Source organism: Vibrio aerogenes (genome assembly GCF_024346755.1).
Classification (GTDB): domain Bacteria; phylum Pseudomonadota; class Gammaproteobacteria; order Enterobacterales; family Vibrionaceae; genus Vibrio; species Vibrio aerogenes.
Map to the genome: position 1 here is coordinate 230,687 of NZ_AP024861.1, position 230,686 is coordinate 461,372.

The 230,686-nt window shown below is 45.1% G+C and carries 218 protein-coding genes, 1 tRNA gene and 4 pseudogenes (2 of these 223 cut by a window edge); 135 read left to right on the plus strand and 88 right to left on the minus strand.

Translation table 11 applies throughout. The features are described 5' to 3' along the window. The 5 genes from recG to gmk all read right to left on the minus strand — a co-directional run. Positions 1–1,729 carry the 5' portion of an ATP-dependent DNA helicase RecG gene (recG, locus tag OCV29_RS01045; RefSeq protein WP_073603720.1) on the minus strand. Its footprint begins 350 nt before the window's first position, so 1,729 of the gene's 2,079 nt are visible here — the first part of the coding sequence; its start codon is at positions 1,727–1,729; its stop codon lies beyond the left edge, outside the window. Positions 1,730–1,833: 104 nt separating this feature from the next. Beyond that, positions 1,834–2,520, minus strand: a complete 687-nt coding sequence (gene trmH / locus OCV29_RS01050) for a tRNA (guanosine(18)-2'-O)-methyltransferase TrmH (RefSeq protein WP_073603721.1) — start codon at positions 2,518–2,520, stop codon at positions 1,834–1,836. An 83-nt stretch (positions 2,521–2,603) separates the two neighbouring features. Beyond that, complete coding sequence (spoT, locus tag OCV29_RS01055; RefSeq protein WP_073603722.1) at positions 2,604–4,715, minus strand: bifunctional GTP diphosphokinase/guanosine-3',5'-bis pyrophosphate 3'-pyrophosphohydrolase; 2,112 nt, start codon at positions 4,713–4,715, stop codon at positions 2,604–2,606. Positions 4,716–4,763: 48 nt separating this feature from the next. Continuing rightward, positions 4,764–5,036 (minus strand): DNA-directed RNA polymerase subunit omega, encoded by a 273-nt coding sequence (rpoZ, locus tag OCV29_RS01060; protein ID WP_073603723.1) that lies wholly within the window; start codon positions 5,034–5,036, stop codon positions 4,764–4,766. A 104-nt stretch (positions 5,037–5,140) separates the two neighbouring features. Continuing rightward, a complete protein-coding gene (gene gmk / locus OCV29_RS01065) occupies positions 5,141–5,764 on the minus strand; it encodes a guanylate kinase (protein WP_073603724.1) in 624 nt (207 codons plus the stop codon). Between the two features lie 424 nt (positions 5,765–6,188). Between gmk and OCV29_RS01070 the strand changes: the two genes are divergently transcribed. Both OCV29_RS01070 and OCV29_RS01075 read left to right on the plus strand, forming a co-directional pair. Beyond that, positions 6,189–7,460: a dicarboxylate/amino acid:cation symporter gene (locus OCV29_RS01070; protein WP_073603725.1), complete on the plus strand. Its 1,272-nt coding sequence runs from the start codon at positions 6,189–6,191 to the stop codon at positions 7,458–7,460. A 278-nt stretch (positions 7,461–7,738) separates the two neighbouring features. Further along, positions 7,739–8,410, plus strand: a complete 672-nt coding sequence (locus OCV29_RS01075; RefSeq protein WP_073603726.1) for a 7-cyano-7-deazaguanine/7-aminomethyl-7-deazaguanine transporter — start codon at positions 7,739–7,741, stop codon at positions 8,408–8,410. A gap of 51 nt (positions 8,411–8,461) precedes the next feature. Here OCV29_RS01075 and OCV29_RS01080 read toward each other — a convergent pair whose 3' ends face one another. The 7 genes and pseudogenes from OCV29_RS01080 to OCV29_RS01110 all read right to left on the minus strand — a co-directional run bounded on the left by OCV29_RS01080 (position 8,462) and on the right by OCV29_RS01110 (position 17,108). Further along, positions 8,462–10,165 (minus strand): sodium:solute symporter family protein, encoded by a 1,704-nt coding sequence (locus OCV29_RS01080; protein WP_073603727.1) that lies wholly within the window; start codon positions 10,163–10,165, stop codon positions 8,462–8,464. An 11-nt stretch (positions 10,166–10,176) separates the two neighbouring features. Further along, a complete protein-coding gene (locus tag OCV29_RS01085; RefSeq protein ID WP_073603728.1) occupies positions 10,177–10,443 on the minus strand; it encodes a DUF4212 domain-containing protein in 267 nt (88 codons plus the stop codon). A 357-nt stretch (positions 10,444–10,800) separates the two neighbouring features. Next, positions 10,801–11,226 (minus strand): annotated as a pseudogene (locus OCV29_RS01090) (response regulator transcription factor); the annotation flags it as partial. A gap of 39 nt (positions 11,227–11,265) precedes the next feature. Beyond that, a protein-coding gene (locus OCV29_RS01095) for an IS3 family transposase (protein ID WP_370737238.1) occupies positions 11,266–12,821 on the minus strand; the annotation gives its coding sequence in 2 pieces (ribosomal slippage) (positions 11,266–12,368 and positions 12,368–12,821; 1,557 coding nt in all). A 53-nt stretch (positions 12,822–12,874) separates the two neighbouring features. After that, positions 12,875–13,096 (minus strand): annotated as a pseudogene (locus OCV29_RS01100) (response regulator); the annotation flags it as partial. 150 nt (positions 13,097–13,246) lie between these two features. Next, positions 13,247–15,010 (minus strand): protein-disulfide reductase DsbD, encoded by a 1,764-nt coding sequence (locus OCV29_RS01105; RefSeq protein WP_139281577.1) that lies wholly within the window; start codon positions 15,008–15,010, stop codon positions 13,247–13,249. Between the two features lie 211 nt (positions 15,011–15,221). Further along, on the minus strand, positions 15,222–17,108 hold the full coding sequence (locus OCV29_RS01110; protein WP_073603731.1) for a sensor domain-containing diguanylate cyclase: 1,887 nt from the start codon (positions 17,106–17,108) through the stop codon (positions 15,222–15,224). 207 nt (positions 17,109–17,315) lie between these two features. On the opposite strand from OCV29_RS01110, the gene OCV29_RS01115 reads away from it, so the two are divergent. After that, on the plus strand, positions 17,316–17,795 hold the full coding sequence (locus OCV29_RS01115; RefSeq protein WP_073603732.1) for an FxsA family protein: 480 nt from the start codon (positions 17,316–17,318) through the stop codon (positions 17,793–17,795). An 8-nt stretch (positions 17,796–17,803) separates the two neighbouring features. Here the strand turns inward: OCV29_RS01115 and OCV29_RS01120 are convergent, their stop codons facing one another. The 3 genes from OCV29_RS01120 to OCV29_RS01130 all read right to left on the minus strand — a co-directional run bounded on the left by OCV29_RS01120 (position 17,804) and on the right by OCV29_RS01130 (position 20,628). Further along, positions 17,804–18,280, minus strand: a complete 477-nt coding sequence (locus tag OCV29_RS01120; protein ID WP_073603733.1) for a tRNA (cytidine(34)-2'-O)-methyltransferase — start codon at positions 18,278–18,280, stop codon at positions 17,804–17,806. A gap of 168 nt (positions 18,281–18,448) precedes the next feature. Beyond that, a complete protein-coding gene (cpxA, locus tag OCV29_RS01125; protein ID WP_073603734.1) occupies positions 18,449–19,936 on the minus strand; it encodes an envelope stress sensor histidine kinase CpxA in 1,488 nt (495 codons plus the stop codon). Then, positions 19,936–20,628, minus strand: a complete 693-nt coding sequence (locus tag OCV29_RS01130; protein WP_073603735.1) for a response regulator — start codon at positions 20,626–20,628, stop codon at positions 19,936–19,938. The genes cpxA and OCV29_RS01130 overlap by 1 nt, the downstream gene beginning before the upstream one ends. 233 nt (positions 20,629–20,861) lie before the next feature. Between OCV29_RS01130 and OCV29_RS01135 the strand changes: the two genes are divergently transcribed. The 4 genes from OCV29_RS01135 (at position 20,862) to pfkA (ending at position 25,384) form a co-directional block, all read left to right on the plus strand. After that, positions 20,862–21,443 carry a Spy/CpxP family protein refolding chaperone gene (locus OCV29_RS01135; protein ID WP_073603736.1) on the plus strand — a complete coding sequence of 194 codons (582 nt, stop codon included), beginning with the start codon at positions 20,862–20,864 and terminating at the stop codon, positions 21,441–21,443. A gap of 137 nt (positions 21,444–21,580) precedes the next feature. Then, entirely contained in the window at positions 21,581–22,906 is a 1,326-nt protein-coding gene (locus tag OCV29_RS01140; RefSeq protein ID WP_261887323.1) for an IS4 family transposase, read from the plus strand. A gap of 178 nt (positions 22,907–23,084) precedes the next feature. Next, on the plus strand, positions 23,085–23,993 hold the full coding sequence (gene fieF / locus OCV29_RS01145; RefSeq protein ID WP_073601880.1) for a CDF family cation-efflux transporter FieF: 909 nt from the start codon (positions 23,085–23,087) through the stop codon (positions 23,991–23,993). A 428-nt stretch (positions 23,994–24,421) separates the two neighbouring features. Continuing rightward, positions 24,422–25,384 (plus strand): 6-phosphofructokinase, encoded by a 963-nt coding sequence (gene pfkA, locus OCV29_RS01150; RefSeq protein ID WP_073601879.1) that lies wholly within the window; start codon positions 24,422–24,424, stop codon positions 25,382–25,384. 84 nt (positions 25,385–25,468) lie between these two features. Here pfkA and glpX read toward each other — a convergent pair whose 3' ends face one another. Further along, positions 25,469–26,476: a class II fructose-bisphosphatase gene (gene glpX, locus OCV29_RS01155; RefSeq protein WP_073601878.1), complete on the minus strand. Its 1,008-nt coding sequence runs from the start codon at positions 26,474–26,476 to the stop codon at positions 25,469–25,471. 292 nt (positions 26,477–26,768) lie between these two features. On the opposite strand from glpX, the gene zapB reads away from it, so the two are divergent. After that, positions 26,769–27,011: a cell division protein ZapB gene (gene zapB / locus OCV29_RS01160; RefSeq protein WP_073601877.1), complete on the plus strand. Its 243-nt coding sequence runs from the start codon at positions 26,769–26,771 to the stop codon at positions 27,009–27,011. Positions 27,012–27,096: 85 nt separating this feature from the next. On the opposite strand, the gene metF is transcribed toward zapB, so the two are convergent. The 3 genes from metF to OCV29_RS01175 all read right to left on the minus strand — a co-directional run bounded on the left by metF (position 27,097) and on the right by OCV29_RS01175 (position 31,845). After that, complete coding sequence (gene metF / locus OCV29_RS01165; protein ID WP_073601876.1) at positions 27,097–27,996, minus strand: methylenetetrahydrofolate reductase; 900 nt, start codon at positions 27,994–27,996, stop codon at positions 27,097–27,099. Between the two features lie 274 nt (positions 27,997–28,270). Continuing rightward, the gene (locus OCV29_RS01170; protein ID WP_073601875.1) at positions 28,271–30,679 is read right to left on the minus strand and encodes a bifunctional aspartate kinase/homoserine dehydrogenase II; all 2,409 of its coding nucleotides are present in this window, start codon (positions 30,677–30,679) and stop codon (positions 28,271–28,273) included. Next, positions 30,679–31,845, minus strand: a complete 1,167-nt coding sequence (locus OCV29_RS01175) for an O-succinylhomoserine (thiol)-lyase (RefSeq protein WP_073601874.1) — start codon at positions 31,843–31,845, stop codon at positions 30,679–30,681. The genes OCV29_RS01170 and OCV29_RS01175 overlap by 1 nt, the downstream gene beginning before the upstream one ends. A 276-nt stretch (positions 31,846–32,121) precedes the next feature. On the opposite strand from OCV29_RS01175, the gene metJ reads away from it, so the two are divergent. The 9 genes from metJ to OCV29_RS01220 all read left to right on the plus strand — a co-directional run bounded on the left by metJ (position 32,122) and on the right by OCV29_RS01220 (position 41,605). Then, positions 32,122–32,448, plus strand: a complete 327-nt coding sequence (metJ, locus tag OCV29_RS01180; protein ID WP_073601873.1) for a met regulon transcriptional regulator MetJ — start codon at positions 32,122–32,124, stop codon at positions 32,446–32,448. A 448-nt stretch (positions 32,449–32,896) separates the two neighbouring features. After that, entirely contained in the window at positions 32,897–35,209 is a 2,313-nt protein-coding gene (locus OCV29_RS01185) for a type VI secretion system Vgr family protein (protein ID WP_073601872.1), read from the plus strand. Then, on the plus strand, positions 35,206–36,018 hold the full coding sequence (locus OCV29_RS01190; RefSeq protein ID WP_073601871.1) for a DUF4123 domain-containing protein: 813 nt from the start codon (positions 35,206–35,208) through the stop codon (positions 36,016–36,018). Before OCV29_RS01185 ends, OCV29_RS01190 begins: the two co-directional genes overlap by 4 nt. After that, on the plus strand, positions 36,015–37,871 hold the full coding sequence (locus OCV29_RS01195; protein ID WP_261887349.1) for a DUF2235 domain-containing protein: 1,857 nt from the start codon (positions 36,015–36,017) through the stop codon (positions 37,869–37,871). Before OCV29_RS01190 ends, OCV29_RS01195 begins: the two co-directional genes overlap by 4 nt. Next, complete coding sequence (locus tag OCV29_RS01200) at positions 37,828–38,337, plus strand: hypothetical protein (protein WP_261887350.1); 510 nt, start codon at positions 37,828–37,830, stop codon at positions 38,335–38,337. Before OCV29_RS01195 ends, OCV29_RS01200 begins: the two co-directional genes overlap by 44 nt. Beyond that, positions 38,327–39,130 carry a DUF2931 family protein gene (locus tag OCV29_RS01205; protein WP_073601869.1) on the plus strand — a complete coding sequence of 268 codons (804 nt, stop codon included), beginning with the start codon at positions 38,327–38,329 and terminating at the stop codon, positions 39,128–39,130. The genes OCV29_RS01200 and OCV29_RS01205 overlap by 11 nt, the downstream gene beginning before the upstream one ends. 2 nt (positions 39,131–39,132) lie before the next feature. Beyond that, positions 39,133–39,963 (plus strand): DUF2931 family protein, encoded by an 831-nt coding sequence (locus OCV29_RS01210; protein WP_084193145.1) that lies wholly within the window; start codon positions 39,133–39,135, stop codon positions 39,961–39,963. 2 nt (positions 39,964–39,965) lie between these two features. Then, positions 39,966–40,772, plus strand: a complete 807-nt coding sequence (locus OCV29_RS01215; protein WP_073601868.1) for a DUF2931 family protein — start codon at positions 39,966–39,968, stop codon at positions 40,770–40,772. A 176-nt stretch (positions 40,773–40,948) separates the two neighbouring features. Beyond that, complete coding sequence (locus OCV29_RS01220; protein WP_084193143.1) at positions 40,949–41,605, plus strand: DUF2931 family protein; 657 nt, start codon at positions 40,949–40,951, stop codon at positions 41,603–41,605. 77 nt (positions 41,606–41,682) lie between these two features. Here OCV29_RS01220 and OCV29_RS23620 read toward each other — a convergent pair whose 3' ends face one another. The 4 genes and pseudogenes from OCV29_RS23620 to OCV29_RS01230 form a co-directional block, all read right to left on the minus strand. Then, positions 41,683–42,003, minus strand: a complete 321-nt coding sequence (locus OCV29_RS23620; RefSeq protein WP_139281473.1) for a formylglycine-generating enzyme family protein — start codon at positions 42,001–42,003, stop codon at positions 41,683–41,685. Continuing rightward, positions 41,940–42,140 (minus strand): annotated as a pseudogene (locus OCV29_RS23625) (hypothetical protein); the annotation flags it as partial. The gene OCV29_RS23620 and the pseudogene OCV29_RS23625, both read right to left, overlap by 64 nt. 2 nt (positions 42,141–42,142) lie before the next feature. After that, the gene (locus OCV29_RS01225) at positions 42,143–42,724 is read right to left on the minus strand and encodes a formylglycine-generating enzyme family protein (RefSeq protein ID WP_139281470.1); all 582 of its coding nucleotides are present in this window, start codon (positions 42,722–42,724) and stop codon (positions 42,143–42,145) included. 195 nt (positions 42,725–42,919) lie between these two features. Then, positions 42,920–43,105, minus strand: coding sequence for a SymE family type I addiction module toxin (locus OCV29_RS01230; RefSeq protein ID WP_073601867.1), 186 nt, complete (start codon positions 43,103–43,105; stop codon positions 42,920–42,922). Positions 43,106–43,598: 493 nt separating this feature from the next. Between OCV29_RS01230 and OCV29_RS01235 the strand changes: the two genes are divergently transcribed. Then, positions 43,599–44,942 carry a S1 family peptidase gene (locus tag OCV29_RS01235; protein ID WP_084193141.1) on the plus strand — a complete coding sequence of 448 codons (1,344 nt, stop codon included), beginning with the start codon at positions 43,599–43,601 and terminating at the stop codon, positions 44,940–44,942. A 226-nt stretch (positions 44,943–45,168) separates the two neighbouring features. Beyond that, entirely contained in the window at positions 45,169–46,527 is a 1,359-nt protein-coding gene (locus OCV29_RS01240; protein WP_073601865.1) for a S1 family peptidase, read from the plus strand. A gap of 247 nt (positions 46,528–46,774) precedes the next feature. On the opposite strand, the gene OCV29_RS01245 is transcribed toward OCV29_RS01240, so the two are convergent. Further along, on the minus strand, positions 46,775–48,742 hold the full coding sequence (locus OCV29_RS01245) for a glycoside hydrolase family 3 protein (RefSeq protein WP_073601864.1): 1,968 nt from the start codon (positions 48,740–48,742) through the stop codon (positions 46,775–46,777). 111 nt (positions 48,743–48,853) lie between these two features. Then, entirely contained in the window at positions 48,854–49,213 is a 360-nt protein-coding gene (locus tag OCV29_RS01250; RefSeq protein ID WP_073601863.1) for a hypothetical protein, read from the minus strand. Here OCV29_RS01250 and OCV29_RS01255 point away from each other — a divergent pair. Continuing rightward, the gene (locus OCV29_RS01255) at positions 49,212–49,856 is read left to right on the plus strand and encodes a glutathione S-transferase (RefSeq protein WP_073601862.1); all 645 of its coding nucleotides are present in this window, start codon (positions 49,212–49,214) and stop codon (positions 49,854–49,856) included. The two genes, OCV29_RS01250 and OCV29_RS01255, sit on opposite strands and share 2 nt — an antisense overlap. Before the next feature lie 86 nt (positions 49,857–49,942). Here the strand turns inward: OCV29_RS01255 and OCV29_RS01260 are convergent, their stop codons facing one another. Both OCV29_RS01260 and rpmE read right to left on the minus strand, forming a co-directional pair. Beyond that, a complete protein-coding gene (locus OCV29_RS01260; RefSeq protein WP_073601861.1) occupies positions 49,943–51,220 on the minus strand; it encodes a malic enzyme-like NAD(P)-binding protein in 1,278 nt (425 codons plus the stop codon). Positions 51,221–51,516: 296 nt separating this feature from the next. After that, entirely contained in the window at positions 51,517–51,735 is a 219-nt protein-coding gene (rpmE, locus tag OCV29_RS01265) for a 50S ribosomal protein L31 (RefSeq protein ID WP_073601860.1), read from the minus strand. Positions 51,736–52,067: 332 nt separating this feature from the next. Here rpmE and priA point away from each other — a divergent pair, with 332 nt between their 5' ends. From priA to rraA, 7 genes are all read left to right on the plus strand, one after another. Then, complete coding sequence (gene priA, locus OCV29_RS01270; protein ID WP_073601859.1) at positions 52,068–54,269, plus strand: primosomal protein N'; 2,202 nt, start codon at positions 52,068–52,070, stop codon at positions 54,267–54,269. 405 nt (positions 54,270–54,674) lie between these two features. Continuing rightward, on the plus strand, positions 54,675–55,682 hold the full coding sequence (cytR, locus tag OCV29_RS01275; protein ID WP_073601858.1) for a DNA-binding transcriptional regulator CytR: 1,008 nt from the start codon (positions 54,675–54,677) through the stop codon (positions 55,680–55,682). Between the two features lie 105 nt (positions 55,683–55,787). Beyond that, positions 55,788–56,366 carry an SPOR domain-containing protein gene (locus OCV29_RS01280; RefSeq protein ID WP_073601857.1) on the plus strand — a complete coding sequence of 193 codons (579 nt, stop codon included), beginning with the start codon at positions 55,788–55,790 and terminating at the stop codon, positions 56,364–56,366. 112 nt (positions 56,367–56,478) lie between these two features. Then, positions 56,479–57,012 (plus strand): ATP-dependent protease subunit HslV, encoded by a 534-nt coding sequence (gene hslV, locus OCV29_RS01285; RefSeq protein ID WP_073601856.1) that lies wholly within the window; start codon positions 56,479–56,481, stop codon positions 57,010–57,012. Between the two features lie 44 nt (positions 57,013–57,056). Next, entirely contained in the window at positions 57,057–58,388 is a 1,332-nt protein-coding gene (gene hslU / locus OCV29_RS01290; protein WP_073601855.1) for an HslU--HslV peptidase ATPase subunit, read from the plus strand. A gap of 125 nt (positions 58,389–58,513) precedes the next feature. Then, positions 58,514–59,431: a 1,4-dihydroxy-2-naphthoate polyprenyltransferase gene (locus OCV29_RS01295; RefSeq protein ID WP_073601884.1), complete on the plus strand. Its 918-nt coding sequence runs from the start codon at positions 58,514–58,516 to the stop codon at positions 59,429–59,431. Positions 59,432–59,507: 76 nt separating this feature from the next. After that, positions 59,508–60,038, plus strand: a complete 531-nt coding sequence (gene rraA, locus OCV29_RS01300) for a ribonuclease E activity regulator RraA (RefSeq protein WP_073601854.1) — start codon at positions 59,508–59,510, stop codon at positions 60,036–60,038. Positions 60,039–60,072: 34 nt separating this feature from the next. On the opposite strand, the gene OCV29_RS01305 is transcribed toward rraA, so the two are convergent. The 4 genes from OCV29_RS01305 to OCV29_RS01320 all read right to left on the minus strand — a co-directional run bounded on the left by OCV29_RS01305 (position 60,073) and on the right by OCV29_RS01320 (position 63,663). Continuing rightward, positions 60,073–61,434 carry an MATE family efflux transporter gene (locus OCV29_RS01305; RefSeq protein WP_073601853.1) on the minus strand — a complete coding sequence of 454 codons (1,362 nt, stop codon included), beginning with the start codon at positions 61,432–61,434 and terminating at the stop codon, positions 60,073–60,075. A gap of 166 nt (positions 61,435–61,600) precedes the next feature. Beyond that, on the minus strand, positions 61,601–62,371 hold the full coding sequence (gene tpiA, locus OCV29_RS01310) for a triose-phosphate isomerase (RefSeq protein WP_073601852.1): 771 nt from the start codon (positions 62,369–62,371) through the stop codon (positions 61,601–61,603). A gap of 215 nt (positions 62,372–62,586) precedes the next feature. Next, the gene (locus tag OCV29_RS01315; protein WP_073601851.1) at positions 62,587–62,922 is read right to left on the minus strand and encodes a DUF3135 domain-containing protein; all 336 of its coding nucleotides are present in this window, start codon (positions 62,920–62,922) and stop codon (positions 62,587–62,589) included. 123 nt (positions 62,923–63,045) lie between these two features. Continuing rightward, the gene (locus OCV29_RS01320; protein WP_073601850.1) at positions 63,046–63,663 is read right to left on the minus strand and encodes a helix-turn-helix transcriptional regulator; all 618 of its coding nucleotides are present in this window, start codon (positions 63,661–63,663) and stop codon (positions 63,046–63,048) included. 288 nt (positions 63,664–63,951) lie between these two features. Between OCV29_RS01320 and OCV29_RS01325 the strand changes: the two genes are divergently transcribed. The 3 genes from OCV29_RS01325 to OCV29_RS01335 all read left to right on the plus strand — a co-directional run bounded on the left by OCV29_RS01325 (position 63,952) and on the right by OCV29_RS01335 (position 67,519). Next, entirely contained in the window at positions 63,952–64,242 is a 291-nt protein-coding gene (locus OCV29_RS01325) for a co-chaperone GroES (RefSeq protein ID WP_073601849.1), read from the plus strand. Between the two features lie 78 nt (positions 64,243–64,320). Next, positions 64,321–65,958: a chaperonin GroEL gene (gene groL, locus OCV29_RS01330; protein WP_073601848.1), complete on the plus strand. Its 1,638-nt coding sequence runs from the start codon at positions 64,321–64,323 to the stop codon at positions 65,956–65,958. A gap of 97 nt (positions 65,959–66,055) precedes the next feature. Next, complete coding sequence (locus tag OCV29_RS01335; protein WP_073601847.1) at positions 66,056–67,519, plus strand: ATP-binding cassette domain-containing protein; 1,464 nt, start codon at positions 66,056–66,058, stop codon at positions 67,517–67,519. A 9-nt stretch (positions 67,520–67,528) separates the two neighbouring features. Here OCV29_RS01335 and epmB read toward each other — a convergent pair whose 3' ends face one another. Then, positions 67,529–68,551, minus strand: coding sequence for an EF-P beta-lysylation protein EpmB (gene epmB, locus OCV29_RS01340; protein WP_073601846.1), 1,023 nt, complete (start codon positions 68,549–68,551; stop codon positions 67,529–67,531). 34 nt (positions 68,552–68,585) lie between these two features. Between epmB and efp the strand changes: the two genes are divergently transcribed. Both efp and OCV29_RS01350 read left to right on the plus strand, forming a co-directional pair. Next, a complete protein-coding gene (efp, locus tag OCV29_RS01345) occupies positions 68,586–69,152 on the plus strand; it encodes an elongation factor P (protein ID WP_073601845.1) in 567 nt (188 codons plus the stop codon). Positions 69,153–69,396: 244 nt separating this feature from the next. Then, positions 69,397–70,821, plus strand: coding sequence for an SPFH domain-containing protein (locus tag OCV29_RS01350; RefSeq protein ID WP_073601843.1), 1,425 nt, complete (start codon positions 69,397–69,399; stop codon positions 70,819–70,821). A gap of 106 nt (positions 70,822–70,927) precedes the next feature. Here the strand turns inward: OCV29_RS01350 and frdD are convergent, their stop codons facing one another. Genes frdD through frdA form a run of 4 tightly spaced genes read right to left on the minus strand, consistent with a single transcriptional unit; the run spans position 70,928 to position 74,235 of the window. Then, a complete protein-coding gene (frdD, locus tag OCV29_RS01355) occupies positions 70,928–71,290 on the minus strand; it encodes a fumarate reductase subunit FrdD (protein WP_073601842.1) in 363 nt (120 codons plus the stop codon). Positions 71,291–71,300: 10 nt separating this feature from the next. Continuing rightward, positions 71,301–71,684 carry a fumarate reductase subunit FrdC gene (gene frdC / locus OCV29_RS01360; RefSeq protein WP_073601841.1) on the minus strand — a complete coding sequence of 128 codons (384 nt, stop codon included), beginning with the start codon at positions 71,682–71,684 and terminating at the stop codon, positions 71,301–71,303. Then, on the minus strand, positions 71,681–72,427 hold the full coding sequence (locus OCV29_RS01365) for a succinate dehydrogenase/fumarate reductase iron-sulfur subunit (RefSeq protein WP_073601883.1): 747 nt from the start codon (positions 72,425–72,427) through the stop codon (positions 71,681–71,683). Before OCV29_RS01365 ends, frdC begins: the two co-directional genes overlap by 4 nt. After that, a complete protein-coding gene (gene frdA / locus OCV29_RS01370; protein ID WP_073601840.1) occupies positions 72,427–74,235 on the minus strand; it encodes a fumarate reductase (quinol) flavoprotein subunit in 1,809 nt (602 codons plus the stop codon). Before frdA ends, OCV29_RS01365 begins: the two co-directional genes overlap by 1 nt. Positions 74,236–74,550: 315 nt before the next feature. On the opposite strand from frdA, the gene epmA reads away from it, so the two are divergent. The 5 genes from epmA to cysE all read left to right on the plus strand — a co-directional run bounded on the left by epmA (position 74,551) and on the right by cysE (position 78,873). Beyond that, complete coding sequence (gene epmA / locus OCV29_RS01375; RefSeq protein WP_073601882.1) at positions 74,551–75,525, plus strand: elongation factor P--(R)-beta-lysine ligase; 975 nt, start codon at positions 74,551–74,553, stop codon at positions 75,523–75,525. Positions 75,526–75,657: 132 nt separating this feature from the next. After that, entirely contained in the window at positions 75,658–76,092 is a 435-nt protein-coding gene (locus OCV29_RS01380) for a rhodanese-like domain-containing protein (RefSeq protein WP_073601839.1), read from the plus strand. Between the two features lie 162 nt (positions 76,093–76,254). After that, positions 76,255–76,737 carry a protein-export chaperone SecB gene (gene secB, locus OCV29_RS01385; RefSeq protein ID WP_073601838.1) on the plus strand — a complete coding sequence of 161 codons (483 nt, stop codon included), beginning with the start codon at positions 76,255–76,257 and terminating at the stop codon, positions 76,735–76,737. A 232-nt stretch (positions 76,738–76,969) separates the two neighbouring features. Next, entirely contained in the window at positions 76,970–77,998 is a 1,029-nt protein-coding gene (gpsA, locus tag OCV29_RS01390) for an NAD(P)H-dependent glycerol-3-phosphate dehydrogenase (RefSeq protein ID WP_261887351.1), read from the plus strand. Between the two features lie 41 nt (positions 77,999–78,039). Further along, on the plus strand, positions 78,040–78,873 hold the full coding sequence (gene cysE / locus OCV29_RS01395) for a serine O-acetyltransferase (RefSeq protein WP_073601837.1): 834 nt from the start codon (positions 78,040–78,042) through the stop codon (positions 78,871–78,873). A 119-nt stretch (positions 78,874–78,992) separates the two neighbouring features. Here cysE and OCV29_RS01400 read toward each other — a convergent pair whose 3' ends face one another. The 3 genes from OCV29_RS01400 to argE all read right to left on the minus strand — a co-directional run bounded on the left by OCV29_RS01400 (position 78,993) and on the right by argE (position 83,894). Beyond that, positions 78,993–79,532, minus strand: coding sequence for a PadR family transcriptional regulator (locus OCV29_RS01400; RefSeq protein ID WP_073601836.1), 540 nt, complete (start codon positions 79,530–79,532; stop codon positions 78,993–78,995). Between the two features lie 366 nt (positions 79,533–79,898). Next, positions 79,899–82,544, minus strand: a complete 2,646-nt coding sequence (ppc, locus tag OCV29_RS01405) for a phosphoenolpyruvate carboxylase (RefSeq protein ID WP_073601835.1) — start codon at positions 82,542–82,544, stop codon at positions 79,899–79,901. Between the two features lie 213 nt (positions 82,545–82,757). Beyond that, the gene (argE, locus tag OCV29_RS01410; RefSeq protein WP_073601834.1) at positions 82,758–83,894 is read right to left on the minus strand and encodes an acetylornithine deacetylase; all 1,137 of its coding nucleotides are present in this window, start codon (positions 83,892–83,894) and stop codon (positions 82,758–82,760) included. Between the two features lie 155 nt (positions 83,895–84,049). Between argE and argC the strand changes: the two genes are divergently transcribed. The 4 genes from argC to argH all read left to right on the plus strand — a co-directional run bounded on the left by argC (position 84,050) and on the right by argH (position 89,127). After that, the gene (gene argC / locus OCV29_RS01415; RefSeq protein WP_073601833.1) at positions 84,050–85,054 is read left to right on the plus strand and encodes an N-acetyl-gamma-glutamyl-phosphate reductase; all 1,005 of its coding nucleotides are present in this window, start codon (positions 84,050–84,052) and stop codon (positions 85,052–85,054) included. A gap of 11 nt (positions 85,055–85,065) precedes the next feature. Further along, on the plus strand, positions 85,066–85,857 hold the full coding sequence (gene argB, locus OCV29_RS01420; protein ID WP_073601832.1) for an acetylglutamate kinase: 792 nt from the start codon (positions 85,066–85,068) through the stop codon (positions 85,855–85,857). A 75-nt stretch (positions 85,858–85,932) separates the two neighbouring features. Continuing rightward, positions 85,933–87,150 carry an argininosuccinate synthase gene (locus OCV29_RS01425; protein WP_073601831.1) on the plus strand — a complete coding sequence of 406 codons (1,218 nt, stop codon included), beginning with the start codon at positions 85,933–85,935 and terminating at the stop codon, positions 87,148–87,150. 102 nt (positions 87,151–87,252) lie between these two features. After that, complete coding sequence (argH, locus tag OCV29_RS01430) at positions 87,253–89,127, plus strand: argininosuccinate lyase (RefSeq protein WP_073601830.1); 1,875 nt, start codon at positions 87,253–87,255, stop codon at positions 89,125–89,127. Positions 89,128–89,296: 169 nt separating this feature from the next. On the opposite strand, the gene OCV29_RS01435 is transcribed toward argH, so the two are convergent. Together OCV29_RS01435 and OCV29_RS01440 are read right to left on the minus strand one after the other, a co-directional pair. Next, positions 89,297–89,560: a DUF3624 domain-containing protein gene (locus tag OCV29_RS01435; RefSeq protein WP_073601829.1), complete on the minus strand. Its 264-nt coding sequence runs from the start codon at positions 89,558–89,560 to the stop codon at positions 89,297–89,299. Between the two features lie 225 nt (positions 89,561–89,785). Next, on the minus strand, positions 89,786–90,514 hold the full coding sequence (locus OCV29_RS01440; RefSeq protein WP_073601828.1) for a glutathione peroxidase: 729 nt from the start codon (positions 90,512–90,514) through the stop codon (positions 89,786–89,788). Between the two features lie 152 nt (positions 90,515–90,666). Between OCV29_RS01440 and oxyR the strand changes: the two genes are divergently transcribed. Then, positions 90,667–91,572 (plus strand): DNA-binding transcriptional regulator OxyR, encoded by a 906-nt coding sequence (gene oxyR, locus OCV29_RS01445; protein ID WP_073601827.1) that lies wholly within the window; start codon positions 90,667–90,669, stop codon positions 91,570–91,572. Positions 91,573–91,709: 137 nt separating this feature from the next. Here the strand turns inward: oxyR and OCV29_RS01450 are convergent, their stop codons facing one another. Further along, positions 91,710–94,196 carry a penicillin-binding protein 1A gene (locus OCV29_RS01450; protein WP_073601826.1) on the minus strand — a complete coding sequence of 829 codons (2,487 nt, stop codon included), beginning with the start codon at positions 94,194–94,196 and terminating at the stop codon, positions 91,710–91,712. 131 nt (positions 94,197–94,327) lie between these two features. Between OCV29_RS01450 and pilM the strand changes: the two genes are divergently transcribed. The 16 genes and pseudogenes from pilM (at position 94,328) to OCV29_RS01530 (ending at position 112,404) form a co-directional block, all read left to right on the plus strand. Beyond that, entirely contained in the window at positions 94,328–95,236 is a 909-nt protein-coding gene (gene pilM, locus OCV29_RS01455; protein WP_073601825.1) for a pilus assembly protein PilM, read from the plus strand. Then, on the plus strand, positions 95,220–95,789 hold the full coding sequence (locus tag OCV29_RS01460; RefSeq protein ID WP_073601824.1) for a PilN domain-containing protein: 570 nt from the start codon (positions 95,220–95,222) through the stop codon (positions 95,787–95,789). Before pilM ends, OCV29_RS01460 begins: the two co-directional genes overlap by 17 nt. 5 nt (positions 95,790–95,794) lie before the next feature. Continuing rightward, positions 95,795–96,376: a type 4a pilus biogenesis protein PilO gene (pilO, locus tag OCV29_RS01465; RefSeq protein WP_073601823.1), complete on the plus strand. Its 582-nt coding sequence runs from the start codon at positions 95,795–95,797 to the stop codon at positions 96,374–96,376. Between the two features lie 133 nt (positions 96,377–96,509). Next, positions 96,510–97,493: pseudogene (pilQ, locus tag OCV29_RS01470) on the plus strand (type IV pilus secretin PilQ); the annotation flags it as partial. A gap of 186 nt (positions 97,494–97,679) precedes the next feature. Beyond that, positions 97,680–98,198 carry a shikimate kinase AroK gene (gene aroK, locus OCV29_RS01475; RefSeq protein WP_073601821.1) on the plus strand — a complete coding sequence of 173 codons (519 nt, stop codon included), beginning with the start codon at positions 97,680–97,682 and terminating at the stop codon, positions 98,196–98,198. A gap of 27 nt (positions 98,199–98,225) precedes the next feature. Then, positions 98,226–99,314 (plus strand): 3-dehydroquinate synthase, encoded by a 1,089-nt coding sequence (gene aroB, locus OCV29_RS01480; protein WP_073601820.1) that lies wholly within the window; start codon positions 98,226–98,228, stop codon positions 99,312–99,314. A 28-nt stretch (positions 99,315–99,342) separates the two neighbouring features. Next, positions 99,343–101,031, plus strand: coding sequence for an AAA family ATPase (locus OCV29_RS01485; RefSeq protein ID WP_073601819.1), 1,689 nt, complete (start codon positions 99,343–99,345; stop codon positions 101,029–101,031). Between the two features lie 68 nt (positions 101,032–101,099). Next, positions 101,100–101,927 (plus strand): Dam family site-specific DNA-(adenine-N6)-methyltransferase, encoded by an 828-nt coding sequence (locus OCV29_RS01490; RefSeq protein WP_073601818.1) that lies wholly within the window; start codon positions 101,100–101,102, stop codon positions 101,925–101,927. A 130-nt stretch (positions 101,928–102,057) separates the two neighbouring features. After that, entirely contained in the window at positions 102,058–102,732 is a 675-nt protein-coding gene (gene rpe, locus OCV29_RS01495) for a ribulose-phosphate 3-epimerase (RefSeq protein ID WP_073601817.1), read from the plus strand. Between the two features lie 95 nt (positions 102,733–102,827). Further along, positions 102,828–103,514, plus strand: a complete 687-nt coding sequence (locus OCV29_RS01500) for a phosphoglycolate phosphatase (protein ID WP_139281469.1) — start codon at positions 102,828–102,830, stop codon at positions 103,512–103,514. A gap of 147 nt (positions 103,515–103,661) precedes the next feature. Continuing rightward, a complete protein-coding gene (gene trpS, locus OCV29_RS01505; protein ID WP_073601815.1) occupies positions 103,662–104,678 on the plus strand; it encodes a tryptophan--tRNA ligase in 1,017 nt (338 codons plus the stop codon). Between the two features lie 774 nt (positions 104,679–105,452). Further along, positions 105,453–108,032, plus strand: coding sequence for an ExeM/NucH family extracellular endonuclease (locus OCV29_RS01510; RefSeq protein ID WP_073601813.1), 2,580 nt, complete (start codon positions 105,453–105,455; stop codon positions 108,030–108,032). Positions 108,033–108,215: 183 nt separating this feature from the next. After that, a complete protein-coding gene (locus tag OCV29_RS01515; RefSeq protein ID WP_073601812.1) occupies positions 108,216–108,794 on the plus strand; it encodes an aminodeoxychorismate/anthranilate synthase component II in 579 nt (192 codons plus the stop codon). Between the two features lie 277 nt (positions 108,795–109,071). Then, positions 109,072–110,292: an aspartate aminotransferase family protein gene (locus tag OCV29_RS01520; protein ID WP_073601811.1), complete on the plus strand. Its 1,221-nt coding sequence runs from the start codon at positions 109,072–109,074 to the stop codon at positions 110,290–110,292. Between the two features lie 228 nt (positions 110,293–110,520). Then, positions 110,521–111,543 (plus strand): arginine N-succinyltransferase, encoded by a 1,023-nt coding sequence (astA, locus tag OCV29_RS01525; RefSeq protein ID WP_073601810.1) that lies wholly within the window; start codon positions 110,521–110,523, stop codon positions 111,541–111,543. Between the two features lie 69 nt (positions 111,544–111,612). Then, on the plus strand, positions 111,613–112,404 hold the full coding sequence (locus OCV29_RS01530; RefSeq protein WP_073601809.1) for a DUF1338 domain-containing protein: 792 nt from the start codon (positions 111,613–111,615) through the stop codon (positions 112,402–112,404). 119 nt (positions 112,405–112,523) lie between these two features. On the opposite strand, the gene crp is transcribed toward OCV29_RS01530, so the two are convergent. From crp to OCV29_RS01560, 6 genes are all read right to left on the minus strand, one after another. Then, positions 112,524–113,156 (minus strand): cAMP-activated global transcriptional regulator CRP, encoded by a 633-nt coding sequence (gene crp, locus OCV29_RS01535; RefSeq protein ID WP_038179153.1) that lies wholly within the window; start codon positions 113,154–113,156, stop codon positions 112,524–112,526. Positions 113,157–113,411: 255 nt separating this feature from the next. After that, a complete protein-coding gene (locus OCV29_RS01540; protein ID WP_073601808.1) occupies positions 113,412–114,281 on the minus strand; it encodes a phosphoribulokinase in 870 nt (289 codons plus the stop codon). 77 nt (positions 114,282–114,358) lie between these two features. Then, positions 114,359–114,571 carry a YheU family protein gene (locus OCV29_RS01545; RefSeq protein WP_073601807.1) on the minus strand — a complete coding sequence of 71 codons (213 nt, stop codon included), beginning with the start codon at positions 114,569–114,571 and terminating at the stop codon, positions 114,359–114,361. 29 nt (positions 114,572–114,600) lie between these two features. Beyond that, positions 114,601–115,578, minus strand: a complete 978-nt coding sequence (locus OCV29_RS01550) for a hydrolase (RefSeq protein ID WP_073601806.1) — start codon at positions 115,576–115,578, stop codon at positions 114,601–114,603. Between the two features lie 71 nt (positions 115,579–115,649). Beyond that, the gene (locus tag OCV29_RS01555; protein WP_073601805.1) at positions 115,650–116,135 is read right to left on the minus strand and encodes a TIGR02444 family protein; all 486 of its coding nucleotides are present in this window, start codon (positions 116,133–116,135) and stop codon (positions 115,650–115,652) included. Beyond that, positions 116,132–118,045 (minus strand): ABC transporter ATP-binding protein, encoded by a 1,914-nt coding sequence (locus tag OCV29_RS01560; protein ID WP_073601804.1) that lies wholly within the window; start codon positions 118,043–118,045, stop codon positions 116,132–116,134. Before OCV29_RS01560 ends, OCV29_RS01555 begins: the two co-directional genes overlap by 4 nt. 193 nt (positions 118,046–118,238) lie before the next feature. Here OCV29_RS01560 and kefG point away from each other — a divergent pair, with 193 nt between their 5' ends. The 36 genes from kefG to rplQ all read left to right on the plus strand — a co-directional run bounded on the left by kefG (position 118,239) and on the right by rplQ (position 141,383). Then, entirely contained in the window at positions 118,239–118,808 is a 570-nt protein-coding gene (kefG, locus tag OCV29_RS01565) for a glutathione-regulated potassium-efflux system ancillary protein KefG (RefSeq protein WP_073601803.1), read from the plus strand. Then, positions 118,808–120,616, plus strand: coding sequence for a glutathione-regulated potassium-efflux system protein KefB (kefB, locus tag OCV29_RS01570; protein ID WP_261887352.1), 1,809 nt, complete (start codon positions 118,808–118,810; stop codon positions 120,614–120,616). The genes kefG and kefB overlap by 1 nt, the downstream gene beginning before the upstream one ends. Positions 120,617–120,619: 3 nt before the next feature. Continuing rightward, positions 120,620–120,820 carry a YheV family putative zinc ribbon protein gene (locus OCV29_RS01575; protein WP_073602993.1) on the plus strand — a complete coding sequence of 67 codons (201 nt, stop codon included), beginning with the start codon at positions 120,620–120,622 and terminating at the stop codon, positions 120,818–120,820. 85 nt (positions 120,821–120,905) lie between these two features. Continuing rightward, entirely contained in the window at positions 120,906–121,466 is a 561-nt protein-coding gene (gene slyD / locus OCV29_RS01580) for a peptidylprolyl isomerase (RefSeq protein ID WP_073602992.1), read from the plus strand. Between the two features lie 401 nt (positions 121,467–121,867). After that, positions 121,868–123,166, plus strand: coding sequence for an adenylosuccinate synthase (locus OCV29_RS01585; RefSeq protein WP_073602991.1), 1,299 nt, complete (start codon positions 121,868–121,870; stop codon positions 123,164–123,166). Between the two features lie 215 nt (positions 123,167–123,381). Next, complete coding sequence (motX, locus tag OCV29_RS01590) at positions 123,382–124,017, plus strand: flagellar protein MotX (RefSeq protein ID WP_073602990.1); 636 nt, start codon at positions 123,382–123,384, stop codon at positions 124,015–124,017. Positions 124,018–124,256: 239 nt separating this feature from the next. Next, the gene (rnr, locus tag OCV29_RS01595; RefSeq protein ID WP_073602989.1) at positions 124,257–126,680 is read left to right on the plus strand and encodes a ribonuclease R; all 2,424 of its coding nucleotides are present in this window, start codon (positions 124,257–124,259) and stop codon (positions 126,678–126,680) included. Between the two features lie 14 nt (positions 126,681–126,694). Beyond that, positions 126,695–127,432 carry a 23S rRNA (guanosine(2251)-2'-O)-methyltransferase RlmB gene (gene rlmB, locus OCV29_RS01600; RefSeq protein WP_073602988.1) on the plus strand — a complete coding sequence of 246 codons (738 nt, stop codon included), beginning with the start codon at positions 126,695–126,697 and terminating at the stop codon, positions 127,430–127,432. A gap of 308 nt (positions 127,433–127,740) precedes the next feature. After that, entirely contained in the window at positions 127,741–128,052 is a 312-nt protein-coding gene (gene rpsJ / locus OCV29_RS01605) for a 30S ribosomal protein S10 (RefSeq protein WP_001181007.1), read from the plus strand. A gap of 14 nt (positions 128,053–128,066) precedes the next feature. Further along, a complete protein-coding gene (gene rplC, locus OCV29_RS01610; RefSeq protein ID WP_073602987.1) occupies positions 128,067–128,696 on the plus strand; it encodes a 50S ribosomal protein L3 in 630 nt (209 codons plus the stop codon). A 16-nt stretch (positions 128,697–128,712) separates the two neighbouring features. Then, positions 128,713–129,315 (plus strand): 50S ribosomal protein L4, encoded by a 603-nt coding sequence (rplD, locus tag OCV29_RS01615; RefSeq protein ID WP_073579719.1) that lies wholly within the window; start codon positions 128,713–128,715, stop codon positions 129,313–129,315. Then, the gene (gene rplW / locus OCV29_RS01620) at positions 129,312–129,614 is read left to right on the plus strand and encodes a 50S ribosomal protein L23 (RefSeq protein WP_073579720.1); all 303 of its coding nucleotides are present in this window, start codon (positions 129,312–129,314) and stop codon (positions 129,612–129,614) included. The genes rplD and rplW overlap by 4 nt, the downstream gene beginning before the upstream one ends. A gap of 15 nt (positions 129,615–129,629) precedes the next feature. Further along, positions 129,630–130,454: a 50S ribosomal protein L2 gene (gene rplB / locus OCV29_RS01625; RefSeq protein ID WP_073602986.1), complete on the plus strand. Its 825-nt coding sequence runs from the start codon at positions 129,630–129,632 to the stop codon at positions 130,452–130,454. Positions 130,455–130,474: 20 nt separating this feature from the next. Then, positions 130,475–130,753 carry a 30S ribosomal protein S19 gene (gene rpsS, locus OCV29_RS01630; protein ID WP_073579722.1) on the plus strand — a complete coding sequence of 93 codons (279 nt, stop codon included), beginning with the start codon at positions 130,475–130,477 and terminating at the stop codon, positions 130,751–130,753. 10 nt (positions 130,754–130,763) lie between these two features. Continuing rightward, on the plus strand, positions 130,764–131,096 hold the full coding sequence (gene rplV / locus OCV29_RS01635; protein WP_073579723.1) for a 50S ribosomal protein L22: 333 nt from the start codon (positions 130,764–130,766) through the stop codon (positions 131,094–131,096). Positions 131,097–131,115: 19 nt separating this feature from the next. Next, positions 131,116–131,820 (plus strand): 30S ribosomal protein S3, encoded by a 705-nt coding sequence (rpsC, locus tag OCV29_RS01640; protein ID WP_073602985.1) that lies wholly within the window; start codon positions 131,116–131,118, stop codon positions 131,818–131,820. Between the two features lie 11 nt (positions 131,821–131,831). After that, positions 131,832–132,242 (plus strand): 50S ribosomal protein L16, encoded by a 411-nt coding sequence (rplP, locus tag OCV29_RS01645; RefSeq protein ID WP_073602984.1) that lies wholly within the window; start codon positions 131,832–131,834, stop codon positions 132,240–132,242. Then, positions 132,242–132,433 (plus strand): 50S ribosomal protein L29, encoded by a 192-nt coding sequence (gene rpmC / locus OCV29_RS01650; RefSeq protein WP_073602983.1) that lies wholly within the window; start codon positions 132,242–132,244, stop codon positions 132,431–132,433. The genes rplP and rpmC overlap by 1 nt, the downstream gene beginning before the upstream one ends. Then, complete coding sequence (rpsQ, locus tag OCV29_RS01655) at positions 132,433–132,687, plus strand: 30S ribosomal protein S17 (protein WP_073602982.1); 255 nt, start codon at positions 132,433–132,435, stop codon at positions 132,685–132,687. Before rpmC ends, rpsQ begins: the two co-directional genes overlap by 1 nt. Before the next feature lie 156 nt (positions 132,688–132,843). Further along, entirely contained in the window at positions 132,844–133,215 is a 372-nt protein-coding gene (gene rplN, locus OCV29_RS01660; RefSeq protein ID WP_073602981.1) for a 50S ribosomal protein L14, read from the plus strand. 11 nt (positions 133,216–133,226) lie between these two features. Then, a complete protein-coding gene (rplX, locus tag OCV29_RS01665) occupies positions 133,227–133,544 on the plus strand; it encodes a 50S ribosomal protein L24 (protein WP_073579729.1) in 318 nt (105 codons plus the stop codon). Between the two features lie 26 nt (positions 133,545–133,570). Next, a complete protein-coding gene (gene rplE / locus OCV29_RS01670; protein ID WP_073602980.1) occupies positions 133,571–134,110 on the plus strand; it encodes a 50S ribosomal protein L5 in 540 nt (179 codons plus the stop codon). Positions 134,111–134,127: 17 nt separating this feature from the next. Beyond that, positions 134,128–134,433, plus strand: a complete 306-nt coding sequence (rpsN, locus tag OCV29_RS01675; protein WP_073579731.1) for a 30S ribosomal protein S14 — start codon at positions 134,128–134,130, stop codon at positions 134,431–134,433. 29 nt (positions 134,434–134,462) lie between these two features. Next, positions 134,463–134,855: a 30S ribosomal protein S8 gene (rpsH, locus tag OCV29_RS01680; RefSeq protein WP_073602979.1), complete on the plus strand. Its 393-nt coding sequence runs from the start codon at positions 134,463–134,465 to the stop codon at positions 134,853–134,855. 16 nt (positions 134,856–134,871) lie between these two features. Beyond that, positions 134,872–135,405 carry a 50S ribosomal protein L6 gene (gene rplF / locus OCV29_RS01685; protein WP_073602978.1) on the plus strand — a complete coding sequence of 178 codons (534 nt, stop codon included), beginning with the start codon at positions 134,872–134,874 and terminating at the stop codon, positions 135,403–135,405. Between the two features lie 9 nt (positions 135,406–135,414). Beyond that, a complete protein-coding gene (gene rplR / locus OCV29_RS01690) occupies positions 135,415–135,768 on the plus strand; it encodes a 50S ribosomal protein L18 (RefSeq protein ID WP_073602977.1) in 354 nt (117 codons plus the stop codon). A gap of 14 nt (positions 135,769–135,782) precedes the next feature. Then, positions 135,783–136,283 carry a 30S ribosomal protein S5 gene (gene rpsE, locus OCV29_RS01695; RefSeq protein WP_073579735.1) on the plus strand — a complete coding sequence of 167 codons (501 nt, stop codon included), beginning with the start codon at positions 135,783–135,785 and terminating at the stop codon, positions 136,281–136,283. 7 nt (positions 136,284–136,290) lie between these two features. Continuing rightward, positions 136,291–136,467, plus strand: a complete 177-nt coding sequence (rpmD, locus tag OCV29_RS01700; protein WP_073602976.1) for a 50S ribosomal protein L30 — start codon at positions 136,291–136,293, stop codon at positions 136,465–136,467. A 5-nt stretch (positions 136,468–136,472) separates the two neighbouring features. Beyond that, the gene (gene rplO / locus OCV29_RS01705) at positions 136,473–136,907 is read left to right on the plus strand and encodes a 50S ribosomal protein L15 (protein WP_073602975.1); all 435 of its coding nucleotides are present in this window, start codon (positions 136,473–136,475) and stop codon (positions 136,905–136,907) included. Positions 136,908–136,925: 18 nt separating this feature from the next. Further along, a complete protein-coding gene (secY, locus tag OCV29_RS01710; RefSeq protein WP_073602974.1) occupies positions 136,926–138,260 on the plus strand; it encodes a preprotein translocase subunit SecY in 1,335 nt (444 codons plus the stop codon). 27 nt (positions 138,261–138,287) lie between these two features. Then, a complete protein-coding gene (rpmJ, locus tag OCV29_RS01715) occupies positions 138,288–138,401 on the plus strand; it encodes a 50S ribosomal protein L36 (RefSeq protein WP_039969906.1) in 114 nt (37 codons plus the stop codon). 148 nt (positions 138,402–138,549) lie between these two features. Further along, positions 138,550–138,906 carry a 30S ribosomal protein S13 gene (rpsM, locus tag OCV29_RS01720; protein WP_073602973.1) on the plus strand — a complete coding sequence of 119 codons (357 nt, stop codon included), beginning with the start codon at positions 138,550–138,552 and terminating at the stop codon, positions 138,904–138,906. 19 nt (positions 138,907–138,925) lie between these two features. After that, positions 138,926–139,315 (plus strand): 30S ribosomal protein S11, encoded by a 390-nt coding sequence (gene rpsK, locus OCV29_RS01725; protein ID WP_001118870.1) that lies wholly within the window; start codon positions 138,926–138,928, stop codon positions 139,313–139,315. Positions 139,316–139,347: 32 nt separating this feature from the next. After that, positions 139,348–139,968 carry a 30S ribosomal protein S4 gene (gene rpsD, locus OCV29_RS01730; protein WP_073602972.1) on the plus strand — a complete coding sequence of 207 codons (621 nt, stop codon included), beginning with the start codon at positions 139,348–139,350 and terminating at the stop codon, positions 139,966–139,968. A gap of 24 nt (positions 139,969–139,992) precedes the next feature. Then, on the plus strand, positions 139,993–140,985 hold the full coding sequence (locus OCV29_RS01735) for a DNA-directed RNA polymerase subunit alpha (protein WP_073602971.1): 993 nt from the start codon (positions 139,993–139,995) through the stop codon (positions 140,983–140,985). 26 nt (positions 140,986–141,011) lie between these two features. Then, positions 141,012–141,383: a 50S ribosomal protein L17 gene (rplQ, locus tag OCV29_RS01740; protein WP_073602970.1), complete on the plus strand. Its 372-nt coding sequence runs from the start codon at positions 141,012–141,014 to the stop codon at positions 141,381–141,383. 221 nt (positions 141,384–141,604) lie between these two features. Here the strand turns inward: rplQ and OCV29_RS01745 are convergent, their stop codons facing one another. Continuing rightward, a complete protein-coding gene (locus tag OCV29_RS01745) occupies positions 141,605–142,225 on the minus strand; it encodes an FKBP-type peptidyl-prolyl cis-trans isomerase (protein WP_073602969.1) in 621 nt (206 codons plus the stop codon). 323 nt (positions 142,226–142,548) lie between these two features. Between OCV29_RS01745 and OCV29_RS01750 the strand changes: the two genes are divergently transcribed. Continuing rightward, on the plus strand, positions 142,549–143,139 hold the full coding sequence (locus tag OCV29_RS01750) for a LysM-like peptidoglycan-binding domain-containing protein (RefSeq protein WP_261887353.1): 591 nt from the start codon (positions 142,549–142,551) through the stop codon (positions 143,137–143,139). Between the two features lie 54 nt (positions 143,140–143,193). Here the strand turns inward: OCV29_RS01750 and OCV29_RS01755 are convergent, their stop codons facing one another. Then, positions 143,194–145,146: a bifunctional 2',3'-cyclic-nucleotide 2'-phosphodiesterase/3'-nucleotidase gene (locus tag OCV29_RS01755; protein WP_370737177.1), complete on the minus strand. Its 1,953-nt coding sequence runs from the start codon at positions 145,144–145,146 to the stop codon at positions 143,194–143,196. A 234-nt stretch (positions 145,147–145,380) separates the two neighbouring features. Here OCV29_RS01755 and cobA point away from each other — a divergent pair, with 234 nt between their 5' ends. The 5 genes from cobA to cysC all read left to right on the plus strand — a co-directional run bounded on the left by cobA (position 145,381) and on the right by cysC (position 151,122). Next, on the plus strand, positions 145,381–146,271 hold the full coding sequence (gene cobA / locus OCV29_RS01760) for a uroporphyrinogen-III C-methyltransferase (protein WP_073602966.1): 891 nt from the start codon (positions 145,381–145,383) through the stop codon (positions 146,269–146,271). Between the two features lie 54 nt (positions 146,272–146,325). Next, on the plus strand, positions 146,326–147,234 hold the full coding sequence (gene cysD, locus OCV29_RS01765) for a sulfate adenylyltransferase subunit CysD (protein WP_073602965.1): 909 nt from the start codon (positions 146,326–146,328) through the stop codon (positions 147,232–147,234). A gap of 18 nt (positions 147,235–147,252) precedes the next feature. Next, on the plus strand, positions 147,253–148,680 hold the full coding sequence (gene cysN / locus OCV29_RS01770) for a sulfate adenylyltransferase subunit CysN (protein ID WP_073602964.1): 1,428 nt from the start codon (positions 147,253–147,255) through the stop codon (positions 148,678–148,680). A 78-nt stretch (positions 148,681–148,758) separates the two neighbouring features. Beyond that, the gene (locus OCV29_RS01775; protein WP_073602963.1) at positions 148,759–150,483 is read left to right on the plus strand and encodes an SLC13 family permease; all 1,725 of its coding nucleotides are present in this window, start codon (positions 148,759–148,761) and stop codon (positions 150,481–150,483) included. 18 nt (positions 150,484–150,501) lie between these two features. Further along, a complete protein-coding gene (gene cysC, locus OCV29_RS01780) occupies positions 150,502–151,122 on the plus strand; it encodes an adenylyl-sulfate kinase (protein WP_073602962.1) in 621 nt (206 codons plus the stop codon). A 19-nt stretch (positions 151,123–151,141) separates the two neighbouring features. On the opposite strand, the gene OCV29_RS01785 is transcribed toward cysC, so the two are convergent. The 7 genes from OCV29_RS01785 to msrA all read right to left on the minus strand — a co-directional run bounded on the left by OCV29_RS01785 (position 151,142) and on the right by msrA (position 156,628). Further along, positions 151,142–152,044 carry a TIGR03899 family protein gene (locus OCV29_RS01785; RefSeq protein ID WP_073602998.1) on the minus strand — a complete coding sequence of 301 codons (903 nt, stop codon included), beginning with the start codon at positions 152,042–152,044 and terminating at the stop codon, positions 151,142–151,144. 275 nt (positions 152,045–152,319) lie between these two features. Next, the gene (locus tag OCV29_RS01790; protein ID WP_073602961.1) at positions 152,320–152,820 is read right to left on the minus strand and encodes a DUF3299 domain-containing protein; all 501 of its coding nucleotides are present in this window, start codon (positions 152,818–152,820) and stop codon (positions 152,320–152,322) included. 9 nt (positions 152,821–152,829) lie between these two features. After that, entirely contained in the window at positions 152,830–154,089 is a 1,260-nt protein-coding gene (locus OCV29_RS01795; RefSeq protein WP_073602960.1) for an ABC transporter permease, read from the minus strand. After that, on the minus strand, positions 154,086–154,808 hold the full coding sequence (locus OCV29_RS01800) for an ABC transporter ATP-binding protein (RefSeq protein WP_073602959.1): 723 nt from the start codon (positions 154,806–154,808) through the stop codon (positions 154,086–154,088). The genes OCV29_RS01795 and OCV29_RS01800 overlap by 4 nt, the downstream gene beginning before the upstream one ends. Before the next feature lie 63 nt (positions 154,809–154,871). Further along, positions 154,872–155,588: a zinc uptake protein ZrgA gene (zrgA, locus tag OCV29_RS01805; RefSeq protein ID WP_261887354.1), complete on the minus strand. Its 717-nt coding sequence runs from the start codon at positions 155,586–155,588 to the stop codon at positions 154,872–154,874. A gap of 25 nt (positions 155,589–155,613) precedes the next feature. Then, positions 155,614–155,934 carry a DUF2607 family protein gene (locus tag OCV29_RS23630; protein WP_073602957.1) on the minus strand — a complete coding sequence of 107 codons (321 nt, stop codon included), beginning with the start codon at positions 155,932–155,934 and terminating at the stop codon, positions 155,614–155,616. Positions 155,935–155,995: 61 nt separating this feature from the next. Then, the gene (gene msrA, locus OCV29_RS01810) at positions 155,996–156,628 is read right to left on the minus strand and encodes a peptide-methionine (S)-S-oxide reductase MsrA (protein WP_073602956.1); all 633 of its coding nucleotides are present in this window, start codon (positions 156,626–156,628) and stop codon (positions 155,996–155,998) included. A 229-nt stretch (positions 156,629–156,857) separates the two neighbouring features. Between msrA and tamA the strand changes: the two genes are divergently transcribed. The 6 genes from tamA (at position 156,858) to OCV29_RS01840 (ending at position 166,195) form a co-directional block, all read left to right on the plus strand. After that, positions 156,858–158,564 (plus strand): autotransporter assembly complex protein TamA, encoded by a 1,707-nt coding sequence (gene tamA, locus OCV29_RS01815; RefSeq protein WP_084193262.1) that lies wholly within the window; start codon positions 156,858–156,860, stop codon positions 158,562–158,564. Next, positions 158,561–162,322 (plus strand): autotransporter assembly complex protein TamB, encoded by a 3,762-nt coding sequence (gene tamB / locus OCV29_RS01820; RefSeq protein WP_073602955.1) that lies wholly within the window; start codon positions 158,561–158,563, stop codon positions 162,320–162,322. Before tamA ends, tamB begins: the two co-directional genes overlap by 4 nt. 85 nt (positions 162,323–162,407) lie before the next feature. Then, complete coding sequence (locus OCV29_RS01825; RefSeq protein ID WP_073602954.1) at positions 162,408–162,752, plus strand: gamma-glutamylcyclotransferase family protein; 345 nt, start codon at positions 162,408–162,410, stop codon at positions 162,750–162,752. 568 nt (positions 162,753–163,320) lie between these two features. Beyond that, a complete protein-coding gene (locus OCV29_RS01830; protein ID WP_073602953.1) occupies positions 163,321–164,505 on the plus strand; it encodes a carbohydrate porin in 1,185 nt (394 codons plus the stop codon). Between the two features lie 432 nt (positions 164,506–164,937). Next, on the plus strand, positions 164,938–165,648 hold the full coding sequence (locus OCV29_RS01835) for a methyl-accepting chemotaxis protein (protein WP_139281534.1): 711 nt from the start codon (positions 164,938–164,940) through the stop codon (positions 165,646–165,648). 160 nt (positions 165,649–165,808) lie between these two features. Further along, positions 165,809–166,195 carry a DUF2799 domain-containing protein gene (locus OCV29_RS01840; RefSeq protein ID WP_073602950.1) on the plus strand — a complete coding sequence of 129 codons (387 nt, stop codon included), beginning with the start codon at positions 165,809–165,811 and terminating at the stop codon, positions 166,193–166,195. A 98-nt stretch (positions 166,196–166,293) separates the two neighbouring features. Here the strand turns inward: OCV29_RS01840 and ppa are convergent, their stop codons facing one another. Together ppa and fbp are read right to left on the minus strand one after the other, a co-directional pair. Beyond that, complete coding sequence (ppa, locus tag OCV29_RS01845; RefSeq protein WP_073602949.1) at positions 166,294–166,821, minus strand: inorganic diphosphatase; 528 nt, start codon at positions 166,819–166,821, stop codon at positions 166,294–166,296. 201 nt (positions 166,822–167,022) lie between these two features. After that, on the minus strand, positions 167,023–168,033 hold the full coding sequence (gene fbp, locus OCV29_RS01850) for a class 1 fructose-bisphosphatase (RefSeq protein ID WP_073602948.1): 1,011 nt from the start codon (positions 168,031–168,033) through the stop codon (positions 167,023–167,025). 357 nt (positions 168,034–168,390) lie between these two features. On the opposite strand from fbp, the gene mpl reads away from it, so the two are divergent. The 5 genes from mpl to thiQ all read left to right on the plus strand — a co-directional run bounded on the left by mpl (position 168,391) and on the right by thiQ (position 173,956). Next, positions 168,391–169,755, plus strand: a complete 1,365-nt coding sequence (gene mpl / locus OCV29_RS01855) for a UDP-N-acetylmuramate:L-alanyl-gamma-D-glutamyl-meso-diaminopimelate ligase (RefSeq protein ID WP_073602947.1) — start codon at positions 168,391–168,393, stop codon at positions 169,753–169,755. Then, positions 169,748–170,383, plus strand: a complete 636-nt coding sequence (locus OCV29_RS01860; protein WP_073602996.1) for a flavin prenyltransferase UbiX — start codon at positions 169,748–169,750, stop codon at positions 170,381–170,383. Before mpl ends, OCV29_RS01860 begins: the two co-directional genes overlap by 8 nt. Positions 170,384–170,653: 270 nt before the next feature. Continuing rightward, positions 170,654–171,664: a thiamine ABC transporter substrate binding subunit gene (gene thiB / locus OCV29_RS01865; RefSeq protein WP_370737173.1), complete on the plus strand. Its 1,011-nt coding sequence runs from the start codon at positions 170,654–170,656 to the stop codon at positions 171,662–171,664. Then, positions 171,664–173,268, plus strand: coding sequence for a thiamine/thiamine pyrophosphate ABC transporter permease (thiP, locus tag OCV29_RS01870; RefSeq protein WP_073602946.1), 1,605 nt, complete (start codon positions 171,664–171,666; stop codon positions 173,266–173,268). The genes thiB and thiP overlap by 1 nt, the downstream gene beginning before the upstream one ends. Further along, positions 173,255–173,956 carry a thiamine ABC transporter ATP-binding protein gene (gene thiQ, locus OCV29_RS01875; protein WP_073602945.1) on the plus strand — a complete coding sequence of 234 codons (702 nt, stop codon included), beginning with the start codon at positions 173,255–173,257 and terminating at the stop codon, positions 173,954–173,956. The genes thiP and thiQ overlap by 14 nt, the downstream gene beginning before the upstream one ends. Before the next feature lie 126 nt (positions 173,957–174,082). Here the strand turns inward: thiQ and yjgA are convergent, their stop codons facing one another. After that, positions 174,083–174,610 carry a ribosome biogenesis factor YjgA gene (yjgA, locus tag OCV29_RS01880; protein WP_073602944.1) on the minus strand — a complete coding sequence of 176 codons (528 nt, stop codon included), beginning with the start codon at positions 174,608–174,610 and terminating at the stop codon, positions 174,083–174,085. Positions 174,611–174,719: 109 nt separating this feature from the next. Between yjgA and pmbA the strand changes: the two genes are divergently transcribed. Then, entirely contained in the window at positions 174,720–176,066 is a 1,347-nt protein-coding gene (pmbA, locus tag OCV29_RS01885) for a metalloprotease PmbA (protein WP_073602943.1), read from the plus strand. 249 nt (positions 176,067–176,315) lie between these two features. Here pmbA and mgtE read toward each other — a convergent pair whose 3' ends face one another. From mgtE to OCV29_RS01945, 12 genes are all read right to left on the minus strand, one after another. Further along, entirely contained in the window at positions 176,316–177,674 is a 1,359-nt protein-coding gene (gene mgtE / locus OCV29_RS01890) for a magnesium transporter (RefSeq protein ID WP_073602942.1), read from the minus strand. Positions 177,675–177,897: 223 nt separating this feature from the next. Further along, the gene (locus OCV29_RS01895) at positions 177,898–178,176 is read right to left on the minus strand and encodes an HPr family phosphocarrier protein (RefSeq protein ID WP_073602941.1); all 279 of its coding nucleotides are present in this window, start codon (positions 178,174–178,176) and stop codon (positions 177,898–177,900) included. A 4-nt stretch (positions 178,177–178,180) separates the two neighbouring features. Further along, entirely contained in the window at positions 178,181–179,047 is an 867-nt protein-coding gene (gene rapZ, locus OCV29_RS01900; RefSeq protein WP_073602940.1) for an RNase adapter RapZ, read from the minus strand. Positions 179,048–179,066: 19 nt separating this feature from the next. Continuing rightward, complete coding sequence (gene ptsN / locus OCV29_RS01905; RefSeq protein WP_073602939.1) at positions 179,067–179,519, minus strand: PTS IIA-like nitrogen regulatory protein PtsN; 453 nt, start codon at positions 179,517–179,519, stop codon at positions 179,067–179,069. 2 nt (positions 179,520–179,521) lie between these two features. Next, complete coding sequence (hpf, locus tag OCV29_RS01910) at positions 179,522–179,809, minus strand: ribosome hibernation promoting factor (protein WP_073602938.1); 288 nt, start codon at positions 179,807–179,809, stop codon at positions 179,522–179,524. Positions 179,810–179,838: 29 nt separating this feature from the next. Continuing rightward, positions 179,839–181,320, minus strand: a complete 1,482-nt coding sequence (locus OCV29_RS01915; RefSeq protein ID WP_073602937.1) for an RNA polymerase factor sigma-54 — start codon at positions 181,318–181,320, stop codon at positions 179,839–179,841. 57 nt (positions 181,321–181,377) lie between these two features. Further along, on the minus strand, positions 181,378–182,103 hold the full coding sequence (gene lptB / locus OCV29_RS01920; protein ID WP_073602936.1) for an LPS export ABC transporter ATP-binding protein: 726 nt from the start codon (positions 182,101–182,103) through the stop codon (positions 181,378–181,380). A 6-nt stretch (positions 182,104–182,109) separates the two neighbouring features. Next, on the minus strand, positions 182,110–182,598 hold the full coding sequence (gene lptA / locus OCV29_RS01925) for a lipopolysaccharide transport periplasmic protein LptA (protein ID WP_073602935.1): 489 nt from the start codon (positions 182,596–182,598) through the stop codon (positions 182,110–182,112). Continuing rightward, positions 182,579–183,142: an LPS export ABC transporter periplasmic protein LptC gene (gene lptC, locus OCV29_RS01930; protein WP_073602934.1), complete on the minus strand. Its 564-nt coding sequence runs from the start codon at positions 183,140–183,142 to the stop codon at positions 182,579–182,581. The genes lptA and lptC overlap by 20 nt, the downstream gene beginning before the upstream one ends. Then, positions 183,139–183,687 carry a 3-deoxy-manno-octulosonate-8-phosphatase KdsC gene (gene kdsC, locus OCV29_RS01935; RefSeq protein WP_370737175.1) on the minus strand — a complete coding sequence of 183 codons (549 nt, stop codon included), beginning with the start codon at positions 183,685–183,687 and terminating at the stop codon, positions 183,139–183,141. Before kdsC ends, lptC begins: the two co-directional genes overlap by 4 nt. An 8-nt stretch (positions 183,688–183,695) precedes the next feature. Further along, positions 183,696–184,670, minus strand: coding sequence for a KpsF/GutQ family sugar-phosphate isomerase (locus OCV29_RS01940; protein ID WP_073602932.1), 975 nt, complete (start codon positions 184,668–184,670; stop codon positions 183,696–183,698). A gap of 35 nt (positions 184,671–184,705) precedes the next feature. Beyond that, positions 184,706–185,671: a calcium/sodium antiporter gene (locus OCV29_RS01945; protein WP_073602931.1), complete on the minus strand. Its 966-nt coding sequence runs from the start codon at positions 185,669–185,671 to the stop codon at positions 184,706–184,708. A gap of 345 nt (positions 185,672–186,016) precedes the next feature. Here OCV29_RS01945 and mlaF point away from each other — a divergent pair, with 345 nt between their 5' ends. From mlaF to OCV29_RS01985, 8 genes are all read left to right on the plus strand, one after another. Next, a complete protein-coding gene (gene mlaF / locus OCV29_RS01950) occupies positions 186,017–186,820 on the plus strand; it encodes a phospholipid ABC transporter ATP-binding protein MlaF (RefSeq protein WP_073602930.1) in 804 nt (267 codons plus the stop codon). Further along, positions 186,810–187,601 carry a lipid asymmetry maintenance ABC transporter permease subunit MlaE gene (mlaE, locus tag OCV29_RS01955; protein WP_073602929.1) on the plus strand — a complete coding sequence of 264 codons (792 nt, stop codon included), beginning with the start codon at positions 186,810–186,812 and terminating at the stop codon, positions 187,599–187,601. The genes mlaF and mlaE overlap by 11 nt, the downstream gene beginning before the upstream one ends. A 2-nt stretch (positions 187,602–187,603) precedes the next feature. Beyond that, a complete protein-coding gene (gene mlaD / locus OCV29_RS01960; RefSeq protein ID WP_073602928.1) occupies positions 187,604–188,116 on the plus strand; it encodes an outer membrane lipid asymmetry maintenance protein MlaD in 513 nt (170 codons plus the stop codon). Positions 188,117–188,121: 5 nt separating this feature from the next. Next, positions 188,122–188,766, plus strand: coding sequence for an ABC transporter substrate-binding protein (locus OCV29_RS01965; protein ID WP_073602927.1), 645 nt, complete (start codon positions 188,122–188,124; stop codon positions 188,764–188,766). Then, complete coding sequence (locus OCV29_RS01970) at positions 188,766–189,074, plus strand: STAS domain-containing protein (RefSeq protein WP_073602994.1); 309 nt, start codon at positions 188,766–188,768, stop codon at positions 189,072–189,074. The genes OCV29_RS01965 and OCV29_RS01970 overlap by 1 nt, the downstream gene beginning before the upstream one ends. Positions 189,075–189,087: 13 nt before the next feature. Continuing rightward, positions 189,088–189,342, plus strand: coding sequence for a BolA family iron metabolism protein IbaG (gene ibaG / locus OCV29_RS01975; protein WP_073602926.1), 255 nt, complete (start codon positions 189,088–189,090; stop codon positions 189,340–189,342). Between the two features lie 14 nt (positions 189,343–189,356). Next, positions 189,357–190,616 (plus strand): UDP-N-acetylglucosamine 1-carboxyvinyltransferase, encoded by a 1,260-nt coding sequence (gene murA / locus OCV29_RS01980; protein WP_073602925.1) that lies wholly within the window; start codon positions 189,357–189,359, stop codon positions 190,614–190,616. A 115-nt stretch (positions 190,617–190,731) separates the two neighbouring features. Then, positions 190,732–191,484, plus strand: a complete 753-nt coding sequence (locus OCV29_RS01985; protein ID WP_073602924.1) for a 1-acylglycerol-3-phosphate O-acyltransferase — start codon at positions 190,732–190,734, stop codon at positions 191,482–191,484. A gap of 84 nt (positions 191,485–191,568) precedes the next feature. Here OCV29_RS01985 and OCV29_RS01990 read toward each other — a convergent pair whose 3' ends face one another. The 5 genes from OCV29_RS01990 to OCV29_RS02010 all read right to left on the minus strand — a co-directional run bounded on the left by OCV29_RS01990 (position 191,569) and on the right by OCV29_RS02010 (position 196,554). Next, on the minus strand, positions 191,569–191,958 hold the full coding sequence (locus OCV29_RS01990) for a RidA family protein (RefSeq protein WP_073602923.1): 390 nt from the start codon (positions 191,956–191,958) through the stop codon (positions 191,569–191,571). A gap of 241 nt (positions 191,959–192,199) precedes the next feature. Next, a complete protein-coding gene (gene pyrI / locus OCV29_RS01995) occupies positions 192,200–192,664 on the minus strand; it encodes an aspartate carbamoyltransferase regulatory subunit (RefSeq protein ID WP_073602922.1) in 465 nt (154 codons plus the stop codon). A gap of 16 nt (positions 192,665–192,680) precedes the next feature. Then, positions 192,681–193,610, minus strand: a complete 930-nt coding sequence (gene pyrB / locus OCV29_RS02000) for an aspartate carbamoyltransferase (protein WP_073602921.1) — start codon at positions 193,608–193,610, stop codon at positions 192,681–192,683. Between the two features lie 444 nt (positions 193,611–194,054). Continuing rightward, entirely contained in the window at positions 194,055–195,059 is a 1,005-nt protein-coding gene (locus OCV29_RS02005; protein WP_073602920.1) for an ornithine carbamoyltransferase, read from the minus strand. Positions 195,060–195,177: 118 nt separating this feature from the next. After that, positions 195,178–196,554, minus strand: a complete 1,377-nt coding sequence (locus OCV29_RS02010; protein ID WP_073602919.1) for a PhoH family protein — start codon at positions 196,552–196,554, stop codon at positions 195,178–195,180. A 496-nt stretch (positions 196,555–197,050) separates the two neighbouring features. Between OCV29_RS02010 and rapA the strand changes: the two genes are divergently transcribed. Continuing rightward, positions 197,051–199,942 (plus strand): RNA polymerase-associated protein RapA, encoded by a 2,892-nt coding sequence (gene rapA, locus OCV29_RS02015; RefSeq protein ID WP_073602918.1) that lies wholly within the window; start codon positions 197,051–197,053, stop codon positions 199,940–199,942. 78 nt (positions 199,943–200,020) lie between these two features. Here rapA and OCV29_RS02020 read toward each other — a convergent pair whose 3' ends face one another. Both OCV29_RS02020 and OCV29_RS02025 read right to left on the minus strand, forming a co-directional pair. Then, a complete protein-coding gene (locus OCV29_RS02020; protein WP_073602917.1) occupies positions 200,021–201,412 on the minus strand; it encodes an NAD-dependent succinate-semialdehyde dehydrogenase in 1,392 nt (463 codons plus the stop codon). A 407-nt stretch (positions 201,413–201,819) separates the two neighbouring features. Then, a complete protein-coding gene (locus tag OCV29_RS02025) occupies positions 201,820–203,100 on the minus strand; it encodes an NRAMP family divalent metal transporter (RefSeq protein ID WP_073602916.1) in 1,281 nt (426 codons plus the stop codon). 402 nt (positions 203,101–203,502) lie between these two features. Here OCV29_RS02025 and OCV29_RS02030 point away from each other — a divergent pair, with 402 nt between their 5' ends. Both OCV29_RS02030 and OCV29_RS02035 read left to right on the plus strand, forming a co-directional pair. Further along, on the plus strand, positions 203,503–204,240 hold the full coding sequence (locus OCV29_RS02030; RefSeq protein ID WP_073602915.1) for a pseudouridine synthase: 738 nt from the start codon (positions 203,503–203,505) through the stop codon (positions 204,238–204,240). Between the two features lie 68 nt (positions 204,241–204,308). Then, entirely contained in the window at positions 204,309–205,271 is a 963-nt protein-coding gene (locus tag OCV29_RS02035) for a D-2-hydroxyacid dehydrogenase (protein ID WP_073602914.1), read from the plus strand. An 89-nt stretch (positions 205,272–205,360) separates the two neighbouring features. On the opposite strand, the gene OCV29_RS02040 is transcribed toward OCV29_RS02035, so the two are convergent. The 3 genes from OCV29_RS02040 to pepA all read right to left on the minus strand — a co-directional run bounded on the left by OCV29_RS02040 (position 205,361) and on the right by pepA (position 210,332). Continuing rightward, on the minus strand, positions 205,361–208,222 hold the full coding sequence (locus OCV29_RS02040) for a valine--tRNA ligase (RefSeq protein ID WP_073602913.1): 2,862 nt from the start codon (positions 208,220–208,222) through the stop codon (positions 205,361–205,363). Positions 208,223–208,313: 91 nt separating this feature from the next. Then, positions 208,314–208,766, minus strand: coding sequence for a DNA polymerase III subunit chi (locus tag OCV29_RS02045; protein WP_073602912.1), 453 nt, complete (start codon positions 208,764–208,766; stop codon positions 208,314–208,316). Between the two features lie 57 nt (positions 208,767–208,823). After that, on the minus strand, positions 208,824–210,332 hold the full coding sequence (gene pepA / locus OCV29_RS02050) for a leucyl aminopeptidase (RefSeq protein ID WP_261887355.1): 1,509 nt from the start codon (positions 210,330–210,332) through the stop codon (positions 208,824–208,826). A 206-nt stretch (positions 210,333–210,538) separates the two neighbouring features. On the opposite strand from pepA, the gene lptF reads away from it, so the two are divergent. After that, entirely contained in the window at positions 210,539–211,639 is a 1,101-nt protein-coding gene (gene lptF, locus OCV29_RS02055) for an LPS export ABC transporter permease LptF (protein WP_073601959.1), read from the plus strand. A 3-nt stretch (positions 211,640–211,642) separates the two neighbouring features. Then, positions 211,643–212,713, plus strand: a complete 1,071-nt coding sequence (gene lptG, locus OCV29_RS02060; RefSeq protein WP_073601958.1) for an LPS export ABC transporter permease LptG — start codon at positions 211,643–211,645, stop codon at positions 212,711–212,713. Positions 212,714–212,757: 44 nt separating this feature from the next. On the opposite strand, the gene OCV29_RS02065 is transcribed toward lptG, so the two are convergent. Continuing rightward, positions 212,758–213,228: an RDD family protein gene (locus OCV29_RS02065; RefSeq protein WP_073601957.1), complete on the minus strand. Its 471-nt coding sequence runs from the start codon at positions 213,226–213,228 to the stop codon at positions 212,758–212,760. Positions 213,229–213,422: 194 nt separating this feature from the next. Between OCV29_RS02065 and OCV29_RS02070 the strand changes: the two genes are divergently transcribed. Further along, positions 213,423–213,507: transfer RNA gene (locus OCV29_RS02070), tRNA-Leu, on the plus strand. A gap of 290 nt (positions 213,508–213,797) precedes the next feature. Further along, positions 213,798–214,439 (plus strand): DsbA family protein, encoded by a 642-nt coding sequence (locus OCV29_RS02075; protein ID WP_073601956.1) that lies wholly within the window; start codon positions 213,798–213,800, stop codon positions 214,437–214,439. Positions 214,440–214,555: 116 nt separating this feature from the next. Here OCV29_RS02075 and leuD read toward each other — a convergent pair whose 3' ends face one another. The 4 genes from leuD to leuA form a co-directional block, all read right to left on the minus strand. Next, entirely contained in the window at positions 214,556–215,158 is a 603-nt protein-coding gene (leuD, locus tag OCV29_RS02080) for a 3-isopropylmalate dehydratase small subunit (RefSeq protein ID WP_073601955.1), read from the minus strand. A 15-nt stretch (positions 215,159–215,173) separates the two neighbouring features. Further along, positions 215,174–216,580, minus strand: coding sequence for a 3-isopropylmalate dehydratase large subunit (gene leuC / locus OCV29_RS02085; protein WP_073601954.1), 1,407 nt, complete (start codon positions 216,578–216,580; stop codon positions 215,174–215,176). A 17-nt stretch (positions 216,581–216,597) separates the two neighbouring features. Further along, the gene (leuB, locus tag OCV29_RS02090) at positions 216,598–217,689 is read right to left on the minus strand and encodes a 3-isopropylmalate dehydrogenase (protein ID WP_073601953.1); all 1,092 of its coding nucleotides are present in this window, start codon (positions 217,687–217,689) and stop codon (positions 216,598–216,600) included. 89 nt (positions 217,690–217,778) lie between these two features. Then, positions 217,779–219,326, minus strand: a complete 1,548-nt coding sequence (leuA, locus tag OCV29_RS02095; RefSeq protein ID WP_073601952.1) for a 2-isopropylmalate synthase — start codon at positions 219,324–219,326, stop codon at positions 217,779–217,781. 449 nt (positions 219,327–219,775) lie between these two features. Here leuA and OCV29_RS02100 point away from each other — a divergent pair, with 449 nt between their 5' ends. The 6 genes from OCV29_RS02100 to ilvN all read left to right on the plus strand — a co-directional run bounded on the left by OCV29_RS02100 (position 219,776) and on the right by ilvN (position 226,208). Further along, positions 219,776–220,435 carry a TetR/AcrR family transcriptional regulator gene (locus OCV29_RS02100; protein ID WP_073601951.1) on the plus strand — a complete coding sequence of 220 codons (660 nt, stop codon included), beginning with the start codon at positions 219,776–219,778 and terminating at the stop codon, positions 220,433–220,435. A gap of 191 nt (positions 220,436–220,626) precedes the next feature. After that, positions 220,627–221,160: a phosphatase PAP2 family protein gene (locus OCV29_RS02105; RefSeq protein ID WP_073601950.1), complete on the plus strand. Its 534-nt coding sequence runs from the start codon at positions 220,627–220,629 to the stop codon at positions 221,158–221,160. After that, positions 221,157–222,221, plus strand: a complete 1,065-nt coding sequence (locus OCV29_RS02110) for an MJ1255/VC2487 family glycosyltransferase (protein WP_073601949.1) — start codon at positions 221,157–221,159, stop codon at positions 222,219–222,221. The genes OCV29_RS02105 and OCV29_RS02110 overlap by 4 nt, the downstream gene beginning before the upstream one ends. Positions 222,222–222,595: 374 nt before the next feature. After that, the gene (leuO, locus tag OCV29_RS02115) at positions 222,596–223,555 is read left to right on the plus strand and encodes a transcriptional regulator LeuO (protein WP_073601948.1); all 960 of its coding nucleotides are present in this window, start codon (positions 222,596–222,598) and stop codon (positions 223,553–223,555) included. 435 nt (positions 223,556–223,990) lie between these two features. Continuing rightward, on the plus strand, positions 223,991–225,712 hold the full coding sequence (locus OCV29_RS02120; protein ID WP_073601947.1) for an acetolactate synthase 3 large subunit: 1,722 nt from the start codon (positions 223,991–223,993) through the stop codon (positions 225,710–225,712). A 1-nt stretch (position 225,713) separates the two neighbouring features. Continuing rightward, the gene (gene ilvN / locus OCV29_RS02125; RefSeq protein ID WP_073601946.1) at positions 225,714–226,208 is read left to right on the plus strand and encodes an acetolactate synthase small subunit; all 495 of its coding nucleotides are present in this window, start codon (positions 225,714–225,716) and stop codon (positions 226,206–226,208) included. A 75-nt stretch (positions 226,209–226,283) separates the two neighbouring features. Here ilvN and OCV29_RS02130 read toward each other — a convergent pair whose 3' ends face one another. Further along, entirely contained in the window at positions 226,284–227,729 is a 1,446-nt protein-coding gene (locus OCV29_RS02130; RefSeq protein ID WP_073601962.1) for a YfcC family protein, read from the minus strand. A 1,044-nt stretch (positions 227,730–228,773) separates the two neighbouring features. Between OCV29_RS02130 and arcA the strand changes: the two genes are divergently transcribed. After that, entirely contained in the window at positions 228,774–229,994 is a 1,221-nt protein-coding gene (arcA, locus tag OCV29_RS02135) for an arginine deiminase (protein ID WP_073601945.1), read from the plus strand. 121 nt (positions 229,995–230,115) lie between these two features. After that, on the plus strand, positions 230,116–230,686 hold the 5' portion of the coding sequence (gene arcC, locus OCV29_RS02140; protein WP_073601944.1) for a carbamate kinase. Its footprint extends 341 nt past the window's final position; the window shows 571 of its 912 coding nt (coding positions 1–571); it begins with the start codon at positions 230,116–230,118; its stop codon lies beyond the right edge, outside the window.

Sequence of the window (230,686 nt, forward strand, 5' to 3'; positions counted from 1 at the left end):
GCTGTGCAAGTCCGAGTCGTTCCGGGTTCTCAATAATCATCAGACTTGCGTTTGGTACATCAACTCCGACTTCGATGACAGTTGTCGCAACCAGCAGATGGAGCTCGCCGGATTTGAAATTTTGCATCACAGACTGTTTTTCTGCGGCCTTCATGCGCCCGTGAACCAGCCCGATGTTTAAATCAGGTAGCTGATGTTTCAATGTCTGTGTCAGTTCTTCTGCAGCCTGTGCTTCCAGAACTTCAGACTCATCGATCAAAGTACAAACCCAATAAGCCTGTTTTCCTTCTGACAAACACGCATGACGAATACGTTCAATAATATCATTCCGTTTTGTTTCCGGGATAGCAACGGTCTGCACCGGAGTTCGTCCCGGTGGGAGTTCATCAATGACAGACGTTTCCAAATCTGCGTAAGCTGTCATCGCCAGTGTACGTGGAATCGGTGTGGCCGTCATAATCAACTGGTGAGGATAGCACCCATTTTTGCCGCCTTTTTCCCGGAGTTCCAGCCGTTGATGCACCCCAAAACGGTGTTGTTCGTCAATGATAATTAATGCAAGGTGATGAAAACTGACCTGTTCCTGAAATAAAGCGTGCGTCCCAACAATCATACTGACGTCACCTTGAGCGATTTCAGCTATGGCCTGTTCTTTTGCTTTGCCTTTCTGTTTACCAGCCAACCAGCCAACCTTGATACCCAGCGGGGAAAACCAGGTTTTAAAGTTGATTGCATGTTGTTCGGCAAGTAATTCGGTTGGCGCCATTAACGCGACCTGATAGCCATGGCTGATCGCTCTGAGTGCCGCCATTGCAGCAACTAATGTTTTGCCTGAGCCTACATCTCCCTGAACCAGACGCATCATCGGATGTGACTGTGCCAGATCAGATTCTATTTCCCTGACGACTCTGTCCTGAGCATGGGTCGGACTGAAAGGGAGCTGGTCGAGCAGTTGTTGTTTAAAGGGTTCGGAATGAGTTAACGGCAGTGCCTGTTCTTGCTGTCCCTGATGACGGATTGCCAGCATCGACAGATTCTGTGCCAGCAGTTCTTCCATGATTAACCGTAACTGGGCGGGATGATGTCCTTTTTCAAAGCGTTCCGTATCAATGTCGGCAGAAGGGCGGTGAATGATATGTAAAGCCTGAGTCATGGTGATCTGATGATCATACAAACCTTCCGGCAATAGTTCCTGTACCGCAGACTTATCGAGCAGCTCTAATGCCTGATCGGTCAGCTGGCGCAGGGTTAACTGTCTGAGACCTTCGGTGGCCGGATAAACCGGAGTCAGATTGGCTTCTTCTTTGACGGGGACGTCTGGCTGGTAAAACTTGTATTCCGGGTGAATTATTTCAAGTCCGGACATGCCTCTTTTTATCTCGCCGTAAACATGAATATATTTGCCTTCGGTGAAACTGTTCTTCATGGCTGCATTGAAATTGAAGAAGCGTAATGACAACGTGCCATGACCATCGCTCATCTTTACGGTCAGCATTTTTTTTCTGCCAAATGATGCATTGACCGCCATCACCTGTCCCTGTGTCGCACACCATAATCCGGCATGCAGTTGATTCACAGGATAGATGCGGGTTCTGTCTTCATAACGGGACGGCAGGTGAAACAAAAGATCCTGAACCGTGTTCAATCCGATTCTGCTAAGTTTCTCAGCAATTTTTATCCCAACACCTGAGAGTGAAGTTAAAGGAATTGCGTTGAGCAGTTGTGACATAAACGAACAGGCTCACTTGAATGGGTGAATTAACTCTGGTTATTCAACCATTGAACTGTTTTTTTGTACAGTTTTTTTGGGAACTGTGAATGAGCTGACATCACTTATGCGTATTGCATCTCACGCCACCATGCTTCGTCAGCTACGATTTGTCCTTTTTCATCCAGTTCCGGATAAGGTAGTTTTTTCTTTTTTGCGACTTTTGCTAAAACCGGATGACCCCGCTCAAACAATATGCGTTGGACAACTTCATTGGGTAAGTTGCTTTCATCCCGGTCATACATACCAGACATTTGACGTTGACGCTGTGCTTCATAGAGGATCAAAGCACTGGCGACAGACACGTTTAATGACTGAACCATGCCAACCATTGGAATGATGATGTCCTGATCTGCAACAGTCAGCGCCTGTTGAGATATACCTTCCTTTTCACTGCCCAAAATGACAGCGGTTGGCCGGGTATAATCAATGTCTCTGAAATCAACAGCGTGCTCAGACAGATTCGTGACCAGAATCTGCATTTTCTGTTCTCTGAAAACAGAAACCGCATCATTCAGCGAGCCATGTGTATCGACTTCAACCCAGTTTCTTGCGCCTGCGGAAGTATGGCCCAGTGTCCGCATTTGTGCATTAGGCCAGACGGCATGAATCTTATGCAGGCCAGTGGCGTCAGCAGTACGGATAATGGCAGACACATTATTGGGTTTGTGGACTTCTTCAAGACATAACGTGAGGTCGGTTTGTCGTGCTTTCAGCACTTCAAGGATGCGTTGATAACGTTCTGGGTTCATATATTTTTGAATAATCAATGTAGAAGCTTTGATTCAGGACAGAAACGTCAAATAAGACGCTCTGCCTGAAATTGATAAACAGCTCAGCTCTTTTTCCTCTGAACTCTTAATGCATGAGGCATCACGCGGATCTTTTTCATGATACCTGCAAGGTGAATCCGATCTTTCGTGGTTAGCAATACTTTGATTGTATACAGACGACCGTCCCTTTCTTCAGTTGCTATGCCATGAATATTTGAACCGGTATGAGAAATCACGTTGGTGAGTTCCGCCAAAGCACCCTGATGATTGAGCATGTCTATCTTCAGTTCAGTAATGAACTCCTGATCGTAATCTTTTGACCACTCAACCGCCATATATTTATCGGGTTCTTTCTGATAACCACGGACATTGGCACAGGTTTCTCTGTGGATGACCAGACCTCGTCCCGGTGATATATGGGCGATAATATGATCGTCCGGAATGGGATGACAACAATTGGCAAAGTTGAGCAGAATGCCTTCAGCACCGCGAATTGGTAGCGAGCGTTTGCGGTTTTCTTCATTGATCGTCAGCTCTTCCGTGTTACCCAGCAATTTACGTGCAATCACGATGCTCATCAGTTCACCCAAACCAATGGCAGCCAACATATCATCAAGCTGTGACATTTTCAGTTCAATGAGTACAGTCTGAATGTTATCTTCACTGATATCGCCAATCGACTGCTCGCCCAGAGCGTGGTTCAGAAGTCGTCGGCCAAGACTGACCGATTCTTCGCGACGCATGGTTTTCAGAACCTGACGGATTTTAGTTCTGGCGCGGGAAGTTACGACATAGTTAAGCCATGCTGCGTTAGGCCGGGCACCCGGTGCGCTGATAATTTCTATCGTTTGCCCGTTTTTCAGTGCTTTGCTCAGAGGATAAGGATTGCGATCAACCCGTGAACCGACGCAGGTATTACCGACGTCCGTATGAACGGCATAGGCGAAGTCAACGGCAGTTGCGCCAACCGGCAACTCAACGATACGCCCTTTGGGGGTGAAAACATAAATTTCATCAGGGAACAGATCTGATTTGACGTTTTCAATGAATTCAAACGAGTTCCCCGCACTTTGCTGAAGTTCCAGCAAACTCTGCATCCAGCGTTGGGCTTTGATTTGGGCTGTCGTGCCGGTTCTTTCGCCGTTCGCTTTATATGACCAGTGAGCCGCAACCCCTTTGTCGGCCATTTGGTCCATGTCTTCGGTCCGGATCTGAACTTCTACAGGAACACCATGCGGACCGACCATCGAAGTGTGCAATGACTGATAGCCGTTCGCTTTTGGGACCGCAATATAGTCTTTCATCCGGCCGGGTTTGGGCTTGTAGAGGCTATGGACCTGACCAAGCACGCGATAACAGGTATCTGGTGTGTCAACAATAATGCGGAATGCATAGATATCCATAATCGTATGAAAACGCTGTTCCTTCGTCTTCATTTTGTTATAGATAGAGTAGAGATTTTTTTCCCGGCCAAGCACTCTGGACTGAAGGCCAACTTCCTGTAAACGGCCCTCGATTTCACTGTGAATGCGCTGAATCATTTCCTTCCGGTTTCCGCGGGCTGCTTTGACAACATTTCTTAAAACGCGGTAACGGTTGGGATAAAGTGCTTCAAACCCCAGCTCTTCGAGTTCAACTTTGATGTTGTGGATACCCAGCCGGTGAGCGAGTGGCGCATATATCTCAAGTGTTTCCCGTGCAATTCGCCGTTTTTTATCCGGGCGCAATGCGCCGAGAGTCCGCATGTTATGTGTTCTGTCAGATAACTTAATCAGAATCACACGAATGTCCTGAACCATTGCCAGAACCATTTTGCGGAAGTTTTCGGCCTGCGCTTCTTTTCTGTCCCTGAACTTTAGCTTATCCAGTTTCGAGACGCCGTCTACCAGTTCGGCAACCGCTGTACCAAATTTAGTTTCAAGCTCTTCTTTTGCGACTTCAGTATCTTCGATGACATCGTGAAGCAAAGCGGCCTGAAGCGTTTCCAGATCCAAACGCATCTCAGCCAGGATCCGGGCAACTGCGACCGGGTGGATAATGTAAGGTTCACCACTTGAGCGGGTTTGCCCCTCATGTGCATCTCTTGCTACAACATAAGCATGTCGCAGAGCCTCAATCTGAGGCTCTGTCAGGTACTCTTGTGCAACGTCCTTGAGGCTATCAAACAGATACAAATTAATCGACCCGCCTATTGTAAATACTGAACGTGTCTGCTGAACAGATTAACGGTTGTGAGCAATACTGCTTACCGCTGCAAGTTCAGCAGCTTCCTGTTCCTGTTGCTCCTGACGCTCACGTGCATCAAGAACTTCTTTCGTAATTAAACCTTCTTCGATTTCACGAAGTGCAATGACGGTTGTTTTGTCATTCTCTTCCGGTACCAATGGATCTTTACCGCCCGCTTGCATTTGACGGGCGCGGCGAGCCGCAATAAGAACCAGGTCGAAACGGTTGCCAACTTTTTCAACTGCATCTTGAACAGTTACGCGTGCCATGAGTACTCCAAATCGTTAGTTAATCAACTGTAAATGACGGGAAATTATACAACTTAATACCTGATGATACTAGCTGTAAACCCTATAGATAATTGTATCGGCTGCTATTCCGATAATAATTCAGTCAGCATGTTGCTATATTTAGCAGCTTGCTTGTCTTGCTTCAATCTTTCCGCACGAAGAATGGCTTTAAAATCCATCAGGGCAACATCAAAATCATCATTCACAATCAGGTAATCATATTCGTTATAATGTGATGTTTCAGATTTTGCTTTACTCATTCTGCCAGCAATCACGGCATCGCTGTCCTGACCTCTGGCATTGAGTCGTCGTTCCAGTTCGGCGGCGGATGGCGGTAAAATAAAGATGCTTTTTGCATCCGGCATTTGTTGACGAATCTGACGCGCGCCCTGCCAGTCTATATCAAGAAAAATATCGATACCTTTATTCAGATTCTCTTCTATCCAGACCCGCGAAGTGCCATAGTAATTGCCAAATACTTCTGCGTGTTCGAGAAATTCATTCTTTTCAATCAGTGCTTCGAAGTGAGTTTTGGGCACGAAATGGTAATGAATACCGTCCTGTTCACCCGGACGTGGATCTCTGGTTGTATGTGAGACGGAAACCTTCATTGCATAAGTCGGATTTCTTTCCAGTAATGCATTGATTAAACTGGATTTTCCAGCACCGCTGGGCGCTGAAACAATATAAAGCGTGCCTCTGCTCATAACTTTGTTTCACTTTTGTTGTCAAAAAGCTGTCTGATTTTTATAAGATAGCACTGATATTCCATTCCTTATGACATGTCCGGAATTTCAGTCTGAAAAATGGAGGCGAAGATTATCATGAATCAGCGCCTTTCCTCAAGAGAATCACAACCGGAAGTGTCTCCTGTCAGGTGTTCTGTCTTTGTTACCAGATAAATAAAGAATATTGATGTGAAAATGGTCAATAATGTCGCTTTTTATCATGGTTTGACGCTATTTATTGTGATAATGTCGCGCGCTGTTTGTATGGCCGCTTCAGCCAGTATTTGCGTATTTCCGGACAGAAATGTCGCTGATTAGATATCCTCAAATGAATTCAGGGTGCTGAGTTTATTTGGAGATATTAATAATCGATGTCGTCTGTATAACAAAAATGAGGAACATCATGAAAAAAATGAAGCTGACCACGAAAATATTCGTAGGTCTTGCCGCGGGAATTCTGGTTGGTCTGTTACTTCAGGATTCTCCTGCAATTGCAAACACATACATCAAACCTGTCGGAACACTTTTTATCAACCTGATTAAAATGTTAATTGTCCCGTTGGTTTTCTCGTCATTAATTGTTGGTGCTGCCAGTATTGGTGATATCAAAACACTGGGCCGGATTGGTGGTAAAACTTTAAGTTATTATCTGCTAACCACGGCCTTTGCGGTGACAATTGGTCTGGTTTTATCCATGTTACTGACTCCCGGAGCGGGCTTGAGTATGCCGGTCACAGAGACTGCGATGCAAGCGAAGTCAGTCAGCCTGGCCGATACGTTCCTTAATATTATCCCGAAAAATCCGTTGAAAGGGTTAGTCGAAGGAAACATGCTGCAAATTATTGCTTTTGCATTGTTCCTCGGGATGGGAGCGACATCGTTACCGGCTGCTCAGGCAAAACCTTTTATCAGCTTCTTTGAGAGCCTGGCTGAGATCATGTACAAAATTACCGGTTTTGTGATGTCATTAGCACCTTATGGTGTTTTTGGTCTGATTGTACCGGTTGTTGCATCAAACGGAACTGCGGTTCTGTTACCTTTGATTAAGGTGATTGGTGCTGTTTATGTGGGTTGCCTGCTGCAAATGGTTTTTGTTTATGCAGTCACGGTGAATGGCTTATCCCGTGTTTCATTGTCTGAATTCTTAAAAGGTATTCTGCCTGCCGCAGCAACTGCATTCAGTACTTCGAGCAGCTCCGGTACATTGCCGGTCAGTATTAAGACCATTAAAGAGAATTTTGGTGTTTCAGACCGGATTGCAAGTTTTGTTTTACCGCTGGGCGCTACGATTAATATGGGTGGAACCTCTCTTTATCAGGGCGTGTGTGCCATCTTTATCGCACAGGTTTATGGTATCGACCTGAGTTTTGCGCAGATGGGAACAATCGTGTTGACGGCAACATTAGGTGCAATTGGTACCGCTGGTGTTCCCGGAGGCGGCCTGATTATGTTGTCAATTGTATTAAGTTCTGTGGGTCTGCCTTTAGACGGTTTGACACTGATTGCCGGGATTGACCGGATTCTGGATATGGCCCGAACTTCCATCAATGTGATTGGCGATTTGGCTGCCGCGATTGTTGTGGGTTCGTCCGAAAAAGAAATTGGTGTTGTTGAAACCGCACAGGCTTCAATAGCTGATGATGAACAGGAAGTCTCTCCGGAAAGTATGTCCTGATCATTCATCCGTCTCCTGTTTCCCCGTACTGACTTATCCGGGGAAACAGGCTTTGAGCCGTTTACTGCTTTGCCTTATATAAAGCACGAACAAATTGCGGAAAATGTACACGCCCTGGCTGCACAGAGAAAGGTTTGCACTCCTGATGCTTTAATGTACAATGCGCCTCCCGAATCCGGAGCCTGTCGTTCCGGGTATTCAAAATGCGTGAATGGTGAAGCATGATGCTTCATTGATTTGGGTTCCCTCACCCCAAAACAAACGAAAAAGGTGTGTTAATGAGTTGTTTTACCCCTGTACAACAGCGCAAGGCGCTGGTTTATCTTGTTTTGTTTCACTTACTTGTCATTGCTTCAAGTAATTATCTGGTTCAGTTGCCATTTACCTTTCTGGGACTTCATACAACCTGGGGGGCCTTTACGTTTCCGTTTATCTTTCTGGCAACCGATCTAACGGTCAGAATTTTTGGTGCGCCGATGGCCAGAAAAATTATCTTTCTGGTGATGATCCCGGCTTTAGCCCTGTCGTATTTATTGTCTGTTATGTTCTTTGAAGGCAATTTTCAGGGGGCGTCAGCACTACAAAATATGAACTGGTTTGTTGCCCGGATTGCCATTGCCAGCTTCATGGCTTATTTGTTCGGACAGATTATGGATGTGCATGTCTTTAATCGCTTGCGGCAGATGAAGCAGTGGTGGATTGCGCCCACATGTTCAACATTGTTTGGTAATGCCCTGGACACGATAGCGTTCTTCGGTATTGCATTCTGGCGCAGCCCTGATCCGTTTATGGCACAGCACTGGCAGGAAATTGCATTGGTTGATTATGGTGTGAAGCTGTTCATCAGTCTTGGCTTGTTTGTGCCGATGTATGGCGTGTTACTGAACTGGCTGGTAAGAAAAATGACTCAGGTTAATCCGGATTTTCGTGTCACCGGGGTGACATCCTGATGATCTGAAAACAAGAAGGCCCGGTTATTTCTGCCGGGCCTTTGATTGTTGTTAGTGTTCGTGGGCAGCTCCGGCTCCTTTGGGATAACGAATCGACTCCACCATTTCCTGGACATCATCCGGTACTTCAGCCGTAAATTTGTTGACGACAATTGCGACAACAAAGTTCAGGCACATTCCCAGTGTACCAATGCCTTCAGGACTGATACCAAACCACCAGTTTTCAGCACTATTGGCACCCGGATTAATAAATTTAAAATAAATAATATAAGCAGCGGTAAACAGAATCCCCGCCATCATGCCGGCAATAGCGCCTTCTTTGTTCATCTTCTTATAAAAAATTCCCATAATGATAGCAGGAAAGAAAGAAGATGCAGCCAGTCCGAAAGCGAACGCGACGACCTGAGCAACAAAGCCGGGTGGGTTAATTCCTAAGTAACCGGCACCGATGACGGCCAGTGCCGCGCCGACCCGGGCGGCGAGCAGCTCTTGTTTATCTGTCATATCGGGTTTAAAGCCTTTTTTGAGCAGATCATGGGAAATTGAGGTTGATATCACCAGCAGTAATCCGGCAGCCGTTGAAAGTGCAGCAGCCAGACCACCCGCCGCCAGAAGCGCAACCACCCAGTTTGGTAATTGAGCCAGCTCTGGCGAAGCAAGTACGATGATATCGCGGTTAATTTTCATTTCATTCCGCTCATCACCGGCGTAAAACATTTTACCGTCACCATTTTTGTCGTCCCAGGCCACCAGCCCGGTACTTTCCCAGTTTTTATACCAGCCAGGGGCTTCTTCAGCCTGTACGCCCTGCATGTCTGGTCCGTTAATGGTTTCAATCATATTGACTCTGGCAAAGGCTGCGACCGCAGGTGCCGTCGTATAGAGCAGTGCGATAAAGACCAGTGCCCAGCCAGCGGATATGCGTGCATCAGAGACTTTAGGAACAGTGAAAAAGCGAATAATAACGTGGGGTAAACCTGCTGTTCCGACCATCAATGCCGCACAAATGAAAAAGACATCGACCATACTTTTTGAGCCGTCTGTGTATGCGGTAAATCCCAGCTCCTGAGTTAAACCGTCCAGCCGGTCAAGTAAGTAAGTCTCTGAGCCTGACATGGTGGAGCCAAAGCCTATCTGAGGAAAGACTGAGCCGGTCATCATGAGTGATGTGAAAATTGCGGGGACCATAAACGCGAAAATCAGCACACAATATTGTGCGACCTGAGTATACGTTATACCTTTCATTCCGCCCATCACGGCATAGAAGAACACAATCGCCATGCCAATGATGATGCCCAGATTAATATCGACTTCAAGGAAACGGGCAAAGACCACACCGACTCCGCGCATCTGCCCGGCCACATAAGTAAATGAGACAAAAATTGCACAGAACACGGCAACCATTCTGGCGGTTTTTGAATAATAACGATCCCCGATAAAATCAGGCACGGTAAATTTACCGAATTTACGCAGATAAGGGGCCAGACAAAGTGCGAGCAAGACGTATCCGCCCGTCCATCCCATCAGATAAACACCACCGTCATAACCGATAAAAGAAATAATGCCTGCCATGGAAATAAATGATGCTGCCGACATCCAGTCAGCAGCGGTTGCCATCCCGTTTGCTACCGGATGTACGCCACCGCCGGCGACATAAAACTCACTGGTCGATGCTGCCCGGGCCCAGACTGCAATCGCGATATACAAAGAGAATGTCAGTCCGACAAGAATAAATGTCCAGGTTTGAATATCCATATTGTCACTCCTTACTCTTCTTGAACGTTATATTTTTTATCCAGAGCATTCATTCGCCACACATAAATAAAAATCAGAGCAACGAATGTGTAGATGGATCCCTGTTGAGAAAACCAGAACCCAAGCTTGAATCCCCCTATCCGGATTGCATTCAGAGGTTCAACAAATAAAACGCCGGCACCATAGGACACTAAAAACCAGACAGAGAGCAGTACTCCCATTAAGAACAGGTTCTCTTTCCAGTAAGCCTGCGCATGTTCGGATGATTCAAATGACATGACACTCTCCTCTTGTTGTTAAAATAATGTTTCATTTTTAATCTAGCAGGGAGAAAGGAACAAATCTGTTCAACTTTGGTATTGTGGTTATTTTGTTGTTTTTTATATAGATTGTGTCTTTTTGTGATCTTGGTTGTTATGTAAAATATTTGTTAACTCTAGGCGGTGTTAGCCAAAAGTCTGATACGTTCTGTCTATGGGTCTGTTGATCTTTTGAGTACGAATTTTGTTCAATCTAAAACTATTTATATAAATTGGAGAGAGGTTTTATGAATTGGAGCGAAGGTTTTATCAGATGGGAAGAAAAGCGCAAATGCCAGCATATGGACTGGCTCATACGCTGACAGGATGGGGGGATTACTCGTTTAATTCACTCAGAAGAATTACGGCCTGAGTCCGGTTTTTGACCTCCAGTTTGCGGAAAATGGCGGTCATATGTGCTTTAATCGTCGCTTCGGACACATTAAGTTCATAAGCAATTTGTTTATTCAGCAAACCGTCAGACAGCATGGATAAGACCTTATATTGCTGTGGTGTGAGTGTCGCTACTTTTTCGGCCAGGCTATCTGCTTGTGCTGTATTCAGTTTAATATTTTCGGGGAAATAAGGTTCACCTCTGAGTACCTGATGAAGTGCTGCAACCAGCTCCCGCATATCGCTTGATTTCGGTATAAAGCCAAATCCGCCATGTTTTTTTACCTGTGAGACCACGGAGGCTTCCTCACTGGCAGAGATCACAACAACAGGCAGATCCGGATAGTTTGACTTGAGCTGGATCAAACCCGGTGTTTTTCAAGATAGTTGTCATCATCTGCTTAATATTTAAGCTGCTTTTTCTTCGTCAATTTCTGGTGTTTTGTCCGGGTTTAATTCAACCTTACCAACTGGCTCACAGTTCCTGATATTTCCTGACCAGCGCGCTGGATTCGCCTCTCGGTGTAACATCAAGACCTGTTTGCGGTTTTCTAAAATCTGTTTGTCTTTTCCATGATGACGCTCATCTGGCGTCACGTAATTGAGCGCACTGTGTTTGTGCTCCGTGTTATACCACTGAACGAATCGCTCTACCCATTCTCTGGCATCGTTCAGACTTCTAAATCCATTTGATGGCCATTGCGGGATATATTTCAACGTCCGGAACAGCGATTCCACATAAGGGTTATCATTACTCACCCGCGGACGGCTGTAAGAAGAGAGCACGCCAAGCTCTTCCATTTTTGCTTTCAGTGTCAGGGACTTCATCGGGCTGCCGTTATCTGAGTGCAGGACCAACGCCTGTTGAAAACATTTTTCCCGGAACACTGTCCGTTGCAATAATTCTGACGCCAACTCACCACATTCGGTTTCATGCACCTCATAACCCACGATTTTCCGGCTGTAAATATCTTCAATCAGATACAGGTAGTAAAACTGACCACGTACCGTTGAAGGCAGATAGGTGATATCCCAGGTGTGGACCTGATTTGGCTGTGTCGCAGTATAACTCGTTGGTTTTACAACTTTTTGTCGGCTCTTCTGGCGACCTCTCCCGGTCAGCTGTCCTGCTGCTTTTAAGACCCGGTAAAAACTCGATTCACTGGCAATATATTCTCCTTTATCCAACAAGGCCGGAACAATCTGCGCGGGCGGCAGACTGGCATATTCTGCAGTATTACAGATGTCGATAATCGCCCTTCGTTCCTGCTCTGAAAGCTTGTTGACCGGCGCCGGTCTCAATGCCTGTGGTCTTTGATCGGCCTGAACCTTTCCACCCTGATACCAGCGGCGGTAAGTCCGTAAATCAATCTGCGCTTCATCACAGGCTCTGATTAACCGGCAACCACTCTGGCAGGCTTCATGGATCAGTGCTATGAGACTTTTCCTGTCTTCGGTTGAGGTCAGTCGTCCCCGGGATCTTCCCCGTAAAAGGCTCTGAGCTTTTTTCTCAGCACCAGTAAAGCTGCAGTTTCAGCGAGTGCTTTTTCTTTATGTCGCAGCTCTTTTTTCAGGGCTTTGATTTCCTGTTTATCGGCCTTTGCCTGTTTTTTCGCTTCCGCTTCCCTTTCTTTAGCCGACATAAAGCCCTGCATACATTCACTGCGCCACTGATGAACCTGCTCAGGGTACAGGCCTTTTTCACGGCAGTACTGACTGAGCTCTGCTTCAGTCATAGAAAGGGTGTCGGCAACAACGGCCAGTTTGGTTTGTGCGGACCATTGTGAAGATGAAGTATGACTGTCTGGCAAAACGACTCCTGATTCTCTGAATGCTTTTCGCCAATTGTACAGGGTTGCTTCACAAATCCCTTCTTCTTTTGCCAGTTGAGCGACAGAAAGTGAATGTGGGGGTAACATTTTTTTCAGGATCGCTTCTTTTCTTTCTGGTGAATAGCGGGTCATCATTCCTCTTTAACCTCCCCTATGACTGGTTAATTTTTAACAGTGGCAACTATTCTGACAGAGGGGGAACCTGACATCCCGTTTGCACCAGGCATTTTCAGGTCCAGCAGCACCAGATCGGTGTCTTCCTCCCGTGAAAGAATGGAAAACAATGTATCTAAAGAATCCGCCTCCAGCAGGTTGGCACCACTGACGGCAAGATGAACAGCCTGAAAAAGCGCGTTTCTGAAAAGTGGATGATCATCAGCGATGATAATAGTGTAGGTAGAGTCCATTGGTATTTATACTTTTTATATTGAGCCTGATTAAATTATTGTTCTAATAGTTTTTTGGAACAATATAACAGGATTAAATTTACAGACTCAGTGTTAAATATGTGAGGTTGGTCAGTCGGGCAGAATGACAATCCTGCCCGTTGATTCTCATTAATTGATGGCAAGATTATTCTGTCTGATATTTTTCTGAAAATCTTCAGCGGACAGAAATCCGGAGATTTTAGCGGCAGAAACTTCTTTACCCTCTGCATCCCAAAACAGGATAGTGGGTAAGCCAAGGATATGAAATGAGCGCAGTATTTCCTGGTCGGCTTTGCTGTTATTGGTCACGTCTGCCTGAACCAGTTTGAAGTGAGCGAGTTGTTGCCTGACAGAAGCATCACTGAATGTATATTTCTCGAACTCTTTACAGGCGACACACCAGTCTGCATACAGGTCAAACATCACGGGTTGCCCTGCTGATTTAGCCTGCGCTAATTGCTGCTTCAGTGCCTCCAGACTACTGACCCGGACAAACCGGAGTTCATGTGCCTGTTGCTGTGTTTGATGGTCGAGCAGGTAAGAGCTCACCGGTAGTGCTGACAGGCAGAGACCCACAATGGAAAACAGGGTGATCATCCCCTTACGCAATGGGGTTGATGATAACATCCTGCCGGTCAGGAACAGCCAGATTGAGAAGCAAATCCCCAGCGTGGTCCATAAACCGGCAGACCAGGCTTCTGGCAAAATTCTTTCCAAAAGGAAAATAGGAGCCGCAAGCAGGATAAAACCAAATAAGGTTTTGACTTTTTCCATCCATGGTCCGGATCTGGGTAAGAACTGATGACCAAATACAGCGATCAGAATTAACGGAATCCCCATTCCCAGACCTAAAGCATATAGGGCGATACCGCCGATGAATAAATCCCCTGTCTGGGCAACATACAATAAGGCGCCTGAAAGCGGTGCGGTTGTACAGGGAGAGCAGACAAGGCCTGATATCGCTCCCATCAGGAAGACACCAAACATCTGACCCTGCGTCTGTTTATCACTCAGCTGGTTCAGATAAGTTTGCAACCTGCCTGGCATTTGCAGGGTATAGACGCCGAACATTGATAATGAAAGTACAACAAACAGAATGCTGAATCCGATTAAAACTACCGGACTTTGCAATAATGCCTGAAATTTGAGGCCAGCGGACGCAACAACCAGACCAAGCGCTGTATAAGTGAGAGCCATTCCCTGAACATAAATCAATCCCAGTTTAAAAGCCTGATTGCGGGTGACGTCCTTACGGCCCAGAACAATGCTGGTAATAATCGGGTACATCGGGAAAACACAAGGTGTGAACGCCAGACCAACACCCAGCAGTAAGAACAAAGGAATACTCCAGAGATTATCACTCAGCTTATCTGCCAGACGGCCCTGTTCCGATTTCGGGTTTTGAATCGGTTGTGATGATGGCGGTGTTTGTTGGTTTGAGACAGGAATCAGGGTCGGATCGATGGTCACAACCCGTGTTTCCGGTGGATAGCAGAACCCTTTTTTCGCACATCCCTGATACCCGACTGTAATTTGGGCATTTTTCGTTGCATCAGTGAGGGTCAGTGTAACAAAGACAGGTTCGGTATAAACCTGAACCTGACCAAAAAATTCGTCTTTGTGAGGGATGCCTTCCGGAATATCCCGGGATTTAATTTTTATATGATCCGCTGTGAACGACATCCGGCTCTGATACAGGTAGTAGCCTGGCTGAACCTGCCAGTCTATCAGTAGCTGATTACCTTCCTGATAAGCGTGAAAAGGAAATGCTTCATCTGCAGTCACAAACCGGGTTGCTTCCGGTGTCAGTATCGGTGAGCTGTTATTTTCAAACAGTTGTGCCTGAGATACTGTTGCAAGCAGAGAGATAAACAAAAAAACGATTAAACGCATATATCTGACTGACATTGTTATGGATTAGGTCTCATAAGACAAAAATCATGCTAAATAATTCACTCAAAATCATGTTGTTATGGCATATATCAGCAAAATAGTGAGGCACAGCACAAGAATCACTTTCTGTGTACATTATATACCCAATTGCTCTCAGGATTCATGCTTATCGCTCGCACTTCGCGAGCGCATCAACGCGTTTTTTTCTGTATCATGTCACCGACTGAATGGGGGGAACAACCGAAAGTGGCTGTATCCCATGAATTGAAATGCAGTTTTTACCTTTACGTTTAGACAGATAAAGTGCCTGATCAGCATGGCTGAAACATGCCTGAGGATCGTCTGTTATTTCAGCAACGCCGATACTGACAGTGAGCTGATGAGGATGAGCGCGATAATGTTCGATCGCTTCACACAGCCTTTGCATCAGTTGGCGGGTTCCTTCTGGTCTCGCGTTTTGAACAATCACCGCAAATTCATCACCGCCAATCCGGGCGATAAAATCAGTCTCTCTGAGCTTCTCTTTCAGTTGATTGGCCAGCCAGTGGATAATTTGATCACCGGTTGCATGTCCATAAGTGTCATTGATATTTTTGAAATCATCAATATCGATGATCGCCAGACAACAGGGGTATTGTGCTTCATACTGCTTTTTCAACCGGGAATAATGCAAGAGTGTTTTATGAAATTTCGCCTTATTCCATAACATTGTGGCTGGATCTCTTTCATTTTTTTCTCTTAATTGACGGATCGTTTCATACTGTTCGGAAATATCACTCAGGGAATAAACAAAATATTGATTTTTTTTCATAGCACGCACCTCAACTTTGCAGGTTCTCGGCTTTTCCCTGCGGCCTAACTGAAGCTCTCCGTGCCACTCACCGGATTCATGAAGTTGCTTTAAAGCGTCTCTGTACTGGATCCCGGATGGATGCAGCGATAGGATAGGCTTTCCCTTAATTTCTGAAATTTCTTTATCAGCCAGCTCACAAAAACGCACGTTTGCATGAATGATCTGATGACGATCATCTGTCAGAGCGACGGCTGCACTGTTATCGATAACAATCTGATTGAACGTATGTTCGAGCCGCTTCTGTGAGTAAGTTTCCCAGAACAAAGACAGGATGGCGGCAATTAACCCCAGAATCAGCTCAAGTGTGATGGTGTTTGACTGAACCTCTTTTCCTCTCTGCGAGAGCATTTGCTGAATCTGCTGATGCGACATCATCACCATCAATATCAGGCTGGAAGAGGAGTTCAGAATTCCGGACTGAAAGTTCCGGAAAGAATAAAGTCCCTCTGATGAATGATAGTCTCCATCCTTTGAGGTGAGCTGATGAACCGCTTTCCACAGCTCCGGTGCATCAATGGCCAGACTAGAAGGCCTGTGTGCTGCTTTACCGGGAAATGAATTTCCGGGATGGCTATTGATAATATAGTCCCCGTTGGTATTGATCAGACTCACATTGTAACCCTGTTCATTGGCCGTGATTTCCTCAATAATATCGAGTAGATTCAGGCAGGCAATAAAATAACCATGGCGTTGTGCTTGTCCCTCCACCGGAAAAATCATCCGGATGACCGGCTGATTCGTTTCTGGTTCGGTTTTTATACCAAAATAGCCTTGCTCTCCCTCACTCAGCTGGCGGGCATAGCGAAAATAGTTTTTGTCTGACTGATTTCTGAGTCGTTCATCCGGCACGATATGTGGTTGTGAATAATTTGGTGGACTATCAACCCGGATAATTTCTTGCCCCTGAGTATCAATATATCGCAGCTGGTAAATGAACTTATTATTAATTAATGTCACTAACCACTCATTCTGGATATATTTCTTGAGCTTGGGTTGTTCAGATACGGCAAAGTCTCCCAGCAGAGGGGAGTGGCTGAGTTGATAAAAAATCTGCTGCAAATTTTGATGTAAACTCAAAGTGCCAGATTCAATATAATTCAGGAACTGATGATTTTGCTCTTTTAGCTGTGTCAGCAGAAAACGTTGCGATTCATGAGTAAAGTGAAAATAATAACCCAGAGATATAATTGAAAGACCCAGCCAGAGCATGATCATTTTTTGAATTGTTCTTATTATCCGTTTCATTATGCGACCAAATGATTAGCTAAACATTTAAAACTTAGCTCAACGGTCAGATTTCCGCCAACATATTATAAAGCTATTTATTATCGGGGATCTCAGGGGCTGTAAAGCGGCAGATAAATTCAGGCAGACATTTGTCTTAATGTATAGAAAGCATCGGTTTTATGTGTGAATTACGCTAAAATGAGAGAATTAACAGCAGGAGGTCTTGTGTTTCCGATTATCTTAGGTTTATTTATTGCGGTGCCGGTGATTGAAATTGGTCTGTTCATTCAGGTGGGTGGCTTTATCGGGTTATGGCCGACGATTGGTTTGGTTCTGATTACTGCGTTTGTTGGCGCATCGCTGGTTCGTAGTCAGGGAATACAGACATTAATGACAGTTCAGCAGCGAATTCAGGCAGGGGAGTTACCGGCTCAACAGATCCTTGAAGGTGTGTTGCTTGCTGTTGCCGGTGTACTGTTACTGACCCCGGGGTTTATGACCGATATGATGGGGATGACGGTCTTGTTACCGGGGCCAAGAGCCCGCCTGGCCCGCTATTTAATGGGAAAGGTTGTGGTTCAGGGGCAGTTTAATGCCGGATTCGGTCAGAATACCTATCATCATGATCACCCAGGTGATTCATCAGAAGGTCAGACCTACGAAGGTGAATATGAACACAAAGATGATCATGACCGTCTGAAATAAAAGCCCGTTTAAATCGCGCCTTTGAAGCCGAGTTGCCGCCATGTTTCAAAGGCAATAATCGCGACAGCATTCGATAGATTCAGACTTCTTGAATCTGGCATCATCGGAATACGAATGCGTTGAGAATCCGGCAGGCTGGCGATAATGTCAGCCGGTAATCCACGGGTTTCCGGGCCAAACAGTAACACATCACCGGCCTGATAACTCGCATCAACATGATGTCCGGTTGTTTTCGTTGTACATGCAAACAACCGGTAATGGGCTCTTTCTTTTTTCAGATAACCGATAAATGCGTCGTAATTGGCATGACGAATCACATTTGCCAAATCATGGTAGTCCAGCCCGGCCCGACGAACTTTCTTCTCTTCCAGATCAAATCCCAATGGTTCAATTAAGTGAAGGGTGGCACCACAATTGGCACATAAACGAATAATATTTCCGGTATTCGGGGCGATTTCAGGTTCGTATAAAGCAATTTCAAACATGGAAGGAACTTCATCAGCGTATTGGTATCAGGGAAGGGCAGTATATACCTATCCCCGGGCAACCTGAAGAGACCGATGACACGATGAATCATGAAAATGTGGTTATGCGGTTTTTGAACCGGCTGCCAGCCTTATTTTATCAGGCTGGCATACTCAGTCTGATGCCGGTTATGTTGTCTGATTTGGCGCAGACAGTGGCAGTTCAATGGTGACCATTAAACCGCCCATATTGCTCCGGCTCGCGCGGATAGATCCGCTATGCTGACGGATAGCATTTTCAGTGATAGCAAGTCCCAGCCCGGCACCGCCGCTGTGACGATCGCGGGCTTCAGATACCCGGTAGAAAGGACGGAAAATATCATTTAATTCTTTTTCCGGGACACCATCTCCATTATCTTCGACGACGATGGTTAACTGATTGGCAGATTCGGTAAATGTCACCCGAATTTGATCCTTTCCGTAACAAATTGCATTACGGGTGATGTTTTCCAGTGCACTCATCAGTAATTTCGGATTACCTGAAATAACCCGCTGGGGAATTGGGGTGTAGGTCAGTGTTTTTGAGAGTTGTTCGGCTTCAAAAATAGCGTCATCCAGTAACGTTTCCCACAAACTGGACAAGGGCTGAACTTCCCGCTCCATATGACTGTTCACCTGCATGCGGGATAACTCGAGCAGTTCCGCGATCATCTGCTCCAGTCGCTGCGCTTCTGTATCAATCCTCTCGAGTTCGGTGCTGACACCCTGCTTTCTGATTGCCAGTCCATTTGCCATGCGTAACCGGGTTAATGGTGAACGCAGTTCATGAGAGATATCTGATAGCAGACGCTGCTGGCCGGAAATCATCCCGTTGACGGCTTCCACCATCCGGTTAAAGCTTTGACCGGCCTGCTGAAATTCTGATGTGCCTTGTTCAAGCGATGGATCGCTGCGGAACTCTCCACGGGCAACCCGTTGTGCGGCCTGAGCCAAACGTTGAGCAGGCTGACTGAGCGCCCAGGAAAGCCATAATAATAATGGGGTACTGATTAACATGACCATCAGCAAAAAAGAAAGCGGGCTGTCCAGCAAGCGGAAGATGAGCGGTGGAGAATGGTCACCTGCCAGACCGACATAAAGGAATAGTTTTCTCTGTGCCAGTTCTATCGGTAAAGGGCCGGTAATCACATAACGGCCATACATACGCTGCTTGGGCTTATCGTTTGAATCTATACTGGTAATAAAGTTTTTCAGCGCCTTCACCCGAAATCCCGGAAAAGGAGGCGGCGGTGGTGGTGGTGCTTGCTGTTGAGAACCGGCCTGAACCGGGCGGGGTCTGACCGCCGGTGGTCTGTTTTCTGGTGTTCTTTTGACATATGACAACAGGTTGCCGTCTGAATCGGTCAGAAAAAATCGCATACGGACATGACCCCCCGGATCTTCAACCGGTCTGGATAATCGTTTGAGAATCCGTGACAGGTTTGTCTCTCCGGCATACTCAAGTTCGATAGAGTCTTTGATGTCCATCAGGTGACGGTATTCACCTTTTGATAAATCTTTTGTTTTTCTCGGATCCAGTGTTGGCAGTGACAGCACAACCAGTAACACCAGAAAAATACTTAACCAGAAGATGGTAAAAATGCGTCCGTAAAGACTGTTTAACTCAGGAAACCGCATTAATCCTCCGCAATCATTAAATATCCGCGTCCCCGCAGCGTTTTGATTCTTGGTTTTCCATCGGGCCGCTCAGGGAGTTTCTTTCTGAGATTAGAAACATGCATATCAATCGCGCGATCAAATGCTGCCAAACGCTTTCCAAGGACGTCCATACTCAGCGTTTCCTTGGTCAGTGTTTCGCCCGGATGCTGTACAAAATGGCTGAGTAAAGCAAACTCAGTTGTTGTCAGATCGAGTAACTCACTTTTGCAGTAGGCTTCCTGTTTACCCGGATACAAACGTAAATCCTGATACTCAACGCTATCGCTGGGTTTCTGGGAAGTGGTGTGTTGTGTGCGCCGAAGTATTGCACGGATTCTGGCCAGTAATTCCCGATCGCTGAATGGCTTGGGTAAGTAATCATCGGCACCCAGTTCAAGGCCAATGACCCGATCGATCTCTTCCCCTTTTGCGGTCAGCATCAAAACAGGAGTCTGGCGGGTTTCCCGCATCTTTTTCAGTGTTTCCGTACCATTCATCTTAGGCATCATGACATCCAGCAACACTAAATCGACCTTATCCAGGTTATCAAGTGCCTGAAGCCCGGCTTCACCATCATTGGCTTCTGAAACGGTAAAACCTTCATAACTGAGCACTTCTCTCAACAATGAAGTGAGTTCGGTATCGTCATCAATTATCAGAATGTGGGACATCGCGTTTCTCCGCTTTGATTTATTCAACCTGAGGTATAGATCTTAGCCATCGGCACTCAAATCTGAACCTTGAGGTAAGCTGCGTCTATTTTACCCTTAAATGATCATGAGATTGATGTTTCAGTGCGCTCTTTACAATCTTTTACTGACTCTATACGTCACTTGACCTGGCAGTCGTTAAGCTTACCCCATGTCCTGTGAAAAAGCTTCAAATTACCGGGGAGGAGCAGTATATGAAAGGCATGAAAAAAGTGATTTTAGCAGCAATTCTGGTACCGTTAACTTTGGGAAGTGTCAGTGCCCTTGCTGCGGGTGGTCAGGGTAAAAATGACGCAATGCGTATGGACGGTCCTGAATTATGCGGTGCCGGCAATCCACGGGCAATGATGCGTGTGCTGGATCTGACATCAGAACAGGTTGATAAAATCCAGGCGATTCGCAAAAAAGAACGCCAGCAAATGCGTCAAGAGCGGGCATCTCAGCGGGATAAGATGCGTCAGTTCCGTGATGAAATGCGTAAAATTGAACTGGCGAAAAACTTTGATGAAAAAGCAGCCAGAAAACTGGCTAAAGACATGACAGATGCGCAAGCGGAAAGACGTCTTCAGGGCCGGATAGACAGACAAATCAAACAGATGCGGATTCATCATGACATCATGCGTGTACTGACTCCGGCACAGCAGAAAAAATGGGAAGTCATGATTGAGCTCCAGCCTTTCGATCAATGTAAACCTTCCCGTCCGGGCGGAAAAGGGTTTGGTCATGGCCGTTTTAACAATGAAGACGGTAATGAGGGACGTGGTCCCCGCTGGTAACCCATAATTTTTCTCATTTGATGTTTTCAGGCGGCATATCATGCTAATGCCGATCACTTTAGACTTTAATCGTCGATCAGTTGAATGATCCTGACAGTATGTAAAAATCCGGTAGACACTGTTTACCGGATTCTTTTATGCACGTTTCTCAAGCGCTCGACATCATCAATCACTGGAAACCCAACCAAGTAGAAACTCTGGCTGACTTACTGCCAACAGAACTCATTGAAGAGGCTTACCAACTCACCGATACAGTTACCCTCAGAAAACGAAAACTCACTCTGGAGTCAATGGCATGGCTGCTCGTTGGGATGGCAATATATAATGATAAGTCGATGGCTGACATCGTCAATATGCTCGACATTGTTGATCGAACCGGTAAACCCTTTGTTGCCCCCAGTGCATTAACGAGGAGAAGAAAAGATCTTGGAGAATCTGCCGCCAAAGCTCTGTTTGAATGTACTCAAAAACACTGGACTGACTGCGCTAACTTTCCTGACTGGAATGGTCTGACCCTTTTAGGGGTGGACGGTGTAATATGGCGAACGGAGGATTCTGAAGAAAACGCTCAGGCTTTTGCCAAGCCGACTTACCGGGATGGACAGGAAATGCAATATCCTCAGGTTCGCATGGTCTGTCAGATGGAGCTCAGCAGTCATCTGATTACAGGGAGTGCCTTCGACTCTTATGCTGTCAATGAAATGAAGCTGGCTGAGCAGTTAATCGAAAGCACACCGGACAACAGCTTAACGCTCTTCGATAAAGGCTTTCACTCTCTTGGTCTGTTACATCAATGGAATGCCACAGGAACAAACAGGCACTGGCTTATCCCTTTAAAAAAAGGGCTTAAGTATCAAGTTGCTCAGTCTTTAGGCCGACACGATAAACTGGTTAAACTGAAAAGTAACCCAAAATCCCGTAAGCTCTGGCCTGAGCTTGCACATGAGGTCACCGTCCGTTTAATCACGAGAGTAAAAGACGGTAAGCAATATGATGTCTTAACCTCCATGACGGATCCAATGTTATACCCAAAATCAGATATTGTTGGTCTGTATGAATACCGATGGGAAATAGAGCTTGGCTACCGGGAGCAAAAGCAATATATGCTGGGTAACAGACTCACGCTTCGCAGTCGGTTGCCCGAACTCGTTAGGCAAGAGCTATGGGGTATTCTGCTGACTTACAATCTCGTGAGATACCAAATGGTGCAAATGTGCATGAATCTGAAAGGAGACTACTTACCTTATCAGTTGAGCTTCAACGGCGCTTTAGCCCATATAATGCGCTTATTAGTTGGGCTCCCTTATTCATCTCCAGGCGCTATCCCGGGGCAGTTGAAAAACTTCTACTCAATATGTGAAAGCTTAATCCTGGAGCCCCGAAGACAGAGATCCTTCCCCAGAGTTGTTAAGCCCAAGCCATGTAAATATCCCAGAAAAAGCAGGGCCGCTCACGTTAAGTGAACGGCATTAGCATATCATGCTGCCTTTTTTTATTTTGAATTTGTAAAAGTGAGGTATCCGTTCCTCAATGTAGATCATTGAGTGTATTGGAACGATGGCATATGTTGCCGGGCGCTGCATTTTGAGGCCAATTGGGTATATAGTATTTATCAGTATTTTGTGTCACTGATTAAAAATTATGAATAAAGAATATGTACGTCTGGTGAGTTTGGCTGCCTGGGCTGCAACCTGTGTTGCTGTTGTCTTACTTGTGATGAAAGTCGTTGCCTGGTGGCTGACAGGGTCCGTCAGTTTACTGGCTTCATTAATTGATTCTTTGCTTGATATAGCGGCTTCTGTCGTGAACCTGATCGTTGTTCGCTATGCGTTGCAGCCCGCTGACCGCGAGCATACTTTCGGTCATGGAAAAGCTGAATCACTGGCTGCGCTCGCTCAGGCGATGTTTGTCTCAGGTTCTGCCTGTTTTCTTATCCTGAATGGCGTTGATCGCTTTTTCAGGCCGCATGAACTCCAGTCGCCTGAATTTGGTATTTACGTGAGTGTGATTGCAATGGTGATTACATTCGCGCTGGTTGTATTTCAAAAATACGTAGTGCGTAAAACCGGCAGTCAGGCGATTGCTGCAGACTCACTTCATTACCAGTCGGACTTATGGATGAATGCGGTGATCATTCTGGCGTTAGGACTGAGCTGGCTGGGATTTGGTCAGGCAGATGCCATTTTCGCGATAGGTATCGGGGTCTTCATCCTGTTTAGTGCATTTAAAATTGTGTATGGCGCGATACAAACATTGCTGGACCGAAAATTACCCGATGAAGAAATTGCTCAGATCAGGCAAATAAGTCTGTCTGTTGAAGGGGTGTTAGGGCTGCATGGTGTCAGAACCCGGATGTCTGGTCCGGTCCGGTTTATCCAGCTTCATCTGGAACTGGATGATCATATACCTTTGATTGATGCCCATGGCATTTCTGATGAAGTGGAAGCGCTGCTGGTGAAACATTTTCCGGGAGCTGACGTGCTTGTCCATCACGATCCATACTCGGTTGTCCTCGGTGCTGAGGAAGAACAGAAACTGAACGATTGGTAGGTCATTGCTCTTACTGGTGTGTCGGAACTTCAGGTTAATTCGCATCGAAAAACAGTTTTTTATAATCGCTAAATATGTTGTACGCCGTTGACGCTGAAAGCCGGAGAATTCATGTATTCTCCGGCTTTTCCCCGCTTTTATACCTTCACATCCCTGTCAGAAGCCTGAAATAATTTCCGTTTATCCTGATATGAATCAACAAAGTGCTTTTGTAAAGTTGCAATACTTCGCACAATTAAGACTTAATCTTCGATGCAAAAAAAGAGTAGAATAGCAGACCCGGTACACCTTAAGGTGCAGTTTTAGTGCCGGGTATAGACTAAGCTGAAAGTGAGTCATATAAATCTGAAGATACTTCCTGTCTGCCGGGGAAACCACGCAGGCAGAGACATAATTTATAGCAATAATTTAAGATTCAGAGGGTAAACATGATTAAGAAAATCGGGATACTGACCAGCGGTGGTGATGCACCGGGAATGAATGCAGCAATCCGGGGTGTTGTTCGTACAGCTTTAGGGGCTGATCTGGAAGTTTATGGTATTTATGACGGTTATCTGGGGCTCTATGAAGACCGTATCGTCAAACTGGAGCGTTCCAGTGTTTCTGATGTGATTAACCGTGGGGGAACATTCCTTGGTTCAGCACGTTTTCCTGAGTTTAAAGAAGTTGAAGTCCGCGAAAAAGCGATTGAAAACCTGAAAAAGCATGGTATCGAAGCTTTGGTTGTGATTGGTGGTGACGGCTCTTACATGGGCGCGAAAAAACTGACTGAGATGGGCTACCCCTGTATCGGTCTGCCGGGCACCATTGATAATGATATTGCCGGAACGGATTATACCATCGGGTATCTGACTGCTCTGAACACTGTCATCGATGCGATTGATCGCCTGCGTGATACTTCTTCTTCTCACCAGCGTATTTCTATTGTTGAAATCATGGGTCGCCATTGTGGTGATTTAACATTGATGTCTGCAATTGCAGGTGGCTGCGAGTATATCATTACACCAGAAACCGGCCTGAATATGGATGAGCTGATTACGAATCTTCAGGATGGTATCTCGAAAGGTAAAAAGCATGCGATTATTGCCCTGACGGAGCTCATGATGGATGCCAATGAACTGGCGAACAAAATTGAATCGGCGACCGGACGGGAAACCAGAGCGACGGTACTGGGCCACATCCAGCGTGGCGGACGCCCGACTGCATTTGATCGTGTGCTCGCTTCCCGGATGGGGAACTATGCAGTTCAGTTATTGCTTGAAGGGCATGGCGGCCGCTGTGTGGGTATTCAGAAAGAAGAACTGATCCACCATGATATCATCGACGCGATTGAAAATATGAAACGCCCGGTTCGTCATGATCTGTATAAAGTCGCTCAGGAATTGTTCTGATCGTACTTTTTTCTGTCTTGTCCTGAGCATGATATGAAACGAAAAAAGACCGCCATCGCGGTCTTTTTTATGAGGTCTGAATAATCAGATAATCACGCTTCTTTCTTCCGGATCTTTCCGGTCAAGGTAATGGATTGACTTGATTCGGCGAATCGTCCGGCAGCGCCCGCGAATCAGCAGGGTTTCGGTTGTTGCGATATTGCCCTGACGGGTCACACCATCCAGCAAATCACCTTTAGTGATACCGGTTGCTGAGAAGATCACATTATCACTTTTGACCATGTCTTCCATTTTCAGCACAACATTTGGTGTTACACCCATTTCTTTGCAACGGTTCAGCTCCTGCCCGCCAATGATCCGGTTTTCGTCTGACTCACCTTTTACATCATGACGCACCAGAAGACGACCATGCATATCTCCATCGAGCGCACGGATGACCGCCGCGGAAACAATGCCTTCCGGTGCACCGCCAATACAGTACATGACATCGACTTCGCTGTCCGGCATACAGGTCAGGATTGAAGCTGCAACATCACCATCCGGCACTGCATACACCCGGACTCCCATTTCCTGCATAGTTTTGATCACCGCATCATGGCGGGGTTTCGCCAGCGTGATAACCACCAGCTCTTCCAAAGATTTCCCCAATGCTTTTGCCACATTTTTCAGATTCTCTTCCAGAGGCAGATGCAGATCAATGCAGCCTTTTGCGCCAGGGCCGACCACCAGCTTTTCCATGTACATGTCCGGTGCTTTCAGAAAGCTGCCTTTTTCAGCTGCGGCCAAAACAGATAATGCATTGGACTGGCCCATCGCCGTCATCCGGGTCCCTTCAATCGGATCGACTGCAATATCGACTTCATCGCCACCAGCGCCGACTTTTTCCCCGATGAACAGCATCGGAGCCTCATCGATTTCACCTTCACCGATAACGATTTCACCGGTAATTTCAGTTTTGTTCAAAAGGCTGCGCATGACTTCAACTGCTGCACCGTCCGCTGCATTTTTATCACCGCGCCCGAGCCATTTATAACCGGCCAGCGCCGCACCTTCCGTGACCCGGGAAAATGCCATTGCTAAATCGCGTTTCATGAGAACTCCATAAGTTACGTACACCAAGGGTCTACAGACTCCAAATATGATGCGGATTCTATCACATCCGGTAAAAAATCACGGCAGTTTCTTCAGCGCAAACCGCCGTCAGATGTGGGATAAAACGCTGACAGACTTTCATGTCCGGGTAAAAAAGTTAGTTTATTGTCAAATCACGTCTCTTTTTTAAGCGAACAGTATAAATATTTCATGATAAGGCGTGTGTATGGTACAAGGGCTGAGTAGAATAGAGCAGTTTTTAAGTATCGGACCACATAGGATATTACTGGATATGTCTTTTGAAGTATTAGAGAAGTTAGAAGCGAAAGTTCAGGCGGCTGTAGACACCATTACTTTGCTTCAGATGGAAATAGAAGAACTGAAAGAAGAGAAGCAAAAGCTGACAGAAGAAGCCAACGGGCTGAAAGCTGAAAAAGAGCAGCTGGTGCAGCGGGTGGAAGATGTTCAGAAAGAGCAAACCGTGTGGCAGGAACGCATCCGGGGTTTGCTTGGAAAAATGGAAGATGTCGAGTAACGTTTTCAGTCTCTCATCCGGTCAGATCGTTGATGCCGGCATGACGCCGGCATTTATTTTTGGCAGGTTAGGAAGAGGGTTAGGTTCAGGCGGTTTGCTGAACCGGTCTTACTCCCAGTGTATGACACAGTGCGTAAGTCATTTCAGCCCGGTTCAGGGTATAGAAATGGAAATCTTTCACGCCTTCGCGGCTTAAGACCCGAATCATATCAATTGCCTGACTGGCACCGACCAGTTGTCTGGTGGTTGGATCGTCGTCAAGCCCTTCAAACTGTTTTGCCATCCATCCCGGTACTTTGACATGGTTCATTGCAGCAAAGCGTGAAGCCTGTTTGAAATTACTGACCGGCAGAATACCCGGAACAATTTCCACATCGATCCCTGTTGCTGCACAACGATCCCTGAACCGCAGATAGCATTCGATATCAAAGAAAAACTGCGTAATTGCACGGTTGGCTCCCGCTTCAATTTTACGTTTCAGGTTGAGTAAGTCGGCCTGCGCGCTTTTTGCTTCGGGATGAACTTCCGGAAAAGCAGCCACTGAAATATCAAAGTCATGACGTTCTTTCAGGAGTGTGACCAAGTCTGCTGCATACATCTCCGGTTTGCCACCACCCGGTGGAATATCGCCACGCAAAGCAACAATATTATGAATGCCATTCTCCCAGTAATCATCTGCGATGTGGCAGAGTTCTTCCCGGCTGGCATCAATACAGGTTAAATGTGGTGCTGCAACCAAACCTGTCTGACTTTTGATTTCTTTAATAATGGAATGCGTCCGGTCCCGCTCTCCGGAATTTGCCCCGTAGGTGACAGAAACAAATTTTGGCTGTAAATCTTTCAGCCGGTGAACCGAATTCCACAGCGTTTCTTCCATTTTAGGTGTGCTGGGCGGAAAAAATTCAAAAGAGACATTGATGTCATCCGACAGCTCTGCAATGTTCTGGTTGAGCGCATCAATGTGGCCTGCATGTGTATATCCCATCTTCCTCTCCCCTTGATGATGGACTGTACGCCGTCTATTTGCGTTTAGACGTCTATATGTCCAAATATTCTCTTTTAATACACTTCATGTCAACGCGCTAAACTTGAATTTTATTCATGTTGATTGTGAGTGTTTTTCAACCAGAGAAAAGATCGCATCAGATGACTGGTAAATTATAGCCTGTCTGCCATGAAGCGCAGAATTGTCAGAGAAAAGGAGGAAAAAGCCGGCGCTGCATAGGCAGCCCCGGCAGGAAGGGAAATGTTCAAATTTATTAAAGCAGGCCGGAAAGCCGGTTGATATCGGACTGAATCGCACCGGCAGTGACTTCCCGCCCGGCCCCCGGACCACGAATCACCAACGGGTTGTCTTTATACCATTTGCTCTCTATCGCAAAAATATTGTCACAAGGCAGCAGGTTCGCCAGTGGATGCTCCTGCGGCAATGCTTCAATGCCGACAGTTGCCTTACCGGTTTTCTCCAGCCGGGCGACATAGCGCAGTACCTTGTCTTCTTTACGGGCCTTCGCAAGGCGCTGAGACAGCTGTTCATCGAGCAGCGTGCCTTTATCAAGAAAATCATCCAGAGAGAGTTCAGCCAGCTCGTCCGGCACCAGAGATTCAACCACGACCTGATCCGGCTCAATCTCAAGTCCGGATTCTCTGGCCAGAATCACCAGTTTTCTCATCACATCGGAGCCATCGAGATCATGACGCGGGTCCGGCTCAGTTAAGCCTTGCTGCCATGCCTGATCAATCAGCTCGTTGAAAGGAATCATGCCGTCGTACTGCTGGAACAGCCAGGATAAAGTGCCGGAGAAAATACCCGAGAGTGCGGTAATCTCATCACCACTTTCCCGCAAATCCCTGACGGTATGGTTAATCGGCAAGCCGGCACCAACCGTTGCGTTGTAGAACCAGTGACGACCGATTTTTGAGAAAGCATCCTTGATCTGGTAGTAATACTCACTGCTGGCTGCTCCGGCGACTTTATTCACCGAAATCAAATGCATGCCCAAACCGGCGATATCGAGGTACTGTTCTGCCATTTTCTTGCTGGCGGTGACATCCAGTACAATCACTTCATCATAATTTTTGAGTTGTCCCAGCGCCGGCAGCCACTCATCCGCTTCATAGGGTTTAGCCTGCTCACTGAAGCGGGCTTCTGCCTGAAGCGGATCAATGCCGTCTTCGTCCAGCCAGTATTCCTGACTGGAAATGATGGCGACCAGTTCAAAATTCATTTCCCGGCGCTTTTCCAGAACTTCCTTCTGCTCTGCAAACAATTTCAGCCAGCTTGCACCGATGTTTCCTTTGCCGCAGAGTGCAAGCGCCACGCGTTTATGGGCCTGAAACAGTTGGGAATGGAGTATTGTCAGCAGAGGCTGAAGTGGTGTTTTACGTAAAATTGCCACCAGACTGAGCTCAGATTCAGGTGAATCAATAAATTCCAGTGAAGATTGTTTGAGTCGCTGATAAAACCCGAAACAGTGGTTGGCGTTTTTGGTAATTCCGGCTCCCACGGCGGCGATCATGGCATATCCGCCTTTGATATAAAACTCAGCATCCGCAATGTTTTCCTGAAGGATGCGCATGACCTCGCTGGTCATTTCAGCGGTATAAGCCAGACGTATCCGGCTGTGGTCTTCCTGCCGTTCCACTGCCAGCGGGGCCAGTTGCTCCCGCTTCAGCAGCTCTGTGACCTGAGCTTGCTGGCGGTTGAAATCGTGCCCCTGGGTAAAATGCACTTCCAGCAGCAACACATCATCCAGCGAAGTAATGATCTTTGCGCCGCGTCCTGAAGCCAGAATCCGTTCAATATGTGTTGAGCCTGACTCGGGTTGATAGCTGCAACGTAAGTGAAGGTCAATGGAACTTTGGGCGACAGGCTGTAATGTCCGGCTGTGAAGCACAGGTGCCGCAAGACGGGCCAGCTCACTGGCTTCATCCAAACGAAGTAAAGGCAGCAAACAGGCATCTTCAACCACTCGGGGATCTGCACTGTAGACACCAGCCACATCACTCCAGATGGTCACCCGTTCAACCTCGGCCAGTGCGCCGATAATTGTGGCTGAATAATCCGAACCATTCCGCCCCAGGAGTACCGTTTTACCTGCATCGTTCTGTGCGATAAACCCGGTGAAAATAATCCGCTGGTGGGCATTCTGAACCAATATTTCCTGAAGTAACGGATAAGACTTCGCCCGGTCGACTTCAGGTTGTGCTCCGCTCTGAGCCCGCAAAAAGGTGCGCGCATCCTGTGCAATAGCAACCATGCCGTGTTGATTTAACAGGGCTGCCATGATTCGGGATGACCATGATTCTCCGTGGGCCAGAATAGCGTTACGCTGATAGTCATCCAGCGGGGCGGTCAGAGAGTCAAGATAACTGATTTCATCACTTAACTGTGCCGCCAGTGCCTGTGCCACTTCGCCATCAAGCAAATCATTGATCAAATGAAGCTGAAACTGGCGAATATCGTTAAGAATCGCATGCGCGTCATGGGGGGATGAAAGTGAGTCCGCAAAAGCAATCAGATGATTGGTTGTTTTTCCTGCGGCGGATACAACAATCAAATCATGAGGCTCTGAATACTCTTTGAGAATCGTTGCAACACGACGATAACACTCCGGATTGGCAAGACTGCTGCCACCAAACTTGTGGAGCTGACGTGATGTAACCATTAATTTTCCTCCTGCGCGTAAGTAAATGCCTGATCAAGATCGGCAATCAGATCGCCGGCATCTTCAAGGCCAACTGATAAACGCAACAATTGCTGTGAAATGCCTGCGTTCTTCAGGGCTTCATCATCCATGGCCCGGTGAGTCATCGACGCCGGATGACAAATCAGACTTTCAACGCCACCCAATGATTCTGCCAGTGAAAACAATTGCAGTTGGCTGACGAATTTCTTTAACTGGTCGTAACTGCCAGCAAACTCGAAGCTTAGCATTGAACCGAAGCCTTTTTGTTGCTTTTTCGCAATTTCGTGTCCGGGATGCGTCGGTAACCCCGGATGATACACTGTTCCGGCCAGTTTGTGCGACAGAAGATAATCGAGAATTTTCTGAGAATTTTCTTCATGGCTGCGCATCCGCGCACCCAGCGTCCGGATGCCCCGCAGCGTCATATAGCTATCGAATGGCGTGCCGGATGCGCCGATACAATTCGCCCACCAGCCCAGAGTTTCACCATCTTCTGCTGTTTTACTGATAATGACGCCACCCAGTACATCGGAATGACCGTTAATATATTTGGTGGTTGAGTGAATGACGAAATCTGCACCAAGAGAAATGGGCTGCTGATAAACAGGAGACAAGAACGTATTATCCACCGCAACTTTGGCACCGGTTGCGTGAGCCTGCTGGCAAATCTTCTCGATATCGACCACTCTGACCAGCGGGTTTGACGGCGTTTCCAGCAGAATCAGTTTCGGTTTAAGTGCCATGGCTTCCCGGACGGCCGCATCATCACAAAAGTCGACAAACTTCACCTTAAAATCACCTTTCAGTGCCCGGTTATGGAACAAACGATATGTGCCGCCATAACAGTCGTTCGGTGCCAGTAACAACTCGCCGGGATTCAGGAAAGCGGACACCCATAAATTCAGCGCAGCCGTGCCGCAGTTGGTAATCACAGCGGCCTGACCACCTTCCAGTTCATAAAGTGCTTTTTCCAGTAATCCACGGTTCGGATTGCCCGACCGGGTGTAATCATATTCAGGCACTTCACCAAAGGCCGGAAAGCCATAATTGGTGGAAAGGTAAATGGGCGGAACAACCGCATGATATTGCGTGTCGGACTCAATGCCGGTCCGGACGGCGATGGTAGCAGGTTTGCGAGAGGTCATAACGGATTCCTTCCTGTCAATGAAAGCAGCTTTTTAAGGCATCTTAGTGTTTTTTGAGAAGTCTGCCTACTTTACTGTGATGATGTGAAGACGTCAATACATCCAGATGGCTATATGTCTTTGCTTGTAGCGGTAAATAAAGCTAGAATGTCGGACAATCATCGTCCCTGATGTGACCAGGGATAATTGCGAGTGAATTGACACGATACCTGAAACTAACTGGCATCATTGCCGCCTGCTGACAAGGTATCCGGACGATATAAATGAGGATGAGTGATGGCAGACTGGAATGGTGAATATATCAGTCCTTATGCGGAACACGGGAAAAAAAGCGAACAGGTGAAGAAGATCACGGTGTCGATTCCACTGAAAGTTCTGAAAGTACTGACAGATGAGCGAACCCGCCGTCAGATTAATAACCTGCGCCATGCAACCAACAGTGAACTTCTGTGTGAAGCATTTCTGCATGCATACACCGGGCAACCACTGCCAACGGATGAAGATTTAAGAAAAGATCGTCCTGACGATATTCCCGCGGAAGCAAAAGCAATCATGACTGAGATGGGCATTGAGTTTGAAGCCTATGATGAAGAAGAGATCTGACTCATCTGACCGCGTATTTGATCTCCCCATTGATGAAAACACCCGAACCTGTGATTCGGGTGTTTTTGTTTGTGATGATTGACTGGACGTCTGGTTGACTGGACGTCTGTCCCGATAAAAGCGTGCCTCACCGAACAATAAATAACCAATCTGATTGACCGCAATTGAGATAAGAGAAAAATAGCTGAAATAAATGGAATAAATATCACTTTTTTGTTGTTCCGTTAGCCGCTTTTTTCTCAATGCCCGTGTGCGAACAAATATGAAACAGTATCATAGCGCTTGGTGATCATACCCAAGCGATCTGACCTTTGTATTCCGGTGTGAATCCGCAGATCTTTTGGGTATAACAATTCTGCCTGAGCAACCTGCATGACGCCGTTTCAGAACACTCGGGTAAAGGGTTTTCAACTGAATAACAAGAATCTGAAGAAATAAGGTAATTATTATGTCTGGGTTAGGTTTTCGTCTTACCATCGACGGGGTGGAAGACGACACGCTGGTTGTGCGTGATTTTCAGGGCTGCGATGCCATCTCCGCCGGGACGGACGGGCTGGGCAGCCCGGTTTACGGCTATCGTTATCAGATTAATTTTGCCAGTCGCAGCGCGGGGCTGACGGCAGAGCAAATCGTCGATCATACTGCCCTGCTGGAAGTGATCCGTGACGGCTTTGTGCTCCAGCGGGTGCACGGGATTGTCCGCAACTTCAGCCGTGGCGACACCGGCCATCATCACTCTTTTTATACTTTAACGCTGGTGCCGTCGCTGGAGCGCCTGGCACTGCGCCGCAACAGCCGCAGTTTTCAGGATTTAACCGTGCCGGAAATCCTCTCCATCCTGATGAAAGAGATGGAAATCAACGACTATATCGACGGCATTAAACGCACCTGTGCCAAGCGGGAATTCTGCGTGCAGTACCGCGAAACCGATCTGGAATTCTTCCACCGGCTGGCCGCAGAAGAAGGGATCATGTATGCCTTTATTCACCAGAAAGACAAACATATTCTGCTGCTGACTGATGATCCGGAAGGTTTCCCGACCCGTGATGAGCCGGTGCTGTACAACAACCTGTCCGGTGGCGTGAGCGACTTACCTTATATTTCTTCGCTGTCTGAGCATTATCAGTCGCAGTCGAATAAAATTCAGATGCAGGATTACAGCTTCAAAAAGCCCGGCTACAGCTTTCAGCAGAGCGCAGAAGCGGTGAATATCAACCAGCTGGAAACCTACGAATACTTCGACCATCCCGGCCGGTTTAAAGACGATGGCAACGGCAAAGCCTTTACCCAAATCCGCCTTGATGCCCTGCGCCGGGAATATCACACCGCGACCGGTAAAAGTGACCAGCCACGCCTTCAGGCCGGGCTGCATTTTTATGTCGGCGACCACTTTGACCCGGCAATGAACCGCGACTGGATTGTGGTGGCGTCCAGCCATCAGGGCAGTCAGCCACAGGCACTGGAAGAAGGCAGCAGCGCCGGTGCAACCACCTATTCGAACCAGTTTAAACTCATCCCCGGTGATAAAGTCTGGCGCGCGATGCCGGAGCCTGCCCCGCAGGTGGACGGCCCGTGTATTGCCACCGTGGTCGGCCCGGACGGCGAAGAGATTTACTGTGATGAATTTGGCCGGGTGAAGCTGCATTTTCCGTGGGACAGATACAGCAACACCGACGATCAAAGCTCGTGCTGGATCCGTGTCTCGCAAGGCTGGGCGGGGCCGCAATACGGCACCGTGATGATCCCGCGGGTGGGCCATGAAGTGGTGGTGTCTTTTCTCAACGGCGACCCGGATCAGCCGATCGTGACGGGCAGAACCTATCATGCCAGTAACAAAGCGCCGTATGCGTTGCCGGATAACAAGACCAAAACCGTGCTGCGCACCGAAACCCATCAGGGCGAAGGTTACAACGAGCTGAGTTTTGAAGATCAGTCCGGCAGCGAGCAGATCTTTATCCACGGGCAGAAAGATGCCGATCTCATTACTGAGAATGATGAGATTCATCATGTGAAACACGACCGGCACCTGACGATTGAAAACAACCGCTGGACGCACATTAAAAAAGACAGTCATCTGACGGTGGAAGAAGAAACCCGGGAGAAAATCACCGGTAATCAGAGTCTGGTGATTGATGGCGAAATGCATATCAAGGCCGGAAAAGTGTGGGTGAATGAAACCGGCACAGAAGTGCACATCAAAGCCGGTGAAACCGTGGTGCTGGAAGCCGGAAATGAGCTGACCCTGAAAGCCGGTGGCAGCTTTGTGAAAGTCGATCCGGGCGGTGTGTCGCTCAAAGGCGCGAAAGTCGGCCTGAACTCCGGCGGCAGCGCTGGCAGTGGCAGCGGTTATGCCGGAGAAGAGGCCGAGCTGCCTAATGAGCTTGAATACATCAAAGGCCCGAAAAGCGCCAAAGGTGGCGGCGGTGGCGGTACCGACCCAAGTGGCTCCGGCGGCGGCAGTGCCGGAACCGGAGCAATTGAACAGACCAACGGCGGCGGAGGCGGCGGCGCTGGAGGAGGTGGCGGCGGTGGTTCGTCATCCGGTGGCGGCGCGTCTGGTGGGTCTGCTGCGGGTGGATCGTCTTCTTCTGCTTCTGCGGGTGGCAGTGCGGCCTCAGCTGTTGCGGCAGCAGCAGGTGCGGCGGCTTCCACGGTGGCTGAAAATGTGCCGAAAATCACCAAACAGGCCCTCAAACATGCGGAAGAAAAACATGCGGCAGCAGTCAAACCCTGCCCTTACGCCAACGGAGGTGATGCATGAGTCAACCCATTCACCTCTGGCTGGCCGAACCCGCTTCATCCCGCTACTGGCTCACAGGGTATCTGCCATTTGAGCAGGCACAGCAACATGCTGCAACCCATGAAACACTTCAGGCGGCACTGGCTGATACCGGCGTTTTATTCTCCGGTCCGGCCTTTGCACAGGTGATGGCGATGTCGCCCCGGCTGGTCCGGGCTGAGACCGCCTGCCAGCTTCCGGCTGAGATCCTCAGTCAGGGCATTGGCCTTGAAAGTCAGGCGGACTATGCCGGTATGCTGGCACATCTGCGCAGCCTGCTGATGGCTGCCATGGATGGTGAGGAAGTGCTGTTTCGGTTTTATGACCCGCAGGTGCTCTTGCCGATGCTGGCAACCATGGCACAGGATGAAGTGGACTTACTGCTGGGCAATTTGTCTTGCTTGTGCGGCATCGCAGACAAGGCACCAATCCGTTATCACCGCAGCGAACAGGCTGCTTTTACCCCGCAATCCGCCACCTGGTGGAAAATTCAGCCTCATCATTTAAAACCGGTGTACAAAACCGATGTGCACGCCCGTTCACTGGAGCGTTACTGGTGGGAGAAAATCCCCGCCACCATGAATCAGCCCGATGACCCGTATGCCCTGATCCTGAGTGCGCTGGAACAGGCGCAACAGCTGAATTACAGCGATACACAAGCGGAACTGCTGGCATTAAGCACGCTGGCACAGGAAACCGACACCCCGGCAGAGCAACTGGCCGATGTGTTTTATTTCACCGCGGATGAACGCAATACCCTGTACAGAATCAATAAGGAGAATCAGGCATGAGTGCAACCGGCGCAGGCAGTCACTGCACGACGTGTGAAAAATACGACCACTGGATTGAGCTGGTAGTGGTGGATGAGCACAACCAGAGCTTTGACACAGTCAAAGGCACGCTGACCGATGGCAGCGGCAAAAAACACGATATCGAAATCAGCGATCAGCCACTGTTGGTGGAAGGGTTAGCACCGGGGCGGGTGACACTCAGCTTGCAGAAAAAACCATGGCTGAAACAGGCGCAGGCACGCACCCCCAATCAGGCAGACGATGACCCGGTGCAGCAGTGGCTGGATGATAACCCGACCGGTCATGAGGCAAGCGAACGTCAGCTGCAGAATGCTACCATGGGTGATTTGATCTCCAAAGGGAAAACCCAGAACACCCTGCCGGAGCGTCACCGGGCAGGTCAGGCAGGCACACTCAAACTAGCCACGGATAACAGCTATGTGATGAAAATACAGGGCGCGAATTACATCACCCTGCGGCTGGGCATGTTTTTTGATGGTACGGCGAATAATACCTATAGTGCGGACTGGGGAAAGCAGCAGCTTGAGAAATACTATAAAAACTGGAAAGCTTTTGATAGTCAGACCCGTGATGAGATATCGAAAAAAATACATATACCAGCCAAACTGTTACCGGCAAGCGAACTGACAGATATTTGTTTTCAGTTACCTAAATCAATGATTAAAGCCGATTGTGGCAGTGCCTGTAATGAGCGAACCAATGTTCAGAAATTGTTTGATTTGTATCAAAATGACTATGTTCAAAAGACTCAGGTGGTCAACTATCCACTTTATATTACCGGGATTGGGACCGGTAATGAAACCGCGATTGCCCCGGCAGATGAATCAGAAAAAGTTGGGATGGGGTTGGGAAAAGGAAAGTATGGGGTGGATGCCAAAGCGTTACACGGTATCGATAACATTGCTAAAATGCTTAAGCAAATTTATGAGGCAGCAGAAGAAAAGCTGTCAGATGGAGAATACGTTGACGGTTTTCACAGGATTGAAATCGATGCCTTTGGCTTCAGCCGTGGTGCAGCTGCGGCCCGTAGCTTTATTAACTATGTGCTGGATGGCAAGTTTGGTGAATTTTCGGTGCGGTTACGGCGGGCTTTAAAAAGAGATAAAATTTATCTGTGTTCAGCATTTGATGTGGCCGACAATCAATATTGTCAGGTGATGTTTGCCGGACTGTTTGATACGGTTGCAGCAACCGGATTACCCCATAACAATAAAAATCTGCCCGGCCGCTTGTGGCTGGACCCTAAGCGGGTACAGAAAGTCGTACATTTAACCGCAAATCCCACCACTGAATACCGCTATAACTTTTGCCTGAATCAGGTAAACCCTGCCGGGCATTTTGAGGAGCATGTTTTACCGGGTGCGCATTCAGATTTAGGCGGCGGCTATTTTGCGACGGCCAGCTTTGAACAAAATGATCCGATATATGAAAATCAGTTAGTTGCGGAGTTTTCGGATATAACGGAATATGGTGTGCGCCAGAAGCTGAAAGAAATGCAACAGACTAAAGAAACGATGGGCTGGCCAAAATCTGGTTTTGAACAAGTCATCAGTTATGACGGTTCAAGTAGTTATTTGTTTGGACATTATATCGGCAGACTCTATTGCCGCCGTGTCGTAGTTGACAATATTTCGCCGGATGACTATTTGCTGCCAGTATATGAAAATCAATTGGTTGCAGAGCTTTCGGATATAACGGAATATGGTGTGCGCCAGAAGCTGGAAGAAAAACAACGGGCTGAAGAAGCGCTGGGCTGGCCAAGATCCGGCTTTAAACAGGTCACCAGCTATGAGGATTCAAACAGCATTTTTGGGGGGGCATCATATCGGTAAACTTTATTGCCGCCGAGTGGTGAATGGCTATCTTTCGCGGGTCTACCTGCGTTTGATGTATGGGCTGGCAGAATATCATGGCGTGCCGGTTAAAGATGTTGATGAAATCAAGTGGGATGCCCCTCTATACAGAATTCCAATGGAATATTCCTCTCTGGAAAACCCTGCAATTGCCCCTTTGCCTTTAGGGACAATGGGAGAGCAAGTGTTAGCTGTAGCCCGTGAAGGGAAAGTATTAGCAGCACTGAAAAGTCACCAGACACTCAACCATCTGATGGCATTAAATTTGATTCATCATTCCTCTGCGGTTGGGATAGCCAATAAACCAAATTTTGATAAAACCCGGAATCAGTATTACAGAGTTGTATATCCGTGTGCTAAAGAAATTAACCTGAAGATTGAGACAGATAAACTGTACCGGGAACACCCAGAGCTAGCAGGAAAAGAATATTATCATGGTCCTTAAAATCCCTTTCAAACTGAAAATTGGCATCTTACTGGCGATAGTTATTTCGGCCAGCGTTGGTGGTTATGTGGTATATCACGATACTGCTTATGCACCAAAGCTGGCTGAAGGAGCTGGACCTTGGAATCTCTATATCAGCATGCCCTCATTATATCCGGTTTTGGTGACCCGGGCATACGGTGTAAGTGAAGCAGGAGACTGGACATCACCAACCATTGGTGGAAGCCAATCGTTCAGTCTCTCCAGCCTGAAACATGTTCGGAAAAATTTCCCAGAATATGATGGTTATGGATTACCTATTAGCCGCACAGTCAATACAACGCTGACCCAAATGTCGGGTAAGCAAAGTATTCCAGACAGTATCTATTTGTACTGGGTATCACTGGCTAATCAGCGATTTTTTGTCACCCAATTTAATATTACGCCGGAAATTGTGGCAAAAATGCAACAGGTCCATCGCTGGGGTGAACGAGATTGTTCACTGAATCATTTCGTATTTGGTTTATTACCGAATGGCCGTGCGAAAGTCTGGCTGACCGGATGCAGGGTGCCTGAATATATCGGAGAAATACCACCGCAAATGGAGGCAAGAGCTGATAGCAGTGGTTTTGGTAAAGCACACTATAAGAAACTTTATTTTCAGGATATTCAGGAGCGGGCTGAAGCTTTGGGGGTTAATTTGTTCCCGGTACCGTGGGAAAAGCTGGAGCGGATCTACACCTATCAAAAAGATGGTAAAGGGGCTTTGCGTAAAGCGAGAAAGCTGAAACAGCAGCAACAGGCAGGTAAGTAAGGTTGTCGAGTGAAACCAAGATTCTGATTCATATGGAATTTAAGGTGCCGTTAAAACTGAAAATTATAGTTTTACTGATTGTTGTAATCAGTGTTGGTGGATACTCCCTATATCACTATAGTCACAGTGCACCTAAGTTAGCTAAAGGTTCTGCTCCCTGGAATATTTACATCAGCATGCCTTCGTTATACCCGGTTTACATCACCCAAGCATATGGTATCAGTGAAGTGGAAGATTGGACGTCTCCTATGATGGGGGGCAAACAGTTTATGCGGCGTTCCGGGTTGAAGTATGTTCGGGAACATTTCCCCAAATATGATGGATATGGATTACCAATAAGCGGCTCAGTTAACTCCGTACTGACCCAAGTGGCAGGTAAAAAGAGTATCCCGGACAGTATTTATCTGTATTGGGTATCACTGGCGAACTTAAGGTTCTTTGTTACCCGGTTTGATATTACGCCGGAGATTGTGAAAAAAATGCAACAAATCCGCCGCTGGGGAAACAGAGAACGGCATTGTTCGTTGAATCAATTTGTGTTCGGTTTATTACCCAATGGGCAAGCGAAAGTTTGGCTGACGGGATGCAGGATACCTGAATATATCGGAGAAGTAGCCCCTCTAATGGAAAAAGACCGGGATACCAATGGTTATAATAAAGAAGATTATCATGATTCAGCCATGATAAAAGATATTAAAGCGAGAGCTGAAGCTTTGGGGGTTAACTTATTCCCAGTACCGTGGGACAGGCTTGAGCGGGTATATACTTACGACAAAGATGGTGAATATGCTTTGCGTAAGGCAAGAAAGCTGAAACGGCAAGCCGGGAAGTAAGGATGGTCCTTAAAATTCCTCTTAAACTGAAAATTGTCATTGTACTGATCATTCTGGCCGGTGTGAGTGGGGTTATGATCTCTCACAATCACGCCAGCGCCCCTAAACTGGCTAAAGGGGCCAGCCCTTGGAAGATTTTTATTAGTATGCCTTCATTATATCCGGTCTCAGTCACTCAGGCGTATGGTGTTAGTGAGGTGGAAGACTGGACATCGCCAACCATTGGGGGGGGGCAGTTTATGCGTCTGTCCAGTCTTGAAAACTTAAGGGAGAATTTTCCGGAATATGATGGGTACGGATTACCTTTCAGCCCTTTTGTCAATCCTACTTTGACTCAGGCGTCGGGTAAGAAAAGTATCCCGGATAGTATTTATCTGTATTGGGTGTCACTGGCGAATCAGCGCTTTTTTGTTACCCGGTTTGATATCACGCCGGAAGTCGTGGCAAAAATGCAACAAATTCGTCGTTGGGGAGAAACCAAACAGAGCTGTTCATTACATCATTTTGTGTTCGGTTTATTACCCAATGGGCAGGCGAAAGTCTGGCTGACGGGATGCCGGGTGCCTGAGTACATCGGAGAAGTAGCCCCTCTGATGGAAGCAAAGGCAGACAGCAACGGTTTTGATAAAGCGTATTATCAGAAAATGTACTACACCCAAGATATCAAGGAGCGAGCTAAGGAGCTGGGAGTCGATTTATTTCCGGTACCGTGGGAAAAGCTGGAGCGGATCTATTTTTATCAAAAAGATGGAAAGGGAGCTTTGCGTAAAGCGAGAAAGCTGAAACAGCAGCAACAGGCAGGTAAGTAAGGTTGTCGAGTGAAACCAAGCTTCTGATTCATATGGAATTTAAGGTGCCGTTAAAACTGAAAATTATAGTTTTACTGATTGTTGTAATCAGTGTTGGTGGATACTCCCTATATCACTATAGTCACAGTGCGCCTAAGTTGGCTAAAGGAGCAGTTCCCTAGGATATTTATATCAGTATGTCCTCATTATATCCGGTCTCTGTCACTCAGGCGTATGGTATTAGTGAGGTGGAAGACTGGACATCGCCAACCATTGGCGGGAGCCAGTCTTTGAGTCGATCAAGTCTAAAGCATGTTCGGGAGCATTTCCCAAAATATGATGGATATGGTTTACCCATTAGTGGTTCTGTTAATACCATGCTGACCCAAGTGGCGAGGAAAAAAAGTATCCCGGATAGTATTTATCTGTATTGGGTGTCGCTGGCGAATCAACGCTTTTTTGTTACCCGGTTTGATATTACGCCGGAAATCGTGGCAAAAATGCAACAACTTCGTCACTGGGGAAATAGAGAGCTGCATTGTTCGTTGAATCAATTTGTGTTCGGTTTATTACCCAATGGGCAAGCGAAAGTCTGGTTGACGGGATGTCGGGTACCTGAATATATCGGAGAAGTAGCCCCTCTGATGGAAGGAAAAACCGACAGCAATGGATTTGATAAAGCATATTATCAGAGAAAGTATTATACCCAAGAAATCAAGGACCGCGCGAAGGCTCTGGGTGTGGATTTGTTCCCGGTACCGTGGGACAGGCTTGAGCGGGTATATACTTACGACAAAGATGGTGAATATGCTTTACGTAAGGCAAGAAAGCTGAAACAGCAAGCCGGGAAGTAAGGATGGCCCTTAAAATCCCCCTTAAACTGAAAATTGTCATACGACTTGATACCAGCCGTATTGTTTATATAGCATTACTACTGTAATTGTTGAGTGCTTTGCTGCAGGCTACATCGGATACCATAATAGTGGTATCCGTCTAATTGTGGGACCGAATGCCCACGATCAATTGTTTTATCATCACCTCTATAGACTTTTTCTTTTCCCGATTCAGGGCCTTTGGGGTTTAGTTCAGGAGATTTGCTGTAATAATCAGATGAATACCAATCATTAACCCATTCTTTAACGTTGTTTGATAAATCAAAAATGCCAAGAGGGTTAGCGGGCCATTGTCCTATGTCATTGATGCCGGTGGAGTGATTCCATTCATCCGGTTTGAAATCTCTGTAATGGTTGATTTTTTCATCATAGAAAAATCCATCTTGATATTGTAGGTACCCATTGTCAGTAGCGTAATAGAGATTTTTACTATGCTACGGGAAGCATATTCCCATTGTGCTTCGGTTGGTAAATCAAATGGTAAGTTAGATATTGTATTTAACCACGTACAATAATTTTTTGCTTGGGGCCACCATTAACTTTTGTCGGTTTCTGCTGTGCCCTTTTATAGAACTTTTGATAGTATGTATCCGTGTGCTTTAACGGTTTCCCATCAACTTTCCACTGAACAAAATATTGATCGAACGGTTGTCCTAATGTTTGAAGATATGTATCAAAATTTGCCATTGAAGTTTCATACTTCGATAAAGAATAACTATCCAGTGTGACTTTATGGAGATGGTCGGCACCTGTTTTTTTGCTTGTCAATGAACTAAGGCATTTAGCCTCCGGCGTCCAGTCCATTCGCTTTACATCTTTTGGGTTACAGGGCGCGTGAAAGTCCCCCATCATGAAGCTGCCACCTTTGATAAACACCATATTCTCAATCGCCCTCACTGCTACATCAAGGATTTGTTGTTGCAGCTGATGGTCAAGTTTTGGGTGCTGGGTTTGAATATTTTTAATGATGGTGTCGATTTGCTGCTGAGAGACACTCTCGCTGCTGGCGGAGAGATCGGAACTTGAGTTGCAGGCTGCGAGCAGTGGTAGCAAACAGAGGGAAAGCCAACGGAGTTTCATGGAGCATCATCCTGATTATTTTGGTGTTTCTGATGGGCTCAATTGTAATGAAATCAGTGGCTTAAATGTAGTCCGGGGGTAAAAAATCAGTATTTGCAGTGATTGGTGTGATTTTGGTTCAGGATGTGGATGCGACCATCTTTTAGATAAGTGAAAATGATCAGAGATAATCATTCTCTGATCCGCTCTTAGATTTTAATCTTTATCTGTAGCCTCAATTAACATCCGTCGTTCACTTACCGTCACTCGTAGCGTCTGTTTCACTTCAAAACCGAACTGCTTCATCCAGCCGCCGGTCACCTGAATCATCGGAATGGCATCCTCATTGTCTGTACCATCATGGGATTGAACCCGGCCAGTGTGTTCATGTAGGTGATACATATTTAGGAATAGTTATTTATCCTCTTTTATTTTTATATGAACTAAATTCAGTAAAAATAATTATTATTTTCAAGCGTAGAAAATAAAATCAATGACTTATTATATAGTTTGATTTTTAATGAGATATTTGAACCAGAGAATAATTATTACTCACAGCCGTGAAGTTATATAAAGTTTGAATTAAAATATAGCGCAAATATTTTTAATATATAACCAGTTGATATTAAATCAAAAAAACTAATCGCGAACCCGTGTGTATAAAACTGATTTCATTTAAGGGGTATTTCATCAGATGATTTTTGTAACGTATAATAATACGTTATTTAAATTAACAATATTATCATTGTGCTTGATATTTATACATTGTGAATGTATCTTGTCCCGGCTTTTTTGGTGTTTAATATATTTATCACTTAATGTCAGTAAAAATAGCTGGCAAAGAAAACGATAAACTATTTAATTAACAATGATTTTTGGTATTGGATTTTAGGTAATGAATAAAAATGTAATGGCTTTGTTCGCTGGTTTGGCTTTACCGGCAGGTATGGTGTTGTCTGGATATGCAAACGCGACGTCTAGTGCGAAGATTATCAATGGTGTCGAGGCTGATAAAGATAGCTGGCCTTATATGACAGCTTTAATTGATAAAAGTAAATTGAATGCTTTTCAAGGGCAGTTTTGTGGTGGGACGTTTCTTGGTGGCCGTTATATTTTAACTGCCTCGCATTGTGTTTCGGACATCGTGAAGTCGAATACGATTAATGTGTATGCTTCTGTCGGGGTCCATGATCTGAATAATGTGGATACAGAAGGGCAAAAAGCCGAGATTCAAAATATCTACATGCATGAGGACTACTATGCCAGCTCTATCGAAATTCACAACGATATTGCAATTATTGAGCTGGCAGAAGAAATCACTGCAAGTCATGTTGAATTATCCGATGACACACTGACAAACTCATTGATCACAGGAAATACTTTGACTGCGGCAGGATGGGGACAACAATCTGCAACGGAGAATCTGTTCTCTTCAAAACTGTATCAGGTTGATATTCCTTATACTGATCGCAGTACTTGTCAGAATGTCGGCGGTGTCTATGCAACTGTCGGTGATGATGCGATTTGTGCCGGTTATGCTGAGGGTGGGAAAGATGTTTGTCATGGCGATAGCGGCGGCCCCTTATTTTATAATGACAATGGTACTTTCAAACAGGTTGGTATTGTGAGTTGGGGCACGACATGCGCGGATGAAAATGCTTATTCCGTTTACTCTGATGTAGCTTACTTCAGTGACTGGATTGCTGCGAAAACAAGTGGTGTCAGTTACAAGCAACGGATCAATTCAGATGCAACGACACAAAATGTTCAGATTGCTCTTCCGGTGACAAATTATGGAACAGAAGCTTTTGATGTGAAGAGCGTGTTTGCTATACCGGCTGTGTCTATTGTAAGCCACACTTGTAATGATACGCTGGGCGAAGGAGAAAGCTGCCAGGTTACCATTAATGTGGACAGAAAAGCTGCTGGTTTCCTGACTTCAGAGACGGATACTGAGATTCCTGTAAGTTTGAGGACAAACCATACATTGGCATCTGAATTAAAGATGACATTGCACTTCAATAATGCATATGTAGCGGATGTATCTTCTTCAGATGATACAACGAGTTCAGATGATTCAGCATCCTCTGATGATTCAACATCGGCTTCTGGTTCTGCACAATCTTCCGGCTCAACAGCCACATCAGGAAGCTCTTCATCCGGTGGTTCAGGTGGAGCATCATTCGGTTTAGTTTTTTTAGCGATGCTAGGCTGTTTTTTCAGACGACGCTACCTATAATCTTTTGTTGATTAAGTAAAAACGTAGTCTGAACTCATTTGTTCACATTAAGCCATGTGCTATTCAGCAGATGGCTTTTTTATTGTATTGTCAATTAAAATTGATCTGGTCATCGTCGGGAATTAAATTAATCTCATATACTTTTTATTAATAAAGGCTTATAAAGAATTAAGCAGGTTGATACTTTTTTAATTCGTGTTTTGTTTAAGCAGTGGAAGTTTGTGATATGAAAAAAAACAGAGTAACACTTTGGGTTGGTTTGGCTTTGCCCGTTGGTTTGGCTTTATCAGGATATGTTGGGGCATCATCGGAGAATACGGCCCGCATTATCAATGGGACGCAGTCCGCTGAAGGGGACTGGCCATTTATGACCGCCATGGTTTATAAAAACTCAGACGTTTATAACGGTCAGTTTTGTGGTGCTACTTTCCTTGGTGGCCGGTATGTATTAACGGCTTCTCACTGTGTTGCTGACCTGGTGACATCCAACACCTATCAGGCCGATGCGATTATCGGGATTTATGATTTAAGTAATGACGATGAAGGGCAGCGGGTTGAGATTCAGAATATCTACATGCATGAAGACTACAAATCGTCACCACCGCAAAATGATGTTGCGATTCTTGAGCTGACTCAGGAAGTAACTGAAACCAATGTAGAACTGACAACATCAACGCTAACGGATTCTCTCTCTGCCGGAGACTCGTTGACTGTGATGGGGTGGGGGAATCAGTCGACGACATCGGGTGTTTTTCCTCACCAGTTATATCAGGTCGATGTGCCTTATGTTGATCGCAGTACCTGTCAGAACCTGGGTGGCAAATATAGCTATGTTGGAGATGATGCAATTTGTGCTGGTCTGGAAGAAGGTGGTAAAGATTCATGTCAGGGCGATAGTGGTGGTCCGATTGTGTATAACGATAACGGCACTTATAAACAGGTTGGTATCGTGAGTTGGGGGATTGGTTGCGCACAGCCAAATGCTTATGGCGTTTATACCAATATTGCCTATTTTTCTGACTGGATTGCAGCGAAAACCAGTGGTGTGAGTTACCGGCAGCGGATTAATTCCTCATCTACGGAACAAAATGTCCAGATTGATATCCCATTGGCGAACTACGGCTCTGAAATTTTTGATGTGACTAATTTTGAATTACCAACAGGCGTGACGATTGCGAATAATAGTTGTTCTTCTGCTTTGAATCAGGGAGAGAGCTGTACAGTTACAGTCAATATCGACAGAAAAACCGCTGGTTTCACCACAACACAGACTGGTACATCATTGACGCTGAATATTTTAACAGATCAGTCGAAAGCTTCTGAACTTCAAATTGAAGCTTTCTTTAGCAGTGGTTATACAGAAGATGCTTCATCGTCTGATGATTCGGGCTCATCGGATGATTCCGGTTCATCTGACAGTTCTGATTCATCTGATAGCTCATCAACCTCAACAAGCACTTCGGGCAGCAGCTCTTCCGGTTCGGGTGGTGCATCATTGGGTTTGATGATGATGGCGATGTTTGGGCTGATGTTCAGACGCAGACAAACAAAACAGGATGACAGCAAAGCCGCCAGATGGTTGTAATACTATTCTAAGTCATTTTCTGATCTGGATATATCTGGTTCCGCAAACCGCTCAAGCCATCCATGGGCGCTTTAACAAGGGCATCCATGCCCTTGTATGTTTGCTCCACCAGACACATCCAGATGATCAGTTTATTTCCAGATTGGTATAACCTGTTCACCGAAAAAGAAGTTTATTGACTGAAAGAAGCCACCCGCAACAGGTGGCTTCTTTGTCAATCAGAATATATCCTGTGATGAGGATGAGCTTACCGCTGACCACATCCGGTTGGTTGTGAATCCTGAGATAAGGGGCCAACGGTTTGATCATCGCTGGTATTCAGGCCGTAGCCATAAGGAAACAGAGGATGGTTGTGATCGCCCCGGTTACTGATCTGACACTCATTCTCCGGCCAGCTATATGATAATTTGCCGGTGAAGTCGAAATCACCAAACAGAACATCAGCAATCCCATTGCCTTCAGTGCCTGGTAACCATGCGGCAACAAATGCATCTGATTTGTTGATTTCAGGGTTCATCCATAGTGGACGTCCGCCAACGTAAACAGTGACAACGGGTACATCCGGTGCATTCTGTTTGAGCGTAGCCAGAAGCGCTGCATCCTGCGGATAGTGTTTTGAGAAAGATAGTGTATCATCCGGTTTAATATCGCCCTGGCCTTCTGCATAAGGGGTTTCACCGATGACTGCAATAATCACATCATATGCGTCACTGGCTTTTGCGCCATCTTCGCTGAATGTGATCTGTCCCCGGTCACTGACCGCATCTTTTAACCCCTTCAGAATTGATGTCGCATACGGAAAGTCAGCATTTGTATTGCCGGTTCCCTGCCAGGTGATTGACCAGCCACCAGTTTGGTTGCTGATATTATCTGCCGTTTTACCCGTGACCAAAATATTTGCAGATTTATCGATTGGCAGAACATGGTGATTATTTTTCAGAAGTACCAGAGATTTCCGGACCGCTTCTCTGGCCAGATCCCGTAGTGATTGATTCTGAAGTTTTGCCGTTTTACCTGCTCCCAAACGTTTTGATGGCATCGGTTTATCAAACAAACCTGCGCGCATTTTTACCCGCAGAATACGCTTCACAGCATCATCAATCCGGCTCATCGGAATCGTCCCATCCTGCACATCTTTGATGGTGTTGGCGATGAAATCCGGCCATTTTTTCTCCGCAATCATCACCATATCAATACCGGCATTGATGGCTTGCGGGCAGTGGAAGTTCGTACATCCGGGAATCTGGCCAATGGCATTCCAGTCTGAAACGACAAAGCCATCAAAATTCATTTGCTCTTTCAGTATTTGAGTCAGTAAGTACTCATTTCCATGCATTTTGTCACCTTTCCAGCTGCTGTAGGATGCCATCACGGTTTGTGCACCAGCCTGAAGCGCTGAGTAGTAACCTTGTGCATGGATATTGATAAGATCGTGCTCGCTGCTCAGGTTATTTCCCTGATCGGTGCCCTGATAGGTGCCGCCATCACCGAGATAATGTTTCGCGGTTGCTATGACATGGTTTTGATCAAAATTCCCCTGAATACCGCGGACCATGGCATCACCATAACGGAAGACAATCTCCGGATCTTCTGAGTAACCTTCGTAAGTTCTTCCCCAGCGATCATCCCGGACGACAGCCAGTGTCGGCGCAAATGTCCAGTCTAATCCTGTGGTTGTGACCTGTGATGCAGTTGCACGGCCAATGCGTTCCATCATGGCCGGATCGTGTGCAGCGCCTAAACCGATATTATGCGGAAAAAGGACCGAACCTTTGACATTTCCATAGCCATGCACAGCATCGGTCCCCCAAATGACCGGAATGGCTGCATGACCGTCAGATGTATCCATAGAGGCTTGCCAGTAACTGTCTGCCAGTGTGAGCCACTCATTCACGGTTGCATTTTTGTTATTGTCTGGCCAGTCGTTCCCGCCATTCAGTACTGAGCCGATATGATATTGAATGATATCTTCCGGCGTGGTGTTCATGATGGTTGGTTGTGTCATCTGGCCGATTTTTTCTTCCAGAGACATGGTTTTCAGAATTTTTTCAATCGCCTGCTCAATTTCGGATGTTTTTTTGATGCCGTTTTTGAGCGCAGGCCATTCTGTGTGATTTGTTCTGAAATCGGTATTTTTATCCGGGTAGTTTGCGACAGCACAGCCTGTGGTGAGCAAAAAAGCGCTCGAAATGGCTAAGAATTTATGAATTGACATTGTTTGTACCTGTACGTTGTTATGTTTTTATTTTGTTATACCGGAATGGCGAAGAGGCTCGTATCCACTCAACAGACATCTCATTCAACAGACATCTTCAGATTTGGCATCTCACGATTGATCATGAGTCAAACCTGTGTCTGGCTGGCGGATATTTCCGGCTGAATTCTGGCTATCTGTAGCTGTTGCCATTCCGGTTATCCGGTGATGGATAAAACGCGTGTTGTTCTGCGAGATTGCATCGTGTTCACTTCGGGGCAAATCCCTGATGGATTGAACAACACGCGAGGCCATGATTAAAAAGCAAAAACTGGTGCGCATCCAGTGGATTGCTATAATATGTGAAATCAGTCCCATATATTTTTGAGATGAGCTTTCAGAGAGATATGGAAGATCTTTTTCGTTGAGAAGCCTTATCAGACACTGTAAGGTGATTGAATTATCAGCCTGAAACAGAAGGAAAAATTTCATGATTCAAGTTCACCATCTGGAAAAATCACGTTCAAACCGGATTGTTTGGCTGCTGGAGGAATTAGGGGCAGAGTATCAGGTTGTAACCTATCACCGCGACCCGAAATCATATGGCGCACCGGCTGAATTAAAAAAAGTCTACCCTCTTGGGGTCTCTCCGGTCATTACAGATGGGGAAGTGACGGTTGCTGAATCAGGCGCGATTATTGAGTATTTGCTGGATCATTATGATCCGGAACAACGATACAGGCCGGCGGCTGGTCAGTCATTACTTGATTACCGGTACTGGATGCATTTTGCTGAAGGTTCATTGATGCCCTTTTTGGTGATGCAGCTGATATTAAGCAAGTCAAAGAAACGTGTACCATTTTTCATCCGGCCAGTGATTGGTAAATTTGTCGATGCTTTATATGAGAAAGTTGTGTTGCCGCGTTTAACGCCACAACTTCAGCTCATTGATGATTTTCTTGCTGTGAATCATTGGTTTGCGGGGGAGCATCTCAGCGGGGCTGATTTTCAAATGTTTCTTTCTTTGCAACTGGCAGCAATGCAGGCTGATATTTCTTCATACACTCATATTCAGCGTTATATGCAGGAAGTCAAAGGATTACAAAGTTATCAACGCGCTGAAAAACAGTTTTGATGCAGTATGCTTTACTGACAAAAACCGGATGAATGACTCATCCGGTTTTATCTGTTGTGTTTGATCGTGCCTGAGCGCTGCCTGCTCTAGTCGTTCATATAATTTTCAGGCATCTCAATCCGGGCAACACCAGAGTCAACGGCTGCCTGAGCGACGGCTTTCGCAACTCGTGGCAGCAAACGCGGATCCATTGGTTTCGGAATGATGTATTCCGGGCCAAAAGCAAGATTGTCTGCACCGGCTGCTTTCAGAACTTCTGCAGGAACAGGCTCTTTTGCCAGCTGGCGAATTGCTTCAATGGCTGCAATTTTCATTTCATCGTTGATTTCACTGGCGCGGACATCCAGAGCACCCCGGAAAATAAACGGGAAACACAGGACATTATTGACCTGGTTTGGATAGTCAGATCGTCCGGTTCCCATGATCAGATCTTGACGAACCTGATGGGCAGTTTCTGGTTTGATTTCCGGGTCCGGGTTTGAACAGGCAAAAACAACGGGTTTATCAGCCATCAGCTTCAAAGTTTCTGCCGGAAGCAGATTCGGACCAGAGACCCCCAGGAACAGATCGGCACCGGCAATCACATCTTCGAGTGTTCTTTTATCTGTGTTGCTGGCGAAGCGCTGTTTATATTCATTCAGGTCATCACGACGGGTGTGAATCACGCCTTTGCGGTCAAGCATGTAGATTTTTTCACGCATGGCACCGCACTTAATTAGCAGTTCCATACAGGCAACCGCCGCTGCTCCGGCACCAAGACAGACGATGGTACATTCCTTCAGATCTTTACCCTGAAGTTCAATGGCATTCAGCATTCCCGCTGCAGTAACGATTGCTGTGCCGTGTTGATCATCATGGAAAACCGGGATATCACATTTTTCAATCAGACGTTTTTCTATCTCAAAGCAGTCAGGGGCTTTGATATCTTCAAGATTAATTCCGCCAAATGTGTCAGCAATATTTGCGACAGTGTCTACAAACTCATCAATTGTCCGGTGTTTCACTTCAATATCAATCGAATCAAGGCCGGCAAAACGTTTAAACAGTAAGGCCTTCCCTTCCATGACAGGTTTTGATGCCATTGGTCCTAAATTGCCTAAGCCTAAAATCGCTGTCCCGTTTGAAATAACAGCAACGGTGTTTCCTTTCGCTGTATATTTGTAAATGTTGTCCACGTTTTGGGCGATTTCACGAACAGGTTCCGCAACACCCGGGCTATATGCCAGTGCCAGATCTTCGGCTGAATCTGCCGGTTTGGTCAGGGCGATTTCAATTTTACCGGCTGTTGGGGTTGCGTGGTATGCCAGCGCTTTCTGGCGAAGAATTTCTTCCGGAGTTAAATTTTGACTGTTGTCTTCAGACATAAGTGTTGAGTCTCATTGTTATTTTATACCGATTCTGCTCACCGGATAGTGAGCATGTTCATCCGACATCTGTTGATATGATTCAGAAATACATCAGCAGAATATCTGCTTGTATGAACAGAGCTGTTAGTTTAATCGATGTCTGAGAAAGTGAATAGGGCTGTGATACTTTCGTAAGTAAATTTTGTTGCAATTATGAGCGGTTTTGACAGGTTGGCAGAGCATAGTGAGGAGAAAGATCCGAAAAAGAAAGGGACGCAGAAGCGTCCCTCAGAAATTCAGCTGTAATCAACCGATTACTTCTTGCTTGACAAGCTGCCGAAACGCTTGTTGAAGCGATCTACACGGCCGCCTGTATCAACGATACGCTGTTTACCAGTGTAGAATGGGTGACATTTGTCACATACGTCAAGGTGAAGTGATTCTTTGCTCATTGATGATTTAAAAACGAATGAGTTGCCGCAAGAGCAAGTTGCATTCACTTCTTTATATTCTGGGTGGATACCAGTTTTCATGGGAGAACCTCAATATCAGGCCGTGTCGCTATCCGGTGCTTTGCCGGACACCACACGTATAGTTAGTAACATCATTATCAGGCCGGTGAAACCAACCCGATCTCTAAGGCGCGATATATTAAAGAATACTGCTGTCAGGATCAATCACTTTTGCTGTTATTTTCACCATGATTTTTACATTAAAAATATTTGTTCCTTACAATTCTGGCGTATGACCGACTTTGGGAGTGATACAGACGGGTTCTTGGTTTCTTCCTGTGTCGCAGAGTCGTATTTCCCGGACGGTTCGATTAGACTGTTGCCATGAATTAAGTTCACCTGACTTTTGTTGTATGCATCCATCTATTGCCCGTGTCGCACTACCGGTGCCTCTCGATAAGTATTTCGATTATCTGATTCCTGAAGGATGCTTTCCTGTGATTGGTGGCAGAGTTTCGGTGCCTTTTGGACGCCAGACGCTGATTGGTATTGTGGTTGAACTGGTCAATACATCAGAGATGGCGCTGACAAAACTAAAACCCGTCAACCATGTTCTGGATGATGATCCGGTCTGGCCGTTTCAGCTTTATCAACTGTTGAAATGGTGCAGTCAGTATTATCAGTACCCTTTAGGAGATACATTATCGAATGCATTGCCAGCTGCCTTGAGAAAAGGAAAAGCGGCCGAATTTCCGGTGTTGCAGGAATGGTCGGTGACGGATGCCGGGCGTGAGCAGTTAATGTTGGGTCTCGGCAGAGCTGTAAGGCAGGCTAAGGCGTTGAACTTTTTAGCTGTCAGGCCCGCTTGCAGTGAGACATTACTGGCCGAAGATATCAGTAAACAGGTACTGCGGGATTTACAGAAAAAAGGTTGGGTGACCGTTTGTGAGAAACAAAGCCGCCAGATGCCATGGCCTGATCATCTGGAAAATGAAAGTGAAAAACCAAGATTAAATGAGGAGCAGGCGGTTGCTGTTGCGACGGTGAACAGTGATCAGGGTTTCCATTGTTATTTACTCGAAGGGGTTACCGGTTCAGGCAAAACCGAAGTTTATCTGAATATGATTGCCCCGGTCCTTGCCCGGAAAAAGCAGGCATTAGTGCTGGTGCCTGAAATCGGTTTGACTTCTCAGACCATTGAGCGCTTTCGCTCCCGTTTTCTGGTGCCTGTGGTTGTGATGCACTCGGGGCTGAATGATACCGAGCGGTTGCAGGCGTGGCTAGCTGCAAGGGATGGCCATGCTGGTGTGATGATTGGAACACGTTCCGCTTTATTTACGCCGTTTCATGATCTTGGAATCATTATTGTTGATGAAGAACATGATGCATCTTATAAGCAGCAGGACAGTCTGCGTTATCATGCCCGTGATGTCGCTGTGATGCGGGCCAGTCTCGAAGGGATACCCATTGTACTGGGTTCTGCGACGCCTGCACTTGAAACACTGCAAAATGCCTTGAGCGGCAAATATCATCATCTGAGACTGACCAGCCGTGCCGGTTCGGCAGTCCCGGCACGAAACCGGGTACTGGACATTAAAGGTATGTATCTGGAAGGCGGATTATCCGCGCCTTTGATTGCTGAAATGAGAATGCATTTACAGGCAGGGAATCAGGTTCTGCTGTTTTTGAACCGGAGAGGTTATGCGCCCGTACTGATGTGTCACGATTGCGGCTGGACGGCAGCCTGTCAGCGATGTGATATGCATTATACCTACCATCAGCTGACACAGGATCTTCGGTGTCATCATTGTGGCTCCATCCGGCCTGTGGTCAGTCAATGCCAGCATTGTGGTTCACAAAACATGGTGACATCCGGTGTCGGGACCGAGCAGCTTGAACGACATCTTGAACAACTGTTTCCTGAATACCAAACGATCAGGATTGACCGGGATAGCACCCGGCGTAAAGGGTCGCTGGAAAGTGCACTTGAGTCGGTCAGAAAAGGTGAGTATCACATTCTGATTGGTACTCAGATGTTAGCCAAAGGGCATCATTTCCCGGATGTCACACTGGTGGCCTTACTGGATGTGGACAGTGCATTGTTCAGTAATGATTTCCGGGCTTCTGAGCGGCTGGCTCAGTTATTTACACAGGTTGCCGGAAGAGCGGGAAGGGCGAGCAAGCCAGGTGAAGTGGTGTTGCAGACGCATCATCCTGAACACAGTTTGTTGCAGGTTTTGCTGGAAAAAGACTACCGGCATTTTGCGATGATGGCACTGGAAGAGCGTCAACTTTGCAGTCTGCCACCTTTTAATTATCTGACCTTATTTAAAGCAGAATCGAATGATGCCCGTCAGGCGGAAGAATTTCTCCGGCAGGTTCGCCATACACTGGAGGCTAATCCTGTTTTTGACGCTTACTGTGCTGTGATTGGTCCTTCTCCTGCACCGCTGGCAAAACGTGCCGGAAAATACCGCTGGCAACTGTTGTTGCAGGTTTCCAGAAGGGCAACCATGCAGCAGTTGCTTGTCAGTGCCCGTCCGGCGATTCAGATGCTTCCTCTGACAAAGCGGGTCCGTTGGTCACTGGATGTTGAACCGCACGATTTGTCTTAGTCGCTTTTCGTGTTGCATTTTTGCGCAAATGCTGTTGAGGGGTTGATCTGTTTTTTCTGACCATCATCAGAAACATTTTTCATCGCAGATCCTGATTCTGCCGGTGAAAAATGTTTTTTTGTGCTAAGAATTATTTGATATTTATCGTGATCTATGCCTCATTTATTATGTAAGATTTGTTAAACAGACCGTAACTTTCTCGCCAGAAATGCTTAAACTAAGAGATATGCACGATAGTTATATCCAAGCCCCCTCTGGCAGCAGGTTTCAATGAGATTTGCGCTCCCGGAGCCGGGCGCTGATTGCAGATATAGTTATTCTGCGTCGGGATATAGGCCGGGGGGAGTCAGAAGATTTATCTGGTCCGGTGTTTTTTTATACAACTGAGAGTGAGGACTGAAATCTATGGCGACAATGAAGGATGTTGCTCAATTAGCGGGTGTCTCAACTGCAACCGTTTCCAGAGCCCTGATGAATCCGGAAAAAGTCTCTCCATCAACGAGGAAGCGGGTGGAAGATGCTGTGCTGGAATCGGGGTATTCTCCGAATTCTCTGGCGAGAAACCTGCGCCGTAATGAATCCAAGATTATCGTAGTCATTGTTCCTGATATTTGTGACCCTTATTTTTCCGAAATTATTCGCGGTATTGAAGATGCAGCAGCTGAACACGGTTATTTAGTGTTGCTTGGTGATAGCGGCCAGCAACAGAAACGGGAAAGTTCATTTGTGAATCTGGTGTTTACCAAACAGGCTGATGGTATGCTGTTGCTGGGAACAGATTTACCTTTTGATGCCAGTAAATCCGAACAAAAAAATCTGCCACCCATGGTCATGGCTTGTGAATATGCGCCTGAGCTGGAACTTCCGACAGTTCATATTGATAATCTGACCTCTGCGTTCGAAATCGTGAATTACCTGACGCAAATGGGACATACTCAGATCGCAGAGATTTCCGGGCCGGAGTCAGCCGCTTTATGTCAGTTCCGTCATCAGGGGTTTATGCAGGCGTTGCGTCGTGCCGGCTTGCAGATGAATCCGGATTTTCACTTTTCAGGAGATTTCAGTTTTGAATCAGGCGCTCAAGCGATTCGTCATTGTTTAAAACTTGCCGAGCAGCCAACCGCTGTTTTTTGTCATAATGATATGATGGCAATTGGTGCGATTCAGGAAGCGAAACGATCAGGTTTTCGGGTACCTCAGGATTTATCCATTGTTGGTTTTGATGACATCAACTTTGCCCAGTATTGTGATCCGCCTTTAACGACTGTTGCACAGCCTAAATATGAAATTGGCCGTCAGGCAATGCTGTTGATGCTTGAAGTCCTGAGGGGACAGGATGTCCGTGCCGGTTCGCGGTTGCTGGAAACTAAATTGATTGTCAGGGATAGTGTTTCATCGCCTAAAAAAGCATAAGCCTGCCTTTGTATATTGGCAGGTTGTGCTGGTTCGTAACTATTGTGCTTCCTGTCATTCTTCCTATAACATACCCGAATTGTTGACGAGAAATGCTAAATATCAGTGGCTAATAAAGACTATGTAAGACGGGGCAGTTCGCCCCGGAAGAAAGCAGCATCCAGAAAAACCAAGACGCCTCCCAAAAGACGTCGTTCTGCACGTCCGGTTATTGCTGCGGTCATTCTGGTTTCAGCTTTTGGCTATGGTTTGTATAAACTCAGCACACAGCCTGAGCCTCCAGTCAAAGAGCAACCCAAACCAGCAGACAAGCCCAAAGTTGTCTCTAAACCCAAACCCAGCGCCGCTAAAACCGGCCAGCTCCCTCCGCCACCGACAGAGAAATGGGACTATGTTGAAACGCTGCCAAAACGGGAAATAGAGGTGACACCGAAAGAGTTAAAAGTGTCAGATATTCCGTATGTGATGCAATGCGGTGCTTACAAAACGCATCATCAGGCGGAAAAACGTAAGCTGGATATCGCATTCCAGGGACTGAACAGTAAAATTCGCAAAAAAGAAGACAGCAGCTGGTATCGGGTGGTTCTTGGACCTTATAAATTCAGACGTGACGCAGAGCGGGATAAACATAAGCTGCAACGGGCAAAAATTGAGCCGTGCGCGATATGGAAAGAGCGTCAATAATTGACTTTATTTTTACTGTACGAACAGAATTATGTGCTCCCTTTCTCTTGAATTCGGAAAAAGTAACCACATATAGATTCCTAACGCATTATGAAAATAAAGAGGTCTTACCGTGACTACTATCGTATCGGTCCGTCGTCAGAATAAAGTTGTTATAGCAGGAGATGGGCAAGTCTCTCTGGGCAACACGGTGATGAAGGGAAATGCACGTAAGGTTCGTCGTTTATATAACGAAAAAGTTCTGGCTGGTTTTGCTGGCGGTACTGCGGATGCATTCACACTGTTTGAACGCTTTGAAAGTAAGCTGCAGATGCATCAGGGACACCTGACAAAAGCGGCGGTTGAACTGGCAAAAGACTGGCGAAGCGATCGTGCACTACGGCGACTGGAAGCGATTCTGGCAGTCGCTGATGAAACGGCCTCTTTGATTATTACCGGTAATGGTGATGTTGTTCAGCCGGAAAACGATCTGATTGCGATTGGTTCCGGCGGTAATTATGCTCAGGCTGCGGCAACCGCTTTACTTGAGAATACAGAACTGGACGCCAGAGAAATTGCAGAGAAATCACTGAAAATTGCTGGTGATATCTGTGTGTTTACAAACTATTTCCAGACGATTGAAGAGCTTGAGATTCCTCAATCATAATTCCGGTCCGGTAATGCCCGCTATAAAGAACAAAGGAAACTATCATGTCTGAAATGACTCCCCGCGAAATTGTTCATGAACTGAATCGCCATATTATTGGTCAGGATAAAGCAAAGCGTGCGGTGGCTATCGCATTACGTAATCGCTGGCGCCGGATGCAGCTGGAAGAAAGCTTACGGGTAGAAGTGACGCCAAAGAATATTTTGATGATAGGCCCGACAGGTGTGGGGAAGACTGAAATTGCACGCCGTCTGGCAAAGCTGGCGAATGCACCATTTATCAAAGTTGAGGCGACAAAATTCACCGAAGTCGGCTATGTTGGTAAAGAAGTTGAGACAATTATCCGGGATTTGACGGATGTTGCAGTAAAAATGACCCATCAGCAAGCGATGGAAAAAGTGAAGTTTCAGGCTGAAGAATTAGCTGAAGAGCGTATTCTTGATGCCTTGCTGCCAGCCCCTCGCGATTCTTGGGGGCAGGATGAGAAGCCAGAAGATGCTTCTCATACCCGTCAGGTGTTCCGTAAGAAGCTGCGTGAAGGTAAGCTGGATGATAAAGAAATAGAAATCAATGTTGCTGTCCCGCAGATGGGTGTAGAGATCATGGCACCTCCGGGCATGGAAGAAATGACGAATCAGCTTCAGGGATTGTTCCAGAACCTGGCCGGAGATACCAAGAAAAAGCGTAAGCTGAAAATTAAAGATGCTTTCAAAGTCATGACTGAGGAAGAAGCTGCCAAGCTGGTCAATCAGGATGAGCTGAAAGAGCAGGCTATTTTTAATGTTGAGAATAATGGTATCGTCTTTGTCGATGAAATCGACAAAATTTGTAAACGCGGTGAAACTTCAGGTCCTGATGTTTCACGGGAAGGTGTTCAGCGTGACTTGTTGCCGCTGATCGAAGGCAGTACGGTATCTACTAAACATGGCATGGTCCGGACTGATCATATTCTGTTTATTGCATCGGGTGCTTTTCAGGTAGCAAAACCTTCGGATTTAATTCCTGAGCTTCAGGGGCGTTTACCGATTCGTGTCGAGCTGGAAGCCTTGTCGAGCGATGACTTTAAACGCATTCTGACTGAGCCTAAAGCCTCTCTGACTGAGCAATATATTGCGCTGATGAAAACGGAAGATGTGACCGTTGAGTTTTCTGAAGATGGCATTACCCAGATCGCAGAGGCCGCCTGGCAGGTGAATGAAACAACAGAAAATATCGGCGCCCGTCGTTTGCATACAGTGATGGAACGCTTAATGGATGAAATTTCATTCGATGCCACCGAGAAGGCGGGTAGTTCTGTGACGATTGATGCAGATTATGTGAAAACATGTCTGGATGAATTTATTGATGACGAAGACCTGAGCCGGTTTATTCTTTAAGCGGCGATTATCCGCAGGGATTTGATTATTTTTATGAACAAAAGTCTGTGGCTATGCCGCAGACTTTTTTTTCACGTTTATTTCATCGTATACTTGCGGCTGTGTATATTCATCAGGCTGTCATTATGCATAACTCTATTTCGATTTGGCTCGACGCGGCAAGACCAAAAACTTTACCCCTTGGTTTGATATCAATATTTACCGGAAGTGCGTTAGCTTATTCTGAGAATCAGTTTTCATGGTTAATCACTGTATTAGCCTTGATGACAGCGATTTTATTGCAGATTCTGTCTAATCTGGCGAATGATTACGGCGATGCTGTTAAAGGTACGGATAATGATAAGCGGCTTGGTCCTGTCCGGGCTATTCAGTCTGGTGCTGTATCGCTGAAAGACATGAAAGTTGCTATTGCCATCAATGTTGTCCTGACAATGTTTACCGGTTTGGCTCTGATCTTACTTGCCCTTGATAGTTTGCAGAATATTATTGTTTTCATTGGCTTAGGGGTGCTGTCAATGATTGCTGCTGTTGCTTATACCATGGGCAACAAACCCTATGGTTATGTCGGGCTGGGTGATTTATCTGTATTCATCTTTTTTGGTTTACTGGGCGTTTCAGGGTCCTATTTTCTTTATACCGGGAAGTTTGAAACACATTTATTATTGCCTTCTGTTGCCTGTGGTTTACTCGCTGTTGCTGTTCTGAACATTAATAATATGCGGGATATTGAAAATGATCAGGAATGCGGAAAACGGACTGTTGCTGTGCGCTTAGGGCCGGTTCTGGCTAAAAAATACCACTTTATTTTGTTAGCTGGGGCAATGCTTGCTTTTGGAAGTTATCTCTTCATTCTTACCGATCCGGTCTGGATGGCTTTACCATTTTTACTGAGTCTGATTTTTGTGTTTAAACATGCAGTTGCAGTTTGGGAGGCAGAACAGCCGGTACAAATTGCGCCTATGTTGCCAGTCATCGTGAAATGTTCAGTTGTCACTAATTTATTGTTTATTACTGTGGTAGTAGCTCAAACTATGGTGAGTTAATGTTGTTTTGTCATTGCAATGACTTAGTTAGTCGATATACTCATTTTAAGACTCTTTCACTGTGAGAATGGTTGTTATGGAATACAATACATCTGCGCTTTGTGATATATACTCCGATCAGGTTGATGTGGTTGAACCGATGTTCAGTAACTTTGGCGGACGGGCGTCTTTTGCCGGGCAAATAACAACAGTTAAATGCTTCGAAGACAATGGCTTGATTCGTGAGGTTCTCGAACAAGAAGGCTCTGGCCGGGTGTTATTGGTTGATGGCGGCGGTTCTTTGAGACGGGCGTTGGTTGATGCTGAACTGGCAGCGCTTGGCGAAGAGAATGAATGGGAAGGTATTGTTGTATACGGTTGTGTCCGCGAAGTGGACGATCTGGATGAGATGAATATCGGTATCCAGGCACTTGCATCCATTCCTGTTGGCGCTGTCGGGCAATCTGTCGGTGAAGTTGATGTGCCTGTGAATTTTGGCAGCGTGACTTTTATTCCTGAAGATTATCTCTATGCTGATAATACCGGTATCATCCTTTCTCAGGAGCCTCTGGATACCGAAGAGCTTGATGACGAAGAAGCTGAACAGGAAGATGAAGATCTTGTCTGACTGAGACGAATTTGATCATTTTTTTGTTTGTCTTTTATCGCTTTAGTTCAGGCACGGCCTGCGTAACCGGGTAGTGTTTACGTAAAGAAAGTGCCTGAAAATATCCTGCGGTCCCCCCGATAATGTTGCCAGCAGCAATACCAAGAAATAATCCTTCAATCTGATAAATCTGTGACCCAATCCATGCACAGGGAAGGATGAATACAAATAGTCGCAGGAAACTCCAGCTGAAAGCGTAAACAGATCGATGTAATGCATTGAGCGCTGACACTATCATCATCAGTATACCCTGAAAACCATAGCTGAAAGGAACAAACAGCAGGTAATGCCAGAGTAATTCTCTGACCTGTGCTTCCTGAGAGAATATCCCGGAAAGCGGGACACTGAGTGGCACCATCATAATAAAGATTAAAAGCTGGAATACGATAGCAAACCGGATGCTGAGAAAGAGTCCTGCAAAGCTTCTTTGCGGATTATCAGCCCCCAGGTTTTGCGACATAAAAGGTGTGAGTACTGAAGTCAGGGATACAAGTACTAATATCAGGATTGACTCCACTCTTTGTGCCGCGCCATATGCAGCAACCGCAGCTGTTCCGTGTTGGGAAATCAGCCTCATCAGTATCGCTCCGGATAACGGTGTCATCGCATTTGACAGTGCCGCCGGTGTTCCGATACGCAGTATTTTTTTCCAGTCAGCAATGATTTGTCCTGGTTGTACCCGGCTGAGCAAGTGCTCTCTGAACCACAAAATATACCCGGTTCCCAGAAGTGCAAAGACCCAGCTGATACCACTTGCAATGGCTGCTCCCTGAATAGCTAACTCCGGAAAAGGCCCATAACCAAAGATTAAAAGCGGGTCAAGAATGCCATTGATCAGGCCTGAGATAATCATCATTTTGGCCGGACTGCTGGTATCTCCGGTTGCCCGGATTGCGCTGCTGCCTGCCATGGGAATCACCAGAAATGGTACGGCAACATACCAGATGCGCATATATTCGTTAATCACTGGCAGCATGGTTTCTGGTGCGCCGAGCAGCGTAAACAAAGAATCAATAGTGAGAATGCCTGTCAGGGATGCAAGCATCACCAGTAGTAGTGCCAGTAAAAGTCCATGCGTGGTAAGCCGGGCTGCATCAGAAAGTTTATTTTGTCCCAGAGAACGTCCGATACATGTGGATAAACCAATGCCAATTCCCATGGTGATACAGTTGACTGAAAAGGCGACCGGGAAGGTGTAACTGATAGCTGCTAAGGCTTGTGTGCCAAGTAAAGAAATAAAATAAGTGTCGACAAGGTTGAACATTAATACTGACAGCATTCCGAGCGTCATCGGGAGCGTCATCTTAAGCAGGACGGATGATATGGGGGAAGAAAGTAATCCGTGTTTATCGTGCATATGTCAGCAATGTCCGGAAAACAACAAGGTCGCAAGAATACTAAATTCTGAGGGTGACAACCAGCTTTGTCTTCATTTCTCTGACGACTGAGAACAGCTTTATCACGAGTAAAAAAAAGACCGGATAAGAGGTACCCGGCCTTCATTTATATAAGAATATTTCAAATTATGCTTTTGCTTCAGCTGCCGCTTTAGCGATAGCTGCGAAGCTCTTCGCATCAAGGGACGCACCACCAACAAGTGCCCCATCGATATCTGGCTGAGCAAAGTAAGATGCTGCATTTTCAGGTTTTACTGAGCCGCCGTACTGAATAATGACTTGATTGGCAACGGCTTCGCTTTCTTTAGCGATGTGTGCACGGATTGACGCGTGAATACGTTGTGCGTCTTCGGCGGTTGCTGCTTTTCCGGTGCCGATTGCCCAGATAGGTTCGTAGGCAATGATTGCGCCATTAAGTGCATCAACGCCGCACTCTTTGATCACTGCATCGATCTGGCGGGCACAAACCGCTTCAGTTTCACCCGCTTCATTTTGTGCTTCAGATTCACCAATACAAAGCACAGGAATCAGGCTGTTTTCTTTCAGAAATGCAAATTTCTTAGCAACAAACTCATCAGATTCACTGTGATAGTCACGGCGTTCTGAGTGGCCGATAATGATGTGAGATGCACCGAATTCTTTCAGCATTTCCGGCGAAGTATCACCAGTAAAAGCTCCACTGTTATTTACATCAGTATTCTGTGCCCCCAGGATCAGCTTGTTACCCCCTTCTTTGATCAAACGTTCTGCCTGATCAAGATACAGAGTCGGTGGTGCAACAGCGACATCAACACCTGTAACGCCAGCAAGTTCAGCATTAAGTCCGCTGAGTAATTCACTTACCATGGACTTACTGCCATTCAATTTCCAGTTACCCATAACCACAGGACGACGCATAGGAAAATCTCCAGATTCAATAAATAAATTAACAACTGCGCAGAATATAACAGATAAAAACTCAGAGATCATGACGCGAGTCACGAGTTTTTTTGATATCCGAAATAAAAAGGAAAAACGATATTAAATATGAGACAGGATGTGTATATTTGAGCACTTTCACTCAAACCATGACTGGCTTGATTTTAGTGAAAGCAAGGCTTTGCAGAAAGCATCTACTGTCTGTATTTATGCAAAGGGATTACATCTGCATGGTACTCGGGTTCTCTTTCCGGAGTATAATTGAGCGCATTTTGGAATTTACGCATTTGAGAACTGAGTTCCTGCATCAGTTTTACATTGGCATGGCAAGGGTTTTTACTGGAATTAACAACCCGATCAATATGACTTTGCTGTGCCCATAGTCTTCCCTGCATTTTTTGTGATGCTGACAGAATCATTTCCTCACAGATATCTCGTTTAAAGACCGCGAAAGCTTCCGGGTTTTGCTTTGCAAGTTCTACCAGCTCCTCAAATGGCGGTAGTTTTAAATAAGAACTGGATGCGTTCATATTACCTATACCTCAGTGTCCTGGCTTTACGACAATATATAAGTGGAACTACTATCAATATACGCTATGATTGGTCAATTTGTGAACTTTATGTAAAAAAATTCTCAGCGCCAGGACAATTTTTTAAACGGGTAATATCGAATATGCGCAGCGCCTGTGCCCCTCGATGATATGTTCCTGACGCTCTATTTTGCATAGATCGCCAAGTAATGTGTTGAATACATTCAGTTCAGATTCGCAAAAGCTTGGACACTGTAATGCGGCTTTACAAATCGGGCAGTGATTTTCCGTCAGAGTGAATCCTTTTTCTGTTTTCTCTAATTCAGCCATGTGGCCTTCCTGATCTCTCAGCCGGACCAGTTCGCGGAGTTTTTCTTCCAGTGAGTTATGCTGGGCGAGAACCTGTTGATAGTGCTCAAGCATCGTTATTCCGCGCCGCTGTGCAATTTGGTGTATTCCTTCTGAACCGTAGATATGCTCAACTGCTTCAATTATTTGTACGGTTAACTCACTATGTCTGTCTGCGAAGTAGTTATGTCCGGCATCAGTTAATGCCCAGTGGCGGGTCGGACGTCCGACTTTAACTTTCACATCATAACTGTGTAGCAAGCCGTCACTTTCAAGAGACTGAAGGTGTAATCTTGCACCCATTGCCGTCATTTCGAATTTAGCAGCAAGCTGCTTGGCCGTCAGTGCACCTTCCCGTTTGATCGTATGAAGTATTTTGTCAACTGTCTTCATTACACGCCTGTTTATGTTGTCTTGTTGTTTTAGCCAGAAGTTTTTGCGCTATCTCACTGAGATTATGCTGATATTATAAAATTTATAAAGTAAATGGTTGACTATCTGATTTATTCCACAGAAAAGAGATGTCCTGTCCTGATGTAATTTATATTTTGTGACAAATGTCACATTTATGTGTGTGCGCACCCTTGGGATATTTAATTTTTTACCCCACATATGAACCACGAGCTGATAAACAGCGCTTTAATCAATCAATACAGTGAAATTAGTCAGGAGAGACGACCGATGAACATTCGTCCATTACATGATCGAGTTATCGTTGAACGCCAAGAAGTTGAATCCAAGTCTGCTGGTGGAATCGTTTTAACTGGTTCTGCAGCGGAAAAATCAACGCGTGGTAAAGTACTTGCTGTTGGCAAAGGACGCATTCTGGAAAATGGAACCGTTCAGCCTCTGGACGTAAAAGTTGATGATGTTGTTATCTTTGCTGAAGGTTACGGTACAAAAACAGAAAAAATCGATGGCAAAGAGGTGTTGATTCTTTCTGAAGGCGACATCCTTGCGATTGTCGAATAAAAAGTAAGCGTTGAGTAATTTTTGCTCTTATTCAAAAACGATTAGCTAAAACACCGAATTGAGAAAAGGAAATAAAAGATGGCTGCTAAAGATGTGAAATTTGGAAATGACGCTCGCGTACTGATGCTGGAAGGCGTTAACATTCTTGCAGATGCTGTAAAAGTAACACTGGGGCCAAAAGGCCGTAATGTTGTACTTGATAAATCATTTGGCGCACCTGCTATCACAAAAGATGGCGTATCTGTTGCCCGTGAAATCGAGCTGGAAGACAAATTCCAGAACATGGGTGCACAAATGGTGAAAGAAGTCGCATCTCAGTCAAATGATGCTGCTGGTGACGGAACAACAACGGCGACTGTTCTGGCTCAGTCTATCGTGAATGAAGGCCTGAAAGCTGTTGCAGCTGGTATGAACCCAATGGACCTGAAGCGCGGTATTGATAAAGCAGTTGTTGCCGTGGTCGAAGAATTAAAAACACTTTCTGTGCCTTGTGAAGATACAAAAGCAATTGCACAAGTGGGTACTATTTCTGCAAATGCTGACGAAACGGTTGGTAACATCATTGCAGAAGCGATGGAAAAAGTTGGCCGTGATGGTGTGATTACTGTTGAAGAAGGTCAGGCGCTGCAAGATGAGCTGGATGTTGTTGAAGGCATGCAGTTTGACCGCGGATATCTGTCTCCTTACTTCATTAACGATCAGGAAGCGGGTGCGGTTGATCTGGAGAATCCGTTCATCCTGTTGGTTGACAAGAAAATCTCTAATATTCGTGAACTGCTGCCTGTACTTGAATCGGTTGCAAAAGCGTCTCGTCCGTTGCTGATTATCGCGGAAGATGTGGAAGGTGAAGCACTGGCAACGCTGGTTGTGAACAACATGCGTGGTATTGTTAAAGTGGCTGCTGTGAAGGCGCCTGGCTTTGGTGATCGCCGTAAAGCGATGCTTCAGGATATTGCCATTCTGACTGGTGGTACTGTGATTTCTGAAGAAATCGGCCTTGAGCTTGAGAAAGCGACTCTGGAAGATCTGGGTCAGGCGAAACGAGTTTCTGTAACGAAAGAAAACACGACAGTGATTGATGGTGCCGGTGAGCAGGCTGCAATTGAAGGCCGTGTGGCTCAGGTTCGTCAGCAAATCGAAGAAGCAACTTCAGATTACGACAAAGAAAAACTGCAAGAGCGTGTGGCTAAACTGGCTGGCGGTGTTGCGGTCATCAAAGTCGGTGCTGCAACTGAAGTTGAAATGAAAGAGAAGAAAGACCGCGTTGAAGATGCATTGCATGCAACACGTGCTGCAGTTGAAGAAGGTGTGGTTGCCGGTGGTGGTGTTGCCCTGATTCGTGCTGCTTCTAAAGTCGTTGATTTGCAAGGTGACAACGAAGAACAAAACGTGGGTATTCGTGTTGCACTTCGTGCCATGGAAGCACCAATCCGTCAGATTGCTGCCAACGCAGGTGATGAAGAGTCTGTTGTCGCGAATAACGTGAAAGCGGGCGAAGGTAACTATGGTTACAACGCGGCTACTGGTGAGTACGGCGACATGATTGCGATGGGTATCCTTGATCCAACGAAAGTGACCCGTAGTGCACTACAATTTGCTGCTTCTGTAGCAGGTCTGATGATTACCACTGAAGCAATGGTCAGCGAACTGCCGAAGAAAGATGCACCAGCAATGCCTGATATGGGCGGCATGGGTGGAATGCCTGGCATGATGTAATCACATCAGCTGATATTTTTGAGCATCAACAGGGCGGTTTTCCGCCCTGTTTTCGTATCTGAAGGCTGGGTCAGGTTTGAGTGATGAGGGAGAGATGATGCAGATTAAAGGATTAAACTACCAGGTTCAGAATCATCAGTTACTGATTGATAACTGGCAAATACATCCTCAAGAGCACTGGGGCATTTTTGTGGCGCATGCACATAGTGCGGCGTTACTTCTGCGACTATTAGATAGCCAGCCGGAGGTCAATGAAGGAGCTCTTATCAAGCTGCCGGATAAAATCGGGTTGGTTTCTTTAGTCTCCCAGCAGCAACTGCTTGAGCAGGAGATTGCCAGAGATGAGACTGATTTTCAGGATCATATTGATTATGGGTCAAGTGTTGAAAATCTGCTGCTTGAAGCCGGATGTACGCCCGGTGAACTCGACTCATTGCTGCACAGCGTTGATTTGTCTGATTTACGCCACAGGGGATTTCGCCAGTTATCTACCGGGGAAACCCGGAGGCTGATGCTTGCCAGAGCTCTGGCATGTCACCCTGATTTACTGGTATTGCATGAGCCCTGTTCCGGGCTGGATGTGTTTCACCGCAGTCAACTCAAAGCGCTGCTTGAACAGTTATCCTCTCATCTGCAACTGATAGTGATTACCTCCCGTCAGGAAGAGTTGCCGGATTGTACGACTCACATTGCTGTATTCGATGATACGCGACTGACACAGACGATGAGCTACCGCCAATGGTGTGAACATCCGGTATCAGCGCAGTTAACCGCATTGTCTGCATCCAGACTGGACAGCTGGCTTGAGCTGAGTCGTCATGTCTCTGAAGCTCAGGATTTTCCGCAGACCCGTGTGCGTTTAAATCAGGTGTCGGTCGAGTATACCGATGGGGTGATTTTCCGTGACTTGTCGTGGACGATTCAGGCGAAACAGCACTGGCAAATCAGAGGGCCGAATGGTTGTGGTAAAAGCAGCCTGCTGGGATTGATCATGGGAGATCATCCGCAGTGCTATGCCAACGATATCGAGGTGCTTGGGTTTAAACGCGGGAGTGGAGAAAGTATCTGGGATATCAAGCGCCATATCGGGATTGTTTCTTCAGCGCTGCACCTGCAATATCGGGTCAGTTGTACGGTACTTGAGGTGTTGCTCTCCGGCTTTTTTGATTCCATCGGGCTGTATGATTCACCTTCACGTCAACAACTGGAAACAGCCCGCGCATGGTTGTCTGCATTAAAAATGAGTGATTATGAACAACTTGGATTTCAGCAGGTTGATTACGGACAACAGCGCTTGTTATTGATTGTCCGGGCACTGATTAAACGTCCGGCGTTATTGATTCTTGATGAACCTTATCAGGGGCTGGATTATCTGAATCGTCAGTTGGTGATGACGGTGTTGGAAATGCTGGCAGAGACAGACATGACACAGCTTCTTTATGTCTCTCACTATGATGAAGACAGCCTGAATGCGATTCGTAATTATGTAGATTTTGTGCCGTCTGACGACGACGGATACCGGGCTGTGATGACTTACAGCAGCCCGGCTCAACCGGCGTAGCGTTCCGGATTATTCCAGGCCCAGATCAATGGGTGTTTTACTCTTTCTGCCACCGTTTTCACGGGTTAATTTGGGAACCAGATAGCCGGAGACGTTTTCTATTAATGCTGACATCAGGGTTTTGGCCTGCTCATCGGATACAAAAAAGTGCGAGGCTCCCTGCACTTTGTCCAGGACATGCAAATAGTAGGGCAGAATACCGGCATCAAACAGGGACTCACTGAGTGCGGTTAATGTGTCTGCTGAATCGTTCACTCCTTTGAGCAAAACAGATTGATTCAACAGCGTGACCTGAGCCGCTTTCAGTTGTTGAAAAGATGTTTTCAGCTCCGCATTGATTTCATTCGGGTGATTGATATGAGAGACCAGTACAACGCTCAGCCGGGTCTTCGACAGAAGTTCAACCAGATGCGCCGTGATTCGGTCCGGAATCACCACGGGGAGTCGTGTGTGTATCCGGAGTGTTTTGACATGTGGGATGGAGGCAATCTGACAGATGAGCCAATCCAGTTCATGATCTTTTGCCATTAAGGGATCACCCCCGGATAAGATGACCTCATTGACCTCCGGATGCTGTTCAATGTAGCGTAAACTTTCTGACCAGACATGCTTGTTTCCCTGATTCTCATGATAGGGAAAATGGCGTCTGAAGCAGTATCGGCAGTTGACTGCACAAGCGCCTTTCACGATCAGCAGAACCCGGCTTTTATATTTATGCAGTAAGCCGGGTACTTCATTATTTTGTTCTTCCAGTGGATCATCAGAGAAACCGGCTGCAATTTCAAACTCCTGACTCAGGGGAAGTACCTGCCGGAGCAATGGATCATGTGGATTCCCTTTTTCCATTCTGTGGACAAAACTCAGCGGAACCCGTTGAGCAAATAGCTTCCTGGCTTTGAAGCCTTGCTGCCAAAGTGTTGGGTCAATCTCCAGATATTTCAGCAATTGCTCTGGGTCGGAGATCGCATTCGCAAGCTGTTTGAGCCAGTTTTGCTCAACAGATTCAATTTTTCGGGTTATGATGTGCGACATTAATTTTTAACTCGAAGTTTATTAAGAGGAAAACATGGCTACTGTTAGCACGAATGAATTTAAAGGCGGTCTTAAGATTATGCTTGATAATGAACCCTGTGTCATTCTCGAAAACGAGTATGTTAAACCAGGTAAAGGTCAGGCGTTTAACCGTGTTAAAATCCGTAAACTGCTTTCGGGCAAAGTGTTAGAAAAAACGTTTAAGTCCGGCGACAGTGTTGAAGTTGCTGACGTGATGGATATCGACCTGGATTATCTGTACAACGACGGCGAATTCTATCACTTTATGAACAGTGAAAGTTTTGAACAGATTGCTGCTGATGCCAAAGCTGTGGGTGAGAATGCCAAATGGCTGGTTGAAAACAACACCTGTATGCTGACGCTGTGGAACGGTAATCCAATTGCGGTTACACCACCAAACTTTGTTGAGCTTGAAGTCACAGAAACTGATCCTGGTCTGAAAGGTGACACGCAGGGAACAGGCGGTAAGCCGGCAACACTGACCACCGGTGCTGTGGTTCGTGTACCTTTGTTCATTCAGATTGGTGAAGTGATTAAAGTTGACACCCGCTCTGCTGAGTATGTCGGCCGGGTCAAATAAGTCTTCTTTCATTGCTGCTCAAACCGGGTGAGTATACTTGTCTGTTCATGGCAGATATACTCTCCGGGTTTGATGTCCCTTCCCGGTACTTTTTCTTTTCCGTATTCTGCTTGTTCCTGGTTCCCTCCAATTACCTTGACGATATTGTTCTTCTTGTTATTTATTTTTGATATATTTCGCGCGGCAATTATCAGTATGGATTGAGTTTCATTCAATTCAGGTTGCTCTTGTGAAGGAGAATAAAATGAATACGCCAGTCTCTGGTTTAAGAAATAATATTGAAAATAAGCGTCAGTTAATGAAAAAAGGCTTAAAAACAGTCATTTTTGGTTTGCCATTGTTGTTGTTGGCACTGGTGGTGAATAGTGCATTTTTGATGACGGATGCGGGATATACCTATGTCCATCAGAATAATATTACCGGTGAACTGGATGTGTTCACTGAACCGGGGATTCACTTCAGAATGCCATTTTTATCGAAAATTACCAAATATGATCAAGTGATCACGGTTTCTTTTGGTAATAATGCCGGTGAAGATTTTTATCAGAAACTGAATCCGGTGCAGGTGCGTTTTGCTGATACTTATATCGGTAATATTCCGGTCACATTTCGCTTTAAACTCAGCAATGACCCGGTGGCGATTAAGAAAATGCACCGCGAATTTCGCAATAACACCAATCTGATTGATACCTTGCTGGTAAAAAATGCCCGTAATGTGACGGTGATTACAGCCACCCAATATACAGGTGAAGAGTTCTTCCAGGGCGGACTGAACCAATTTAAATCAAAGCTCGGAGATCAGCTGCGGGAGGGCATTTACCTGACTGAACGTAAACAGGTTGAAGTCGAACAGATTGATTTGGCGCCGGTTGGATTAGGGCAGAGCGATGCCAACAAGCTGCAGAAAACCAAGCAACTGGTGTGGAAAACCGTTCCCGTCACCGATAAAGCAGGCATGCTGGTCAGACAGGATAATCCACTACAGCAATACGGCATTCATGTGACTCAGGTGACAATTGGTGATCCTCAGCCGGAGCAGCAGCTTGACCAGTTACTGGCAGATAAGAAGCGTTTAGTCGCTGATCGGATTCGGGCGATTCAGGAGCAGGAAACCTCTAAAGCTCAGGCAGAAACAGAACAGCTACGGAAAGAAATTCAACGGACCCGTGAAGTTCAGGATGCGCAGAGAAGAAAAGAGCTGGCGATTATTTCTCAGCAAAAAGAAGTTGAAGTCGCCCGCCAGATTGCAGAGCGGGAAATTGTTGAGGTCGAGAAAAAGAAACGTCTGGCTGAAGTGGAAAAAGAGAAAGAACTGGCGATAGCGAAAGCAAATTTGGCGATTCAGAAAGCGAATGCCTTGTCTGCAACGTTTGAAGCAAAAGCAATTACTGAAAAAGGTCAGGCAGAAGCCTCAGTTCTTAAAGCGAAGTACTCTGCATTGGGAGCAAACCGGGAAGTGTATCTTGCTGAGCTGAATCGTGATGTGGCAAATGTACTGTACAATAATCTGAAAAACTTTCAGATTCAGATGCCACAAAACTATGTGGGTGGCTCAGAAGGTAATGGTTTGAAGACGAATCTGGATGTCATTACTGCCTTCAGCGCATTAGGCTTAATGGATCAGACAAAGAAAGCGACCCAAAAACAGTCATCCGGGAACAATCACTGAGAATAAAATTCTGAGAGCGGTCTGAAGTTTCAGGTTGCCAGAAACCAAATGGGGTGACAGTGTTCACCCCATTTTATTTTGGCTCAGCAAGTGCATGAAAATTCAGCTAGATCATGAAAATAAAGATAATTGTGAGCAGAGAGATAAAAGTGGCAAAACCATAGCAGGCAATTTTTCCCATGATACCCGGATGGAATTTTAAGTCATGCATCCCGTGATGAATCCGGTGCATGGCATGCCACATCGGTAAAGCCAGTGTTAAAAAGACAAATAGTCCGCCAATCAGGCTGGTTGCAAAATCAGCCACACGCTCATAGCTTAAGGCGTCATGGCTGATGATTCCTGAGGGTGCCAGTATCCCCAGAACAAGAATCGTGATTGGGGTTATCATCGCGAACCAGGTGCCACCGGCCCCAAACAGCCCCCACCAGATGGGTTCTTCTGAACGTTTCGGGTTTTGATCAATCACAGTGACCTCCTCAGACAATAAATAAAACGATGACAGAAATAAAGGCAACGGCAGCCCATTGGGCTAAAACCAGGATTTTTGTATCCAGCAGTTTGCCTTGTATTCTGACAGGGACAACTTGCGGGAACATGCCAAAGAAGGTGTGAGCATGGAATAAACTTCCCGCAAGTGCGACGATATTAATCGCAATGACAAGTGGATTCGCCATAAAGCTCAGCCAGCTTTCCCATGCTTGCGGACCTTTTACCAGACTTCCCAGTCCGAACATGAGAAACAGCGTAAACAATATCAACGGTAATACAGTGGCTTCCCGCAGCATGTACAGGCGATAAAATGGATGGTTGTTCCACCATGTACGTTTCATCTCGCGTACATAAGGCTTTCGGTTACTCATTTGGATGCCTCCTGTGGTTTGAGCATGGCAATCACAAAATCCATGGATGATTCGACTTTTCCCTGATTGACTGCAGCAGCCGGATCGACACTTTTCGGGCAGACTTCAGAGCAATAGCCAACAAAAGTACACCCCCATGCACCATTCTCACCATTGATCAGCTTCATCCGTTCACTTTTGCCGTTATCCCTGCTGTCCAGATTGTAACGGTGTGCCAGAGTCAGTGCGGCCGGTCCAATGAATTCAGGGTTCAGACCGAACTGAGGACAGGCGGCATAGCAGAGTCCACAGTTAATACATCCGGCAAATTGCTTGTATTTTGCCAGTTGTTCTGGTGTTTGCAGGTTCGCACCGTCTTCCGGCGTCCGGTCATTGCCAATGATGTAAGGCTTGATGGCTTCCAGACGTTCGATGAACGGAGTCATATCAACGATCAAATCTTTTTCTATCGGAAAATTGGCCAGTGGTTCAATTTTGATACCATCAGGGTAATCCCGCAAAAAGCTTTTACAGGCCAGTTTCGGTACGCCGTTGACCATCATCCCGCACGAGCCACAAATTGCCATGCGGCACGACCAGCGATAAGACAAATTCTTATCAAGATTATCTTTGATATAACCAATGGCATCGAGAATCGACATCGTCTCATTTAACGGGATATCAAAACTCTGAAAATAAGGTTGGGCATCGTTCTCCGGATCGTAGCGGAGAATTTCAACTTTCTGAACGCGTTGAGTTGACATCATTTACTCTCCTCTGCGTTTTTACCGGACGCTTCATCCGCGGCTGCCTGTTCTGCGGCTGCGCCGTAGAGCCTTGCTTTGGGTTGTGATTTTGTGATGGTGACATCACTGTATTCGATATGGGGGGCTTCATCCTCACGGAAAAAAGCCAGTGAGTGTTTGAGGAAATTTTTGTCGTCCCGCTCAGTACATCCTTCATCAAGTCTTTGGTGGGCACCACGCGACTCTTTTCGCAGGATAGCTGAGTGCACCATCGCTTGTGCGACATCCAGACTATGACCAATTTCGATCGCATAGATCAGGTCAGTGTTAAAGACTTTTGTTTTGTCTTTAAGAGAGATGTTTTTATAGCGCTGTTTGAGCTCAGCGAGTTTATCGACAGTTTGCTGCATCAGGTCTTCCTGACGGTAAATACCGCAACCCGCTTCCATGGCATTGCCCATTTCTGTCCGGATATCTGCCCAGTTTTCATCACCTTCCTGAGTCAATAACGCCTGTATTTGAGCTTCAACCGCTGCTGCCTGTTCAGCAATGGCTGCATCATTCCAGCCTGAGAATGTTTCTGCCCGTTTTACAGCGTTTTCACCAGCAACCCGGCCGAACACAACCAGTTCTGCCAGTGAGTTTGAGCCTAACCGGTTTGCACCATGCAGACCAACCGAAGAGCATTCCCCTACGGCGAACAGCCCGTGAATGCGGGTTTCGCAGTCACTGTTGGTTTCTATACCGCCCATTGTGTAGTGGACGGTAGGACGAATCGGAATCGGCTCTTTGACTGGATCAACGTTGACATAAGCTTTGGAAAGTTCACAGATAAACGGCAGGCGCTCCTGAAGATAATCGGCACCAAGGTGTCGCAGATCCAGATGAACGACATCACCAAGCGGATGTTTGATCGTATTGCCTTTTTGTTGTTCATGCCAGAAAGCTTGTGACACTTTATCCCGCGGGCCAAGTTCCATATATTTATTTTTGGGTTGACCGATGGGCGTTTCCGGCCCCATGCCATAATCCTGTAAATACCGGTAACCATTTTTGTTGACGATGATACCGCCTTCACCGCGGCAGCCTTCTGTCATCAGAATGCCGGTACCAGGCAGACCTGTCGGGTGGTATTGGACAAATTCCATGTCCCTCAGCGGGACGCCATGATGATATGCCATCGCCATACCATCACCAGTGACAATGCCGCCGTTGGTGTTACACTGATAAACTCTGCCCGCACCACCGGTCGCCAGAACGACCGATTTGGCTTTAATGGTCACCAGTTCCCCTTCAGACATCTGTAAGGCAATTAGCCCCTGAACCGTTCCGTCATCAACCAGTAAATCGATGACATAGTACTCGTCAAACCGCTTAATTTGTTCATATTTCATCGAGGTCTGGAAGAGTGTATGAAGCATATGAAATCCGGTTTTATCCGCTGCAAACCAGGTTCTTTCGACTTTCATACCGCCAAATCGCCGGACATTGACTTCGCCATTGTCTTTCCTGCTCCAGGGACATCCCCATTGTTCCATCTGGATCATTTCCCGTGTCGCATTGCTGACAAAATATTCCACGACATCTTGTTCACAAAGCCAGTCACCTCCACCGACTGTATCGTTAAAGTGATTGTCCAGACTATCCTCATCTTTAATGACGGCGGCAGATCCACCTTCTGCAGCGACAGTGTGAGAGCGCATTGGATAAACTTTCGAAATCAAAGCAATCTCCAGATCAGGGTTTGCCTCAGCCACGGCGATTGCCGTTCTGAGACCGGCTCCGCCAGCGCCTATAATTGCAATATCTGTTGTTATTGTTTGCACATTGATTCTCCAGTGAAAGAATGGATACCAGTTATTCTCTTTGTGAATTATTTGCTCATTTTTGATTCAGTGTAGTTGAATATCCGGTATCAAAAAATTGACTTGGGACGTTATTGGGCTGAATATCGGCACCCGAATGAGCAGAAATATTCTATGCGTGATTCGATTCACAATTTATTGTATTTAAGTGACCTCATGATGAACTTTTGGATTTTGTATTCTGAGGTCATCTGGGTATAAAACAAGATAATGACAGATGGTATTCCATATGTTGCGATTTCAGCTGAATACCATAAAAAGTTGAGGAATGATGTCATGGATTCAAACCACTGGATGCCGGCTGCAGCGATGGAACATTTAAAACGGAGAGCAGACATTATTGCTCAAATCCGTCTTTTTTTCCGGCAGCGTGATGTGCTGGAAGTTGAGACACCGGCGATGAGTCATAGTGCAGTGACAGATATTCATCTGCATTCTTTTAAAACTGAATTTGTTGGTCCTGAGTATGTCAGCGGACGTTCAGTTTCATTGATGACCAGTCCTGAATTCCATATGAAGCGTTTACTGGCAGCCGGTAGTGGCTCCATTTATCAAATTTGCAAATCGTTCCGGAATGAAGAAACCGGACGTCATCACAATCCTGAATTTACGATGCTGGAGTGGTACCGGGTCGGTTTCAACCATCATCAGCTGATGGATGAGATGGAGACGTTGCTGCAAACGGTACTTCAGTGTGATGCTGCTGAGCGCATGACCTATCAGGAAGCTTTTCAGCAATGGACGGGGATTTGTCCGCTCGAATCGACCATGAGTCAGCTAAAGAATGTAGCCTGTGAACATGGCTTTGCCGACATTGCTGAGGCGGAAACTGACAGAGATACTTTGCTTCAGTTGCTTTTCAGTATGGTTGTTGAACCCAATATCGGCCAACAGTGCCCGGCTTTTGTTTACAATTTTCCGGCCTCTCAGGCGGCATTGGCAAAAATCAGTTCTGAGGATCCAAGAGTGGCAGAACGTTTTGAAGTCTATTATTGCGGGGTTGAGCTGGCGAACGGATTTCATGAACTGGATAACGCTCTGGAGCAAAGACAACGATTTGAAGTCGATAACCAGAAAAGGCATCGTATGGGGCTGGAAGTTCAGCCAGTGGATGAACATTTTATTGCGGCACTGAATGCCGGCTTACCTGATTGTGCCGGCGTTGCACTTGGCATTGACCGGTTAATCATGATTGCACTGAAGTGTGACTGCCTGCAGGATGTGGTGGCGTTTCCATTCAGCCGGGCATAAGCGTTCTTAAAGTTGTATACCGGGGTTTGTGAGGTTGGATGATAATTCTTGTGAATTACTCGCGTCTTGTCATTAACCCCGTTATACTCCATGTTTATTTTTCGAATCGAAATGAGCATAAGAGTATAGGTCATGCAGGAGTACATTGAATTTTTTCAGCAACATATGATCCTCTCACTCGCATGGGTTGGTCTGTTAGTTGCTCTTATTGTTAATCTCTTCAAATCTTCCACCGCAAAATATCAGACAATTTCTGTGAATGAATTGACCGCACTGGTCAATAAAGAAAATGGTTTGATTGTTGATGTTCGTTCTAAGGATGAATACCGTCAGGGGCATATAACTGACGCAGTTAACATTTTGCCTTCAGAAATAAAATCAGGGAATCTTGGCGGGCTTGAAAACCATAAATCAGACCCAATCATACTGGTATGTAAAACCGGGCAAACTGTCATCGAGAGTGCGACTTCTCTTGCCGGGGCCGGTTTTGAACGGGTTTGTATACTGAGAAATGGCTTGTCAGCCTGGAATGAAGCAAACCTTCCGCTTGTTCGCGGTAAAAAGTAATAATTATAGGAAGTTGTGAAGAAAAATTCGGCGATGTTTTATGCAACTGCATTACTTATTTGTGATATCTGGCACGGATTAAACGCCCGGTAGAGCGGTTTGAAAAGAACTTCGTTAATCTCATGGCTTTCAACTCCGAATTTAATTTTTAAGGAAAACCTCATGTCTGATGCAGCACAACAGCAAGAACCAGAACAGAATTTTGCAATTCAAAGAATTTATTTGAAAGATGTCTCTTTTGAAACACCAAACTCGCCTGAAATTTTCCAGAAAGACTGGAATCCAAATGTTAATCTTGACCTGGATACACAGAACCGTGAACTGGCTGAGGGTGTATACGAAGTAATTCTTCGTTTGACTGTGACTGCAAAAAATGAAGACGACACAGCATTTTTGTGTGAAGTTCAGCAGGCTGGTATCTTCTCTGCACTGGGAATGGAAGCGGGTCAGCTGGCTCATTGCCTGGGTGCTTTCTGTCCAAATATCCTTTTCCCTTATGCGCGTGAAACGATTGCGAGTCTGGTTGTGAAAGGTACTTTCCCTCAATTAAACCTGGCGCCAGTGAACTTTGATGCATTGTTCATGAATTATCTGCAGCAACAGGCTGAAGGTGAAAGTCAGGAAGGCGAAGCTCAGGAAGCTTGAGCCAGATTCTTTGCTCTTTAGAGAGCCGACTGGTCCTGATTGATATAACGGATAAAGTCAATAAAGATAAGTGAAATGCACAAGCATCAGGTATATCATGATGTCCTGTGCATTTTTTATGCCCTGATTTCAATAAATAATCAGATAACGACAAAGTGCTCCAGTGGGACTTTGTAACATGTGTTTATTGAAATGATGACATACTTGTTCAACTACTTATGGACAATGAAAAGTGAATTCACAATTGGATCAAACAGAAAATGCTGTAGCAATGACCGTGATTGGTGCTGGTTCTTATGGAACCTCTCTGGCCATTTCTTTAGCCAGAAACGGCGCTTCTATTGTCTTATGGGGGCATGATGCAAAACACATGCACCGCCTTGAGTCAGAGCGGGAGAATCGTGAATTTTTACCGGATATCCCGTTTCCTGAAACATTGATTGTTGAAGCGGATTTACAGAAAGCCGTTCAGGCCAGCCGGGATTTGTTGATTGTTGTTCCCAGCCATGTATTTGGTGAAGTTTTACGAAATATTCGCCCGTTTTTGCAAAAAAACTCCCGGATTTGCTGGGCGACGAAAGGGTTGGAGCCGGAGACCGGCCGTTTACTTCAGGATGTCGCTTATGACACGGTAGGGCGCGACCATTCTCTTGCTGTGATTTCGGGCCCGACATTTGCCAGAGAGCTGGCTTCCGGCCTGCCAACAGCCATTTCAGTTGCTTCACCGGATCCTCAGTTTGTTGCTGACTTGCAGGAAAAAATTCACTGTAGCCAGACCTTCCGTGTGTATGCTAATTCTGATTTTACGGGTTTACAGCTGGGTGGTGCGATTAAAAATGTCATTGCCATTGGTGCAGGTATTTCAGATGGAATGGGTTTTGGTGCGAATGCAAGAACCGCATTAATTACCCGGGGACTGGCTGAAATGAGCCGTTTGGGAAATGCATTGGGTGCTGATTCTGAAACCTTTATGGGGATGGCTGGATTGGGTGATCTTGTGCTGACCTGTACTGATAACCAATCGCGGAACCGCCGTTTTGGTTTGGCGTTAGGGCAGGGACAATCAGTTGAAAAAGCACAGTCAGAAATCGGGCAGGTCGTCGAAGGTTATCGTAATACCCGGGAAGTCTGGTTACTGGCTTCCCGTCTGGGTGTTGAAATGCCAATTGTAGAGCAAATATATCAGGTTCTGTATCAGGGAAAAGATGCCCGGCTGGCCTCAAAAGATTTGTTAGCACGGGATAAAAAGTCTGAGCACTGAGATATTTGAGCACGGAGCAAAAAGAGCAGAGTAATGGGGAGATGGACAAAGTGAAAAAGGATTGTGAAAAAAAGAGAATTTGGCAGAGAATTGTGGATGAAGCACGTGATTTAACGGAGCAGGAGCCAATGCTTGCCAGTTTTTATCATGCGACCATCATCAAACATGACAGTTTGCCTGCTGCACTAAGCTATATTCTTGCCAATAAATTCAACACAGCTTCTATGCCCGCAATGGCTGTTCGGGAAGTGATTGAAGAGGCATTTCACTCTGACCCCAATATTACGAATGCAGCTGCCTGTGATATTTGTGCAACGGTGAACCGGGACCCGGCAGTTGCAAAATATTCGATTCCACTTCTTTATCTGAAGGGTTATCACGCACTTCAGGGCTACCGTGTCGCGAACTGGCTCTGGAAACAAAACCGCTTCACGCTCGCGACTTATCTGCAGAATCAGATCTCGGTTGCATGTCAGGTTGATATCCATCCTGCTGCGACCATCGGTTGCGGTATTATGCTTGACCATGCAACAGGTATTGTTGTCGGGGAAACCGCAGTCGTTGAAGATGATGTCTCCATTCTTCAGGATGTCACTTTAGGTGGTACAGGGAAAGAAAGTGGCGACCGGCATCCGAAAATCCGGGAAGGTGTCATGATAGGTGCGGGGGCGAAGATATTAGGAAATATTGAAGTAGGAAAAGGGGCTAAAATTGGTTCTTGTTCCGTTGTATTACAAGCTGTTCCGCCTCATACAACAGTTGCTGGTGTTCCGGCTAAGATTGTTGGTCGTCCTCAAAGCGATAAGCCATCATTTGATATGGACCAGCAATTCAATGGTCGTTCTCAGACATTCATTGGTGGAGACGGCATCTGAGTACTTCTTCACGCTCTTTTCACTCTGCTTTTCAATATCGCCAATAAAAAGTCGTCTATAAAAAAGAGTGTTCATCAGGAACACTCTTTTAACTTTATATTTGTCTGTATGACAGTGACTTAGCTGACTTCGTTTAACACAGTTAGTGTTTCTTCTGCCCACTCAAGCCATGCCTGACGCGCAAGAATATTACGCTTCAGGGTGAGTCGTTCCAGTTTTTGCTGTTTGTCCAAAGAAGAAGGGTTTGCATAATAAGCAGCTTCAACTTCCTGATAATGCGCAACAAATTTCTTCGATTCTTCAATCAATTCCTGTAGCTGAACCCGGTAAGGTTCTGCAGACTGAACTGAACAAGCCATTAATTTAGCACAGAACTCATCCCGAACGGTCGGATGTGCTGTTGGCTGATCAAACCAGGCTGCAAGTGCTTCCCGCCCTGCATCAGTAATTGAGTAAACTTTACGATCCGGTTTACCTTCCTGTGGTTCCAGTACACAGGTAACCAGTCCCTGTTGGCCCATTTTGTTAAGCTCGCGATACACCTGTTGGTGACTTGCTTTCCAGAAATATCCGATACTAGATGAAAATTCTTTTGTAATATCGTATCCGGTCGCATCGCGTGTACTTAAAACTGTTAGAATAACGTGTGGTAATGACATGTCTTCAATCCAAATAGTTAGTCAAGAAAATAGAATGGGTCTGGATTCGCTGAACTTCTTGGTTCAATCTCTAAATTAAACATCCAAACACTGCCAGCTTTCAATCTGGCCATGTCACCTTAAAAGCCGTTTATCACCTAATGGTCTTGTGATAGTCAGTTTACTTATCTGACCCGTTGTAACGCTTAAATTTATTAGTAATGTCACAATGGCCGATTAGTATATCTAAATAATAAGCATAAAGTGGAATAAAGGTTGGTTGGAGAATTAAAAAACTGACAATATGCTCAATTGAGGTTATTTTCAAAATAAAAGGCCACACAGTTGTGACCTTTTGACTAATTTGCAGAATATTATTCTGATGATTTAGCCCGTATTACGCATGCCTGCTGCAATTCCTGCAATCGTCACCATTAATGCCTCTTCCAGTTCTGCTGGTGGCTCGTCATATTGCCGGGTTCTGTACAAAAGTTCAGCCTGAAGCATATTTAAAGGCTTGATATAAGTATTTCTCAAGCGGATGGATTCCAGCCCCCACGGGTCGCTTTGCATCAGGTTCTCGTTGTTTTCAACATTCAGAACAGCCTTGATGTCCTTCTCAAGCTGTGCTCTTAATTGCTCGCCCAAACCACGCAGTTCTTTATCAACCAGTCGTTCATCGTAATAACGGGCAATCTCCGGGTTGCATTTTGAGTAAACCATTTCAAGCATTCCCAAACGCGTTGAGAAAAATGGCCACTCCCGGCACATCTCTTCCAACAGAGCCTGATGGCCTTTATCTATTGAGTATTGAATTGCTTCGCCGGCGCCGAGCCATGCGGGTAAAATCAGCCTGTTTTGACTCCAGGAGAAGATCCACGGAATCGCTCTGAGACTTTCAACGCCACCTTTGGGATTACGTTTCGCTGGTCGTGAGCCTAAAGGCAGCTTGCCGAGTTCAAGTTCTGGCGTCGTCTGGCGGAAATACGGAACAAACTCAGGAATTTCCTGCACAACTTTCCGGTAAGATTCACAAGAGACCTGAGAGAGCACTTCCATCAGTTTGCGCCATTCCTGTTTGGGCTCTGGTGGTGGCAGCAGGTTCGCTTCAAGGATGGCACTGGCATACAGGTTAAAGCTGTTGATCGCAACTTCCGGCAAGCCTAGTTTGAAACGAATCATCTCACCCTGTTCAGTGACTCTCAGTCCGCCTTTAAGACTTTTCGGTGGCTGTGATAGCAGCGCTGCATGCGCGGGTGCACCGCCTCGCCCGATCGTACCTCCCCGCCCGTGGAACAGTGTCAGTTCAAAACCTTCTTCTTCGCTGACATTCACTAAGGCTTCCATGGCACTATATTGTGCCCAGCCAGCAGACATCACGCCGGCATCTTTGGCTGAATCAGAATAGCCGATCATGACCATTTGATGGTTCTGAATAAAGCCACGATAAATATCAATGCTCATTAACTGACGAATCACTGACTCAGCGTTGTTCAGATCATCAAGTGTTTCGAATAACGGACAAACGTCCATCCGGTAAGGACATCCGGATTCTTGCAGTAATAAATGGACAGCCAGCACATCGGAGGCAGTTCTGGCCATAGAAATGATATAAGCACCGAATGCATCCCGTGGGTAAGTTGCAATCGTCCGGCATGTATCCAACACTTCCTGAACGGCTTCGGATGGCTGCCAGTCTCTTGGGATCAAGGGCCGTTTGGAGTTGAGTTCTGCAGTCAGAAATGCCACCTTATCCTGCTCACTCCAGTGATTATAATCACCAAGCCCAAGATAACGGGTCAGCTCAGACAGTACATCTGCATGACGGGTACTTTCCTGACGGATATCCAGCCGGACAAGATGTGCCCCAAATGCTTTGATACGACGTAAAGTATCCAGCAGAGAGCCATCAGCAATGGCACCCATTCCGCTCTCATGGAGAGACTGGTAACATGCGTAGAGTGGTTCCCATAGCTGTGAAGCACTTCTTAAAGGGGCTTTGGCCAGTAACTTTTGTCCCTGAAGTTTTTCACCCAGAATTTCCTGTGTTTCTGTCAGTAACTGACGAATATCCTTCAGGATTGCGCGATAAGGTTCATGAGCCGTGGCTTCTGATGTGTTTTCAGCAAGCTTGCGGACCTCATCGGTACATTTTGTCATCGAAAGTTCACTGATCAGTTCATTGATATCACGGAGATAAAGATCAGCGGCTTTCCAGCGGGAAAGGAGTAACACTTCACGGGTAATCGTATGTGTGACAAACGGGTTGCCATCACGGTCTCCTCCCATCCAGGAAGAAAAATGGACCGGTCGGGCATCAATGGGCAGCCCTTCGCCTAGATAATCGTGCAAACGCTCATCAAACTCTCTTAAAAATTCAGGGACAGCTTCCCAAAGAGAGTTTTCTATTACTGCAAATCCCCATTTTGCTTCGTCCATTGGCGTTGGGCGTTGTTTTCGCATCACGTCCGAATGCCAGAACTGAGCGATGAGCTGTTCCAGACGGCGCTCAGTTTTATGACGTTCTTTGGGGGCCAGGTCAGTCAGCTCCAGTTTCGAAAGACACTTATTGATTTTCACCAGTTTATTGATCATTGTCCGGCGGGTAATTTCTGTCGGGTGAGCGGTCAGGACTAATTCTATATTTAAGTCCTTCACTGCTTGTGCCGTTTCAGCTTTACCGATATTTTTTTGTGTCAGTTTCGTGAAGAGTTCATTGATAGCATCTGGTGTACAGATATGGGCGTCACAGTGACGGGAAATGGTGTGATACTGTTCGGCAATATTGGTTAAATTGAGGAATTGGTTGAACGCTCTAGCAACTGGAGTAATCTGATCATCGGATAAGTTTTTTATCTCTTCTGTCAGTGCATCCATTCCGGATTGATCACCGTTATGGACGGATTTCGATAACTTCCTGATCTTTTCGACTTTCTCCAAAATAACGCTTCCATCTGCATCCTGGATGGTTTTGCCGAGTAACCGCCCAAGCATGCTCACGTTACTTTTCAGCGCTGCATATTTTTCGTTCATTGTGTCCTGCCTTGAAAAAAAATTACATCCAATGTTCTTTAGTTAGACTCGTTCACTTAGTGAAAAATTTGTCACTAAGTCAGATATAGATTAACAATATTCTGTTTATTGTCCATATTAATATATTAAATGTTACCTGAAAATATGGGCTTTTTTGTTGAAAATTTTTTACATTACGGCCTGAAAAGTGAAACTAACTTTCAGGCCGGGTATTTAGAAACAATATTTTTGTATCGCCTTTGATAACAGACGAATTGTTGGATCGATATATTCAAATGCCAGAAATTCATTGGGTTGATGTGCCTGTTCTATCGAACCCGGTCCAAGAACCAACGTTGGGCATAATTGCTGAAGGTATGGCGCTTCAGTACAGTAGTTCACACTATGGGCTTCATGTCCTGCAAGTTGGCTGACCTCAGTAACAAATGGATGATCCTTTTTACATTCATAACCAGGAATCGAATCGTGCAGCGGGTGCATTTCTATTCTTCCGGGCCATTTCGCCTGAACTTCATGCAGTGCCTCATGTAAGAGCTGCTCAAGTCCTTCCAGGCTCATCCCCGGCAGCGGTCTGACATCATAGTGAAGTTCACAGCAACCGCAGATACGGTTTGCGCTGTCACCGCCATGAATATGACCAAGATTCAGTGTCGGAGATGGTATCTCAAATCCGGGATGGTGATAATTTTTAATCAGCCTGTCGCGTAACTTCATCATTTCAAACAGAACCTCATGCATCACTTCAATCGCATTCACCCCAAAAGCCGGGTTCGATGAGTGTCCCGATTTTCCGGTGACCCGGATAGCATTTGCAACATGTCCTTTATGAGCATAGACAGGAATGAGACTGGTCGGTTCACCAATAATGCAATAATCCGGCTGATAAGGCGTATGGCTGGTAAAATGTTGTGCCCCGGCCATTGTTGTTTCTTCATCACAGGTGGCAAGGATGTAGAGTGGCTTCTGCTGTTTTTGCCATTCGGTGTTGCGGACCGCCTCAATAATAAATGCAAAGAAGCCTTTCATATCCGCCGTGCCAAGGCCATAGAAGCGCTGGTCATCTTCTGTTAATACGTGCGGGTCATAATCCCATCGTCCTTGATCGAACGGGACGGTATCACTATGACCAGACAGAAGCAGGCCGCCTTCACCTTCTCCTTTACGGGCAATCAGGTTCTGTTTTCCGGGCGCGACATCATCGACCCGGACCTCAAAACCAAGGTGGTTTAACCAGTTCGCAAGTTTGGTGATGACTTCCTGATTCCCTTCATCCCAGCGGGTGTCTGAAGAGCTGATCGATGATGTTGAAATCAGCTCACTATATATCTCTTTAAACTTAGGAAACTTCATAGAAACTTTGCTCCGGCTATTGACAGACTTCGTCTGAGAAGGTAAAAGACATATTAAATCACTTTTTTTGAATAAAAAACCAAAATAAGGTTATTTTTTTAAATTTATAATCACTTTTTTGATTGATTTTAAACCAACGAACTGGATGTGAGTCTATGTTGAAAACAACCGTTATCGGAGCAAGTGGATACACAGGGGCAGAACTGGCTCTGATGATTCATAAACATCCGGAACTTACGCTAACAGGTTTATTCGTCTCCGCCAACAGTGTTGATGCCGGGAAAAATATTTCCGCACTGCACGGGAATCTGGCCGGAGTGATTGATATGACTGTTGAGCCGCTCGTTGATCCGGAAGCGGTTGCTCAGGCATCCGATGTCGTCTTTCTGGCAACGGCCCATGAAGTCAGCCACGATTTGGCGCCGGTATTTTTAGAAAATGACTGCCAGGTGTTCGACTTATCTGGTGCATTTCGGGTCAATCAAGACGGATTTTATACAGAATTCTATGGTTTTGAACACCAGCACAGCGACTGGCTGAAGCAGGCAACTTACGGATTGGCTGAGTGGAATCAGGAAGCGATTCAAAAAAGTCAGCTAATTGCGGTTGCCGGATGTTATCCAACAGCTTCACAACTGGGGATTAAACCGTTACTGGAAAACCAGTTGATTGATACGCAGCAATGGCCGGTGATTAATGCCGTTAGCGGTGTTTCCGGCGCTGGCCGAAAAGCGTCAATGACGAACAGTTTCTGTGAAGTCAGCCTGCATGCTTATGGGGTGTTCACTCACAGACACCAGCCAGAGATCGCCACGCATCTGGGTTGTGATGTGATTTTTACGCCACATCTGGGGAATTTCAAACGGGGCATTCTGGCAACGATCACCATGAAATTACAGCCGGGTGTGACGGAACAGCAGGTCGCACAAGCTTTTGAACAGGCTTATCAGGACAAACCACTGGTTCGTTTAGCTGATGGCGACCTTCCCAGATTGCAGAACGTTCAAAATACGCCATTTTGCGATATCGGCTGGAAAGTCAGCAACGAACATATCATAGTTGTATCAGCGATTGATAATTTACTCAAGGGCGCTTCAAGTCAGGCAATGCAATGTCTCAACATTCATTATGGTTATCCTGAATTAACGGCTTTAGTGTGAGGACTAACAATATGACGCAGTGTTCTGATCCGATTGTCATCAAACTGGGTGGTGCTGTATTAAGCAGTCCGGAGACGCTGGAAAAATTGTTTCATACAATTGCTGTTTCCAGACAAAAAAGGCCTGTCGTTATTGTTCATGGCGGTGGTTATCTGGTTGATGAGCTGATGAAGAAACTCAGTTTCGGGACAGTGAAAAAAAATGGACTACGGGTGACACCCGCTGAGCAAATTCCTTTTATTACCGGTGCACTGGCTGGTACAGCAAATAAGATGCTTCAGGGACAAGCAATGAAGCATGGTATTCATGCTGTTGGCATGTGTCTGGGCGATGGCGGACTGTGTCAGGTTGAAGTTTTGGATCCGGCTCTTGGTGCTGTCGGGCGGGCTTCTGCCGGGGATGCAACCGTTGTGAATGCTGTGATACAAGCCGGCGCAACACCTGTCATTAGTTCTATCGGTCTGACAGCTCAGGGAGAGATGATGAACGTCAATGCAGATGATGCTGCTGTTGCGGTTGCCAAAAGCCTGGATGCAGATTTGGTGCTTTTATCTGATGTAAACGGTGTGCTGGATGAAAATAAGTCGCTGATTAAAGCACTGGATTCAGAGACAGCAGAGCAGCTCATTGCATCTGAAGTGATTACCGATGGCATGATTGTGAAAGTCAGGGCGGCATTAGATGCAGCCAATGACTTAGGTCGTGCAATTGAAGTCGCAGGGTGGCGGACACCTGAAAAACTCGCAGATTTAATTGCCGGGGAGAATATCGGAACCCGTTTTTATCCCCGGACTGAAAAATAAGTAATTAAGACGAAAACAAAACAACCCTGGGTTACTGACCGCCACGCGCAGAGCAGGGATATTGGAGATATAGATATGAGCAAGGTTGAATTTAAGAAAGTTGTTGTTGCATACTCTGGCGGTCTGGATACGTCAGTGATTATTCCATGGCTGAAAGAGAACTATGGTTGCGAAGTGGTTGCCTTCGTTGCTGATGTTGGTCAGGGCGAAGACGAACTGGTTGGTATTGAAGAAAAAGCCATCGCATCGGGTGCTTCAGAGTGTCATGTCGTTGACCTGAAAGAAGAGCTGGTCGCTGATTATATTTATCCAACGCTGAAAACCGGCGCTTTGTATGAGGGTAAATATCTTCTTGGGACTTCAATGGCTCGTCCGATTATTGCAAAAGCGCAAGTGGAAGTTGCCCGTAAAGTTGGCGCAGATGCGCTGGCACACGGCTGTACCGGTAAAGGAAATGACCAGGTGCGTTTTGAAGGCGCATTTGCTGCACTTGCCCCGGACTTACATGTGATTGCACCATGGCGTGAGTGGGATCTGGTCAGCCGTGAAGAGTGTCTGGATTATCTGGCAGAAAGAAATATTCCCTGTTCAGCTTCACTGACAAAAATCTATTCCCGTGATGCAAACTCATGGCACATTTCAACCGAAGGTGGCGTTCTGGAAAGTACCTGGAATGCGCCAAATGATGATTGCTGGGCATGGACCGTTGATCCTGAGAAAGCACCAGATGCGGCTGAGTATGTCACACTAAAAGTCGAAAAAGGCGCTGTTGTCGCTGTAGATGGACAGGCAATGTCTCCTTATAATACGCTGGTTTATCTGAACGAAAAAGGTGTGAAACACGGTATTGGCCGGATTGATATTGTTGAGAACCGTCTGGTCGGCATGAAGTCCCGTGGATGTTATGAAACTCCGGGGGGAACGATCATGATGGAAGCACTGCGTGCGGTTGAGCAACTGGTTCTTGATAAAACTTCATTTGAATTCCGTGAAGAGTTAGGACTGAAAGCTTCTCACCTTGTGTATGATGGTCGCTGGTTTACGCCGCTGTGTCGTTCTATTCTTGCAGCATCTGAAGAATTGGCACAAGATGTCAATGGTGAAGTTGTGATTAAGTTGTATAAAGGTCAGGCTACAGCGACACAAAAACGTTCTGAAAACAGTTTGTACTCTGAGGAATTTGCCACATTTGGTGAAGATGATGTGTATGATCAGAGCCATGCGGGTGGGTTCATACGCCTGTACTCGTTATCAAGCCGGATCAGAGCATTGAACGAAGCAAAAAAATCATAAATACATCTGTTTATACAATGTAATTAACAACACAGAAGCAATAGAACATTTGTGGATCCAGGCAATGAGTCTGGATCCCTTTTCAGTATCAGGAGAGAAGCAATGGCATTATGGGGCGGTCGGTTTACCCAGGCAGCAGATATACGGTTCAAAGATTTTAATGATTCACTATGTTTTGACTACCGATTAGCTGAACAGGATATTGTAGGTTCTATTGCATGGTCTAAGGCGCTGCTGTCAGTCAATGTACTGACCGAAGAAGAGCAGCAGAAGCTGGAGCTGGCTCTGAATGAACTGAAGCTTGCTGTGATGGAAGATCCAGAGCAGATCCTGCGCTCCGATGCTGAAGATATTCACTCATGGGTTGAACAGCAGTTGATCAATCGTGTTGGTGATTTGGGTAAGAAATTACATACAGGCCGTTCCCGAAATGACCAGGTGGCGACAGACCTGAAACTGTGGTGTCGTCAGCAGGGACAGCAACTGTTGATCGCGCTGGATCGCCTGCAGAAAAAGATGGTCGCCACCGCAGCAGAACATCAGGGCACGGTGCTGCCGGGTTATACGCATTTACAGCGTGCTCAGCCGGTGACCTTTGCCCACTGGTGTCTGGCTTATGTTGAGATGCTTGAGCGGGATTATGATCGTCTTGAAGATGCGTTGAACCGCCTGGATACCTGTCCTCTGGGATCGGGGGCGCTGGCTGGTACGGCATATCCGGTTAACCGGGAAAAACTGGCGCATCATTTAGGGTTCCGCCGGGCTACCCGAAACTCTCTGGATTCTGTCTCTGACCGTGACCACGTGATGGAGCTGATGTCTGTTGCTTCTATTTCTATGCTGCATTTATCCCGTCTGGCTGAAGATATGATCTTTTACAATTCGGGGGAATCGAATTTTATTGAACTGGCCGACACAGTGACATCTGGCTCCTCTCTGATGCCACAGAAGAAAAACCCGGATGCCCTCGAACTGATCCGCGGGAAAACCGGACGGGTATATGGTGCCTTGTCTGCGATGATGATGACAGTAAAAGCTTTGCCGCTTGCTTACAACAAAGATATGCAGGAAGACAAAGAAGGTCTGTTTGATGCGCTGGACACATGGAATGACTGTATGGAGATGGCCGCACTTTGCTTTGAGGGGATCAAAGTTAATGGTGAGCGCACTCTGGAAGCTGCCAAGCAAGGGTATGCGAATTCGACAGAACTGGCTGATTATCTGGTTGCAAAAGGTATTCCGTTCCGGGAAGCACACCATATTGTCGGGGTTGCAGTTGTTGCAGCCATTGAACAGGGATGTGCACTTGAAGAACTGTCTCTTGAACAATTAAAAGCATTTTCTGAGGTCATTGACGACGATGTTTATGAAATTCTGACGATAGAGTCATGTTTGAGTAAACGAAGTGCGCTGGGTGGTGTTTCTCCTGCGCAGGTTGCTCATGCGGTGGAACAGGCGGAAAACCGCTTAGGACAGCGAAATGTCAATGCCGTCAAAGTTCGTCCGGCCCGTCTGACTGATATTGAAGCGCTGGAAGGCATGGTCGCTTATTGGGCCAATCTGGGTGAAAATCTGCCTCGTTCCCGAAGTGAACTGATTCGTGACATTGGTTCATTTGCAGTGGCTGAGCACCATGGTCAGGTGACCGGATGCGCTTCTTTGTATGTTTACGATTCAGGTCTGGCAGAAATACGCTCACTTGGTATCGAAGCCGGATGGCAGGGACAGGGACAAGGAAAAGCAATTGTCAGTTATCTGGTAGATAAAGCAAGGCAGATGGCGATTAAAAAAGTATTCGTCCTGACCCGGACACCTGAGTTCTTCATGAAGCTTGATTTTCTGCCAACATCCAAAATGTTGTTACCGGAAAAAGTACTGAAGGATTGCGACCAGTGTCCAAGGCAACATGCATGTGATGAAGTTGCACTTGAAACAAATCTGGCTGAAGAGATTATTTTTAAAACTGATGTTGCATAACCAGAACTAATAACTTTTGATCTTATTATTAGAGAAAGATCTAAAAAAGATCGATTATTATTGAACTAATGAAAAAGAGCAGGGTCTATTAAAATACCACTGCTTTTTCTTAGATGAATCTTCTAAGAGAGCCCTGAAATATGTTGTTCATTTCGGGGCTTTTTTCTTTTTAGCCTTCCCGGTTTTTTCTGCTGTATCTTTTGCGTAACGGCAATGTGATGTACTTTACCCACAAGTGGAGTATCAGCAAACAATGAAATGCACTGCTAAAAATAATCACTGCAATGACTCCGGTTTCCTTTGCATGTCCATATCCCCAGCTAAACCAGAACAGCCAAAATAATGAGCAAAGCAGAGTCAGCTGATTAATGCAGCGCTGGCATCGGCCTATCTTTTTCCAAAACCAGTTTTGATCACAATATTTGCAGGGCATCTCTGAATCCGGATGATGTGAAGCTGTTGTTTCAGAGTGTATCAGAATTTGCTCAGAGTTGGTTGCGTTGCTGGTTATTGATCCCCCATGCTGGTGATCAAGTCATTGCCTCAGAAGTCCGATATTGCTGATATGGATATGATGCAGAAAACCGGCTCCTGATATCAGGAGCCGGTTCTGTTTCATTATGACTGGTGTTTCTCAGTGTATTGATGAGAAAGGGAATTAAGCCAGATAAGTTTCCAGCTCTTCACTGCCACCGATGTGTTTTCCGCCGATGAATACCTGAGGCACTGTGGTCCGGCCGGTAATTGCGCGCAGCGTTACGGTTGTTGCGTCTTTACCCAGAATGACTTCCTCATATTGAAGACCTTTATCGATCAGGTTCTGTTTTGCTTTAGCACAGAACGGACAGCCGGGTTTTGAAAAGACAGTAATCGACTCCTGTAAGCGAAAGCCCGGGGCAATATATTTCAGCATGGTATCTGCATCAGAAACTTTGAAGGGGTCGCCTGGTTCATTTGGCTCGATGAACATTTCGTCAACAATGCCATCTTTGACTAACATACTATAGCGCCATGAACGCTTACCAAACCCTAAATCGTTTTTCTCAACCAGCATTCCCATACCGTGAGTAAATTCACCATTACCATCAGGAATGAAAGTAATATTTTCTGCTTCCTGATCATCTTTCCAGGCATTCATCACGAAAGTATCATTGACTGAGACACACAAAATGTCGTCGACACCGTGATCTTTGAAGACCGGGAATAACTCATTATAACGGGGTAAATGACTTGAAGAACAGGTTGGTGTAAAAGCGCCAGGTAAACTGAAAACAATGACCGTTTTTCCTTTAAATAGCTCATCTGTGGTGACATTGACCCATTGGTCACCACGACGTACAGGAAAAGTGACTTGCGGAACCGCCTGACCTTTTTTGGAAGTAAACATAGTTTGTCCTTATGTAATTTTAAAGTTTTCAGAATGATGATGAGGTTTTTGTATCTGCCTCACTTTGTTAAATTCATTATCAGAGAAAAGCTTTGATAGACCTAATCATTTGATGCTATGGTTTTGATAGATAGTTTCTATTAGGTGATACCATGAATATTCGTGACTTTGAGTATCTCGTAGCTTTGGCAGAACACAAGCATTTTCGCAAAGCTGCAGAGTCCTGTTTTGTGAGTCAACCGACATTAAGCGGACAGATTCGTAAACTGGAGGAAGAATTAGGTACTGTTTTACTGGAGCGGAGCAGCCGTCGGGTGCTGTTCACCGACTCAGGAATGCAACTGGTGGAGCAAGCCAGGCGCATTCTTAAAGAAATTAAAATGTTCCGTGATATGGCAAATGGTCAGAGTGAAGATATGTGTGGGCCGCTGCATGTCGGTTTTATTCCGACGGTCGGGCCTTATTTGCTCCCGCGTATTGTTCCTGCACTCAAAACGGAATTTCCGGATCTGGAACTCTATCTGCATGAGGCTCAGACCAGCCATTTAGTGCGTCAGTTAGAGGAAGGAAAACTGGATTGTCTTGTCTTGGCATCGGTTGAAGAGACTCAGCCATTTAAAGAAATCACGGTTTATAATGAGCCTTTAAGTCTGGCGGTTCCATCTCAACATGAATGGGCACATAACCAGCAGGTTGAGATGGCTGAACTGAATGGTAAAACGGTTTTGATGCTGGGTGAAGGACATTGCCTGAGGGATCAGGCTTTGGGCTTTTGTTTTGCTGCTGGTGCAAAAGATGATGAGCGCTTCAGGGCGACCAGTCTGGAGACACTGAGAAATATGGTTGCAGCTGGTGCTGGTATCACATTATTGCCGGAATTGTCATTGCCGGAACAAAAAGAAAAGGACGGTGTGTGTTACCTGAAAGCTGTCAATCCGGTTCCTTCACGCAATCTTGCTTTAGTGTACCGCCCTGGCTCACCGTTGAGACAACGTTTCGAAAAACTGGCTTCAGTGATTAAAGCCCAGCTGGCTCGTAGCTGTGAGCCGGCTGTCTGATCAATCAATTATATTGACAGAAGATGTAACAGAAAAAACAAACCCGCGCCATCCGGTGCGGGTTTGTGATATTTATTCCTCCACCAACCAAAGGCTGAAGGGAGCGAGGTCTGTTTACTGATCGTGATGTCAGAACATCAGAATAGTTCTTCATCACTATTTGGGGCAGTGTAAATATTGCCGGTTGAGACATCCTGTGTGTATTCTTTCGGTTCAGTTCCCTGAGCAAAGTATTCAAACATAGAGCTTGCATCTGTTTTATTCGTTAACAGCCCGGTGTTACGATCAATCCGGACTTTAACGATATGATCCGGAATAGTTTTGGGCTGTGGTGGTACATTGGCTAAAGCATGCTGCATGAAGTCAATCCAGGCTGGCTGAGCGGTTTTCGCACCAGATTCTCCACCGCTGATTGGGACATCTTTCAGATTTTTGTTCCGGGTTGTGTGCCCTAAAGCCCGGCTATGGTTATCAAAACCAACCCAAACGGTTGCGACAATTCCAGGCCCAAATCCGTTGTACCAGGTATCTTTTGAGTCATTGGTTGTGCCGGTTTTTCCACCGATATCGCGGCGTTTCAGTTTTTGTGCCCGCCAACCTGTACCATTCCAGCCTGTACCATCCCGCCAGCTACCACCACCCCAGATGTTGCTATACATCATTTCTCTGACCAGAAATGCATTTTGTGGTGTAATCACTTGTGGTGCATAGTCCGGATTTTGCGCTGCTATATCATGCTTTTCTTCAGTATTTTCAACACAGTTGATATGGCAAACCACTTTCGGTGACGCTTTATATTCTATATGGCCAAAAGGATCTTCCACATGATCGATATAGTAAGGTTCAACGTAGTATCCGCCATTCGCAAAGACAGAGTAACCCTGAACCAGTTTGACCGGTGAAAGACTTCCTGCGCCTAAAGCAATTGTTTCAGAATGGGGTAGTTTATCCGGGTCAAACCCGAAGCGTCCCAGAAACAGTCTGACTTTTTCTAAACCAACTTCTCTGAGTACGCGTATCGCCATCACATTTTTCGATTGTGCTAAACCAATACGCAGCCGGGTTGGCCCGCCGTAGGTCGGTGGAGAATTTTTGGGACGCCATGCTGTTCCCTGACTCTGATCCCACTTGTTGATGGGAGCATCATTGACGAGAGATGCCAGTGTCATTCCCTTATTGATGGCAGAAGAATAGATAAATGGTTTAATGCCAGACCCGACCTGACGAATTGACTGAGTCGCCCGGTTAAATTTACTGTGGACAAAGTTAAAACCACCCACTAAAGCCAGTACAGATCCATTTTCAGGATTCATGGCAACAAAAGCTGTATTGGCATCAGGCACCTGAGCGAGGTGCCATGATGGTGCTTCCGGATTGTCCTGACCAAATGGTCGAACCCAGATCTGCTGACCAGCCGCCAAAATGTCTTTGGCATGATGAGGTGCTTTTCCCTGACGTTTGTCGGTGACAAAACGGCGGGCCCATTTCATATCATTCCACTGAATGAGCTGAATGCCGTGGCTTTTGACCCATACTGTCGCTGTTTTGTCGGCCACATCCATGACGATTGCAGGATACATATCGCCATACACAGGCTGTGATTTCAGATAATCAGTCATTTCATCCTGTGTCATGGCTGGTTTACCTGACGACCAAAGTACTTTTTCCGGGCCGCGATAACCATGGCGCTCATCGTACGCAATCAAATTATTAATGGCGGCATGATTTGCTGCTTCCTGCAGATCTGAGCGAACAGTCATGAATACTTTTTTCCCGGACGTGTATACATCATCACCGTAATGCTCGATCATCCATGCCCGGGCCATTTCAGCAACATAAGGCGCGTGAAGTTCTAGTTCTGCACCATGATATTTGGCTGTAATTGGTTCTTCTTTTGCTTTGTCATACTGAGCACGGGTGATGTAATGCTCATCCAGCATCCGCATTAACACAACATTGCGCCGTTTGGTTGCTCTCTCGATCGAATAAATCGGGTTCATCGTTGAGGGAGCTTTTGGAAGACCAGCAATGACTGCCATTTCACTCAGGGTGAGGTCTTTTACTTCTTTTCCGAAATAAACCTGAGCCGCAGCACCTACGCCGTAGGCCCTGTATCCCAGAAATATCTTATTCAGATAAAGTTCAAGAATTTCATCTTTAGTCAACAGTTGTTCGATGTGAATAGCAATAAACAGCTCCTTAATTTTCCGCATGATTTTCTTTTCATTGGAGAGAAAAAAGTTACGGGCAAGCTGTTGTGTGATGGTACTTGCACCCTGACGGGCGGTTCCTGAAATCAATACAGCGACGGCTGCACGGGTAATACCAATCGGATCAAAACCATAATGTTCATAGAAACGGCTGTCTTCGGTTGCCAGAAATGCTTCCACAAGTTCTGGTGGAATATCTTTCAGTTTGAGTGGAATTCTGCGTTTCTCACCAAATTGTGCAATAAGTTTCCCATCCTGACTTAACACCTGCATGGGAGTTTGCAGCTTAACATCTCTCAAAGTGGCGACATCTGGCAGTTCAGGTTTGACGTAATAATAGAATCCGAAGATTGTCGTCACTCCTAAAACCATGCAACACAATGAAAATAAAAAGAATCGCTTTATGAACTTCACCGGATATTCCCTGTTTGGTTGGATTGAATGCATGCAATCCAGTCTTCTTTTCGATAAAAACTTAGCACTGAAACGGTCGGTTATTGTACTACCAATAATCCATTTGAACAGCGCTGACTTGCGGAGCCTGTATGAATAAACTCATTGTGACGGGAATCGATATGAACCGTCATCATATGACTGCTGTTACTTTAATGCGTCAGAAACAGTCGTTTTCTTTGATTGATTTTAGAATATTTCAGTCATCCGGGAATATTTTCCCGGAAAACGAGGTCCTCGATTATCAGAACATTGTTAAAAAACTCGCAGAACTCAGAAAAGGATTACCTTTCTTTTCCCGTCATGTTGCTGTCGCAATTCCTGATTTAGCGATCATGTCCCGGATTATCCGTATTTCACCACAGAACAGTCAGTTGATGGAAGCTTTGGCGGTATATCAGGCTTTTTCCGGCGAAGTGTCACTGTCTGTGAGTGAGCTGAGACTTGACTATACCGGGGTTAGCGATGGTTTTCGCGTATATGCAGCCCGGAAAGATGTGGTGGAAAGCCGGCTCACTGCACTACGTGGCGCCCGGTTGAAGCCGATCCTGGTTGATACGGAAAAGCAATGCTTCCTTCAGCTGTTAATCACTGCAATGCAGTATTACGGGAAGAGTGAACAGGTACTGATTGAAGTCAATCGGACGACAATTCGTCTGGGAGTGATGTGTCAGCCCGATTGTTTTTATCGCTGTATGCCACAGTCAGCCGGAGAGAATGAATACAGCGCTGTACTGGCGCAGCTCATGAATGAATTTCTGCAATTTTGCGCCGTGCAGCGATTTCAGCCTGCCGGCGTCTGGCTGATCGAAAGAAATGCATTATCTGCCGGACAGATAGAGGCAACGCTGCAATGCCCGGTTGTCCTGTTTCATCCATTGAGTATGTTGGGAAAAAACACCTTTAGCGATGATGAGGAAACGGAATTGTGCGCGCTTGCTGCCGGAATGTCGATGCGAGGCATTATTGCCCGGGAGGAAGGATATGCTGCATGCTGTTAATTTGATGAACTGGCAGCAGATACAGGCTGCATTAAGATTGAAGCGATTGGTTGGACTGGTTCTGTGTGCCTTTTGCTTTTTTAGCCTGATCCAGCTTCTCCAGTGGGCTTTGCTGGTGAAGACGCTGGATACGACGCAATCCAGGCAGGTGGTTTTGGCAGAGAAAAAGGCCGCACTGGAGGAACAACTTGCTCACTGGCAGCACAGAAAAACTGATTTTATGCACAATCAGGAAAGACTTGCACAGATGAAGTACTGGCAGGAATCCACTGAAATTCCATTTCGCCTGATGTCTTTAATCGCTGAATCAGTCACAGATCGGGTTTACCTGCACTCGTTGAATCTGTCGGGGAAGCAGGTGATTGTCAGCGGCTACGGAGAAGATGCCAGAGATGTTTTCCGGTTTCTTCAGGCGCTTCGCTCTCACGCCTGCCAGTGTGTAAGACAATTGAAAATGGAAGCGGTGAAGCAGACAGAGTATTCCCCGGAAGATGTTCAGACATTTCGTTTGTCCTTTGTTTTCTCCACAGCGGGTAAGGCAGGGCAGGAATGAGTCGTATGTTAAGACTGAGAGCGCTGTGGGATGTCATGATTCACTGCTCTTTTCAAAAACAGCTGGGTATCGTCAGTTTGCTGACCGTGTCTGGTTGCGTCATCTCATTTGTTCTTATCTGGAGGCCTCTTTTCCGGGCAGCCGTGGTCCGGCAGGCAAATCAGGCCGAACAGGTACAGCACATCCAGTCTCTGCAGAAACAAAATAGTCATGATCAATTCATGCAGACGCAGTGGCAGATAGCTGAGAAACAATTAGAGCAGCAGACGAAGCTGCTGTCTCATGATTCTGCAGAAACACTGATGCCCTGGCTGAATATTGAAGCCGGAAAAAGAGATATACATATTCACCGGCTGGCGTGGCTGCGTTCTGACAAGAACAATCAGGCAGTTCTGCAGGGCATTGATCTGGAAATGACCGGCAGCTATGAGGCCATCAAAGAGATTCTGATTTTGATGAATCACCACCCTCCTCTGGTTCAGTTTCAGCAGGTGCATTGGCGTCAATCAAAGCAGGATAAAGGGCTGGTTCATATGACAGGAAAAGCGTGGTTTTATCATCAGTGTAAGGAGGTTCCCTGTGTATAAAAGAAGAACTGCATTCAGACGACTGTTTTTTGTCATGTTGATGATGACATGTTCAGTGTTTGCAGACGGTGGAAGGGATCCTTTTGAAAAAATTTCCGGAAGTGGGCCTGAGATGAGCGGACAAGCCGGTCGTGAAATCAGAGGTTCAACATCAGCGCAAAAGCAACAGGTTGTGGTGACCATTCCGGTTAAATATGCGACAACTCAGCAGATTTTGCAGGTGATACAGGATAAACAACATGCCGGATTACTTTCTCCGGATGGTTCTGTCACCACCGATACCCGGACAAATACCGTGATTATCCGGGATTATCCCGACTATATTCAGGGGATAAAGTCGGTGATGAAAACAATAGACATCCCCGTTCGGCAGGTTTTGATAGAAGCCCGGATTGTCACAATGAGTGAAAGTGGGCTGGATGAGCTGGGAATCCGTTGGGGTGGGCAGGTCAGACAAGGACATATGAATATGGGGGGGAGTGTCGAGCAACTTGCAAACCAGGCAGGTGATCAAACCAATATTGCTAATTATCTGAATGTGAGTTTACCCGCTTCTTCAGGTAATGCTGCATCTGTCGCTTTTCAGGTTGCACGGCTTGGCGCAGGTACATTACTGGATTTAGAACTTTCTGCATTACAGAGCGAATCAAAGGCAGAAGTCATCTCAAGTCCGCGTCTGCTGACAACAAACCGCCAGCCTGCTTTTATTGAGCAGGGAACAGAGATCCCTTATCTGGAATCTGGCTCTGATGGGGATGCCTCTGTCTCTTTTAAAAAAGCCGTACTCAGCTTAAAAGTGACCCCGAATATTACACCGGATCATCACGTAATTCTTGATTTAAAGGTGACGCAGGATCGTCCCGGAGAGGTTGTGAAAACAGGCACCGGGGAAGCTGTCGCGATTATAACCCAGAGAATTGGTACGCGGGTATTAGTCAATGATGGCGAAACCGTTGTGTTGGGTGGCATTCATCAGAAGACAGTCACAAAAACCGTAGACAAAGTCCCAATGTTGGGTGACTTACCATTATTCGGAAGTTTATTCAGGCGAACTTACCAGAAAACAGGTAAAAATGAGTTACTCATTTTTGTGACACCTCAGGTTATGATTCAATGAGTTAGTTGCCTTTTCAGTAATTGTCTAAAAATTAAGTTGCATTAATCGACTCAGATCTAGATAATTTCGGGTCTTATCACGAATTGTCTGTGAGGAATTGGTGCCACAAACCCGATTCAACCATTGATATACCAGAATTAAGCTTGTGGCGATGGCATTGAATTTTATATTGTAATTACTGCTAAAATGGCCGAAAAACGTAATATTATTCTTGTTGGTCCTATGGGAGCCGGCAAAAGCACAATAGGCAGGTATCTGGCACAGCAACTTCATATGGAGTTTGTCGATTCAGATACTGTGATTGAAGAACGGACTGGCGCAGATATCGCCTGGGTGTTTGATGTTGAGGGTGAAGAAGGATTTCGTAAACGCGAAGAAACGGTTATTTACGACCTTACTGAGAAGCAGGGGATTGTACTTGCGACTGGTGGCGGTTCAGTAAAAAGTAAAGAAAACCGGAATCGTCTGTCCGCACGTGGCGTTGTTGTCTATCTCGAAACGACAATTGAAAAGCAGCTTGCCCGGACCAGCCGGGACAAAAAGCGCCCATTGCTTCAAACTCATAACCCTCGTGAAGTTTTGGAAGAGCTGGCATCTGACCGTAATCCTTTATATGAGGAAATTGCAGATATTACGGTCAGAACTGATGATCAAAGTGCAAAAGTTGTAGCCAATCAGATCGTAAAAATGTTAGAAGAACAATAAGTTTTTTTAATTTTTTGGAGTGCTATCATGGCGCAGATTACGGTCAGTTTGGACGAACGTAGTTATCCTATCTCGATAGGGGCCGGATTATTTAATGATCCGGCACTTCTTTCTTTTTTATCCCCAAAGCAACAAGTTGTTGTGGTCTCTAACGTCACGGTTGCACCGCTATATGCACGGCAAATAATGGCGATGGTTGAGCAATGTGGATGTCAAACTGCTTTACTTGAACTTCCCGACGGTGAGCAATATAAGAGCCTGGAAGTTTTTAATACGGTCATGACTTACCTGATTGAGAACAACTATAGCCGGGATGCTGTGATTATCGCTTTGGGTGGCGGCGTCATCGGTGATTTGGTTGGATTTGCTGCTGCATGTTATCAGCGTGGTGTTGATTTCATTCAGATTCCAACAACCTTGCTGTCTCAGGTTGATTCTTCTGTTGGTGGAAAAACTGCGGTCAACCATCCGATGGGAAAAAATATGATTGGTGCTTTTTATCAGCCAAAAGCAGTAATTATTGATATTGATTGCCTGAAAACGTTACCTCCCCGCGAATTTGCCGCTGGTATGGCTGAAGTCATCAAATACGGCATTATTTATGACGCAGACTTCTTCAGCTGGTTAGAAACACACTTAGACGCACTCTATGCGCTGGAGCATGAAGCGTTGACTTATGCCATCGCACGTTGTTGTGAAATCAAAGCAGAAGTCGTCGCATTAGACGAAAAAGAGTCCGGAATTCGTGCGTTATTGAACCTGGGTCATACATTTGGTCATGCGATTGAAGCGCAATTAGGGTATGGTAATTGGTTACATGGCGAAGCTGTCTCTGCTGGTACAGTGATGGCGGCTAAAACAGCTCAGTTACAAGGCTTAATTTCAGGTGAGCAATTTGATCGGATTCTTTCTTTGCTGAAGAGAGCACAATTGCCGGTGCATACACCTGAAGAGATGTCTTTTTCTGATTTTATGACCCATATGAAGCGAGATAAAAAGGTTCTGGCTGGTACGATACGCTTTGTTCTGCCAACTGATATTGGCAGTGCAGACGTCAGATCCGGTATTCCTGAATCTGTGCTTGAACAGGCAATTGATTATTGCCGCAGCCTTTAGCGCTTCATTTATTCAGTAGGAAAATGTCATGAGTTTGGCTGATGAACGGGTGCTGGAATTACAGTCCCAGACAGATTTGTTAGAACGTATCCAGTTGCTGACTCGTTTTGGTTCAAATTTTATTACGGTTTCAGGTGGACCGGGAGCCGGAAAGACATGGATAGCACAACGCTATCTGGAAGTGTGGGCTGACGATAAAAATCAGTCCTTACTGATGTGTTATCCCGGTCAGGAAGAATCTCAGTGGCGTTCTACGATTCTGACGCAGATCTCTTCGTATGCTGAATTTAATGCTGATGAGTCGCTGGTGAGTAATTTATCTGCCGTTCTGGAAGATGAAGAATGTAATATTGTTATTGTTGTTGATGATGCACATATTTTATCTGAAGCATTGATTTCTGAACTATGGTCACTGGTTATTGAGGCTCAGAAGAGAAGTCAATGGACCGTGAATGTGGTTTTTTTCTCTCTTCCCAAAACACTGGATAAATTGCTTTCCCGTCTGGCGGATGGAGAAGACAATAAAGCAGTTGATCTGGAAATTGATACGCTTGCTCAGGATGATGCAGATCGTTTTTTTGAATTTTTAGTCATTCGCTATGTTGATCCAAAAATAGAGCAACAATTACGGCGATCTTTCGCCCGGATAAGGAAAACACCGGGTGATATTATGGCATTAGGGGAACAAAAAATGGAAAAGCGGATCGTGATTCGCTCGATAATTGGCTCTCCGGCAAAGATTGCTTTGATTATTTTGCTGGTCTGTTTGCTCGTTGGCGCCGGATATTGGTGGATGCTGTCTGAAAATCAGGCGCCGGATATTCTTCAGACTGCAACTCATGAATCGAATGCACAAACTGTGATTCCGACTTTACCCGAATCCTCATCTTCTGAAGCCGGTCATTCAGGACAGGTTTCAGATGAGAATCATGCCACTGAAGCAACATCCCGGACATCGGCGAATCCTGTGAAAAAGCAGAATGGTTCTCGTCCTGTTGATGATTCTGGTGCTCTTCCTCCTGATATTGTTGATCAAACTGCGAATGTTGGCGTTGATGATCAGGGCAGGCGTGTCGTTGTCAGTTCTGAAGTGGTTGATGCACTGATGGAAGGAAAACCTGAATCATCGGATACAAGTCAGTTGCATCAGGTCGCCAATGAAGTATCACCACCGCCTCAAATGATACTCAGCGATGAAGCCGTTGCTGATATCTCTGATGATCTACAGCAGCGTCAGTCTGGCACAGGAAATCAGACTCAGGCTGAAACTTCTCAAGCTGAAGTCAATATCGCAGACATGCCTGAACCGGCGGTAGCGTCTGAAAAAGATCAGGCTGAGACATCTTCGGAAGGCAAAAAAATAAAGATTCGGGTGTCACGCACTCAGACAGAGGCTGCTTCGGTGGGCGGACCTTACCGTGATGATCGGCGTGTACTGCTGAATATGGCTGATCGGAGCTATACGCTGCAACTTGCTGCGTTTAATTCAGTGCAAGAGGTTGAAGACTTTATCAGACGTTACGCTCTACAGGGCCAGGTGCATGTGTACTCAACGGTCAGGAATAGTGTTGACTGGTATATGATTACCTACAAAAATTATCCGACCATTCAGATGGCACGCGATGCAGTTCTGACGCTTCCTGATGAGTTACAGTCTCTGGGACCGTGGGCAAAATCAATCCGTCAGGTGCACAGAGAAATTGAACGTGCTAAATAAATCTGAGTGTCGCCGGAAAATATGTTACATTCCGCAGCCTTGTTAATTGTGAGAAATTGAAACATTACATGAAGAAGCATCGTGCCTTTCTCAAGTGGGCTGGGGGAAAGTATAGTCTTGTTGATGATATCCGGCGGCATTTACCAACTGCTGATGTGTTGGTTGAGCCGTTTGTCGGAGCGGGTTCGATCTTTTTAAATACGGATTATGAGCACTATGTGTTGACGGATATTAATCCTGATCTCATCAATTTATATAATTTACTGAAACGTGCTCCTGAATCCTATATCTCTGAAGCCAGGCGATGGTTCACGCCTGAAAACAACCGTAAAGAAGTTTATCTCTCGGTGCGTCAGCAGTTCAATGCAACGGATGATGTGATGTATCGTTCGCTTGCCTTTTTATATATGAACCGGTTTGGTTTTAACGGGCTCTGCCGGTACAACAAAAAAGGTGGGTTTAACGTCCCTTTTGGTTCTTATAAAAAGCCTTATTTCCCCGAGGCCGAGCTTGAGTTTTTTGCCTGTAAAGCGCAAAAAGCGACGTTTATCTGCTCCGGTTACAAAGAAGCTTTTGAACGTGTGGATGAACGCAGTGTTGTCTACTGCGATCCACCTTATGCGCCATTGTCAAACACTGCCAACTTTACGTCTTACGCAGGAAATGGTTTTTCTCTGGATGATCAGGCTGCACTTGCTGATATTGCTGAAAAAACTGCGAAAGTCAGGGGAATTCCTGTGTTGATATCCAATCACGATACAATTCTGACCCGGCGGTTGTATCATGGCGCTCAGCTGAATGTTGTGAAGGTGAAACGTACGATCAGCCGAAATGCCTCTTCCCGAAATAAAGTTGATGAGCTGTTAGCTCTGTTTGCAGCTACTTCTGAGCAATAATTCGTATCGTTCATTATATGGCCTCTATGATCCTTTCTTTCCCTCCTATAAAATAGGGCCGTTTTGCCATGCAGTGTCGCAGGCAATCTGAATATGAATCATTGATTGTAAAAATACAGAGGCCAGAGGTATGAAAGATTTTTTGATTGCTCCTTCTATTCTTTCCGCAGATTTAGCGCGATTGGGAGAAGATGTTGAGAATGTGCTCAATGCCGGGGCTGATGTTATCCATTTTGATGTGATGGATAATCACTATGTGCCTAATCTGACATTTGGTGCTCCTGTATGTAAAGCTTTGAGAGATTATGGTATTACGGCACCGATAGACGTACATCTGATGGTTAAGCCGGTTGATCGTATGGTTGAAGATTTTGCCAAAGCGGGTGCATCAATGATTACCTTTCATGTTGAAGCATCAGAACATATAGACAGAACCCTGCAACTGATCAAAGAACATGGATGCCAGGCCGGCGTTGTCTTCAATCCGGCAACGCCGCTGAATTATCTTGATTTCCTGATGGATAAAGTGGACTTAATTCTGTTAATGTCGGTTAATCCGGGGTTCGGTGGGCAGTCTTTTATCCCTTCCACTCTGGATAAATTACGGGCAGTTCGTCAGCGTATTCAGGACTCCGGAAGAGAGATTCGTCTGGAAGTCGATGGCGGTGTAAAAATCGATAATATTCGCGAAATAGCTGAAGCTGGTGCGGATATGTTTGTTGCAGGCTCTGCGATTTTCGGTCAGCCGGATTATCAGGCGGTGATTGCTGCGATGCGAACTGAACTTGAAAAAGTATCCCGTTAAATTTTTTATTAAAGCGATAATAAATAAATTAAAGTAAAGCATACCGGCAGATAGTTTGACTGGTTATGCTTTACCTCAATTGGGAGAGTCACTTCATGTCGTCAGAGATACCAAAATTAGTTGTGTTTGATTTGGATGGAACCTTGCTCGATAGTGTGCCGGATTTAGCTATAGCGGCTGATCAGGCGGTTCGTCAACTGGGTTATCCGGGCGTTTCAGAATGTCAGGTTCGGGATTATGTCGGAAATGGGGCAGATATTCTGATTGGACGCGCATTAAGTCAGAGTCTGGAAATTAACCCGGACCTGAGTCCGGCGCTGTTAAAAGAGGCCCGGACATATTTTGATGAGTTTTACGCGGCAACAGGCCACCGGCTTAGTCAACTATATGCGGGTGTGAAAGATACATTGGTAAAATTGCATCAGGAAGGGTTTACTCTGGCTGTTGTGACGAATAAGCCGTCTCATTTTGTACCTGAAATATTACAGCAGCATCAAATTGCGGACTATTTCAGTGATGTCATTGGCGGGGACGATTTTGAGAAAAGAAAACCGGATCCAATGGCTTTGAACTGGCTGTTGGATAAATACGGCTTAAAACCGAAACAGATGATGATGGTCGGAGATTCGAAGAATGATATTCTTGCTGCCAGAAATGCAGGTTGTCATTCGTTTGGCCTGACTTATGGCTATAACCACGGTGAGCCGATCGCCGACTCCGGGCCTGATTATGTTGCGGATAATATCTCAGAATTGCTTGATATTGTTCTTGTTTCAGCCTGAACGGTATAAAAAATCTAGAAATATACTTGTTAATGAGTACACTTGGATGCTGCGGGAACGAATCCGGACTGTATTTATCCCTTAAAGCTATCACCCAATAACCTGTTTTATTATTAATAACTTTCAGAATTCAAAGGAATTATTCTCATGAGCAAACCCATTGTATTTAGTGGTGTTCAACCGTCAGGTGAACTGAGTATTGGTAACTACCTGGGTGCTCTTCGTCAGTGGCAACAAATGCAGGATGAATACGACTGCTATTATTGTGTGGTCAATTTGCATGCGATTACCGTGCGTCAGGATCCCAAAGCATTATATGAAGCGACACTTGATGCTTTGGCAATTTGTCTGGCTGTTGGTATTGATCCGAAGAAGAGTACTTTATTTGTTCAGTCTCATGCTCCGGAGCACGCTCAGCTAAGCTGGCTTCTGAATTGTTATACTCAGATGGGTGAGTTGAGCCGGATGACTCAGTTTAAAGACAAGTCTGCCCGTTATGCGAATGATGTGAATGCTGGTCTGTTTGATTATCCGGTGTTGATGGCGGCAGATATTTTGCTTTATGGCGCCCATCAGGTGCCGGTTGGAAACGATCAGAAGCAGCATCTGGAGCTTGCCAGAGATATTGCGACCCGGTTCAATAATATCTATTGTCCGGAAGACCCGGTATTTGTTGTGCCTGAGCCATATATTCCAACCGTAAACGCACGGGTGATGAGTCTTCAGGATGCGACGAAAAAGATGTCGAAGTCTGATGATAACCGGAAAAATGTGATTACTCTGCTGGAAGAACCTAAGTCAATTGTGAAGAAGGTTAACAAGGCTCAGACAGACACGGATACACCACCACGAATTCGTTATGATATTGAAAATAAAGCCGGTATTTCTAACTTAATGGGCCTGTATTCAGCAGCGACAGGTTTGAGCTTTGATGAAATTGAAGCTAAATATCAGGACGTTGATATGTATGGTCCGTTTAAGAAAGACGTGGGTGAAGCCCTTGTTGCAATGCTTGAACCTGTTCAGGCTGAATATCATCGTATTCGTGAGTCACGGGATTATCTGGATGCGGTGATGCGTGAAGGTGCTGAAAAAGCGTCTTCCCGTGCCGCAGAAACCTTGAAAAAAGTATACGATTTAGTTGGATTTATCTCTCATTCCTGATGTGAGCTGATTAAATCAGATATCTTTTTACAAGCCCTGCTTTTTAAGCAGGGTTTTTTTATGGCATTTTCCGGCAGATGAACTAGATTTATATAATGTATATACAAAGTTATCACATTTATGGGCGGAAAAAGAAAGAAAGCCTCAAACAAAAAAGATAGTCAGTTAGTGCTTCGGATTAACCGGCACGAACGCGATCTTTTTGTTGAATTATGTGAAGAGCTTGATACATCGGCAGCCAGAGAAATAAGAAAGTTTATTAAACATTTTATTGATCAGCACGGGCTGCAAGACAGGGAGCAATGATCCCAGGCTGGAACCCTGAAGCTCCTGCCGGATTAATTTTGCACATTGTGATTTATTAAGGAGAAAAAGATGGCTAAGACTAAAAAAGAATTGAAAAAGACACTTAAAAAAGCGAAAGCTAAAGTGAAGAAAATTAAAAAAGCTTTGAAAAAAGCATAGCTTTACATATTTTTGATAGCCCGGTTTAATACCGGGCTTTTTTATGTCTCATATTCATTTTCCCGTCATACATTTCTCTCATTGTTTATTCATACAGATATATTGGTCATACGAATCAATTCACATCTGCAGAGTGTGTTTTACATATTTATGAGATCAATTTCACATTTTTGTTAAGGTGTGTTTTTTGTTTCATGAAAAAGGTAAACACTGACCATGGAATTATTATAGATTTCAAAAAAATGTGATGAATAAAACATTTTTTAAAAATAGGGATATTTTCAAATACAATTTCAGGTGGAAAAATAAATGAAACAACAATTTTCATTCTCACTGCTTTCTGCTTTGATTGCTGGCGTTGTAGCACAGCCGGCTGTCGCAGATGTGGTGATATCACAGTATGTAGAAGGGTCATCTTTTAATAAGGCCATTGAAATCGCCAATACAGGTGATGAAGCCGTCACGCTTGACCATTTTAAATTAGCACTATCAAGAAATGGCAGTGGACAGTGGGATAGTGAGCTGTCACTGGCCGGAAAAGTCATTGCAGCGAAAGATGTTTTGGTGATTGCTAACTCTCAGGCGAATAGTGATATTTTGGCTGTCAGCGATATGACGGATGATACGATGACCAGCTTCAATGGTAATGATCCCGTTGCACTACTGAAAGATGATGAAGTTTATGACGTGGTTGGTTCCATGGGGGGAAGCGACTTTGCGAAAGATGTGACGCTGGTCCGTCACACCGATGTATTGAGCGCTTCAGCTGAATATCAGGTGACGCAGTGGGATACGCTTGAGAAAAATAACATTGAAGGACTGGGAAGCCTGAGTGACAGCAGCAGTTCAGCGTCTTTCACCTGTACGATGGATGACGGAAGTTCGCCAGAATTCACCTCGATTCACGACATTCAGGGAGACGGAGATAAATCTCCTCTGATTGGTGATTCGTCTTACATAACGGATGATGATTATTATGTTCAGGGTGTTGTGACAGCGGTAACGACCGGGCTGAATAAAGGGTTCTATCTTCAATCTCTGGAAAATGACTATAATCCCCAAACGTCTGAAGGCTTATTTGTTTATACCAATCAGTCATCTTCTGACCTGAAGGCAGGAGATGTGGTTTGTGTGAAAGGAAAAGTCCAGGAATATTATTCTCAGACTCAGTTGAAAGCGGGTCAAAATCAGTGGGTAAAACAAGATGAGCAAGCGGTTCCCCGCGCCAGATCAATCTTCATGCTGCCAACTGATGAAAACTTTGATCAGACACTTGAGCGTTATGAGGGGATGTTGGTCAAACTGACGCCTTTGACGAACATGCGGGTAAGCCGGACATTTAGCTGGGACTATGATGCATACCGCAGCAATATGGTTTTATCGCAGGGGCATATCAATATGCATCCAAACCAGCAACATGTCGCTGGATCTGATGCATCAGAACAACAGCGAATTGATAATGGTCAGCGTCGGCTGTTTGTTGAATCGGACCAGAAAGCACCGAACGGTGTGATCCCTTACTATGCTGATTTTGGCCGCACCGATATCGACCAAAATGGCTCGACAGAGGATTATATCCGGGTTGGCGATATGCTGGTTGGTGCGCAAGGTGTGCTCAACTATAGTTATGGCGAATATCGTCTGACGATGACCAATCAACTGTCACGGCATAATTTTATTCATTTAGACCCGCGTACCGAGACTCCGCTGATGCATTACGGAAATTTACGCATAGCTTCCTTTAATGTATTGAACTATTTCAATTCACCATTTGGTGGCGATGCAAATGAGCACGGGGAAAGCCGGGGTGCTGGCAGCTATGGTGAATTCGAAATTCAGCAGGAAAAAATCGTCAATGCGATTATCAGGCTGGACGCAGACATTGTTGGCTTGATGGAAATTGAGAACAATGGTTTTGGTGAGTCAGGTGCGATTCATCAACTGGTTGATCAATTGAATGCCCGTTTGTCTGATAGCAGTGATTACTATAGCGTTGTGGAATTTGATACCAACAATGATGGTCAAATTACAAAAGACGATTCTGTGGGGACAGATGTGATCACGACCGGTGTGATTTATCGTAAGAGTAAAGCAACACTGGATAGTCAACAAATTATCCCGATGCCGAAACAACTGGCACCTGAAGTGTATTCAGAAGCGCAGGGTAAAGTCATTGAAGACGGCAAAAACTATCAACGTCAAACATTAGCCCCGACATTCAAAATTGACGGGTTGGATGAGACACTGACAGTTGCTGTGAATCACTTCAAATCAAAAGGGTCAACATGCTGGGAAGATGCTGCACCTGTCAGTGAAGGCGGTCAAAACATGACTGACCCGGATTATCAGGGATCATGTGAAAATTTCCGCGTTGCTGCTGCTGTTGCATTAGGTGAAGCACTGGAAAAAGTTGACGGCTATAAGATCATTCTGGGTGATTTGAATTCTTATGCAAAAGAAGACCCCATGCTGATTCTGACTGATTATGATACAGCAAAGTATGATAAAACCATTCGTGCTGCACGTAATACATATCTTGGTGATCAGGAACAATTTGGTGATCAGGGAGCAGTGATTGAAAAAAGCTATGGCTATCTGAATGCTGTTGAAATGATGCGCCGACATGGCTGGAGCTATTCTTATAATGATGAAGTCGGAACCATGGATCATTTATTGATTAGCCCTGAATTAAGTTCTTATGTTGTGGATGCGATGGATTGGCATATCAATGGTGGTGAATCAAAATTATTTGACTATACAAGTAAAAATAAAGGTGATTTACCGCGATATTCAGATCAGTTCCGCTCGTCAGATCATGATCCTGCAGTACTTGAATTGTGGGTTCCTGAGAAAACAGAGTGCTGGGGATGGTATTGCTGGTGGTATTGATTGCCAGACCATTTCAGAGAGTGATTGCAATAGTAAAGGGGCGCAGCCCCTTTTTTATACCGGTTGTCTGATTATTTTCGGGGGGGGTGATTGATTGGCTTCGGGCTTTCATCTTGATTTCTTGTTCTGATCCGTCACAATGAGCGTCAGTTTTTGTTCTGACTTTCATAGCCAATCTCTTTTATGCTGCTCCTTATCGATAACTACGATTCTTTCACATACAATTTGTATCAGTATTTTTGCGAGCTTGACGTCGCAGTTCAGGTGGTCAGAAATGATCAGATTGATATTCCTGGCATCAAAAGATTAAAGCCTTCCCATCTGGTCATATCACCAGGGCCCTGTACGCCGGATGACGCTGGTATTTCACTGGAAGCTGTCCGTCATTTTTCCGGTAAACTGCCTATTTTAGGGGTTTGTCTGGGTCATCAGTCGATTGCTCAGGCATATGGTGCCAATGTAATCCGGGCCCGTCAGGTGATGCACGGAAAAACGTCATTAATCCGGCATAATCACACCGGGTTGTTTCATGGGTTGAATGATCCGCTCACCGTCACCCGGTATCACTCTCTTGTTGTTGAGAAACAATCATTACCTGATTGTTTTGAGGTAACCGCCTGGACTGAACTGGAGGATGGCAGGGTTGATGAAATCATGGGGTATCAGCACCGTATTCTCCCGATTGATGCAGTCCAGTTTCATCCTGAGTCAATCAAAACAGAACAGGGACATGAGCTGTTAGCCAATTTCTTACATCGCTGATTGTCCGATTCCTTACTGTGTGGGGATGACTGTGAAAATGAATCCCGGATGACTGGTTGTATGACTAAAAAATTACTTTTTGTGAATAATTATTCCATTGCTTGTGGTTTTTGATGAACAGATTCGCTATATTGAGGTTTCTGTGGTGTCTTTTTATGATAAATTTTTGATTCATGGTGAGTTTTATCGTTGTCAGTCATAACAGGATAATGCTTCATCTATAATATTGATTATATTATTAGTTATGGCTCTGTTGAGTAATAAGGGGAATCAGTCAATGGCAATGGAAAATAGCGTCGATCGGGGAACGTTTGATGAGGTCATGGTGCCTTGCTACAGCCCGATGGAAATTATTCCGGTTCGGGGACAGGGATCGAGAGTCTGGGATCAGGCGGATAAAGAATATATTGATTTTGCGGGCGGTATTGCCGTCAGCTGTTTAGGTCATTGTCATCCGGCAATGGTGGAAGCATTAACGACGCAGGGAAACAAATTGTGGCATCTGAGTAATGTGATGACGAATGAGCCTGCACTTCGTCTGGCAAAGAAACTGACCCAACTCAGTTTCGCTGAGAAAGTATTTTTTGCTAATTCAGGAGCTGAAGCCAACGAAGCGGCGTTAAAACTGGCTCGTCGGTGGGCCGTTGATAATCACGGGCCGGAAAAATCTGAAATTATTGCTTTTGAACAAGGCTTCCACGGCCGTACATTCTTTACCGTCACCGTAGGCGGGCAATCGACTTATTCTGATGGTTTTGGTCCGAAACCTTCTGATGTGATTCACCTTCCTTATAATGATCTGGAGGCTTTTAAAGCTCAGATTTCTGATCGAACCTGTGCTGTGATGATGGAGCCGCTTCAGGGTGAAGGCGGTATTATTTCTCCGACACCTGAGTTTATTCAGGCTGTCAGAGACTTGTGTAATCAGCACAATGCATTATTAATTTTTGATGAAGTCCAGACCGGAAATGGCCGGACGGGCGACTTTTATGCCTATCAGGGTGTCGGTGTGACGCCGGATATTTTAAGTACGGCAAAATCTTTGGGCGGTGGCTTCCCTATCGGTGCAATGCTGACAACCGCTGAGATCGCAGCTCATTTTAAAGTGGGTGTTCATGGTTCAACATATGGCGGGAACCCCTTAGCATGTGCAGTTGCTGAAGCTGTCGTTGATATTATTGCGCAGCCTGAAGTTTTGCAGGGCGTTAAAGAGAAAGAGCTGCGTTTTCGTGAAGGTTTGGAACAAATCAATGCAAAATATCCGATCTTCAGTGAAGTTCGTGGCCGTGGTTTATTGCTGGGCGCTGCATTAAATGAGGCCTGGCAGGGACGGGCCCGTGATATTTTAGTCGCTGCGGGTAAAGCTGGTTTACTGGTTTTAGTGGCAGGGCCGAATGTTGTCCGTTTTACGCCGTCTTTATTAATTTCTCCGGAAGATATCACCGAAGGCTTAGCAAGACTTGAACAAGCTATTGCTTCGGTCTTCACCTCATCTTGAGAGGTTGTTATTTTCTGAAAAGGATGAAGCGGACCAACAGGTTCGCTTTTTTTATGTTTCAATGGCTGCCATTTGCCATTTGCCATTTGCCATTAAGGACCATCACCCGTGAAGTGCTATCTGCAGCCAAGGTTTTGTTTATATTGCGCTATTCTTAAATGATATCTCCAGGACAATCAGAGGTCTGGTTGTTTGAGTCATATAATAAAATCAGGGAGAGAGATTGCCATGTTGATTATTCGTCCCATTCGTCTATCTGACTATAGTGCTTTATATCGGTGTGCTGTTGAATCTGGTCATGGCTTTACTTCATTGCCTGAAAATGAGGAATTGCTGAGTCACCGTATTGAGCACTCTTTGTATAGCTTTGCCAAAGAAGAGATAACAGCACCATCCGATGAGGGATACTTAATGGTGGGGATTGATTCCGATACCGGTGAGGTTGCCGGAACGACAGCGATTGAGGCTTCAGTTGGCTGGGATTTACCCTTTTACAGTTATCATATCGATACGATTGTTCACTCTTCCCGTCGTTTGGGGGTAAATAAAATCGTCAAGTTGTTAAGTCTTGGGAATAACTATACCGGTTGCTCGGAGCTTTGTTCCTTGTTTCTGTTACCCCGCTTCCGGAAAGGTATGAATGGAAAATTAATGTCTAAATGTCGGTTTTTGATGATGGCTGAGCATCCGGAAAGATTTTCCTCAACTATTATTGCAGAAATGAGAGGCGTTTCTGATGAACAGGGTAATTCTCCTTTTTGGCAGTGGTTACAGGAACATTTTTTCGGGATTGATTTCACACTGGCTGACTATCTTGCAGGATCGGGACATAAAGGATTTATTGCGGATTTAATGCCTAAGTTACCAATCTATGTCAACTTGCTGAGTCAAGAGGCTCAATCCGTGATTGGAAAGGTTCACGACAAGACCCGGCCAGCTTTAAAAATTCTTGAAAATGAGGGTTTTTCCTGCCGGGATTATGTGGATATTTTTGATGCAGGTCCAACGGTTGAATGTCATATAAAGCATATACGTTCAGTGAGAGAATCTTTTTCATCACACGTTGTTATTGAGGACTGCGCAAGCGGTGTGCCTGTCATTGTCAGTAATACCTCCATGGAAAATTTCAGAGCAACAATGACAAATGCTCTGTTCGATGCAGAGAGGAATCATGTGACGATTTCATCTGAGGTTGCGAAAGCTTTGCTTGTCGATAACGGTGATCGGGTACGGGTATTAGTGAATCATTGAACGTTTCGGGTTTCGTGATGATCTGTCTGGGGTGTTTGGCCCGGGCAGTGATGAAAGAAGGAGGTGCTTATGACACCGGAAAAATTGTTTGAGGCCATGTGGAAAGATTATATTAGCAGGCTATGTCCTTCGGCTTGTCAGGTTCACCAGTTGTTGCAGGAGAATGAGCCATTGATCAATGATCATATTGCTCTGAGAACTTTTAATTTAGATCCTGTGAAGCTTGATACACTGGCAAAGCCATTTCTTGCCATGGGATATGAAGAAAAGGGGCAGTATCATTTTGAATCGAAGAAATTAAATGCAAAACACTTTGAACACCCGGATCCCAGGCAGCCTAAGGTGTTTATCAGTGAGCTGGAAGTCGAACACTGTTCCGGGTCTGTGCAAAAGATTGTCAGGAGTCTGGTTGCCCACATCCGTCCTGACATGGTATCTGATGCTTCCTTTTTATATGGCGGACGCTTATGGCCTGTTTCTCTGGAACAATATTATATTTTGTCGGAAGAAAGTGAATATGCAGCCTGGGTTGCGGCGCATGGCTATGGGGCTAATCACTTTACGGTCAGTGTTAATCAATTGAAAAAAATGAATCAAATCGCTGAAGTGAATCGCTATTTGATCAATAACGGTTTCTTATTGAATACTTCCGGTGGTGAAATTAAGGGAACGCCAGCGGTATTTCTGGAACAATCTTCGACCATGGCAGATAAAGTCGTTGTAGAATTTACGGAAGCTGAGCTGTTAATTCCGGGGGGATTCTATGAGTTTGCCAAACGTTATCCCATGGCAAATGGTGAGTTATATCCGGGATTTGTTACAGCATCAGCGGATAAGATATTTGAAAGTACAAATCACTGACAGCGAAGGAGCAGAGTGACAAAGCAATTCCATGAATGAACATGCTTTTGTGGGAGACTGAATGAAAAAAGCCACTCAACGAGTGGCTTTTTAAACAGAGACAATGATGAATTGATGAATCAGCGCGTGCCATAAACCACAATAGTTTTACCATGCGCCGAAATCAGATTCTGTTCTTCCAGCATTTTTAAAATGCGGCCCACTGTTTCACGGGAGCAACCAACAATTTGACCAATTTCCTGGCGTGTTATTTTTATTTGCATACCATCCGGGTGAGTCATTGCATCCGGTTGTTTTGCCAGGTTCAACAGTGTTTGTGCTATACGACCTGTCACATCAAGGAATGCCAAATCGCCTACTTTTTGGCTGGTCACCTGCAGGCGACTCGCCATTTGTCCGGCAAGACGCATCAGGATATCCGGATTGACCTGAATCAGCTGACGGAATTTCTTGAATGAAATTTCAGCAACCTCACAAGGGGATTTTGCCCGAACCCAGGCTGTACGTTCCTGGCCTTCTTCGAATAAACCAAGTTCACCAATAAAATCTCCCTGATTCAGATAGGAAAGAATCATTTCTTTACCTTCTTCATCTTTAATAAGTACAGCGACAGAGCCTTTTACGATGTAATAAAGTGTCTCTGCTTTTTCACCAGCATGGATGAGTGTACTCTTTGATGGGTACTTATGAATATGACAATGTGAAAGAAACCACTCTAAAGTTGGATCGGTTTGAGGTTTACCTAGAACCATAATATCTCTCTTCCTCTGCAGGGTATGCTTGCTGCTTTCCGTGCAATTAGCTAAAGCATTCATATGAACATCTAGCATAAAAGTTGTTTAGAAAGCCTGCAAGTCGTCTTCTGTTTCGCTATTGAAAATAGTATCTTTTTTCGGGCACAATTTCTTGATTTTTATCGTGTGACCACTGCAAATTTATCTCATAAAACGTGCTCAGTGTCACGGTATGGAAAGTAAAATATAGAATGTCGTCTGGTTTATAACGGGTTAACCAATTTTTCCTGTTTCGATTAATTTTTGCAAAATTGGCCGGACAATTAACTCCATGGCGAAACTCATTTTTCCGCCGGGCACAACAATTGTGTTATGCCGGGACATAAAAGAGCCATCAATCATTGCGAGTAAATAAGGAAAATCGACTTTTTTAATGCCACGTAACCGGATAACAACAAAGCTTTCATCCAGACTGGGAATTCCTTTTGCACTCAGTGGGTTTGATGTATCGACGGTTGGAACCCGCTGAAAGTTGATATGTGTTCGTGAAAACTGAGGCGTGATATAGTTCAGGTAATCATCCATCGAACGGACAATGGAATCCATCACGGCTTCTTTTGAGTGTCCCCGGTCTCTGGTATCACGGACAAATTTCTGTATCCACTCCAGGTTGACGATTGGCACCATACCTATAAGAAAATCGACATGCTGCGAGACGTTGACATCCCCGTCAACAACACCGCCGTGTAAGCCTTCGTAGAACAGTACATTGGTGTCATCAGGCAGTTCCTGCCATGGTGTAAATGTTCCCGGAGTCTGATTATATGGAACGGCTTCATCAAATGTATGCAGATAACGGCGTATCTTTCCTGTTCCTGAACGACCATATTCACGAAAGAATTCTTCAAGTGCAGCAAAGTCATTGGCTTGAGGACCGAAGTAACTGATATGACGTCCCTGTTCTCTGGCTTTACGAATTTCTACATCCATTTCCGGCCGGGTAAAACGGTGAAAGCTATCTCCTTCTACCCAGGCTGACTTAACTTGCATCATATTAAACATTTTGCGAAATGCTTCTGATGTCGTCGTTGTACCGGCACCAGAAGATCCGGTGACCGCAATAATTGGATGTTTTGCTGACATGACATCCTCTGTCTATCGTATTCAATGTGTCACAACTATATCATGGATAGGCGTTGTGTCATCCGGATGATACGTCGTTATTGATATTTATTCAGTTGAATATCTACCGTTTCGTGTAGCTCCGAATAGACGACAACGGCTTCTCCGGATTTCAGTTGCTGTTTGATTTGCTCTATTTTCATTTCCAGTGAGACTTCATTCTCACCGTAGTCTGTCCCTTCCCGCAGAACAAATTCCTTAATCAGGTTTTCCAGCGTTTCAGGTGATATATCTTGCCATGGAACAATCATAGTTTGAGTCTGTACAGAATGATAAAAAGCTATTCTACGTGCTTAGCGTAGTAAGTGGGTAGTATTTGTTCCAGCCAGAATGTCGGTTTGAAAAGGCTGCCGCTGAGAAAACCGACATGACCACCATGGTCAAGCAATTGGTAATTGACCGCTTCAGGTAATGGTGCTGAGGGAATGACTGAGTCTGTCATAAATGGATCATCCCTGGAGTGAATGATTAAGGTTGGTAGCCTGATATGGTTGAGTTTATGGATGGCAGAACATTGATGATAGTAGTGAGTTGCATCAGAGAAACCGTGCAGCGGTGCTGTGATTAAATCATCGAATTTTCTGAGAGTGGGTATGCTTTGAATCTCACCTGCTGTGACCGGAATTTTTTGCCGGAGAATCTGAAGGCGCTGTAAAGCATTTTTCTTCAGTGAACCGAGCAGGTAACGCTGATATATTTTTGAAAAACCGCCATTTATTCGTTCTGAACAGGCAGCAAGGTCAAATGGCGCTGAAATGATGGTTGCCGAATCTATCAAGGGATCTTCTGCAAATTCAACCAGATAATTTGCAAGCATGTTTCCCCCGAGGGATATTCCTGTTGCCGTTTTATAGGTATCCGGAAACCGTTCTGCCACCATTTGTAAGAAATGACGGGGGTCTGCCGTTTCGCCTGAATGATAGGCACGGGCCTGAAGATTAGGTTTGCCGCTGCACCCGCGAAAATGCATCATCACGGCAAGCCAACCCTGTTGAGCGAAAGCATGCATCAGTCCGTTTGCGTAAGGACTGTTAAAGCTACCTTCCAGCCCGTGAAACAGAATGAATAATGGTTTATTTTGCGCTGGTTCAGCATGTGGGTTTTCACTCCATGCGATATCCAGAACATCATCGTCTGGCGTTGTGATGGTTTCCCAGTGAGGAATAAACAGATTTTTTTTTCGGATGAACCGGGGAAGTAGTGTTTGTGTATGCGGGTTAACACCGCCTGACGCGGGTTTAAAACAAAGTGTTTTCATATTTTTATATTATATCGTGGGATAGGTGTGGTGTGATTCGGGCTATTTTATTTTATAGGATGCTGAAAAAGCTATATTTTTTGTTGCTTAGGAAAAAAAGCGGGTTTGGCAAATATATCGGCAAGGTGCTCTGCACCTAATTGTTTACAATAATATAAGGTTAATGATACAGGAGCTGGTGGTTGCAGAGTGAGGGTGTTGATACATTCCACCAAGTCTGATTGTTGCTGTTTTTCAAGTTGTAATTCAAACTGAAGTGACTCCCGGTAAAGCGTATCCGGGAGGTGAGCTTTCAGTTTTCTGCGTAATTCACGAAATCCATGCAGCAATACTTCTGAGCGGTTGATGCAGGTCATCACCTGATTCCAGTCCTGTTCTTTAATGCTGACATGTTGCTCATCAAGCCATTTTAACAAGAGCAACAAATTGACATTCCCATGGTAATTGTTCTGCAGGCTCATACAGGCTTCTTTTACATCCCGCACACTGTAATATTGCAAACTGAATTGCCATAAGTGTTCAAGTGTTAATGAGACCTGAATTGAGGCCTGATTCATATTGAATTGAACTCCTGCTCCATCTGTTCAAGAATTTCCTGCTGTTCCATCCACTGTAATTCAGTCTGTTCCAGTGTTGATTTTGCTTTTGCCTGATCTGCAATAACCTGATTAAGTTTAGTTTTGTTTTCAGCATTATAAAGCGAGGTATCCGCTAATTGTTGCTCTGTATCGCTCAGAGTCAGCTGCAATTTATCGATTTCCTGCTCCAGTTGTGTCAGTTTTTTGCGAATTGGTGCTGTTTTTTGGCGAAATTCAGCTTCAATTCTTTTTTGCTCTTTCTTGCTGATTGTATTCGCCGGAGTTTCTTTTTCCGGGGATTGCTCTTTTCTTTCCTGTTTTTGTAAATCGGTTAACCATTTGTAATAGTCATTTAAGTCTCCGTCGAAAGGAGCGACTTGTTGGTCATGTACCAGATAAAGGTCATCAGTTGTTGCCCGGAGCAAATACCGGTCATGGCTTACAATGACCATGGCACCTTCAAATGTCTGTAAAGCCATCGTCAGTGCCTGACGCATATCCAGATCCAGGTGGTTGGTTGGTTCATCCAGCAGCAACAGGTTTGGTTTTTGCCAGACGAGCAGGGCTAATACCAGACGGGCTTTTTCTCCACCAGAAAATGGGGCCACTTTGTCCAGTGCCTTTTCTCCCCTGAATCCAAAGCTGCCAAGGTAGTCTCTGAGCTCCTGCTCCATTTTGTTTGGTGCGATTTGCATCAGGTGCTGTAAAGGCGTTTCTTCAGGATGGAGAGTTTCCAGCTGGTGCTGAGCAAAGTAACCGACTTTTACACCTTGTGAATAAGTCAGTTTTCCACTTTGCGGGGAAAGAGAACCAGAGAGTAATTTAATCAGTGTTGATTTTCCTGCTCCATTTCTTCCCAGTAATCCGATCCGGCTTCCCGGCACAAGGTTCAGACGAATTTTGGTCAGAATCAGTTTGTCATCGTAGCCGGCATTGACGTCTTCCATCATTAAGATTGGACTTGGCAGTGCCTCAGGTTCCCGGAAATTAAATGAAAATGGATTATCAAACTGAGCCGGAAGTACTTTCTCCATCCGTTCCAGCGCTTTAATCCGGCTTTGTGCCTGACGGGCTTTTGTTGCTTTATACCGGAATCGGTCGATATAACTTTGCATGTGCGCAATTTGTTTTTGCTGTTTCTGATACTGCGCCTGTTGTTGCATCAGCTTTTCAGCTCTTTGTGTTTCGAAAGAAGAGTAATTACCGGTGTACTCATTGAGTTGTTGATTTTCAATATGGATGATGCGCTTGACGATAGGATCGAGAAAGTCCCGGTCGTGCGAAATCAGAATGAGTGTGCCGGGGTAGTTTTGCAACCAGCGTTCCAGCCACATAATCGCATCTAAATCAAGGTGGTTTGTTGGCTCATCCAATAAAAGTAAATCAGAACGGCAAATCAGTGCCTGTGCCAGGTTCAGTCTCATTCTCCAGCCACCAGAAAAGCGGGTCAGGTGCCACTGCATCTGTTCCTGGGAGAAACCAAGCCCGTTGAGTAATTCTGCTGCCCGTGCCCGAATACTGTAGCCCCCCACCTGTTCGAGATGGCCATGCAATTCTGCAATTAATGCACCTTCGCCATCGGCTTCTGCCTGCTGCAGACGTCGCTCAAGTTCTCTGTACTCTCGATCACCATCGATGACATATTCCAGAGCCTCTCTTTCCAGAGCCGGTGTTTCCTGTGCCACCCACGCAAGCTCCCAGTAGGATGGTTGAGAAAAATTACCTGCATCGATGCTGAGTTCATCTTTTAGCAAGGCAAAAAGTGTGGATTTTCCTGAGCCATTTTTTCCGACTAATCCGACTTTATCTCCCGGATGAATCGTTGCTGAAGCTTGCTCTAAAAGTGGTTTTCCGCCACGTAATAACTGAATATCAGAAAAAGTAATCATAAATCATTTTATTGGAAAGAAAGACTGACGGAATAGTAGGGGGATTCGTGTTAAAAGTCGATATTATCTGTGACTTAGGATATGGTTCATAATAGTCATAGTCGTTTAAATTCAGCGTCATATTACGGGGAATTAAAAGTTATAAAATACTTGCGGCTTGCATGTCAGGGTTATCAGAAGAAGGAGGAATTGGATGAAAGGGTATGATTTATTTTCAGCACTGCCCAGGGTTCTGGTAATTTTTGCCCACCCGGAACCACAAAATTCTGTAGCAAATCAGATTCTTATTAAATCCATCGAATCCCTTGAACATGTTACTGTCCATGATTTATATGCAACATATCCGGATTTTTTCATCGATGTAAATGCTGAGCAAATATTACTGGAACAGTATGATGTGATTGTGTTTCAGCATCCGCTTTATATGTACTCTTGTCCGGCTTTACTCAAAGAGTGGTTTGATCGCGTGCTTTGTAAGGATTTTGCTTTTGGATCTCAGAGCCTTCTGCAGGATAAGATCTGGCGGAGTGTGATTACCACAGGTGGGAAAAAAGCAGCGTTTGGAGATAAGGGATATAACCGGTATCCACTGGAAGATATTTTACAGCCGTTCGAGTTGACTGCTTCGTTGTGTCGGATGCGATGGATGAAACCATTGGTGATGTACTGGTCACATAACATTTCAGATGCGGAGCGTTATCAGCATGCGGAAAGTTACCGGCGGTGGATTTGTAATCCTTTCAGTTGTGGTGAGGACATATAATGGCTGCATTGACAACAGACTTTTTACAAAGCAGTGCAGTTTTTTTGTCTGCTGCAGCGATTGCTGTCCCAATCGCACAGAGAGCAGGGCTGGGATCTGTTCTGGGTTATCTTTTAGCCGGGATTGCGATTGGCCCCTGGGGATTAGGGCTGATTCGTGATGTCGATGCAATATTACACTTTGCCGAGTTTGGTGTGGTGATGTTGCTGTTTCTGATAGGTCTGGAGCTGAACCCGGCTAAGCTATGGCGTATGAAAGCCCCTATTCTGGGATTGGGTGGAGCTCAGGTTGTGGTTACCAGTGCCATTCTTGCAGGGTTAATTCATATATCAGGTATCCCATGGCAAGCGAGTTTAGTCATTGGTATGGGACTGGCATTATCTTCTACTGCAATCGCTTTACGTGTCATTGAAGAGCAAAAACTGGATAAAAGTGAAACCGGACAATCCGGTTTTGCTGTTCTGCTGTTTCAGGATATTGCGGTGATCCCCATGTTGGCCGTACTCCCTGTATTAGCAGGCAATTCTGCCGGAGAATGGATTGATGTAATTTGGATGCTCAGTGGGATGTTGGGGCTTCTTATCGGTGGGCGTTTGCTGCTGAGCCCGTTATTCCGGTTTATCGTGATGAGCCGGGTCAGGGAGCTGTTTACTGTTGCTGCTTTGCTTTTGGTGATTGGGATTGCCCTGATCATGCAAAAACTTGGTTTATCTATGGCTTTGGGAACATTTTTAGCTGGCGTCTTGCTGGCGGAAAGTGAATTTCGTCATGAGTTAGAAGTCTCCATTGAACCCTTTAAAGGTTTGTTGCTGGGATTGTTTTTTATTGCCGTAGGTATGGCTGTTGATCTTGGCCTGTTGTTTGAACAACCGATAAAAATTATTGCAGCTGTGATTGCACTCGTATCGATAAAAGGGTTGATTTTATATCTGCTGGCCCGGTTATTTGGCACCCGGGCAAAGGCCCGCAGCAATATGGCCGCAATATTAAGTCAGGGGGGGGAATTTGCTTTTGTCATTTTTACAGCAGCTGAGACGAAAGGAATTTTACAGCCTGAACTTGCTTCATTTTTACTGGTTGTTGTAAGCCTGTCTATGGTCACAACACCCTTGCTGCTACTTGTCCAGAGAAAGTGGTTTGAACGTCGGTTGAATGTCGGAAATGAGGAGTTAGCCGAAGATGTAGAGAATCATGATCCCAGAGTGATTATTGCCGGATTTGGCCGTTTTGGTCAGATTGTTGGGCGTTTAATGTATGCAAACAAAATCAAAGTCACGATTCTGGAAAGTGATGCCAGCCAGATTAAGGTACTGAGAAAATATGGTTATCAGGTTTTTTATGGTGATGCGAGTAATTTAGAGTTACTCCGGGCTGCCGGTGCCGATTCAGCGGAAGCGATAGTCATTTGTACTGATGTTCCGGATGAAGTGATGAAGATTGTCAGTCTGTGTCAGCAATTTTTTCCGAATTTGAGGGTGTTGGCCCGCGCCAGGAGCAGGATCGAAGCCTATCAGCTGCTTAATCATGGCATTGAAAATTATTCACGGGAAACATTTCTGGGGGCATTGGATTTAGGCCGGCAGGTATTAGTTGAACTGGGTGTTCATCCTTATCAGGCGAAACGAGCTGAGTCACATTTTCGAAAGCTTGATAACGCTATGCTAAAGGAATTATTGCCTTTGCATAACGAAGATAAGCAGTTGTCAATACGCGCGCGGGAAGCCAGGAAAGATTTGGAAGAAATCTTTGGTCGTGAGATGGATCGGGACAGCCGGGCCCGGGATTTCTGGGAAAAAGAACAGGATTAAAAGGTGAGACAGAAAAAAAGGTTTATAGCAGGCGCTAACTGCCCAAAATGTTCGGGTTCAGATTCATTGTGCTGGTGGGTAGAAAATAATGTCGAGCATGTTGAATGTGTGGACTGTGGCTTTACTGAACAGCGCTTACCCAAAGGCCTGGATTCCGGGCAACGGAATCAGGAACAGATGATTGGTATTTTTAAGCCGGAATAAATTGAGTTTCTCAAAGTTATCCCCATAATACCTGAGTGAATACTTAAGTCGTTTATTTGATATACCCTAATGCCCTGGAGCTTTTATGAAGATTGAAAAGAATGTTGTGGTTAGCCTTGCTTACCAGTTGAAACTTGAAGACGGTGTGGTGGCTGATCAGTCAACAGTTGATGCACCTTTAGATTATTTGCATGGACACAATAATCTCATTGCAGGGCTTGAAAAGGAGCTTGAAGGTAAAAGCGCTGGTGATAAATTCACCGCAACTGTTTTACCTGCTGATGCATACGGAGAATATAACGATGCATTGGTACAACGTGTTCCTGCAAACGTATTCCAGGGGGTTGATCAAATTGAACCAGGGATGCGCTTTTTGGCTGATACAGATCAAGGACAAATTCCTGTCGAAATTACCGAAGTTGATGGCGATGAAGTGGTTGTAGACGGAAACCATATGCTTGCTGGTCAGACGCTGACTTTTGATGTTGAAGTTGTTGCGTTGCGTGAAGCAACAGAGCAGGAAATTGAACATGGTCATATTCACCAGGAGGGTGGTTGTTGCGGTGGCCATGGCGATTGTGATCATGATCATGGCGAGGAAAAGGAAGGTTGCTGCGGCGGTGAAGGCGGCTGTGGTTGCCACTAATTTCTGAGTAATTCATTCAATCTGTAATATTGGCACCCGTCTGGTTTTCTGACCGTGCGGGTGCCTTTTTGTATCAGTAAGAAATATCCAGAACAAGAAAAAACAGCCTTCAGCAGGAACGGCGATGAAAGATAAACACGCTCTATCTATTCATTCGAATTTATGATTTCGTATCAAATTGAGATGTCGATAATGGATGGATCACCAGACTGTCTGACGACTTAAGTGTGATTTAAGTCACTATTTTTATGAAAGGTCAACTGACGATGTTGTGAAAGTAAAGTAGAAAGCACATAGATCAATTAGTTATTTTTTTATGACATTTTTATGCTTAAAAAGTCACTGCATCCTTCAGTTTTCGGTGGTAGAATCCATTTTTAACCAGCAATCAGATTAAACAGATGGGAAATAACGTAGTTGTATTGGGCACCCAGTGGGGTGACGAAGGGAAAGGAAAGATTGTCGATCTGCTCACTGAAGATGCTAAGTATGTCGTTCGTTATCAGGGAGGACATAATGCAGGTCATACCTTGGTTATAGATGGTGAAAAAACTGTTCTTCACCTGATACCTTCCGGAGTTCTCCGGGAACACATTAAATGTATTATTGCAAATGGTGTTGTTCTCTCACCGGATGCGCTTTTAAAGGAAATGGAAGCGTTAGAAGCTCGTAATATTCCAGTGAAGGAGCGTCTCTTTATTTCTGAAGCCTGCCCTTTAATTCTTCCTTATCACATTGCATTAGATCAGGCCCGTGAAGCTGCCCGTGGTAAAAAAGCAATCGGAACGACTGGTCGTGGCATTGGTCCTGCTTATGAAGATAAAGTAGCCCGCCGTGGTCTTAGGGTTGGTGATTTATTTGATAAAGTCAGCTTTGCTGAAAAACTGAAAGAAGTGATGGAATATCATAACTTCCAGCTTGTTAATTTCTATAAAGCTGATGCAGTAAGTTATGAAAAAGTCCTTGAGGAAGTGATGGGATATGCTGATCTTCTGACTTCAATGGTTATTGATGTGACCGATGAGCTGGATACAGCCCGAAAACGTGGTGATAAAATCATGTTTGAAGGGGCTCAGGGCACATTGCTTGATATTGACCATGGTACTTACCCTTACGTCACGTCTTCGAATACGACTGCTGGTGGTGTAGCCGCTGGTTCTGGTTTTGGCCCTTGCCATTTAAAATATATTCTTGGTATCGCTAAAGCCTACTGTACACGTGTTGGTGCAGGACCATTCCCAACTGAGCTTCATGATGAAATTGGCCATCATTTAGGAACAAAAGGTCAGGAGTTCGGAGCCACAACCGGACGTAAGCGTCGTTGTGGCTGGTTTGATGCTGTTGCGATGCGCAGAGCAATACAAATCAACTCAATTACAGGCTTTTGTCTGACGAAACTAGATGTTCTGGATGGCCTTGAAGAGATTAAAATTTGTACCGGCTATCAAATGAAAGATGGCTCTGTGATTGAAGTTTCGCCAATGGCTGCTGATGCTTACGATGAAGTAACACCGATTTTTGAAACAATGCCAGGTTGGTCTGAGAGCACTTTCGGTGTTCAATCACTTGAAAAATTACCTCAGACTGCGCTTGATTATATCAGCCGCATTGAGGCTTTGACTGGTGTGCCGGTTGATATTATTTCTACAGGCCCTGATCGTAATGAAACTATCATTAAAGTGCACCCCTTCAGCGTATAAACACTGACACTACTCGCTTGGACGAGAAAAAAGCCGACTTCAGTGGTCGGCTTTTTTTATCAATTTGATTGTATTTTATACAACTCTCATTTGCTACAATTAATTTAAAACATCCGGCTAAAGTGATCGCGGAGCTTGCCGATAGCTTATTCAGGTCCCATGAAATAGCTCACGGAACTGGTTGTGGGCTGTTAAGTTAGAAGAAGAGATTGCGTATGAGGCTACTCGCTGTAGCAATGACTTTAATCATGTTACTTGGTAATTCTGTCAGTTATGCAAATGTAGCTGATGTTGGTGCGCCGGTACCAATTTATTCTGAATCCGAGTTGATTAAGCTGATTGAACAGAATAAGCATCTTGAACGGGTGAAGGCTGATCAATGCCAGTTGGTTGAAGATATTGTGGCTCGTGCGACCCGGATTAATTTACCTGCTTATGAGTTTTTATATGGTGACATGCTGGCTTGGGGTGTTTGCGTCGGGCAGGATGTAGAACTTGGGCTCTACTACATGGAAAGTGCTGCTCATCAAGGGCTGCCTGCTGCGTTGGAACAAATAGGCCGATATTATGCACAAGGTGTACTTGTTCAGCAGGATAAAGAAAGAGCGATTCCTTATTTGCGGGAAGCTTCAGCAATGGGAAATCTGAAAGCCAGGGTTCAGCTTGCCGAGTTACTGCTCAGAGATTATGGTAGCCCGCTGGATTATGAAGATGCTTATCGCTGGCTGTACCATTCGGTTACAGCTGATTCCCGAATGCATAAACGGATCGCAATGTTGCGCCGGGGTCTTGAACAGAGAATGCCACAGAATGTGATTGCCAGAGCGAAAAAAAGAGAAACATTCTGGTAAGTCACTCCTGACTCCTGACAGACCGAACCTGTCAGGAGATATTGTCTCATCCGTATACAATTTCAAAGTCTATTTTTCACATCTTCTATTTCTATCTGTCCGGCTCAGTGTCGGTATGCTTCTGTCTTCCTGCATTTGCGTTGAAAGCAAAATAACAGAAATAAACAGAAGTAATTGTCATTAAGCAGTGAGAGTCAGATATACTAACTCCAATCTTCCCGACTTACTAAGGCGTATCTATGTCAGATCATATTCCCGGTGACCCTTTTGCTGACCGTGAATCACAAAATTATGATAATCCCATACCAAGCAGAGAATATATTCTTGATTTCCTGAAACAGGCAAAGGTTCCTATGAACCGGAATGATTTGTTTGAAGCGCTGGAGCTAAGTGGAGAAGAACAGTATGAAGGTTTACGCAGACGATTAAGGGCCATGGAACGTGATGGTCAGCTGGTTTTTACACGCAGGCAGTGTTACGCACTACCCGAAAAGCTTGAGTTGATTAAAGGGTATGTTATCGGACACCGGGATGGTTATGGATGGGTTCGTCCGGATGGGATGAATAGTAAAGAAGGTGACGTTCTTCTGCCCCATCATCAGATGCGTACGTTGATTCATGGTGATTATGTACTCGTTCAGCCTAATGGAACAGACAAGCGTGGAAGAAAAGAAGGCAGACTGGTCCGTATTCTTGAAGAAAGAAAAACACAGATAGTTGGCCGGTTCTTTTTTGAATACGGTTACTCATATGTGGTTCCGGATGATTCACGTATTCACCAAGATATCCTTATCCCCAATGAGCAGCGGGGCGGGGCCCGGATGGGGAACGTTGTGGTGATTGAAATATCTGATCGGGGCAGTCGTTCACGTGGCATGATGGGGAGTGTCATTGAAGTTTTAGGGGAGAACATGGCTCCCGGAATGGAAACCCAGATTGCAATCAGAACACATCAGATACCTCATGAATGGCCGGATGATGTTGAAAAACAGATCAAATCATTTGGTGAAGAAGTTCCGGAAGAAGCAAAAGGTGACAGAGTCGATCTAAGAGATTTACCCTTGGTGACGATTGATGGCGAAGATGCCCGGGATTTTGATGATGCGGTGTATTGTGAAGCGAAACCAAGCGGCGGCTGGCGTTTATGGGTTGCCATTGCGGATGTGAGTTATTATGTTCGTCCCGATTCTGCATTGGACAAGGAAGCGGTGAACCGGGGTAATTCTGTGTATTTTCCTTCTCAGGTTGTGCCAATGCTGCCTGAAGTTCTCTCGAATGGATTATGTTCTTTAAACCCAGCTGTTGATCGTCTCTGTATGGTTTGTGAGATGACGATTTCTGCAAGTGGTAAATTATCTGGGTATAAGCACTATGAAGCAGTCATGAATTCTCACGCTCGCCTCACATATAATAAAGTGGCCTCAATTCTTAATGATGACGAAGAATTGAGAATGCGACATCGTGATCTTGTCCCCCACCTGGAAGAGCTTTACCGAATGTACAAAGTGCTGAAAAAGGCAAGAGATCACCGGGGAGCCATTGAATTTGAGACAGTTGAAACCAAGTTTATTTTTAATGCACAGAGAAAAATTGACAGAATTGAACCGCTCGTCAGAAATGATGCTCATAAAATAATTGAAGAGTGTATGATTCTGGCGAATATTGCTTCTGCAAGCTTGGTCGAAAAAGCAAAAGAACCATCTTTGTTCCGGATTCATGAATCCCCTGGTGAAGAGCGTTTGACAGGGTTTCGTGATTTTCTTGGAGAGTTGGGATTAAACTTGTCTGGTGGGCTTGAGCCATCTCCTACTGATTATGCCAGTCTGATGACGCAAATAGTTGAGCGCCCGGACAGAGAGTTGATTCAGACTATGCTTCTGAGATCGATGAAGCAAGCCGTCTATAATCCAGACAATTGTGGTCACTTTGGGTTAGCGCTGAAACGTTACGCTCACTTTACATCGCCTATTCGCCGTTATCCTGATTTATTATTACACCGGGCCATCAAATATCTGATTGCAAAAAGTAATAGCCAAAACAAAGATCGATGGACACCAACAGGTGGTTATCACTATAGTTTTGACGAGATGGATTACTATGGCGAGCAGTGCTCGATGACAGAGCGCCGGGCTGATGATGCAACCAGGGATGTCGCTGACTGGTTGAAATGTGAATATATGCAGGATCATGTCGGAGAGGTTCTCGATGGTGTGATTGCTAACGTGACAGGTTTTGGCTTTTTTGTACGACTGGCAGATTTACATATTGATGGCTTGGTTCATATATCAACGTTAGCTAACGATTACTATCAATATGATCCGGTAGGACAAAGATTAATTGGAGAAACTTTTGGGCACATTTACCGGTTAGGTGATGTCGTGAAAGTGAAAGTTCAGTCTGTAAATTTAGATGACCGGAACATTGATTTCGAACTGGTTGAGACAAGCAGACAGTTGCGAGGAAAAGGAAAAACGGCCAGGAAACGGGCCGCAAAGGGTAAGAAAACTGCCGTAAAAGGCAAATCAAAGCCATCGAATGATGCGGTAACTCATCCTGACAAAGGTGCTCAGAAAAAAGCAGGTTCACCAACTTCAGGAAGAAAGAAAAAGTCAGAAAAAGCGCGTAAGAAAAAATCACGAAGTAAAAATGGCAAAAGATCGTAAATAATAGGTACAAAATGAGCCGGGAATATATTTATGGCATTCACGCTGTGAATGCCGTGTTACAAACAAGTCCAGACAGGTTTATCGAAGTGTTTGCTTTGCAGGGCCGGGAAGATGAACGGTTATCCGCTGTGATGGCACAATGCAAACAATTCGGTATATCTGTCCAGTTTATGGGCAGAAAAGCACTTGATAATAAAGTGAATGGTGAAAATCATCAGGGAATTATTGCCAGAGTTAAACCTGCAAAACTTTTAAATGAACATGATCTCGATGGAATCATAGAACAACATGAACAGCCTTTACTACTGGTTCTCGATGGGGTGACAGACCCTCATAATCTGGGAGCTTGTCTGCGAAATGCAGATGCAGCCGGTGTTGCAGCTGTCATTGTGCCGAAAGATAAGTCAGCGCCTTTGACGTCGACGGTAAGTAAAGTTGCTTGTGGTGCAGCTGAAACGGTACCCCTGATTCGGGTCACAAATCTTGCCCGGACGATGCGGGCGTTACAGGAGAAAGGTGTCTGGTTCGTTGGAACTGCCGGAGAAGCAAATCAGGATATCTATCAGTCTAAATTAACCGGTTCGCTGGCTATTGTTATGGGCGCTGAAGGTGATGGCATAAGAAGATTAACCCGTGAAACATGTGATGAGTTGATTAAAATTCCGATGGCGGGCAGTGTATCCAGCTTGAATGTTTCTGTTGCAACTGGTATTTGTCTATTTGAAGCGGTCAGACAGAGACGAACCTGAATATTGTTTATTCTGCAAACAAACGCTTGCATGCAAGTTATCCTTCTGTATAATACGCCCCCACTGGTTAAGCCAGTTGTGAACCAATGAGCAATGAGGAACAGGCTGATAAAATAGTCTGGTAATGTAAACTCAGCTTATGTTCGCAGTTAATAAAAACTTAGCTTTAAGCTAATCACCTATTAGCTGGACAATGTATCCAATTAGGATACTACGGTTTCACATGAATCAATCGTCATTCTCCCATTATTGATGGGTCTGAGTGGCGATATTGTTTGTGTAATTTTTAGATTTTGGAGCTCTGTCTCATGCAGAACCAACGTATTCGTATCCGCCTGAAAGCTTTCGATTATAAATTGATCGACGCTTCAACTGCGGAAATCGTAGAAACAGCTAAGCGTACCGGCGCACAGGTTCGTGGTCCAATTCCACTGCCTACTCGTAAAGAGCGTTTCACTGTTCTTATTTCTCCACACGTCAACAAAGATGCGCGTGATCAGTACGAAATCCGTACTCACAAGCGTCTGATCGACATCGTTGAACCAACAGACAAAACTGTTGATGCACTGATGCGCCTCGATCTGGCTGCTGGCGTTGATGTACAAATCAGCCTAGGTTAAGGGAGATTAGAATAATGATTGGTCTAGTCGGACGTAAAGTGGGGATGACCCGCGTATTTACCGAAGAAGGCATTTCTATCCCAGTTACTGTCGTTGAAGTTGAAGCGAACCGTGTTGCTCAAGTTAAAACACTTGAAAGTGATGGTTATGCGGCAATTCAGGTAACAGCTGGTGCAAAGAAAGCTAACCGTGTATCCAAACCAGAAGCTGGTCACTTCGCAAAAGCGGGTGTTGAAGCTGGACGCGGTCTTTGGGAATTCCGTTTAGAAAACGGAGAAGAGTTTGAAGTTGGTTCAGAACTAACTGTTGAACTTTTCAATGAAATCAAAAAAGTAGACGTTACTGGTACATCGAAGGGTAAAGGTTTTCAGGGTGCTGTGAAGCGCTGGAATTTCCGTACTCAAGATATGACTCACGGTAACTCTTTGTCACACCGTGCACCTGGTTCTATTGGTCAGTGTCAGACACCTGGACGCGTGTTTAAAGGCAAAAAAATGGCAGGTCATATGGGTGATGAGCGTGTGACGACTCAAAACCTTGAGATTGTTCGCGTTGATGCTGAGCGTAATCTGCTTCTGATTAAAGGCGCAGTTCCTGGGTCTACTGGTGCTGACGTGATCGTTAAACCAGCAGTCAAAGCATAACGTCTAGGAGTAAGTAATGGAATTGATGGTTAAAGGTGCTGATGCACTAACTGTTTCCGAAGCTACTTTCGGACGTGAGTTTAACGAAGCTCTGATTCATCAGGTGGTTGTTGCTTATGCAGCAGGTGCCCGTCAGGGAACTCGTGCTCAAAAAACACGTTCAGAAGTTTCTGGTGGTGGCGCTAAACCATGGCGTCAAAAAGGTACTGGCCGTGCACGTGCCGGTACAATCCGTAGCCCAATCTGGCGTACGGGTGGTGTTACTTTTGCTGCGAAACCTCAGGATCACAGCCAGAAAGTAAACAAAAAAATGTACCGTGGTGCAATGAAATGTATTCTTTCTGAGTTAGTTCGTCAGGAACGTTTGATCGTTGTTGATAACTTTTCAGTTGAAGCACCAAAAACAAAAGAGCTTGTTGCTAAATTGAAAGAACTTGAGCTTGACGATGTCCTGATTGTTACTGGTGATGTCGATGAGAATTTGTTCTTGGCTGCTCGTAACCTGTACAAAGTTGACGTACGTGATGTTGCCGGAATCGATCCTGTAAGTCTGATTGCGTTTGACAAAGTACTGATGACTGCAGCTGCAGTTAAGCAAATTGAGGAGATGCTGGCATGATTAGTGAAGAGCGTATCCTGAAAGTTCTACGTGCTCCGCACATCTCTGAGAAAGCAACGCTTGCTGCAGAAAAAGCAAATACAGTTGTTTTTAAAGTTGCAAAAGATGCAACAAAAAGAGAAATCAAAGCAGCTGTAGAAAAGCTATTTGAAGTTGAAGTTAAGTCTGTAAATACTCTTATCACTAAGGGTAAGACCAAACGTCAAGGTGTTCGCCAAGGCCGTCGTAGCGACGTGAAGAAAGCGTATGTCACTTTGAAAGAAGGTCAGGATCTTGATTTCGTTGGCGGTGCTGAGTAACAGGAGTAGTTAAGAATGGCTATTGTTAAATGTAAGCCGACTTCCCCTGGTCGTCGTCACGTTGTTAAAGTTGTTAACGCTGACCTACACAAGGGCAAGCCTTATGCACCTCTTTTAGAGAAAAACTCTAAACATGGTGGTCGTAACAACAACGGTCGTATTACTGTACGTCATATCGGTGGTGGTCATAAGCAACACTATCGTGTGATTGATTTCAAACGTACAAAAGATGGTATTCCAGCCAAAGTAGAGCGTTTGGAATATGATCCTAACCGTAGTGCGAACATTGCTTTGGTTCTTTACGCAGATGGTGAGCGTCGTTACATTATTGCGCCAAAAGGTTTGCAAGCTGGTGACGTAGTTCAATCAGGTGTAGATGCGCCAATTAAGGCAGGTAACACGCTTCCAATGCGTAATATCCCTGTTGGTTCAACAGTTCATAACGTTGAATTGAAACCTGGTAAAGGTGCACAGCTTGCTCGTTCTGCTGGTGCTTATGCTCAAATCGTTGCTCGTGATGGTGCTTATGTCACAATCCGTCTGCGTTCTGGTGAAATGCGTAAGGTGCCTGTTGAAGGTCGTGCGACTATCGGTGAAGTTGGCAATGCGGAACACATGTTGCGTGAACTGGGTAAAGCTGGTGCGAAACGCTGGCGCGGTGTTCGCCCAACTGTCCGTGGTGTTGTCATGAACCCTGTTGATCACCCACACGGTGGTGGTGAAGGTCGTACTTCTGGTGGCCGTCATCCTGTCTCACCATGGGGTATGCCAACGAAAGGCTTCAAGACACGTAAAAACAAGCGTACTGACAAGTATATTGTCCGTCGCCGTACTAAGTAATCTATTTAAGAGGATAAGCCATGCCACGTTCTCTCAAGAAGGGTCCATTTATTGACCTACACTTGCTGAAGAAGGTAGAGAAAGCGGTGGAAAGCGGAGACAAGAAACCTATTAAGACTTGGTCCCGTCGTTCAATGATCATTCCACAAATGATTGGTTTGACCATCGCTGTCCATAATGGTCGTCAACACGTTCCAGTTTTCGTAACTGACGAAATGATCGGTCACAAACTGGGTGAATTTGCACCAACTCGTACTTATCGCGGCCATGCTGCTGATAAGAAAGCGAAGAAGAAATAAGGAGTAGATGATGGAAGCTATCGCTAAACATAACTTTGCTCGTATTTCTCCACAGAAAGCTCGCTTAGTTGCAGATTTAATTCGTGGAAAATCTGTCGATCAGGCTCTTGAAATTCTGACATTCAGCAATAAAAAAGCTGCTGATTTGATTAAGAAAGTTCTGGAGTCAGCTATCGCGAATGCGGAGCATAATGAAGGTGCAGACATCGACGATCTGAATGTCGCTAAAATCTTCGTAGATGAGGGTCCTGTCATGAAGCGTATTATGCCTCGTGCCAAAGGCCGTGCGGATCGTATCTTGAAGCGTTCAAGCCACATTACTGTGGTTGTCGCAGATCGCTAAGAGACTAGGAGAGTAAGCAATGGGTCAGAAAGTACATCCTAATGGTATTCGTCTGGGCATCGTAAAGCCTTGGAATGCTACATGGTTTGCTAACACCAAAGAATTCGCTGACAACCTAGACGGCGACTTCAAGGTACGTCAGTTCCTGACTAAGGAACTTTCAAAAGCGTCTTTATCACGTATCGTTATTGAGCGTCCGGCAAAAAGTATTCGTGTGACAATTCATACGGCTCGCCCTGGCGTTGTTATCGGTAAAAAAGGTGAAGATGTAGAAAAGCTACGCGCAGCTGTAGCAAAAATTGCAGGTGTGCCAGCACAAATTAATATCGCTGAAGTGCGTAAACCTGAGCTTGATGGTCAGCTTGTTGCTGATAGCATCGCGTCTCAGTTAGAGCGCCGCGTTATGTTCCGTCGCGCTATGAAGCGTGCCGTACAAAATGCGATGCGTTTAGGTGCTAAGGGTATCAAAGTGGAAGTTAGTGGTCGTCTTGGCGGCGCTGAGATTGCACGTTCTGAATGGTACCGTGAAGGTCGTGTGCCTCTGCATACACTTCGTGCTGACATTGATTATGCAACTTCTTCAGCTCATACACAGTATGGTGTTATTGGCGTAAAAGTATGGATCTTCAAAGGAGAAATCCTTGGTGGAATGCCATCTGCTAATGCAGCAGCTACTGAGCCTAAAGGTGATAAACCTAAGAAGCAGCGTAAAGGCCGTAAGTAAGGAGTCGACAGATGTTACAACCTAAACGTACAAAATTCCGTAAGGTTCATACTGGTCGGAACCGTGGTCTGGCTAAAGGTACTGAAGTTGCGTTTGGAACTTTTGGCCTTAAAGCTATTGGCCGTGGTCGTTTAACTGCTCGTCAGATTGAAGCGGCACGTCGTGCAATGACACGTCATGTTAAGCGTCAGGGTAAAATCTGGATTCGTGTTTTCCCAGATAAACCTATCACAGAGAAACCACTTGAAGTTCGTCAGGGTAAGGGTAAAGGTAACGTTGAGTACTGGGTAGCCCAAATCCAGCCTGGTAAGGTGATGTACGAAATGGATGGTGTACCTGAAGAACTGGCACGTGAAGCGTTTGCACTTGCAGCAGCGAAACTGCCGTTCAAGACTACTTTCGTAACTAAGCAGGTGATGTGATGAAAGCACAAGATTTACGCGATAAAAGCGTTGATGAGCTGAATGAACAGCTGGTCGAGTTATTACGTGAACAGTTTAACCTGCGTATGCAGGCTGCTACTGGTCAATTACAGCAGACGCATAATCTGAAAGCTGTACGTCGTAATATCGCACGTGTGAAAACTGTTTTGACTGAGAAGGCAGACGCATAATGAGCGACAATATTCGTACTCAACAAGGTCGTGTTGTTAGTGACAAGATGGATAAGTCTATCGTTGTTTCTATCGAGCGTTTCGTAAAACACCCAATTTACGGAAAATTCGTTAAGCGCACGACTAAAGTTCACGCACATGATGAAAACAACGAGTGTGGTTTAGGCGATACCGTTGAAATTCGTGAATGTCGTCCACTGTCTAAGACAAAGTCTTGGACATTGGTCAAAGTGGTAGAGAAAGCAAAAATCTAATTTTTGCCTTCGAATAAGAAGCGGCTCCAATAATTTATGGAGCCGCTTGTTTTTTGACTACCCAATTAGAAAAAAGGGTGATACAATTCGCATCCCTTTTTATAAGGCAGCCCGACCCGAGATGGGTCTAGTTTTAATATTTAGCGGAGCACTAACATGATCCAAATGCAAAGTATGCTGGACGCAGCTGATAACTCAGGCGCTCGCAGCGTAATGTGTATTAAGGTTCTGGGTGGCTCTCACCGTCGTTATGCACATGTCGGTGACATCATCAAAATTACTGTGAAAGAAGCAATTCCACGCGGTAAAGTAAAAAAAGGTGATGTACTGAAGGCGGTGGTAGTTCGCACCCGTAAAGGCGTACGTCGTCAAGACGGTTCTGTCATTCGCTTCGACCGTAATGCTTGTGTTTTGTTGAACAACACTACCGAGCAACCAATCGGTACACGTATCTTTGGTCCAGTGACACGTGAACTTCGTAATGCGAAGTTTATGAAAATCGTCTCACTGGCTCCAGAAGTATTGTAAGGAGCGCAAAGATGGCAGCAAAAATCCGTCGTAATGACGAAGTAATTGTTCTTGCCGGTAAAGATAAAGGCAAGAAAGGTAAAGTAACTAAGGTTCTTACTACTGGTAAAATCTTTGTTGAAGGTATCAACCTTGTAAAAAAACACCAAAAGCCTGTTCCGGCTTTGGGTATTCAAGGTGGGATCGTTGAGCAAGAAGCGGCGATTGATGCGTCGAATGTTGCAATCTTCAATGACAAGACTGGTAAAGCGGACCGTGTAGGTTTTCGTTTCGAAGATGGAAAGAAAGTACGTTTCTTTAAATCTAACGGCGAAACTGTTTCTAACTAAGAATTTGAGTAATTTGGAGTTCTACTATGGCGAAACTGCATGATTACTACAAGTCGTCTGTAGTCGCTGAACTGACCAAACAGTTCAGTTACACAAGCGTCATGCAAGTCCCTAGGATTGAGAAAATCACCCTGAATATGGGCGTTGGTGAAGCAATCAACGACAAGAAGCTTCTGGAAAATGCAGCAGCGGATATGGCGATAATTTCTGGTCAAAAGCCATTAATTACAAAAGCTCGTAAATCTGTTGCAGGCTTCAAAATTCGTGAAGGCTACCCAATCGGTTGTAAAGTAACCTTGCGTGGCGAACGTATGTGGGATTTTTTAGAGCGTTTAATTTCTATTGCTCTTCCACGTGTACGTGACTTCCGTGGTGTTAGCGCGAAATCCTTTGATGGACGCGGTAACTACAGCATGGGCGTTCGCGAGCAAATCATCTTCCCGGAAATCGACTACGATAAAGTCGATCGTGTACGCGGCTTGGACATCACTATTACGACGTCTGCAGCGAGCGATGAGGAAGGCCGTGCTCTGCTGGCTGCCTTTAACTTCCCATTCCGTAAGTAAGGTGAAGGGTTACTGTTATGGCTAAACAATCAATGAAAGCACGTGAAGTTAAGCGTGCAAAGCTTGTAGCTAAGTACGCAGAAAAGCGTGCTGCGCTGAAAGCAACTATTAATGATGTCAACGTGTCTGAAGAAGAACGTTGGGACGCGGTTCTTAAACTACAAACGCTTCCTCGTGATTCTAGTGCATCCCGTCAGCGTAATCGTTGTAACCAAACTGGTCGTCCACACGGTTACTTACGTAAATTCGGTTTGAGCCGTATCAAAGTTCGTGAAGCTTGCATGAAAGGCGAGATTCCTGGACTTCGTAAGGCTAGCTGGTAATTGCCACTTAATCATTTGGAGTAAAGTTTATGAGCATGCAAGATCCGATTTCGGATATGCTGACCCGTATTCGTAATGGTCAGGCAGCAAACAAAGTTGCTGTAAAAATGCCTTCTTCAAAGCTTAAAGTTGCAATTGCTGCACTACTTAAAGCTGAAGGTTATATCGAAGATTACGCTGTTGAAAGCGAAGCTAAGCCTGAACTGGAAGTTACGTTAAAGTATTTCCAGGCTAAACCTGTTATCGAAGTAATCCAACGAGTATCTCGTCCAGGATTGCGAGTTTATAAGAAGAAAGATGATCTTCCTTCTGTAATGGGTGGTTTAGGTGTTGCTGTCGTTTCCACTTCCAAGGGTCTGATGTCAGACCGTGCTGCGCGTAAAGCAGGTCTTGGTGGTGAAATCATTTGCTACGTAGCTTAATTTAAAGGAGTAGGATATGTCTCGTGTTGCAAAAGCACCTGTCGCTATTCCAGCTGGCGTAGAGGTGAAATTAAACGGCCAAGAAATCACTGTAAAAGGTGCTAAAGGGGAATTAACCCGCGTATTTAATGACGCAGTGGTTGTTGCTCAAGAAGAAAATCAACTGACATTTGGTCCTCGCGATGGCTTTGCTAATGCATGGGCTCAAGCTGGTACTGTACGTGCACTTGTGAACAATATGGTTTCAGGTGTTACTGAGGGCTTCACTAAGAAGCTGGTACTGAAAGGTGTTGGTTACCGTGCCGCAATGAAAGGTAATTCTGTAGCCCTTACACTTGGTTTCTCTCATCCTGTTGAGCATGAGCTGCCATCGGGTATTAAAGCAGAATGTCCAAGCCAGACTGAAATTGTAATTACAGGTTGTGATAAACAACTTGTAGGTCAGGTTGCTGCAGATATTCGTGCTTATCGTGAGCCAGAGCCTTATAAAGGTAAAGGTGTTCGTTACGCAGATGAAATTGTGCGTACTAAAGAAGCTAAGAAGAAGTAAGGTAACACTATGGATAAGAAAGCATCTCGCATCCGTCGTGCCACTCGTGCACGTCGTAAGATTGCAGAACTGGGTGCAACTCGCCTAGTCGTACACCGTACTCCTCGTCACGTGTACGCACAAGTGATTGCAGCTAACGGCTCTGAGGTTATCGCAGCAGCTTCTACTGTAGAAAAAGCGATCCGTGAGCAAGTGAAGAATACTGGTAACGTTGATGCGGCAAAAGCTGTAGGTAAAGCTATTGCTGAGCGCGCACTTGAAAAAGGCGTTGCTGAAGTTGCATTTGATCGTTCTGGTTTCCAATACCACGGTCGAGTAGCGGCGCTGGCAGAATCTGCCCGCGAAGCTGGTCTGAAATTCTAAGGTAGGGTTGGAAGATGGCTAAAGAACAACAACAAGCTAGTGATTTGCAAGAAAAGCTGATCGCTGTTAACCGTGTATCAAAGACGGTTAAAGGTGGTCGAATCATGAGCTTCACTGCACTAACAGTCGTTGGTGACGGTAATGGTCGAGTAGGTTTTGGTTACGGTAAAGCCCGTGAAGTTCCTGCTGCGATTCAAAAAGCAATGGAAAAAGCGCGTCGCAATATGACGACTATCGCGCTGAACGAAGGCACTCTTTTCCACCCGGTTAAAGGTCGCCATTCGGGCTCTAAAGTTTATATGCAGCCAGCGGCTGAAGGTACGGGTGTTATCGCAGGTGGTGCGATGCGTGCGGTACTGGAAGTTGCAGGTGTTCACAACGTTCTGTCTAAAGCATATGGTTCTACAAACCCAATCAATATCGTTCGTGCAACGATTGATGCATTAGGTAGCATGAAGTCACCAGAAATGGTTGCAGCTAAACGTGGTCTGACTGTTGAATCTATTTCGGAGTAAGAACACCATGGCAACTATTAAAGTAACACAAACTAAAAGCTCAATTGGTCGCCTGCCAAAGCACAAAGCGTGTCTTAAAGGTTTGGGCCTTCGTAAAATCAACCACACTGTTGAACTTGAAGATACACCGTGTATTCGCGGTATGATCAACAAGGTCAACTACATGGTTAAAGTTGAGGAGTAATCAGAATGCGTTTGAATACTCTATCACCGGCTGCGGGTTCAAAACCTTCTAAGAAGCGTTTGGGACGTGGTATCGGTTCTGGCCTTGGTAAAACTGGTGGTCGTGGCCACAAAGGTCAAAAATCACGTTCAGGCGGTAAAGTTCGTGCTGGTTTTGAAGGCGGTCAAATGCCATTGAAACAGCGCTTACCAAAATTTGGCTTTACCTCACGGAAAAGTTTGGTATCTGCTGAAGTTCGCTTAAGTGAATTAGCTAAAGTAAATAGCGATGTTGTAGACTTAAACAGTCTTAAAGCTTCTAATGTAATTACTAAGAAAATTGAATATGTAAAAATTGTTCTTTCTGGTGAGATTGCTAAAGCTGTTACTGTTAAGGGTCTACGAGTAACTAAAGGCGCTAAAGCTGCTATCGAAGCTGCAGGCGGTAAAGTCGAGGAATAATCTCGAGACGAGGTACAGATGGCTAAGAAACCAGGACAAGATTTTCGTAGTGCTCAGAGCGGCTTGAGCGAATTAAAGTCGCGCTTATTGTTCGTATTAGGTGCGCTTTTAGTGTTCCGAGCAGGCTCTTTTGTGCCGATCCCTGGTATTGACGCAGCTGTACTTGCCGAATTGTTCGAACAGCAAAAAGGCACTATTGTAGAAATGTTTAACATGTTCTCCGGTGGTGCTCTTTCGCGTGCATCTATATTAGCATTGGGCATTATGCCGTATATTTCGGCATCAATTGTTGTCCAGTTGCTAACTGTAGTTCATCCGGCGTTAGCTGAACTCAAGAAAGAGGGTGAGGCTGGGCGTCGTAAGATTAGCCAATATACGCGCTATGGCACGCTTGTACTTGCTACATTCCAGGCTCTGGGGATTGCGACAGGCCTCCCGAATATGGTCTCTAATCTGGTCGTTATTGATCAAACCATATTCACGTTTATCGCAACGGTCAGTTTAGTAACCGGCACCATGTTCTTGATGTGGTTAGGTGAACAAATTACAGAGCGAGGAATTGGTAATGGTATTTCATTACTGATTTTTGCCGGGATTGTAGCAGGATTGCCTAAAGCAATCGGACAAACAATAGAGCAAGCGCGTCAAGGTGAACTACATGTACTTCTTTTGTTGCTGATTGCGGTAATTGCTTTTGCTGTTATATATTTTGTGGTCTTCATGGAGCGTGGTCAACGGCGTATCGTTGTTAACTATGCAAAGCGTCAACAAGGCCGTAAAGTATTTGCAGGACAAAGTACGCATTTGCCATTGAAAATTAACATGGCAGGTGTAATTCCCGCAATTTTTGCATCAAGTATTATCTTATTTCCGGGCACTCTAGCACAATGGTTTGGGAATAGTGGTGATGGTTCGGCATTTAGCTGGTTAACCAAAGTTTCTTTGGCATTAAGCCCAGGACAGCCGCTTTACGTTATACTTTATGCTGCAGCAATAATATTCTTCTGCTTCTTCTATACGGCATTAGTGTTTAATCCGCGGGAGACAGCAGATAATCTGAAGAAGTCAGGTGCGTTCGTACCCGGAATCCGCCCTGGTGAACAGACAGCGAAGTATATAGATAAGGTGATGACACGTCTAACCCTCGCAGGTGCGTTGTATATTACCTTCATCTGTCTGATTCCACAGTTCATGATGATCGCATGGAATGTTCGTTTCTATTTCGGCGGTACATCCCTACTGATTGTAGTGGTTGTTATCATGGACTTTATGGCACAGGTACAGACTCATATGATGTCAAGTCAATATGATTCTGTGTTGAAGAAAGCAAATCTGAAAGGCTATGGCCGTTAATTCAGATTTCATTTACGGAGTTTAGCAATGAAAGTTCGTGCTTCCGTTAAAAAAATCTGCCGTAACTGTAAAATTATTAAGCGCAACGGTGTTGTTCGTGTAATTTGCAGTGAGCCTAAGCATAAACAGCGTCAAGGCTAAGTAAGCAGAAATTTTTACTTGAAAAAACAAGGTTGGTCGAGTATATTCCTCGGCCTACCTTTTGCGTGCAAAAGAAGTAATATTCCGCAACGTATCCTCAGCGGGCTTTGTTGCGGATAGTTTCTTATCAGAGTACTAGGAGTGAATAGTGGCCCGTATAGCAGGCATTAACATTCCTGATCACAAACACGCCGTAATTGCTTTAACAGCAATTTATGGTATCGGTAAAACTCGCTCAAAAGCTATTTTAGCTGATGTCGGGATCGCTGAAAGTGTTAAGATCAGTGAACTAAATGAACAACAGATTGATCAACTGCGTGAAGGTGTAGCTAAGTACACTGTAGAGGGTGATCTTCGTCGTGAAGTTTCCATGAATATCAAGCGTCTGATGGACCTTGGTTGTTATCGTGGTCTTCGTCATCGTCGCAGTCTACCACTACGTGGACAGCGTACTAAAACCAATGCTCGCACCCGTAAGGGTCCGCGTAAGCCGATCAAGAAATAATCGGGAAGGGTAAAGTACAATGGCTAAACAACCAACTCGCGCTCGTAAGCGCGTACGCAAGCAAGTTGCAGATGGCGTAGCGCACATCCATGCATCTTTTAATAACACAATCGTAACCATTACTGACCGTCAAGGTAATGCATTGGCTTGGGCTACTGCAGGTGGTTCTGGTTTCCGTGGTTCTCGTAAATCAACACCGTTTGCTGCACAGGTTGCTGCAGAACGCTGTGCTGAGATGGCTAAAGAATATGGCCTGAAGAATCTGGAAGTTATGGTTAAGGGTCCTGGTCCAGGTCGTGAATCAACTGTTCGCGCTCTGAATGCTGCTGGTTTCCGTATCACAAACATTGTTGATGCGACTCCAATCCCTCATAACGGTTGTCGTCCACCTAAGAAACGTCGTGTGTAACGTTTCGTTTCTAGGAAAACTGGAGAAAGATCATGGCAAGATATTTGGGTCCTAAGCTGAAGCTTAGTCGTCGCGAAGGCACAGACTTGTTCCTTAAGTCTGGTATTCGTGCGGTTGATACCAAGTGTAAAATAGATAACGCACCAGGTGTACACGGCGCTCGTCGCGGTCGTCTATCTGATTATGGCGTTCAGCTTCGTGAGAAGCAAAAAGTCCGTCGTATGTACGGCGTTCTTGAGAAACAATTCCGTAACTACTATAAAGAAGCTGCCCGTCTTAAGGGTAATACTGGTGAAAACTTGCTTCAGCTTCTTGAAGGTCGTTTAGATAATGTTGTATATCGTATGGGATTTGGTGCAACTCGTGCTGAAGCCCGTCAGCTGGTTAGCCATAAAGCTATTTTGGTTAACGGCAAGGTAGTCAACATTCCTTCTTTCAATGTTACGGCAGACGACGTTGTTTCTATTCGTGAGAAAGCGAAAAAGCAATCTCGCATTAAAGCAGCTTTAGAAGTTGCAGAACAACGCGAAAAACCAACTTGGATTGAAGTAGATGCAGGTAAGATGGAAGGTACGTTCAAGCGTCTGCCAGAACGTTCAGATCTATCAGCTGACATCAACGAACAATTGATCGTCGAGCTTTACTCTAAGTAAGGTTTAAACTAAAGAGAGGACACAATGCAGGGTTCTGTAACAGAATTTCTTAAGCCACGTCTTGTTGATATTGAACAAATTAGCTCGACACACGCAAAAGTAACTCTTGAGCCATTAGAGCGTGGTTTTGGCCATACTCTTGGTAATGCACTTCGCCGTATTCTTCTATCTTCTATGCCAGGTTGTGCTGTGACAGAAGTAGAGATTGAAGGCGTACTACACGAGTACAGCACGAAAGAAGGTGTTCAGGAGGATATTCTTGAGATTCTTCTCAATCTTAAAGGGTTGGCTGTTCGCGTTGCCGAAGGCAAAGATGAAGTGTTTATTACATTACATAAATCAGGCTCGGGCCCTGTTGTTGCAGGTGACATTACCCATGATGGTGATGTTGAGATCGTAAACCCGGAACACGTGATTTGTCATCTTACTGATGATAATGCCGAAATCGCAATGCGTATTAAGGTTGAGCGTGGTCGGGGTTATGTTCCGGCTTCTGCCCGTATTCATACTGAAGAAGATGAGCGTCCTATTGGTCGTTTGCTTGTAGACGCAACATATAGCCCGGTAGATAAGATTGCCTACGCTGTTGAAGCGGCTCGTGTAGAGCAGCGTACTGATTTAGACAAACTTGTCATTGATATGGAGACAAATGGCACTATTGAACCTGAGGAAGCCATCCGACGCGCAGCAACAGTTCTTGCTGAGCAATTGGATGCATTCGTAGATCTTCGTGATGTACGTGTTCCTGAGGAGAAAGAAGAGAAGCCAGAATTCGATCCGATCCTATTGCGTCCTGTAGACGATCTTGAACTAACAGTTCGCTCTGCTAACTGTTTGAAAGCAGAAGCGATTCACTACATCGGTGATCTTGTACAACGTACTGAAGTTGAGCTATTGAAAACTCCAAACTTGGGTAAAAAATCTCTGACAGAGATTAAAGATGTATTGGCTTCACGTGGTCTTTCTCTGGGTATGCGCCTGGAAAACTGGCCGCCAGCATCTATTGCTGAAGATTAATCGATATTAGTTAGAAGGATTAGGTCATGCGCCATCGTAAGAGTGATCGTCAACTCAACCGCAACAGCAGTCATCGCAAAGCGATGTTTAGCAACATGGCTAGCTCTTTAGTTCGTCATGAAGTCATTAAAACGACTTTACCAAAAGCTAAAGAGCTACGTCGCGTAGTTGAGCCTTTGATTACATTAGCTAAGACTGACAGTGTTGCTAACCGTCGTCTGGCATTTGCACGTACTCGTGATAACGAAGTAGTTGCAAAATTATTTAACGAACTAGGTCCTCGTTTTGCGAGCCGTCAAGGCGGATATACTCGCATTTTGAAATGTGGTTTTCGTGCAGGTGATAAAGCGCCAATGGCATACATTGAGCTTGTAGATCGCCCAGAAGCTGCTGAATAAGGTAGTTCTTAAAATTATGATAGAAACCGGGCACTTGCCCGGTTTTTTATTATCTGTCTCTCAAAACTATTTTTGATGGAAGTCGTCATTTTGGAAGAGTGCTTTGGTGCTCAGATATCAAGCGACTTTCTATGATTGAATACGTTCAAAGCAGGTTGATATAAAAATACCCGAGATACGAAGCATCCCGGGTATTTCAGACGACAACAAAATTTAAAAAATTAAAGAATGTCGAGTAACTCAACTTCAAATACAAGTGCTGAGAATGGTGGGATTGCAGCACCTGCGCCACGCTCACCATAAGCCAGTTCATGAGGAATATATAGCTTCCACTTTGAACCAACTTTCATTAATTGCAAAGCTTCAACCCAACCTTTGATGACACCGGTCACTGGAAACTCAGCTGGCTGTCCACGTGTCACTGAGCTATCGAAAACAGTTCCATCGATAAGTTGACCATGATAATGCACACGAACTGATTTATCTGAAGTAGGAATTTCACCTTCTCCATCAGATAATACTTCATACTGAAGACCCGAGTCTAAAACAGTTATTTCAGGACGAAGTGCGTTGTCTTTCAAAAATGATTCACCTTCTGCACTTGCAGCTTTGGCTGCTGCTTCTTGAGCTTCCTGAGCTTGATTATGAATTTCCTGAAGTGCATTGTTAATTTCATCAATTTCGATTGCTGGTTGAGAACCAGTTAATGCTGTTGCAATACCTGCTGCAATTGCATCAACGCTCAGCCCTTGAAGACCGCTGCCAGCAAGTTGCTGACCCATTTGCAGGCCTATACCATAACTTGCTTTTTCAGCTACTGTTTCAAACTTAATGTCAGACATGACTTTGTCTCTCTTCGTCGTTAAAACGCAACAGGATACCAGTTATTCAGGCTTTAGGAAATCATAAGCCTGACCAAGTTATTTATTGCATAGAGATCTCGTAATAACTGAGATTTAAATCCGCTTTTATCATAATACTGTTAGTCTTCAAGATATTTTTCTATTCCTCTGTACTCAAAAGTCAGGAATTTTTATACTGGTAAACAAATTGCTGTCGTATATGTATCTGATGAAAGACTTCTTACGTATTATGGTCTGGCTATAATAAACAAGCATAAGAGTCAGTTTGAATTGTGGCTGGGCTAGTGGGAGAGCGAAGAGCGATGAAGCGTCGTCATAGAAAAGAAACAAATGGTTCCGGACGTTTATCTTTGAGAGCAAAAATTTTGGCTGCAGAAAAACTAAGGATTGTTCATTTACTCCATTCATTGTGGACAAACCTGCCTCAGTCTCACCGGCGGCTCCTTTCTTTTCTGATTCCTGCTTTTGTTCTGTTAATCATTATCCCCTGGCCTCGGTCTGACTCTCCTGAACTTCAGAATGCAGGTGTGGGACGCCAGCGTGTTGAACTTGAGCTCGATAATCCTGAAATCTTGAGTGATCATCAGTCTTCTTCATTCGAATCAGTTTCTGACCCGAATAAACATACCAATACAGCCTGGATTGCTTACAAAATTCAGGAAGGTGATACGCTTTCGAATTTTTTCAGGAAAAACCGTCTGCCTTTGGCTGATTTAAACGCCTTACTCAAGATAGAGGGGTCTGAAAAGCCATTAAGTGATATCAAGCCGGGACAGTTGATTCGGTATAAACTCACTAAAAAAGGACAACTGGACATATTACAACTGGAAAGAAAAGAACAGTCTGTGATGTTTTTCCGTTTGTCCGATGGTGGATTTGGTCGTAGTAAGTAAAGAGCAAGCCTGATTGTGAAGCCGTGTATAAAATAATACACGGCTTTTTGTTTATTATTGGTTGAGTTGCAATTGATATATTGCAAAGCCACTTTCATCAGTTGTTAAGTATTTCGTTGGATAGAAGCCATATTTTTTAATAAAGTCAGAAGCTTTTTCTCCAGGTGCTGTTTCGAAACGTATATCTAATCGTTGTGGTGATTGAATGGGTAAAAAGCGCCAATTATTGTCAGCTTTAGGATGTACCTCGTGGTATTTACGGCTCATCGTCGTAATGTAATTCGCCAGAATTGTCCGGTTTTCATCCGGAGAATCAAATGCAATATGAGATGCTCCTGTTCCCGGGAACTTATTCCCGTAACCCCGGTAATTATTTGTCGCAATAATAAACGGCTGACTGTCTTTGACTGGGTGATCTTGGTAGGACAGCCCGGTAATTCTGGCTGCGTCAGGATGAATGACTTTGCAATCACCATCATATTTTGCTGGCTGGGTGACGTCGATTTTATACTTTACGCCATCAATAACGTCAAAGTTATATGTTCTGAATCCTTCCCAGTTAATCAGGTATTGTGGGGCTGAGCTTGCGGGGTTAATTTGATTGAACTGACCAGCTGAACATTCAAGCCATTCTTTCAGCTCTTTTCCTGTGACTTTCAAAGCAACTAATGTGTTTGGGTAAAGATATAAATCAGCGGCATTACGAAAAGTTAGTTGTCCTGATTCAACCTCAGTATAATTCGATGGGTCATTCTTTCTTCCGCCGGCTTTGAATGGTGCCGCTGCTGATAATACCGGGATACCATCTAAATCTGGGTCACCCTGAATAAATTGTTGAACATAGGCTTTTTGTGCCATATTGACTATCTGGACTGTCGGGTCATCCTGAACAAGGGCCAGATAGCTGTACATTACATCCGAAGAGCGGCCAATAGGCTGGTTGACAAATGTGCGTGTGGCATTGTGCGCTTTGGCAACGGCGTGAGATATCTGTGGATCTGATGCTGCCAGAGAGCGGTGGCGTTTTTTATCATATACAGGCCGTGCTTCAGAATGACTATCCGTGACTTTCCACTGATCGCCGTGATTTTCTAACACTAAATCAATGACTCCCACATGGCTGCCCCATCTTCCTGGCATGACGGAAGCAATACCATTTATCGTGCCTTTTTTATTGTCTATATTGGGGAGGTTATCAAAACCTTTGCCGGGGAACACTGCATGAGCATGGCCAAATGTAATGGCGTCAATCCCCTTAACTTCTGATAAATAGTAGACAGAATTTTCAGCATTCAAATGATAAGGAACTGTCGAGAGACCGGAATGAGGTATGGCAACAATAATTTGTGCACCTGATTTTTTCATCTCCGGTATGATTTTTTCTGCGGTTTTTTTAATATCTGCTGTGGTGACTTTCCCGCTCAGGTTCTTTTTGTCCCAAGCCATGATCTGAGGTGGTGCAAAGCCAATATAGCCGATTTTTATTGTGTGAGGTTGCCCTTGTGTATCTGTCAATGTATATGACTTAATGACATAGGGTTTAAAATAATGTTTCCCTGACTGAGCATCATAAATATTAGCGTTCACATATGGAAAGTTAGCATCGTTGATGGACTCACGAAGGAAAGGCAGACCATAGTTAAACTCGTGGTTTCCTATATTGCCCACATCGTAATTCAGCAGGTTCATTGCCTGATAGACCGGATGTATTTCCATGGGTTTGATGCCATGAGCAGCCATGTAATCACCCATCGGGCTTCCCTGGATCAAATCTCCATTATCTACCAGTACACTATTTTTCACTTCATGACGAGCTTGCTTTATAAGAGAAGCCGCCCGGGTCAGACCAATTTTTTCTGACGTTTTATCCTTGTAATAATCATAATCCATGATATTCGCATGAATATCGGTTGTTTCGATAATACGAAGATGTAATGTTTCGGCAACTGACCCGCCAGAAAATGCAATTAATCCAGCATATACTACTACTTTTGTTGTTGTTTTCAGTGATATCATATTTATCGTCTTATCCGGTGAACAATTGTTTGCATACAAAAATACATCGGTATTGTAAGACTGATGTGATTGATTGAACAGCGATCCGACAATCTTTCCGCTTAGTGAGTAAGCCTTGGTTGAATTCTTTATCACCTTTTTGAATAAAAAATGAAATTTTAGAATTTCATGTAATATATAGTGATCGTCATAATGGATGCATTGATTGTATGTGAGGTGTGAGATATGGCAAACCACAAGGTAGTGACTCGCCTTCCGGTCCAAAATCAGCATTTGTCATCATTACAGACTACAAATATGAAAGATGCCATTCCGCATTTGACAAAAAGTCGCCTGAAAACTGGTGAAGTTGCCTTGGTCGGAGCCGGGCCGGGAGATCCTGAGCTTTTGACGGTCAAAGCCCTGAACTTCATTCAGCAAGCAGATGTGTTACTCTACGATTATCTGGTTTCTGATGAAATTCAGGCACTGTTTCCTGCTGATGCCATACTGGTGTGTGTCGGGAAAAGAGCCGGTCATCATAGTGTCCCTCAAGAGAAAACAAATAAGCTTTTAGTTGATTTTGCACAACAGGGATATCGTGTCGTCCGGATAAAGGGAGGCGATCCTTTCATGTTTGGCAGAGGTGGAGAAGAACTTGAAGCCCTGTTTGAAGCGAACGTGAAATTCCAGGTTATTCCCGGTATTACAGCCGCTGCCGGAGCGACTGCGTATGCAGGTATTCCGCTTACTCATCGCGATTATGCACAATCAGCAGTTTTTGTTACCGGACATGTCAAGGCTGAAAATGATGAGATGGACTGGCAGATGCTGGCCAGAACCAATCAAACTTTAGTTATCTATATGGGATTGATGAAATCCGGATATATCCAGCAGCAGCTTATTGAGTATGGTCGTGCTGCCTGTACGCCCGTTGCAATTATTGAACGGGGAACTCAGGCTGCGCAAAAAATATTTAAGGGTACGCTTGACGATTTGTCAGAACTCGCCGTCGAGGCGCAATCTCCGGCCTTAATCGTGATCGGCGATGTCGTGAAGCTTTCGGACCAGTTACATTGGTTTGGAGAGAAAAATTTTGTATCACACGCCGGTGTGCATAAAGAGCAATACGCATAATGAAATTCAATTGCACCAAATTAAACTCTCTTTGTGAGTCATAAGGAAGCAGAGATGGATCAACAACGCTTAACTCATTTAAAACAATTAGAAGCTGAAAGTATTCATATTATTCGTGAAGTTGCAGCTGAATTCGGAAATCCGGTGATGATGTATTCTATTGGAAAAGATTCATCGGTGATGCTTCATCTGGCTCGTAAAGCTTTTTATCCGGGCAAAATCCCGTTTCCGCTACTACACGTCGATACAAACTGGAAATTTCGTGAAATGATCGAATTTCGCGATCGTACCGCTGAAAAATATGGCTTTGACCTAATCGTTCATAAGAACCCTGAAGGTTTAGCTATGGACATTAATCCGTTTGTACATGGTTCTTCAAAACATACGGATATTATGAAAACTCAGGGCCTGAAACAGGCACTCAACAAATATGGCTTTGACGCTGCATTTGGGGGGGCCCGCAGGGATGAAGAAAAGTCTCGTGCGAAGGAGAGGGTTTATTCATTCCGGGATAAAAATCACACATGGGATCCAAAAAATCAGCGCCCTGAATTATGGCATACCTATAATGGCCAGATTAATAAGGGTGAAAGCATCCGGGTTTTTCCACTTTCGAACTGGACTGAGTTAGATATATGGCAGTATATCTATCTGGAAGGGATTGACATTGTGCCACTTTATTTCGCACAAGAACGGCCGGTCGTTGAAAGAGATGGTATGTTAATTATGGTTGATGATGATCGGATGGAGCTGCGTCCTGATGAAGTCGCAGAGCATAAGTCGGTTCGTTTCCGCACGTTGGGTTGTTACCCGCTAACAGGTGCGATTGAATCTACCGCAAGTACATTGCCTGAAATTATCGAAGAAATGCTTGTGGCGACGTCCAGTGAGCGGCAGGGCCGGGCGATTGACCATGATCAGTCAGGTTCTATGGAGATGAAAAAGCGTCAGGGTTATTTCTAAGGATCGAAGGATAGTTTTATGAACAATGCAGTGAAGACACAGCTCGCGGAGTTAGGTATTGAAGGATACCTCAATCAACATCAAAACAAATCATTGCTTCGGTTCCTGACATGTGGGTCCGTTGATGATGGTAAAAGTACGCTGATTGGGCGGTTGCTTCATGATTCGAAGCAAATTTATGAAGACCAGCTTGCGGCTGTTCATTCCGATAGCCAGCGTGTCGGTACGACGGGCGATCGGCCGGACCTTGCGTTACTGGTTGATGGTCTGCAGGCGGAGCGGGAGCAGGGCATTACCATTGATGTTGCTTATCGGTATTTCTCTACGCAAAAACGTAAGTTTATTATCGCTGACACGCCGGGGCATGAGCAATATACCCGAAATATGGCAACTGGTGCATCCACCTGTGATGTGGCAGTGATATTGATTGATGCCCGTAAAGGGGTATTGGATCAAACCCGTCGCCATTCATTTATTTCCAATTTGCTTGGCCTGAAGCATTTCATTGTGGCGGTTAACAAAATGGATTTGGTTGACTATGACCAGGCTCGTTTTGAAGAAATTAAACATGAATATCAGCAATTTTCCCAGCGTTTGCATGGTGAGCTAAATTTCAGCATTATCCCGATTTCTGCTCTGGAAGGTGATAACGTTGTTGAAAAAAGTCAATCAATGGATTGGTACGATGGCCCAACATTACTTGATTTACTGGAACAGGTAGATGTGTTCAGCGATGACGGAAACCAACAGTTCCGTTTCCCTGTTCAGTATGTGAACCGGCCAAATCTCGATTTTCGCGGTTTCGCAGGCACGGTTGCATCCGGCACGGTTCAGGTTGGTGATGCAATTCAGGTGTTACCATCAGGAAAAACGTCGGTGGTTGATCGCATTGTCACATTTGATGGTGACTTGCAGTCTGCATCGGCCGGGCAGGCAGTGACGCTAACTCTGAAAGACGAAATTGATATCAGCCGTGGTGATTTAATCGCACTGGAGCAAGATGATGTTCAAAGTACCAATCATCTTTTAGCTGATGTCGTCTGGATGACAGAGACACCACTGTCAACAAATCGTGAATACGATATAAAAATTGCCGGAAAGAAAACGATAGGCCGGGTAAAACAGATCAGACATCAATATAATATTAATAGCCTTGACACTTTTGAAACCGAATCATTACCGCTGAATGGTATTGGTTTATGTGAATGGACTTTTAATGAATCTGTCGCTTTAGATAATTATCTGAATTGTGCTGATACCGGCGGTTTCATTATTATTGATCGTTTGACCAATGTAACTGTTGGCGCGGGTATGGTCAGAGATGGATTAACTCAGTTGACGACTGAAACCGGTCATTATTCTGAATTTGAGCTTGAGCTGAATGCTTTAATCCGTAAACACTTCCCACACTGGGAAGCGAAGGACTTAAGCCAGATATTGAAGTAAGCCTTTGATATCATCAATAAAGCGCATAGGGTGTTTCTGTGCACTATGCGCTTTTTCTTTTTTTCCTGAGGTGAAACCATGTGGGAACAAGGGTTAGTACTGGTCCTGCTTGCCAGTATTGTCATCGGTTTAGTTTTAACACGTATTAAGCCGAGTGTGGTGTTTGCTGCGGCAGCTTTAATTGCTTTTTTAAGTGGTTTGCTGGACTTAAATGAGGTTGCAGAGAATTTTACTAATTCATCACTGTTGACATTGGTATTACTTATTCTTGCTTCTACTGCGCTGGAAAAAACCCGCTTAATTGGTTGGGTCAGTCAGCATATTTCTGAAGGAAAAATTGGTTCAGTCATTTTGAAGCTGGGTTTTTCTACTGCTTTACTTTCATCTTTTACTAACAATACCGCTGTTGTTGTCTCTTTGATTGGTGCTGTAAAACGTAATCGTCAGCATGCGCCTTCCCGTTTATTAATTCCATTGTCCTATGCTGCAATTTTAGGTGGAACATTAACTCTTATAGGTACTTCTACTAACCTGATCATCAACAGTTTCGTCGAAGATGCTGGCTTGCCGGGACTGGACTTTTTCAGTCCGACGATGATTGGTCTGGTTGTTTTGGTTGTCGGAGTTATTTTACTGGTTCCTCTGAGCTATTTTTTGCCATCTTATGATGAGAACTCTCAGGATGATTTACCCTATTTTCTTGAAGCTGTTGTGAATTCAGACTCTCCACTGGTTGGAAAAAGTATTCAGGAAAATGGCTTGCGTTGTTTACGAAAGTTATTTCTGGCTGAAGTTGTCCGTCATGGAGAGAGTCTGCCATCGGTTCATCCTGACTTTGTCCTGCAAAGTGATGACCGTCTGCTCTTTTGCGGAGATATTGAAAGTGTGTCTACCTTACAGGAAATTAAAGGGTTGACGCTCTTCGGGCAGCAACATTTGAATGGTCAGAGTTTTGTTGAAGTGATCGTCAGTTCATCCGCAACTTTTTGCCACAAGACGTTGAAATCCAGCCGGTTTCGGGATCGGTTTGATGCGGTGGTCGTTGCGGTCAGGCGGGGACATGAACGCCTTGAAGGCGGACTGGGAAGTATTGTTTTAATGCCCGGAGACTCGTTGGTTTTGGTTCCGGGAAAACGTTTTGAGCACGAAAGACGTCGTCACCGGAAAGAGTTTGTTCTTGTGCATGATCTTGAGTCGAGCGCCCGTCTGGATCTGTTTAAATCTGTCGGTGTACTGGCAGGTTTCACGGCAGTCATTGCCGCAGCATTGCTACAGTGGGTGCCGATGATTAAAGGGCTGGCCGTTTATATTTTAGTGCTGCTTGCGTTCGGCATTATCCAGCTTCAGGAGCTTCGGCGTCGTTTCCCGCTTGATATTGTGGTGATTGTGGGTTCAGCTTTGTCTATTGCTCAGTTGATGATTTCGACCGGCGTTTCTGAAATCATGGGAGACTTCCTGTCAGGGTTGTTTAATGGTTGGGGAGTGTACGGCGCATTAATTGCCACTTATTTGATGACATTGGTCTTGACTGAAGTGATTACCAATAATGCGGCGGCGGCACTCGCATTTCCTGTCGGTTACAGTATGGCTGTCAGTTATGGTGTCAGTCCGATGCCGTTTATCATGGCGATTCTGTTTGGAGCCAGCGCCAGCTTTATTTCCCCTTATGGATATCAGACTAATTTGTTGGTCTATAGTGTCGGTAATTATAAGCTGAGCGACTATGCAAAAGTTGGTATTCCTCTCTCTATTGTTTATTCGGTATTGGTGTTAGCACTCATACCTGAGTTTTTCCCGTTTTAATGTTAAAAGGAAGTGTTTATGCACTCAGAATCGAATATCACAGATGAAAACATTGTGTGGCATCATCATGCGGTTGATAAAGATCTCCGTGCGAAACTGAAAAAGCAAAAACCGGTCGTACTCTGGTTTACCGGGCTTTCAGGGGCCGGTAAATCGACCATTGCCGGAGAGTTAGAAAAACATTTAGCGCATCATGGATATCACACGTATCTTCTGGATGGCGATAATGTCCGGCATGGCTTGTGCCGTGATCTGGGTTTTTCTGAACAGGATCGCCGGGAAAATATTCGCCGAATTGGTGAGCTGGCAAAATTAATGGCGGATGCAGGGTTAATTGTTTTAACTGCTTTTATTTCCCCGCACCGTGCTGAGCGACAGCTGGTTCGGGATTTACTGCCTGAAGGTGAATTTCTGGAAGTATTTGTCAATACGTCACTGGAAGTCTGTGAACAACGGGATCCGAAAGGTTTGTATAAAAAGGCCCGCGCCGGAGAAATTCCTGACTTTACAGGGATAGATTCCGAATATGAAGCGCCGCATTCGCCGGAGATTGATTTGCCTGCCGGAGAGAAAAGCATTCAGGAACTGGCTGAGCAATGTCTCTCTGAGTTACATCGCCGGGAAATTATTCAACTCTGATTCATGATTTCATCGATCGTTAAACAGCATGGTGAACTGTGCTGTTTACATCAGTCTGAATCATAAACTTTTGTCCAAGCATCGCAATCAGTTGGTCATGATATTGTTGATTCGTCCGGTTGCCCAAAAGACGGCATAACTCATTGCCTGTCGGGCTGAAACGATAATAAAGAAGATGTACACCTTTACTCATGGGCTGAAGTAATAAATTCTTTCCCTGATAATGCAGAGGCAAGGCAGGAGAAAGATCGATTTCTCCTGATTCCAGCTCTGTGGCATGTAATAATCCAAGCTCAATCAGCACTAACAGACTTGAATAAGGGAGCTGATAATTTCCCAGACTGACCGAAATCGTTTGTTCCCGCTTACCGAAACTGAAAATACTGTTTTGCGCATGAATTCCGACTAAGATTTTCTGGCTGTGATCATTACCAAAACTACAGCCAAGCGCTGCAGCTTTTTGTAAGATCTGAGCTTCTTTTGGAGTCATATCTTTCAGAATCTGAAGAGCTTTCATCGAGGTTGCTCCCGGATTCGTCACTTCTTTTTTCAGCACCTGAGCCCAAAGTCGCTGCATTGAAGCATCATGGATATCCTGCGCCATTTCAAAGAAGCGGTACAGCCAGTCCTGATTAGGATCTCCGGCTGTTTCATCTTTACAGGATTTATGAGACAGCTGAATAATACGTTCCAGGTTTCTTTGTCGTCTTTCTTTGAGCTTTTTCTCTCTTTGTATGGCTCTGTCTAATGGCGATAATTTTGGTTTTTCTTCCTGGATCAGCGCCTCTAAGCCCTGATTTTGAGCGATATGAAGAATTTTACTCGCACTATCCTGAATATAACGACTCTTGGATTGTGGCTTTGGCTGTGATTGACCTGATTCCTGATCAATGGTTACGGGGGAACGCTGTTCTTCTTCCATTTCTGCAGACACTGATAACTAAGTTGAAATAAATGTAACCTTTAATCAAAAATACATCTATAGACAGATTCACGAAACGATAAGTTTTACTAAACCTGATGATAATTATTTGTTAAAATTGTTACCAGTGTTAACTCAAAACCAAGCGTTCCGTGAAAAAAATAATTTCAACAGTTTTAATTTTTCTGTGTTACTTTTTACTATTGGCTTATCTGGCCCACTTTATTGTTATATAAAATACATTGTTATATAAAATACGTCGTCGTGAGCATTGCTCACTGATCTTCGTACATTTCAATTCGTGCCCCTTCAATCACATATCCTGAGTCAGCGACATCGCTGCTGACAAACTCGGTTTTCAGTTTTCCGACGACATAAATGACATCCCATAACTGTTGTACCGGTGCACCTTTAGGAAATTTAACATCGATGATTTGATTGGGCGGCGGCGGCGGAACATGGATACAGGCACCAAAATAGGGAACAAGAAGAAATTCTGTGACCGTATTTTCGTCCCCTTCCAGAGGAATAACAAACCCCGGAATTTTGACAAAGCTGCCATTTAATTCAGATCGGACCGAGCCGATATGTGCCTGCTTAGCCGCTGACGGGCTATTATGATTCACTGATGGCATCCCTTGCTGATTAAACAGGCTACGCTCTTTTTCCGGGATGAGATCAATCCAGTCCAGCTGAAGTGGTTTTTCCTCACTCCATGATACGTGAGGAAAAAGGCTAACGATGGAAAGAAACATCACCAAGATATATTTGTACATTCATATTCCTTAAATTCTTATCGTCATTCCATCACTCAGGGATTGACGATAAGCCCGTAATGATGGCACGACACCAATCAACATACCGGCAAGCTGGACATAGCCCAGCAGCAGCCACTCATGTGGCGTCAGCATCTCTGGTGTAATGAGAATACCATAATGGTTATGAATGACGGGTGCAATAAGAAACATCAGTCCATAGACACCGGTTAAACCAACAATAATTCCAATCAAGGTTAACGCGCTGGCTTCACTCATCAGAAGCGCAAAAATATGCTTGGGCTGTGCTCCCATTGCTCTGAGAATTGCCATCTCACGACGTCTTTCCTGCAGACTTGTCAGCAAACTGCTTAACATGCCCATGAGTCCTGCAATGACCACAAATACAGACACAGCCATCAGCGCCTGTTCAGCGACTGACATCATGCCCCACAACTCCTGAAGTGCGACGCCAGGCATAATGGCACTTAACGGTTCTTTTCTGTATTCATTGATTTCACGCTGGAGAGCAAATGCCATAATTCGTGATTTTAACCCCAGCAGCATTGCTGTAATTTGAGTGGGTTGAAAGTGACGTTGTTCTAATGTTTTTGCATCTGGTGTTTTGCCAATATGTGCTCCGGATTCCCATCCGACATGAATGGCTTCAATGGCGGCAAGTGAAACATGAACGGTTCGGTCGACGGGGGTTCCGGTCGGCGCCAAAATACCAACGACGCTGAAGGGCAGATGATCATGCCGGGTAAAACCTACATCACTGATACCGTGCGCAATAATCATCTTGCTGCCAATTTTGTATCCTAGTTTACGGGCAACATCAGAACCGATGACTGCATCAAACAGGTGATGAAAAGGTTTTCCTTTAGCGAAAGTAAGTGGTTGCTTACGTCCATATTTATAAAATTTGAAGTAGTCTTGATTGGTTCCCATGACACGGAAACCTTTATGGGAGTCACCTAAAGAGATAGGGATTGCCCATTTCACGGCACGGTGGTGGCTGAATTCTTCGAAGCTTTTCCAATCGATGTTATTGGTCGCATTACCGATTCTGAAGACAGAATAAAGTAACAGGTTGACCTGTCCGGAGCGGCCTCCGACAATGAGATCTGTCCCTGAGATGGTATTCGCAAAACTGCTTTTTGCCTGCGTTCTTATCCGTTCTACACCCAGTAACAGAATCACTGATATTGCTACAGTTAAAATACTCAGAATTGCGGTGGTTTTTCTGTTGAATACACTTTTCCAGGACAATGTTGCGATTGTTTTCATGCACATTTCCTCGCTTGGTTCACTTCTGGCAGGTTGATACTTCGGTTAAATAAGGGCTCCAGAGTTGGATCATGGCTGACGAATACCAGTGTTGAATTGACCTGATTTGCTTCTTCAAGCAGTAATTCTATAAACGCGCTTCGATTATCAAAATCCAGTGATGACGTCGGTTCATCGGCAATAATTAACTGGGGTGAGCCAATTAATGCCCGGGCCGCTGCAACTCGCTGCTGTTGACCTATGCTGAGCTCAACAACGGGTTGATTTAACAAAGACTCCGGTAGTTTCAGCCGGTTCAGTAGCTGAACTGCTTTCTCCTGAAGTGAACCTGAAATATTATTTTTTCGTAACCGGGAAAACTGGCAGGGAAGCAGCACATTTTCGATGACGGACAGATAAGGCAGTAAATTAAACTGTTGAAAAATATATCCGATGTGATCTGCCCGGAATTTATCCCGCTGGCTGGCGGAAAGGTGAGACAATTGATGACCTAATATAGTGACTGAGCCTGATTGGGTTGTATTAATACCGGTCAGCAAGCTGAGAAGGGTCGATTTGCCACATCCACTGGGACCTTTGACAAATAAATGTTCGCCCTGCTGAACGTTCAGCTCAGGAATATCAATCACTGGAGATGTATCGCCAGGCCACTGAAATCTGGTGTTTTGGAGTGAAATTACACACGTTTGCTGTGAATTATTAAATTCAGAATCTTTCATGATAAACGCCCTTGAAGCAGTCTGGTAAGTAAAGACTTACCAGACTTTGTAAGACAGGAATCTTTATAGTGCAACCTGATGCTTTTCAGGTGTCAGTTCTTCTGAGCTCTGACGTTTGTCAGTAAAGATATTGACCTGGATACGATGTGTATTCGGGAAATGAGTGAACCACTGTGTCGATAGCTGTTTCAGGTTATCTGCATTCTGGCATTCGTAGTGGTACTGGATAGAATAAGCATTATGCTCGCCATGTTCATGTTCATGTTCATGTTCATGTTCATGTTCATGTTCTTCATGATTCATTTCAGTGTCGTGGTCATGATCATGGTGTTCGCCTTCGTCATGATGTTCATGGTCACGATGCGCTGTTTTATCATGATCACTATCGTGATCATCGTGGTCATGGTGATGTTCACCTTCATCATGATGTTCGTGCTCGTCTTCGTCATGATCATGATGATGAGTGGTCTGATGAATTTCACTGTGACTGATTTTACAAAGGGCATCTTTATTGACAGAGATAATACTGTCAGCCTGCTTTAAACGAGCCATGGCCCGATCAAAAACCTGATGTTCCTGAGTGGACTGGGGTTTGTGCTCGAAACCAACCACATCAGCGCCGGGCGCTGTAATTTCTATTAATAACTCATTCGCATCCTGAGCGATGTTCATTTCTACAACGCCGTGTACATGTGCTTCATGCTGGCGGAAACTTTCTTCTGCTTGTACTGATGTCACTGCCAGCCCGGCAAGAACAGCAATATGATAAGGTTTTAACATGTCAAATACTCCGTAATTAAGATGATTAAGTTATTATATGATTCATTCTTAATACGGTTACCGGCGGAGAACGAGCATCATAAGCGGATATCGGGCGGCTGATCCGGATGACTTCTGTTTCAGGCTCAATATAACCGTGTAAGACAACAGTCGGGAACGTTAAATCTGGTGTTTGGAGACCATGAATGATGCTATTAAACTGTTGGCAATCATGGTGATAATGATGGGCTTCTAATGTGTCAAACTGATGATGTATTTCTGCAAATCCCAGCCAAATGACAAAAAAGACAGCCGCTAAAGCGACTCCCTTCTGAAATTGGCAATATGTTTTGCTGATATCGTTCATAGAGAACCTGACCGGACAGAAACAGCAATGTTATAATATAACATTGCTGCTGGCGCAAGCATTATTGTGGCGGGGCAAAGCAGACGCCGGTTCCGTTGAGACCACAGTATCCATCGGGATTTTTGGCCAGATATTGCTGGTGGTAGGTTTCCGCAAAATAGTAGGGACCGGCCGGAGTGATTTCTGTTGTAATCATCCCCTGGTTGCCGGTTGTTAAGGCTTCCTGATAGCGTTGTCTTGTTCGTTCAGCAATCACGCGTTGTTCATCGTGATAAAAGTAAATAGCAGAACGATACTGTGTACCCATGTCCGGACCTTGCTGCATCCCCTGAGTCGGGTCATGGTTTTCCCAAAAACTGGTTAAAAGTGTTTCGAGAGAAATAACTTCTGGCTGGTAGATGATTCTGACCACCTCTGTGTGCCCGGTTTTACCTGTGCAGACCTCTTCATAAGTTGGATTTGGCGTGTATCCACCAGAATACCCCACCGAGGTTGATATCACGCCGTCGAGTTGCCAGAACATTTTTTCTGCACCCCAAAAACATCCCATTCCCAACAATATTTTGGCCTGACCTTTCGTCGGTTCTGCGTGGATACTGGAGTGATTCACGAAATGGCTATCTTCCACATCGAATGGGATTGCCCGACCTTTTAAAGCTTCATTCTGAGCGATCATTGTTCGTTTATCTGACATGACTTTTCCTTTTATTTTTATTGCCGGGACCGGATGAATGCTCATTCTCCCCGTATCTGCCATAGGTCTGATGATAATATATGGCTTTGAATACAATCTGTTTTATCAGGGCTATCCTCTGATGTATGGATAAAATGTAGTTCAGATTTAACTATCTGCGTACAGACGACAGAGTTTATGTTAATTATGATAAACTCAATCCAATTCTTAAATCAGATAAATCAATCGTATGAAGTCCCTTTTTACCCTTTGCTATGTTTTTTTCATTTGTTTTTCAATAACCGGTCATGCTGAAGTCAATGTTGTGGTGAATGGGTTGAAAGGTGAGCTGGAAGATAATGTTGATGCTTATCTATCCGGTATTTCTCCGGACGAAGACGCGGATAGTTTGCGTTTACATGCTTTTATCCGCAAAAATATCTCTCAGGCACTTGAAGCTTTAGGTTATTACCATGCTTCTGTTAAATTTCAAACCGATGGCGACCAGTTATCAGTGTTTGTCACTCCCGGAGAGCCGACCCGTATTCACAAAGCACAGATCTTGATATCCGGAGAGGCGGAGCATGATGATGATTTTGCCAGACTATCTGAAGAAAGCCAGATACAAACCGGAGCGATCTTAAATCATGCTCACTATGAGAAATTCAAATCAGACATCAGAAATCTGGCACTGAAAAAAGGGTATTTCAACGGCAAATTTACGCAAAGCCGAATCGAAGTCAGACCGGATAAGTATCAGGCGACCATCATCCTTTCCTTTGACAGTGGTATCCGGTATCAGTTCGGCCAGACCATCATATCCGGCAGTCAGATTAATGAGCAGAAAGTTTTATCATTACAACCTTTTCAATCCGGTGACCCTTACCGGATATCCCTGATTGGTGAATTTAATCAAAACTTATCGGACACCGACTGGTTTGGTTCTATAGCAATTACCCCTGATTTATCAAAAATACCGGAAGAGCGTGAGCTGCCTGTCAATGTTGTTGTGACGCCTGCGTCTAAAAATCAGCTGGAAACCGGACTGGGTTATTCAACAGATGTTGGTATTCAGGGATCGTTGAAATGGGTCAAACCATGGCTGAATGAAGAAGGACATAGTCTGAGTGGTAAAGTCTCCCTTTCAGGGCCAGAACAAGTTGTTACTGCCGGATATAAGATTCCGCTTCAGGATGTGCTTCACCAGTATTATCAGATCCAGTACGGACTAAAGAAAGTTGATAATCTTGATACGAAAAGTATTGAATCGAATCTCTCTCTGGAAAGGCACTGGCATTTAGATAATGGCTGGAACAGGACTGTTTTCATCCGGTATCTGATAGAAAATTATGAGCAGGGAATTCTTGATGATACAGGTCAGTTTGTCTTACCCGGGATTACCTTCACCCGCACCCGTACACGCGGCAAGCGGCTCCTGACCTGGGGCGATAAAGAGACACTCACGATTGAATATGGTAATCAGCACGCTTTATCTGAAACTGATTTGCTGCGGGTTCAGGGGGGAACATCCTGGATCCGGACTTATCAGGAAGATCACCGTTTTTTGTTGAAACTGGATGGTGGAATGAATCTGGTTGATGATTTTCAAAAGGTTTCTCCGTCGCTGCGTTTTTTTGCTGGTGGAGATAACAGTATTCGCGGATATGATTATGAATCAGTTTCCCCTGTTGATAGCAGTGGTGCATTAACCGGGGCAAAATATCTGGCAACGGCTTCGCTTGAATATCAATACCAGTTAACGGGTAACTGGTGGATCGCTTTATTTTATGATTATGGGGACGCCTTTAATCAAACACCTGACTGGAAAAGAGGAACCGGTGCCGGGATTCGCTGGGTTTCTCCTATCGGGCCTGTCCGGCTTGATTTTGCATGGGGGCTGGATAACCAGCCTGGCGATGAATTCAGGCTTCATTTCACTTTGGGGCCAGATCTATGATGCGTTTTATGTTTCGGTTCGGTAAATATAGTTTTGTTATTTTCTGTTCACTTCTGTTGGTCAGTGCCGCATTACTTGCTTTCATTTTATTGTCTCCGGCAGGGTTAAAACTTGCCCTGTGGAGTACTGAAAAAATCATCCCTTCTCTGGAAGTCGGGTATGCAGAAGGCGCACTTGGCCGGTCATTTGTTTTGACCGATGTGAGGTATAAGGATCCTGACACATCAATGGATATCCGGTTAAGCCGTGTTGCCGTGGACTTTGATAGTCACTGCTTCCTGCAGCCGGCTTTGTGTGTGAACTCTCTGGCGGTGAGCGGTGCCGATATTCAATTGCCGGATGGTCAGCCAGATCCAGAAACCGCAGAATCAGGAACAACCGAGGTCAGACATACGGATTTGATTCTCCCTGTGCCGGTCAGATTCTCCCGGATTGAGCTTAATGATGTGCATCTATCGACGCCACAGGCGACGGTTGTCTGGCAGGCGTTTTCCGGAGGTGTTCATTTTTACCGGAATCAGCTCCATATCACAAAAGTAAACTGGCATCAGGTTGATGTCACCCTGACAAAGAGTAAAGCGCCGCCTCCGGTTGTGAAGACACCAGCAGTTAAGGCAGTTCAGGATATTCAGTTGCCGGAGATCTGGATTCCGTTACGCATTGATGTCCCTGAATTTCATTTGTCCGGGCTGACACTTCATCTGCCGGAAAAACAATCCATAGATCAGTTTGACCTTGCGGTGAGTGCTGAGCATCATCGTGTTCACCTGCAGAAGGCAGAGATAAAAAACTCTCAGCTCAACCTCAGTCTGGCCGGAGAGATTGAACTAAATCGGAATTTTCCACTGGATTTACAGCTTGAGAGCCAGCTGAAGGCGTCACCGTTAGCCGGGCAATCGGTCACGCTGGCAGCAACAGGAAGTTTGCAGCAACTGGAAACCCGCATTGCACTTGATGGAAAAATTAATGGGAAAATGAAGGCGAAGGTTGCGCCTTTATCTGCTTCTGAACATTTTCCTTTTCAGGTTGAAGTGAGTGACTTGTCAGGGGGATGGCCGCTTGTGGATTCTCCCACATATCATTTTGGCGTGGATCGTTTGATGATTGAGGGAAATACAGAGAATTATCAGGTTCATCTGAATGGACAAATGAGTGGACTGGATATTCCGGAAACAGATGTTCGGTTATCGGGCTCCGGGACAAAAACTCAGTTTGACCTTGCTGCGCTGGAACTTGGCTTATTAAATGGCAGTATTTCCGGTCATTCGGCAATTCACTGGCAAGACGGATTGTCCATTCAGTCTGATATTCAGCTGAGTCATATTGAACCACAGGTCCAGTGGCCTTCGTATCCGGGACAACTTGATGGAACACTGAAGTTTGATGCTTCAATGCTGGAACCCGGGTGGGCAGTTTCTGTTTCACAGATGAATTTAACAGGCAAGCTCCGGCAGTATCCGCTTCAGGTGGCCGGAAAGTTTGAGGCATCGGGCAATATCAAAGCAAAAACAGTCAAGCTGGATGTACCCGGAATGAACATTTCACATGGTCCGAATTATCTCTCTGCCAAAGGTTCCATTGATCAAAAGATCAGGATGGATATCGGGATTCACTTTCCGGATCTGTCTAAATCTGTCAAATCCTTAGCTGGTCAGGTTCAGGGGAAAGTGAACCTGGCTGGATTACTTGCTTCACCGGATATCCGTCTGAACCTCTCCGGCCGGGATATTCGCTGGCAGTCGTTGTTTAGTGCGGGGGATGTCAGTATGAAAGGTCATCTGCAGTCAGCGCCTGAAGTCCGTGGAGAGATGGATGTTCAACTTAAGAGAGGGACATATCAGAATAAACGGATTGAATCCGCCAGCCTGAATATTCATGGTACGCAGCAAGATCACCAGGCAAGAATGCAGTTGAAAACATCACTGGGCGAGGCGGCACTCCGGCTATCCGGAAGTGCTGTTGACAACTGGAAACAGTGGCGTGGTGAGTTGAGGCGGGTTGATTTTCAGGCCAAAGGCCAGTCTGTTGCACTGGAAAAGCCGACGGGTATTTTTGTCGATACTCAGGCAGAGCAGGTCAGGATACAAGCGCACTGCTGGATGAATAAACAAGCCCGGTTATGTTTAGACCGGGATGCAGAACTCAGTGCAAAATCAGGTCAGGTGCAATTGTCTTTGAATCATCTTCAACTGGAGCAACTGGCATCTCTGTTTCCTGAAGCGATCACCCTGAGCGGTGATGTCAGGGGAGAGGCTGACGTTCAGTGGCAACCTGGCACTTCACCTGAATTGACCATGCAGCTCGAGGCAAAATCAGGTGTGCTGACGAATAAGGCTCCCGGACCGGTATCGCTCCAATGGGACATTTTAAATCTGCAGGGACACATAAAAAATAATCAGCTGTCGCTGCATTCCTTGCTGGATTTGTCGGACAATGGCCAGATCAAAACGAATCTTGAAATCCCGGATATCACCCATGCAGAGGATAAAATACAGGGAAATATAGCAATCCAACAAGTCTCACTTGATTTTCTGAAAGGGTTTCTCGGGGAGTACAGTGATTTTCATACTGTTGTTAATAGTCAGATTCAACTGAAAGGTAAAATGAGCCGTCCGCAGGTCTATGGCGATCTGCGAATGGATGAAATGAGAGTGAAAGGCCGGATGACTCCTGTTGATATCCGGGAAGGAACGCTCCGGATTGGTTTACATGGTTCTCAGGCTGACTGGCTGGCAGATGTGAAGACACCGGACGGCGCATTATCCCTGAAAGGCGAAGGAAACTGGAAATCGCCGGATGACTGGCGGGTCTCTTCCCATCTTTATTCTGACGGCGTTGAGATAAAAGTGTTACCGATGGTCCGGCTCAAAGCTCTGCCCGATATTCAATTGACAATGACACCAAAAATTGCGGACGTGACCGGGGAAATATCGTTACCGGAAGGTGAAATTAAGATCGATCAACTGCCCGAAGGAGCAATCAAAGTGTCTGATGATCAGGTGATTCTGGATACTTCGGGTCAACCATTACAGCGGGAAAAATTACCGCTTCGGGTCAATACCCATATTCGTGTGAAGCTGGGAGATAACCTTTCTGTAGCTGCCTTTGGTCTCAAAGGGCGCTTAAAAGGAATACTTGATGTTACACAGCGGGACCAGGCACCGTTTATTCATGGAGAAGTTAATATTCTCGATGGAAGCTATCGCTCTTTTGGCCAGGATTTACTGATACAGCAAGGAAAAATATTAATGAATGGTCCCGCTGATCAGCCTTATGTATCTATCACTGCCATCCGGAATCCTGAGCAGATAGAAGATGATGTCACGGCTGGTATTCAGGTGACCGGACCCGCGGATAATCCTTCAGTGACTGTTTTTTCTGATCCTTCAATGCCCCAGGCAAATGCATTGTCTTATCTGCTCCGGGGAAAAAATCTGACATCAGACTCTGGCGGTCATACGGTGACCAGCAGCTTAATTGGTTTAACGCTGGCCCAGAGCGGTAAACTGGTTGGAGAGCTGGGCCAGGCATTTGGTGTTCAGGATCTTGAATTGGATACAAACGGTGCCGGAGATGATACTCAGGTCACGGTCAGCGGATATATTTTACCGGGACTTCAGGTGAAATACGGGGTGGGTATTTTTAACTCTGTCGGCGAGTTTACGGTGCGTTACCGGCTTATGAAAGATCTCTATCTGGAAGCTGTGTCCGGGTTAACCAATACTGTTGATCTACTGTATCAGTTTGAATTCAACTAAATCTCATGAGCGGATGCTCAATGAAGTCGCACTTAATCAGGCCGACTGATTTTATGGTCCGGATATCGGTTTCAGGGAGGAAAATATGGAACATCTGGTTTTTGTATACGGGACGCTCCGGCAGGGAGAATCGAATCACTTTTTGCTCAGAGACAGTCAGTTTCTGGGCTTCTGGACGACACCACCTGACTATGCTTTGTACGACCTTGGCGAATATCCAGGCATGATTCCCGGCAGGGAATCAATTTGTGGTGAGGTCTATGCCGTCAATGAGACTTGTCTGGCTGCGCTGGATAAACTTGAAGATATTCCTGTCGAGTATCGTCGTGAGGTGATGAATACGACTTTTGGTCACGCATGGGTTTATATATATCAGGATAAATCAAAATTAAAAAATCATATTCCTTCCGGGGATTGGTGTAACAGATAATATTTGTTATCACATGAATGTGTCCGGATAAGTCAGATAAATAAGCAAAAACCCCTTTTGATTATTTATATTCTCTTGTCTCGGTTTTTCTTTCTTTTATATTATTTTAGTGACCTGCTTTGCAAAACGTGAAACCGGTTTCCATATTTAATCCAAAAAAAATAAAAGTGTGCAGATCTGCACAATCTTAATCCATATATATTTATAGACTTACTGAGTTTTCTGAGGTTTTACTAAGTGTATCCCTCAGAAAATAAATTAATTATATACCTGAGATTGCGATTGAACATGCAATGAAGAGTGTATTGTACTGGTTAATGTGGCTTTTTATGGAACCGGTTACCTTTTGGTTTCCTTTGTGTGCTACTTGAAAGTCAGGAATAGTCATTCACAAGTCTTAATATTATCGGCCGTTTCGGCAGTGGTTGGGTGGCGATGAATGGCAGTCGACCGATAACGAAATAAACAATCTTGGATAAAATATACATCACGGTAATTCCGGATGAAGTAATAAAAGAGCAGTTTGCTGGAGAAGCAAACCCTACAAGAATATATAGGATATCTACTAATGAAGATTAAAACGCTATCACTCGCAGTGACAATTAGTTGCGCCTGCTGTTCTCTGTTTTCAGCAGCGACATATGCTGATGATCATATGGATCAGAAAGCGCTGGATGCTGAAGTTGCCAAAATGGAACAAATGCATCAGACCTATGAAGCTGAATTACAGAAAATGCGCCAGATGCGTGAAAAGTATGAAAGTAATCTGGCAAAAATGAACGATCCAAAGCTTGATGAAGGTAGCAGCGGATATGAAGCGCTGAAAGCAGCAATCGATCGAATTACTTTCTATGGCTTCTTCCGGGCAAAATATGATCATGATGACCGGGATGAAATTGGTCTTGGTGCCGACACAAACAACAGACATTTTTATATGGATTTCGAAGCGAAAATGAAAGTGTCTGATGAGTGGGAGGCCCATTTCCAAAGCGAAGCCCGTAAAGGTTATACCGTGAATCAGTCATGGCGTGATGACCCGGGTAGTGATGATCAGGACGGAACAGTTCAGCGTATCTGGGTTGAAGGGCATCCATATGATGGCGTTGGTCTTGCTCTTGGAACAAAATGGTGGGGGCTTGGTTTCCAGGCTGTGCCGTTCGGTCATGCAGCTGATGGTATTCAGGTCGACTACACCTTTGTTAAAGACTGGAATGCAAAAGCATTCTGGTGGAGACCCCGTCAGGGCGATTTGATCTCCATGCCTAATGGCTCTGAAACATCCATCAGTGGTCTTAATGTTACCGGTCACATTGTCGACCAACTGGCAACCAGCCTGACTTTTGCCACTAATGAAAATGATGATGACAAACAAATGATGGATCGCATGGGAGCCGTTGAGCTGCAATACAAACCCATCGATGATGTGACTTTGACTGGTAGTTATGTGTGGACAAATGCTGACGATTACAACAACAGTCAGGAATATCGCGTCGATTATAAATCAACTGATTTGTCTCAGGTTGGTTCATATAGCCTGTATGCCCGCTACGTCGATTTTGAAATGTACGGTGATTACTCACATGATGACGAATGGGCCTCGCTGAAGTCTGATACAAAAGGATGGATTGCAGGTGTTAAATATGTACTGTACAAAAATGTCGTGTGGGAAACGTTCTACTCGCAACAGAAAAAAATATCTACGGATAGTTCAAGTAAACACTTGATCCGTACACAGATTGATTTTCATTTTTAATTTACAGAGTCCATAAGCAGTACTTCCCTTACTATGGATACCTGCGTGCTTACATCATCAGCACTCCCATGGTAAGGGATTTTATAAAGCACTTTCACACAACCATTCCGACTCTTGTTAAACAAGTACAGGAAGCACCGAGATGCTGTTTCACCGGATTTTAGCTCAGTGCTTCCTGCCTTCTTTCCTGTTCTCCCCTGGTCGTTTATCATACTGAGTTCTTGTGTTGTTGCATAATAATGTGACTTGTCAGGAACTTTTACGCTTTGGGATAGAAACAGTTTCATCAATATCGTAAATATGATTCCTGAATCAGGTTCCTCTTTCCTTAAGCTGAGTGAAGTGTGGGCTTTTTGTTCTGCTACTCTAATGTCATCTTATCTAATGTCATTCTGAGTAACAGATGTTTAGGTATGGGTAAATTGAGTTGGTTTGCTGGATATTAAAGCTATAAAAACAGTCTGGTTATACGCTCAAGCTATATTGCCACAAAAAATTATAAAACTGTTATTTTTATACAGGCAGGAGGTTGAGGTGGTGTTATTGAGTAAACCAAATGAGTCTGATCCTCATTTGTTACGGGAAGAAGTTGAAAGACTAAAGATACTTTATCAGAGGGATATCAACGAACTCAGTGCTGAACTGGAACTGAAAGAATCAGAAATAAATACTCTGTTGCTTTATGAAGAGCTCAAAGATCGGCTAAGAGTGAATAGCCCGACGGATGAATTTCTTTTAAATCAGATTTGTAATGGTATTGCTGTTACATCTGATTCCTCGTCTTATCAAGGGATTCAACAGGTTGATTCACATGAAATGCAAAGTTCTTATCATGCTATTCAGCAACTCATGCAAAAGTTGAACGGAAGCATCCTACAACCCAATATGACCTCTCTCTGTGAAGAGATTATCGAACCTTTTCATGAGATGCTTAACGCGGTTGAGGAGATTTCTTCTCAGATTAATTTGCTGGCGTTGAATACGGTGATTGAAGCTGCAAAATCAGGGGATAATGGTCAGAGGCTTGCCTTCATTGCGGATGAAGTTTCCACGTTGGCGCAGCAGGCACACAAAATCAGTTTTGAGCTGGAGAATTTTATACAGGACACATTCAGGGCATCTGGCTTAGCATTGCATCTGTGAATGGATGCCGCGGAGCTCTCTCTTCTCATCAGGATAAAGCCAAAGGAAGCTTCTTTACATTGCTTCACTTGGCTTTGCACTAATTTACATTTATATAAATAATCATTTACGATTAATTGATTCATACTATTAATGAACGTGGAGATGAGGAGAAATTCCCATGAAAAGTTTATTAATGGTGGTTTGTGCTTTATTGATGACAGCTTGTAGCTCTCAGTCTTTCCCTGTTTTATCTGACAGTCAGGGGTGGCAGCAATGGGGCTATGATCAGGGGTTTCAGGGGTTGAATCCAGCTTCTGTCACTGAACTGACTGAGCTTGGAGCCAGAAATTTAACTGATGAACGTTATGCCGACTACATTCAGGGATATCGTGCAGGTAATCAGGCTTATTGTGCTCAGGATCCGTTCGAATCAGGAAAGATGCAAAGACCTTATTATGGTGCTTGTGATGAGTCCCATCCTGATTTCAGGGCTGCATATGAACAGGGGCAGTGGGAAGATGATGTAACATCCGGAGCATACATGTCAGAATCCGATTATGAGTAACGATATCATACACAGGCAATACCTCAGGCTGTGTAAACACAAAAGCCATTATCCGGATGATAATGGCTTTTGCTTATTGATACGATGTGAATCGCTGATTATTTCTGAGCACGTTCGTAAGAAGACTGAATCTCCGCGCGTGCAGCTTCTGCATTTTCCCAGCCGTCTACTTTTACCCACTTACCGGCTTCCAGCTCTTTGTAACGCTCAAAGAAGTGCTTGATTTGTGCTTTCAGTAATTCTGGCAGGTCATCGACATCCTGAATGTGATCATACTCTTTCGTCAGTTTAGAATGAGGAACCGCAACAACTTTAGCATCTTCACCTGATTCATCGGTCATTTTTAAAACACCGACCGGACGACAGCGAATGACTGCACCAGGAACCAGTGGATAAGGCGTTGGTACCAAAACGTCTACTGGATCACCGTCCAGTGACAGCGTGTTATTCACGTAACCATAATTACATGGATAGAACATCGGTGTAGACATAAAGCGGTCTACAAATACAGCACCAGAGTCTTTGTCTACTTCATATTTGATTGGGTCTGCATTTGCCGGGATTTCGATAACAACATAAATGTCATCCGGAAGAGATTTGCCAGCAGGCACATTGTTCAAGCTCATGAAAGAATTCCTTAGATTTTAATTAACTTTTCAGTTAGGACGCATATTATTATTCAGTTCAGCTTTGAACGCAAAACCTGTATGACTGAAATCATCTGTCATATGAAAGAATCGCAACGATTGATCAGAACTATTTGCAGCCGGGAAACAAAGCATAAGCAGAGAAGCCCTTTTTTGTAAAAGGGCTTCCGTATGAAGTGTTTAATCCGGATGATTTTCCAGAAATTCTTCCACCTTGCGAACCATGTTAGGTGAGCCGACAAAAAATGGAACACGTTGATGAAGTTCTTTCGGTTCCAGATCCATGATTCGGTTGACGCCATCACTGGCAAGACCACCGGCCTGTTCCATCAGAAAAGCCATCGGATTGCATTCATAAAGTAGTCTTAGTTTACCTTGAGGATGGCTCAACGTGCTTGGATACAAATAAATGCCGCCTTTCAGCAGATTTCGGTGAAAATCGGAAACAAGCGAGCCAATATACCGTGATGTATATGGACGATTGTCTTCCGGCACATTTTCCTGACAGAATTTGATGTATTTCTTCACGCCCGTCGGGAAGCGAATGTAGTTGCCTTCGTTGATTGAATAAATCCGTCCATCCTGAGGAATCATCATATTTTCATGAGACAAACAGAAAGTGCCCAAAGATGGATCATAGGTAAAGCCATTTACACCTTTACCTGTCGTATACACCAGCATAGTCGATGAGCCATAGATGACATAACCGGCTGCGACCTGCTTGTTGCCTGGTTGCAAAAAGTCCTCTTTGGTCGGTGTAGTACCAATCGGTGAGACGCGTCGGTATATCGAAAATATGGTTCCGACGGAAACATTCACATCGATATTGGAAGAACCATCCAGCGGGTCCATTAAAACGACATACTTGGCATTCTTATTCAGGTCTTTATTAAACAGAACGACTTCATCTTCTTCTTCACTGGCGACACCACAGACCTGATCCCGTGCTTCGAGCGCTGATTTAAATTTCTCGTTCGCATAGACATCCAGTTTTTGTTGGACTTCACCCTGAATATTCTCTTGTCCGATAGCTCCGGTAATATCGACCAGACCGGCTTTGTTTATTTCGCGATTTACAATTTTGGCTGCGAGGCGTATTGAAGCCAGAAGTGAAGACAATTCACCGCTGGCATGGGGGAAATCACTCTGTTTTTCAATGATGAACTCGCCCAGTGTTCTCATTTCTGACATATTGTGTCCTTCAGCATATAATCAAAAAAATCACCTGTGAATCCAGATGCAATCTGTATGAAGCGCGTTCTTTGTCATTGATTGTCATTTGGTTTCATTCTGGTTTCGGAAAGTCGTGAAGTCACTTGAAAGTAGTTCTGTTTTTCGATGACTGTTTGAAAGTCTATGACCGGGATCTTATTTATGGTAATGAACTAACTGATGAACCTCACATTTTTGAAATAAATTTATGATAGCCATTTTTGAATAGAATAAGTGCGCTATTTGTTGGGAAATAACGGGATTCTGACTCGCTTTTATTCGTATGAATCATGATAATAAGGCGGAGTTTCTTCAGCAGAGGAATAAGACAAATTCATGCACATACATATACTTGGAATCTGTGGTACTTTCATGGGTGGAATTGCCATCCTTGCCCGCCAAATGGGGCATCGTGTTACGGGTTCTGATCTGAATGTTTACCCGCCAATGAGTACGATGCTTGAGTCACAAGGTATTGAAATTATTAAAGGTTATGAGCCTGAGCAACTTCAGCCTGAGCCTGATTTAATTGTGGTCGGGAATGCAATGACGCGTGGAAATCCATGTGTAGAGTATTTGTTAAATCATCGTCTTAATTATACTTCCGGACCGCAGTGGTTATGCGATTATTTATTACGCGATCGATGGGTATTGGCCGTATCAGGCACACATGGCAAAACAACGACATCCAGTATGCTGACCTGGATTCTTGAGTATTGCGGTTATGAGCCCGGATATTTGATTGGTGGCGTGCCCGGCAACTTTGATACGTCTGCCCGATTGGGAAAAACTGACTTTTTTGTGGTCGAAGCGGATGAATATGACAGTGCTTTTTTCGACAAGCGATCTAAGTTTGTTCACTACCATCCCCAGACCTTGGTTATGAACAATCTGGAATTTGATCATGCTGACATCTTCGATGATTTAGATGCGATTAAGCGGCAATTTCACCATTTAGTCAGGATTGTTCCCGGCATTGGCAGAATACTTTTACCCGCTCAGGACCGTCATCTGGCTGATGTTCTTGCGAAAGGATGCTGGAGTGAAACTGAATATACCGGCAGCGATGAAAACTGGAATGTAACAAAACTGAAAAAAGATGGATCTTCGTTCCAGATTTTATGGGGAGGGGATGTTGTCGGACGTGTCGACTGGGAATTAATCGGTGACCATAATGTCCGGAATGCGTTGATGGCAATTGGCGCGGCACGGCATGTCGGCGTCGTTCCTGAACTGGCTTGTGAAGCATTGGGGCACTTTATTAACACCAAACGCAGGCTGGAGAAACGCGGAGAAATAAAAGGGGTGAGTGTTTATGATGATTTTGCACATCACCCGACGGCTATCAGACTGACGCTGGAAGGGTTGAGAAATAAAGTTGGTCAGCAGCGGATCCTGGCGGTACTGGAACCCCGGTCAGCCACGATGAAAATGGGAGTTCACCAAACTACACTTGCAGCTTCACTCGATGCTGCCGATGCTGTTTTTCTGTATCAGCCAGAAAACCTGGACTGGTCTGTTGCCGATGTTGCCAGTCAGTGCCGGTCTGTTGGGTTTGTCTGTGATGATGTCGATACGCTGGTCAGTCAGATCGTTGGATATGCCCGTCCAGGGGATCAGATTCTGGTCATGAGTAATGGTGGGTTTGGTGGCATTCATCAAAAATTATTAGCAGTACTGGAGAAGCATGAATATGTCTGATTTACAAAAAGAGAAAAAAATTACACTGGCATGGACGGGTGCTTCAGGTGGTCCTTATGGACTCCGTTTATTACAACATTTGCTGGCGGCTGATTATCAGGTGTATTTATTGATTTCTTCTGCCGCACGGGTGGTTTTGGCGACCGAACAAGGGTTGAAATTACCAGCTTCACCAGAAAAAACGCATGAGATTCTGGTCGGTTACATGCAGTGCCGGTCTGAGCAGCTGGTTGTCTGTGGGAAAGAAGATTGGTTTTCTCCGGTTGCTTCCGGTTCTGCTGCACCGAAACAGATGGTGGTTTGTCCGTGTTCTGCGGGCAGTCTTGCAGCGATTGCGTATGGTATGTCTGATAATCTGATTGAACGGGCTGCTGACGTGGTCATCAAAGAGAGAGGGCAATTACTGTTAGTTGTTCGTGAGACGCCGTTTTCTACCATTCATCTGGAAAACATGCTGAAACTGTCTCAGGCAGGCGTCACTATTATGCCAGCCTCACCCGGTTTTTACACTCAGCCTGAATCCGTTGAAGATATGGTTGATTTCCTTGTCGGACGGATTTCAGATCATCTGGGGATTGAACAGTCCATTGTCCCCCGGTGGGGATATGACAATCGTCGCCCTGAGTGAGCCAGAATCGGGGAAATGGTAGCTAATTTCTTTGATTCACAGTAAACTCGTTTGCACTCATTGGGGAGCTAAAACAGATGTGAATATGGATTTATATTGATCATCTGACGCTGAGATCGGCCTGAAAGCCGGGACCCATAATGCCAATTGTCAAAATTGGTGACCTGAACCAGATAATGCTGGCGTAGGAATTGAGTGCCATGTGGTGATCATTTTTTGTTCATGTCATTTGCCTCAACCCTGTGCCGTTCAAATAATGGAGAACGAACGGTGAAATCTGTTAAAACCTTATCCCTGACTCTTGCTTTCAGCGCTGTATTGACCAGCTTGTCTGTTGAAGCGGCTGAGAAACCCGTCCTGACAATTTATACCTACGACTCTTTTGCTTCTGAATGGGGCCCCGGACCGGAGATCGAGAAATCATTTGAAACCCGGTGTGGCTGTGATTTGCAGTTTGTTTCCCTTGATGATGGTGTCTCGATTCTTAACCGTCTCAGACTGGAAGGAAATCATAGCAAAGCGGACGTTGTTTTGGGTCTGGATGATAGTCTGATGAAAGAGGCGAAACAGACCGGTTTACTGGCGCCTCATCAGGTGGATACTTCAGCCGTTCATTTACCCGATGGATGGCAGGACAAAACATTTGTGCCGTTTGATTATGGTTATTTTGCTTTTGTGTATCGTAAGGATAAATTACCTCATCCACCTGAAAGTCTGAAAGCTTTAGTTGAGCAATCTGATCAGCTGAAGATTATTTATCAGGACCCACGTACATCTACACCGGGTCAGGGATTATTGCTGTGGATGAAGTCAGTTTACGGAGATCAGGCAGCTCAGGCATGGCAGAAGTTATCTCAAAAAACCGTGACAGTGACTAAAGGCTGGTCAGAAGCCTACTCGATGTTCCTGAAAGGCGAATCCGATATGGTGCTGTCTTATACAACGTCTCCTGCTTATCACCAGATTGCTGAAAAGGATGATCGCTATGCAGCGGCGGCGTTTAAAGAAGGGCACTACATGCAGGTGGAAGTTGCAGCCCGGTTATCGGGTAGCCAGCATCCCGAACTGGCAAGACAGTTTCTCCAGTTTATGCTCAGTGAACAATTCCAGTCCGTGATTCCGACAGGGAACTGGATGTATCCGGTTACTGCAGTTTCGCTTCCGGAAGGGTTTCGGCATCTGGTTCATCCATCGAAAACGCTGCGCTTTACTCCTGAACAGGTTGCAGCGAAGCGTAAACAGTGGATTCGTGAGTGGCGTGAGGCTCTGACGTCTGACTGATGAGTTTTGTTGATACGCCCCGTGCCGGGCTTTGGGTGGTCTTTGTTGTCATGGTTTTTGTCGTCAGTGCATTAGGTGCACTGATTTTTCATGCCTCTGATTTGGCATTCAGTGAATTGTTGCAAGATAGTTATTATTTGCACATGACCTGGTTTAGCTTCTGTCAGGCCGGTCTTTCAACATTACTGAGTGTTATCCCGGCACTAGCTGTTGCTGTGGCATTAAAGCGCAGAAACTTTCCCGGTCGCCATGTCTTGCTGAAATTATTTTCCATCACTTTAGTGATGCCGGTGTTGGTCGGGGTGTTCGGGCTGTTAGCCATTTATGGTCACAGCGGGCTGGTCGCGAAGCTATACCAGTTGTGGGGCAGGGAATTTTCACTCTCCATTTATGGGTTGAATGGTATTTTACTGGCACATGTCTTTTTCAATTTACCTTATGCGAGCCGTTTATTTTTGCATGTTCTGGACATGATCCCTGTTCAGCATGATCAGCTGGCTTTACACCTGGGCATGGGACCCTGGGCCAGGTTCAGGTTGATTGAGTGGCCCCGGTTGCGTCAGCAACTTCCTCATATTGCGGGGTTGGTGTTTATGCTGTGTTTTACCAGCTTTGCCACTGTGATGGCGCTGGGAGGCGGGCCAAAAGCAACAACGATTGAATTGGGGATCTATCAGGCAATCAAGTTTGATTTTGATTTGCAGTCCGGTGCGGTACTTGCTGTCTGGCAGATTTTACTGTGTAGCACGTTATCTTATGGTGTGCAGCGAATGAGCCGGGAGATTTCTGTACGCTCCGGTGGCAGTTCTGCTGTACAACCCGTTTTCAGGGATACCTTACTTTCTCAGGTGTGGGACTGGTGCTGGATTTTGATATGTTTACTTCTGGTCTTACCCCCGTTGTTTATGGTTTGTCTGAGTGGGGTGAATGTACATCTTTCCGGGGTGCTTTTTAGTCTTAGTTTCTGGCACGCCTTCAAAGACTCGGTGTGTGTTGCATCGATAGCCGCGGGTTTATCGGTTACTGCCGGTATTTGTCTTTTGGCGACCAGCCGGGCGTGGCGGCTACAGGGAAACCGGCGCCGGGCTGATTTACTGGAAACATCCGGCATGATGATTCTGGTCACTCCCGGCATTGTGTTGAGTACCGGACTTTTTTTGTTGCTGAGAATGTTTACGGATGCATTCCATTTCGCTTTTGGCGTCGTTGTGGTCGTGAATGCAATGATGGCTTTACCTTATGTGATTAAAACGCTGCATCAGCCGATGTGGACTATTGCGCGTCAATATAGCCTTTTATGTACCAGTCTGGGAATGCAGGGGTGGCGGCGGTTTTTGATTGTTGAATGGCGGGCAATCAGGAAGCCTGTTGTTCACGCTTTTGTCATCAGCTTTTTGGTGTCGATGGGAGACCTGAGTGCCATTGCATTATTTGGCAGTCAGGATTTCAAAACGTTGCCGCTGTATTTATTCCAGTTAATGGGAAGCTATCAAATGGAAGCGGCAGCCGTTGTTGCTTTATTCTTACTGATGATGAGTGTTGGTTGTTTCTGGGGGGCTGAAAAATTGTTCAGAACAGGAGGAAAATCACTTGTTAAAACTTGATCAGGTTCGCTATCAATATCAGCACAACTGGTTTGATTTTTCACTGGAAGTGTCTCGGGGAACAATTGTCGCCATCATGGGCGCCAGTGGTGCCGGAAAATCAACTTTATTAAGTCTGACTGCCGGATTTATTACCCCTGATTCAGGTGAAATCAGTGTTGATGGCCGCTCGGTTCTCTCTGACCCGCCTTATCTGCGTCCTTTTTCTGTTTTATTTCAGGAGCACAATCTGTTCAGTCATCTGACAGTGAGAGAAAATATCGGTCTTGGACTCAATCCTGGTCTGAGGTTAAGCCGTGAAGATCAGCAGCAGATAAATCAGGCTGCGGCGCTCGTGGGGATAGAGTCTATGCTGGAGCGATTACCTGAACAGTTGTCTGGCGGACAAAAACAACGGATTGCTTTAGCACGCTGCTTTGTACAGGCGCGGGATTATTGGTTGCTTGATGAGCCTTTCTCTGCGTTAGACCCGGTTTTAAGAGAAGAAATGCTGACGCTGGTTAAGCGGTTAGCCAGAGAAAGACAGACAACAGTGTTGATGGTGACTCATCATCTGAGGGATATATTGAGTATTGCTGAGCAGTTTGTCTATGTGCATGAAAATAAGGTTTATGCGACAGGCAGGACGGCAGATCTATCTGTCAGTCATCCTGATCCGGTTTTACGTGATTTTGTCAAAGCCGGCTAAATACCTGTTCCTCACTTCAGGTCGCTCAGGTTGATATCGAACACAGAGAGGCATAGTCTCTGTATGATATAAAAAGACACCATGGCTATGCCATGGTGTCACAGAAAATCGAGGTGTCACAGAAAATCAGAAATTTTCGTCTTCAAAGGTTTTCAACATCTGAAATATTTCTCTGGATGCTTTCGGTGGCTTTTGCAACTGTTGCTCTTTTTTGGCTTGTCTTGCCAGCTGTCGTAATCGTTGCCGATCAGCCTGAGGATATTTGTCCATCGCTTCATCAATCGCTGTATCCCCTTCATGAATGATTTTGTCGCGTAAGTTTTCCAGCCGGTGAAGGACCGCTGTGGCCTGAGAATGTTTGTTGTTGTAGCGATCCAGAGCAGCCTGCAGGGGTTCCGGATCAATTTGACGCATCAGGCGACCGATGTACTGGAGTTGACGTCTTTTGGCTTCATTTTTAAAACGTTGCGCATCTGTGATAGCGTCCGCCAGCTCCTGTGAAAGCGGGAATTTTTCCAGAATTGCCGGTTTTAAAGCGACCAGTGCTTCTCCGAGTTTTTGCAGCTCAGTCATGTCATTTTTCATTTCGGTTTTACTGACCCAAATGATCTCTTCTTCCTCTTCCCAGGGGGCTTTTTGATTCTTGCGTGCCATCATTTCTTTCTTCGTAACTTATCAATACTGTTTATTTTAACAAGAATCGTGGGGGGAAGGACAAATTCTTGTTATGCTATTAAAACAGGTGAATCAAAAGAAATGAGTTATGGATATTAAACAGCAGGTTACACAACAGCGGACGGAGCTAGAGTCGGCTGTTGCAAAGGCACTTGAACTGGCATCCGGGACCGCTGATGCTGCAGAAGTTGCAATTACTAAAACTACCGGGTTAAGTGTATCAACCCGTTTGTGTGAAATTGAAAATGTTGAATTCAACAGTGATGGCGCTTTAGGGATTACAGTTTACCGTGGGCAAAGAAAAGGAAGTGCATCAACATCTGATTTAAGTGAGCATGCTATCCGTCAAACTGTCCTCGCTGCTTTGGATATTGCGCAATATACATCAGAAGACCCTTGTGCCGGTCCCGCGCCCAAAGAACTCATGGTGAAAGAAATCCCTGAGCTGGATTTATTCCACCCCGATGAACCTAACCCGGATGATGCGGCGGCTATTGCGATTGTTGCTGAAAAAACTGCGCTGGATTTTAGTCCGAAAATTAAACAAAGTGATGGTGCCAGTTATGACAGTCACTATGGTGTAAAAGTCTATGGCAACAGCCATGGTTTACTGGCGAGTTATGCTTCCAGCCGCCACAGTGTCAGTTGCTGTGTCATTGGTGAAGATGATCAAGGCAAAATGGAGCGGGATTATAGCTACAGTGTTGCCCGGCACCGGGATGATTTATGGAAACCTGAAATTGTCGGACGACTGGCTGCGGAAAGAACGGTGAGTCGCCTGGATGCCCGGAAGCTGAAAACCGGAAAGTATCCGGTGATGTTTGCGCCTGAAGTCGCTACCGGGTTAATCGGCCATTTTGTTTCAGCGATCAGTGGCGGTAATCTCTACCGGAAGTCATCATTTTTGCTGGACCAGCTGGGCCAGCAAATCTTCCCCGATTGGTTTTGTATTGCTGAAAAACCGCACGTGTTACGGGGACTGGCATCCACACCATTTGATAGTGAAGGACTGGCAACCAAAGATCTTGATATTGTCACTGATGGTGTGTTGGCTACGTACCTGCTGACCAGTTACTCTGCCAGAAAGCTGAATATGACACCAACCGGTCATGCCGGTGGGATCCATAACTGGTTTGTTCATTCTTCCGGCAATCAGGACTTTACTCAAATGTTGAAAGCGCTGGATACCGGATTTCTGGTGACAGAAGTGATGGGACAAGGTGTCAATATCGTCACCGGAGATTATTCGCGTGGTGCGGCCGGTTTCTGGGTTGAAAATGGTGAAATTCAATATCCGGTTTCAGAAATTACTGTTGCCGGTAACCTGAAAGATATGTTCAGTCAGATTGTTGCCATAGGCAATGATGTAGAAACCCGCTCTCAAATTCAGACCGGCTCTGTTTTGATTGAATCAATGAAAGTTGCTGGCGAGTAATACCAATCTGGAAAATAAACTGATCATCTGGATGTGTCTGGTGGAGCAAACATACAAGGGCATGGATGCCCTTGTTGAAGCGCCCATGGATGGCTTGAGCGGTTTGCGGAACCAGATATATCCAGATCAGAAAATTACTTAGAATGGTATAAGCATTTCTCTGCATCGTTATTATCAAGAAAAACCCCGGAGTTTTCCGGGGTGTTGCATAAAGTTTATTCATGCCTGATGGCGTTTATTTTTTCGGGGTCAGGAAATCAGAATCGTTGCCAGACCAAGAAAAACAAACAGACCGACCACATCCGTCACCGTTGTTAAAGCCATTCCTCCGGCCAGTGCGGGATCGATTTTCATCTTTTTCAGTATCAGCGGAATTGTCACACCAGCGATGCCTGCGACAGTGAGGTTGGTCAGCATTGCAGCAGAAATAATGCCACCCAGCAGCCAGTTGCCTTTCCAGAGCACAACAATACCACCGATCAGTAATGCCCATAAGCAGCCATTCAAAATACCAACTGCCGCTTCTTTTAAAAGCAACTCCCGTTTATTACTGTCCCCGACGTGACCGAGAGCTAATCCCCGGATAACCAGTGCGATAGTCTGATTACCGGCAACCCCTCCCATAGAAGGCACAATGGTCATTAAGACGGCAATTGCAGCCATTTGCTCCAGTGTTGCTTCAAACATATTAGAAACCGAAGCCGCAGCCAGTGCTGCCAGTACGTTTGCACCGAGCCAAATACTTCTCTTACGGGCTGATTTCATGACTGGAGCAAATGTATCTTCTTCATCGTCCATCCCGGCAAGACTCATCATCGAGTGCTCTGCATCTTCCCGGATCACATCAACCACATCATCGATTGTTATCCGGCCAACCAGAAATTGTTCTTCATTAACGACCGGGGCCGAAACCCATTTCCGCCGTTCGAAGAGACTGGCAACATCGGTATCTTTCATATCGACCTGAATCGCTTCATCAGCATCATCCATAATGTCGCAGATACGCACATCAGGTTGTGATGTCAGCAGATGGGTGAGTGACAAGTGGCCGATCAGGCGGCTCTCTTCATCAATCACATACAAAGCATCTGTTGTTTGTGGCAGTTCACCTTTAATTCTTAAATAGCGGAGAACAACATCCACATCAACATCTCCCCGAATGGTGATGAAGTCTGTATTCATCAGTCCGCCAGCGGTATCTTCAGGATAGGAGAGTGCCGTTTCAACCCGCAGCCGGTCAATAGCATCCATCTGCGCCAATACACTTTGCGAGATATCTTCCGGGAGACTACGTAAAACGTAGGCAAGGTCATCGGTGTCCATACCTTCTGTGGCTTCAGCAAGACGCTCGAGTGGCATTTTGGATACCAGTGCATCTTTCACATCTTCACTGAGCTCATCCAGAATGTCGCCATAATCTTCCGGATCGGTCAGTTGCCACAAAACATCACGGCTTTTGCGGGGAGAGGCTTCTAAAAGGTGGGCAATGTCTTCAGGCTCCATGTCCTGAAGTTGTCTGCGTACATGGACAAACCGACCATTTTCTAAGGCTTCTGTCACTTCCTGGAGGGTTTGGTGAGCCTGGTCAAATTCAATATGCTCTGCCATGATTACCTCCTGCTTATCACATTTTATTATTAGACCATAGTAACTTAATTCTAATTCTTATTTAATAAGAAGTTATTTCACCGGACATTATTTTTCCGGAAAAAACTGAGGTTAACACTGAATTGTGTCGTTTCATGTCAATATGGGGTTGAAGCAGGATACGCTTACAGTGATTTATTTCAAGTATAGCGATAATCAGGGCGCTTTTGAGTGCATTGGGTTTTCAGTCGTCTTCTTCGAATTTATCTTCAATCAGGTGGCATACGGCATCAAGGGCATCACCTGACTCTGATCCATCAGCGCAGATAGTGACATATTGTCCCTGAGCGGATTCAAGCATTAATAATCCCATGACACCATCAGCGGTTGCCTCTTTGCCATCCTGATTACGGATTGTCAGGGTTGCATCATAAGATTGTGCCAGCTCGACTAATTTTATCGCAGCCCGGGCATGGAGCCCTAAACGATTTTGGATGAGCACTTTTTTACAAAGTTGTGTCATTTTGCTATTTGATTTCCATTTCTAATGATTTATGACGGATTTGGACCTGATGACCTAACTGAGAGAAATACTCACCAATTTGTTGTGTCAGATAGACAGAACGATGTTTGCCTCCGGTACAACCAATAGAAACGGTGAGATAACTCCGGTTGTTTTTCTCCATTAAAGGAAGCCAGTATTCGACAAACAACTGAAGCTGATGTTTCATTTCCATGACTTCAGGGTGATGCTCCAGAAAAGCTTTAACCGGGGCATCTAAACCAGTCTGAGGCCTGAGTTCGGGTTGCCAGTGTGGATTGGGAAGAAAGCGGACATCAAAAACAAAATCGGTATCTTTTGGCAACCCATATTTAAACCCGAAAGACTGAAAAACCATGACCAGTGATTTCCTTTCCCGTCCTTCGACGCGCATCCGGATTGTTTCGCTTAAGGCATGAATCGATTTATTCGTACTATCGATCGTCAGGTCTGCATGCTCTTTCAGCGGGACCAGAATGTCTTTTTCAAGGTCAATGGCCTGAGCCAGAGTCAGCTGATGCTTTTGCAGTGATAAAGGGTGAATTCTGCGGGTTTCACTATACCTTTTAAGCAGCGTTTCCTGAGTTGCATCCAGAAATAAAATGCTGACATCATCAGCTAAAGAGCTTTTGACTGATTGAATGGTTGTGAGCAGAAGTGTTGGATCCTGAGGCAGATTCCGGATATCGAGGCTGACGGCAATGTTCTGCTTTCCCTGATGAACCGACTGAAGAAAGGCATCCAGCAGATCGACCGGAAGATTATCTACACAATAGTAGCCAAGGTCTTCAAGTACCCGTAAAGCAACACTCTTTCCTGCGCCGGACTGGCCGCTGACAATAATTAAACGCATGCGCTTACTCCGATATCTGTCAGGATTCCCGGACCATTATATCGTAAAGCTCCTGGTTATTTTGTGCTTTACGTAATTGCCTGAGTGTTTGTTTGTCATTTAATCGCTCAGCCATGTTGGCCAGTGTTTTTAAATGTTCTTTGCATTGCTCTTCAGGAACCAATAATGCAAATAAAAGATCAACAGGACGGTTATCTATGGCATCAAAATCAATAGGGTCTTTACACTGAACGAATACAGCGACGGCACTTTCATAGCCGGCCCCCATTCTTGCGTGTGGAATGGCGATTCCATTGCCGATACCGGTGCTTCCCATTTTCTCCCGGCAAAGCATACTTTCAAAAAGTTCAGTTGCGTTTAATCCGGCATGTTCCGCTGCAATTTCACTAATAATTTCCAGCGCACGTTTTTTACTTGAACACTGGACTGCACTTTTCGTGCAGTCCAATGAAAGTACTTCTCGAAGTTGCATGATTAATGACTACTTAATTTTTCTTTGTGTTTGTTTAGCTGTCGAACCAGTTTATCTATCAGGCCGTCGATTGCAGCATACATGTTCTCATTTTCAGATGTTGCATGAATCTCACCCTGGTTGATATGGAGTGTCGCTTCAGCAATCTGTTGTACCTTTTCAACCCGCAAAATAACCTGGACGTTATTGATATGGTCGAAAAATCGCTCGAGTTTATCAAATTTTGAGTGAACGTAGTCTTGCATTGAATCGGTCAGATCAATGTTATGGCCATTAATGTTTATTTGCATAGACTTTCCTTCTCAGTTGGGCCTGATAGTTATAGCAGGCGTTTACGCTGACTTGATGGAGCGATCCCCAAAGATTCACGGTATTTTGCAATGGTGCGTCTGGCTACCTGAATCCCCTGGTCAGCTAAAAGTGCCGCAATTTTGCTATCACTCAGTGGCTTAGATGGATTTTCTGCAGCCACAAGCTTTTTGATAAGCGCTCTGATTGCGGTTGATGAACACTCTCCACCATTATCGGTACTGACGTGACTGGAGAAAAAGTACTTCAGCTCGAAAATACCCCGTGGTGTATGCATATACTTCTGTGTTGTAACCCGTGAAATTGTTGATTCATGCATATCAACAGCAAGTGCAACATCATTAAGTACCATTGGTTTCATCGCTTCTTCCCCGTACTCGAAGAAGTCACGCTGATGCTCAACAATACACTTTGCAACTTTGAGTAATGTTTCATTTCGGCTCTCAAGACTTTTAATGAGCCATTTAGCTTCCTGAAGGTTTGTTCTGATGTAATTGCCATCCGCGCTATTTCCCCGGCCAAGTTCCGCATATTGCTGATTGATCTTGAGCCTTGGAATACTGTCCGGATTGATGGTGACAACCCACTTTCCCCTGTCTTTGTATACCGAAACATCAGGGACAACGTACTCAGCATGCTCTTTGTTAATCTCATTTCCAGGACGCGGAGTGAGTTGCTGAATGAGTTGCAGGACTTCACGAAGCTCGTTTTCTTTAAGCTTAGTCTCTTTCTGGATAAGTTTGTAATCCCGGTTACCTAATTGGTCAATGTGGTCTGTAAGTACTAACTTAGCTTCGGTTAACCATGGCGTATCTTCAGGAAAGGTGGTGAGTTGCAGTAAAAGACAATCTTGTAAATTAAGCGATGCGACACCCAGCGGGTCAAATTGCTGGATACGTTTTCTGACAGCTTCTATTTCATCCAGCTCAACTTCATATTCATCATTTTTAATACTTTCAAGAAGTTCTTCAGGGGATAGCGTCAGATACCCATAGTCATCAATTGCATCAATGATTGCCAGCGCAATTGCATGATCAATATCGCTGAAAGGTGTGAGATCTAATTGCCAAATCAGATAATCCTGCAGCGTTTGGGTTGTTTCTCCCTGATAAACAGGCATATCATCATCGATAGAAATCCCCGTACTGCCAGTATTTGCGCTGTAAATATCATCCCAGGTTGTGTCAATTTCCAGCTCTGAACTGATTTCTGACTTTTCAATCAGTTCGGAGCTATCCTGAACCTGCACCTCTGTTTCAGAGACATCAGCTGTTGCTTCTTTTTCTTCTTTCTTGTTGTCAGTTGATGCATTTTCGTTTGTTGCTGCGTCATCAAACGTTTCTTCTACATCCAGAAGCGGATTTGAATCTAAGGCCTCCTGAATCTCCTGTTGAAGATCCAATGTCGATAGCTGCAACAAACGAATCGCTTGTTGTAGCTGAGGCGTCATTGCTAACTGTTGACCTAACTTGAGTTGTAATGAAGGTTTCATCCGGTATTAATAACCTTATTCTGTTGCCTTATTTATATTTATATCTTTATCTACTAATCATAGACGGAATTGCTCACCGAGATAAACCTGTTTCACCTGAGCATTATTCAGCACCTGCTTGGGGGTACCTTCGGCAATGAGTTTTCCCTGACTAACGATATAGGCTTTTTCACAAACATCCAAGGTTTCTCTGACGTTGTGGTCAGTGATCAATACACCTAATCCACGATCTCTGAGGTGTTCAATGATTTTTTTTATATCAATCACAGAGATAGGATCAACGCCGGCAAAAGGTTCATCCAATAAAATGAACTTCGGATTTGCAGCCAGGGCGCGGGCAATTTCAACCCGCCTTCTTTCCCCGCCGGAAAGAGCCATACCAGCACTGTGGCGGATATGTCCTATATGAAATTCTTCCAGCAAATCTTCCAGTTTGTCCTGACGCTCTTCTCTGGATAACGATTCTCTGGTTTGCAAAACAGCCATAATGTTGTTTTCAACCGAGAGTTTTCTGAAAATGGAGGCCTCTTGTGGAAGATAACCGATCCCCATCCGGGAACGCTGGTGCATCGGGAGAATACTGATATCTTTCCCGTTAATTGTGATTGAACCTTCGTCACGGGCGACTAAGCCAACAATCATATAGAATGAGGTTGTTTTTCCGGCGCCATTGGGACCCAGAAGACCGACAATCTGGCCTGATTCAACCTGCAGACTCACATCCGACACCACTTTCCGTTTTTTGTAGCTCTTGGCTAGGTGTGTTGCTTTTAGTATGGCCATAGTCAATTATTTACTTACAGCTTGTGGTTGGAGAACTGTGGATACCCGGCTGCTGGAGTTTCCGTCAGCAATGAGTTTTTGCGCTGAAATTTTATAGCGGATAGTTGTACTGCGAATCACACTGTCATCTTGCGAAAGCATGGCTTTTTCGGACATGGTCAATTGATCATTTCTCATTTGATAAGTCAGTGTTTTCGCTTCACCATAAAGTGTTTTCCCTTCATCGGTCAGCTGCGAAAATGTTGCCAGATTACCAAAACCCCGAATTTCTTTTATATTGCCATCTTCACGCGTTACAACCAGTTTGTCTGCATGAATACTGATACTGCCTTGTTTCAGTGTCACATTTCCGATGAACGTCACCTGATTATTTTTTAAATCAAGTTGTTGACTGTCTGAGTCAATATAAACTGGTTGCTCTGTATCGTTCGATAGAGCAAAAGCACAGCTTGACGCGAACAGGCATGTGATCAGGCTAAGGTGCGATATTTTCATATTTACCCTGTACATGGTTGTAAAGAAGAGCAGAATGATTGGAAAAGTTCCCTTTCATTGCCTGCCCTGTTATTTCAAACTGATCCCCGTTTAGCCGGACGGGGGTTTCCGTCCAGAAGTCACGATTTCCTAATTGTATACTTAAGCGGGCCGTTGACATTTCATCGAAGCTTGAATCTTCGAGTAAATTTTTAGCCAGCACTCTGTCATAAAGTGTCAGCACTTTATTTTTGGTTAAAATTCCTCTTTGCGCTGTAATTTCCCACTCCAGCTGATCACCGTCTCTGTAGACGCGCAATGTCGGAGATTCAAAAATGGTATTACCGCTTCGGGAGTAATAATCCAGATGGACTGCTGTAATAATATGATTTCTTACCCCTTGCGCATCATATGAGATATTTGAAATCCGGTCACCACTAAACATGGGTAACTCCAGGTTAGGCGTGACCTGGATATCGGCAGCATCGTAGTTATCCAGCAGGTAATATGCAGACCAACATATCACAAAAAATAACAGGATATACATGACACGAGACAAACTCATATACTCAGGCCTTTATGTGTATCCAGCTCTCCGCGAGCTTCTAAGATTAAATCACAAACTTCCCTTACTGCACCATATCCACCATTGATAGTTGTGACATAATTAGCCCGGCGGGCTAATAGCGGATGCCCATCCGCGACACAAACTTTGAGACCGACCTGCTGCATGACCGGCCAGTCAATCAGGTCGTCACCAATATATCCGGTGTGCTGTGGAGACACTTTTAACCGGCGGCAGATATCCTGATAGGCTTTCACCTTGTCATCCTGGCCCTGATAAACCAAAGAGATGCCCAAAGCTTTCATCCGGTTTTCGACTATCTGCGATTGTCTTCCGGTAATAATGGCAATGTGAACGCCCGCGTTCATGAGCGACTTCAGGCCATATCCATCCCGGGTATGGAATGTTTTCAGCTCTTCACCATGATTTCCCATATATATTCGGCCATCAGAGAGAACGCCATCTACATCACAGATCAACAGTTTTATTTCAGAAGCAATGTCCCAAATTTCTGATTGAACAGGGCCATATAACGTCTCAATCATATCGCTCACTACATGACTCCTGCTTTCAAAAGATCATGCATATTGAGGGCTCCGACCAAACGATTATCCTGTACCAGCATCAATCCATTGATTCTTTTTTCCTGCATCAGATTTAATCCTTCGACAGCCAGCATATTGGGTGTTGCCGTGACAGGATGACTTACCATCACGTCCATGATGGTTGCATCATGAATATCAATACGTTTATCCAGAATTCTCCGGAGATCACCATCTGTAAAAATTCCGAGCAATGATTCATTTTGGTCGATAACAGCAGTCATTCCCAAGCCTTTCTGACTGATTTCCAGAAGTGCATCCTTAATTAAAGCATCCGGACCGACTTTTGGCAGTTCATCGCCGGTATGCATAATATCTTCAAGTTTAAGTAATAATTTACGTCCCAGTGCACCGCCCGGGTGCGATAAAGCAAAATCTTCTTTTGTGAATCCCCGGGCCTGAAGCAGCGTGATCGCCAATGCATCACCCATGACCAGTGTTGCCGTGGCACTTGAAGTTGGCGCTAACCCTAACGGACAGGCTTCTTCCGGCACAGACACCCTGAGATGGCAGTCAGATAGTTTGGCCATATTGGACAAAGGGTTTCCGGTACAGGAAATGATTTTAATTGAGCGTCGTTTGAGTACGGGGTAGAGAGAGAGTATTTCTGATGATTCTCCGGAATATGAGATTGCGATAACAGTATCGCCTTCGGATATCATCCCTAAATCACCATGAGCGGCTTCGCCGGGGTGGACGAAAAATGCCGGCGTGCCGGTACTTGCCAGTGTTGCTGCGATTTTCTTACCAATATGTCCTGATTTCCCCATTCCCATCACAATGACTTTGCCTGCTGTATTGTGGAGTACCATTTCACAAGCCTGACAGAAATGATCATCAAAAAAATTCTCAAGTTGTTGCAAACCTTCAATTTCTATTTTCAGTACTTGTTTGGCATAGCTTTTATAATCAAAACACTGTGACATTTTTAACCCCGTTGATCACAATTTTACTTCTAAATTCAGGCGGACATATTCATAAACAGATAAGTTTGATAGGCGACAAAAATCAGGAATAATACCAATCCTTCAATCCGGTTAATGCTTTTGGATTTACCCAGAGACATCACGACTAACAAGAGCGACACAATCAGCATGACCCAAAAATCACGACCCATTGCATGTTCACTCAGGACGGACGGGTTGATAATGCCGGGAATACCCATCACCGCCAGAATATTAAAAACATTTGAGCCAATAATATTTCCGACTGCCATGTCATCTTCACCTTTAAGAACACCCGCCAGTGAAGCAGCCAGTTCAGGTAAGCTGGTTCCGATCGCAATGATTGTCAATCCAATGACCAAATCACTCATCCCAAAATATTTGGCAATATAAACTGCATTTTCAACCAACATGTCTGCCGAGACCGGCAACAGGATCAATCCGATAATCAGCCAGATAACGGCTTTCTTTGTTTCGACCCCTTCCGGTACTTCAGACTCTTGATCTGATATCAGCGCGTCTCCCTTTTTTTTCTCTTTCCTGCTGATATGCAGCATGGTGATAATAAAAAGAAAGAATAAAACGAACAGAATAACCCCTTCACCGAATCCTAAATGTCCATCCCATAAAATCCATCCGGCTACCAGTGTGACTCCAATCATGAGCGGAAGTTCTCTTCTGAGCAAACCGGAACTGATAGAAAGCGGTTTAATCAGGGCAGTTAATCCTAAAATCAGAGCAATATTTGCAATATTTGAACCTAACACATTGCCGACAGCTGTATCCGTTTTATCTGCAATAGCCGCAGTTGCAGATACCATCATTTCTGGTGCAGAAGACCCCATTGCCAGGATAGTCATTCCGATAACCAGCGGAGAGATGCCAATATTCCGGGCCAGCGCAGCAGCACCAAAAACAAGCCTGTCAGCACTCCAGACTAATAAAATAAGCCCGACAATTAATAAACCAACGGCGGTAAGCATGAAGTTCCTCGTGCAGATTCATAAAATATTTAACCGCTTATTGTGACCTCTTGATGGTAAAAAGGAAAGTGTATTCTGAAGCGCAGTGTTGTTTTATTTATCAGTTTTTTATCTGATTCATTCAATACAGATGTATAGTATGATGACACGGGGATTCTGAATTCAAGGTTGATGCAAGATATGCTTTCTGTATCATTCGTGTGAAGATGTTTACGGGGAGCTCGCGATATCAGATATTTGTAAAGAAAAGTAACCTAATTGAACGTCGCTTTTAATTTTCTGATATTCTGCTTATGATTGCTTCCTTTTTTATTATTCAACAATATAGCAAGAGCTATGACGCCTATGTCTGAATCAGATTTAGTAACGATTAACCACCTGACCTTTTCCCGCAACGGCAGAAAAATTTTTGATGATGTGTCTTTGCGGGTTCCGAAAGGAAAGGTGACGGCAATTATGGGGCCTTCCGGTATCGGGAAAACCACATTGCTCCGGTTGATTGGCGGTCAGTTACAACCTGAATCCGGAGAAATCTGGTTTGATGGTGTGAATATTCCGGCTTTGAATCGCAAAAGCCTCTATCAGGCCAGAAAACGGATGAGTATGTTATTTCAGTCCGGCGCTTTGTTCACAGATTTAAATGTTTTTGACAATGTCGCTTTTCCTTTGAGAGAGCATACGCAGTTGAATGAAACGTTTATCCGTTCTCTGGTGCTGCTGAAACTGGAAGCAGTCGGCTTGAGAGGTGCAGCCGAACTGATGCCCAGTGAGTTATCCGGCGGAATGGCCCGGCGGGCTGCACTGGCCAGATCCATTGCGCTGGATCCTGAACTGATTATGTATGATGAGCCGTTTGTGGGTCAGGATCCGATGACGATGGGTGTGTTGGTGGAATTGATTAGCCGCCTGAATCAGGCGCTGGGATTAACATCGGTGGTTGTATCGCATGATGTACCTGAAGTGATGAGTATTGCTGACTGGGTTTACCTTTTGGCTGATGGCAAAGTGATTGCTGAAGGAACCACTGAAGCGCTGAGACAGAATTCAGATCCGAGAGTACAACAATTTTTGCAGGGAAATGCAGATGGGCCTGTGCCTTTCCGTTATCCGGCTCTGTCTCTTGAAGAGGATTTATTTCATGCTGGCTAATTTTTTTCAATATATTTCCCGGATTGGTCAGCGGACTTTAAATTCATGCGAAGTCTTTGGCCGGGCTTCTCTGGTTCTCGTCGGTGCTTTAGTCAGCCGTCCTCAGCCGTTAAAAAACTTTCCGCTTCTGATTAAGCAGTTACACAGTATTGGTGTACTGTCTATGGCTATTATTATCGTATCCGGCTTGTTTATTGGCATGGTATTGAGTTTACAGGGATATGTTATCTTAGTTGGCTATGGTGCTGAAGGGAGTCTGGGGCAGTTAGTTGCACTTTCCTTATTAAGGGAATTAGGTCCGGTTGTCACTGCATTATTATTTGCGGGCCGCGCCGGTTCTGCTTTGACAGCTGAAATCGGTCTGATGAAGGCAACGGAGCAACTCTCCAGTTTAGAGATGATGGCTGTAGACCCGTTGAAGCGGGTCATTGCTCCCCGGTTTTGGGCGGGTGTCATTTCAATGCCGTTGTTGGCAATGATTTTTATGGCTGTCGGTATCTGGGGCGGGCAGCTTGTTGGTGTTGACTGGAAAGGTATCGATTACGGTAGTTTCTGGTCAGCAATGCAATCGTCTGTAGAACTGGGGAAGGATATTGGTAACAGCGCGATTAAGTGTATTATCTTTGCCTTTACAGTCATGTGGATTGCTTTATTTAATGGTTATGATGCTGTTCCAACGTCAGAAGGAATCAGCCGGGCGACAACGAAAACAGTTGTTAACTCGTCGCTGGCTGTACTGGGACTTGATTTCGTTTTAACTGCATTGATGTTCGGGAATTAAACATGCAACAAACACGTAAAATAGAATTTTGGGTTGGTAGTTTTGTTTTAGCCGGAATTTGCGCAATTTTGGTGATGATTTTTCAGGTTGCTGATGTAAAAGGTTTCGGCACCCAGGATACTTACCAGCTCACGGCTGAATTTGACAATGTGGGTAATTTAAAAGTGCGCTCTCCGGTGAAAGTCGGTGGTGTCGTTGTCGGGCATGTGACTCAGATTAGTCTGGATAAAGAGACACTCAGACCGTTAGTTACTTTAGCGATCGAGACACAGTATGACCAGTTTCCTGATAACTCGAGTGTCCAGATCTTAACTGCCGGATTGATTGGGGAGCAATATATCGGTTTGGTACCCGGTTTTATCTGGGGAGATGAGACAGATATGCTATCCAATGGAGACAAAATCGAAGATACAAAATCAGCATTAGTACTTGAGAATCTGATTGGTCAGTTTCTTTACCGCGTGGGTGGTAAAGGCGATGAGAAAGATACATCTGGTGAGACAGAGAAGGAGTAAGCCATATGTGGAAACGATATATTTTACCGTTGGTGATATTGTTTATTTCATCAGCAACTTTTGCCCAGAATCAAACTGCATTTGATATGACACATCCTTATCAGATGATTAAAGAGGTTTCCGGGCAAACATTTGCGCGTTTAAAAGCAGAACAAAAGCAAATTCATCAGGATCCAAATCATTTGAAAGTGATTGTTGAAAATGAGCTGATGCCTTATGTCAATACAAAATATGCGGCGCTGAAGCTTTTGGGTTCTAATCTGAAAGGGGCCAAAAAAAGTGATGTCATGACATTTATTGATGCATTCCATGGCTATTTGGTGACCAGTTATGCACAGGTTTTAACTCAGTACCGTGATCAGAAAATTCAGTTTGGCCCTGAACCTCAAATTGGAGCGAAAGATAAGATTGCCCGTGTTTATCTGGATATTGTTGATTCGCCAAACCCAAATATCAAACTAGAATTTAAACTAAGAAAATTCAAATCCGGAGACTGGCAGGCTTACGATCTAATTGCGGAAGGTATCAGTTTATTATCCAGTAAACGCTCAGAGTGGAGCGGTAAAATCCGAAGTGAAGGGATTCTGTCGGTAGCAAACGAATTGAAAGAGCTTTCCAGCCAGCCAATCAAGTTTGAGAACAAGTCATGATGGTTCATTCTCAGTGGCATCAGAAAGATTCAGCGCATATTGGTCTTCAGGGAACACTGGACCGGGATCAGGTCCCTGAACTCTGGTCATTTGCTGAAACCTGGGTGCCGGAAGAAAGTCAGATAGAGCTTTCGCTGAAAGAGGTTGGTCGTGTTGATTCTGCCGGCATGGTTTTCCTCATCCATTTAATAGAGCATGCAAAAAAACAAAACTGTCATATAATGCTACGCTTTGTACCTGAGCAACTCGTCACTTTATTTCAGCTAAGTCGGGTTGATTCGCTTTTAATAAACCATATAAAAAATTAATCAGGGGTAGATAGTGGATAGTGCAGCAATAGAACAGATATTATCTGAAGCACTCCATCTTCATGAAATTCATGTGAAGGGTGAAGGGAGTCAGTTTGAGGTCATTGCAATTGATGAGTGCTTTGAAAACATGAGCCGGGTAAAAAAACAGCAGTTCATTTATGCACCGTTAATGTCTTATATCCAAAATAACGATATTCATGCGATCTCAATTAAAGCTTATACCCCGGCTGAATGGGAGCGTGACAGAAAACTCATGTCTCTTTAAGGTTATATAGTGTGATGGATAAATTTCGAGTCACCGGATCCGATGCTCCCCTTCAGGGAGAAGTTTTGATTTCTGGTGCTAAAAATGCAGCTTTACCGATATTATTTGCTTCAATTCTGGCAGAAGAACCGATTGAAGTTGCCAACGTGCCTCACCTGCGTGATATTGATACGACGATGTCGTTATTAGAGTGTCTGGGTGCGAAAGTCGAGCGAAACGGCTCAGTGCATGTTGATCCCGGCCAGATCAATCAGTATTGCGCCCCTTATGAGCTGGTTAAAACGATGCGGGCTTCTATCTGGGCGTTGGGGCCGCTTGTTGCCCGTTTTGGTCATGGCCAGGTTTCTCTTCCTGGTGGGTGTGCGATTGGTGCCCGCCCGGTCGACTTGCATATTCATGGCCTGGAGCAATTGGGAGCTCAGATCAAGCTTGAAGACGGTTATGTGAAAGCCTCTGTTGACGGGCGTTTAAAAGGCGCACATATTGTGATGGGCAAAGTCAGTGTGGGTGCCACGATCACGGTGATGTGTGCTGCGACACTTGCCGAGGGAACGACAGTTCTTGATAATGCAGCCCGCGAGCCAGAGATCATTGATACCGCCATGTTCCTTAATACACTAGGCGCTAAAATTTCCGGTGCCGGCACAGATACAATTACGATTGAAGGTGTGAAACGTTTAGGTGGCGGATGTCATCGGGTTGTCTCAGATCGGATTGAAACCGGCACTTTTCTGGTTGCAGCTGCAGTTTCAGGCGGGAAAATAGTCTGTCGTCATACCAGCGCTCATTTGCTTGAATCAGTTTTGGCTAAACTTGAAGAAGCCGGTGCTGCTATAGAGACCGGTGATGACTGGATTTCGCTTGATATGACTGGTCGCTCCTTAAAAGGTGTTTCGGTCAGAACTGCGCCTTATCCCGGTTTTCCGACCGATATGCAGGCTCAGTTTACGTTGTTGAATATGATTGCGAAAGGAAGTGGCGTCATCACGGAAACTATTTTTGAAAACCGGTTTATGCATGTGCCTGAGCTCATGCGTATGGGCGCAAAAGCTGAGATTGAAGGAAACACAGTCATCTGTGGTGATGTTGACTCTCTGAGTGGCGCTCAGGTAATGGCCACAGATCTGAGAGCTTCGGCCAGTCTGGTCATTGCCGGTTGTATTGCCAAAGGTGAAACGATTGTTGATCGTATTTATCATATTGACCGGGGCTATGAGCGTATAGAAGATAAGTTATCAGCGCTTGGTGCGAAGATTGAACGTGTCGCCGGGTAATTGTTGATACTGAACTAATGACAGTATATCTTGAGAGCCGAAACAGAGGTTTCGGCTTTTTTTATTGTATTGAGTTTATCGGAAACAGATTCGGATAAACTTTATGGGGGAAATAATGATTGCACTGGTGCGTGTTGTTGTTGTCGCAATTCTGGCGACTTTGATGTTTGTTTTGGGGTGCGGTTATTGTTTGCTGTTCAGCCCCCGGAACCCGAAGCATGTGTATACTTTTGGGCGTCTTTTTGCCCGTATGTCCAGAATTTTTGGTATCCGGCTTGAACTCCGGGTTTCGGAAGATTTTCTGAAAAATCCTGGCCAGAATATTTATATTGCCAATCATCAAAGTAACTGGGATATGTTTACCGTGTCATCTGCAGTCACGCCAAAGGTTGTTACTGTCGGTAAAAAGAGTCTGGCATGGTTGCCTTTATTCGGACAGCTCTATTGGCTCACGGGCAATATATTGATTGATCGTGCAAACCGGACAAAAGCGAAGGGAACGATTGATCAGGTGATTGACTCACTGAAAAAAACGGATGTGTCAATCTGGATGTTTCCTGAGGGGACACGTTCCAGAGGGCGGGGAATGTTACCCTTTAAAACAGGCGCTTTCCATGCAGCAATTGGGGCTGGTGTGCCCATCGTTCCGATTGTATGTAGTTCAACTGATCATTTAGAACTGAATCGCTGGAATAACGGGCATATCATTGTAGAAATCATGGCGCCGGTCTCAACTGAGTCATACAGCAGAGAAAATGTCCGTCAATTAGCTCAACATTGCCAGAAAGTGATGAAAGATAAACTGGAATCGCTGGATTCAGAAGTGGAAAAGTTGAACCGTGGGCAAGTCAAAGGTACGACTGAATAATTGAATTGAATTGAATAAATACGGCGGATGATGAGAATCACCCGCCGTGTCATTTATATCGGGTATATCAGGATAAATTCCGGATTACTGCCGAACAGCAATCGCTTCAATTTCAATACCGACATCTTTGGGAAGTCTTGCTACTTCAACACAAGAACGTGCCGGGTAGTGAGAAACACCGTGCTCGTCGAAGAATTTTCCGTAGACTTCATTCACTGTACCAAAATCATTCAGATCTTTTACAAAGACCGTCATCTTGATGATATCTGAGACCGTTAAGCCGGATGATTCAATAATTGCTTTGACATTTTCTAATGACTGGCGAGCCTGAGCTGTAATTTCTGAAGGGATTTCACCGGTCACCGGATTAACAGGGATCTGTCCTGAAGTCATTACCATGTTGCCTAAGTCTACGCCCTGAACATAAGGACCGATTGCCGCAGGGGCTGATTCAGTATGAAGAACTTTTGTCATTTTTATCTATCCATCTTTCATTTTTACATCAAATATAACCAAACGACCTGAAGATGCATGATTCAGCATCAGCCGAAAAGTACCGTTCAAGGAAGGTCAATGCAGGCATGTGTCAACACCGGACGAATCTCACTGAACACCGCATCTTCAGGGTTTCTGGGTCTATCAGTTTGCCCTGAATGCCCGGTAAGGTAAAGGACAATCCTTGCTTTGGATGGGATTGTCCCTGATTCGGTGCGGTTTATACTCTTTCTGTCAGGATCTCTCTTGAGAAGACTTTCTCACAGTATTTGCATTTGAGTCTGACTTCACCATTTTTATTGGTGATATTGAAGCTGCTTTCAACAGGTTCATCGTGTGAAATGCAGTTCGAGTTAGGGCAACTGAAGACATTATTCACTTTTTCCGGGAGTTCCAGTGCCAGTTTTTTCACGACTTCATAATCTTCAATGCGGTTGACTGTGGCATGAGGGGCATAAAGTGAAAGTTTTCTTGCCTGAGCTTCAGTAATAAATGTGTTTTCGATTTTGAGCAGATCTTTTGCGCCAAGCGCAGAGGAAGGAAGATTCAGCCCAATGGTCACTTTTTGCTCTGAGTGATGCATTTCAAATAACTTCAGTACCTTGATACCCATCTGTGCCGGAATATGGTCAATCACCGTACCGTTTTTAATCGCTTCTACCTGCAATTGTGTCTCTTTTACCATGATTTATCCTCCTCAGTTACAGACTGTCATTCAGTACTAATGAAAGTAAAGCTTCTCTTGCATACACACCATTTTCGGCCTGTTGAAAGAAATAAGCATGAGGTGTTTTGTCGACATCTGTCGTGATTTCATCAACCCTTGGCAGGGGATGCAATATCTTCATGTTAGCCCGGGCGTGAGTCAGGTGTGTCGCAGTTAAGATGAACGCAGAACGGATATGTGCATACTCAGATTCATCAAAACGTTCTTTTTGCACCCGGGTCATATACAAAATATCAACCTGAGGAATGATTTCTTCCATATCGGTATGCAGACTATATGGAATACCGGCATCGTCGAGTTCTTCCAATATATATTCAGGCATAGCCAGTGCGTCAGGTGCGATAAAGAAGAACCGATTATTTTTGAATTTAGCCAGTGCCTGAGTCAGAGAATGGACCGTTCGTCCGTATTTGAGATCGCCAACGAAGGCAATATTCAGGTTATCCAGTTGATTTTGTGTTTCTGAAATGGTGAATAAATCAAGCAGTGTCTGAGTGGGATGCTGATTCGCACCATCGCCGGCATTAATGACCGGCACGCCATTAGAGAATTCTGAAGCCAGACGGGCTGCGCCTTCCTGAGGGTGACGCATAACAAACGCATCAACATAGGATGAAATGACCTGCACAGAATCTGACAATGTTTCTCCTTTCTTCGCCAGCGAGGTGTTTCCACCGTTATCAAAGCCGATGACACTGCCACCGACTCTCTGGATTGCGGTTTCAAAAGAAAGCCGGGTACGGGTTGATGGCTCAAAAAAACAGCTGGCAACAACTTTGCCTTTCAGCAGATCAGGGGCTGGTTCTGCTTTCAGGCGAGCTGCTTGTTGAACAATTAATTCCAGCTCTTCCCGGGATAGTTCCGGAATTGAGATGATATGCTTTTTATAAAGCGTGTTGGTCATGATCATCCTCCCAGTGACCTTACATAGACGAGGCGCCAATATCACGGATATTGGCGCTGACTATTCGGGCGACACACATTCTGACAGATAAAAAAAGCCCCCCATATCGGGAGGCCCTGAATTCTTGATGAAAAAGAAAAAGTCATGCCTGGTAAGCAAAAAGGCTTACCCTGAGTACATTGAAAAGCAGCGACAATGTGGTCAGACATAACGATCTCCCAGACAAATTGCACGGGATTATACGCTTTAGTTTTTGAAGTGCAAGCGATTACATCATACTTTTTCCCGGGGATATTTCAGGAGATAACGAACGTTCAGGATAATTATTCAGACATTGGGGATGATTATGGCACATTGAGGGCTGTGCCATAATGAGCAGTCAGGTAGATAACTCGCTTATCTCATCAAATTGCAGTGGATAAGTGCAGTGAATGTGATGATCACTCAGGATCCGAGCGTTGCTACCATGACAGCTTTAATTGTGTGCATCCGGTTTTCAGCCTCATCAAATACAACAGAGTGCTCGGATTCAAAGACTTCCTCTGTGACTTCCAGGCCATTCATGCCATATTTTTCTGCAACATCTTTACCCACGGTCGTTTCATCATTATGAAACGCTGGCAGGCAGTGCATAAATTTCACATGAGGATTGCCGGTTTTTTTCAGCATATCCATTGTGACCTGATAAGGTTTCATGACTGCAACCCGTTCATCCCATGCTTCTGCAGATTCCCCCATAGAAACCCAGACATCGGTGTACAAAAAGTCACATCCTTTCACTCCGGTATCGACATCTTCAGTCAGTGTGATGCTTCCCCCGGTTGATTTTGTGATGGCGAGGCACTGCTGAACCAGTTCATCTTCAGGCCAGAAAGCCTTAGGCGCAACAAGCCGGATATCCATCCCCATTTTCGCAGCCCCGACCATCAGGGAATTACCCATATTGTTGCGGGCATCACCCAGATAGGCGAAAGAAATGTCATTCAGTTTTTTACCCTGACCATGTTCCTGCATGGTTAAAAAATCAGCCAGAATCTGAGTTGGATGAAACTCATCCGTTAGCCCATTCCAGACCGGAACGCCGGCATAAGCTCCCAGCTCTTCAACAATACTTTGCCCGTAACCGCGATACTGGATACCATCGTACATACGTCCCAGTACTCTGGCTGTATCTTTCATTGACTCTTTATGGCCGATTTGTGAACCGGATGGGCCGATATAAGATACCTGAGCCCCCTGATCGAATGCAGCGACTTCAAAAGCACAACGTGTCCGGGTCGACGATTTTTCAAAAATCAGTGCAATGTTTTTACCTGAGAGGTTTTTTTGTTCTGTTCCCGTGTATTTCGCATTTTTCAATCCGGCAGCCAGATCAATTAAAAACTGGATCTCAACAGGAGTGAAATCCAGTAATTTAAGAAAGTTACGATTACGTAAATTAAACGCCATATCATGGTCCTGGTTTATGATCATATCGATAAGGGCTAGTAAAACATAAAAAAGCGCCCTTTGTGAATAATTATTTCATCATCGGGCGCTTTTCTACATATTTTCTCTTTATTTGTGACTATAAATTCTCTTCTGCAAATTTGGCCAGACGGCTTCTTACCACACCATTGAGGTGAATATTTGCGCTGGCAGAGAAATTTTTAAATTGCTCTACCATATAAGTCAGCCCGGAAGTTACCGGGGTCAGGTAGTGTGAATCAATCTGAGCCAGATTACCTGAACAAACGATTTTAGTGCCTTCTCCACAGCGGGTAATAATGGTTTTGATTTGTGATGCGGTTAAATTCTGGCATTCATCCAGCAGAACAAATGCATTTTGAATCGAACGTCCCCGCATGAAATTAATCGATTTAAACTGAATATTCGCTTTATCACAGATGTACTTGAGTGAGCCCTCTGTACAGTGATCATGCTTGTGCAGCGCTTCCAGCGTATCTGTCACAGCGGCAAGCCAGGGCATCATTTTTTCCTCTTCGGTTCCGGGCAGATAACCGATCGATTCACCGATATCCGGCGTATTACGGGTGACAATGATTTTATCAAACATTCCTTTTTCTATTGTCTGCTCCAGTGCCGCAGCCAGCGTCAGCAACGTTTTACCGCTTCCGGCTGCACCGGTCAGAATCACCAGATCAATTTCCGGATCGAGCAGGGCGTCCATCGCCATGGCCTGATAGATATTTTTAGGCATGATATCCCATGCTTTCCGGTGCATCATCCGCTCTCTGCTCATATCTTTCAGGGTCAGCTTTTCACCTTCAAGCTGATGAACCTGCGCAGCAAAATCACTCTCTTCATCAATGATATATTGATTAATGAAAGTGGGTTCCAGCGGCGTTTTATCGAGCGAGTGATAGGTGATACCATTCAGATTATAGCTTTCAACTTCAGAGACAGAGTCCCAGAATTTACCTGTGCATTTCTGAAAACCTTTTGTCAGATACTGAATATCATCAATGAGCTGGTCAGTCCGGTAATCTTCAACGTGCAATACACCGGCACCTTTGGCCCGCAGCCGCATATTTATATCTTTGGTGACCAGCACCACAGACCGGGGCGCCCGTTTATTTTGTATATAAAGGACCGCATTCAAAATCCGGTTATCACCGGCTTTGTCGGCAAAGGCTTTGACGGTTTCCTGAAGCTCGAAATCAGCCAGAATAGAAATGGTTCCTGAGTGACTTCCGGCGCCTGAAACAGGAATACCTTCGGAAATTTCATCAGGGGTTGCATCGTGGAAGATGCTTTCAAGTGCACGGATCGCTACCCGAGCATCTCTGGCAACATCGCGTTTACTGTCTTTGATTCGGTCGAGTTCTTCGAGGACGGTCATCGGGATGACCACATCATGTTCTTGGAAGGAATAAATAGCCAGGGGCTCGTGAAGCAGGATATTGGTATCAAGGACAAACAGTTTCCGTTCGGTATCGCCCATAAGCGTCTCCTTGCCGTTTTACGGCATGATAAGAAGAGGAAGCTTGTTTACAGTGTCATCAGGTCATGATGAACAATCGGTTTGACCCATAGCCTGTATGACATACTGCAAACCCATTTTGTTACTTAATCAATACTCAATTAATACTTAATCAGTGCTTAATCAGTAAAAAAAGCTAAGCATGATTTATGCCGGTTAAAACGCTCCTTGTATTTCTCACCAACGTTGTCTGGTCGATAAAATAAGTATAAGCGCAAGCTCGTATTCTGTTCAAATACCGTTACCGTTTATTACAAATGCCATTCTTTTTTTACACTTTTGTGTCTTTTTAAATTATTCACTTCCTTTCAGCAGATTCGCGTGACCTGTCTCACGCCATCAAGTAAGATGAGCGCCATTTTTCTGCATCCGGCAGAAATAACAATCATAATGAAGTGACTTGCAGGACGGTCTGCTGAGTTCACCGGCAAATGGGTATAAGTGAGGTGTTCAATTCATGACTTTTGCGTTAGGGCAGCGTTGGATTAGTGATACAGAAAGCGACTTAGGATTAGGGACGGTTGTTGGATTAGAAGAACGAACCGTGACGCTGATGTTTGCCGCATCAGAAGAAAACCGGGTTTATGCACGTCATGATGCGCCAGTGACCCGGGTGATATTTCATCCGGGAGATATCGTTGATAGTCAGGAAGGTTGGTCACTGCTGATCGGACAAGTGGATGAGAACGACGGCATTTTGACTTACACCGGTGTCCGGCAGGATACAGAGGAACAAGCCGAGCTGCGCGAAGTTTTCCTCAGCCACCAGATTCGTTTTAATAAACCACAAGATAAGCTGTTTGCCGGCCAGGTTGACCGGATGGATAATTTTGTTCTGCGTTACCATGCGCTGCAAAATCAGCACCAGCAAAGTAAAAGCCCGATGCGTGGTTTGTGTGGCGGACGTGTGGGTTTGATTCCTCATCAGCTTTATATCGCCCAGGAAGTTGGCCGGCGTCATGCGCCCCGTGTATTGTTAGCCGACGAAGTGGGTTTAGGTAAAACAATTGAAGCTGGAATGATCATTCATCAGCAGGTTTTATTAGGTCGTGCTGAAAGAGTATTGATCGTGGTGCCGGAAACACTTCAGTACCAGTGGCTGGTTGAAATGATGCGTCGTTTTAATCTTCATTTCTCAATTTTTGATGAAGAGCGGTGTGTCGAATCTCAACTGGATAGCCCGAATCCTTTCGACTCTCAACAATTTATTCTCTGTTCTCTTGATTTCTTCCGGCGTTATGAAAAACGTCATCAGCAGGCTTTGGCGGTTCACTGGGATCTGCTGGTGGTGGATGAAGCGCATCACCTTGAATGGCAGGTTGATCATCCAAGCCCTGAATATGTAATGATTGAGTCGCTGGCAAAACAGATTTCTGGTGTTTTATTGCTGACAGCGACACCGGAGCAGTTAGGCCGGGAAAGTCATTTTGCCCGGTTACGATTATTAGATCCGGATCGTTTTTATGATTTTGAGGCCTTTATCCGGGAAGAAGAACAGTATATTCCGGTAGCAGAAGCCGTATCTGCGTTATCTGAAGCCAAACCATTATCAGATGAAGCGAAAAATCATATTGTCGAACTACTTTCTGAGCAGGATGTTGAGCCATTGTTCCGGATCATCGACAGCAATGCTGCGGAAGATGAAAAAGAAAACGCCAGAAGCGAGTTGATGAATAACCTGATGGATCGGCATGGAACCGGACGGGTTCTGTTCCGTAATACCAGAGCATCAATTCAGGGCTTCCCGCAACGGCGGGTGCACCTGCAGCCTCAGCCATTGCCTGATGCCTATCAGAAAATTAAATACCCGGACCCTGACGCGGAGTCAGAAGCGCGTGTGCTTACGACACGGCTGTATCCTGAAAGTATTTTTCAGGGCATTTTGCAAATGTGGTGGGAGCTTGATCCAAGGGTAGACTGGCTGATAGAAAAAGCGAAAAGTAAACGCTCCGAAAAAATACTGGTGATTGCTTCCAGAGCGGCAACAGCTCTGGATCTGGAGCAGGCACTCCGTGAACGGGAAGGGATTCGTGCCACTGTATTCCATGAAGGAATGTCGATTCTTGAACGGGATAAAGCATCTGCTTATTTCGCGCAGGAAGAAGGTGGTGCTCAGGTTCTGATTTGTAGTGAGATTGGTTCCGAAGGAAGGAATTTCCAGTTTGCCAGTCAGCTGGTCATGTTTGATCTGCCGATGAATCCGGACTTACTGGAACAACGGATTGGTCGTCTGGACCGGATTGGTCAGAAAAATGATATTGATATTCACGTCCCCTACCTTGAAGGGACGGCACAGGAAACTCTGGCGCAATGGTTCCATGAAGGGTTGAATGCGTTTGTTGAAACCTGTCCGACTGGTACGGCTGTGTTTGAGCGTTTTGCTGAGACGTTGAAGGCTCAGCTGGTTTCCGGGAATACCGCAGTATCTGAAGAACTGATTACTGAGACCCGGCATTTCAATCAGGAACTGAAGACGGCACTTGAACATGGACGGGACCGGCTTTTGGAAATGCATTCTCATGGTGGTGAAAAAGCAGACAAAATTGTGGACAGTATTTCCGGCAAAGATGGCGACAGTGAATTAATCACATTCTCCTTTGGTTTGTTTGATACCATCGGTCTGAATCAGGATGATTGTGGAGAAAATTCGCTGGTGATTACACCTTCTGAGCATATGTTAGTGCCAAGTTATCCCGGTTTGCCCGGTGATGGTGCGACGGTCACATTTGATCGTGAAACTGCTTTATCCCGTGAAGATATTCATTTTATCACCTGGGAACACCCGATGATTCAGGGCGGGATTGACCTGATCTTCAGTGAAGGCGTGGGCACATCTGCCGTCTCATTACTGAAAAACAAAGCATTGCCGGTTGGTACTGTATTACTTGAACTGATTTATGTGGTTGACGCTCAGGCACCGAAGAAAAGCGGAATCAGCCGTTTCTTACCGAGAACGCCGATCCGTTTGATGTTGGATGCCCGGGGCAATGATCTATCGGCACAGGTTGAGTTTGAAGGCTTCAATCGTCAGCTTAGCCCGGTGAATCGTCATATCGCGAATAAACTGGTGACTTCGGTACAAAACGAGGTTCATCAGTTAATCGAAGCCAGTGAAACCCTGATTGAACCGCGGGTTGATATGGTTCGTCAGGAAGCACAGAAAGAAATGGAGACGGTGCTGAATGCAGAGCTGGAAAGATTGCTGGCACTGAAAGCCGTCAATCCCAATATCCGGGATGATGAAGTAACCCTGCTGGAAAATCAGATTAAAGAACTGACGGCTTATATCGGGCAGGCACAGTATCAGCTGGACTCGTTACGCTTGATCATGGTGTCGCATAATGGTTGATTGAATTGCGTGCTGAAAGATAAAAAGGGGTGACGAATGTCACCCTTTTTCTTATCACACAAAACCTGCACATAAAAATCAGAAATTTCCGTCAATATCTGTAACTGCTACCAGCTTATGATTCACAAACTCTTTCAGGCCCAGATCTAATAATTCACGACCATAGCCGGAATGCTTAATGCCACCGAAGGGTAAATCTGCTTTCACAGCGGTTGGATGATTGACATATACCATCCCGGTTGAAATGCGATGTGCGACTTTTTCTGCATGTGCTTCATCTTTTCCGAATACTGAACCGCCCAGTCCGAATGGGGAATCGTTGGCAATGTGAATCGCATCATCTTCGTCTTTTGCACGGAAAATCATGGAAACCGGACCAAAAAACTCCCAGTAATAAGCTGGATTGTCAGGTGTAATATCAGTCAGAATTGTGGGCTGAACAAAAGCACCTTGTTCGGGCACTTTCGGACCAACCTGAAGAGCAGTAGCACCGTAAGCGACAGCCTGCGCAATTTTCTCTTTCACTTCATCGGCTGCCCCCTGAGATGACAATGGTGCAAGTGTTGTGTCTGGCGACATTGGATCGCCGGTTCTCAGTTCTGCAACGCCTTTTGTATACAACTTCAGAAATTCATCGTAGATTTCATCAGCGATAATCATACGTTTGGAAGAGACACACACCTGACCGGCATTCCAGTGACGGCCAAAAACGGCCCATTTGGCAGTCTTTTCCAGCTCTGCATCTTTCAGGACCACAAATGCATCGGCGCCACCCAGTTCCAGCGTTGATTTCTTCATAGCCCGGCCAGCCTGAGAAGCAACGATAGCTCCGGCACCTTCGGAGCCAGTTAAAGCGACACCGTGTACCCGGCGATCATTGATAATCATTTCAACCTGATCACGGGTAGCGTAGAGGTTCTGGAATGCGCCCTGAGGCAGACCGGCTTCCTGCATCAATGCTTCAAACGTTGCTGCACACTGCGGTACGTTCGATGCGTGTTTCAGCAGCAGAGTATTTCCGGCAGAAAGCTGTGGTGCCAGAATCCGGGCAATTTGGTAGTAAGGGAAATTCCATGGTTCAATCGCCAGCAATACGCCAAGTGGTTCGTTGACGATGGAGGCTGATTTGACTGCCGGGTCTTCAGATTCAATGATTCTGGGAGCCAGTAATGCTTCTGCATGTTTGACATAATATTCCATGATCTGCGCTGAAATTTCGACTTCTGCTTCCGCTTCGGCGATCAGTTTTCCCATCTCCAGCGTAAGAACTTCCGCATATTTTCTTTTATTCTGTCTCAGTAAATCAGCTGCTTTTTGCAGAATGGCTGCTCTCTGCTCAAAGCTGGTTTCACGCCAGGCTAAAAACGCATTGTGCGCCTGAGTAATGGCTTGTTCGACTTCTTCATCTGTTGAATTCGGGTAAGATTGAATCAATTCACCGGTATAGGGATTTGTTGTTGTATAGGCCATAGCTAACTCTCTCCTGTTGAATCATTGTGGGTATATTTAACTTATGATGTTTAACTTATTATGACTTTTGAACGACCAGGATGATTATTTATAGTTGGAGTGCCAAATAATTATCTGGATAACCACTTTTCTTATATGGTTAATCTAAATGTTTTACAGAGAAAAATCCACCGCTTATAAATCACATTTACCTATTCCTTTAATTGGTAAAACCAATGGATAGATAAATAAATGACTCTTTATTACTAATATATATATTATTTATTGAATCAGCATAGTTTTGATATATGTGGTTATTTGATTTTTATGATGAGGTTGAAGTTAACTTATTGTTTGTATGGATGAAATAAAAAGGCCAGTATCATCATCTGGCCTGGGGATAATAATATTTTTAATATAATTATTGATTATAAGAATAGTTTCCACCAAATAAATATACCTAAAAAACCGAATAAATAGATGAGTCCGGTAATTGATAAATATTTTAATTTCGGGCCTACAGCCAGCGGTTCCGGTAATGGTGTTTTTGTGACAAGAATATAATTTAATAATGCAAAAAATGGCGTTGTTATAAATGCCATGATCATTGCAAAGTTCAGCATTGGGATTAATGCTGATTTAGCAAAGAATAAAATACTCAAGGCACAGACAGAAACACACAACATCCAGAAAACGAGATTACTTTTCTCATCTGGTTGCTGCTGGTTTTGCTGCCTGAGTAACTGGTAAGATTCATCAATCACCCGCGAATAACCATCGATCACTGTAATCGTACTACCGAAAATGCAGAAAAATGCGACAACAGCAATCAGATAGCGGGACCATTCACCAATAGTGGATGCATACATGCCTACCAACTGATGTGTGAATCCAATCCCTGATTTTGAAAGCTCAGTTCCTGTACCGTGCAGTAATAATGCACCTAAAGCCAGAAAGATAATTGCCAGAATAGCGGTGCCAATATATCCAACATTAAAATCAAACAGTGCAGATTTGGCAGAGACTTCTTGCTGCTGGCACTGCTTTTTCAGCCAGACCGAAGTGATAGTGGAAATTTCTATGGGTGCTGGCATCCAGCCCATGGTCACGACAAGGAATCCGATCGCGGCCAGTGTCCACGGTGAGGGTGAGGGAGCATCAGGCAGCGTTTCAGCCGGGTGCCCAAAGGCAATAATCACAGCCAGCAGCGTGGTGATGGTCAGTACCGTCATGATGATCTTTGACATGCTGTCGAGTGCTTTATAATGACCGGCTAACAGAATCATCAGGCAGGTAGCGACGACCACAGCAGACAGGATTGTCCCTGATAATTCGAAGGGGACAAAATAGCCCAGCAGGCTGGCGCTGAACAGAGTCAGCGCCGCAGTATTAATGACGCTGGAAATCGCAGTGAGAATCATAAAGATCCAAAGATAAAAGCGGCCCAGACCTGCATACCCCTGAACCAGAGATTTCTGAGTACCCATGGTGTACTGAATCCCTGCTCTGAAAAAAGGATATTTAAACAAATTGACGAGCAGAATCAGCAGCGCAAGTTGCCAGCCATAGATTGCACCGGCTTTGGTGGAGGCTACCAGATGTGATCCACCAACTGCGGCGGCGGCCATCATGATACCTGGCCCGAGCGATTTCATCAGGCGTGAGAGAGGCGTCCCCTGATCTGAGGGATAGGAAGCCGTGTTTTCCATTCTTGTTCCTTATTTATCATGTACACAAACGCCCAAAAGAGCAGTAAACACGCTATTTGGGTTATCTGGTACGTTGTGTTGCAATGTTGTGTGTGCGAGCTTCCCGGTTTATTTATGGTGTCCGGTGCAGATCGTTATGTTTTATATTTTCCTATACTCAGGAATTTTGTTTTGTCAATTTTATCATCAATATCACATTGTCATAAAGTGTCAAATTATATTTACGCAGATTGATGAATATTTGCAGGCAGACCGCAATTCAGCCGGTGATCGATGTGAAAACAGAATGAGGGACTGCTTTGATGTCTGATAGTTTGCTGAATATCTCCGGTAAATCTGAATCATGCATCTTCAGGTCTTTTAGGTATATAATGCGGCGGTTTTGTTGAGAGAGATCTGCGCATGGCGATGACATCATACTTACCACCGACAACTCCATGGACAGATATCGTGCATGAAGATGACCATATTCTGGCCGTGAATAAACCTTCCGGCTTATTATCTGTACCGGGTAAAGCTCCTGAACATTACGACAGTATGTGGAGCCGTCTGGCAGAAACCTATCCGGATATTCAGGTGGTACACCGGCTGGATATGTCGACTTCAGGTCTGATGCTGTTTGCTAAAAATAAGCGGGTTGAAGGTGCGCTGAAGAAACAGTTCCAGTACCGGCTGACTCATAAAGTGTACTATGCACGGGTCTGGGGCATTGTTGAGACAGATGAAGGTGAAATTGATTTGCCGCTGATTTGTGACTGGCCGAACCGCCCCCGGCAAATAGTCTGCCACCAGACGGGTAAACCATCGAAAACGCTGTATCAGGTGGTCAAACGTGAAGAAAAGACCAGTGTTGTCCGGTTGTTTCCCGTTACCGGGCGATCGCATCAGCTTCGGGTTCATTTACAGGCAATTGGTTACCCGATCGTCGGGGATGAATTTTACGCGGATGAAGCGGCACAGGCTTTTTCTTCCCGGCTGGAATTACATGCGGCTGAGCTGAGTTTTTATCACCCAAGAAATGACTGGCTGAGGCGGATTTTTGTTCCCTGTGATTTTTATCCTGAAGCGGAAGAAACCATCTTTGAATGTTTCGATCCGGAAAGAAAACTCCCGGATTACAAGCAATTACCCCGTCCCTGAAAACAGGACAAATCTCACTCAGCACTATCGTCAGGTTGTTTGGATAGAACAGTAAGGAGAAAGGATTCATGTCTAAGCCTTTGGTTGTTTTTGTTGATCGGGCAACGATTCCGCCACAGATTCATTTGCCGGAACTCACGTTTGATCATCAATGGATGAGTTATGACACGACATCGGCGGATGAACTGTTACCACGTGTTCTGGATGCTGAAATCATTATTACCAATAAAGTCGTGTTTGATGCCACTGTGCTGGCGCAGTTGCCTCAACTGCGTTTACTGGCGGTGGCGGCAACCGGCGTGAATAATGTTGATATTGATTATTGCCGCGCACATGGTATTGCAGTGGCTAATGTTCAGGGATATGCAACACAATCTGTGCCGGAACATGTGGTTGGGATGATGTTTGCTCTTCGGCGCAACCTGATGGCTTATCATCAGGATATTTGCCGGGGTGTCTGGCAACAGGAGAAGCAATTTTGTTTCTTTACGCATCCGATCGGGGATATCGCAGGGAAAACCATGGGAATAATTGGCTCGGGAGCGTTAGGTCAGGCAACTGCAACACTGGCACAGGCGCTGGGGATGCAAGTTATCTTTAGTGAAAGAAAAGGGCGTAATGAATGCCGGGAAGGCTTTGTTCCTTTTGAACAGGCACTTCAGCAGGCAGATGTGCTCACTTTGCATTGCCCTCTGACCGAAGAAACCCGCAATTTAATCAGTTCCGATGAGCTGGAGATGATGAAGCCGGATGCGATTCTGATTAACACGGGGCGCGGCGGACTGGTCGATGAGCAGGCACTGGTTCATGCTTTAAAGCAAGGCGATATCGCGGGCGCTGGTGTAGATGTTTTTACTCAGGAGCCAGCGGATGAATCGAATCCGTTACTGGCCAATGCAGACTTGCCGAATCTGCTGCTGACGCCGCACGTCGCCTGGGGAAGTGATTCTTCGATTCAGAAACTGGCGGGTATCCTGATCGATAATATCAATGCTTTTATACGTGGTGAACATCAGAACCGTGTTGTTTAAGCATTCGTGTTTAATCACTCCGGATAACCCACGAAAAAGGCAGCTCAACAGAGCTGCCTTTTGCATTTTTGCCGGTTCACCGGGAAGGTTTATAAAGAAGCGATGGTGACTTTCTGTTCTTCCAGTTTCACCAGCGATTCTTTGTAGCCTTCAAGCTTCTCACGTTCTTTGGCAACCACAGCTTCAGGTGCTTTGGCAACAAATCCCTGATTGTTCAGTTTGCCTTCAATCCGTTTGATTTCACCCTCAGTTTTGGCAATCTCTTTACCAAGACGTTCAAGCTCTGCATCTTTGTCGATTAAGCCAGCCATTGGAATCATCAGCTCTGATTTGCCGACTAATGCAGTGGCACAGGCGGGGAGAGTCTCATCATCAGCAATCATCCGGATACTTTCCAGTTTCGCCAGTGATGTCAGCACCTGTTTGTTCGCTTCCAGACGCGCTGCGTCAGTTGCATTGTCCGCTTTGAGCATGACATCCAGTGGCTTACCCGGATTGATATCATACTCAGCCCGCAGGTTACGGATGCTGGTGATAAAGGCTTTGACCCACTCGATATCGTCCAGTGCTTCCTGATGGAAGTTGGCTTCAGTGTACTGTGGCAGCGCCTGAAGCATGATGGTATCGCCTTCGATGCCGTCAACCAGTGGCTTCACACTTTGCCAGATGGTTTCGGTGATATAAGGCAGAACCGGATGTGCCAGACGCAGTGTTTTCTCCAGTACAGTAATCAGTGTACGGCGGGTTGCGCGTTGCTGTGCTTCAGTTCCTTTCCATAAAACAGGTTTGGTCAGCTCAAGATACCAGTCACAGAACTGGTTCCAGATAAACTCGTACAGGGTATTGGCTGCCATATCCAGACGGTAATTGTCGATATGGCTGTTAAAACTTTTTGCTGCCAGCTCAAACTGAGACTCGATCCATTTATCTGCCAGTGAATATTCCAGTTCAGCACCCGCGGCAAAACCGCAGTCTTGCTCCTGTGTATTCATCAGCACATAGCGACTGGCATTCCACAGTTTGTTACAGAAGTTGCGGTAACCTTCCAGACGCTTCATATCCCAGTTGATATCACGTCCGGTGGATGCCATTGCAGCCAGTGTAAAGCGCAGTGCATCTGTACCGTAGGCTTCAATACCGTTCTCAAACGTTTTCCGGGTATTCTTTTCAATTTTTGTGGCCAGCTGTGGCTGCATCATGTTACCGGTGCGCTTTTTCACCAGTGATTCAAGATCAATCCCGTCAATCATGTCGATCGGGTCAATGACATTGCCTTTTGATTTCGACATCTTGTCACCGTTTTCGTCACGGATAAGCCCGGTGACGTAGACGGTTTTAAACGGTACCTGAGGTTTGCCATTTTCATCTTTCATGAAATGCATCGTCATCATGATCATCCGGGCTACCCAGAAGAAAATGATGTCAAAGCCAGTCACCAGCACATCGGTTGGATGGAATGTTTTCAGTTCCGGGGTTTGCTCCGGCCAGCCTAATGTTCCAAATGTCCATAATGCAGATGAAAACCAGGTATCCAGTACATCTTCATCCTGATTCAGAGAGACGGAAGCGTCCAGGTTATGTTTGCTTCTGACTTCTTCTTCATTGCGGCCGACATACACTTTACCCTGATCGTCGTACCATGCCGGAATCCGGTGTCCCCACCATAACTGACGGGAAATACACCAGTCCTGAATGTCACGCATCCATGAGAAGTACATATTTTCATACTGCTTCGGAACGAACTGGATCTCACCATCTTCAACGGCTTTTGTTGCGACTTCCGCCAGTGGTGCTGCGCGGACATACCATTGGTCAGTCAGCATAGGTTCAATCACAACGCCGCCACGATCACCGTAAGGAATTGTCAAATCATGGTCTTTGATTTCATCAAGCAGCCCAAGCTGGTCAAACTCAGCCACAATCGCTTTACGTGCCGCGAATCTTTCCAGCCCCTGATAGTTAGCTGGCAGCTCAGATGAGTAAGCGTCACTTGGTTCACCTTTAGTGGTAAACACTTCAGCTTCCTGACGGACATAAGCATCAAAGGTGAAAATGTTGATCATGGGCAGACTGTGACGTTTACCGACTTCGTAGTCGTTAAAGTCATGTGCAGGCGTGATTTTTACACAGCCGGTGCCTTTTTCCATATCGGCATGTTCGTCGCCAACGATTGGGATACGACGATTCACGACCGGTAACATCACATGCTGACCAATCAGGTCTTTATAGCGTGGATCTTCCGGGTTAACCGCAACACCGGTATCGCCCAACATTGTTTCCGGACGCGTGGTTGCAACGACGATATAATCTTTGCCATCTGCTGTTTTGACACCATCCGCCAGTGGATAGCGGAAATGCCACATATGGCCTTTTTTGTCTTTGTTTTCAACTTCCAGATCGGAAATTGCAGTATGTAGTTTTGGATCCCAGTTGACCAGGCGTTTGCCCCGGTAGATCAGATCGTCTTCGTACAAGCGGACAAAGACTTCCTGAACGGCTTTGTAGAATCCATCGTCCATGGTGAATCGTTCACGATCCCAGTCTACGGAAGCACCTAAACGACGCAGCTGTTTTGTGATGTTGCCGCCGGATTCATTTTTCCATTCCCAGATTTTATCGGTGAAAGCTTCACGACCATAGTCATGCTTGGTTTTGCCTTCTTCAGCATCGATTTTACGCTCTACCAGCATCTGAGTTGCAATACCCGCATGGTCCGTACCAACCTGCCATAAAGTATTATGGCCTTTCATGCGCTGGCATCGGATCAATGTATCCATAATCGTATCCTGGAATGCATGGCCCATATGCAGGCTACCAGTGACATTCGGTGGCGGAATCATGATACTGTATGATGGTTGCGATGTATCACCGTTTGGTTTGAAGTAACCTTTCTCTTCCCAGGCCTGATAAAGGGCCTGTTCAATTGATGTTGGGTTGTATGTTTTTTCCATAGTACTCTTCAATGGACACTTGTGTATTAGAACAATCGGTTAAACGTTATACCTAAAGCTTCTGTGATCAGAATGACCTGAACTATAACGTTTATTCCGGATAATTAATTTCAATCGTCTGAAGCTGATAACCCGCCTGACGATAAATTTTGTAGCGCTCTCTTGCCAGTTGTCTGGCATTCTCTTCGCAGGGAACGAAGTCTACCACCTGACTAAACTGATTCGCAAAGGTTGTCTGACAGTCTGCCAGATTTATCAGGAGCTGACGGTTTTTTGCCGGGCGTATTCCCTGATAGCCAATTTCGACATGTGTGCCGTAACCTGGCCCTTCGCCGACCAGATTATGAGCGATGAAGTCTTTGGGTTCAACCTGCCAGAATACCTCAGCCAGCATTTCTGCTTTCTCTTTCGAGTGGCAATGAATAAATATCTTTGCCCCCTGACGGGAGAAATGGCGGGCCAGAAAGTGAACATATGCTAAAAACCCATCCGTCTCTGCCTGTGGGCTTGCGGGCCGGACAATATAAAAGGTGACTGTTTTCATGGCGTGGTCATCAGGCTGAAATCAAAGAAGGCCGGTTCCGGCCTTCTCTGTTAAAGATTACTCTTCATCTTCCAGCCCGCTGCGATTCAGTAAGAACTGAACCAGCAGGGATACAGGACGACCCGTCGAGCCTTTTGCTGCGCCTGAGCGCCATGCCGTGCCAGCAATATCAATGTGCGCCCAGTTATATTTCCGGGTAAACTTTGAAAGGAAGCAACCCGCTGTAATGGCACCACCCGGACGTCCGCCAATATTAGCCATATCAGCAAACGGACTTTTCAGTTGTTCCTGATATTCATCGGTAATTGGCAGTCGCCATGCACGGTCACTTGCCTGTTCGGATGCACTGATTAATTCATGTCCAAGTGGGTTATGGTTTGACATGACACCACTAAGATGATGACCCAGTGCAATCACACATGCGCCAGTCAGGGTCGCCACATCGATGACACATTCCGGTTCGTAGCGCTCAACATAAGTCAGAGCATCACAAAGAACCAGACGACCTTCGGCATCCGTGTTCAGCACTTCGACAGTTTGGCCAGACATGGTGGTTAAAATGTCACCGGGACGGTAAGCCTGGCTACCGGGCATATTTTCACAACCGGCAAGCACACCAATAATGTTCAGCGGTAAATTCAGGGCAGCAACTGCCTTCATTGTCCCAAATACAGAGGCCGCGCCACACATGTCGTATTTCATTTCATCCATGGATTCGCCCGGTTTCAGGGAAATACCACCGGAGTCGAAGGTCAGGCCTTTACCAACCAGAACGATCGGCTTTGCTTCCGGATCCGGATGTCCTTTATATTCGATCACTGACATCATGGATTCATTACGTGAACCCCGGCCGACAGCGAGATAAGAGGTCATGCCGAGCTTTTCCATCTCTTCTTCGCCGATGATTTTTGTCGTCACTGCGCTGTAGTCATCGGCCAGACGGCGAGCCTGAGATGCCAGATATGCCGGGTTTGCAATATTCGGTGGCATATTTCCGAGATCTTTACAAGACCGCACGCCATCAGAAATTGCCAGAGCGTGGGTGATGGCTTTTTCACCAAGACTCAATTCTCTGCGGGTTGGCACATTAAATACCAGCTTCCTCAATGGACGGCGGGTTTCCGGCTTGGTACTTTTAAATTGATCGAAGGTATATAATCCGTCTTTCGTTGCTTCAACTGCCTGACGAACTTTCCAGTAAGTATCCCGGCCTTTCACATGAAGTTCCGTCAAGAAGCAAACTGCCTCCATTGAACCGGTTTCATTTAAGGTACTGATAGTTTTCTGGATAATGTCTTTATATTGACGTTCACCCAATTCCCTTTCTTTGCCGCACCCTACTAATAAAACCCGTTCGGATAATACACCGGGAACCTGATGAAGCAGTAACATCTGGCCTGATTTTCCTTCCAGATCACCACGGCGAAGTAATGAACTGATGTAACCGTCGCTGATTTTATCCAGTTGCTCGGCTACCGGAGAAAGGCGGCGTGGTTCAAATACTCCGACGACAATACAGGCACTGCGCTGTTTCTCCGGACTACCACTTTTAACACTAAACTCCATGCGTACTCCTACATGTGAAGACAAACAGAACTAAATCGTAGATAATGCACTCTTAATAAGTTCATCATGAATCCTGAACTATTATGTTGAAGCTGAATCAAATTTTCAGCGACGACTCAGGCAATAAAGTTCTATAAAATACAAGTTTCATTCAAAAACTATAGTGATTCAATTAAAAAAACAAGTTTTTCATAGGTAATTTCAGTGTGATTATCGTTAGATATTTAATCAGAGAAACATTAAAAAGCCAGCTGGCCATATTTTTTATCCTGTTTTTAGTGTTTCTCAGTCAGAAATTCATTCGCGTGCTGGCGGAAGCATCAGATGGTGAAATACCGGCTGGCATGATTATGTCGATTGTCGGGCTGAATATGCCGGCGATGGGGCTGCTGATGTTGCCGCTGAGTCTTTACATCGGGATCCTGATCACTTTTGGCCGTTTGTATGCTGAAAGTGAAATTACTGTAATGAATGCCACCGGAATCGGGAATAAATTTCTGGTGAGGGCTGCGTTATATCTGGCTTTGATTACTGCAAGCTTTGCGGCATTTAACGCGTTGTGGCTGTCGCCATGGAGCCAGGATCGGGAAGCGCAACTGATGGAAACTCTGGCGGCTGAAAACCGGGTCGATTTGTTACAGAAAGGCCATTTTCAGCGTTCTCCGGATGGTTCGTCGGTGATTTTTATCGATGATATTGAAAACCGGAAGTTGCACAACGTGTTTGTCGCTCAGCTGACCCCCAGAGATTCAATTTTGCCCAGTGTGATGTTTTCCGATTCCGGAGATGTGAAAGAGTTAAGTGATGGCCGCCAGATTATTACCATGTATAACGGAACGCGCTATGAAGGCTTGCCGACACAAATCAATTATATGATTACCCGATTCGATGAATATGATGGGTTGATAGGGCAGCGTAAGGTGAAAAATAAGGGACGCGACTGGGAAGCTCAACCCACACTGGACTTAGTGAAAAACCCGGATCGACGAGCAAAGGCTGAGCTGCAATGGCGAATATCACTGGTTGTTTGTATTCCATTATTAACCATGCTGGTTGTGCCTCTGTCCGCGGTGAATCCCCGACAGGGTCGTTTTGCTAAAATGGGACCGGCAATTTTGATTTATCTGGCTTATTTTCTTGCGATCAGTGCCGGAAAATCTGCAATTGAAGATGGTGGTATTCCGGCGTTTGTCGGCCTGTGGCCAATTAATGCGGCATTACTTATTACAGCATTGTTTGTGAACAGTCTGGATAGTGTGATGGTCCGTAAACTCAAAGATAAGATCAGACAGAGAAAGGTGGCGTAAGCCGTGTTTAAGATTTTAGATTTATATATCGGACGAACAATTATAGCGACAACATCTCTGGTGTTAGTCACCTTTGTCGGGCTGTCCGGGATTATTAAGTACGTTGAACAGTTACGTAAAGTGGGTCAGGGCAGTTATGATTTATTAAAGGCGCTGTATTTTGTTCTGCTGAGTATTCCCCGGGATATTGAGATGTTTTTCCCGATGGCTGCTTTACTGGGCGCGCTGATCGGCCTTGGGATGCTGGCGGCCAGTTCCGAACTGGTTGTGATGCAGGCGGCTGGTTTTTCAAAACTGAATATCGGTATCTCAGTTTTGAAAACAGCAGTTCCACTGATGGTGATTATCACTTTACTCGGGCAGTGGGGCGCGCCTCAGGCTCAGAAAATGGCACGTGATTTGAGAGCTTTTTCAACTTCCGGGGGAAAACTGCTTTCAGTCCGGATGGGGGTTTGGGCCAGAGATGCCAATGATTTTATTTTTATCACGAAAGTGGATGGCGACACGTTATATGGCTTGAATATCTGGCGTTTTGATGATGATAAAAAGTTAAACAAAGTTATTTTTGCGACAGAAGCTGATTATATCAAAGATAATCAGTGGAACATGAAGCAGGTCACTGTTACCGATATGGCTAAGGACAAAATCATCACCAGACAGAAATTCCCGGAACGTTCATGGCAGACCGCTATCGAGCCGAATAAGTTGTCTGTAGTCACGGTGAAGCCGGAAGAATTATCGTTGAGCGGTTTGTATGATTATGTGCATTTCCTCAAAGCATCTGAGCAGGACTCATCAAGGTATGAACTGGCTTTATGGCGTAAGGTGACTCAGTCCTTTTCAATTGCTGTCATGATGTTAATGGCGCTGTCATTTATTTTTGGCCCGTTAAGAAGTGTGACGATGGGGGCGAGAATATTGTCAGGCGTGGTTGCCGGATTTACTTTTTATATTTCCAGTGAGTTTTTTGGGCCATTGAGCCTTGTTTATGGTTTTCCACCTGCTCTGGGAGCTGTTGCGCCCAGCTTTGTTTTTCTGAGTATTGCAGTGATGTTATTACGGCGTAAGTTGTGACAGGACGTGTCTGACTGAGATTGGCTCCGATGGTAGGATGACATCTATCTGATTTTGTAGACATGGGTTTGTGCCCATATATCCTGAAAGCCGCGTTTTTCCGGATCAAAAGGGATAAGCAGGTTTGATAAGCCAAAACCGGATGTAAACAGCCTGATCAGAGCCTGAGTTACGGTTATAGAGGTATTGTCATCGTTTTTGATTATTAAACGAAATACCTTCATACCTGGGGTTTGTCTGGATTTCGTCCAGAAATATGCAAAAAAGCTTATCCAGATAATGGCAAAATATCCGGTCAGTATAGGGCTGATAACAGGGTGGTGCACCATTAAATCATTCAATTGAGAAAATGATGTAACAGATAGCAGGCCAGTAAACGCTACAATTTTTATCAATACGACCGCTATCGCTGCAGCGAAACATTCCAGGACTATCACAGATAATGCGTCAATCAACAGCGCGCCAAAGCGAGAGAAAAAGCCGGCCGGACGAAGAGCGGGAAGTTGTTGTTTCATGATTGTTCTGGTTTTAACAGTGAGTGAATGTCTGAACGCAGGATAATCATTCTGCCTTGATTATAAAAGCAGAGATGTATAAAACTTCAGGCTTTATGGTGAAATTATCATCAAACAATTGAAAATCAGTTTTTTAGTGTTGCACGAAAGTATATCTTACGTATAATGCGTCTCATCAAAGGGCACAGCCCAATGCCGGTGTGGTGAAATTGGTATACACGACGGATTCAAAATCCGTTGCCTTCGGGCGTGGCGGTTCAAGTCCGCCCACCGGTACCATATCTCAGAAAAAGACGTCTCAGGACGTCTTTTTTCGTTTCTGAAGTCAGGGGCATGCTTATCTTTCATCGCCGTTCCTTTTGGAGGCGATGAAAGATAAACATGCTCTGGGATAATCAGGCCTGAATCAGCTCAATTCCTGTTCTCAGTTATCTTCAAGTCATCTGGCACCTGTTTATTTCTCATTCAATATCTTCCTCTCTCAATACCTGAATGAACTGAATTATGCATCTTCAGGTCGTTTAGGGGTATACTCTGAAAATGAATTGCTTATTTACAAAAAATTAACAATGACTCATGCTGTTTTTCATTATATCAATGACCCCTTGTGTGGTTGGTGCTACGGTGCTTCACCACTCGTTTCCGTGATCAATGAAACGGAGGGGGTAACCCTGAAACTGCACTGTGGCGGACTCTGGACAGGCAATCACAGAACAAATATGGGGCCGGCGCTACAGAGCCATGTGTTACCACATGATGATCGTATAGAAGCTATGACTGGTCAGGTCTTCGGTGAAGCATACCGTAACGGGCTTTTACTGAATACAAATTATATTTTGGATTCTGAACCACCGATTCGGGCAATTATTGCTGCAAAGTCAATGGGCGGTAGTGATTTTGAGATGTACAAAAAAGTACAGGCCGCGCACTATCAGCGAGGTCTATATGTTGGTGATCTACAAGTACTGACCCGCCTTGCTCAAGAGCTGGGACTGGAACAGGACGCGTTTGTCAATGCATATCATACGGCCGGTTTTTCAAATCATATTGAGCAGAGCCAGCAATGGATGAATCGATTGGGAGGACGTGGCTACCCAACTGCCGGACTGGAAATTGGCAGCCAGTTACATGCGGTGCCGTTATCTTCTTTTTATGGGCAGGTTGAGCAATTCAGGACCGTGCTGAAGGATTTTATGTCAGCTTCAAAGTAAACCTGTAAAAGATTCTGAAAGTGAATGGACGATGAACTCAGTTTGTTGTGCAAATATCACAAATGAATTGATAAGCCACATCTCAAGAGAGAGGTGGCTTATCGGTTATTTTCTGATTAACTCAAAAATCCGGGAATTTTCCCTTCATATTCAGCAATCTTCCCTTCATGCTGAAGGGTGAGCCCGATATTATCCAGACCATTTAATAAGCAGTGACGGCGGAATTCATCGATTTCGAAGCTGTATTCCTTTCCATTGGCTGAAACAGTCATGGTTTCAAGATTCACCGTGACTTGTGCACCTTCATTGGTTTCAATGTATTGGAAAATTTCATCCACTTCATTTTCAGTTAAACGAACCGGTACCATCTGGTTGTTGATCGAGTTGCCGTAGAAAATATCAGCAAAACTTGGTGCGATCATGACCTTGATACCATAGTCAGCCAGTGCCCATGGTGCATGCTCCCGTGAGGAACCACAACCAAAGTTTTCACGGGCCAGCAAAATACTTGCACCTTGATAACGTGCCTGATTCATGATGAATTCAGGATTCGGCTGTTCACCCGCGTCGTCAAGAAAACGCCAGTCATGAAATAAGTGGCGGCCAAACCCGGTTCGGGTGACTTTTTGCAGAAATTGTTTTGGGATAATCGCATCTGTATCGACGTTTGCTGCGTCCAGAGGAACGACTAATCCTGTGTGTTGTTTGAAACCTGTCATAGTTGCGGTCCTCTGTTAGCTGAATGTACGAATATCAACGAAGTGGCCAGCAATAGCTGCTGCGGCTGCCATCGCAGGGCTGACAAGATGTGTTCTTCCTTCACGCCCCTGACGACCTTCAAAGTTGCGGTTAGATGTTGAAGCACACCGCTCTTTCGGTGCAAGGCGATCGTTGTTCATGGCAAGACACATCGAGCAACCTGGCAAGCGCCATTCAAAACCAGCATCAGTGAAAATTTTATCTAAACCTTCTTCCTCAGCCTGAGCTTTGACTTGTTCTGAGCCCGGAACAACAATAGCCTGAACATGTGAAGCGACTTGCTTTCCTTTCGCTACTTCTGCGGCAGCACGCATATCTTCAATACGGGAATTGGTACATGAGCCGATAAACACTTTATCAATATTGTAATCTGAGAGAGATTTTCCGGCTTCAAGTCCCATGTAGGCCAGTGCTTTTTCAGCAGAAGATTTCTCGACCGGATCTGAAAAGTTCTCAGGTGCAGGAATTGGAGTATCAACAGAAATAACCTGTCCCGGGTTTGTTCCCCATGTGACTTGTGGTTTGATATCTGCAGCTTCCAGCGTAACAACAGCATCAAATTCTGCATCATCATCCGTTTTGAGGGTTTTCCAGTATTCGACTGCAGCATCCCAGTGTTCTGGCGCTGGTGCGAATTTGCGGCCTTTGATGTATTCAAATGTTGTTTCGTCTGGGGCGATTAATCCGGCTTTTGCCCCCATCTCAATCGCCATGTTACAGACGGTCATCCGTCCTTCCATCGTCAGGTCGCGAATCGCTTCACCACAGAATTCAACAACATAACCGGTTCCGCCTGCGGCTGTTGTTTTACCAATAATTGCCAGTACGATATCTTTGGCTGTGATGCCCGGAGCCACTTTGCCTTTGATTTCGATTTTCATTGTTTTCGCGCGGGCTTGTTTCAGGGTTTGAGTCGCAAGCACGTGTTCAACTTCTGAAGTGCCGATACCAAAAGCCAGGGAGCCAAAAGCACCATGTGTAGCCGTATGTGAGTCCCCACAAACAATGGTCATTCCGGGTAATGTGATGCCTAACTCAGGCCCCATCACATGGACAATACCCTGATATTTATGGTTGATGTCATATAAGGTCACCCCAAATTCTTCACAGTTTTTAGACAGTGTTTCCATCTGAATCCGGGCCATTTCTCCGGATGCATTGATATCTTTTGTTGTGGTGGAAACATTGTGGTCCATCGTTGCAAAGGTTTTGCTGACCTGACGGATTTTGCGCCCTTTTTCCCGCAGACCATCAAAAGCCTGCGGTGAGGTCACCTCATGAACCAGATGACGGTCAATGTATAAAATCGGGTTTTCACCTTCAGCAGCGACGACGACGTGTGCATCGTACACTTTTTCGTATAAAGTTTTTGCGTTTGACATTGCTCTACCTTGCCCGTTTATGCGTTAAGAATATATGCAGCGATTTTATCGCCCATTTCTGAGGTTGTGAGTGCTGGTTTATTGGTTGCAAGATCTGCAGTTAGCTCACCTGCTGAGAGTGCCCGACTGACAGCCGATTCAATCGCCTGAGCAGCAGCTTCTTCTTTCAGGCTGTAACGAAGCATTAAAGCGGCAGACAAAATTTGTGCGACCGGATTGGCGATGTTCTGACCTGCAATATCCGGTGCAGAACCACCCGCTGGTTCGTAGAGTCCAAAGTTGCTTTCATTCAGACTGGCCGATGGAAGCATCCCCATCGAACCGGTGATCATTGCACATTCATCGGACAAAATGTCTCCAAAAATGTTGGAGCAAAGCAAGACATCAAACTGAGCCGGATCTTTGATGAGCTGCATTGTCGCATTATCGATATACATATGAGACAGCCCGACATCCGGATAATCTTTCGCGACCTCTTCTACCACTTCACGCCAGAGAATCGAGCTTTGTAATACGTTTGCTTTATCTACGGAGCAAACTTTTTTACGGCGTAATCTGGCTGACTCAAACGCGATTTTTGCAATTCGTTCAATCTCATAGCGGTGATAAACTTCCGTATCAAAAGCTTTTTCAGTTTCACCTGAGCCTTCTCTGCCTTTTGGCTGACCAAAATAAATACCGCCAGTCAGTTCACGAACCACGACGATATCAAATCCATTTGCAGAGATATCCGCCCTGAGCGGAGAAAATGATTCAAGTCCCTGGTGAATTTGTGCAGGACGCAGGTTACAGAAAAGCTGGAAGTGTTTACGAAGAGGCAACAGAGCGCCACGTTCAGGTTGTTCATCTGGCGGTAAATGTTCCCATTTGGGGCCGCCGACAGAGCCAAAAAGGACCGCATCAGCCTGTTCGCATCCTGCTAATGTTGTTTCAGGCAGCGGGCTTCCCTGATTATCGATTGCTATCCCGCCAATGTCGAATTCAGTTCTTTCCAAAGTGATATTGTGTTTGCTTTCAATCGCATCCAGTACTTTATGCGCCTGCTGCATAACCTCCGGACCGATACCGTCGCCAGGTAATACCGCAATTTTATATGTTTTGTCTGTCATGAGAATCCTTGTCTTAAATCTACTTATTTTTTATTGGTACAGGAGACTGGCAGGCATAACCACTTTCAGTGGATATGCCTTAATTTTGCTTATACCGTTACGAATTTCTTTTGCTTGATTTCTTCAATCTGATCAGCACGGTGAATACTGTTGATAACATGCAACAGAGCTTGTCCTGAAGCTTCAACAATATCTGTAGAAACCCCGGTACCGTGATATTTTCGCCCTTTGTAGTTGGCAATAATATCAGCTTGTCCCAGGCCATCTTCACCTTCGCCTTTTGCTGTCAGATCAAATTTATCCAGAACAATATCATAGCCAGTAATGCGGTAAATACATTGGTATAATGCATCGACCGGGCCGTTACCAACGGCGGCCTCGCATTGCTCTTCACCACCACACTGGAGTTTGATTGTTGTGGTTGCCATGACACTGCCGGACTGAACACTCAGGTAGTTCAGTTTATAGAAGTCATCTTCATCTTTGAGATTTGAAAAATACATCAATGATTCAAGGTCATAATCAAATACCTGACCTTTTTTATCCGCAAGCTTCAGGAAATTATCATACAGCGCATCCAGATTGTAGTCTTCATCTGTATATCCCATGGCATCCATGTGACTTTTTACTGCTGCCCGGCCGCTTCGGCTGGTCAGATTCAGAACCTGATTTTTCAAACCAATTGATTCAGGTGTCATAATTTCATAGGTGTTTTTATTTTTCAGCATGCCATCCTGATGAATGCCGGAGGAATGGCTGAACGCATTTGTACCAACAATGGCTTTATTACTTTGAACCGGCATGTGACAAAGCTGGCTGACCATTTTACTGGTACGATGAATTTCTTCATGTTTGATATTGGTATGCACGCCCAGTAATTGCTGCCGGGTTTTAATGATCATGGCGATTTCTTCCAGTGCGCAGTTTCCTGCCCGCTCGCCAATACCGTTAATGGTACCTTCGATCTGACGTGCACCGGCCTGAACGGCCGCGATAGAGTTTGCGACAGACATGCCGAGATCATCATGACAGTGGACAGAAATAATCGCTTTATCAATATTAGGAACACGATTAAACAGCGATTGAATAATCCCGCCGAACTCATTTGGCACGGTATACCCAACCGTATCGGGGATATTGATTGTTTTCGCCCCGGCGTTTATGGCGCCTTCAACCATGCGGCACAAGTTATCAATCGGTGTCCGGCCTGCATCCTCGCATGAAAATTCGACATCATCAGTGTATTTGCGTGCATGTTTGACAGCTCTGACACCCATCTCGACGACCTGATCGTAACTTCGGCGTAATTTATCTTCAACATGAATGGTTGATGTAGAAATAAACGTATGAATTCTGAAAGCTTCGGCTACTTTAAGCGCCTCGGCTGCGGCATCGATATCTTTTTCAACTGCGCGGGATAAAGCACAGACCCGGCTGTTTTTGATATGTTTTGCGATGGTTTGCACCGATTGAAAGTCACCGGGAGATGAAACAGGAAAACCGGCTTCAATGATATCGATCCCCAGACGCTCCAGCGCATATGCAATTTGTAATTTTTCTTTTACCGTCAGACTTGCGGATAATGCCTGTTCACCGTCGCGCAATGTTGTGTCGAAAATAATGACCTGATCGTTCATACTGGCTCCCTATGAATTAGGTATAGTTAATTGTTTACTTCCTGGTCTTGGTGCTTGTTTTGCTTTTAAAATAGTTATAAAAAAACCCGCATCTCAATGCGGGTTTTTTGTATTCTTCAGTGGTCTTTTCTGTCCACAAGCTACCCGCGCGATTGATACACGATAAGGAGTAGGCTTAGCAGGAGAGAAAAACGAATTATCATAACAATTCACTAACCACAGTTTAAAAATTAATTAGTCTAAATAAGTACCTTACTCTGAGGGTGAGGTCAACCCTAAAAGTTATTTTTTTATTGATGAAAGGACAATGACCCACAACTGAGCCACTTATATTTAGCAGATTATGTGATTATTTTAAGCCGATAGTGAATACAGAGAGTCAATGCAGATGAAATCGGTGTATGATGAAGAATTAGTCGTTGATTAATTTAATCTGAGGAGAGCGCTCCATGGAAAGTACATCTCATCGCAGTGTTGGCCGTCCAAGTGAACAAATTCAATCAAGGGAACGACTGATAATCAGTGCCAGAGAGCTTTTTACCGTGATGGCATATAACAAAGTTTCAACCCGTTTGATCGCTCGCCGGGCTGGGGTGAATATTGCAATGATCCGTTATTACTTCGGCAGCAAAGCCGGTTTGTTTGAAGCGATGCTACGTGAGACATTACATCCTTTGAAACAACAGATGAACAAGTTGCTTGCCAAAAGTAATCAAAAAAATCTGGTCGATCTGATGCGGGTCTATTACAAGGAAATGATTAAAGTACCTCAGTTTCCCAAGTTGTTGGCTCAGGTCATGAGTATGCCGCCGGGTGAGATACAAAGAGACTTGATGGAAGAGGTGATGCAGGATCTGAGTCAGCCTATCCGTGAGCTTTTGTCATCCCGTCTGGTGAATCAGGGAGTCATCCGTCCGGATATGGATCCTTACCTTTGCAGAATGTCATATATCAGTTTAATGGTATTCCCTTTTTTAATCCCGGCTTCAATGTTAAGTATCTATAAATTTGAGCTGACAGATGATTTTCTGGAGCGATTGATCGAACATAATATTCGTTTGATGGAGGGGGGCTTTCTGGTGCCGGAAGGCGCAAATATTTCTGTTTGAACCCGAAACAAACTGAGACCTGTCTCGCCCCGGTGCCATTGATGAGCAGGGTCCGGTCTTTGGCTTTGCTGAAATCCTGAGAATCTGGCTGCAACTGTCACTCATTCGACAAAAAATGATCACTTCGCTGTCATCTAACCTGATTACTGTTCCAAAAGGTAGAAGAGATTTCCTTTTATAAGGAGTCAGTAATGAAAGTGATGGCCCCCATAGTAAAATTTGATTTAGCATTTTCACTCTTTTGTTTGCAACACCGGTTTAGTTCTGGTTTTGCCCGGGCAAGCAGAATTGTTTCCCGTACCGGTGACGGTCATTTATATGTCTTGATTGGTTGCCTGGCATATCTTCTGGATGATCGGTATGGTCAGGCATTTTTACTGACGGGAATTCTCGCCTTTATTATTGAGCTGCCTTTGTACTGGGTATTGAAAAATGCTTTTCAGCGGCGACGTCCACATGAACTGTCCTCTTTAGTTCAGGCATTTATCACGCCCTCTGATCGATTCAGTCTTCCCTCCGGGCATACAACCGCTGGTTTTTTGATGGCGACATTACTTGCTCATTTTTATCCTTCACTGACAGAGCCTGCTTTTTTATGGGCATTTTCTATCGGTATCGCCCGTATTTTACTGGGTGTTCATTTTTTCACGGATGTACTGGTCGGTTCACTATTAGGTATGGGTTGTGCTCAGTTTAGTCTGCAACTATCGGAGTTACTGTCTTGAAAATTCTTTATGGGGTTCAGGGAACCGGCAATGGTCATACAGCCCGTGCCAGAGCAATGAGTCTGGCTTTGCGTCAGCAGGGTGTTGATGTCCGGTTTTTATTCAGTGGCCGGGAAAAAGAGAAATACTTTTCAATGGAGTGTTTTGGTGATTACAAAACCCGGCGTGGACTCACTTTTATTACCGAAAAAGGACAGGTAAATTACCTGAAAACGATGACGCAAAATAACCTGATGCAATTAGCTTCTGATATTCGCAACCTCGATGTCAGTGACTATGATCTGGTTATTTCTGACTTTGAACCTGTCACTGCCTGGGCTGCCCGGCAACAAAAAAAACCATGCATCGGATTAAGTCATCAAAATGCTTTCCGTTATCCGGTTCCTCAAAAAGGTGCTAACTGGCTTGATAAACAGCTTATCTCTTATTTTGCTCCTTCCGATTATCATTTGGGGCTTCACTGGTATCACTTCGATAACCCGATTCTCCCTCCTATTGTTCATACGACAATTCATGAAACTGAACTTCAGCCCTTCATTTTAGTCTATCTGCCATTTGAAACGCCTCATGATATCGGTGAATTATTATGTCGTTTTTCAGATCAGCCTTTTATTTGTTTTCATCCAACAGTGACTGAACCAGAAGTCATTGAAAATATTGAATGGCGACCTTTGTGCCATCCTTCTTTTCAGAAGCATCTGAAGTGTTGTTCCGGAGTGATTGCTAATGGTGGTTTTGAACTACCCTCAGAAGCGATGTCTTTAGGCAAAAAACTGTTGCTCAAACCGCTGAAAGGGCAATTTGAGCAAATGAGCAATGTTGCCACACTAGAAATGCTTGGCGCAGCTACATCGATGGAATACTTTGATGTTTCGGTCGTTCGTGAATGGCTGAATGAACCATTTGCACAACGAGTCATTTATCCGGATGTTGCCGCCGCAATCGCGGAATGGATAACGCAGGGTAAATGGAATGACAGCCAATATTTGTGTGATCAATTGTGGAAACAGGTGAATTTTCCGGGGTTTGATTCAGATATGACTCACTATTCATTTGTATAATTTGAGTATTATATCATTTTAATATTCGCTATGAATATTTGGATAATCTCTGTTTTTTACTCATAACTCATGTCAATTTATAGTAAAAATGTGATGTAAAAAGACTTTATGTTTTTTTATGTTTTTTCTATGTGTCTGTAATTTAAGTTATTTCTTATAATTGATGTAAAATGTCCTGAGTTTTTATCAATCTTATTGCCTTCAATCATCAGATTCAAAGATAGTAGTTCTTGTGCAGACACATACAAATTATCAATGTATTTCTCTGCTTTGAACCTTCGATCGTTTTCATTTGTCAGAATATACAAATTATAAAATCAGGCATGAGAAGCGGCAGATGATTGTTGTTTTATGATTAGGTAAGAGGCATACCGATGTTAGAGAAAAAAGAAACCGTTCCACCTGTTGTGACTAATTACCGGATGGAAAGTACTTTGCGGGGCGTTGACCTGAATTTATTAACTGTATTTGATGCAGTGATGCAAGAACAAAATATTACACGGGCAGCACATAATCTGGGCATGTCTCAGCCAGCGGTAAGTAATGCCGTAGCGCGCTTGAAAGTCATGTTTAATGATGAGTTGTTTATGCGTCAGGGAAGGGGGATTCAGCCAACTCAGCGTGCACGTCAGCTATTTGGTCCGGTTCGTCAGGCACTACAGCTGATCCGTAATGAGTTACCCAATTCAATTTTTGTTCCTGAGTCATCAACAAGGCAGTTTAATCTTGCGATATGTAGCCCGAATGATGTTCGTTTTGCGCCTAAAGTTTTCTCCATGATTCACGAACAGGCACCCCATGTTCAGTTACATATGGAAGCTGACTTTAACCAACAGCTGACACAGCGGTTGCGCTATCAGGAAGTGGATTTTGTTATTGATTACTCACGCTTTGAAGAAGCAGGTTTTTCTTCTGCTGAGTTATTCCAGGACGAATTAGTGGTGGTTGCTGCTAAATCTCATCCACGTATTCAGGGAAGCCTGACGATGGAGCAAATTCTGACTGAGCATCATGCAAAACTTTCTCAGGCGCATGGAATCAGCAGTTTCAGTGAACAGGCGTACCGGGATATTGAGTGCCATTCTCACTATGAAGGTACCAGTCTGAGCAATGTATTATATGTTGTAAGTCAGTCTGAATTAATTACGATTGCACCACGCTGGCTGGTCGATATTTCACTGAATCGCGAACAGCTTCAGGCCATTACATTGCCATATGAGCACCGTTTGGTGAAAGGGTATCTGAGCTGGCATGAATCGAGCGAGAAAGATAAAGGTCATAGCTGGTTAAGAGAACAGTTAATGATGCTTTGTCGTGAGATGACCGCGGCATAAATAAGCCCTGATTGAATGCGTTCTATAGCCTGAATTGTAAAATTTAGGCTGTAGTTCAGCATTTCTTGAACTTCCTCCTGTTTTTGACTCTTTTAATCTTTCTCTCCAAGCCCAGAGCAGGCGTGCATTGTAAAAATTTTATACTTTTTTTTAACATCTGTGCCTGAAAATAAATCAAGACTCTTCTTTGTTGCCATATTCTCTTCTGAATTTTTTTCAAATAGCCATATTTTCTGTAAAAGTCACAAAATCTCTGATTCGACCCATCATGAATAACAGAGTAAAGTTCTGTTCATACGCCATCGGGTTATGACCTTGTGGCGGCATAGCTGAAAGCAAATTGATTTCAAATCAGGCTACGAATAAGCCCTCGACTATGTAACACCAGCACGGTGAGCTGACCATGTAAAACCGGCAGACTGGTAAGGAGACAATATGGTAATGATATCCGGAGCAGAGATGGTTGTTCAGTCTCTGATCGAAGAAGGTGTTGAGCAAATTTTCGGTTACCCGGGTGGGTCCGTGCTTGATATCTATGATGCCCTTCATGAGAAGACGGAAAAAATCCGTCATGTCCTCGTTCGTCACGAACAAGCTGCGACACATATGGCTGATGGTTATGCCCGTGCGACCGGTAAACCCGGCGTGGTTTTGGTCTGCTCAGGACCGGGTGCAACCAATACAGTTACCGGGATTGCAACAGCGTATATGGATTCTATTCCGATGATTGTTATTTCGGGCAATGTTGCGACGAATCTGATCGGCAATGATGCATTTCAGGAATGTGATATCGTGGGTGTTTCCCGTCCGATCGTGAAACACAGTTTTCTGGTCAAGAAAGCTGAAGATATTCCCGAAACGATTAAAAAGGCCTTTTACATTGCTTCTACCGGTCGTCCCGGACCTGTTGTGATTGATTTACCAAAGGATGTGATGAATCCTCAAATCAAGCTTCCTTACGAGTATCCGCAAAATATCAAAATGCGTTCTTATAATCCGACCACAACCGGACATAAAGGACAAATCAAAAAAGCACTGAAAGCTTTGCTTGAAGCCAAAAAACCGGTTTTGTATGTTGGTGGGGGTGCTGTGATCTCAGAAGCTGATCAACAGATCCTTCAGCTGTCTGAGGCATTGAACCTGCCAGTTGTATGCACTCTGATGGGATTAGGCGCTTTTCCTGGCACCCATAAGAATTCGCTGGGCATGTTAGGCATGCATGGTGTCTATGAAGCGAATATGGCGATGCATAATGCGGATTTGATCTTTGGCATTGGGGTGCGTTTTGATGATCGCACGACGAATAATCTTGAGAAATACTGCCCGCAAGCCAAGATTATGCATATTGATATCGATCCTTCTTCGATTTCCAAAAATGTTCCGGCTGACCTGCCAATTGTCGGCTCCGCGGATAAAGTGCTGGACACCATGTTACGCCTGCTGGTTGAACAGGGCGGCACCAATGATGGAGAAGCTATCGAAAGCTGGTGGCAGGATATTCAGCTATGGCGGGACCGTCAGTGTCTCTCTTATGAGAAATCAAGCGAACGGATTAAGCCTCAGCAGGTGATTGAAATGCTGCATAAGCTGACCGACGGTAATGCTTATGTCGCTTCTGATGTGGGACAGCATCAGATGTTTGCAGCGTTATACTATCCGTTTAATAAACCCCGTCGCTGGATCAATTCTGGTGGATTGGGCACGATGGGATTTGGACTGCCAGCCGGAATGGGTGTGAAATTTGCGCACCCTGAGGAAGAAGTCATTGTTGTGACAGGCGATGGCAGTATTCAGATGAATATTCAGGAGTTGTCGACGGCACTTCAGTACGATATTCCGGTAAAAATTATTAACCTGAACAACCGTTTTCTCGGGATGGTTAAACAGTGGCAGGACATTATTTATCAGGGCCGCCATTCAAACTCTTATATGAGTTCTGTTCCCGATTTTGCTGCGATTGCAGAAGCTTATGGCCATGTTGGTATCCGCATCTCAACACCGGAAGAACTTGAATCCGGCTTGAAAAAAGCACTGGATATGAAAGATCGTCTGGTGTTTGTGGATATTAATGTGGATGAAACTGAGCACGTCTATCCGATGCAGATTAAAGGCGAAGGCATGGACAAAATGTGGTTAAGCAAAACGGAGAGAACCTGATATGAGACACATAATTTCTTTATTACTGGAAAACCAGCCGGGTGCTTTGTCTCGTGTGGTCGGTCTGTTTTCACAACGTGGCTTTAACATTGAAACTCTCACGGTTTCTCCGACAGATGACGAAACGTTATCCCGGCTGAATATCACCACTAAAGCGACAGATATGAAGCTTGAACAGCTTCAGAAGCAACTGCATAAACTGATTGATGTGCTGAAAGTTCAGGAAGTGACCGAGTTTGAACACATTGAACGGGAACTGATGCTGGTAAAGGTGAAGGCGGCAGGCACAGCAAGAGCTGAAGTTCAGCGAATGGCTGATATCTTCAGAGGACAGGTTGTTGATGTGACTGCCTCACAATTTACAATTCAGATGACGGGAACCACAGATAAGCTGGATGCATTTGTCGAAACAATTGCGGATGTCACGGAAGTGATTGAAGTCGCCAGAAGTGGCGTGGTTGGTGTGACCCGTAAGGAAAGATCGTTACGGGCCTGATCTTTAATGTTTCAGTAAAAACCGCTCACCAGAGCGGTTTTTTATATTGGCTGGTCATATATATTGCTGTTTTCTTTAGATGATTGCCCCAATACTAATCATTGCCATCAGGAACAAACACAGGATTCCAAGGAGCGGTGCCACCCATTTGACCCAGCTGACATAAGGGACTCTGGCGATAGCCAGCCCGCCCATCACCACGGCTGATGTTGGGGTGACTAAATTGACAATCCCGGAGGCAGACTGATACGCCGTTACGACCAGCTCCCGCCCGACCCCGGCAAAATCAGCCAGTGGTGCCATGATTGGCATGGAAAGCACAGCGAGACCGGAAGATGAGGGGACAAGAAACGACAACAGCAGCTCCAGCCAGTACATGACATTAATAAAAATAACCGAAGAAAGCCCCGAGACAATGTGCTCTGCAGCATTGAGAATTGTATCGGTAATCATCCCCCGATCCATCACTACCACGATGCCTCTGGCGATGCCGATAATCAGGGCAACTCCCAGCAGATCTCTGGCACCATCAATAAAGCTGGTGGTGAGTTCTTCTTCACTCATCCCTGCAATCAGTCCGATAATTATCGTTGATGTCAGAAATAAGGCTGAAATCTCAGCCATCCACCAGCCGGAGACAGACACACCATAAATCATTGTAGCGAATGACAGGGCGAAGATGAGCAGAATGATTTTTCTCCTGGGCGTGAATTCAAGCAGTTCGTCGCTCTGGTTGCCGAGAAAATGCTGTTGATTGTCTTCATATTTATCGTAAACGATCGACTGGCTTTGATCCTGGCGGACTTTCCTGGCATATCGCATCACATATGCGACACAAATGATCCAGCCAATCAGCAGAATCGCGACACGTAACCAGATACCATCAGTAAATGGGATTCCAGCTGCATTTGCAGCAATAACGGTTGCAAACGGGTTAATGGTCGAACCCAGTGTTCCTATACCGGCACCCAGCAAAATGGTGGCAGCAGCGACAAGCGGATCAAACCGGGCTGCCATCATGACCGGAACCAGCAATGAATAAAAAGGCAGCGACTCCTCTGCCATCCCATAAACGGTTCCTCCCGCGGCAAACAGTGCCATTAAAATCGGGATCATCAGTTCTTCCCGCCCTTTCAGACGGGCGGTAATCCGTTCAATACCGGCATCGATCGCACCGGTTTTAGTCACCAGCCCCAAAAAGCCACCAATGATCAATACAAACAGAGAAACATCAATAGCAGCAGCTTCATAACTCTGATGGTCGTAGAAACCATCAATGGGTGCGAGCAGAACGTCAACGATACCTTGTGGGTTCCCCTCTGCGGGTTGATAAGTCCCGGCGACAGGCACTTTTTTACCCAGCTCCTGATTCATTGCCCGATCATATTGACCGGCAGGAACGATCCAGGTGAGTGCAGCGACAACAATGATCAGACCAAATAGAATGGTGTAAGCAGAAGGAAATTTAAATCTGGTCAGAAATCCACCTTTGTTTGTTTCAGGTGCTGTTTGGATCGTCATATTAATCTCCTTAACATTCAGCAGAAATTTTCTCACTGAAAGTTGATGAATATTGTTCAACATGATTGTTGATATAGTTTATATGATTCAGTGATAGGTATTTTTATATTTTATTATATGCGACTTGTTATATATAGTGACACTCATATATTCATATCTGATTTAATATGGTTTGAATGGTCATGTTGATATAACATCTGAAATGCTAAATCAGATAATATATTGTTGCCATGTAAATCGTCACAAAAAATTTTAAATTTATTTTTAATAAAAAACACCCAGGATAAATTAGTTATTCTATTTGAAATATTATTCATGGTTATTTTATTAAGTGTCGGTTAATAATCATGCGAGCATGGTTTATTTTTGTCTTTCGGAAATATTATTCAGAATAAACATATCTTTTTTAAGTTCAGGAATTATGATTAATTCTTGATTAAAGTCAATCTTATTCAACTGATATACTCCAAAAAACGGAATCCTGTATCTCGAGGTTACTTAGGTTTTGGTGTATTTAACTGAATTTTAAACCATTACGAGTGAATATTTTTCATTTCGATTAATTTTTAGCCGTAGCTCTGTTATTTGGGCTGTTCTTGTCTCTATTCTTGAGACGATAAAAATTAATCATGATCAAGATCAATGAGTGATTAAAAAATATTGTTAACTGAGTGTGAAATATTGTGTTTACTTTACTTATGTATTCACGGTTAATGCATAAAATATATTAAAAAACTATCCAATATAAGAATGAATAAAGTTCTCTGTAGATGAATAATATCAGAAGCTGAATGTTTGAGTAATTGAAATTATAAGCATTAATTTTTCATAGGAACTGTTTTTTTATTCATTGTTATCGTAGGGGATAGTGTTGCATTTATTTTGTTAAGATATGATTTTTTTATTCATTTTTTAGTCCGGTTTAATTGTGATGGTGGTCTAAGATAATCTGATATTAACGGCTAGTATAAATAGCGAAATAAATAACGGAGCACAGGTTTTAAATATTATCACTTCGTCTATCTTATTAAGAGAGAATTAATTATGAGTCGTTTATATGTAGGATCTGAAATAGGTCAGTTACGCCGGGTATTAGTTCATCGCCCAAAACGAGCACTGACCCATTTGACACCATCGAATTGCCATGACCTGTTGTTTGATGATGTGCTTGCGGTGGAAAGAGCCGGTGAAGAGCATGACATATTTACCCGGACATTATCCGATCAAGGCGTTGAAGTACTCTTTCTGACCGGGCTGCTGGCTGAAACGCTTGATATACCTGAAGCAAAAGCATGGTTACTGAATACACAGGTCTCAGATCATCGTTTTGGGGCGACATTCGCGAATGATCTACGCTGTTATCTGAATGATTTGCCTCATCTTAAACTGTCAAAAATTCTGACGGGTGGTTTACCTGCGTCCGAAGTGCCATTTCAGTCGTCTTCGATATTACAGTCCATGTATAAGCCAACGGATTTTATTATTGAGCCCCTGCCAAATCATTTATTTACCCGTGATACTTCATGCTGGGTATATGGTGGTGTTTCGATTAATCCGATGGCGAAGGTTGCCCGCCAGCGTGAAACTAACCATTTGAGAGCGATTTATCGCTGGCATCCGGATTTTGCCGGTAGTGATTTCATTAAATACTTCGGTGATGAGCAGCAGCATTATGATCGCTCAACTATTGAAGGGGGCGATGTATTGGTGATCGGCCGCGGAGCAGTGCTGATTGGCATGTCTGAGCGGACGACCTCTCAGGGTGTGGAACACTTGGCGTCTTCTCTCTTTCAGAGTGGTCAGGCGAAAAAAGTTATTGCACTTGAATTGCCGAAAGATCGTTCCTGCATGCATCTTGATACCGTGATGACTCACGTTCGTGAAGATACTTTCTCTGTCTATCCAAATGTGATTCCGGATGATGTGGCCTGTTGGTCGCTGACAGGGGATGAAGCGGGTTATATCCGTGCGAAACAAGAATCCTCTTACATCCATGCGATTGAGAAAGCATTAGGGGTTGGCAAGCTCAGTATGATTACGACTGGCGGAGACAGTTTTGAAGCTGAACGTGAGCAGTGGAATGACGCCAATAATGTTCTGACGATTCGTCCGGGTGTTGTGATTGGGTATGAGCGAAATACTTACACCAATGAAAAGTATGACAAAGCCGGGATTACCGTCTTACCCATACCGGGTGATGAGCTTGGCCGTGGCCGGGGTGGTGCACGCTGTATGAGTTGTCCTGTTGAACGGGATGGTATCTGACGGAGATGGTATTTGACGGAGATCGTATCTGACAGGGATCGTGACTGACGGAATGCACCATTGGCAGACTGATTTTGGTGCAGTCACCGGATTATTTTAATGATCAACAGAGAAGTTAGTTATGACGAAGAAAACAGTTGTCGTTGCATTGGGGGGAAACGCTCTGCTGCGGCGTGGCGAGCCGCTTGAGGCTGATATCCAGCGCCATAATATTGAAATCGCCGTTCACACCATTGCGCAAATTGCCCGTGAATATAACGTGGTGTTGGTGCACGGTAATGGTCCTCAGGTGGGGTTGCTGGCACTGCAGGGCATGTCTTATCAGGCTGTTAATCCTTATCCGCTGGATGTGCTTGGCAGTGAAACGCAGGGAATGATTGGCTATATGCTCATGCAAGAGTTTAAAAACACCATGCCTGAGAGTCAGGTCTCCTGCCTGCTGACGCAAATGACCGTGGATCCGGCGGATCCTGCATTTGCGAATCCCACAAAACCAATTGGGCCGGTTTACAGCAGAGAAGAAGCGATTGAACTGGCAGAGAAATATTGCTGGACGGTGAAGCCGGATGGTCAATATTTTCGCCGTGTGGTTCCCAGTCCTTTGCCGACCGGTATTGTTGAAGCTGAAGCGATTCATCAGCTGATCACTGAAGGACATATTGTCATTTGTACCGGTGGTGGCGGGATTCCTG

Excerpts from the sequence above, each read along its gene's own strand:
- OCV29_RS02030 (WP_073602915.1), top strand. The coding sequence starts at position 203,503 with ATGGCGATGACATCATACTTACCACCGACAACTCCATGGACAGATATC.
- OCV29_RS01185 (WP_073601872.1), top strand. The coding sequence starts at position 32,897 with ATGTCTGGGTTAGGTTTTCGTCTTACCATCGACGGGGTGGAAGACGAC.
- leuC (WP_073601954.1), bottom strand. The coding sequence starts at position 216,580 with ATGTCAAACGCAAAAACTTTATACGAAAAAGTGTACGATGCACACGTC.
- fieF (WP_073601880.1), top strand. The coding sequence starts at position 23,085 with ATGAATAAAGAATATGTACGTCTGGTGAGTTTGGCTGCCTGGGCTGCA.
- OCV29_RS01215 (WP_073601868.1), top strand. The coding sequence starts at position 39,966 with ATGGTCCTTAAAATTCCTCTTAAACTGAAAATTGTCATTGTACTGATC.
- argH (WP_073601830.1), top strand. The coding sequence starts at position 87,253 with ATGGCATTATGGGGCGGTCGGTTTACCCAGGCAGCAGATATACGGTTC.
- OCV29_RS01745 (WP_073602969.1), bottom strand. The coding sequence starts at position 142,225 with ATGTCTGACATTAAGTTTGAAACAGTAGCTGAAAAAGCAAGTTATGGT.
- OCV29_RS01970 (WP_073602994.1), top strand. The coding sequence starts at position 188,766 with ATGGTTCATTCTCAGTGGCATCAGAAAGATTCAGCGCATATTGGTCTT.
- OCV29_RS01070 (WP_073603725.1), top strand. The coding sequence starts at position 6,189 with ATGAAAAAAATGAAGCTGACCACGAAAATATTCGTAGGTCTTGCCGCG.
- OCV29_RS01510 (WP_073601813.1), top strand. The coding sequence starts at position 105,453 with ATGAAACAACAATTTTCATTCTCACTGCTTTCTGCTTTGATTGCTGGC.
- rpsH (WP_073602979.1), top strand. The coding sequence starts at position 134,463 with ATGAGCATGCAAGATCCGATTTCGGATATGCTGACCCGTATTCGTAAT.
- ilvN (WP_073601946.1), top strand. The coding sequence starts at position 225,714 with ATGAGACACATAATTTCTTTATTACTGGAAAACCAGCCGGGTGCTTTG.
- pepA (WP_261887355.1), bottom strand. The coding sequence starts at position 210,332 with ATGGAGTTTAGTGTTAAAAGTGGTAGTCCGGAGAAACAGCGCAGTGCC.
- OCV29_RS01235 (WP_084193141.1), top strand. The coding sequence starts at position 43,599 with ATGAATAAAAATGTAATGGCTTTGTTCGCTGGTTTGGCTTTACCGGCA.
- mlaD (WP_073602928.1), top strand. The coding sequence starts at position 187,604 with ATGCAACAAACACGTAAAATAGAATTTTGGGTTGGTAGTTTTGTTTTA.
- rplV (WP_073579723.1), top strand. The coding sequence starts at position 130,764 with ATGGAAGCTATCGCTAAACATAACTTTGCTCGTATTTCTCCACAGAAA.
- OCV29_RS01985 (WP_073602924.1), top strand. The coding sequence starts at position 190,732 with ATGATTGCACTGGTGCGTGTTGTTGTTGTCGCAATTCTGGCGACTTTG.
- rpmE (WP_073601860.1), bottom strand. The coding sequence starts at position 51,735 with ATGAAAACTGGTATCCACCCAGAATATAAAGAAGTGAATGCAACTTGC.
- epmA (WP_073601882.1), top strand. The coding sequence starts at position 74,551 with ATGGATTCAAACCACTGGATGCCGGCTGCAGCGATGGAACATTTAAAA.
- OCV29_RS01325 (WP_073601849.1), top strand. The coding sequence starts at position 63,952 with ATGAACATTCGTCCATTACATGATCGAGTTATCGTTGAACGCCAAGAA.
- rplF (WP_073602978.1), top strand. The coding sequence starts at position 134,872 with ATGTCTCGTGTTGCAAAAGCACCTGTCGCTATTCCAGCTGGCGTAGAG.
- OCV29_RS02075 (WP_073601956.1), top strand. The coding sequence starts at position 213,798 with ATGACTCATGCTGTTTTTCATTATATCAATGACCCCTTGTGTGGTTGG.
- OCV29_RS01945 (WP_073602931.1), bottom strand. The coding sequence starts at position 185,671 with ATGCTTACCGCCGTTGGTTTATTAATTGTCGGGCTTATTTTATTAGTC.
- mlaF (WP_073602930.1), top strand. The coding sequence starts at position 186,017 with ATGTCTGAATCAGATTTAGTAACGATTAACCACCTGACCTTTTCCCGC.
- argE (WP_073601834.1), bottom strand. The coding sequence starts at position 83,894 with ATGAAGTTTCCTAAGTTTAAAGAGATATATAGTGAGCTGATTTCAACA.
- rapA (WP_073602918.1), top strand. The coding sequence starts at position 197,051 with ATGACTTTTGCGTTAGGGCAGCGTTGGATTAGTGATACAGAAAGCGAC.
- OCV29_RS02120 (WP_073601947.1), top strand. The coding sequence starts at position 223,991 with ATGGTAATGATATCCGGAGCAGAGATGGTTGTTCAGTCTCTGATCGAA.
- OCV29_RS01775 (WP_073602963.1), top strand. The coding sequence starts at position 148,759 with ATGTGGGAACAAGGGTTAGTACTGGTCCTGCTTGCCAGTATTGTCATC.
- oxyR (WP_073601827.1), top strand. The coding sequence starts at position 90,667 with ATGAATATTCGTGACTTTGAGTATCTCGTAGCTTTGGCAGAACACAAG.
- OCV29_RS01245 (WP_073601864.1), bottom strand. The coding sequence starts at position 48,742 with ATGTCAATTCATAAATTCTTAGCCATTTCGAGCGCTTTTTTGCTCACC.
- OCV29_RS01120 (WP_073603733.1), bottom strand. The coding sequence starts at position 18,280 with ATGTTTGAAATTGCTTTATACGAACCTGAAATCGCCCCGAATACCGGA.
- OCV29_RS02100 (WP_073601951.1), top strand. The coding sequence starts at position 219,776 with ATGGAAAGTACATCTCATCGCAGTGTTGGCCGTCCAAGTGAACAAATT.
- rplO (WP_073602975.1), top strand. The coding sequence starts at position 136,473 with ATGCGTTTGAATACTCTATCACCGGCTGCGGGTTCAAAACCTTCTAAG.
- OCV29_RS02025 (WP_073602916.1), bottom strand. The coding sequence starts at position 203,100 with ATGGAAAACACGGCTTCCTATCCCTCAGATCAGGGGACGCCTCTCTCA.
- glpX (WP_073601878.1), bottom strand. The coding sequence starts at position 26,476 with ATGAAACGCGATTTAGCAATGGCATTTTCCCGGGTCACGGAAGGTGCG.
- rplN (WP_073602981.1), top strand. The coding sequence starts at position 132,844 with ATGATCCAAATGCAAAGTATGCTGGACGCAGCTGATAACTCAGGCGCT.
- rlmB (WP_073602988.1), top strand. The coding sequence starts at position 126,695 with ATGAGCCGGGAATATATTTATGGCATTCACGCTGTGAATGCCGTGTTA.
- rpsQ (WP_073602982.1), top strand. The coding sequence starts at position 132,433 with ATGAGCGACAATATTCGTACTCAACAAGGTCGTGTTGTTAGTGACAAG.
- rplC (WP_073602987.1), top strand. The coding sequence starts at position 128,067 with ATGATTGGTCTAGTCGGACGTAAAGTGGGGATGACCCGCGTATTTACC.
- OCV29_RS01515 (WP_073601812.1), top strand. The coding sequence starts at position 108,216 with ATGCTGCTCCTTATCGATAACTACGATTCTTTCACATACAATTTGTAT.
- rplB (WP_073602986.1), top strand. The coding sequence starts at position 129,630 with ATGGCTATTGTTAAATGTAAGCCGACTTCCCCTGGTCGTCGTCACGTT.
- OCV29_RS01790 (WP_073602961.1), bottom strand. The coding sequence starts at position 152,820 with ATGTACAAATATATCTTGGTGATGTTTCTTTCCATCGTTAGCCTTTTT.
- OCV29_RS01380 (WP_073601839.1), top strand. The coding sequence starts at position 75,658 with ATGCAGGAGTACATTGAATTTTTTCAGCAACATATGATCCTCTCACTC.
- OCV29_RS01485 (WP_073601819.1), top strand. The coding sequence starts at position 99,343 with ATGAGTTTGGCTGATGAACGGGTGCTGGAATTACAGTCCCAGACAGAT.
- ppa (WP_073602949.1), bottom strand. The coding sequence starts at position 166,821 with ATGAGCTTGAACAATGTGCCTGCTGGCAAATCTCTTCCGGATGACATT.
- OCV29_RS01365 (WP_073601883.1), bottom strand. The coding sequence starts at position 72,427 with ATGTCAACTCAACGCGTTCAGAAAGTTGAAATTCTCCGCTACGATCCG.
- tamB (WP_073602955.1), top strand. The coding sequence starts at position 158,561 with ATGATGCGTTTTATGTTTCGGTTCGGTAAATATAGTTTTGTTATTTTC.
- OCV29_RS01075 (WP_073603726.1), top strand. The coding sequence starts at position 7,739 with ATGAGTTGTTTTACCCCTGTACAACAGCGCAAGGCGCTGGTTTATCTT.
- priA (WP_073601859.1), top strand. The coding sequence starts at position 52,068 with ATGCATCCATCTATTGCCCGTGTCGCACTACCGGTGCCTCTCGATAAG.
- cysE (WP_073601837.1), top strand. The coding sequence starts at position 78,040 with ATGGACAAAGTGAAAAAGGATTGTGAAAAAAAGAGAATTTGGCAGAGA.
- OCV29_RS01800 (WP_073602959.1), bottom strand. The coding sequence starts at position 154,808 with ATGAAAGATTCTGAATTTAATAATTCACAGCAAACGTGTGTAATTTCA.
- OCV29_RS02010 (WP_073602919.1), bottom strand. The coding sequence starts at position 196,554 with ATGGGCGATACCGAACGGAAACTGTTTGTCCTTGATACCAATATCCTG.
- rplD (WP_073579719.1), top strand. The coding sequence starts at position 128,713 with ATGGAATTGATGGTTAAAGGTGCTGATGCACTAACTGTTTCCGAAGCT.
- hpf (WP_073602938.1), bottom strand. The coding sequence starts at position 179,809 with ATGCAAATAAACATTAATGGCCATAACATTGATCTGACCGATTCAATG.
- metJ (WP_073601873.1), top strand. The coding sequence starts at position 32,122 with ATGGCAGACTGGAATGGTGAATATATCAGTCCTTATGCGGAACACGGG.
- OCV29_RS01230 (WP_073601867.1), bottom strand. The coding sequence starts at position 43,105 with ATGTATCACCTACATGAACACACTGGCCGGGTTCAATCCCATGATGGT.
- mpl (WP_073602947.1), top strand. The coding sequence starts at position 168,391 with ATGCACATACATATACTTGGAATCTGTGGTACTTTCATGGGTGGAATT.
- OCV29_RS01320 (WP_073601850.1), bottom strand. The coding sequence starts at position 63,663 with ATGAAGACAGTTGACAAAATACTTCATACGATCAAACGGGAAGGTGCA.
- OCV29_RS01555 (WP_073601805.1), bottom strand. The coding sequence starts at position 116,135 with ATGAATCAGGCCTCAATTCAGGTCTCATTAACACTTGAACACTTATGG.
- OCV29_RS01500 (WP_139281469.1), top strand. The coding sequence starts at position 102,828 with ATGTCGTCAGAGATACCAAAATTAGTTGTGTTTGATTTGGATGGAACC.
- rplE (WP_073602980.1), top strand. The coding sequence starts at position 133,571 with ATGGCGAAACTGCATGATTACTACAAGTCGTCTGTAGTCGCTGAACTG.
- efp (WP_073601845.1), top strand. The coding sequence starts at position 68,586 with ATGGCTACTGTTAGCACGAATGAATTTAAAGGCGGTCTTAAGATTATG.
- OCV29_RS01965 (WP_073602927.1), top strand. The coding sequence starts at position 188,122 with ATGTGGAAACGATATATTTTACCGTTGGTGATATTGTTTATTTCATCA.
- OCV29_RS02130 (WP_073601962.1), bottom strand. The coding sequence starts at position 227,729 with ATGACGATCCAAACAGCACCTGAAACAAACAAAGGTGGATTTCTGACC.
- OCV29_RS01520 (WP_073601811.1), top strand. The coding sequence starts at position 109,072 with ATGGCAATGGAAAATAGCGTCGATCGGGGAACGTTTGATGAGGTCATG.
- aroK (WP_073601821.1), top strand. The coding sequence starts at position 97,680 with ATGGCCGAAAAACGTAATATTATTCTTGTTGGTCCTATGGGAGCCGGC.
- mlaE (WP_073602929.1), top strand. The coding sequence starts at position 186,810 with ATGCTGGCTAATTTTTTTCAATATATTTCCCGGATTGGTCAGCGGACT.
- cysD (WP_073602965.1), top strand. The coding sequence starts at position 146,326 with ATGGATCAACAACGCTTAACTCATTTAAAACAATTAGAAGCTGAAAGT.
- OCV29_RS01915 (WP_073602937.1), bottom strand. The coding sequence starts at position 181,320 with ATGAAACCTTCATTACAACTCAAGTTAGGTCAACAGTTAGCAATGACG.
- OCV29_RS01545 (WP_073601807.1), bottom strand. The coding sequence starts at position 114,571 with ATGATTGTTCCATGGCAAGATATATCACCTGAAACGCTGGAAAACCTG.
- murA (WP_073602925.1), top strand. The coding sequence starts at position 189,357 with ATGGATAAATTTCGAGTCACCGGATCCGATGCTCCCCTTCAGGGAGAA.
- ptsN (WP_073602939.1), bottom strand. The coding sequence starts at position 179,519 with ATGCAACTTCGAGAAGTACTTTCATTGGACTGCACGAAAAGTGCAGTC.
- OCV29_RS01255 (WP_073601862.1), top strand. The coding sequence starts at position 49,212 with ATGATTCAAGTTCACCATCTGGAAAAATCACGTTCAAACCGGATTGTT.
- OCV29_RS01990 (WP_073602923.1), bottom strand. The coding sequence starts at position 191,958 with ATGACAAAAGTTCTTCATACTGAATCAGCCCCTGCGGCAATCGGTCCT.
- OCV29_RS01200 (WP_261887350.1), top strand. The coding sequence starts at position 37,828 with ATGAGGATTCAAACAGCATTTTTGGGGGGGCATCATATCGGTAAACTT.
- OCV29_RS01940 (WP_073602932.1), bottom strand. The coding sequence starts at position 184,670 with ATGTCACAGTGTTTTGATTATAAAAGCTATGCCAAACAAGTACTGAAA.
- OCV29_RS01135 (WP_073603736.1), top strand. The coding sequence starts at position 20,862 with ATGAAAGGCATGAAAAAAGTGATTTTAGCAGCAATTCTGGTACCGTTA.
- rpsJ (WP_001181007.1), top strand. The coding sequence starts at position 127,741 with ATGCAGAACCAACGTATTCGTATCCGCCTGAAAGCTTTCGATTATAAA.
- tpiA (WP_073601852.1), bottom strand. The coding sequence starts at position 62,371 with ATGCGTCGTCCTGTGGTTATGGGTAACTGGAAATTGAATGGCAGTAAG.
- OCV29_RS01350 (WP_073601843.1), top strand. The coding sequence starts at position 69,397 with ATGAATACGCCAGTCTCTGGTTTAAGAAATAATATTGAAAATAAGCGT.
- OCV29_RS01240 (WP_073601865.1), top strand. The coding sequence starts at position 45,169 with ATGAAAAAAAACAGAGTAACACTTTGGGTTGGTTTGGCTTTGCCCGTT.
- cysN (WP_073602964.1), top strand. The coding sequence starts at position 147,253 with ATGAACAATGCAGTGAAGACACAGCTCGCGGAGTTAGGTATTGAAGGA.
- OCV29_RS01585 (WP_073602991.1), top strand. The coding sequence starts at position 121,868 with ATGGGAAATAACGTAGTTGTATTGGGCACCCAGTGGGGTGACGAAGGG.
- cytR (WP_073601858.1), top strand. The coding sequence starts at position 54,675 with ATGGCGACAATGAAGGATGTTGCTCAATTAGCGGGTGTCTCAACTGCA.
- OCV29_RS01220 (WP_084193143.1), top strand. The coding sequence starts at position 40,949 with ATGTCCTCATTATATCCGGTCTCTGTCACTCAGGCGTATGGTATTAGT.
- OCV29_RS01860 (WP_073602996.1), top strand. The coding sequence starts at position 169,748 with ATGTCTGATTTACAAAAAGAGAAAAAAATTACACTGGCATGGACGGGT.
- OCV29_RS02065 (WP_073601957.1), bottom strand. The coding sequence starts at position 213,228 with ATGAAACAACAACTTCCCGCTCTTCGTCCGGCCGGCTTTTTCTCTCGC.
- lptC (WP_073602934.1), bottom strand. The coding sequence starts at position 183,142 with ATGAGTTTGTCTCGTGTCATGTATATCCTGTTATTTTTTGTGATATGT.
- leuA (WP_073601952.1), bottom strand. The coding sequence starts at position 219,326 with ATGAACGATCAGGTCATTATTTTCGACACAACATTGCGCGACGGTGAA.
- rraA (WP_073601854.1), top strand. The coding sequence starts at position 59,508 with ATGGAATACAATACATCTGCGCTTTGTGATATATACTCCGATCAGGTT.
- epmB (WP_073601846.1), bottom strand. The coding sequence starts at position 68,551 with ATGTCGCACATCATAACCCGAAAAATTGAATCTGTTGAGCAAAACTGG.
- ppc (WP_073601835.1), bottom strand. The coding sequence starts at position 82,544 with ATGAACGAAAAATATGCAGCGCTGAAAAGTAACGTGAGCATGCTTGGG.
- OCV29_RS01750 (WP_261887353.1), top strand. The coding sequence starts at position 142,549 with ATGAAGCGTCGTCATAGAAAAGAAACAAATGGTTCCGGACGTTTATCT.
- OCV29_RS01840 (WP_073602950.1), top strand. The coding sequence starts at position 165,809 with ATGAAAAGTTTATTAATGGTGGTTTGTGCTTTATTGATGACAGCTTGT.
- OCV29_RS01335 (WP_073601847.1), top strand. The coding sequence starts at position 66,056 with ATGCAGATTAAAGGATTAAACTACCAGGTTCAGAATCATCAGTTACTG.
- rpsS (WP_073579722.1), top strand. The coding sequence starts at position 130,475 with ATGCCACGTTCTCTCAAGAAGGGTCCATTTATTGACCTACACTTGCTG.
- pilM (WP_073601825.1), top strand. The coding sequence starts at position 94,328 with ATGAATAAACTCATTGTGACGGGAATCGATATGAACCGTCATCATATG.
- rpsE (WP_073579735.1), top strand. The coding sequence starts at position 135,783 with ATGGCTAAAGAACAACAACAAGCTAGTGATTTGCAAGAAAAGCTGATC.
- OCV29_RS01225 (WP_139281470.1), bottom strand. The coding sequence starts at position 42,724 with ATGAAACTCCGTTGGCTTTCCCTCTGTTTGCTACCACTGCTCGCAGCC.
- cpxA (WP_073603734.1), bottom strand. The coding sequence starts at position 19,936 with ATGCGGTTTCCTGAGTTAAACAGTCTTTACGGACGCATTTTTACCATC.
- tamA (WP_084193262.1), top strand. The coding sequence starts at position 156,858 with ATGAAGTCCCTTTTTACCCTTTGCTATGTTTTTTTCATTTGTTTTTCA.
- zrgA (WP_261887354.1), bottom strand. The coding sequence starts at position 155,588 with ATGTTAAAACCTTATCATATTGCTGTTCTTGCCGGGCTGGCAGTGACA.
- metF (WP_073601876.1), bottom strand. The coding sequence starts at position 27,996 with ATGGGATATACACATGCAGGCCACATTGATGCGCTCAACCAGAACATT.
- zapB (WP_073601877.1), top strand. The coding sequence starts at position 26,769 with ATGTCTTTTGAAGTATTAGAGAAGTTAGAAGCGAAAGTTCAGGCGGCT.
- OCV29_RS01830 (WP_073602953.1), top strand. The coding sequence starts at position 163,321 with ATGAAGATTAAAACGCTATCACTCGCAGTGACAATTAGTTGCGCCTGC.
- cobA (WP_073602966.1), top strand. The coding sequence starts at position 145,381 with ATGGCAAACCACAAGGTAGTGACTCGCCTTCCGGTCCAAAATCAGCAT.
- OCV29_RS01490 (WP_073601818.1), top strand. The coding sequence starts at position 101,100 with ATGAAGAAGCATCGTGCCTTTCTCAAGTGGGCTGGGGGAAAGTATAGT.
- OCV29_RS01175 (WP_073601874.1), bottom strand. The coding sequence starts at position 31,845 with ATGACCTCTCGCAAACCTGCTACCATCGCCGTCCGGACCGGCATTGAG.
- rapZ (WP_073602940.1), bottom strand. The coding sequence starts at position 179,047 with ATGCGTTTAATTATTGTCAGCGGCCAGTCCGGCGCAGGAAAGAGTGTT.
- OCV29_RS01170 (WP_073601875.1), bottom strand. The coding sequence starts at position 30,679 with ATGGTTACATCACGTCAGCTCCACAAGTTTGGTGGCAGCAGTCTTGCC.
- motX (WP_073602990.1), top strand. The coding sequence starts at position 123,382 with ATGAGGCTACTCGCTGTAGCAATGACTTTAATCATGTTACTTGGTAAT.
- OCV29_RS02005 (WP_073602920.1), bottom strand. The coding sequence starts at position 195,059 with ATGGCGTTTAATTTACGTAATCGTAACTTTCTTAAATTACTGGATTTC.
- leuB (WP_073601953.1), bottom strand. The coding sequence starts at position 217,689 with ATGACAGACAAAACATATAAAATTGCGGTATTACCTGGCGACGGTATC.
- rpe (WP_073601817.1), top strand. The coding sequence starts at position 102,058 with ATGAAAGATTTTTTGATTGCTCCTTCTATTCTTTCCGCAGATTTAGCG.
- rplP (WP_073602984.1), top strand. The coding sequence starts at position 131,832 with ATGTTACAACCTAAACGTACAAAATTCCGTAAGGTTCATACTGGTCGG.
- lptA (WP_073602935.1), bottom strand. The coding sequence starts at position 182,598 with ATGAAAATATCGCACCTTAGCCTGATCACATGCCTGTTCGCGTCAAGC.
- frdC (WP_073601841.1), bottom strand. The coding sequence starts at position 71,684 with ATGAGTAACCGAAAGCCTTATGTACGCGAGATGAAACGTACATGGTGG.
- gmk (WP_073603724.1), bottom strand. The coding sequence starts at position 5,764 with ATGAGCAGAGGCACGCTTTATATTGTTTCAGCGCCCAGCGGTGCTGGA.
- trpS (WP_073601815.1), top strand. The coding sequence starts at position 103,662 with ATGAGCAAACCCATTGTATTTAGTGGTGTTCAACCGTCAGGTGAACTG.
- pyrB (WP_073602921.1), bottom strand. The coding sequence starts at position 193,610 with ATGACCAACACGCTTTATAAAAAGCATATCATCTCAATTCCGGAACTA.
- OCV29_RS01460 (WP_073601824.1), top strand. The coding sequence starts at position 95,220 with ATGCTGCATGCTGTTAATTTGATGAACTGGCAGCAGATACAGGCTGCA.
- OCV29_RS01195 (WP_261887349.1), top strand. The coding sequence starts at position 36,015 with ATGAGTGCAACCGGCGCAGGCAGTCACTGCACGACGTGTGAAAAATAC.
- yjgA (WP_073602944.1), bottom strand. The coding sequence starts at position 174,610 with ATGGCACGCAAGAATCAAAAAGCCCCCTGGGAAGAGGAAGAAGAGATC.
- leuO (WP_073601948.1), top strand. The coding sequence starts at position 222,596 with ATGTTAGAGAAAAAAGAAACCGTTCCACCTGTTGTGACTAATTACCGG.
- arcA (WP_073601945.1), top strand. The coding sequence starts at position 228,774 with ATGAGTCGTTTATATGTAGGATCTGAAATAGGTCAGTTACGCCGGGTA.
- OCV29_RS01295 (WP_073601884.1), top strand. The coding sequence starts at position 58,514 with ATGCATAACTCTATTTCGATTTGGCTCGACGCGGCAAGACCAAAAACT.
- secB (WP_073601838.1), top strand. The coding sequence starts at position 76,255 with ATGTCTGATGCAGCACAACAGCAAGAACCAGAACAGAATTTTGCAATT.
- kefG (WP_073601803.1), top strand. The coding sequence starts at position 118,239 with ATGAAAGGGTATGATTTATTTTCAGCACTGCCCAGGGTTCTGGTAATT.
- pyrI (WP_073602922.1), bottom strand. The coding sequence starts at position 192,664 with ATGGTAAAAGAGACACAATTGCAGGTAGAAGCGATTAAAAACGGTACG.
- OCV29_RS01560 (WP_073601804.1), bottom strand. The coding sequence starts at position 118,045 with ATGATTACTTTTTCTGATATTCAGTTATTACGTGGCGGAAAACCACTT.
- rpsN (WP_073579731.1), top strand. The coding sequence starts at position 134,128 with ATGGCTAAACAATCAATGAAAGCACGTGAAGTTAAGCGTGCAAAGCTT.
- astA (WP_073601810.1), top strand. The coding sequence starts at position 110,521 with ATGTTGATTATTCGTCCCATTCGTCTATCTGACTATAGTGCTTTATAT.
- OCV29_RS01435 (WP_073601829.1), bottom strand. The coding sequence starts at position 89,560 with ATGCCCTGCAAATATTGTGATCAAAACTGGTTTTGGAAAAAGATAGGC.
- OCV29_RS01895 (WP_073602941.1), bottom strand. The coding sequence starts at position 178,176 with ATGACACAACTTTGTAAAAAAGTGCTCATCCAAAATCGTTTAGGGCTC.
- OCV29_RS01140 (WP_261887323.1), top strand. The coding sequence starts at position 21,581 with ATGCACGTTTCTCAAGCGCTCGACATCATCAATCACTGGAAACCCAAC.
- rplX (WP_073579729.1), top strand. The coding sequence starts at position 133,227 with ATGGCAGCAAAAATCCGTCGTAATGACGAAGTAATTGTTCTTGCCGGT.
- crp (WP_038179153.1), bottom strand. The coding sequence starts at position 113,156 with ATGGTTCTAGGTAAACCTCAAACCGATCCAACTTTAGAGTGGTTTCTT.
- aroB (WP_073601820.1), top strand. The coding sequence starts at position 98,226 with ATGGCGCAGATTACGGTCAGTTTGGACGAACGTAGTTATCCTATCTCG.
- OCV29_RS01130 (WP_073603735.1), bottom strand. The coding sequence starts at position 20,628 with ATGTCCCACATTCTGATAATTGATGACGATACCGAACTCACTTCATTG.
- OCV29_RS01550 (WP_073601806.1), bottom strand. The coding sequence starts at position 115,578 with ATGAAAACACTTTGTTTTAAACCCGCGTCAGGCGGTGTTAACCCGCAT.
- OCV29_RS01305 (WP_073601853.1), bottom strand. The coding sequence starts at position 61,434 with ATGCACGATAAACACGGATTACTTTCTTCCCCCATATCATCCGTCCTG.
- OCV29_RS01250 (WP_073601863.1), bottom strand. The coding sequence starts at position 49,213 with ATGAAATTTTTCCTTCTGTTTCAGGCTGATAATTCAATCACCTTACAG.
- hslU (WP_073601855.1), top strand. The coding sequence starts at position 57,057 with ATGTCTGAAATGACTCCCCGCGAAATTGTTCATGAACTGAATCGCCAT.
- rplW (WP_073579720.1), top strand. The coding sequence starts at position 129,312 with ATGATTAGTGAAGAGCGTATCCTGAAAGTTCTACGTGCTCCGCACATC.
- OCV29_RS01425 (WP_073601831.1), top strand. The coding sequence starts at position 85,933 with ATGAGCAAGGTTGAATTTAAGAAAGTTGTTGTTGCATACTCTGGCGGT.
- groL (WP_073601848.1), top strand. The coding sequence starts at position 64,321 with ATGGCTGCTAAAGATGTGAAATTTGGAAATGACGCTCGCGTACTGATG.
- lptB (WP_073602936.1), bottom strand. The coding sequence starts at position 182,103 with ATGGCCATACTAAAAGCAACACACCTAGCCAAGAGCTACAAAAAACGG.
- rpsK (WP_001118870.1), top strand. The coding sequence starts at position 138,926 with ATGGCTAAACAACCAACTCGCGCTCGTAAGCGCGTACGCAAGCAAGTT.
- rpoZ (WP_073603723.1), bottom strand. The coding sequence starts at position 5,036 with ATGGCACGCGTAACTGTTCAAGATGCAGTTGAAAAAGTTGGCAACCGT.
- OCV29_RS01260 (WP_073601861.1), bottom strand. The coding sequence starts at position 51,220 with ATGTCTGAAGACAACAGTCAAAATTTAACTCCGGAAGAAATTCTTCGC.
- OCV29_RS01190 (WP_073601871.1), top strand. The coding sequence starts at position 35,206 with ATGAGTCAACCCATTCACCTCTGGCTGGCCGAACCCGCTTCATCCCGC.
- OCV29_RS01105 (WP_139281577.1), bottom strand. The coding sequence starts at position 15,010 with ATGCGTTTAATCGTTTTTTTGTTTATCTCTCTGCTTGCAACAGTATCT.
- rpmC (WP_073602983.1), top strand. The coding sequence starts at position 132,242 with ATGAAAGCACAAGATTTACGCGATAAAAGCGTTGATGAGCTGAATGAA.
- mgtE (WP_073602942.1), bottom strand. The coding sequence starts at position 177,674 with ATGGCAGAGCATATTGAATTTGACCAGGCTCACCAAACCCTCCAGGAA.
- OCV29_RS01825 (WP_073602954.1), top strand. The coding sequence starts at position 162,408 with ATGGAACATCTGGTTTTTGTATACGGGACGCTCCGGCAGGGAGAATCG.
- rpmJ (WP_039969906.1), top strand. The coding sequence starts at position 138,288 with ATGAAAGTTCGTGCTTCCGTTAAAAAAATCTGCCGTAACTGTAAAATT.
- OCV29_RS01400 (WP_073601836.1), bottom strand. The coding sequence starts at position 79,532 with ATGTCATTACCACACGTTATTCTAACAGTTTTAAGTACACGCGATGCG.
- argB (WP_073601832.1), top strand. The coding sequence starts at position 85,066 with ATGACGCAGTGTTCTGATCCGATTGTCATCAAACTGGGTGGTGCTGTA.
- OCV29_RS01085 (WP_073603728.1), bottom strand. The coding sequence starts at position 10,443 with ATGTCATTTGAATCATCCGAACATGCGCAGGCTTACTGGAAAGAGAAC.
- rplQ (WP_073602970.1), top strand. The coding sequence starts at position 141,012 with ATGCGCCATCGTAAGAGTGATCGTCAACTCAACCGCAACAGCAGTCAT.
- OCV29_RS01080 (WP_073603727.1), bottom strand. The coding sequence starts at position 10,165 with ATGGATATTCAAACCTGGACATTTATTCTTGTCGGACTGACATTCTCT.
- OCV29_RS01785 (WP_073602998.1), bottom strand. The coding sequence starts at position 152,044 with ATGGAAGAAGAACAGCGTTCCCCCGTAACCATTGATCAGGAATCAGGT.
- slyD (WP_073602992.1), top strand. The coding sequence starts at position 120,906 with ATGAAGATTGAAAAGAATGTTGTGGTTAGCCTTGCTTACCAGTTGAAA.
- pmbA (WP_073602943.1), top strand. The coding sequence starts at position 174,720 with ATGGATATTAAACAGCAGGTTACACAACAGCGGACGGAGCTAGAGTCG.
- OCV29_RS01735 (WP_073602971.1), top strand. The coding sequence starts at position 139,993 with ATGCAGGGTTCTGTAACAGAATTTCTTAAGCCACGTCTTGTTGATATT.
- OCV29_RS01110 (WP_073603731.1), bottom strand. The coding sequence starts at position 17,108 with ATGAAACGGATAATAAGAACAATTCAAAAAATGATCATGCTCTGGCTG.
- msrA (WP_073602956.1), bottom strand. The coding sequence starts at position 156,628 with ATGTCAGATAAACGAACAATGATCGCTCAGAATGAAGCTTTAAAAGGT.
- OCV29_RS02045 (WP_073602912.1), bottom strand. The coding sequence starts at position 208,766 with ATGAAAACAGTCACCTTTTATATTGTCCGGCCCGCAAGCCCACAGGCA.
- OCV29_RS01440 (WP_073601828.1), bottom strand. The coding sequence starts at position 90,514 with ATGTTTACTTCCAAAAAAGGTCAGGCGGTTCCGCAAGTCACTTTTCCT.
- OCV29_RS02105 (WP_073601950.1), top strand. The coding sequence starts at position 220,627 with ATGAAAGTGATGGCCCCCATAGTAAAATTTGATTTAGCATTTTCACTC.
- rpmD (WP_073602976.1), top strand. The coding sequence starts at position 136,291 with ATGGCAACTATTAAAGTAACACAAACTAAAAGCTCAATTGGTCGCCTG.
- OCV29_RS02020 (WP_073602917.1), bottom strand. The coding sequence starts at position 201,412 with ATGGCCTATACAACAACAAATCCCTATACCGGTGAATTGATTCAATCT.
- kdsC (WP_370737175.1), bottom strand. The coding sequence starts at position 183,687 with ATGATTGAGACGTTATATGGCCCTGTTCAATCAGAAATTTGGGACATT.
- cysC (WP_073602962.1), top strand. The coding sequence starts at position 150,502 with ATGCACTCAGAATCGAATATCACAGATGAAAACATTGTGTGGCATCAT.
- secY (WP_073602974.1), top strand. The coding sequence starts at position 136,926 with ATGGCTAAGAAACCAGGACAAGATTTTCGTAGTGCTCAGAGCGGCTTG.
- kefB (WP_261887352.1), top strand. The coding sequence starts at position 118,808 with ATGGCTGCATTGACAACAGACTTTTTACAAAGCAGTGCAGTTTTTTTG.
- rpsC (WP_073602985.1), top strand. The coding sequence starts at position 131,116 with ATGGGTCAGAAAGTACATCCTAATGGTATTCGTCTGGGCATCGTAAAG.
- OCV29_RS01540 (WP_073601808.1), bottom strand. The coding sequence starts at position 114,281 with ATGTCAGCAAAACATCCAATTATTGCGGTCACCGGATCTTCTGGTGCC.
- OCV29_RS01205 (WP_073601869.1), top strand. The coding sequence starts at position 38,327 with ATGGTCCTTAAAATCCCTTTCAAACTGAAAATTGGCATCTTACTGGCG.
- rnr (WP_073602989.1), top strand. The coding sequence starts at position 124,257 with ATGTCAGATCATATTCCCGGTGACCCTTTTGCTGACCGTGAATCACAA.
- rplR (WP_073602977.1), top strand. The coding sequence starts at position 135,415 with ATGGATAAGAAAGCATCTCGCATCCGTCGTGCCACTCGTGCACGTCGT.
- fbp (WP_073602948.1), bottom strand. The coding sequence starts at position 168,033 with ATGTCAGAAATGAGAACACTGGGCGAGTTCATCATTGAAAAACAGAGT.
- OCV29_RS23630 (WP_073602957.1), bottom strand. The coding sequence starts at position 155,934 with ATGAACGATATCAGCAAAACATATTGCCAATTTCAGAAGGGAGTCGCT.
- argC (WP_073601833.1), top strand. The coding sequence starts at position 84,050 with ATGTTGAAAACAACCGTTATCGGAGCAAGTGGATACACAGGGGCAGAA.
- OCV29_RS02040 (WP_073602913.1), bottom strand. The coding sequence starts at position 208,222 with ATGGAAAAAACATACAACCCAACATCAATTGAACAGGCCCTTTATCAG.
- OCV29_RS01530 (WP_073601809.1), top strand. The coding sequence starts at position 111,613 with ATGACACCGGAAAAATTGTTTGAGGCCATGTGGAAAGATTATATTAGC.
- OCV29_RS01315 (WP_073601851.1), bottom strand. The coding sequence starts at position 62,922 with ATGAACGCATCCAGTTCTTATTTAAAACTACCGCCATTTGAGGAGCTG.
- OCV29_RS01795 (WP_073602960.1), bottom strand. The coding sequence starts at position 154,089 with ATGAAAACAATCGCAACATTGTCCTGGAAAAGTGTATTCAACAGAAAA.
- OCV29_RS02035 (WP_073602914.1), top strand. The coding sequence starts at position 204,309 with ATGTCTAAGCCTTTGGTTGTTTTTGTTGATCGGGCAACGATTCCGCCA.
- trmH (WP_073603721.1), bottom strand. The coding sequence starts at position 2,520 with ATGAACCCAGAACGTTATCAACGCATCCTTGAAGTGCTGAAAGCACGA.
- thiP (WP_073602946.1), top strand. The coding sequence starts at position 171,664 with ATGAGTTTTGTTGATACGCCCCGTGCCGGGCTTTGGGTGGTCTTTGTT.
- pfkA (WP_073601879.1), top strand. The coding sequence starts at position 24,422 with ATGATTAAGAAAATCGGGATACTGACCAGCGGTGGTGATGCACCGGGA.
- rpsD (WP_073602972.1), top strand. The coding sequence starts at position 139,348 with ATGGCAAGATATTTGGGTCCTAAGCTGAAGCTTAGTCGTCGCGAAGGC.
- leuD (WP_073601955.1), bottom strand. The coding sequence starts at position 215,158 with ATGACAGGTTTCAAACAACACACAGGATTAGTCGTTCCTCTGGACGCA.
- pilO (WP_073601823.1), top strand. The coding sequence starts at position 95,795 with ATGTTAAGACTGAGAGCGCTGTGGGATGTCATGATTCACTGCTCTTTT.